This is a genomic window from Micromonospora sp. MH99 (assembly GCF_021442385.1).
In the GTDB taxonomy this organism is placed as follows: Bacteria; Actinomycetota; Actinomycetes; order Mycobacteriales; family Micromonosporaceae; genus Micromonospora.
In genome coordinates, this window is the sequence record NZ_MUZA01000001.1 from 1 (window position 1) to 230,686 (window position 230,686).

The 230,686-nt window shown below is 69.8% G+C and carries 190 protein-coding genes, 23 tRNA genes and 1 pseudogene; 119 read left to right on the forward strand and 95 right to left on the reverse strand.

Annotation, left to right across the window (positions count from 1 at the left end; all coding sequences use genetic code 11):
- The first annotated feature begins 619 nt into the window (after positions 1-619).
- The 4 genes from B0E54_RS00005 to B0E54_RS00020 all read left to right on the forward strand — a co-directional run bounded on the left by B0E54_RS00005 (position 620) and on the right by B0E54_RS00020 (position 4,802).
- Positions 620-1,279, forward strand: coding sequence for a hypothetical protein (locus tag B0E54_RS00005; RefSeq protein ID WP_234580866.1), 660 nt, complete (start codon positions 620-622; stop codon positions 1,277-1,279).
- Positions 1,276-2,571: a hypothetical protein gene (locus B0E54_RS00010; protein WP_234580867.1), complete on the forward strand. Its 1,296-nt coding sequence runs from the start codon at positions 1,276-1,278 to the stop codon at positions 2,569-2,571. The genes B0E54_RS00005 and B0E54_RS00010 overlap by 4 nt, the downstream gene beginning before the upstream one ends.
- A gap of 516 nt (positions 2,572-3,087) precedes the next feature.
- Complete coding sequence (locus tag B0E54_RS00015) at positions 3,088-3,660, forward strand: RNA polymerase sigma factor (RefSeq protein ID WP_234580869.1); 573 nt, start codon at positions 3,088-3,090, stop codon at positions 3,658-3,660.
- Complete coding sequence (locus B0E54_RS00020; RefSeq protein ID WP_234580871.1) at positions 3,657-4,802, forward strand: hypothetical protein; 1,146 nt, start codon at positions 3,657-3,659, stop codon at positions 4,800-4,802. The genes B0E54_RS00015 and B0E54_RS00020 overlap by 4 nt, the downstream gene beginning before the upstream one ends.
- A 484-nt stretch (positions 4,803-5,286) precedes the next feature.
- On the opposite strand, the gene B0E54_RS32295 is transcribed toward B0E54_RS00020, so the two are convergent.
- The 3 genes from B0E54_RS32295 to B0E54_RS00030 form a co-directional block, all read right to left on the reverse strand.
- A complete protein-coding gene (locus tag B0E54_RS32295) occupies positions 5,287-5,412 on the reverse strand; it encodes a hypothetical protein (RefSeq protein ID WP_255786177.1) in 126 nt (41 codons plus the stop codon).
- A 106-nt stretch (positions 5,413-5,518) separates the two neighbouring features.
- Positions 5,519-6,205, reverse strand: a complete 687-nt coding sequence (locus B0E54_RS00025; RefSeq protein ID WP_234580872.1) for a hypothetical protein — start codon at positions 6,203-6,205, stop codon at positions 5,519-5,521.
- Between the two features lie 168 nt (positions 6,206-6,373).
- Positions 6,374-6,952: a LamG domain-containing protein gene (locus B0E54_RS00030; protein WP_234580873.1), complete on the reverse strand. Its 579-nt coding sequence runs from the start codon at positions 6,950-6,952 to the stop codon at positions 6,374-6,376.
- A gap of 76 nt (positions 6,953-7,028) precedes the next feature.
- On the opposite strand from B0E54_RS00030, the gene B0E54_RS00035 reads away from it, so the two are divergent.
- Positions 7,029-7,193 carry a helix-turn-helix domain-containing protein gene (locus tag B0E54_RS00035; RefSeq protein ID WP_234580874.1) on the forward strand — a complete coding sequence of 55 codons (165 nt, stop codon included), beginning with the start codon at positions 7,029-7,031 and terminating at the stop codon, positions 7,191-7,193.
- Here the strand turns inward: B0E54_RS00035 and B0E54_RS00040 are convergent, their stop codons facing one another.
- The 3 genes from B0E54_RS00040 to B0E54_RS00050 form a co-directional block, all read right to left on the reverse strand.
- Positions 7,194-7,649: a hypothetical protein gene (locus B0E54_RS00040; protein ID WP_234580875.1), complete on the reverse strand. Its 456-nt coding sequence runs from the start codon at positions 7,647-7,649 to the stop codon at positions 7,194-7,196.
- A 128-nt stretch (positions 7,650-7,777) separates the two neighbouring features.
- The gene (locus B0E54_RS00045; RefSeq protein WP_234580879.1) at positions 7,778-8,041 is read right to left on the reverse strand and encodes a hypothetical protein; all 264 of its coding nucleotides are present in this window, start codon (positions 8,039-8,041) and stop codon (positions 7,778-7,780) included.
- A 1-nt stretch (position 8,042) separates the two neighbouring features.
- On the reverse strand, positions 8,043-8,873 hold the full coding sequence (locus B0E54_RS00050) for an NAD(P)H-binding protein (protein ID WP_234580880.1): 831 nt from the start codon (positions 8,871-8,873) through the stop codon (positions 8,043-8,045).
- 167 nt (positions 8,874-9,040) lie between these two features.
- On the opposite strand from B0E54_RS00050, the gene B0E54_RS00055 reads away from it, so the two are divergent.
- Both B0E54_RS00055 and B0E54_RS00060 read left to right on the forward strand, forming a co-directional pair.
- Positions 9,041-10,024, forward strand: a complete 984-nt coding sequence (locus tag B0E54_RS00055; protein WP_234580882.1) for a YafY family protein — start codon at positions 9,041-9,043, stop codon at positions 10,022-10,024.
- Positions 10,025-10,748: 724 nt separating this feature from the next.
- Complete coding sequence (locus B0E54_RS00060; RefSeq protein WP_234580884.1) at positions 10,749-11,699, forward strand: LysR family transcriptional regulator; 951 nt, start codon at positions 10,749-10,751, stop codon at positions 11,697-11,699.
- A gap of 85 nt (positions 11,700-11,784) precedes the next feature.
- On the opposite strand, the gene B0E54_RS00065 is transcribed toward B0E54_RS00060, so the two are convergent.
- Genes B0E54_RS00065 through B0E54_RS00095 form a run of 7 tightly spaced genes read right to left on the reverse strand, consistent with a single transcriptional unit; the run spans position 11,785 to position 18,930 of the window.
- Positions 11,785-12,453 carry a DUF402 domain-containing protein gene (locus B0E54_RS00065; protein ID WP_234580886.1) on the reverse strand — a complete coding sequence of 223 codons (669 nt, stop codon included), beginning with the start codon at positions 12,451-12,453 and terminating at the stop codon, positions 11,785-11,787.
- Between the two features lie 4 nt (positions 12,454-12,457).
- Positions 12,458-13,420 carry a class I SAM-dependent methyltransferase gene (locus B0E54_RS00070; RefSeq protein ID WP_234580887.1) on the reverse strand — a complete coding sequence of 321 codons (963 nt, stop codon included), beginning with the start codon at positions 13,418-13,420 and terminating at the stop codon, positions 12,458-12,460.
- Complete coding sequence (locus tag B0E54_RS32650; RefSeq protein ID WP_234580891.1) at positions 13,417-14,460, reverse strand: phosphotransferase; 1,044 nt, start codon at positions 14,458-14,460, stop codon at positions 13,417-13,419. The genes B0E54_RS00070 and B0E54_RS32650 overlap by 4 nt, the downstream gene beginning before the upstream one ends.
- Entirely contained in the window at positions 14,457-14,990 is a 534-nt protein-coding gene (locus tag B0E54_RS00080) for a DinB family protein (RefSeq protein ID WP_234580893.1), read from the reverse strand. The genes B0E54_RS32650 and B0E54_RS00080 overlap by 4 nt, the downstream gene beginning before the upstream one ends.
- 46 nt (positions 14,991-15,036) lie before the next feature.
- The gene (locus B0E54_RS00085; RefSeq protein ID WP_234580894.1) at positions 15,037-15,882 is read right to left on the reverse strand and encodes a hypothetical protein; all 846 of its coding nucleotides are present in this window, start codon (positions 15,880-15,882) and stop codon (positions 15,037-15,039) included.
- Positions 15,883-15,890: 8 nt separating this feature from the next.
- Positions 15,891-18,323 carry a radical SAM protein gene (locus B0E54_RS00090; protein WP_234580896.1) on the reverse strand — a complete coding sequence of 811 codons (2,433 nt, stop codon included), beginning with the start codon at positions 18,321-18,323 and terminating at the stop codon, positions 15,891-15,893.
- Between the two features lie 55 nt (positions 18,324-18,378).
- Positions 18,379-18,930, reverse strand: a complete 552-nt coding sequence (locus tag B0E54_RS00095) for a hypothetical protein (RefSeq protein ID WP_234580897.1) — start codon at positions 18,928-18,930, stop codon at positions 18,379-18,381.
- A 298-nt stretch (positions 18,931-19,228) separates the two neighbouring features.
- Here B0E54_RS00095 and B0E54_RS00100 point away from each other — a divergent pair, with 298 nt between their 5' ends.
- Both B0E54_RS00100 and B0E54_RS00105 read left to right on the forward strand, forming a co-directional pair.
- Positions 19,229-19,894, forward strand: coding sequence for an HAD family hydrolase (locus tag B0E54_RS00100; RefSeq protein WP_234580898.1), 666 nt, complete (start codon positions 19,229-19,231; stop codon positions 19,892-19,894).
- Positions 19,895-19,909: 15 nt separating this feature from the next.
- The gene (locus B0E54_RS00105) at positions 19,910-21,049 is read left to right on the forward strand and encodes an acyl-CoA dehydrogenase family protein (protein ID WP_234580901.1); all 1,140 of its coding nucleotides are present in this window, start codon (positions 19,910-19,912) and stop codon (positions 21,047-21,049) included.
- A gap of 36 nt (positions 21,050-21,085) precedes the next feature.
- On the opposite strand, the gene B0E54_RS00110 is transcribed toward B0E54_RS00105, so the two are convergent.
- The gene (locus B0E54_RS00110) at positions 21,086-21,835 is read right to left on the reverse strand and encodes a PIG-L deacetylase family protein (protein ID WP_234580902.1); all 750 of its coding nucleotides are present in this window, start codon (positions 21,833-21,835) and stop codon (positions 21,086-21,088) included.
- Positions 21,836-22,160: 325 nt separating this feature from the next.
- Between B0E54_RS00110 and B0E54_RS00115 the strand changes: the two genes are divergently transcribed.
- From B0E54_RS00115 to B0E54_RS00140, 6 genes are read left to right on the forward strand one after another with little or no spacing between them, the layout of a single operon-like run.
- Positions 22,161-22,946, forward strand: a complete 786-nt coding sequence (locus B0E54_RS00115; protein ID WP_234580904.1) for a hypothetical protein — start codon at positions 22,161-22,163, stop codon at positions 22,944-22,946.
- A gap of 7 nt (positions 22,947-22,953) precedes the next feature.
- Positions 22,954-23,697 carry an HAD family hydrolase gene (locus tag B0E54_RS00120; RefSeq protein ID WP_234580905.1) on the forward strand — a complete coding sequence of 248 codons (744 nt, stop codon included), beginning with the start codon at positions 22,954-22,956 and terminating at the stop codon, positions 23,695-23,697.
- Entirely contained in the window at positions 23,694-24,374 is a 681-nt protein-coding gene (locus tag B0E54_RS00125) for an alpha/beta hydrolase (protein WP_234580907.1), read from the forward strand. Before B0E54_RS00120 ends, B0E54_RS00125 begins: the two co-directional genes overlap by 4 nt.
- Before the next feature lie 29 nt (positions 24,375-24,403).
- On the forward strand, positions 24,404-25,342 hold the full coding sequence (locus tag B0E54_RS00130) for an amino acid ABC transporter permease (RefSeq protein ID WP_234580909.1): 939 nt from the start codon (positions 24,404-24,406) through the stop codon (positions 25,340-25,342).
- Positions 25,339-26,109, forward strand: coding sequence for an amino acid ABC transporter ATP-binding protein (locus B0E54_RS00135; RefSeq protein WP_308195317.1), 771 nt, complete (start codon positions 25,339-25,341; stop codon positions 26,107-26,109). Before B0E54_RS00130 ends, B0E54_RS00135 begins: the two co-directional genes overlap by 4 nt.
- A 53-nt stretch (positions 26,110-26,162) precedes the next feature.
- Positions 26,163-27,140 (forward strand): ABC transporter substrate-binding protein, encoded by a 978-nt coding sequence (locus tag B0E54_RS00140; RefSeq protein ID WP_234580910.1) that lies wholly within the window; start codon positions 26,163-26,165, stop codon positions 27,138-27,140.
- Between the two features lie 40 nt (positions 27,141-27,180).
- On the opposite strand, the gene B0E54_RS00145 is transcribed toward B0E54_RS00140, so the two are convergent.
- Positions 27,181-28,476, reverse strand: coding sequence for a homoserine dehydrogenase (locus B0E54_RS00145; RefSeq protein WP_234580912.1), 1,296 nt, complete (start codon positions 28,474-28,476; stop codon positions 27,181-27,183).
- Between the two features lie 325 nt (positions 28,477-28,801).
- Here B0E54_RS00145 and B0E54_RS00150 point away from each other — a divergent pair, with 325 nt between their 5' ends.
- The 8 genes from B0E54_RS00150 to B0E54_RS00185 all read left to right on the forward strand — a co-directional run bounded on the left by B0E54_RS00150 (position 28,802) and on the right by B0E54_RS00185 (position 36,057).
- On the forward strand, positions 28,802-30,094 hold the full coding sequence (locus tag B0E54_RS00150; RefSeq protein WP_234580913.1) for an acetyl-CoA carboxylase biotin carboxylase subunit family protein: 1,293 nt from the start codon (positions 28,802-28,804) through the stop codon (positions 30,092-30,094).
- Between the two features lie 76 nt (positions 30,095-30,170).
- Positions 30,171-31,112 (forward strand): ABC transporter ATP-binding protein, encoded by a 942-nt coding sequence (locus B0E54_RS00155; protein ID WP_234581250.1) that lies wholly within the window; start codon positions 30,171-30,173, stop codon positions 31,110-31,112.
- Between the two features lie 2 nt (positions 31,113-31,114).
- Positions 31,115-31,885, forward strand: a complete 771-nt coding sequence (locus tag B0E54_RS00160) for an ABC transporter permease (RefSeq protein ID WP_234581252.1) — start codon at positions 31,115-31,117, stop codon at positions 31,883-31,885.
- On the forward strand, positions 31,882-32,655 hold the full coding sequence (locus tag B0E54_RS00165) for an ABC transporter permease (RefSeq protein WP_234580914.1): 774 nt from the start codon (positions 31,882-31,884) through the stop codon (positions 32,653-32,655). Before B0E54_RS00160 ends, B0E54_RS00165 begins: the two co-directional genes overlap by 4 nt.
- A 58-nt stretch (positions 32,656-32,713) precedes the next feature.
- Positions 32,714-34,033 carry an acetyl-CoA carboxylase biotin carboxylase subunit family protein gene (locus B0E54_RS00170; protein ID WP_234580916.1) on the forward strand — a complete coding sequence of 440 codons (1,320 nt, stop codon included), beginning with the start codon at positions 32,714-32,716 and terminating at the stop codon, positions 34,031-34,033.
- A 165-nt stretch (positions 34,034-34,198) separates the two neighbouring features.
- The gene (locus B0E54_RS00175) at positions 34,199-34,675 is read left to right on the forward strand and encodes a flavin reductase family protein (protein ID WP_234580918.1); all 477 of its coding nucleotides are present in this window, start codon (positions 34,199-34,201) and stop codon (positions 34,673-34,675) included.
- Positions 34,676-34,726: 51 nt separating this feature from the next.
- Positions 34,727-34,894, forward strand: coding sequence for a hypothetical protein (locus tag B0E54_RS00180; protein ID WP_234580919.1), 168 nt, complete (start codon positions 34,727-34,729; stop codon positions 34,892-34,894).
- Between the two features lie 134 nt (positions 34,895-35,028).
- Positions 35,029-36,057: a helix-turn-helix transcriptional regulator gene (locus tag B0E54_RS00185; RefSeq protein WP_234580921.1), complete on the forward strand. Its 1,029-nt coding sequence runs from the start codon at positions 35,029-35,031 to the stop codon at positions 36,055-36,057.
- Between the two features lie 871 nt (positions 36,058-36,928).
- Here the strand turns inward: B0E54_RS00185 and B0E54_RS00190 are convergent.
- The 6 genes from B0E54_RS00190 to B0E54_RS00215 form a co-directional block, all read right to left on the reverse strand.
- On the reverse strand, positions 36,929-37,450 hold the full coding sequence (locus B0E54_RS00190; RefSeq protein ID WP_234580922.1) for a YbaK/EbsC family protein: 522 nt from the start codon (positions 37,448-37,450) through the stop codon (positions 36,929-36,931).
- Positions 37,451-37,479: 29 nt separating this feature from the next.
- Positions 37,480-38,289 (reverse strand): hypothetical protein, encoded by an 810-nt coding sequence (locus tag B0E54_RS00195; protein ID WP_234580923.1) that lies wholly within the window; start codon positions 38,287-38,289, stop codon positions 37,480-37,482.
- Positions 38,276-39,031 carry a class II glutamine amidotransferase gene (locus B0E54_RS00200; RefSeq protein WP_234580924.1) on the reverse strand — a complete coding sequence of 252 codons (756 nt, stop codon included), beginning with the start codon at positions 39,029-39,031 and terminating at the stop codon, positions 38,276-38,278. Before B0E54_RS00200 ends, B0E54_RS00195 begins: the two co-directional genes overlap by 14 nt.
- Before the next feature lie 6 nt (positions 39,032-39,037).
- Complete coding sequence (locus tag B0E54_RS00205; RefSeq protein WP_234580926.1) at positions 39,038-40,330, reverse strand: acetyl-CoA carboxylase biotin carboxylase subunit family protein; 1,293 nt, start codon at positions 40,328-40,330, stop codon at positions 39,038-39,040.
- Positions 40,327-41,859: a hypothetical protein gene (locus B0E54_RS00210; RefSeq protein WP_234580927.1), complete on the reverse strand. Its 1,533-nt coding sequence runs from the start codon at positions 41,857-41,859 to the stop codon at positions 40,327-40,329. The genes B0E54_RS00205 and B0E54_RS00210 overlap by 4 nt, the downstream gene beginning before the upstream one ends.
- A gap of 412 nt (positions 41,860-42,271) precedes the next feature.
- Positions 42,272-43,237 (reverse strand): LysR family transcriptional regulator, encoded by a 966-nt coding sequence (locus B0E54_RS00215; protein ID WP_234580928.1) that lies wholly within the window; start codon positions 43,235-43,237, stop codon positions 42,272-42,274.
- Positions 43,238-43,360: 123 nt separating this feature from the next.
- Between B0E54_RS00215 and B0E54_RS00220 the strand changes: the two genes are divergently transcribed.
- Positions 43,361-44,389 (forward strand): EamA family transporter, encoded by a 1,029-nt coding sequence (locus B0E54_RS00220; protein ID WP_234580929.1) that lies wholly within the window; start codon positions 43,361-43,363, stop codon positions 44,387-44,389.
- Here the strand turns inward: B0E54_RS00220 and B0E54_RS00225 are convergent.
- The 3 genes from B0E54_RS00225 to wrbA all read right to left on the reverse strand — a co-directional run bounded on the left by B0E54_RS00225 (position 44,305) and on the right by wrbA (position 48,282).
- Positions 44,305-44,868, reverse strand: coding sequence for a YbaK/EbsC family protein (locus B0E54_RS00225; protein ID WP_234580930.1), 564 nt, complete (start codon positions 44,866-44,868; stop codon positions 44,305-44,307). The two genes, B0E54_RS00220 and B0E54_RS00225, sit on opposite strands and share 85 nt — an antisense overlap.
- Positions 44,869-45,123: 255 nt before the next feature.
- A complete protein-coding gene (zwf, locus tag B0E54_RS00230; protein ID WP_234580932.1) occupies positions 45,124-46,617 on the reverse strand; it encodes a glucose-6-phosphate dehydrogenase in 1,494 nt (497 codons plus the stop codon).
- A gap of 1,056 nt (positions 46,618-47,673) precedes the next feature.
- Positions 47,674-48,282 (reverse strand): NAD(P)H:quinone oxidoreductase, encoded by a 609-nt coding sequence (wrbA, locus tag B0E54_RS00235; RefSeq protein ID WP_374109226.1) that lies wholly within the window; start codon positions 48,280-48,282, stop codon positions 47,674-47,676.
- A 183-nt stretch (positions 48,283-48,465) separates the two neighbouring features.
- Here wrbA and B0E54_RS00240 point away from each other — a divergent pair, with 183 nt between their 5' ends.
- Both B0E54_RS00240 and B0E54_RS00245 read left to right on the forward strand, forming a co-directional pair.
- Positions 48,466-51,297 carry an AfsR/SARP family transcriptional regulator gene (locus B0E54_RS00240; RefSeq protein ID WP_234580937.1) on the forward strand — a complete coding sequence of 944 codons (2,832 nt, stop codon included), beginning with the start codon at positions 48,466-48,468 and terminating at the stop codon, positions 51,295-51,297.
- 69 nt (positions 51,298-51,366) lie between these two features.
- Entirely contained in the window at positions 51,367-52,935 is a 1,569-nt protein-coding gene (locus tag B0E54_RS00245; RefSeq protein ID WP_234580938.1) for an alpha/beta hydrolase, read from the forward strand.
- A 109-nt stretch (positions 52,936-53,044) separates the two neighbouring features.
- Here the strand turns inward: B0E54_RS00245 and B0E54_RS00250 are convergent, their stop codons facing one another.
- Complete coding sequence (locus B0E54_RS00250) at positions 53,045-53,437, reverse strand: nuclear transport factor 2 family protein (protein ID WP_234580939.1); 393 nt, start codon at positions 53,435-53,437, stop codon at positions 53,045-53,047.
- Between the two features lie 489 nt (positions 53,438-53,926).
- Here B0E54_RS00250 and B0E54_RS00255 point away from each other — a divergent pair, with 489 nt between their 5' ends.
- Both B0E54_RS00255 and B0E54_RS00260 read left to right on the forward strand, forming a co-directional pair.
- Positions 53,927-54,556 carry a hypothetical protein gene (locus B0E54_RS00255; protein ID WP_234581253.1) on the forward strand — a complete coding sequence of 210 codons (630 nt, stop codon included), beginning with the start codon at positions 53,927-53,929 and terminating at the stop codon, positions 54,554-54,556.
- A 185-nt stretch (positions 54,557-54,741) separates the two neighbouring features.
- Entirely contained in the window at positions 54,742-55,374 is a 633-nt protein-coding gene (locus B0E54_RS00260; protein ID WP_234580940.1) for a hypothetical protein, read from the forward strand.
- A gap of 360 nt (positions 55,375-55,734) precedes the next feature.
- Here the strand turns inward: B0E54_RS00260 and B0E54_RS00265 are convergent, their stop codons facing one another.
- Positions 55,735-56,187 (reverse strand): hypothetical protein, encoded by a 453-nt coding sequence (locus B0E54_RS00265; RefSeq protein ID WP_234580942.1) that lies wholly within the window; start codon positions 56,185-56,187, stop codon positions 55,735-55,737.
- Positions 56,188-56,802: 615 nt separating this feature from the next.
- Between B0E54_RS00265 and B0E54_RS00270 the strand changes: the two genes are divergently transcribed.
- Both B0E54_RS00270 and B0E54_RS00275 read left to right on the forward strand, forming a co-directional pair.
- Positions 56,803-58,419, forward strand: a complete 1,617-nt coding sequence (locus B0E54_RS00270; protein ID WP_234580943.1) for a DUF4407 domain-containing protein — start codon at positions 56,803-56,805, stop codon at positions 58,417-58,419.
- Positions 58,416-59,669: a CHAT domain-containing protein gene (locus B0E54_RS00275; protein ID WP_234580945.1), complete on the forward strand. Its 1,254-nt coding sequence runs from the start codon at positions 58,416-58,418 to the stop codon at positions 59,667-59,669. The genes B0E54_RS00270 and B0E54_RS00275 overlap by 4 nt, the downstream gene beginning before the upstream one ends.
- On the opposite strand, the gene B0E54_RS00280 is transcribed toward B0E54_RS00275, so the two are convergent.
- The 4 genes from B0E54_RS00280 to B0E54_RS00295 all read right to left on the reverse strand — a co-directional run bounded on the left by B0E54_RS00280 (position 59,661) and on the right by B0E54_RS00295 (position 63,000).
- On the reverse strand, positions 59,661-60,014 hold the full coding sequence (locus B0E54_RS00280; RefSeq protein WP_234580946.1) for a hypothetical protein: 354 nt from the start codon (positions 60,012-60,014) through the stop codon (positions 59,661-59,663). The genes B0E54_RS00275 and B0E54_RS00280 overlap by 9 nt on opposite strands.
- Before the next feature lie 651 nt (positions 60,015-60,665).
- Positions 60,666-61,151 (reverse strand): hypothetical protein, encoded by a 486-nt coding sequence (locus B0E54_RS00285; RefSeq protein WP_234580947.1) that lies wholly within the window; start codon positions 61,149-61,151, stop codon positions 60,666-60,668.
- Positions 61,152-61,371: 220 nt separating this feature from the next.
- Positions 61,372-62,091 carry an ABC transporter permease gene (locus B0E54_RS00290; RefSeq protein ID WP_234580950.1) on the reverse strand — a complete coding sequence of 240 codons (720 nt, stop codon included), beginning with the start codon at positions 62,089-62,091 and terminating at the stop codon, positions 61,372-61,374.
- Between the two features lie 27 nt (positions 62,092-62,118).
- Positions 62,119-63,000, reverse strand: coding sequence for an ABC transporter ATP-binding protein (locus tag B0E54_RS00295; RefSeq protein ID WP_234580951.1), 882 nt, complete (start codon positions 62,998-63,000; stop codon positions 62,119-62,121).
- A gap of 107 nt (positions 63,001-63,107) precedes the next feature.
- Here B0E54_RS00295 and B0E54_RS00300 point away from each other — a divergent pair, with 107 nt between their 5' ends.
- Genes B0E54_RS00300 through B0E54_RS00310 form a run of 3 tightly spaced genes read left to right on the forward strand, consistent with a single transcriptional unit; the run spans position 63,108 to position 66,088 of the window.
- Entirely contained in the window at positions 63,108-64,262 is a 1,155-nt protein-coding gene (locus B0E54_RS00300; protein WP_234580953.1) for a sensor histidine kinase, read from the forward strand.
- Positions 64,259-64,861, forward strand: coding sequence for a response regulator transcription factor (locus B0E54_RS00305; RefSeq protein WP_234580954.1), 603 nt, complete (start codon positions 64,259-64,261; stop codon positions 64,859-64,861). Before B0E54_RS00300 ends, B0E54_RS00305 begins: the two co-directional genes overlap by 4 nt.
- 48 nt (positions 64,862-64,909) lie before the next feature.
- A complete protein-coding gene (locus tag B0E54_RS00310) occupies positions 64,910-66,088 on the forward strand; it encodes an SGNH/GDSL hydrolase family protein (RefSeq protein ID WP_234580956.1) in 1,179 nt (392 codons plus the stop codon).
- Between the two features lie 176 nt (positions 66,089-66,264).
- Here B0E54_RS00310 and B0E54_RS32655 read toward each other — a convergent pair whose 3' ends face one another.
- The 10 genes from B0E54_RS32655 to B0E54_RS00360 form a co-directional block, all read right to left on the reverse strand.
- Positions 66,265-69,357, reverse strand: coding sequence for a hypothetical protein (locus B0E54_RS32655; RefSeq protein WP_234580958.1), 3,093 nt, complete (start codon positions 69,355-69,357; stop codon positions 66,265-66,267).
- A gap of 72 nt (positions 69,358-69,429) precedes the next feature.
- Positions 69,430-70,659, reverse strand: coding sequence for a GH25 family lysozyme (locus B0E54_RS00320; RefSeq protein WP_234580959.1), 1,230 nt, complete (start codon positions 70,657-70,659; stop codon positions 69,430-69,432).
- A gap of 413 nt (positions 70,660-71,072) precedes the next feature.
- Positions 71,073-72,281, reverse strand: coding sequence for an iron-containing alcohol dehydrogenase (locus B0E54_RS00325; protein ID WP_234580960.1), 1,209 nt, complete (start codon positions 72,279-72,281; stop codon positions 71,073-71,075).
- Position 72,282: 1 nt separating this feature from the next.
- Positions 72,283-72,423: a hypothetical protein gene (locus B0E54_RS00330; RefSeq protein WP_234580961.1), complete on the reverse strand. Its 141-nt coding sequence runs from the start codon at positions 72,421-72,423 to the stop codon at positions 72,283-72,285.
- Positions 72,420-73,880 (reverse strand): NAD-dependent succinate-semialdehyde dehydrogenase, encoded by a 1,461-nt coding sequence (locus B0E54_RS00335; protein WP_234580962.1) that lies wholly within the window; start codon positions 73,878-73,880, stop codon positions 72,420-72,422. Before B0E54_RS00335 ends, B0E54_RS00330 begins: the two co-directional genes overlap by 4 nt.
- Positions 73,881-74,068: 188 nt before the next feature.
- Entirely contained in the window at positions 74,069-75,145 is a 1,077-nt protein-coding gene (locus tag B0E54_RS00340; RefSeq protein ID WP_234580963.1) for an ABC transporter ATP-binding protein, read from the reverse strand.
- Positions 75,145-76,212, reverse strand: coding sequence for an ABC transporter ATP-binding protein (locus B0E54_RS00345; RefSeq protein WP_234580964.1), 1,068 nt, complete (start codon positions 76,210-76,212; stop codon positions 75,145-75,147). Before B0E54_RS00345 ends, B0E54_RS00340 begins: the two co-directional genes overlap by 1 nt.
- Positions 76,212-77,123, reverse strand: a complete 912-nt coding sequence (locus tag B0E54_RS00350; RefSeq protein WP_234580967.1) for a carbohydrate ABC transporter permease — start codon at positions 77,121-77,123, stop codon at positions 76,212-76,214. The genes B0E54_RS00345 and B0E54_RS00350 overlap by 1 nt, the downstream gene beginning before the upstream one ends.
- A complete protein-coding gene (locus B0E54_RS00355) occupies positions 77,123-78,022 on the reverse strand; it encodes a carbohydrate ABC transporter permease (RefSeq protein ID WP_234580970.1) in 900 nt (299 codons plus the stop codon). Before B0E54_RS00355 ends, B0E54_RS00350 begins: the two co-directional genes overlap by 1 nt.
- A gap of 47 nt (positions 78,023-78,069) precedes the next feature.
- A complete protein-coding gene (locus tag B0E54_RS00360) occupies positions 78,070-79,476 on the reverse strand; it encodes an extracellular solute-binding protein (RefSeq protein ID WP_234580973.1) in 1,407 nt (468 codons plus the stop codon).
- 357 nt (positions 79,477-79,833) lie between these two features.
- Between B0E54_RS00360 and B0E54_RS00365 the strand changes: the two genes are divergently transcribed.
- The 29 genes and pseudogenes from B0E54_RS00365 (at position 79,834) to B0E54_RS00495 (ending at position 85,845) form a co-directional block, all read left to right on the forward strand.
- A complete protein-coding gene (locus tag B0E54_RS00365) occupies positions 79,834-80,577 on the forward strand; it encodes a GntR family transcriptional regulator (RefSeq protein WP_234580974.1) in 744 nt (247 codons plus the stop codon).
- 88 nt (positions 80,578-80,665) lie between these two features.
- On the forward strand, positions 80,666-81,235 hold the full coding sequence (locus B0E54_RS00370; RefSeq protein ID WP_222952845.1) for a DJ-1/PfpI family protein: 570 nt from the start codon (positions 80,666-80,668) through the stop codon (positions 81,233-81,235).
- Positions 81,236-81,254: 19 nt separating this feature from the next.
- On the forward strand, positions 81,255-82,073 hold the full coding sequence (locus tag B0E54_RS00375; protein ID WP_234580975.1) for an alpha/beta fold hydrolase: 819 nt from the start codon (positions 81,255-81,257) through the stop codon (positions 82,071-82,073).
- 103 nt (positions 82,074-82,176) lie between these two features.
- Positions 82,177-82,308, forward strand: a complete 132-nt coding sequence (locus B0E54_RS32310) for a hypothetical protein (protein WP_255786185.1) — start codon at positions 82,177-82,179, stop codon at positions 82,306-82,308.
- 73 nt (positions 82,309-82,381) lie between these two features.
- Positions 82,382-82,454 (forward strand) — tRNA-Trp (locus tag B0E54_RS00380).
- 251 nt (positions 82,455-82,705) lie between these two features.
- A tRNA-Glu gene (locus tag B0E54_RS00385) sits at positions 82,706-82,780 on the forward strand.
- 157 nt (positions 82,781-82,937) lie between these two features.
- Positions 82,938-83,013 (forward strand) — tRNA-OTHER (locus B0E54_RS00390).
- A 1-nt stretch (position 83,014) separates the two neighbouring features.
- A tRNA-Gly gene (locus B0E54_RS00395) sits at positions 83,015-83,087 on the forward strand.
- Positions 83,088-83,225: 138 nt separating this feature from the next.
- A pseudogene (locus B0E54_RS00400) lies at positions 83,226-83,363 on the forward strand (HNH endonuclease); the annotation flags it as partial.
- Between the two features lie 35 nt (positions 83,364-83,398).
- A tRNA-Gln gene (locus B0E54_RS00405) sits at positions 83,399-83,470 on the forward strand.
- Between the two features lie 4 nt (positions 83,471-83,474).
- A tRNA-Leu gene (locus tag B0E54_RS00410) sits at positions 83,475-83,550 on the forward strand.
- A 1-nt stretch (position 83,551) separates the two neighbouring features.
- Positions 83,552-83,627, forward strand: a tRNA-Thr gene (locus tag B0E54_RS00415).
- A 6-nt stretch (positions 83,628-83,633) separates the two neighbouring features.
- Positions 83,634-83,707, forward strand: a tRNA-Thr gene (locus B0E54_RS00420).
- Positions 83,708-83,712: 5 nt separating this feature from the next.
- Positions 83,713-83,786: transfer RNA gene (locus B0E54_RS00425), tRNA-Met, on the forward strand.
- 337 nt (positions 83,787-84,123) lie between these two features.
- Entirely contained in the window at positions 84,124-84,396 is a 273-nt protein-coding gene (locus B0E54_RS32875; protein WP_374109228.1) for a group I intron-associated PD-(D/E)XK endonuclease, read from the forward strand.
- 76 nt (positions 84,397-84,472) lie between these two features.
- Positions 84,473-84,546: transfer RNA gene (locus B0E54_RS00430), tRNA-Leu, on the forward strand.
- A 14-nt stretch (positions 84,547-84,560) separates the two neighbouring features.
- Positions 84,561-84,633: transfer RNA gene (locus tag B0E54_RS00435), tRNA-Ala, on the forward strand.
- An 85-nt stretch (positions 84,634-84,718) separates the two neighbouring features.
- Positions 84,719-84,791: transfer RNA gene (locus B0E54_RS00440), tRNA-Asp, on the forward strand.
- Positions 84,792-84,799: 8 nt separating this feature from the next.
- Positions 84,800-84,883: transfer RNA gene (locus B0E54_RS00445), tRNA-Ser, on the forward strand.
- Between the two features lie 57 nt (positions 84,884-84,940).
- Positions 84,941-85,013: transfer RNA gene (locus B0E54_RS00450), tRNA-Arg, on the forward strand.
- A gap of 4 nt (positions 85,014-85,017) precedes the next feature.
- A tRNA-Pro gene (locus tag B0E54_RS00455) sits at positions 85,018-85,089 on the forward strand.
- Between the two features lie 92 nt (positions 85,090-85,181).
- A tRNA-Val gene (locus B0E54_RS00460) sits at positions 85,182-85,254 on the forward strand.
- Positions 85,255-85,266: 12 nt separating this feature from the next.
- Positions 85,267-85,341, forward strand: a tRNA-Glu gene (locus B0E54_RS00465).
- A 4-nt stretch (positions 85,342-85,345) separates the two neighbouring features.
- Positions 85,346-85,434, forward strand: a tRNA-Asn gene (locus B0E54_RS00470).
- 1 nt (position 85,435) lies between these two features.
- Positions 85,436-85,507 (forward strand) — tRNA-Val (locus tag B0E54_RS00475).
- Positions 85,508-85,527: 20 nt separating this feature from the next.
- Positions 85,528-85,602: transfer RNA gene (locus B0E54_RS00480), tRNA-His, on the forward strand.
- Position 85,603: 1 nt separating this feature from the next.
- Positions 85,604-85,687 (forward strand) — tRNA-Tyr (locus B0E54_RS00485).
- A 5-nt stretch (positions 85,688-85,692) separates the two neighbouring features.
- A tRNA-Arg gene (locus B0E54_RS00490) sits at positions 85,693-85,765 on the forward strand.
- 9 nt (positions 85,766-85,774) lie between these two features.
- Positions 85,775-85,845: transfer RNA gene (locus tag B0E54_RS00495), tRNA-Cys, on the forward strand.
- Between the two features lie 82 nt (positions 85,846-85,927).
- Here the strand turns inward: B0E54_RS00495 and pflA are convergent.
- The 3 genes from pflA to B0E54_RS00510 all read right to left on the reverse strand — a co-directional run bounded on the left by pflA (position 85,928) and on the right by B0E54_RS00510 (position 91,444).
- Complete coding sequence (gene pflA, locus B0E54_RS00500) at positions 85,928-86,680, reverse strand: pyruvate formate-lyase-activating protein (RefSeq protein WP_234580977.1); 753 nt, start codon at positions 86,678-86,680, stop codon at positions 85,928-85,930.
- Positions 86,680-88,917 (reverse strand): formate C-acetyltransferase, encoded by a 2,238-nt coding sequence (pflB, locus tag B0E54_RS00505; protein ID WP_234580978.1) that lies wholly within the window; start codon positions 88,915-88,917, stop codon positions 86,680-86,682. Before pflB ends, pflA begins: the two co-directional genes overlap by 1 nt.
- A gap of 124 nt (positions 88,918-89,041) precedes the next feature.
- Positions 89,042-91,444, reverse strand: a complete 2,403-nt coding sequence (locus B0E54_RS00510; RefSeq protein ID WP_234580979.1) for a phosphoketolase — start codon at positions 91,442-91,444, stop codon at positions 89,042-89,044.
- 190 nt (positions 91,445-91,634) lie between these two features.
- On the opposite strand from B0E54_RS00510, the gene B0E54_RS00515 reads away from it, so the two are divergent.
- Complete coding sequence (locus tag B0E54_RS00515; protein ID WP_234580981.1) at positions 91,635-92,087, forward strand: OsmC family protein; 453 nt, start codon at positions 91,635-91,637, stop codon at positions 92,085-92,087.
- Positions 92,088-92,148: 61 nt separating this feature from the next.
- Here the strand turns inward: B0E54_RS00515 and B0E54_RS00520 are convergent, their stop codons facing one another.
- From B0E54_RS00520 to B0E54_RS00540, 5 genes are all read right to left on the reverse strand, one after another.
- Positions 92,149-93,408, reverse strand: coding sequence for a glycoside hydrolase domain-containing protein (locus B0E54_RS00520; protein ID WP_234580983.1), 1,260 nt, complete (start codon positions 93,406-93,408; stop codon positions 92,149-92,151).
- A 127-nt stretch (positions 93,409-93,535) separates the two neighbouring features.
- Positions 93,536-95,527, reverse strand: a complete 1,992-nt coding sequence (locus B0E54_RS00525) for an acyl-CoA dehydrogenase (protein WP_234580989.1) — start codon at positions 95,525-95,527, stop codon at positions 93,536-93,538.
- A gap of 165 nt (positions 95,528-95,692) precedes the next feature.
- A complete protein-coding gene (locus B0E54_RS00530; protein WP_234580990.1) occupies positions 95,693-96,691 on the reverse strand; it encodes a carboxypeptidase regulatory-like domain-containing protein in 999 nt (332 codons plus the stop codon).
- A gap of 180 nt (positions 96,692-96,871) precedes the next feature.
- Positions 96,872-97,453 (reverse strand): dihydrofolate reductase family protein, encoded by a 582-nt coding sequence (locus B0E54_RS00535; protein ID WP_234580993.1) that lies wholly within the window; start codon positions 97,451-97,453, stop codon positions 96,872-96,874.
- 64 nt (positions 97,454-97,517) lie between these two features.
- Entirely contained in the window at positions 97,518-98,348 is an 831-nt protein-coding gene (locus tag B0E54_RS00540; protein ID WP_234580994.1) for an AraC family transcriptional regulator, read from the reverse strand.
- 319 nt (positions 98,349-98,667) lie between these two features.
- Here B0E54_RS00540 and B0E54_RS00545 point away from each other — a divergent pair, with 319 nt between their 5' ends.
- On the forward strand, positions 98,668-99,678 hold the full coding sequence (locus B0E54_RS00545) for a mechanosensitive ion channel family protein (RefSeq protein WP_234580996.1): 1,011 nt from the start codon (positions 98,668-98,670) through the stop codon (positions 99,676-99,678).
- Positions 99,679-99,817: 139 nt separating this feature from the next.
- Positions 99,818-100,645 (forward strand): aldo/keto reductase, encoded by an 828-nt coding sequence (locus B0E54_RS00550; protein WP_234580997.1) that lies wholly within the window; start codon positions 99,818-99,820, stop codon positions 100,643-100,645.
- A 35-nt stretch (positions 100,646-100,680) separates the two neighbouring features.
- Here B0E54_RS00550 and B0E54_RS00555 read toward each other — a convergent pair whose 3' ends face one another.
- The 5 genes from B0E54_RS00555 to B0E54_RS00575 form a co-directional block, all read right to left on the reverse strand.
- On the reverse strand, positions 100,681-101,364 hold the full coding sequence (locus B0E54_RS00555; protein WP_234580999.1) for a TMEM175 family protein: 684 nt from the start codon (positions 101,362-101,364) through the stop codon (positions 100,681-100,683).
- A 140-nt stretch (positions 101,365-101,504) separates the two neighbouring features.
- Positions 101,505-102,680, reverse strand: a complete 1,176-nt coding sequence (locus B0E54_RS00560) for a zinc-dependent alcohol dehydrogenase (protein WP_234581000.1) — start codon at positions 102,678-102,680, stop codon at positions 101,505-101,507.
- Entirely contained in the window at positions 102,677-103,666 is a 990-nt protein-coding gene (locus tag B0E54_RS00565) for an SRPBCC family protein (protein WP_234581001.1), read from the reverse strand. The genes B0E54_RS00560 and B0E54_RS00565 overlap by 4 nt, the downstream gene beginning before the upstream one ends.
- Positions 103,667-103,834: 168 nt before the next feature.
- Positions 103,835-104,959 (reverse strand): hypothetical protein, encoded by a 1,125-nt coding sequence (locus tag B0E54_RS00570; RefSeq protein WP_234581005.1) that lies wholly within the window; start codon positions 104,957-104,959, stop codon positions 103,835-103,837.
- A gap of 413 nt (positions 104,960-105,372) precedes the next feature.
- Complete coding sequence (locus tag B0E54_RS00575) at positions 105,373-105,852, reverse strand: DUF4279 domain-containing protein (protein WP_234581006.1); 480 nt, start codon at positions 105,850-105,852, stop codon at positions 105,373-105,375.
- A gap of 134 nt (positions 105,853-105,986) precedes the next feature.
- Here B0E54_RS00575 and B0E54_RS00580 point away from each other — a divergent pair, with 134 nt between their 5' ends.
- Positions 105,987-107,207, forward strand: a complete 1,221-nt coding sequence (locus B0E54_RS00580; RefSeq protein WP_234581008.1) for an MFS transporter — start codon at positions 105,987-105,989, stop codon at positions 107,205-107,207.
- Positions 107,208-107,302: 95 nt separating this feature from the next.
- Here the strand turns inward: B0E54_RS00580 and B0E54_RS00585 are convergent, their stop codons facing one another.
- From B0E54_RS00585 to B0E54_RS00595, 3 genes are all read right to left on the reverse strand, one after another.
- Positions 107,303-108,604 carry a sorbosone dehydrogenase family protein gene (locus B0E54_RS00585; RefSeq protein WP_234581009.1) on the reverse strand — a complete coding sequence of 434 codons (1,302 nt, stop codon included), beginning with the start codon at positions 108,602-108,604 and terminating at the stop codon, positions 107,303-107,305.
- 89 nt (positions 108,605-108,693) lie between these two features.
- Positions 108,694-109,296 carry a lytic polysaccharide monooxygenase gene (locus B0E54_RS00590; RefSeq protein ID WP_234581010.1) on the reverse strand — a complete coding sequence of 201 codons (603 nt, stop codon included), beginning with the start codon at positions 109,294-109,296 and terminating at the stop codon, positions 108,694-108,696.
- 254 nt (positions 109,297-109,550) lie between these two features.
- The gene (locus tag B0E54_RS00595; protein ID WP_234581011.1) at positions 109,551-110,129 is read right to left on the reverse strand and encodes a hypothetical protein; all 579 of its coding nucleotides are present in this window, start codon (positions 110,127-110,129) and stop codon (positions 109,551-109,553) included.
- A gap of 612 nt (positions 110,130-110,741) precedes the next feature.
- On the opposite strand from B0E54_RS00595, the gene B0E54_RS00600 reads away from it, so the two are divergent.
- Both B0E54_RS00600 and B0E54_RS00605 read left to right on the forward strand, forming a co-directional pair.
- Positions 110,742-112,232: an endo-1,4-beta-xylanase gene (locus tag B0E54_RS00600; protein ID WP_234581013.1), complete on the forward strand. Its 1,491-nt coding sequence runs from the start codon at positions 110,742-110,744 to the stop codon at positions 112,230-112,232.
- A 200-nt stretch (positions 112,233-112,432) separates the two neighbouring features.
- Positions 112,433-113,206 carry a hypothetical protein gene (locus tag B0E54_RS00605; RefSeq protein WP_234581016.1) on the forward strand — a complete coding sequence of 258 codons (774 nt, stop codon included), beginning with the start codon at positions 112,433-112,435 and terminating at the stop codon, positions 113,204-113,206.
- Between the two features lie 168 nt (positions 113,207-113,374).
- On the opposite strand, the gene B0E54_RS00610 is transcribed toward B0E54_RS00605, so the two are convergent.
- Positions 113,375-114,613, reverse strand: coding sequence for a PP2C family protein-serine/threonine phosphatase (locus B0E54_RS00610; protein ID WP_234581017.1), 1,239 nt, complete (start codon positions 114,611-114,613; stop codon positions 113,375-113,377).
- A 193-nt stretch (positions 114,614-114,806) separates the two neighbouring features.
- Between B0E54_RS00610 and B0E54_RS00615 the strand changes: the two genes are divergently transcribed.
- On the forward strand, positions 114,807-115,244 hold the full coding sequence (locus B0E54_RS00615; protein ID WP_234581018.1) for an ATP-binding protein: 438 nt from the start codon (positions 114,807-114,809) through the stop codon (positions 115,242-115,244).
- Between the two features lie 67 nt (positions 115,245-115,311).
- Here the strand turns inward: B0E54_RS00615 and B0E54_RS00620 are convergent, their stop codons facing one another.
- Together B0E54_RS00620 and B0E54_RS00625 are read right to left on the reverse strand one after the other, a co-directional pair.
- Complete coding sequence (locus B0E54_RS00620; RefSeq protein WP_234581020.1) at positions 115,312-116,577, reverse strand: prolyl oligopeptidase family serine peptidase; 1,266 nt, start codon at positions 116,575-116,577, stop codon at positions 115,312-115,314.
- 111 nt (positions 116,578-116,688) lie between these two features.
- Positions 116,689-117,633 carry an AraC family transcriptional regulator gene (locus B0E54_RS00625; protein WP_234581021.1) on the reverse strand — a complete coding sequence of 315 codons (945 nt, stop codon included), beginning with the start codon at positions 117,631-117,633 and terminating at the stop codon, positions 116,689-116,691.
- A gap of 73 nt (positions 117,634-117,706) precedes the next feature.
- Here B0E54_RS00625 and B0E54_RS00630 point away from each other — a divergent pair, with 73 nt between their 5' ends.
- Entirely contained in the window at positions 117,707-118,741 is a 1,035-nt protein-coding gene (locus tag B0E54_RS00630; RefSeq protein ID WP_234581022.1) for an SDR family NAD(P)-dependent oxidoreductase, read from the forward strand.
- Between the two features lie 153 nt (positions 118,742-118,894).
- Here B0E54_RS00630 and B0E54_RS00635 read toward each other — a convergent pair whose 3' ends face one another.
- Positions 118,895-119,458 (reverse strand): TetR/AcrR family transcriptional regulator, encoded by a 564-nt coding sequence (locus B0E54_RS00635; RefSeq protein WP_234581024.1) that lies wholly within the window; start codon positions 119,456-119,458, stop codon positions 118,895-118,897.
- 81 nt (positions 119,459-119,539) lie between these two features.
- Here B0E54_RS00635 and B0E54_RS00640 point away from each other — a divergent pair, with 81 nt between their 5' ends.
- Both B0E54_RS00640 and B0E54_RS00645 read left to right on the forward strand, forming a co-directional pair.
- A complete protein-coding gene (locus tag B0E54_RS00640) occupies positions 119,540-120,424 on the forward strand; it encodes an NAD(P)H-binding protein (RefSeq protein ID WP_234581025.1) in 885 nt (294 codons plus the stop codon).
- Between the two features lie 318 nt (positions 120,425-120,742).
- The gene (locus B0E54_RS00645; protein ID WP_234581028.1) at positions 120,743-123,928 is read left to right on the forward strand and encodes a penicillin acylase family protein; all 3,186 of its coding nucleotides are present in this window, start codon (positions 120,743-120,745) and stop codon (positions 123,926-123,928) included.
- An 82-nt stretch (positions 123,929-124,010) separates the two neighbouring features.
- Here the strand turns inward: B0E54_RS00645 and B0E54_RS00650 are convergent, their stop codons facing one another.
- A complete protein-coding gene (locus B0E54_RS00650) occupies positions 124,011-124,667 on the reverse strand; it encodes a TetR/AcrR family transcriptional regulator (RefSeq protein ID WP_234581029.1) in 657 nt (218 codons plus the stop codon).
- A 157-nt stretch (positions 124,668-124,824) separates the two neighbouring features.
- Positions 124,825-125,331: a peptide-methionine (S)-S-oxide reductase MsrA gene (gene msrA, locus B0E54_RS00655; RefSeq protein ID WP_234581031.1), complete on the reverse strand. Its 507-nt coding sequence runs from the start codon at positions 125,329-125,331 to the stop codon at positions 124,825-124,827.
- Between the two features lie 428 nt (positions 125,332-125,759).
- Here msrA and B0E54_RS00660 point away from each other — a divergent pair, with 428 nt between their 5' ends.
- Positions 125,760-126,677, forward strand: a complete 918-nt coding sequence (locus B0E54_RS00660; RefSeq protein ID WP_308195322.1) for an NADP-dependent oxidoreductase — start codon at positions 125,760-125,762, stop codon at positions 126,675-126,677.
- Between the two features lie 155 nt (positions 126,678-126,832).
- On the opposite strand, the gene B0E54_RS00665 is transcribed toward B0E54_RS00660, so the two are convergent.
- From B0E54_RS00665 to B0E54_RS00690, 6 genes are all read right to left on the reverse strand, one after another.
- Positions 126,833-133,015 (reverse strand): S8 family serine peptidase, encoded by a 6,183-nt coding sequence (locus B0E54_RS00665; RefSeq protein ID WP_234581038.1) that lies wholly within the window; start codon positions 133,013-133,015, stop codon positions 126,833-126,835.
- Between the two features lie 15 nt (positions 133,016-133,030).
- Positions 133,031-133,195: a hypothetical protein gene (locus B0E54_RS00670; protein ID WP_234581039.1), complete on the reverse strand. Its 165-nt coding sequence runs from the start codon at positions 133,193-133,195 to the stop codon at positions 133,031-133,033.
- Positions 133,196-133,275: 80 nt separating this feature from the next.
- Positions 133,276-136,167 (reverse strand): AAA family ATPase, encoded by a 2,892-nt coding sequence (locus B0E54_RS00675; protein WP_234581040.1) that lies wholly within the window; start codon positions 136,165-136,167, stop codon positions 133,276-133,278.
- 148 nt (positions 136,168-136,315) lie between these two features.
- The gene (locus B0E54_RS00680) at positions 136,316-137,107 is read right to left on the reverse strand and encodes a maleylpyruvate isomerase family mycothiol-dependent enzyme (RefSeq protein ID WP_234581041.1); all 792 of its coding nucleotides are present in this window, start codon (positions 137,105-137,107) and stop codon (positions 136,316-136,318) included.
- Between the two features lie 95 nt (positions 137,108-137,202).
- Positions 137,203-137,508: a hypothetical protein gene (locus B0E54_RS00685; RefSeq protein ID WP_234581042.1), complete on the reverse strand. Its 306-nt coding sequence runs from the start codon at positions 137,506-137,508 to the stop codon at positions 137,203-137,205.
- 57 nt (positions 137,509-137,565) lie between these two features.
- Positions 137,566-138,399, reverse strand: coding sequence for an IclR family transcriptional regulator (locus tag B0E54_RS00690; protein ID WP_234581044.1), 834 nt, complete (start codon positions 138,397-138,399; stop codon positions 137,566-137,568).
- Positions 138,400-138,517: 118 nt separating this feature from the next.
- On the opposite strand from B0E54_RS00690, the gene B0E54_RS32315 reads away from it, so the two are divergent.
- The 3 genes from B0E54_RS32315 to B0E54_RS00700 are packed head-to-tail and all read left to right on the forward strand — an operon-like array spanning position 138,518 to position 141,365.
- Positions 138,518-138,646, forward strand: coding sequence for a hypothetical protein (locus B0E54_RS32315; protein WP_255786187.1), 129 nt, complete (start codon positions 138,518-138,520; stop codon positions 138,644-138,646).
- On the forward strand, positions 138,643-139,851 hold the full coding sequence (locus B0E54_RS00695; protein WP_234581046.1) for a fumarylacetoacetate hydrolase family protein: 1,209 nt from the start codon (positions 138,643-138,645) through the stop codon (positions 139,849-139,851). The genes B0E54_RS32315 and B0E54_RS00695 overlap by 4 nt, the downstream gene beginning before the upstream one ends.
- Positions 139,848-141,365, forward strand: a complete 1,518-nt coding sequence (locus B0E54_RS00700; protein ID WP_234581048.1) for an aldehyde dehydrogenase family protein — start codon at positions 139,848-139,850, stop codon at positions 141,363-141,365. The genes B0E54_RS00695 and B0E54_RS00700 overlap by 4 nt, the downstream gene beginning before the upstream one ends.
- 255 nt (positions 141,366-141,620) lie before the next feature.
- Here B0E54_RS00700 and B0E54_RS00705 read toward each other — a convergent pair whose 3' ends face one another.
- Positions 141,621-143,144, reverse strand: coding sequence for an alpha-N-arabinofuranosidase (locus tag B0E54_RS00705; RefSeq protein WP_234581053.1), 1,524 nt, complete (start codon positions 143,142-143,144; stop codon positions 141,621-141,623).
- Between the two features lie 706 nt (positions 143,145-143,850).
- Here B0E54_RS00705 and B0E54_RS00710 point away from each other — a divergent pair.
- The 7 genes from B0E54_RS00710 (at position 143,851) to B0E54_RS00740 (ending at position 153,413) form a co-directional block, all read left to right on the forward strand.
- Positions 143,851-144,846 carry a LacI family DNA-binding transcriptional regulator gene (locus tag B0E54_RS00710; protein WP_255786216.1) on the forward strand — a complete coding sequence of 332 codons (996 nt, stop codon included), beginning with the start codon at positions 143,851-143,853 and terminating at the stop codon, positions 144,844-144,846.
- Between the two features lie 172 nt (positions 144,847-145,018).
- Positions 145,019-147,196 (forward strand): alpha/beta hydrolase-fold protein, encoded by a 2,178-nt coding sequence (locus B0E54_RS00715; RefSeq protein WP_234581057.1) that lies wholly within the window; start codon positions 145,019-145,021, stop codon positions 147,194-147,196.
- A 104-nt stretch (positions 147,197-147,300) separates the two neighbouring features.
- Entirely contained in the window at positions 147,301-148,641 is a 1,341-nt protein-coding gene (locus B0E54_RS00720; protein ID WP_234581059.1) for an ABC transporter substrate-binding protein, read from the forward strand.
- A 78-nt stretch (positions 148,642-148,719) separates the two neighbouring features.
- The gene (locus B0E54_RS00725) at positions 148,720-149,661 is read left to right on the forward strand and encodes a carbohydrate ABC transporter permease (protein ID WP_234581061.1); all 942 of its coding nucleotides are present in this window, start codon (positions 148,720-148,722) and stop codon (positions 149,659-149,661) included.
- A complete protein-coding gene (locus B0E54_RS00730) occupies positions 149,662-150,546 on the forward strand; it encodes a carbohydrate ABC transporter permease (RefSeq protein WP_234581062.1) in 885 nt (294 codons plus the stop codon). It abuts the gene before it with no gap.
- Between the two features lie 49 nt (positions 150,547-150,595).
- The gene (locus tag B0E54_RS00735; RefSeq protein WP_234581063.1) at positions 150,596-152,323 is read left to right on the forward strand and encodes an IlvD/Edd family dehydratase; all 1,728 of its coding nucleotides are present in this window, start codon (positions 150,596-150,598) and stop codon (positions 152,321-152,323) included.
- A gap of 76 nt (positions 152,324-152,399) precedes the next feature.
- On the forward strand, positions 152,400-153,413 hold the full coding sequence (locus B0E54_RS00740) for a LacI family DNA-binding transcriptional regulator (protein WP_234581064.1): 1,014 nt from the start codon (positions 152,400-152,402) through the stop codon (positions 153,411-153,413).
- A gap of 76 nt (positions 153,414-153,489) precedes the next feature.
- Here B0E54_RS00740 and B0E54_RS00745 read toward each other — a convergent pair whose 3' ends face one another.
- Entirely contained in the window at positions 153,490-154,899 is a 1,410-nt protein-coding gene (locus B0E54_RS00745) for a ricin-type beta-trefoil lectin domain protein (RefSeq protein ID WP_234581066.1), read from the reverse strand.
- Between the two features lie 481 nt (positions 154,900-155,380).
- A complete protein-coding gene (locus B0E54_RS00750; protein WP_234581069.1) occupies positions 155,381-156,520 on the reverse strand; it encodes a substrate-binding domain-containing protein in 1,140 nt (379 codons plus the stop codon).
- A gap of 381 nt (positions 156,521-156,901) precedes the next feature.
- On the opposite strand from B0E54_RS00750, the gene B0E54_RS00755 reads away from it, so the two are divergent.
- The 7 genes from B0E54_RS00755 (at position 156,902) to iolB (ending at position 164,925) form a co-directional block, all read left to right on the forward strand.
- Positions 156,902-158,923 (forward strand): DUF2264 domain-containing protein, encoded by a 2,022-nt coding sequence (locus B0E54_RS00755; protein ID WP_234581071.1) that lies wholly within the window; start codon positions 156,902-156,904, stop codon positions 158,921-158,923.
- Positions 158,920-160,224, forward strand: coding sequence for an ABC transporter substrate-binding protein (locus B0E54_RS00760; protein WP_234581072.1), 1,305 nt, complete (start codon positions 158,920-158,922; stop codon positions 160,222-160,224). Before B0E54_RS00755 ends, B0E54_RS00760 begins: the two co-directional genes overlap by 4 nt.
- Positions 160,225-160,300: 76 nt before the next feature.
- Positions 160,301-161,206, forward strand: a complete 906-nt coding sequence (locus tag B0E54_RS00765) for a carbohydrate ABC transporter permease (RefSeq protein ID WP_234581073.1) — start codon at positions 160,301-160,303, stop codon at positions 161,204-161,206.
- Positions 161,206-162,102 (forward strand): carbohydrate ABC transporter permease, encoded by an 897-nt coding sequence (locus B0E54_RS00770; RefSeq protein ID WP_234581075.1) that lies wholly within the window; start codon positions 161,206-161,208, stop codon positions 162,100-162,102. Before B0E54_RS00765 ends, B0E54_RS00770 begins: the two co-directional genes overlap by 1 nt.
- Before the next feature lie 5 nt (positions 162,103-162,107).
- Positions 162,108-162,785 (forward strand): hypothetical protein, encoded by a 678-nt coding sequence (locus B0E54_RS00775; RefSeq protein WP_234581076.1) that lies wholly within the window; start codon positions 162,108-162,110, stop codon positions 162,783-162,785.
- Between the two features lie 84 nt (positions 162,786-162,869).
- Complete coding sequence (locus tag B0E54_RS00780; protein WP_234581078.1) at positions 162,870-164,054, forward strand: glycoside hydrolase family 88 protein; 1,185 nt, start codon at positions 162,870-162,872, stop codon at positions 164,052-164,054.
- 46 nt (positions 164,055-164,100) lie between these two features.
- Positions 164,101-164,925, forward strand: coding sequence for a 5-deoxy-glucuronate isomerase (gene iolB, locus B0E54_RS00785; RefSeq protein ID WP_234581256.1), 825 nt, complete (start codon positions 164,101-164,103; stop codon positions 164,923-164,925).
- A 95-nt stretch (positions 164,926-165,020) separates the two neighbouring features.
- Here iolB and B0E54_RS00790 read toward each other — a convergent pair whose 3' ends face one another.
- The gene (locus tag B0E54_RS00790) at positions 165,021-166,376 is read right to left on the reverse strand and encodes a ricin-type beta-trefoil lectin domain protein (protein WP_234581079.1); all 1,356 of its coding nucleotides are present in this window, start codon (positions 166,374-166,376) and stop codon (positions 165,021-165,023) included.
- A 493-nt stretch (positions 166,377-166,869) separates the two neighbouring features.
- Between B0E54_RS00790 and B0E54_RS00795 the strand changes: the two genes are divergently transcribed.
- On the forward strand, positions 166,870-168,309 hold the full coding sequence (locus B0E54_RS00795) for a glycoside hydrolase family 43 protein (protein ID WP_234581081.1): 1,440 nt from the start codon (positions 166,870-166,872) through the stop codon (positions 168,307-168,309).
- Between the two features lie 113 nt (positions 168,310-168,422).
- On the forward strand, positions 168,423-169,859 hold the full coding sequence (locus B0E54_RS00800; protein ID WP_234581082.1) for an RICIN domain-containing protein: 1,437 nt from the start codon (positions 168,423-168,425) through the stop codon (positions 169,857-169,859).
- A 131-nt stretch (positions 169,860-169,990) separates the two neighbouring features.
- Here the strand turns inward: B0E54_RS00800 and B0E54_RS00805 are convergent, their stop codons facing one another.
- The 3 genes from B0E54_RS00805 to B0E54_RS00815 form a co-directional block, all read right to left on the reverse strand.
- Positions 169,991-170,560, reverse strand: coding sequence for a DM13 domain-containing protein (locus B0E54_RS00805; RefSeq protein WP_374109227.1), 570 nt, complete (start codon positions 170,558-170,560; stop codon positions 169,991-169,993).
- A gap of 150 nt (positions 170,561-170,710) precedes the next feature.
- Positions 170,711-171,316: an STAS domain-containing protein gene (locus B0E54_RS00810; RefSeq protein ID WP_234581083.1), complete on the reverse strand. Its 606-nt coding sequence runs from the start codon at positions 171,314-171,316 to the stop codon at positions 170,711-170,713.
- A gap of 56 nt (positions 171,317-171,372) precedes the next feature.
- Complete coding sequence (locus tag B0E54_RS00815; RefSeq protein ID WP_234581084.1) at positions 171,373-171,801, reverse strand: STAS domain-containing protein; 429 nt, start codon at positions 171,799-171,801, stop codon at positions 171,373-171,375.
- A 152-nt stretch (positions 171,802-171,953) separates the two neighbouring features.
- Between B0E54_RS00815 and B0E54_RS00820 the strand changes: the two genes are divergently transcribed.
- From B0E54_RS00820 to B0E54_RS00835, 4 genes are all read left to right on the forward strand, one after another.
- Positions 171,954-172,643: a response regulator transcription factor gene (locus tag B0E54_RS00820; RefSeq protein WP_234581085.1), complete on the forward strand. Its 690-nt coding sequence runs from the start codon at positions 171,954-171,956 to the stop codon at positions 172,641-172,643.
- A complete protein-coding gene (locus tag B0E54_RS00825; protein ID WP_234581086.1) occupies positions 172,640-173,995 on the forward strand; it encodes a cell wall metabolism sensor histidine kinase WalK in 1,356 nt (451 codons plus the stop codon). Before B0E54_RS00820 ends, B0E54_RS00825 begins: the two co-directional genes overlap by 4 nt.
- Entirely contained in the window at positions 173,992-174,552 is a 561-nt protein-coding gene (locus tag B0E54_RS00830; RefSeq protein WP_234581090.1) for a GerMN domain-containing protein, read from the forward strand. Before B0E54_RS00825 ends, B0E54_RS00830 begins: the two co-directional genes overlap by 4 nt.
- Positions 174,553-174,690: 138 nt before the next feature.
- Positions 174,691-175,980 carry an SLC13 family permease gene (locus B0E54_RS00835; protein WP_234581091.1) on the forward strand — a complete coding sequence of 430 codons (1,290 nt, stop codon included), beginning with the start codon at positions 174,691-174,693 and terminating at the stop codon, positions 175,978-175,980.
- A gap of 3 nt (positions 175,981-175,983) precedes the next feature.
- On the opposite strand, the gene B0E54_RS00840 is transcribed toward B0E54_RS00835, so the two are convergent.
- Positions 175,984-176,430, reverse strand: a complete 447-nt coding sequence (locus B0E54_RS00840; RefSeq protein WP_234581093.1) for a CBS domain-containing protein — start codon at positions 176,428-176,430, stop codon at positions 175,984-175,986.
- A 70-nt stretch (positions 176,431-176,500) separates the two neighbouring features.
- Positions 176,501-177,784 carry a Na+/H+ antiporter NhaA gene (gene nhaA, locus B0E54_RS00845; RefSeq protein WP_374109229.1) on the reverse strand — a complete coding sequence of 428 codons (1,284 nt, stop codon included), beginning with the start codon at positions 177,782-177,784 and terminating at the stop codon, positions 176,501-176,503.
- 197 nt (positions 177,785-177,981) lie between these two features.
- Here nhaA and B0E54_RS00850 point away from each other — a divergent pair, with 197 nt between their 5' ends.
- Together B0E54_RS00850 and B0E54_RS00855 are read left to right on the forward strand one after the other, a co-directional pair.
- The gene (locus B0E54_RS00850) at positions 177,982-178,365 is read left to right on the forward strand and encodes a hypothetical protein (protein WP_234581096.1); all 384 of its coding nucleotides are present in this window, start codon (positions 177,982-177,984) and stop codon (positions 178,363-178,365) included.
- Between the two features lie 108 nt (positions 178,366-178,473).
- The gene (locus B0E54_RS00855) at positions 178,474-178,620 is read left to right on the forward strand and encodes a hypothetical protein (protein ID WP_234581098.1); all 147 of its coding nucleotides are present in this window, start codon (positions 178,474-178,476) and stop codon (positions 178,618-178,620) included.
- 139 nt (positions 178,621-178,759) lie between these two features.
- Here B0E54_RS00855 and B0E54_RS00860 read toward each other — a convergent pair whose 3' ends face one another.
- From B0E54_RS00860 to B0E54_RS00870, 3 genes are all read right to left on the reverse strand, one after another.
- The gene (locus B0E54_RS00860) at positions 178,760-179,149 is read right to left on the reverse strand and encodes a hypothetical protein (protein WP_234581100.1); all 390 of its coding nucleotides are present in this window, start codon (positions 179,147-179,149) and stop codon (positions 178,760-178,762) included.
- Between the two features lie 136 nt (positions 179,150-179,285).
- On the reverse strand, positions 179,286-180,785 hold the full coding sequence (locus B0E54_RS00865) for an FAD-dependent monooxygenase (RefSeq protein WP_234581104.1): 1,500 nt from the start codon (positions 180,783-180,785) through the stop codon (positions 179,286-179,288).
- A gap of 124 nt (positions 180,786-180,909) precedes the next feature.
- Entirely contained in the window at positions 180,910-181,530 is a 621-nt protein-coding gene (locus B0E54_RS00870; RefSeq protein WP_234581106.1) for a TetR family transcriptional regulator, read from the reverse strand.
- 281 nt (positions 181,531-181,811) lie between these two features.
- Here B0E54_RS00870 and B0E54_RS00875 point away from each other — a divergent pair, with 281 nt between their 5' ends.
- The 4 genes from B0E54_RS00875 to B0E54_RS00890 all read left to right on the forward strand — a co-directional run bounded on the left by B0E54_RS00875 (position 181,812) and on the right by B0E54_RS00890 (position 190,693).
- Positions 181,812-182,522: a ThuA domain-containing protein gene (locus tag B0E54_RS00875; RefSeq protein WP_234581107.1), complete on the forward strand. Its 711-nt coding sequence runs from the start codon at positions 181,812-181,814 to the stop codon at positions 182,520-182,522.
- Positions 182,492-183,610, forward strand: a complete 1,119-nt coding sequence (locus B0E54_RS00880) for a Gfo/Idh/MocA family protein (RefSeq protein WP_234581110.1) — start codon at positions 182,492-182,494, stop codon at positions 183,608-183,610. The genes B0E54_RS00875 and B0E54_RS00880 overlap by 31 nt, the downstream gene beginning before the upstream one ends.
- Positions 183,611-183,836: 226 nt before the next feature.
- Positions 183,837-190,238 carry an RHS repeat domain-containing protein gene (locus B0E54_RS00885; RefSeq protein WP_234581111.1) on the forward strand — a complete coding sequence of 2,134 codons (6,402 nt, stop codon included), beginning with the start codon at positions 183,837-183,839 and terminating at the stop codon, positions 190,236-190,238.
- Positions 190,229-190,693, forward strand: coding sequence for a hypothetical protein (locus B0E54_RS00890; RefSeq protein WP_234581112.1), 465 nt, complete (start codon positions 190,229-190,231; stop codon positions 190,691-190,693). Before B0E54_RS00885 ends, B0E54_RS00890 begins: the two co-directional genes overlap by 10 nt.
- Positions 190,694-190,757: 64 nt before the next feature.
- Here B0E54_RS00890 and B0E54_RS00895 read toward each other — a convergent pair whose 3' ends face one another.
- Together B0E54_RS00895 and B0E54_RS00900 are read right to left on the reverse strand one after the other, a co-directional pair.
- Positions 190,758-193,112: an AbfB domain-containing protein gene (locus B0E54_RS00895; RefSeq protein ID WP_234581115.1), complete on the reverse strand. Its 2,355-nt coding sequence runs from the start codon at positions 193,110-193,112 to the stop codon at positions 190,758-190,760.
- Positions 193,113-193,370: 258 nt separating this feature from the next.
- Entirely contained in the window at positions 193,371-195,617 is a 2,247-nt protein-coding gene (locus B0E54_RS00900) for a tetratricopeptide repeat protein (RefSeq protein ID WP_234581116.1), read from the reverse strand.
- A 307-nt stretch (positions 195,618-195,924) separates the two neighbouring features.
- On the opposite strand from B0E54_RS00900, the gene B0E54_RS32660 reads away from it, so the two are divergent.
- Positions 195,925-199,551: a LamG domain-containing protein gene (locus B0E54_RS32660; protein ID WP_234581117.1), complete on the forward strand. Its 3,627-nt coding sequence runs from the start codon at positions 195,925-195,927 to the stop codon at positions 199,549-199,551.
- Between the two features lie 375 nt (positions 199,552-199,926).
- Here B0E54_RS32660 and B0E54_RS00910 read toward each other — a convergent pair whose 3' ends face one another.
- The gene (locus tag B0E54_RS00910) at positions 199,927-201,141 is read right to left on the reverse strand and encodes an MFS transporter (protein WP_234581118.1); all 1,215 of its coding nucleotides are present in this window, start codon (positions 201,139-201,141) and stop codon (positions 199,927-199,929) included.
- An 84-nt stretch (positions 201,142-201,225) separates the two neighbouring features.
- Entirely contained in the window at positions 201,226-202,209 is a 984-nt protein-coding gene (locus tag B0E54_RS00915; RefSeq protein WP_234581120.1) for an NAD(P)-dependent alcohol dehydrogenase, read from the reverse strand.
- Between the two features lie 103 nt (positions 202,210-202,312).
- Between B0E54_RS00915 and B0E54_RS00920 the strand changes: the two genes are divergently transcribed.
- The 3 genes from B0E54_RS00920 to B0E54_RS00930 all read left to right on the forward strand — a co-directional run bounded on the left by B0E54_RS00920 (position 202,313) and on the right by B0E54_RS00930 (position 205,023).
- Positions 202,313-203,029: a TetR/AcrR family transcriptional regulator gene (locus B0E54_RS00920; protein WP_234581122.1), complete on the forward strand. Its 717-nt coding sequence runs from the start codon at positions 202,313-202,315 to the stop codon at positions 203,027-203,029.
- A 154-nt stretch (positions 203,030-203,183) separates the two neighbouring features.
- The gene (locus B0E54_RS00925; protein ID WP_234581123.1) at positions 203,184-204,638 is read left to right on the forward strand and encodes an alkaline phosphatase PhoX; all 1,455 of its coding nucleotides are present in this window, start codon (positions 203,184-203,186) and stop codon (positions 204,636-204,638) included.
- 28 nt (positions 204,639-204,666) lie between these two features.
- Positions 204,667-205,023, forward strand: a complete 357-nt coding sequence (locus tag B0E54_RS00930; RefSeq protein ID WP_234581124.1) for a DNA polymerase ligase N-terminal domain-containing protein — start codon at positions 204,667-204,669, stop codon at positions 205,021-205,023.
- Positions 205,024-205,124: 101 nt separating this feature from the next.
- Here the strand turns inward: B0E54_RS00930 and B0E54_RS32665 are convergent, their stop codons facing one another.
- Complete coding sequence (locus B0E54_RS32665; RefSeq protein WP_308195319.1) at positions 205,125-206,867, reverse strand: RICIN domain-containing protein; 1,743 nt, start codon at positions 206,865-206,867, stop codon at positions 205,125-205,127.
- A gap of 476 nt (positions 206,868-207,343) precedes the next feature.
- Here B0E54_RS32665 and lanKC point away from each other — a divergent pair, with 476 nt between their 5' ends.
- The 4 genes from lanKC to B0E54_RS00960 all read left to right on the forward strand — a co-directional run bounded on the left by lanKC (position 207,344) and on the right by B0E54_RS00960 (position 213,638).
- Positions 207,344-209,938: a class III lanthionine synthetase LanKC gene (gene lanKC / locus B0E54_RS00945; RefSeq protein WP_234581127.1), complete on the forward strand. Its 2,595-nt coding sequence runs from the start codon at positions 207,344-207,346 to the stop codon at positions 209,936-209,938.
- A 5-nt stretch (positions 209,939-209,943) separates the two neighbouring features.
- A complete protein-coding gene (locus B0E54_RS00950; protein ID WP_013734295.1) occupies positions 209,944-210,063 on the forward strand; it encodes a SapB/AmfS family lanthipeptide in 120 nt (39 codons plus the stop codon).
- A gap of 75 nt (positions 210,064-210,138) precedes the next feature.
- The gene (locus B0E54_RS00955) at positions 210,139-211,866 is read left to right on the forward strand and encodes an ABC transporter ATP-binding protein (RefSeq protein ID WP_234581128.1); all 1,728 of its coding nucleotides are present in this window, start codon (positions 210,139-210,141) and stop codon (positions 211,864-211,866) included.
- Positions 211,863-213,638: an ABC transporter ATP-binding protein gene (locus B0E54_RS00960; RefSeq protein ID WP_234581129.1), complete on the forward strand. Its 1,776-nt coding sequence runs from the start codon at positions 211,863-211,865 to the stop codon at positions 213,636-213,638. Before B0E54_RS00955 ends, B0E54_RS00960 begins: the two co-directional genes overlap by 4 nt.
- Positions 213,639-213,664: 26 nt before the next feature.
- Here B0E54_RS00960 and B0E54_RS00965 read toward each other — a convergent pair whose 3' ends face one another.
- The 3 genes from B0E54_RS00965 to B0E54_RS00975 all read right to left on the reverse strand — a co-directional run bounded on the left by B0E54_RS00965 (position 213,665) and on the right by B0E54_RS00975 (position 216,304).
- Positions 213,665-214,249: a response regulator transcription factor gene (locus B0E54_RS00965; RefSeq protein ID WP_234581131.1), complete on the reverse strand. Its 585-nt coding sequence runs from the start codon at positions 214,247-214,249 to the stop codon at positions 213,665-213,667.
- A 119-nt stretch (positions 214,250-214,368) separates the two neighbouring features.
- The gene (locus tag B0E54_RS32670) at positions 214,369-214,974 is read right to left on the reverse strand and encodes a response regulator transcription factor (protein ID WP_234581132.1); all 606 of its coding nucleotides are present in this window, start codon (positions 214,972-214,974) and stop codon (positions 214,369-214,371) included.
- A gap of 199 nt (positions 214,975-215,173) precedes the next feature.
- Positions 215,174-216,304 carry a hypothetical protein gene (locus tag B0E54_RS00975; protein WP_234581133.1) on the reverse strand — a complete coding sequence of 377 codons (1,131 nt, stop codon included), beginning with the start codon at positions 216,302-216,304 and terminating at the stop codon, positions 215,174-215,176.
- A 270-nt stretch (positions 216,305-216,574) separates the two neighbouring features.
- Between B0E54_RS00975 and B0E54_RS00980 the strand changes: the two genes are divergently transcribed.
- The 3 genes from B0E54_RS00980 (at position 216,575) to B0E54_RS00990 (ending at position 218,536) form a co-directional block, all read left to right on the forward strand.
- The gene (locus B0E54_RS00980) at positions 216,575-217,009 is read left to right on the forward strand and encodes a glutaredoxin domain-containing protein (RefSeq protein ID WP_234581135.1); all 435 of its coding nucleotides are present in this window, start codon (positions 216,575-216,577) and stop codon (positions 217,007-217,009) included.
- 147 nt (positions 217,010-217,156) lie between these two features.
- Positions 217,157-217,528, forward strand: a complete 372-nt coding sequence (locus B0E54_RS00985; RefSeq protein ID WP_234581136.1) for a DUF302 domain-containing protein — start codon at positions 217,157-217,159, stop codon at positions 217,526-217,528.
- Between the two features lie 48 nt (positions 217,529-217,576).
- Entirely contained in the window at positions 217,577-218,536 is a 960-nt protein-coding gene (locus B0E54_RS00990) for an MFS transporter (RefSeq protein WP_234581139.1), read from the forward strand.
- Between the two features lie 89 nt (positions 218,537-218,625).
- Here the strand turns inward: B0E54_RS00990 and B0E54_RS00995 are convergent, their stop codons facing one another.
- The 6 genes from B0E54_RS00995 to B0E54_RS01020 form a co-directional block, all read right to left on the reverse strand.
- Complete coding sequence (locus B0E54_RS00995) at positions 218,626-219,174, reverse strand: TetR family transcriptional regulator (protein ID WP_234581140.1); 549 nt, start codon at positions 219,172-219,174, stop codon at positions 218,626-218,628.
- Between the two features lie 131 nt (positions 219,175-219,305).
- Positions 219,306-220,865 (reverse strand): MFS transporter, encoded by a 1,560-nt coding sequence (locus tag B0E54_RS01000; RefSeq protein ID WP_234581142.1) that lies wholly within the window; start codon positions 220,863-220,865, stop codon positions 219,306-219,308.
- A gap of 445 nt (positions 220,866-221,310) precedes the next feature.
- Complete coding sequence (locus B0E54_RS01005; RefSeq protein WP_234581145.1) at positions 221,311-221,838, reverse strand: cupin domain-containing protein; 528 nt, start codon at positions 221,836-221,838, stop codon at positions 221,311-221,313.
- A gap of 72 nt (positions 221,839-221,910) precedes the next feature.
- A complete protein-coding gene (locus tag B0E54_RS01010) occupies positions 221,911-222,510 on the reverse strand; it encodes a TetR/AcrR family transcriptional regulator (protein WP_234581147.1) in 600 nt (199 codons plus the stop codon).
- 144 nt (positions 222,511-222,654) lie between these two features.
- On the reverse strand, positions 222,655-223,740 hold the full coding sequence (locus B0E54_RS01015) for a hypothetical protein (protein WP_234581148.1): 1,086 nt from the start codon (positions 223,738-223,740) through the stop codon (positions 222,655-222,657).
- A gap of 186 nt (positions 223,741-223,926) precedes the next feature.
- Entirely contained in the window at positions 223,927-225,423 is a 1,497-nt protein-coding gene (locus tag B0E54_RS01020; RefSeq protein ID WP_234581154.1) for a DUF1996 domain-containing protein, read from the reverse strand.
- Between the two features lie 258 nt (positions 225,424-225,681).
- Between B0E54_RS01020 and B0E54_RS01025 the strand changes: the two genes are divergently transcribed.
- The 5 genes from B0E54_RS01025 (at position 225,682) to B0E54_RS01045 (ending at position 229,099) form a co-directional block, all read left to right on the forward strand.
- On the forward strand, positions 225,682-226,335 hold the full coding sequence (locus tag B0E54_RS01025) for a TMEM175 family protein (RefSeq protein ID WP_234581155.1): 654 nt from the start codon (positions 225,682-225,684) through the stop codon (positions 226,333-226,335).
- Positions 226,336-226,498: 163 nt separating this feature from the next.
- A complete protein-coding gene (locus tag B0E54_RS01030; RefSeq protein WP_234581157.1) occupies positions 226,499-226,912 on the forward strand; it encodes a DUF6069 family protein in 414 nt (137 codons plus the stop codon).
- 39 nt (positions 226,913-226,951) lie between these two features.
- Entirely contained in the window at positions 226,952-227,305 is a 354-nt protein-coding gene (locus B0E54_RS01035; RefSeq protein ID WP_234581158.1) for a YciI family protein, read from the forward strand.
- Positions 227,306-227,324: 19 nt separating this feature from the next.
- On the forward strand, positions 227,325-228,524 hold the full coding sequence (locus tag B0E54_RS01040; RefSeq protein WP_234581159.1) for an RNA polymerase sigma factor: 1,200 nt from the start codon (positions 227,325-227,327) through the stop codon (positions 228,522-228,524).
- Positions 228,521-229,099, forward strand: a complete 579-nt coding sequence (locus B0E54_RS01045; RefSeq protein ID WP_234581161.1) for a dihydrofolate reductase family protein — start codon at positions 228,521-228,523, stop codon at positions 229,097-229,099. The genes B0E54_RS01040 and B0E54_RS01045 overlap by 4 nt, the downstream gene beginning before the upstream one ends.
- 87 nt (positions 229,100-229,186) lie before the next feature.
- Here B0E54_RS01045 and B0E54_RS01050 read toward each other — a convergent pair whose 3' ends face one another.
- Positions 229,187-229,603: a hypothetical protein gene (locus tag B0E54_RS01050; protein ID WP_234581163.1), complete on the reverse strand. Its 417-nt coding sequence runs from the start codon at positions 229,601-229,603 to the stop codon at positions 229,187-229,189.
- Positions 229,604-229,740: 137 nt separating this feature from the next.
- Between B0E54_RS01050 and B0E54_RS01055 the strand changes: the two genes are divergently transcribed.
- On the forward strand, positions 229,741-230,673 hold the full coding sequence (locus B0E54_RS01055) for an NBR1-Ig-like domain-containing protein (protein ID WP_234581166.1): 933 nt from the start codon (positions 229,741-229,743) through the stop codon (positions 230,671-230,673).
- The last annotated feature ends 13 nt before the right edge of the window (positions 230,674-230,686 follow it).

Sequence of the window (230,686 nt, forward strand, 5' to 3'; positions counted from 1 at the left end):
CTGAGCACCTTGCCGTCGACGTGGAAGACCTTGGTGCCGTGCTCGTCGAGGACGTCGAAGTCGTCGCCGATCGAAAAAAACCGCTCCCTGATGACAAGCATTCTTCGATTCTCCCTCACGGTGGGCGAAAGGGCTGGCCGGCGGACCGGTCTTCCGAAGTGGCGGGCGGGTAGTTGTGGTGCGCGTACGGCACGTCTGTTGGCGATGGCGCCACCGAGGCAGGGGGCCGGGCCATGGGTGAGGCATGTCGAAGCCGCGAAGCTCGGACTAATGGCCGCTCCCGTCAGCTGAGACGCCGATCCCACCGGCAGTGCGGTTACTGGCGAGTCCTTTGTGGTGACGGTTCTATTTCTCCGATCGGCCGCGTCAGGGCATCGTGAATGCCCGACCGCCCCCCTTTCCTCGGGCGATCACCGATCCAGGCCAGACCACCTGCCTCAACATGCCTAGTCATACCTAGTCATAACCCCCCCCGCGCCGAGCTGACCGCGCTGCCGGTCGCCGAGCGGCGCGCCGTACTCACGGGCCCCGGCGGGCTGTGACCTACGGCTGGCATTGCCAGCCATGGCCATCGATCACTACCTTGGGTATGCGTATGGCTACCGTGTAGGGAGGCTGGTTGCGGCGTCTGAGTGCTCTAGTTCCGCTGCTCCTGTTGTCGGCGGCTATTGCTTCATGCTCGCGAGCCACCCCCCTCTGCGACTACGCGGACGGCCTGGTCAAGTCAGCGCAGCTAACTCAGGCGGCGGACGCCTACGCCACCGCGGAGCGCTCGGACGAGGGCGATTGCGCCGACGACGGCCTCAAGCACGTCGGTGAGCTGCGAGCGAAGGCCAGCGCCTACGTCGCCAAAGGCCGCGCCGCGCGGCGGGCGGGACAGCTCCCGGCCGCCACCGCGTCGTTCCGGGCCGCCCTGGCCATCGACCACAGCGACACCGAGGCGGCCGCCGAGTTGCAGGGCCTCACGAGTGTCTCGGCGACCCCGGCGCTTGCCCCGTCGGTCGTTCCCATCCTGGTCAAAGGCCCGCCGGGCCGGGACGCTGGGCGCGGGCTGGCATGGCTTGCCCTTGTCCTCGCCCTCGTCGTGATCATCGCTGCACTTGGCCTGGCGATGTGGATACGGGCGACCCGCCTGGCGCTCGACCGGGTGGCCGCATCGCTCGATGCGGCGAAGATCCGCGACGACGATCTTCGGGCCGACGTGGTGCGGTTGATCGATGCCGGCCGGGCGACCACGGATGACGTGGAGGAGTGGTACGGACCAGGCGGAGACCGATGACCAACCGCATCGACGTTACCCTCTATTGGCTCCGCACTGGCACCATCGGCCGGCTGGTGGCGCGGCGGCGGATGACCTGGTCCGGCGGCGACGAACCGGTCGACGAGATATGGGCGTCCGGTTCAGTCGACGAGATCCAGATCGCGACCGTCGATCATGCGGCACAGTCCACGGCTGAATGGCAGCGGTTGCTCGCCGGCATGGCAGTCCTGAAACTCACCGTGGTGACGGCCAAAGCTCGGCTCGTCCTGCGCCTCCTGGACGCTGATGCGCTCGAGAGCCTCGCCGGTACCGCCGCTCCCGCGACTTTGTTCGCCCGCGTGACCACGCAGTTCGAGGAGACCGACGGCGTGCTTCAGGCGGCCCGTGGCCACCTGAACGCGCCGGGGCGCCACCTGGTGGCCCAGCCGCTGCTGCCAGTGCTGCGGGCGGCGCTGCAGAGCGTCAACCTGGCGAAGACCGACCTGCCACCGCCGGCCAGACCCGCCGAGGAGCCGGCGCCAGCGCTGCGGGAGTGCCTTCCGCCTGCAATCAAGTTTGAACGGACCCGGGGCGCCCAGGTCGGCCACCACAACGTTCAGATCAACCGCTTCGAAGTCCGCGGCCCGACGCCGAGCCTCGACCTTGAGCGGGTGCTGTCTCGTCCCGAAGTCAAGGCCGCCCGGACCGCGCTGCTGGCCGACCCGACCAACGCGGCGCGACGCACCGAGTTCGTCGAGTCGCTCCAACGGATCTCGGGCTGGGCGGTCAAGGCGAAGCCGCTGGTGCTTTCGGCCACGAGCCGACCGCCCAGCTTCCTCGAACGGGTCTTCTCCGTCGAAGGATTGCAGGTCGGCAACGGCAACACCCAGCGGAACACTTTCAAATGCTGCGTGACCGACGTCCCGGCGGCCCAAAATCTCCTGAACAACGACCCCGCACTGGCCAGGAGCCTGGCCGACTATCTCTGCCCACGTTCCGGCATCGTCGGTGATTTCAGCACCTTCCGCGAAAACCTGCAGCGCACGATGCGCGACCTGCCGATCACCCTCACCAATCCCCACAGCGTCCGCCTGCCGATTCCCGAGCCGGGCCAGACCCTGATCGTCCGGGACATCGACGGGGTGTCCATCGGCCCGAAGAGCCCCATCAAAGAGGCCGTCGTCAATCGCAGCGAGCCGCCGCCGCCGTACATACCGCCGAGCCCAGCGCCGCCGCAGGTTCATCCGCCGAATCCAGCCGACGAACTGTCCACAAGGACCCCGGAGCCTCCCCATCGAAGCATCCCCGGGCCAGGATCTTTCGGTTTCTGAGCCGAGCTGCCGGACCGAATCGTCGGCACATGTGCGCCGACGCGCGCCGACCAGCAGGTTGCGACAGAACCCGTCTGCAAGCTGCGAGATCCGATACCGTCGCTCGGGACGTTCCCGAGCGCGGTGGGATGGCAGTGGTGATTGCAGGCGTAGAGCCAGGCGGGTAGGGCCGCTCGTCGGGCGGTCTGGGATCGGTTGGCCCGGTCGCCGCGCCAGAATCGGGCGAGCCGCAAGTCTCGGCGCCCCTGGCAGCCCCATCGAGAACCAGATCCAGCCCTGAAACGGCGGGGAGACTGCCGATGTGGGCTGGGAGCCTCGCTGCCGCTACCTCCCAGCTTCGACTCCCGGCCCTGGCCTGGGCCCCACGCTTGGGCCCTACGCTGACAGCGCCGCAGCCGCTCATGCCGCCGAGAGGTCGCTATTGGGCGACCGCTTGCCGTCGGTCCTCGGCGCCTGAACACTTTCCCGCCTGATCGGCAATGTCAGGGTGAAGCGCGAACTTTGCCGAGGAGGGCCATGGCTTCGGATGCGGATTTGATAGGCCGGTCGCTGGATGGCGATGTCGACGCCTTCGTAGAGGTGGTCGAGCGTCATGAGGCCGCCGTCGGTTCGTACCTCGTTCGCCGGGCTGGGCGGGATGCGGCTGAGGACCTCCTGGGCGAGGTTTGGGTTGCGGCGTTCGAGTCGCGGCGATCGTACGACCGGTCGTACGACGATGCGCGGCCGTGGCTGTACGGGGTGGCATTGAATCGCTTGCGGCGCTACTGGCGAGCCCGGCCGGCCGAGGACCTGGTGGCGGACGTGCCGGACGTGGCTACTGGATGGGATCCGTGGTCGGCGGTGGACCTCGGCGTGGACGCCCGGGCGGTGCTCCGGTCGGCCCTGACGCGGCTCAAACCCGAAGAGCGGGAGGTCCTGAGGCTCGTCGCCTGGGAGGACCTGACCGCAGCCGACGCCGCGCGGGCCCTCGGCATACCGGCCGGCACCGCGCGGCGGTTGCTGAGCCAGGCCAGGGCGGCATTGCGCGACGCCCCGGGGGTGTCCGCGCTTCTGAAGGACCGCAACAGCGCGAAGGAGAGACACCGATGACCGACGAGCTTGATCTGGTCGGTGCGTTGGGCAGCGCAGAACCACTGCGCCCGGAGGCGTATCAGCGGGCGCGGGCGGTGCTGCGGGCGGCTATGGCCGACCCCGGAACCGTGCGGCTGCTGGGCGCAATATCAGCGGAAGACACGACTATGGAGGCGACTTCAACCATGGAAACGACGACAGCCACGCGGGACCACGAATCCAGCCCGGCGCTTCAGCGCCGCCGCAGGATCGGTATCGCGGGCCGATTGGGCATTGGCGCCGGGGTGGGGGTTGCCGCCGCGGCGGCAGCCGTCGCTGTGGTGCTCAACTTGTCGGGGACCGGGGGCACGGAGGCCGGCAAGGATTCGGCGGCCGCCGCCTCGGGCTCGACCACCGTCGACGGGTCCGCCGAGCCCGCGCCGCTGATGATCCTGGCCGGGTCCATCAAGACGGTCACCCCGTCGGAGGGCGACGCGTGGCTGGTGAAGGCGACGCAGGTCAACGGCACCAAGACCATGCAGGTCGTCTACACGCTGTACACCGACGGTCACGCGATCTATACGGGCAACAGCGTGAAGGACATCAAGCGTGCGATCGCCCGTCACCAGGACCAGATGACGGACGGTGGCTACGCTCCGCTCCTCAAGGCGGCCGTCGCCGCGGCGGACAGCAGCCCGGCCGATGGCCGGACCCAGATGCTCAAGGCAGCCAACGATCCGCTTGTGGGCCTTGACCCCGCAGTGCAGAAGGCGGTGTGGGACAAGCAGCAGGCGGATGCCCAGGTGATCATCAGGCAGAAGGGCGGTAACGCCGAGCCGAAGCCGTACAGCCCCCAGGCCGTTCAGCGGCACTTCGACAACGCCCTGTGGACGTACAGCACCGAAGCACTGTCCGCTGGCGACGGCAACACGCAGGTCCGGGCCGGTGTGCTGCGTCTGCTGTCCACCATCTCCGCGGTCAGCGTCAAGAACTCGACCACCCACGGCAAGGCCACGCTGACGATCACCGCCGGCCCCGAGGTGTTCGGCGGCGAGGGCAGCGAGGTGCTGACCATCGACGCCACGACCGGCATGCTCGTCAAGGACGTCTCCACCGTGCCGGGCCTCCCTCAGGCCTCTACGACGTACGAGTCCTCCCGCGTGACGAAGGCCGACCTGTAGGTCGGTAACGCGCCCGGCGTTCGATGACGGTGCGGGCCGCCCGGAGGCGGCCCGCGCTGTCGTCTGTTGTTCGCGCGGCCCATGCCTGACCGCGATGATCGACGCGTGACGTGCATTCCGGACCTGGCGCCCTGCGACTACTACCCGGGCGCACCGGACGCTGCTGCCATTGGTCGGCTGGATTCGAGCAGGCCTTTCTCTACTCGCCGGCAAACCGGTACGGCCCAGGCGTGGGTACCACGGACTGGACGTTGGTCGCGCCGGCGCTGGGGCGCACGACGTGGGTCGCCAACCAGGGGTACGAGGGACCGGTCATCTTCAAGGCGAACCCCGGTGACACCTCCTGCCCGGGCCAGTTCTACCTCTGGGGCGACCGGCACACGAACGGCGGCGGATACCAGGCCGCGTGCCACGAGAGCATCGAGGCCCCGAGCTGGAACGCCAAGGCGATCACGATGACCAACGCGGGTGTCGTTCGTCCGCGTCACGGCACCGTGATCCCACTGACCGTCCGCGAGTGGAACGACAACCGCGGGATCCCGAACAGCGACGTCACGACCACCACCGAGATGGCCGTCGCGCCGTACGCGAGCAAGGCCCAGACGACCACGGGCCACCGCGACGGTCACGGCGGCCGACGGGTTCGAGACCGGCGGACAGGGTGCGGTTCCACCTCGTTGGTGCGCTGTGCCGATGGGCCAGCATCGCCGCCGCGATCAGCAGTCGCTTACGGCCACATAGGGTTGCTCAAGTCGATCCGCATCATCTTGCAACAGGTCACTGCCGTACTGATCCAAGGCGGCGGACGACATTGGTTCAGACTTGCCGTTTCCGAGGAGATACCACCGACCCTCGGAATTCATGAAGGCTATGGCGGCAACCTGCTGCTTGCTGTCGATCCGGATGCTCACTCGCGAGCAGGGTGGGAGTATGCGGGTTACGCGGATCCGTGGCTGGATGCCGGTCGGAACTTTTTCGAAGAAGTCCCATGCGTAAGGATAGAGGACGGGGATCTTCCCCTTGTTCTCGATGGTCAGAACGTTGTTGACCACCCACCACTGAACGCGTTCCGTATTCGCTCGAGATTGCTCAGCCGCCTGTTCCGCATCTTTCTGTTGTTGATGTGCGTTCGCGTTGCGCACCTGCTCGACGTTGTCCTTGTTGATCTGATTACCCACGATCGCCACGATCAGTGCCGCGGCGGAGGCCGCCACCGCGAACCATGTTGCCACCGCCTGTGACCTTTCGGCCTTGTTGGGCACGGGCTCCACCGGCGCATCCCGCTGCACCCGGCCCCTCGGTACATATAGGCCATCTGCCCGCCGGTGCCAGTGCGCTCCCTCCCCGCCGATCTGTTTCAGTTCCTCTCCGATCGAAGAAGATCGACGGTTTGGGTCGGTCACCGCTCCACCCCTCAGTAAACCCATACGGCTCTTGCTGTCATCGATTTGGTCCAGGACAAACTATTTGCCAGGTCCGACCAGTTCGGGTGCCACGCTGTCGGGGGCGACGGCCGCGTGGAGGTCGTCGCCCGTCCGGCGAGGCCATCCAGATCGAGCATCTCGTTCCCATCATGACCACCGTAGACAAAAGCCGAGGTGGGCGGCGTGTTGGCCGAGCCGGAATTCAGCGTCAGGGGGCCGGCCGAAGTACGCGGTGTCCGTGGCACTGTCGCAGAAGCAGTCGGCGCCCCCGCTGAAGTCCCAATTCGCGATCTCGGTCACGGCCAGGATGCCGGGCATGGCCGGGACGCCGTTGGCGGCGTCGGCGTCCGTACCGCTCAGGTCATCGACGGTGACCACGCGGTTCCAGGCGCGTACGTCGGCGATGTCACCGTAGTACGGGTCCACGACTCCGCCGTTGTACCAACCGCGACCGATGCAGAGCGGCCCGGTGGCCTTCCACGGCGTTGCCGCTCTGGCGGACTCCTTCACGAGGGCGCCGTTGACGTACAGCCGCATGACCCTTTCACCGGCGTCGTAGACCCCAGTCAGGTGTACCCACTTGTTCAGGTCGGCGGTGGTGATGGTCGTGGCGCTCGAGGCGTCGACACCACCGCTCAAGGAGTCGCTGGTGTCCTTCGTGTAGAAGGACCAGCGCGGGGTCCCGTCGATGTGCCGCGCGCCAAGATGCGGGTGTCCTGTACCCACGTCGGTGCGGGGTTGCTCAGCGTCAGCGTGTTGCCGGTCACCTGATCGGTCCAGTTGTGCCCGCGAATGTCGCGCCTTGCTGCACCTGTTCGACGCCGGTCACACCGACGAGTCGGCCGGCCGGAAGCTCGGCCTCTCCGCGCGCACCGTGCGTCGGGTGGTGGCCGAGCTTACCGACCGGCTCCGGGTGAGCAGCCGCTTTCAGGCGGGTGCCGAGGCGGTCCGCCAAGGGTGGATCTGATCAGATCGGCTCCGTGAAGTTCTCCCGCATGGAGATCATTACCTCGGCGCACACCGGATGGCCCGCCGGGCAGGGGGTGCCGTCGATCGTCGACGGCCAGATCGTCAATCCCCCCTTGTCGTACGTCCAGCACGCCACCCCCGGGCCGTTGTCGCAATTCGTGTGGTGACGCCAGCCGGCCGCCACGATCTGTTCGTCCAGCTCGCGAACCGCCGTGTCCGCCTTGTTGTAGGCCTGGTAGTGGCGTTCCCAGCGCAGCTTCCCCCGGGATCGCTCGGCCACCGGTGTGCCCCGCAGCTGCCAACCGGCGGGAGTGGTGATCTCGTCGAGTCGCGCTTGGCCGATGGCGAGCAACTCCTCGGTCGACCGCTTCTCCGGCGGCGGGCCACCACAAGCCGACACGAGCGTGACAGCCGTGAGGGCGAGGGCTACCGACCGGCGCCGATAGAACCGCATCACACGCCTCTTTCTCTGTCGGCGGATCCGGGCCGGCCACCTCGGCCGGCCCGGATCATCAACGAACGATACGTCTCACCGCAGCCCGGTGGGGTAGGCCGACGTGTCCGTCCCACCCCTCCGAGCGGTCACCAACCGAACCAGCTGGAGAGGATCGCGCGGATGGCGGCGAAGATTCCACCAAGCGACGGTGGCGGCGACACCGGTGGCTTCGGCTTGGGCAACAGCCGGTCGAGATCGTCGATGCCGGGCTGCGGGCTCAGCTGTGGATCGGCGCCTCCCTTGCGCAGCACGCCCGGTACCCGGCGCAACTCGGACAGCGCCTGCCGGCCCGTGTCGTAGAGGCCGCTCGACCGGGCGGCGGCGAAGCGCTGCCGTCCGGTTCGGATCACGCTAGGCCGGGTGCGCTTCGGCCCACTCGCGCATGCTGCGCGGCGCACGGCCGGTCACGCGCTCGATGGTGTCCGTGACCGGCGCGGGCTTGTTGACGTGCGTCTCCCAAGTGGCGAACAACAGGTCAGCAGGCGCGTGCGGGGCGATCTCCGCCCGCGCGGTCGCGGGATCGATCTCCTCGTATCGCAGCTCACGGCCGTGCGTCCTGCCGATCAGCTCGATCTGCTCCCGGTGGGTAAGCGACTGCGGTCCGGTGACGTGGTAACGCTGCTCGCTGTGCCCGTCCTGGGTCAGCGCTGCCACAGCGATCCCGGCGAGGTCAGCGGGGTGAATCGGGGAGCCTGCTGCGTCGGCGTAGGGGCCTCGAACGACGTCACCGGCCGCGAGCTGTCCAGGGACGTCGAATGCCCAGTGCAGCGCGTCGGCGGAGTTGATGTCCAGTCGCAGGAAGGTCCACTGCATCCCGGAGTCGATGATCGCCTGCTCGATGCCGTGGTGGAACGCAGCGATGTCGTTGGGCTGCTGCTCCGCGTTGTCGTCGATCTCCGCGGTGGACTGGAACACCACGCGCTTGACACCGGCGTTCTTCGCGGCCTCGATGAGCTCTGGCACCCCAGGGCCCATGGCGAGGACGAAGATCCCGTCGACGTCCCTCACCGCAGCCGGCAGAGTCGCAGGGTCCTTCATGTCGCCGGCGACGACCTCAGCGCCGGCAGGAAGATCCGCCTGCTGCGGGTCACGAGTCAGGGCCCGTGCAGGCTTACCGATCGACACCAGCTGCTCGACGATGGACCGGCCCACGGGTGCCGTAGCCGCAGTCACGAGGATCATTGATTACTCCAGAAAGTGGTGAGGGCTGAGTGGGATTAGGTCTCGGGCTTGCCGTCAGATGCTCTCGAGCCGCTCCTGATTCACCGGTGCCTTCGTGTTGTCCATGCGGCAGACTCTGGCATCGAAGTAGGAACATCAGTTTCCTACTGGGGTGGGAAACTTCCGGCATGTTGGAAACATCGGCGCGGTTGCTCCGGCTGCTGTCTCTCCTGCAAACCTCACGCAGGTGGAGCAGCACCGAGCTGGCCGAGCGGCTGAACGTGACCACCAGAACCGTGCGCAACGACGTCGAGCGTCTCCGCGCTCTCGGCTACCCGGTGCACGCCACGTTCGGCACCGACGGCGGCTACCGCCTTGCCGCGGGCGCAGTCCTCCCGCCGCTACTGCTCGATGATGAGGAAGCCGTCGCCATCGCCATCAGACTGCGCACCGCCACGCCGTCCGTAGCCGGCATCGAGGAATCCTCCGCCCGAGCCTTGGCGAAACTCGAACAAGTGCTGCCAACCCGGCTGCGGAACCGAATCAACGCGCTACAGACCTACAGTGTCGCCGTCTCGGCAGGCGACGACAATCAGCGGGTTGCCGCAACGACGCTCAGCGAGATCGCCGTAGCGTGCCGAGACCGGCAACGACTGCGTTTTGACTACCGCTCCCACGACGCCTCAGAGTCTCGCCGTGAGGCCGAGCCCTACCGCCTGGTCAACTGGGGGAGACGCTGGTACCTCGTCGGTTGGGACATCCAGCGGGAAGATTGGCGCACCTACCGCGTCGACCGTATGACCTTGCGTCTACCGCACGGGCCTCGGTTTCTCGCCCGGCCGCTGCCGGACTCGGATGTCGGCGCATACGTCATGCGCGGGATCGGCCGAGCCGTGTGGCGACACCGGGCGACAATCATCGTGCACCTGCCCGCCGAAGTCGTCGTCGAAAAACTCCCATCAGCAGTAGGGCCCGTCGAATTTATCGGTAGAGATCGCTGCAGGGTGCGCACGGGATCTGACAACCTCGAGCAACTCGCTGTCTGGTTCGGTCTGCTCGGCGCCGACTTCGAGGTCATTGAGCCGCCGGAGCTCCTCGGTCACCTCAGGATGCTTGCCGACCGGTATCGACGCGCCGCCGGCGACACACCAAGCACCACCCGTGCCGACTGACCCCCAACGCCGGCCGCGCTTCGAGCCGGGACAACGCGCTCCGGGGTGCCTTGAGTCCCGCCCGACCGTGCACTGTGAATTTTGGAATGCCTGCTCGGCTGTGACTGGCCGCAGGGGCCCAATTCCGTCGACAGGAATGGCGTCCGTTCGCGGCGAGTGGTCGACTCACCGAGCCGGGCTGCGGTCTGCGGCTGTACGAGCCGATTCGGCGACCGGTCCGCGTTCAACAGGCGAAGGATGGACGTCAATGTCAAGCGGCCCTCTTCGAGTGCCTAATAAAGTCTGACCGGCGTCGACGCGGCCCAGACGTCGGCCCACGCACACGAGTCCGTCTGGCAGCCCTCCGTCGTCCCTGGACGGTCGGTCGGTGCCCCGTTCTGCGGCGTCCGGGTCGGCAGGTGCTGGTCGCCACCTTGAAATCTCGAAACGCGAGACGTCGGGTGGATCGTCTTGCGCCGGCCGGGCGTGCTCTGGAGACTACCGGGAGTAGCCCTGGCAGGCCGACTGCCCGTCAGGGCGAACGTTCACTGATACGGGGGCGCTACGTGGACATGTCGTTGTGCGGAATCACCGCGAGACCAGACGTCGACCACGGTCATTCCATGCCGTGAGCGCGCGGTCGGCCTTTGTACGTCGTTGACACCTCCCTGCCGAATGCCCGATGGCAATTCGGTCGTCACGTGTGCCCTCAGGAGGTGCATTCCGCTGCTCAAATGGAGGAACAGTGCAGGATCTCAGTCGACTGCTCGCGCTCGTCGCGGTGGCGGAAACCGGTTCGATTTCTGCGGCTGCGTCAAGACTCGGTTATACGGCCCCCGCCTTGAGCCAACAAATGGCCAAGCTCGAACGGGAAGTTCGAATGCAGTTGCTCGTACGGCACCGCCGGGGCGCGCGGCTCACCGCTGCCGGTGAGCTGCTCGTGCAGCGGGCGCGCGAGATCGAGGCGATCCTGCGGGCCACCGAGACCGACCTGATGCAGTTCCTCGAAGTGTCGGAAGGGCAACTGCGCATCGGCACCTTCACCACGGGCGAGACCCAGTTCCTGCCCGACGTCCTGGCCGAGTTGCGCCGCAGGCACCCGACCATCGCCCTGTCCATGCAGGAGTTCGACCATGCCGACGGGTTCGAGCGATTAGCCGAGGGCGACATCCATCTCCTGCTCACCCCCTCGTACATCCACGGTCGACCACCTTCCGTGCCGGCGGGGCTGAGCTCGGAGGTGCTGCTCGAGGAAGAATTGCTCCTGGTCGCCAACGAGGGGCATCCCCTGACGGCGGAGCGCATGCCCCTGCACTGGACAGCGCTGGCGGGTTTTCCCCTCATCATCGGGCGGCGTGGCCTGGCTTCGCGGGAGGCGTTGGAGGCGCTGTTCGCGAGCCGCTCGATGCCCCCTCCGGTGGTCGCGTTCGAGACGGCGGACTATGCGATGGCGTGCGCCCTCGCCGGCAGCGGGGTCGGCGTCGCCTGCGTGCCGAGGATGGCCGCCAGGGCGAGCCGCGCGCCGATCAGCGTCCGGCCCTTCGCGGCTCCGCTGCTCAGACATGCCATCAGCCTGCTGTGGCGTACCTCGGACATCACGCCTCTGGTGCGTGCGGCCCGCAGCGTGTTCCGCGAGACCTTCGCCTGCGGCGGGGGTGGGGAGGCGCGGGATGCGCTCGTCGCCTCGGTGCACTGACCGGACCGCACCCTCGCCCCCTGCTCCGATCAGGCAGTTCCCCTCGTCCGGCCTCACCGGTCCGACCGGCGACGCAGGCCCCGTCTCAGCCGGAGTGCTCGCCGGCGCCGAAGCCCGGCAGGGACCAGCGCGGGTCGAGGAGGGGCACCGGCCAGTTCGGGTCGGGACGCCAGTCGGTCCAGCGCACGTCGAACGGGGGATCGCGCCGCAGCGCCGCCCGGCTCAGTGCCACTCCCTCGGCGCGCATCGACCGGACGCTCTCCGGCGGCACCAGACCCCGGCTCGTCAACTGGGCGAGATCGCCCTCGTCCTTCCAGGTCGCCGTGCCGTCCGGGGCGACCCGGAGGTCAAGGGCGTAGTCCATGTACTGGACGGTGGCGCCGGCACGGACGTACGGGCGCTGGAAGTTCACGTACCAGCCGAGGTGCGCGCCTTCCCGATCCCAGCAGACCCAGACCACGTGGTGCAGGCGGTGCGGCATGAGCCAGAGGGTGTTCATCCGCCAGACCCGGTCGATGTGCACCCAGTCCGACCGGACGAGGCACTCGGCGATCCGCTCCCCCCGGTCGGCCGGAGCAGGCCTCTCCGGCGGGGAGTCGGGTGCCCGCCACTCGGTGCCCGCCGGCATCCACAAGACGAGGAGATCGCTGTCGTCCCGCACCGCCGTCATCGGCCGCGCGGACCACACCCGGTCCCGCCAGACCTCCTGCACCAGCACCTGCTCGCCAGGCGTCCACCGCCGCGGTGCCGTCATGGCCTCACCCCTCCAACTCCGCAAACCGGCCGATGGGGTGCGGTGAGAGGGCGACGCTGCCCCTCGCCTGACAGTCCCTCGCCACCTCGACCGCGCTGACATCGGCCAGCACCTGGTATCCCGTGGAGCTGGCCAGGGTGGCCAGTTCCCGGGGCGAGGAGCCCCAGACGAAGGGTTCGCCGTTGCGTCGTACGCTCGCCGCCATGCTCGCGACGGCTGCGTCCCGAGGCTCAGCGAGATGCCGCGCCTCCCAGTAGTCGAGCACGACGGTCAGCCCAGCGGTGAAGAACCCGCCGAGCGCCTCCAGGGTGGCGGAGATCGCCTGCTCCTGCAGGTAGTAGGTGACCCCGCTCCACGCCACGAAGGTGCGCCGGGTGCCGTCGAGCCCGGGAACCTTCCGCAGCACCTCGTCGAGCCGCTGGTCGGCGAGGTTCGCCGGGACCATCCGCAGCCCGGTCACTCCGTCGGGGCGCAGCCGGGCCACCCGGGCCCGCTTCAGTTCCTGCGTGGCCGGCTGATCGATCTCGTACACCGTCAACCCTTCCGCCCACTCCGGCCGGCGCAGTGCGAAGCTGTCGAAGCCCGCGCCGAGCAGCAGGTACTGCCGCGCTCCACGGCCGCAGGCGCGGCGCAGGGCATCCTCGGTGTGACGGCCGCGCAGCAGCACGTGCGGCGCCGCCACCGAACCAGCGCGCATCCACCAGCGGATGGCGCCCTCCGGGTTCCGGTCGGCCTGCGGACCGCGTACCGCCGACGAGCCGAGGACGCTCCCGCGGAAGAAGGCCCACTCCTGCTCGCTCAGCAGTTGCGCGGCGACCGGGTCGACGTGGACCGGCGCTGGCTCGTGAGCGGTGTGGAAGGCTCGCATGAACGCGTTGCCCAGCGCGGTGGAACTGGCCCCGCCGGTGCGGGGACGGTCACCCCTGGCCGCCGATGCCGCCTTGCGGGAATCCTGCGGGTCGTTCACAACGCATCGAGTTCGTCGAAGGCGTGATGCCGCACCAGGGCGGCCGTGGCCCGGCGGACGGCGGCGTCGTCGGGGACGCCCGCCCCGTAGGCCGTGCGCAGCGCCACCCGGCGCAGGTAGTGGTAGAGCAGAGCACGGCGGTAGTCGCTCAGCAGCGCGTCGGCAGTGATGCCAGGCACCGCGACAGTCAGCTCCCTCCGGTAGAGATCGAGCAGTTCCACGTCGTCGGCCTCGCTGTTTGCGACGAGGAAGGCCAGGTCCAGCGGTCCGCGGGCACGTGTCGCGGCCTCCCAGTCGATCACCCGGATTCCCGGCTCCGCCGGATCGGCGGGGAACAGCACGTTGCCCGAGTGCAGATCACCGTGGACGACGGTCACGGGGGGCGCGCTCAGCGCCCGCAGCAGGGCCGGCGCCCGCTCGGCGAGGCGTGCGGAGCCGGACCGCACCTCGGCGGGCAACCAGCTCGCCTCGGCGACGGCGGAGAGTCCCGCCGAGCGAAAGGTTCCCACCAAGAAGTCCGCGCGGGCCGGGGCGGCCTCGTCGGGCAGCCACCGCCACCCGTCCGGGACGCGGTCCCACCAGCGGGCATGGAACGAGGCGAGGGCCCGGACCGCTCGCTCGCTGTCGGCGGCGGAGAGCACGGCGCGGGGCGGCAGGGTTCCCTCGGCCATGTCGTCGAGGACCAGGACGAGAGAGGTCCCGCGGGTCGCAGGGCCCCAGCCGCGCAGCCTCGGCAGGCGCAGCAGTTCGGTGCCGTGGACGCCGTCCGGGCTGTGCACGTGACGTTCCACGGCCGGCAGACCGAGGCGTTCCTTGAACGCGCGCACGCCGTCGTCGGCCGGCGGGAACTTGACGATCAGGTTGCTCGGCCGCGCCGCGCGGCCGGGGCCGGACGCGTCCGCGTCGCGGCGCACCCGCCACACGTGTGGCGCACCGTCCACCGGTTCGATGGTCAGTTCCTCGTCCGCGCCGATCTCGGATCCGGGCAGGGCCGAAAGGATGGCCGCGTCGAGCGCCTCGGGGGTCAGGCGCGTGGTCACGACAGGATGGCCCCGAGGGCCGCGTCGTGGGCCCGGACGGCCCGGACGATCTCGTCCAGATGCCCCTCGTCGTGCGTGCAGGTCGACTCCGCGACGACGCGGCCCACCGGCACGACATCGCCCCAGGCCGTGCCGGCCACGGGGAGCGCCAGGAATGCGTCGTCGAGGGCCTCCACCTCGGCACGGATGCGGCGTCGGGCCCTCGTGACGATGTCGAGGATCTCGGACACCGGTACGCCCTCGTAGGCGCGCAGTCGTTCGGCGTTCGCAGCGTCGATGTCGAAGTCGAGCCGACGGTTCGTGCTGCCGGCCGCGGCGAGCCGGCGCAGCTTGGCCATCTGCTCGTCCACCTCGTGTTCGGGATAGTAGACGGCGAGGTGGCAGAGGGTGTCCCGGACGGTCCACGTGCCCACCCCGGTCGGCAGGTCGGCGATCTCGTCGACGACGGACGCGACGGACTCGATCCGCCTCCGCTGCTCGTCCATCGAGGCCAGCAGCTCGGCCTTGGTGCAGCTATCGGTGATGGTCATCGAGCGCTCTCTCTCGGTAGGGTCTGTCGAGCAGGCGAAGCCCGGGTCAGGAAGCGACGGACGCGTCGCCGGTGCCCGGCCAGCGCAGGCTCAGGGGGCGTGACGCTGTCGTACGCACCTGCCGCCAGAGCATCCACGTCTCGGGTCGGGCCAGCAGGCTCCTGCGCACCCACGCGCGCGGTTCGTCCGCCGACCGTTCACCCGCCTCCCAGGGCGCACGTCGTCGCAGCCGCAGCAGCAGGCGGCGCCCACCCGTTCCGTCCTCGGGTGTCACCCGCCAGGTGAACACCTGTGCCCGGGCGAGGCTGACCATGCGTGGCACGGGAGCCGGGGCGCTCTCCTCGTCCGGCCCCGGCAGCAGCGGAAGACCGTCGACGCCGACATCGGCGTAGCTGACGAACAGTCCGCCCTGGTCGCGCGCGGCGCGCAAGGACAGGCTGAAGCCTCGGCCGGGTGTGGTCCACGTGGAGTTGCGGAGCCCGTAGTGGCGCATCACGGGCAGCATCGCCTCGTGGACGAGGATGGTCTGGCGCAGCCCGAGGAAATCCAGGTGGACCGGGCCCACCGTGTGGGCGTGCAGGTGCGCACCGACGAGCAGCACGGGACGGTCCGTACGGGCCGCCGCAGCCAGCTCCGGCAGACCCTCGACGCGGACGAAGGACCCGCGCTCGTCGTCGGCCAGACTCAGGTACCACTGTTCGTCGGCGGCCTTGTCGATCCACGTGTCGTACCAGCGGTCGACGAGCGGCGGGTTGGTGGCGGCCGGCAGCCCGGCCGCCACCATCGCCGCCCGGACCTGGGTGCTGACCTCGGAGCGGATCCCTTCGCACTCGTGCGCGATGCGATCCCGCTCCGACTGCCAACTTCCACCGCTCCGGGCCACGGCACCCACCGGGCTTCCTACGCCTGGGCCAGGCGCAGCAGCTTGGGGGCGTGCTGCTCGATGACCGGCCGGACCGGCTCGCCCAGACGATCCACCAGGGTGGTGAGCTCGCGCTGGACGTCCTCGGGCATCCGGCGCTTGAGGGCGTAGCGCAGGCTGTGCTGGACCGTCCAGTCGGTGAAGCCCTCGGCCTGCGCGAAGGTCGCGATCCGGGCGGCGGCCAAGGCCTCCTCGGGGGTGCCGAAGTCCGCAGCCATCCGCAGTCCGAGGTGCAGGTACGGCGCGTTCTCCTCGTTGAGGTAGTCCGTGAGGGCACGGGGATTCCGCCCCTGGTCCCGGAGCACCCGGTGCACGTCGGTCATCGCCCGGTGCTTGAAGGTGATCTGGTCGATCGCCGCCTTGAGCCGGAGGTCGAGGGCGTCGAGCACCTCGTCGTCGATGGTGCGCCCGGGCGTCCGCCGCCAGGCTTCGACGGTGCTGGCGAAAAGGGCCACCACACCGAGCGCGGACGGGTGGTCACCACCGTTGGTGCCCAGCGTCTCGACGATCGAGTCCACCCGGTCCGCGGTGGTCCGGATAGCTTCGAGGGCCACTGCCGAGACGATCGGATCGTCCGGCATGACGTACTGGAGGAGATCGATCGAGCGGCCGGAGCCGTCGGGCAGGGTGTACGGCTTGGTCGTCACCTGGTGGGCGCCGTGCTTGGTCAGGTCGATGCCGGGTGCGGCCTTGACCAGCGGGTGCACTGCGACGGAGATGCCCGTCTTGTAGGTGATGAAGTCGAGTAGGCCGTTGAGGACGCCGGCGAGGTCGCCTTCCTGCACCAGCGGATAGAACGGGATGGCGGTGATCCGCATGTGCAGACCCGCGTCGTGGCCAATCTTGGGTGCCTCGAGGATGTGCTCCCAGCTGTAGCGGGGCTTGAACTTGCCGATCTGGCGGGCGACCCGCTCCACCGGCGTCTCCAGCCCGAGCAGCATGGCCCGGAAGCCGACGTCGCGCAGGTCGAGCATGATGTCGGGATCCACCTCCATCGGCACGGTGGAGACGTAGATGGTCTTGCCCTGGGTCGGCTCGTTCTCGCGCAGCGCCGAGATCAGGGACTCGACGTGTGAACGGCGCAGCAGGAAGTCGTCGTCCTCGAAGATGTACATCTGGAGATCGGGGTAGGCCGCCGCGGCGCGGTTCATGGCGCGCACGGCCTCGCTGCCGTCGTAGAAGTAGAGCTGCTCGCCCCACTGGGTGAGCTGGCAGAACTCGCAGGCCCGGGGACAGCTGCCGAAGACCGTCATCATCTTGATGGCGTTCGGACGGTGCACGTAGTTGCTCAGGCTGAGCGTGGAGCGGGCCCGCGCGCCGGTCTCCCGGCCGGACTCGTCGGTGCTCGCCCCCGCGTCGATCTGCGGAAGTTCGGCGAGTTCGAGCGGGATGTTGAGGTCGTCGGGAGCGCAGACGTCCATGATGTTGGTGGGCGTCCAGTACTTGGTGTCCAGCTCCATGAGCTTGACGTCGAGGCCGCCGGAGAACACCCGGCGCTCGAACTCGGTCAGCTTGACGACCCGGGTGTCGTGTACCCGCACGGCGTCGCCGGTCCGGTCGGCCAGGTGCAGGTTGGGGATGTCGCGGAAGAGTTCCAGGGCGGGGCGGGTGTCCCGGGGCCCCTCGTACGCGGAGGAGAAGATCATGTCCGCCTCGCTGGTCTCGCCGTGCGGTCCGACGACGATGTCCAGCGGGGTGTACTCCAGATATTCCCGGCGGCAGAAGTACGAGCTGTAGCCGGCGCCGACCAGGCGGGGCACGTAGCCGCGCTCCTCGTGCCGGCGGCACTGCTGGTTGAGGAAGTACATCGACTCGATCTCGGTCTGGGTGAAGAAGTTCGAGGTCGAGAAGAGGAAGTAGCAGCGCTCCCCGAACTGGTCGAGGGCCGCCTCGCAGGCCTCGAACTCCGAGTCGCCGAGTTCCAGGTTGAAGGCCTTGACCTCCACGCCGAGCAGGCCCAACCAGGACGCCACGTAGAACGAACCGATCGGGGGCTGGATGCCGAGGACGCGGCGCGAGCGGTTGCCGACCGTGCCGCCGCGCACCGGGTACTGGCCGCCGACGTTGGGTACGAAGATCGCCGCGGGACCGTCCTCCAGCGGGCTGCGGTCCAGGTCGTAGATGGAGCCGTCCGCCACCGTGAGAGCCAGCAGGTTGGCGGACACCCGGGCGTAGGTGCGGTTGTCGGTCTTGTCGAGGCGCTGGATGGCCTTCTTCACCATCGGCGGCAGGGAGCCGAGTTCATCGAGACTCTCGATCGGCAGCTCGGCCAGGCCACGGGCGAACAGATAGCGCTCGGGGGTGGCGAGTCTCGCGAAGCCCTCCTTGGCCACCTTACGGTCCAGCCGCTCGGTCTCGGTCTCCAGGTACGTGCGGTCAAGACGCTCCTGCTTGCCGTTCTGGAACAACAACGAAGACTCCTCGGGTCGATCGGGTTGTGCCGCCGAGCGGCGCACCGAGCGGACGTCAGTAGTGGCGGAACTTGCTCGTGTACCAGTCGGTGAACCGCTCGATCAGCGAGTTCAGTTCGCTCTCGCCGGGATGGGTGCGCCAGTCCCATCCGCTGTCCAGCCCGTTCGCGTCCACGAGGAGCTTCTTCAACCTGAAGCCCGTGACCCGCCCGTCCGCCGGGTCGTCCGCCGTGAAGTAGGCGATCGGCTCCTGGTGACCGGCGTCGAAGGGCGTGTGGACGTAGATGTAGGGCCGGAAGCCGATCTGTTCGCGCAGTCCCGGCAGCGGTGCCGGGGATGAGGCGAACAGCTCCGACAGCGGCTCGTGGATGCGTAGCGAGCCGGGCAGCGAGCACAGGTGCGGATGGAAGGCGTAGTCCTCCTCGGCGAACGCCGACGCACCGCCGCCGCCGCGACCGTGCTCGTAGAAGACGGGGGGCGCGTCGTACACGTCGCTGTAGAAGCCGGTGATCAGAGACTGGAGCGTCTCGATCTCGGGGAACCACTCCTCGAGAACGTCGTCGAAACAGCGCAGACGAAAAGGCGTGTCATGGCATGCCCTCGTCATGATGGAAAGGTAGCCCTCGACCACCTGCCCGACCGGTGCCAACAAGTAGAAATTAGGTGTTGAGACCAGTAGCTGGCTGGGCGATATAGCGGCTGGAAAACAAAAGAGACACCGTGGTCCGTCCCGACTTCTCACATCGACTTGCACGACTCCCCCTGGCGCGGTGTAATGACGGGAATCTAGCGCCCGTTTCCTGGTAGGTCCACGCCGGGTCCACATTTTGGACGGTGGTATCAGCATTGCCGAAGACTGATGAAAGATTCGATTAAGTGTGTTGCTTGTGGATACCGTGAAAGCTGTGCTCTTCGATCTCGACGGCACCCTCTTCGACTACGACGGATCGGTGACGGATGCCTTGCTGGGCTGGCTTCCCGAACTGGGTGTCGACCCCTCCGACGACGTACTGGAGCTGTGGCGGAGGCTGGAACGCGAGCACTATCCCGCGGCACATCGCGGAGCCATCAGCTGGAGCGAACACAGAAGGCGGCGACTGCGGGAGTTCCTCGTCGCCCTCGGCCGCCCGGTCGACGAGCCGTCCTTACTGGAGGTCTTCGCCGGCTACCTCGACAGTTTCGAGCGGGCCTACCGGCCCTACCCGGACGCCGTCCGGGCCCTGACCCGGGTCCGCGCCGCAGGTCTCGCCGTCGGGGTCCTCACCAACGGCTCCACCGGGCGGCAGACCGGGAAGCTGCGGGCGATCGGACTGCTCGGCCTCTGCGACGTGGTCTGCGTCTCGCAGGACCTGGCCGCCGCCAAGCCCGACCCCGACGCGTTCCTGCGCGCCTGTGAACGGCTCGGGCAGCCGCCCGGCGCGGTCCTCATGGTCGGTGACAACCACGAGTGGGACGTCCGTGCCGCCCGCGCGGCCGGGCTGCCCGCGCTTCACCTGGACCGCCGGGGTGACCGCCCCGACGCGGACCCCCACCGGATCACCACGCTCGACGAACTGTTCACCCCCTCATAAGGAGTTGGTCCTCAGATGAATCCGCTGCCGGAGGAAGCCGGCGGGATCACGCCGTGGCTGGAACGGGTGGCCGGGCTGGTGCCCGCCATCCAGGAGGCCCGCGACACCGTCGAAACCCTGGGCCACCTGCCACCCGACCTGGTGGCCCGGCTTCGGGACGCCGAGCTGTACCGGTTGTGGGTGCCTCGGTCCCTCGGTGGCCACGAGGTGCCACCCGCCGTGATGCTGCACGTGGTGGAGGAGATCGCGCGGCACGACGGCTCGGTGGCCTGGTCCATGATGGCCGGGGCCAACTCGGCGCTGCTCGCGGCGCGGCTGCCCGAGGCCGGCGGCAGAGAGATCTTCGGCGACCCGCTGACAGTGGTCGCGGGATCGCTGCACACCGCAGGCACGGCGGTCCGGGTCGACGGCGGCTACCAGCTCACCGGCAGGTGGCGGCTGGCCAGCGGGTGCGCGGAGGCGAGCTGGCTCATCTGCTCCGCCTCCGTCGCGGATGAACCCGACAGTGGTGGTGCGCACATCTTCTTCGTACGGGCCGCGGAGAGCGAGGTCATCCACGAGTGGAACGCGGTCGGCCTGCGTGGCTCGGGGAGCAACGGCTTCCGGGTGACTGACGTCTTCGTCCCCGAGCACCGGCACATCGCGCCGGGCGCCGAACTGGTCGTGGACGGCCCGCTCTACCGGAGCTCCATGGCGCACTTCATCAATCCGCCGTTGGGTGCGCTGGCCCTCGGCATCGCCGAGGACGCCGTCGGCTGCTTCCACGAGCTGGCGCAGAAGAAGACCGCCCGCGGCAGCGACCTGACCCTCAGCGAGCGCGGCACCGTGCAGGAGAAGGTGGGTACGGCCAGGTCCCTGGTGCGCTCGGCCCGCGCCTACCTGCACGCGGCCACCGCCGACATCTGGCGCGCGGCGGCGACGGACGCCGACATCCCGCACGAGCTGACGGCGGAGATCATGCTCGCCACGGCGACCGCGGCCAAGAACGCGGTGGAGGCCGTCGGCATCCTCTACACCGCAGCCGGATCCAGCTCCGTGGTCGAGTCCAGCAGGCTCGCCCGCTGCTTCCGTGACGTCAACGTGGTCAACCACCACGACGCGGCGTCGCTGCAGGTGTTCGAGCGGGTCGGCCGCTACGCGTTGACGGGGCGGTAGCGGCCGTAGGTGGTCTCCGCGAGCCAGGGACCGGTCCTAGTCCGCGGAGACCACCCGGAACGACTCCGCGTACCGTCCCTCGGGAAGCCGCCCGGCGCGGGCGATGGTCGCCGCCCACCGTCGTACGTCGGCGTCGAGCGCCTCCGGATCGGTGTGCTGGCTGGCATGGCAGCGCAGTGCCGCGCACTTGGCGTCGAGGGTGGCGGTGATGTCGACGTACGTGTTCGAGTCGCGCCCCGTCATCACCCAGATCTCGGCGACCCGCCACGGATCCAGCCCGCCTGCGGCGAGTTCGGGAAACGCCCGCGGGTTGCGGGCATCGGGGTATACGGCGCTGAACAGCGCCTCGCCCACGGCGAGATGGTCCGGATGGGAGGCGCGGATCCGGTCGATCTGTCGTACCGGCGAATGTGTCACCACCCGGTGTGGGCGGTGCGTGCGCAGCACCCGGGTCAAGCAGCGGCGGAGGGCCGGAGACGGTGTCAACCGCCCGTCCGGAAGCCCCAGGAAATCCACGTGCCGGACGCCGACCGCCCGTGCCGCGGCCTGCTGCTCCGTCCGGCGTACGGCGGCGACCTCGGCCTTGGGCAGCGCGAGGTCGGAGTGACCCGAGTCCCCGTCGGTCACCACGCAGTAGCGGACGTCCTCGCCCTCGGCGACCCACCGGGCGACGGCGCCCGCGGCGCCGTAGTCGACATCGTCGGGATGCGCGGTGACGACAAGCGTGCGGCTGCGCACCTCCGTCTCGCCGGCGAGCGGGGAACGCGTATTCGAGGACTCGGCCATGCCTTCACACTAGGTCGGCCACGACTCCGGCATAAGCCGGTGAAGCAGGTTTAAGAAAATGTCGCCAACAGCCGTCACGTTCCCTTTCATCAAACAATTCATATGCTGGGAACGGTCATTGACACCGCCGGGTGTGTGCCGTGTAGGTTCGCCAGACCACGCCTTTCACGCCACGTGCTCCCGGCACCATTTACAGAACAGCGCCCGGAATCCCGATGAATGAGCGGCTCGCCTGCGTTAATGCAGGGACCGCCGTCTCCTGCCATCGGAATGTCCGGCACCCGGGCCGGCGTGAACACGGACCGACGTACAAGGAGACCGGCGCATGCCGACTGCCCAGGACTGGGAAGTCACTGTCATAGACACCGGGCGCGAGCACGCACAGTTCGAGTCGCTGCGCCACCTGACCCACGGCGACACGGCCATCGTCGTCCTGCGCGATCTCTTCCCGGCCGTATCCGTCGCCGACCAGGCGGCCCGGATCCAGGAACTGCTCGCCGTCCCGGAGACCGCGCGGCTGCTGCACGCTCCGGTCGCCGACTTTCTCGACGAGATCGAGTCGTACCACGAGCGCGCCGAGCAGGCCCGCGCGGCGCTGGCGCGCTCGGGCGTCGACCTGCCGGCCCGGACGCGGGAGGCCCTGCGGGAGTCCTTCGGGCTCAGCTCGGTGGAGGTGGCCGTCGAGGACGGTCAGGGCGCCTACGGCGAGGCCGCGGTCCGGACCCGTGTTCCGGGGCCGGCCGCGGGGCTCGCCAGCCACAACATCATGCGCGACGGCGACGGCACCAACATCGCGCTCACCTACCTCGCCTACCACCTCCAGTGCGTCGTGGTCGTACGCGCCGCCGCGGGCGGCGGTGAGTTGGTCGTGCACGACCGTGCCTGGGAACCCGGCGACGAGGCCCACCGCACCGTCGACGGCACGGGCTACACCGACGTGGTGGCGGGAACGCGGGCCGACCGGTACGTCCCCCGCGACGGTGACGTGATCCTCTTCAACCCGGACCGGTACCACCGGGTCACCCCGGTCAACGCCGGGGAACTCGTCACTGTGGAGTTCTGCCTCGGCTTCCGGGACGACCTGCTCGACTACGCCGTCACCTGGGCCTGACGCCTCGGTGGACAACCCGCCCCCGCCCGCGGCCCTGCTCCTGTGGGACATCGACCGCACCCTGGTCGACTGTTCCCTCGTCACCAGGGGCGCGTACGACCGGGCCTTCCGACGGATCACCGGCCAGCCGCTCGGCCGCGTTTCCGACATCGCGGGAGCCACCGCACGGCACATCGCGGTGCGGGCGCTCGCCAGGCACCGGCCGGGCACAGCCGATGCCCTCGTGCGGCGACTGCTCGACGCGGTCGACGACGAACTGGATCGGCTGGGGGAGGAGCTGACGGCAGCGGGACGGGCCATGCCGGGCGCTGCCCGAGCGCTCACCGCGTTCGCCGGCTGCCCCGGTGTCCGGCAGACCGTGCTCACCGGCAACACCCGCCGGTCGGCTGCGGCAAAGCTGCGCGCGTTCGGCCTCGACCGGTATCTGGACCTGGCCATCGGGGCGTACGGCGACGAGGCCGAGGAGCGGGCCGCGTTGCTGCCGCCGGCTCGGGAGCGGGCCCGGCGTGCCCGCGGCGTCGACTGCCCGCCGGCTCGAGTGATCATCGTCGGGGACACCCCCCGCGACATGGCCGTGGCCAGAGAGCACGGGGTCCGGGCGGTGGGAGTGGCGTGCCACCCGGCAGACGCGGGAGGGCTGACGGCGGCCGGCGCCGACGTGGTCCTGCACGGACTCGCCGACACGGACGCGGTGCTGCTGACCTTCGGCGGGCTACTGCGGCAGCGGTTCGCGGAGCGGCCGAGCGGATGACTCCCGTCGTCCTGCTGCCGGGGCGCTGGCACACCCCGCGCCATTTCGGGCCGCTGCGCGCCGCGCTGCGGCGCCACCGGATCCCCGTCCACACGCCGCGGCTCCAGCGCGGCTCGCTCGCCGCCGACACCGTCCACGTCCAGCGGCTCGTCGACACGCTGCCCGAGCCGCCCGTGGTCCTCGGCCACTCCTACGGCGGTTCGGTGGCGACCGGGCTGCGCGGGGTGGCCCATCTCGTGTACGTCGCCGGATTCGCGCTCGACGTGGGGGAGTCGACCGCCGACGTGGGCGGCACCAGCACCCGGCTCGCGGCGGCCGTGACGGAGAGCCCCGACGGCACCACCCGGCTGCTGCCCGACCGGGCCGTGGAGGTGCTCTACCACGACTGCGCCGACGACCTCGCGGCGAGCGCCGTGTCCTGGCTGCGTCCGCAGGGCCCCGGGTACGGCCGGGGCCGTCCGACGCGCCACGCCTGGCGTGAGACCCCGTCCAGCTACGTCGTCTGTGCGGCCGACCGTGCCCTGGACCCGGCGGTGCAGCGCGAGATGGCCGCGCGGTGCGCCGAGCGCCACGAGTGGCCGGTGGGGCACTGCCCCGTGCTCAGCCGCCCCGACCTCGTCACCGATCTGCTCCTCGGCCTGACCGCATCAGGTACGCGCCGGGCCGACCGCGGGTGATCCGCCCCGCACTACCACGAGGAGTCCCATTGGAACTCGGTGCACGATGGCCTCGCCGGCCCGGCGCGACGCTGACCGAGGCGCGGCGAGCGACGAACCTTCCGGACGGGCCGGACGACCTGGACGCGCTGCCGCGCGTACCCGCGCCCCGACCGTGGCGATGGGTGGCCGGCGCGGTCGGCCTGGTGCTCGCGGCTCAGTTCGGGCACGGCCTGGTGACCAACCCGGCCTGGGAGTGGGGGACCTTCTTCGACTACCTGCTGAGCGAGACAGTGGTCTCGGCGGTGTGGGTCACCGTCCAACTGGTGCTCGTGTCCGGGGTCCTGGGGTTCGCGCTCGGCAGCCTCATCGGGGCGATGAGGCTGTCCCGCAGCCGGATGCTGCGCGGTGTGGCCGGGACGTACGTCTGGGCGCTGCGTTCGGTCCCGCTCATGGTGCAACTGCTCTTCTGGTTCAACCTGGCCTACCTCTACCGCCGGATCGGGCTGGGCATCCCGTTCGGCCCGGTCCTCGTGTCCGTCGACACGCTGCACCTCATCGGCACGATGGCCGCCGCCGTCATCGGGCTGACGCTCCATCAGTCCGCGTACGCCGCGGAGATCATCCGCGGAGGGGTGGCCTCCGTCGACCCCGGGCAGATGGCGGCGGCGGAAGCCCTGGGCATCCCGCGGCTGCGCCAGTGGCGCCGGATCCTGTTGCCGCAGGCGATGCGCGCGATCCTGCCGAACGCCGTCAACGAGATCGTCTCCCTGCTGAAGTCCACGTCGCTGGTGTCGGTGATGGCGATCGGTGAGCTCTTCTACCGCGTCCAGATCCTGTATGGACGCAACGGTCGCGTCGTACCGCTGCTGATGGTCGCCACCGTGTGGTACCTCGCGCTCACCACTGTGTTGACCCTTGTGCAGCACCGGGTGGAGCGCCGCTTCGCCTGGGTCGGCTCCGATGGCGACGGGCGGGCCGCCGCGTGAAGGACGAGACCCCGGCCCTGGACGTACGCGGCGTCCACAAGGCGTTCGGCGGGACGGAGGTGCTGCGTGGTGTGGACCTCCGACTACGGCGCGGCGAGAGCGCGGCGGTGATCGGCCCGTCCGGCGCCGGCAAGTCGACCCTGTTGCGCGCCATCAACCACCTCGAGGCCCCCGACCGGGGACACGTCCTGGTCGACGGCGAGCTGATGGGCTACCGCAGGCACCGCCGCGTCCTGGTCGCGCTCCGGGACCGGGAGCTGCTGCGGCAGCGTACCCGGATCGGCTTCGTCTTCCAGAACTTCAACCTGTTCCCGCATCTGACGGTGACCGAGAACATCATCGAGGCCCCCGTGGGCGCGCTGGGCGTGCCGCCCGCCCGGGCCCGGGAACGGGCAGCCCGGCTGCTTGCCCGCGTGGGTCTCGCCGACCGGGGTGGGGCCTATCCGCGTCAGCTGTCGGGCGGGCAGCAGCAGCGCGTCGCCATCGCCCGGGCCCTCGCCCTGGAGCCGGTCCTCCTCCTCTTCGACGAACCCACCTCGGCGCTCGACCCGGAGCTGGTGAACGAGGTGCTGACGGTGATCAAGGACCTCGCCCGGGAAGGCACGACGATGGTGGTGGCCACGCACGAACTGGGCTTCGCCCGCGAGATCGCCGACACGGTGATCTTCCTGGACAGCGGTGTGGTCGTCGAGGCGGGTCCGCCCGAGCAACTCCTCGACGCTCCTCGCCACGCACGCACCCAGGCGTTCCTCGCCAAGGTCCTTTGACCGCTCCACCCCCCATGACCCGTACCATCCGACACCCACGTCAGGACCCGCGAATGAGACACCCGTCAGGGCGCGTCGCCGCAGCCCTCACCGCCCTCTCCTGTTGCCTCGCCCTCGTGGTGACCGGCTGCGCGAACCCCGAGTCCGAGAAGACCGCGCCCCCGGCGAAGGCTGCCGACGGCACCCAGATGAACCTGTCCCCGAGCCAGGACAGACTGCACGCCCAGCGCATCGCGGCCATCGCCGACTCGGTGCCCGAGGCGGTCCGCGAGGACGGGTTCCTGGACATCGTCAACCTCGCCGGCACCGAGCCGCCACTGAGCTTCTACGCCACCGACAACCAGACGGTGATTGGTGTGGAGCCCGATCTGGCGACCCTGGTCGCGGACGTGCTTGGCCTGAAGCCGCGCTTCCACACCGTGTCGTGGGAGAACATCTTCATCGGCCTGGACAGCGGCAAGTACGAACTCGCCATGACCAACGTGACGGTGACCGAGGAACGCAAGGATAAGTACGACTTCGCCACCTACCGGGCCGACGAGGTCGCCTTCGAGGCGCCCCGGGACGCGGACTGGACCGTGCGCGGCCCGAACGACGTCGCCGGCCGGACCATCGCGGTGACCGCCGGTACCAACCAGGAACAGCTCCTGCGGACGTGGGACCGGCAGAACCGCGCGAAGAACCTTGATCCGGTCACCGTGAAGAACTTCCAGAATCCCGCCGACTACTACCTGGCGCTCGGTTCCGGCCGGGTCGACGCCTACCTCGGCCCCGGTCCGGCGGGTGCCTACCACGCCGCCGCGAGCGGCAAGACCAAGGTGATCGGCACGTTCTCCAGCAGTGGCGATGGTCTGGAGGGGCGGATCGGTGCCACCGTGCGCAAGGAGAACGGTCTGATCGAGCCCGTCGCCAAGGCGCTCAACGTCGTCATGGCCGACGGTACCTACACCGAGGTGCTCAAGAGGTGGGGGCTCCAGGCGGAGGCCCTACCGAAATCGGAGGTCAACCCGCCGGGCATCCCCCGGTCCTGACGCCTGGTCGCTGTGCCCCACTCTCCGAGCGGGGCACAGCTCACGCCTCCACGATGCGGAGGATGCCGCCGACGCCGAGGACGCTGTCGAGACTGCACAGTTCCGCCACGGCCTGCCTCATCGCGCCTTCCTCGGCACGGTGCGTGATGAAGACGACGCGCGCCTTCGAGGCACGGTCCTCCTGGGTGATGGAGCGGATGGACACCTGGTGGCGGCCCAACACCCCCGACACCTCGGACAGGACGCCCGGCGCGTCGGTGACCTCCAACTTGAGGTAGTGGGGGTGCGCCAGCCGTTCGGTCGGTCGCAGCACCGCGGAACTGCCGAGCGGAACCCTCCGGTGGGTGCCGCGTCGCAGGTGGTCCGCCGCGGTGACCAGATCGCCGAGCAGAGCGGACGCGGAGGGCAACCGTCCGGCGCCGTGACCGTAGAACATCTGGTCGCCGGCCGCGCCGCCCTTGAGGAACACCGCGTTGTACGTGTGGCGCACGTTGGCGAGGGGATGGTTCTTGTCCACCAGGGCAGGGAAGACCTGGACGCCGATTTCGCGCTCGCCGGAGCCGGCCGCGCCGAAGACCTCGGCCTTGGCGATCGATTTGATCACGTACCCGAAACGCGCCGCGATGTCGAAGTCGTCGCGATCGAGCTTGTCGATCCCCTCGCGCTCGACGTCGTCGACGGCGATCGCGCGTTTGAAGGCGAGCGAGGCGAGGATGGCCAGCTTCGACGCGGAGTCCGCGCCCGTCACGTCGTTCGTGGGGTCGGGCTCGGCGTAGCCCTCCTCCTGTGCCTGGCGCAGGGCCTCGGCGTAGCCGAGCCCCTCTTCGGACATGCGCGTCAGCATGTAGTTGGACGTGCCGTTGACAATGCCGAGCACGCTTGTGATGTCCTCGCCGAGGAACGATTCCCGGAGTACGCGCAGGATCGGCACGGACGCGACGGCGGCAGTCTCGAAGAAGAGGTCGACGCCGCTGGCGTCGGCCGTGGAATACAGCTCCGGGCCGTGCTTGGCGATCAGTTCCTTGTTGGCGGTGACGACCGGCTTGCCGGCGCGAAGCGCGGCGAGCACGTAGGTGCGGGCGGGCTCGATGCCGCTCATCACCTCGACCACCACGTCGATGTCGTCGGCGTCGGTGATCGCCCGTACGTCGTCGGTGATGAGCGGGGTCAGCAGGCCCGAGCGCTTCTTCCCCGCGTCCCGTACGGCGATGCGCTTGAGTATCAGATCGATGCCGCTAATTTCCTGGATATCGGGAGCCCGACCCAGGAGAAATTCGGCGAAAGCCGCTCCGACGTTGCCGCAACCGAGCATACCCACGTTCACGGGACGATCCATGGCGGGAGCATATACGCCTGCATCGTCCGGTCACCGCCGCTCTGCTGCGCCGTCTTGGATGGTGAAACCGGCCGCAAAGAAAAAATCTTCTGCGTGGCCGCTCGACGGCCGTCGGCGGGGAGTCGGTCGGAAGAGGCGGAGCCCGCGGGACCACCGAACCGACCAGTTGGGGACGCCGCTTCGGGCGGATCGGCCGTAAAGCCGTACTTATGTCTGCCCCAAGAAAACGTCACTACTGGCCGCTGTCCGGGCGTGCTGGAATGAAGAGCGCTGCTCGGCGTGCCGGGCCGCGCAGCCATCTCGCCATCGTCTTGGAGGAAGCCCGGTGCGGGTCCTCGTCCTGGAATGCGCCCTGTCGTTGGACGTCAATGCCGCCATGATCGCTGACTACGCCGATGTCGCCCGACGACACGGTGATCTCAGCCTGACCGTGCTGACCAGGGAGGGTGTGCGGGACAGGTTGGCGGGTGGGGTTCCGGAGGAGGTCGAACTCCTCGAGGAGGTGCCCGACTACTTCACGCCCGGGGCCGTCGAGCGACGGGCCATGGAACTGCTCCGGAACTCCTCGTACGACCTCCTGTTCGCCCCGCGGGAGGGGGACGTCGTACGAGCCGCGCGTATCCGGGAGAAATTCGGTATCGAGGGCCAGAACGTCGAGAGCGCACGGGCGTACCGCGACAAGCTGGAGATGAAGCGGCGGGTGGCCGCCGCCGGTCTCGACGTCTGGCCCTCGTACCGCGTCGACGACGCGGTCGACTTCTGGAATGCCGTCGACGAGCTGGGATATCCCCTCGTCCTCAAGTCCCGGTCGGCCTGGGCCGGCGAGACCGCGGCTTTCGTCTACGACGAATCAGGCGCGCGGCAGGCAGCGTCGGACTGTTTCGGCCGACTCTCCGCCGATGTGCCCGCGCACAGCGTCGCCGAGCCGATGGCGGGTTCGGTGATGTACCACGTCGACGGAGTGCGCCATGACGGCGAGTTCCTCTACCTCATCCCGTCGCAGTACTACGGCTTCGGGACCGGGCGCGCTGTGGGCGAGCACGTCGGCTCCTTCGGTTCCGTCATGCTCGACCCGGCTTCGGCCGTCGGCCGTGGCCTGGTGGAGTTCGTCGAGGCGGTCGTGGCGGCCCTGCCCAACGCCCGGACTTCCGCGTTCCACGCCGAGGTGTGGGGCGACGTGAACGGCAGGCTCCAGCTCAACGAGATCGCCGCGCGCGCCGGCGGGCACTTCACCATGACCAATGCGGGTGCGGCGACCGGTCTCCTACCCGACAAGCTGTGCCTCGGGCTCGCCGCCGGCATGAAGCCGGAGCAGTTGGGCTTCGTCGGAGACGAGCACATCCGGCCGGTGGCCGGATTCGGCCTGCCGTACCGCGCGGGCAGGGTGGTGACGCTGCCCGACCGCTGCGAACTCCCCTCGGTGCTCAAGTTCGTCCTGCCGGAGTGGCTGGTCCCCGGCGCGACGATCCCCCTGCCCACGAGCTGGTTCGACACCATCGGAGACGTCACGCTGACCACCCCCTCCTACGACGGGTTGCGGCCCGAGATGGAGCGGGTCGTCCGCTGGGCGGAGGACGCCATGAAGATTCAGCCCGACGAAGCCGGCCTGATCCGCTGACGCCGTCGGACGACCGGCGAAGCGGACCGGGACCTGGCGGGAGCATCATTCACGGGGAGACGAGATGACGCAGGCGCTGTCCTGGGGGCAGCCGGCATCGGTTGTGCATGCCCGGGGCCTCACCAAGTCCTACGGCGGCCCGGCTGCCGTCGACGGGGTGGACCTGGAGATCTGGGCCGGTGAGTCCGTCGGGATCCTGGGGCCCAACGGTGCCGGCAAGACATCGCTCATGCGCATGCTGAGCTGTGTCTCCCTCCCGTCGGCCGGCTCGCTGCGCATTTTCGGGCTGGATGCTGCGAAGCAGAGCCGCGACATCCGGCGGCGGCTGGGCATCGTGCATCAGGAAGACATCCTCGACTCGGAGCTGACCGTCGCCGAGAACATCTACATCTACGGCAGGTATTTCGGGATGCCCCGTGCGGTGATCCGCGAGAACAGCGCCGAGCTGCTGGAGTTCGCCAAGCTGTCGGATCGTGCGGACTCCCGCGTAGAGACCCTCTCCGGAGGGATGAAGCGGCGACTGAGTATCGCCCGTGCCCTGGTCAGCAAGCCGGAAGTCCTGTTGCTCGACGAGCCGACGACCGGCCTCGACCCGCAGGCGCGGCACGTGCTCTGGGATCGGCTGGCGATGCTGAAGACTCGTGGCGTCACGTTGATCCTGACGACCCACTTCATGGACGAGGCCGAGCAGCTGTGCGACCGGATTCTGCTCATGGATCGGGGGAGCCTCCGGGACGAGGGCGCTCCGCAGGAGCTCGTCACGCGCTATGCGTCGAAGGACGTCGTGGAGATCCGCGCGAGCGGCGCAGCGGACGTGTCCGCGCTGGCGGAGCTGGTCGGCAAGATCGGCAATCGGATGGAGCAGCTGCCCAACCGGCTGTTGCTCCACGTCGACGACGGTGATCTCGCCCTGCGCGCGGTGATCGACCTCGGCGTCGACCCCCGGGCCTGCCTGGTCCGGCGTGGCTCGCTGGAAGACGTCTTCCTAAGGCTCAGCGGCCGGAGCCTGCTGGGGTGACGATGCCCTCGATCCTTGTCGCCTGCGAACACTGGCTGCTCCAGTACCGCCGCACCTGGCGAGGTACGCTCACCAGCTCGATTCTCGCGCCGCTGCTCTACCTGGCGACGCTCGGGCTCGGCCTCGGCGCGAGCTTCGATCTGCAGGTCCAGGCCCACACCCAGCGGGTTGACTACGTCGTGTTCGTCGCCCCGGGTCTGCTGGCCGGCTGGGCGCTGCAGACCGCGGCCGAAGTGTCGGCGTACCCGGTAGCCACCGCGATGCGGATGGACCGCACGTATCACGGCATGGCGTCCTCACCGGTCGGCTACCGCGGAGCGTACGCGGGACACCTGGCCTTCATCGCGCTGCGTGTCGCCATCAACTGCGCGATCTTCCTGGCGGTGCTGGGCGCCCTCGGGATCGTCACCTCGTGGTGGGCGGTGGTCGCGCTCTTCGTGGCGGTGCTCACCGGCATGTCGTGTGCCGCGCCTATCCTCGCGTTCTCGGCCGCGATCACGCGGGACGCGAGCCTGACGACTCTCACGCGCCTTGTCGTGACGCCGCTGTTCCTGTTCTCCGGGATCTTCTACCCGGTCAGCGTCTTCCCCACCGTGCTGCAGTGGCTGATCTCCGTCACGCCGCTCTGGAACGGGGCGGAACTCTGCCGGCAGTTGATGACGGGCCACGCGGACCTCCGGCCGGCACTGCTGCACCTGTTGGTCCTCGGGTGCTACCTGCTGCTCGGCACGGTCGCGGCCGAGCGGATGTTCAAGAGGCGATTGACCCTATGAAGTCGGCAATTCTCACGGATGTCAGCGCGGTAGTCGAGCGGAACTTTCTGGTCGCCCGGAAGACCTGGTCGGTCCTGCTGTCGGGCATGATCGAACCGGTCCTGTTCCTGCTCTCCATCGGACTCGGTCTCGGTTCGCTGCTCGGGCCGGTGGAGGTGGGCGGCGAGACGGTGCCGTACCTCGTCTACTTCGCCCCGGCCCTCATCGCGACATCCGCCATGAACGGCGCCCTGTACGACTCGACAGTGAACTTCTTCTGGAAGCTGCGCTACCGACGCCTCTACAAGCAGCTTCTGTCGGCGCCGATGAACATCAAGGGCATAGTCGCCGGAGAGATCGTCTGGGCGCAGCTCCGGGGTGTGGTCTACGCGGTCGTGATGTTGGTGATCATCGGCGTGTGCGGCGGCCTCAGATCCCCCTGGGCCGCACTCGCCGTACCGGCCGCGTTGGTGGTGGGATTCGCCTTCGCGGCCATCGGCGTCGCGATCGCCACGGTGATGCGCAACTGGCAGGATCTCGACCCGGTCCGCTTCGGCACGCTGGTGCTCTTCCTCGCGAGCGGCACGTTCTTCCCCACGTCGGCTTACCCGCCGGCCGTCGGTCACCTGGTCGAGCTCTCGCCCCTGTACGCGTCCAACGAACTGGTCAGGGCGTTCTGCGTCGGGCGGGTCGGTGCCGCCCAACTGCTCCAAGTGGCCTATCTGGTGGCCCTGACCGTGGGCGCCCTCTGGATCGCCGTGCGTCGTTTCGGGCGCCTGCACGCCGACTGAGCGCCGGCCCGCCCATCTCCCACCTGTGGGAGGAGAACCTCCGAAGGAGCCTGACGTCGTGCAGAACACGAGCCGCCACGTTGTTCATCTCGGTTTCGCCGAGCAGCACCTCGACTCGATCGAGTTCGGCGACCACCAAGTGTCCCTGCTGGTGCACCGGCACGTCGTCGAGCAGATGTCACCCGCCGCGCGGCAGCGGTTCGTCCGCATCGGCGTACTGGACGTGCCGCACACGCTGGACTTCGAGGACTACGACCGGGCGCTCGACCAGATGATCCCGCTGGTCGAGGAGTTCGCCACCGAACTGGGTCCGCCGGTCGCCGTCGTCGCCATGTACGAGCACGTCACCCTGCCGGCGGCCCGGCTGCGCGAGCACTTCGGCATTGCGGGCGTCGGCGTCGAGACGGCGGTGCTCTGCCGCGACAAGGTCCGCATGAAGGAGGCGATGCGGGGCAGCGGGGTACGCGTTCCCGCGTTCTGGGCGGTCGGCGCAGCCACCCCGTACGCCGACCTGGAGAGGATCGCGGCCGCCGTGCCGGGCGGGATCGTCCTGAAGCCGCAACGCCAGGCCGGCAGCTTCGGCATCAGGGTCTTCCGCGACGCGGCGGAGTTCCTCACGTACGCCCAGGCGCACGGCATCCCCGACGATCACGAGGTGGAGGAATTCGTCGCGGGCGAGGTGTGCCACGTGGACGGCGTGGTACGGGACGGCCAGATCCGCTTCATCAGCGCCTCTCGGTACATCGGCGACTGCTTCAACTTCCGGACCGGCACGGAGCACCTCTCGTCCGTCACGTTCGACGACGCGGCGACGCTGGCGCGGATCAGCGACTTCACCGCCCTCGTGCTGAAGTCGCTGAGATTGCACACCAGCACCTTCCATCTGGAGCTGTTCCTCACCCCCGACGATGAGCTGATCTTCCTTGAGGTCGCCAACCGCTTCGGCGGCGCCTACATCGGTGAGGCCATCCACGCCGTCTACGGCGTGGACCTGGTCCGCGAGTCCGTCCTCGCCTGTATGGGCCTGCCGTCCGAGGTCGGGACCGTCACCGACATCCTGGGGTACGCAGAGGTCGGAGCCTCCGGTTGGCTCTACCCGGCCCTGCCGGAGATCCGGCCCTGCGTCGTCAAGCGCATCCGCGGCCTCGACACCTGCCCGGACTCCGTGGTGCTGTCCGAGATCCCCAACATCGGCCAGACGCTGAACGACGACATCACGGCCTTCCCCAGTGCGGGCAGGTTCGTGCTGGCCGGAGCGAGCACGGCGGAGGTCGAGCGCGACATCCGACACCTCGCCGCCACGTACGCCCTGGAAACCTGCCCGCCGGCTACCTGGTCACGAGACTGCGCAGTGCCGCCAGGACCGCACGGTTGCTGACCGTGGCCCGTCGCTCCGGATATCCGGAACCGATATCCGGACCAGCGGCGGCCCATTGCTCCATGAGGTGTTCGCACCACCGGACAGTGCGGCCCGCGGCCGTGCCGACGTGAGTGGGGGATCGAGATGACGGCGGACGCGCCGGACCGAGCGGCGGCACCTGCGGTGAGCGCGGATGAGTTCCGCAACGCGATGGCGCTGCTGGCAGCACCGGTGGCCATCGTGACCACTCTTTTTGACGGGCGCCGCTGGGGCTTCACCGCCAGCGCGGTGACCGGGCTGTCCCTCAGTCCACCGCTGGTCTCGGTGGCGATCGATCGGGTGAGCCGGTCGCACGGAGCCTTCGTGCTCGCGAAGGAGTTCGTCGTCAACGTGTTGGCGGAGCAGCACCGCGAAATCGCTTCCCGGTTCGCGCGTCTGGGACCGGACAAGTTCGCCAACCACACCGACTCGACCTTCCCGGGTACCAGTCTCCCCGCCATCGATCAGGCGATCGCCCAGTACCGCTGCACCCGTCAGGCGGTGGTACCGGTCGGCGACCACGACCTCGTGGTCGGTGAGGTGAGCATGGTCCTCCGGGATCCGGCTCGACGGCCCCTGCTCTGGTACGAACGGGGCTTCCACGCCGCGGTCCGGCTCTGATCTAGACCGGCTGCCCCTGCGGCGGGACCCCGGAGAATCCCTGGTGATGCCATGGCCGATCGGGTCGAGATCGGACTCGTCACTGCGACAGACCACGCCGCCATCGTCTTGGTCGGGCTCCCCGTCAGCGTGCTGGTGCGCCGATTCGCGCTCAGACGCCCACAGGCCAACATGGACCTGGTACGCCGCGCCGGTGAGGTGGAAGTCACAGTCGAATGAACTCAGTGCGGATTGTTGCGCACCGTAGTTATCCCAGCACGCGGGAGAATGTTGCCTGATCGATCCGGATTGATTAAAGCTGGTGTGGGTTCCGCCGGGAGTTGTCGGCGGACACGGGGGCTTGGAGGAATTCGTTGTCGACGTTCGCGTTGAGTGAAAGTAAACACTGGTCGGTCAGAATATCCTGCAGTTCATTGTGGGAATCTCTCGCCAGTATCCGATTGGTCTACAGTGCTCGAAATACCGCACCGTGGCCCTACGGAAATTGGCTGCAGGCCACCAGGCGTTCCATCAAGCGAGACGGACCGGAACTCACGCCCTGGCTGCGGGAGCTGTTGCAGATCCACGGCGGCATGTTGCCGTCGTTCGTCACGCCCTTGCCGAGATCGGCGTCGCCCACCCTCGATGAGGAGTTGGCGGACCTCCGGGCAGTGCCGCCGGCGCAGGTGCGTGCCGAGCTCGAGCAGTGGGGCGGCGGGCTCCAGTCGCGTGCCCTGCGCTCCCTTCATGAGTGCCCCGAGCAAGCCCTCGACCAGCTCGCGGACATGGTGGCGGCCTACTGGGAGGTGGCACTGCGCCGGTACGCCACCGCCATACGCTCGACCTATGAGGCGGAGATCTTCGCCCGGTCGCGGGTACTGGCCACGGAGGGCCCGGAAAGCCTGCTGGACAGCCTGCACGCCCAGCTGCCGCAGGTGGGCACGCCTGGCGTCGGGGCGCCGCCGCCGGCGTCCGAGCCGATGTCGCGGGTCCTGATCGTCCCGTTGCTCTTCGGCCGGGGACCGTCGCTGACGGCGACCGCCCCGCACGGCGTCGTGTGCTTCTCCTACCAGGCCTGCGGTGCGGCCGTGCTGAGCGGCGCCGCCCTGGAGCCCGGCCGGGCGGACGGCACGGGGCGCAAGGACCGTCTGGAGATCCTGCTGGGCCGCAGCCGGGCGGCAATCATGCGCGGTGTCACCGTGCCGACCACCACCTCGGCTCTCGCCGCTGAGCTGGGCCTCGCCGTCAGCACGGTGTCGGAGCACCTGGCCGTGCTGGTGGCGGCGGGAGTGGTCAAGCGCCGGCGGGCGGGCATCCGGGTCCTGTACGAGCTGGACCGGGTTGGCCTGCCGTTGCTGAGCTACCTGGGCAGCGATTCGATGGCCATGTCGTCCGCCGGCTGAGCGTGCCTGCGGGCCGCACGTCATGTCCCGGTGCCCGCCGCGCCGATAGGTTGCCCGGCGTGCTCGACTACGACCACGAGGCGGCCACGGATGACGCCCCGCGAGGCGGGGAGGTCAGGGCCGGCGCCGCGGCGGAGCCGTGATGACGCTGCTGCCCGCGGGCGCTCGCCTCGTCTGGACGTGGGCTGCGGCATCCGCCCGGTGACGGGCTTCGCGGGCCGGATCGGTGGGTGGCCGGGCTCGACGAGGCCGGGCGGGTGCTGAATCCGGGCCGGGTGTCCAGCATGCGGACACCCGGCCGGCTTGAGCCCGCCGCCGATGCAACCGCGCAACAACTTACCGGCAGGCAGGGACCGCTATGCGGATATCGGCCGTCGCCGTGGGGTGGGGATGATGTCTTTTTACGGCAACGAGGGTGACAGCCGACGTCGACAACGGATTTGTCGACTCCGTTCGAATTCACCGCCACAACAATTCCAGGGACTGGATCACATGCCCTGTCGGGGGAGATTTCCGGGAGTACCGGTACCGTCGGCGACGCAGCCGGCGGCAAGGGCCCGTCGGTCGAGAAAATGGCACGGCTATTTGCCGTCGAAGGTGCCGACGGGGCCGGTAAGACCACTGCCGCCCCGGGCCTCGTCGCCCAGTTCCACCTTCCAGCGGCACTGAAAAATGTGACGATGGCCGGCCCGACCGGGCCCGCCCGGCGGTCTGGGTCGGTGAGGTGATCAACCACTGTGCACGGATCGCCGCGTCGATCAGCGTCGGCTGACGGGTGCCGCCGGTCGGCGATCCGGCCGATGGCGCTGGCGCCGGGTCCGGTCCGAGCGGATCGGACCGCATCGGGAGCCGGCGCCACCGGCCGGATCGCCTACGCCACCTGTTCGATCGGGGCGGTCCGGTCGAGTCCCGGCCCCTGCGCGATGTCGAGCAGGGTGGGTCTGGCCAGGCGGAGATAGTCCGTGGTGCGCAGGGCGACGGAGCGGTCCAGCGCCGCGGCGTTGAAGAAGATGTCGGTTGTCTCCAGGAGGGCCGGATCCACGATCAACTCCAACTCGGCGTCGAAGGCGAACGGCATGATGGTTCCGCTGACGGTGCCGGCGAGCCGTTCGGCGGTCTGCCGGTCGGCGAAGCCCGCGTCGCGGCCGCCCACGCTCTCGCGGATCCGGTCGAGGTCGACGCGCCGGTCGCCGGGCACCACGGCCAGGACGAAACGAACCTGCCTTTTGCTGATCTTCACGCGGACGACGATGCACTTCGCCGCCTGCTCCGGAGGGTGCCCGCGCAGCAGGCTCGCCCGATCCGTCCGGCCTTCCGGGGCGTGCCGGATCAGCCGGTATTGTGCGCCGCCCTCCTCGAGCAGGTTCAGCAGCCGGTCCGCCGCGGTGGGCACCGGATGATGCTTGTCCGAGGGCTCGGGACTCATCCCCAGACCACCGCAGAGTCGAGCGTGTCGTCCGCGAAACCGATGAAGAAGCCCATGGTGAGCCGGTCGGAGCCGGAGACCCGCTCGATCGAGTGGTACCGGGTGGGGTTGATCAGGTAGACGTCGTTCGCCTGTGGGCGGAACTCGTGGCCGGGCACGTCCCTGACCACCTGCTCGTCGTAGCCCAGCCCACTCTGGATCTTGTACTGCTCGTCGGCGGCCGCCCAGGGCTTGCGGTAGATCCGCAACTCGCCGCCGCTGTCGCACTCCTGGATGCACACCACGCAGCTGAGCTGGTAAGCCAGATCCTGAAGGGCCACCTCGGTGCCCGCGGCATCGCGCATGATGTTGTCGTTGTGCAGGGGATTGCGGACGCCGTCGGCGTGGATGCGGATCACCGACTCCGCGTACTCGCCCCGCCCCGGTTGCGCCGCCGGCTCGAGGCTGCTCAGCCCGAACTGCACCCGCAGCCCGTCCCGGACGTGCTGGGCCAGGTCGAATGAGACGCCCTCCAGCATCACCTTCGCCTCCTTCGCGGCCTGGAGGTAACCCTCGAAGTCGTCGAGGTACTTGGCCAGGTACGGGCCAATGGTCGTGAGCGCGCCGTTGGCGTACGTGGTGGTGGAGGCCGAATCGAAGACCTCCCGGAGCCGAGCTCGATTCTCGGCGAAGACCTCGTCGGGAAGCAGGTTGCGCAGCACGACGACGGCCACGTCGCCGTCCACCAGCCGGCGGAGTAGGTCTCCGGACGGGCGGGTGGTGCGGACGTCGACGACGACGCGATTCCAGTTTTCAGACTCGTACATGTTGACGTTCTCCTTCGGGTCGGGATGCGGTGGCGGCAGCGGGCAGCGGCAGTTCCAGCACGTGGTCCGTCGGCAGGGGAGTCCACCTGTCCACCGCGCCCAGCGCCGGGATGATCTCCGAGGACACGATGGTGGCTCCGGGACGGTCCAGCCGGGACATACCGAAGTAGATCGGGCGGTCGTTGTCGGCGGGGCTCCAGTGCACGACGTAGGCCGCGTTGAGGTTGACCGCGATCGCGTTGCCGGAGGTGCCTCCCGTCGGGACGGCCCGCAGCCTGGTCAGGGTCTCCACCGGGTCGAGAGCCTCGGCCCCGGGCGGAACGATGTAGTCGAAGTACTCCAGCGAGTCGAACCGGGACGCGGGCAGGCCCAGCCGGTGGTACACGGTGGGCATGAACCCGTTGTGCATGAAGTACCAGGGGAAGTCCCCAGCACGTTCCAACGGGTGGGTGAACTCCAGGCCATGGTTGGTCGGGAGCGTGGCATGGCGGGTGTGGATGGCCAGGAAGGTGGAGCGCAGGCCGATGAGGGGTGACTCACCGACGCTCTCCTCGATCGGCCGCACGTCGCGATGCGTCCGCAGGTGTGGCGCGTCGGGGGCGCTCCACACCGCACCCCAGCCGTTGGGGTGGACCCGCACCGGGCCCTCGTGCGTGGCGGTGCGTCCGCAGGCCATCGCGACGGCGGCGTCCACCATCTCACGGACGTCGAAGTCTCCCACGCAGAGCAGTAGTCGGCACATGAGCGATCAGCCCTCCCATCGGTCGGCGACGACGGACCGCAGGTTCTTGAGCACCTCGTCAACGTGGTCGCCGGTGATCAACAGTCGGCCCAGGGCGCCGGCATGCCGCAGCACGTCCGAGGCCAGGGCGGCGCGGTCCACCGCCGGCAGGTCACGCTCGGGCGGCGCGGGCAGACGGAGGATCCGCACATCGGGGTCGACGTCGGCCATCGCCTCAGCGACGGCGAGTTCCTGCGGCGAGGTGAGAGACACCTGACCGGCGACCCCGTGACGCGAGCGGGGCGGCAGGAGGGCCGGTGGCGTGTCGTCCAGATGGCACCGGACGGCGATGTCGGCCCAGTCCATGCCGGTCGCAGCGGCCACGAGCGCCACCAGCCCGCCACCGGAGAGCCGGAAACCCATCTCGACGAACACCGGTCCGGCGTCGCCGAGGATGGCGTCGAGGTGGAACGGGCCCTCCCGGTAGCCGGCCGCGTCGACGGCGGACCGCGCCAGCCGGTGCAGCGCGGCGTCCGCGTGGTCACCATGCTCGGCGACGTGGCCGATCTCGCGGAACCCGGACAGCCCGGTGGCACCCGGGGCGTCCTGCGGTTCCACAGCCGTCAACTTGTGGCAGACGCTGAGCAGGTACACCCGTCCGGCCCGCACCACGCCCTGAAGTGAGACCTCGGGACCGCGTACGAACTCCTCCGTGATGACCGCCTCGAACGAGGCGCCGCCGTAGTTGCGCAAGCCGGTGATCACCGACAACGCCTGCCGGCGCTGGGCCTCGTCGGCGGCCAGCAACACCCCCAGGCCGCCGCCGCCGTCAACCGGCTTGACCACCTGCGGGTAGGCCAGGTCGGTCCGGGACACGCCACCGTCGGCGGCGAGCACAGCGCTGCGGGGCTGCGGCAGCTCCGGCGCGACCCGTGCGAGCGCGGCCCGCTGCTCCTGCTTGTGCAGTGGCTCGAACGTGGCTCCCATCCGCGGCCACGGCGCCGTGCCGAGGGACCGCGCCGCGGTGAACGCGGCGTCGACGTAGCGCTCGAAACCGGTGAGCAGCAGGGCCGGTGCGATGCCGGCCTCCGCCAACGCGGCGATGACCTGCCGGGGGTCCTCCGGGCGCGACACCGCCAGCTCCACGTCGAACTGCCGGCGACCGAGGTCGCGGCGTCGGCGCAGGTAGCTGGCCGTCTCCACCAGCACCGCCCGCATCCGCCGGGACCGGGCGCAGTCCAGGTACGGGTCGAGCCCGTCCCGGGTGGCCCCCACCTGTACGAAGTCGGATCCACCCGGCTGCGGCGCCACGCCGGTCATCGCCCGGAAAGCAGTTCGGGAACCGCGTGGCCGTCGGCTCCCCGCAGGCTGAGGACGACCTTCTTGTGCGGGTCGCCCTCCAGGATCGCGTCGATCAGCTCGCCCTTGACCGGCGTGGTGGACGGCAGCCGCAGCGAGCTGCGATAGAGCAACCGCAGCTGTGCGAGGGTGAGTCCGGTGATGCGCTGGAGCCGGCCGGCGAGGGCCGCCACGTCCCCGGCCGGCGGCACCACGTCCTCGCCGAGCAGATCGTGGATGGTCTCGGTCGAGCTCACCAGATCCGGCTGCTCATTGCTCAGGTAGCGGTCCAGGTGCAGGCCCTTCTCCGTGAACGGCGCGTACACCATGGCGACGAGCTGCTCGTCGGTCAGGCCGTACGCCTCCATCGCGTACGCCTGCATCGCCGAACGCATCCGGGCTACGGCTGCGGCACCGGCGTAGCGCTCCCGCATCACCGTGATGAGGCGATCGGGGAACTCCTTCTGGTGCATCAGGCCCAGAGCGAAGTCGACGTACTCGGCCAGGCCCTCGGCGTACGTCCGGCCGTGGCGTCGCTCGGTCTTCAGCGCCCGCAGGTGCGCCATGAGCGCCGGGTTGCCGCAGTCGGACTCGGTGAAGCTGAAGGCGACGTCGTCGAAGACGAAGCCGAGGAACTCCGTCAGCAGATCCCAGTGGTCCCCGGAGGCGTATGCCGTGTCGTCGTAGATGGAGAAGAACTGAAGATCGGTGCGGACGTCGGTGGTGATGGCCCGCTCGGCGATGGTGTCCGTCGCGTCCGCACCGTGGATGTCCGCGAAGTAGGCACCGGAAATCTTGTCGAGGGAGGACAGGAAGCCCTTGAAGCCGCTCCGGTGGTCGGGCGACGGTTGCAGGCCGAAGCGCCGGGCGAGGCGGGTGACCCACAGGAAGTAGTCCCGTTGCTCCGTCTGCGAGTCACCAGTGATGATCACGTTGACCCCGCCGTCGTGGGCGGCGGCGAGCCCGAAGGCGTTGACCATGCTGAGGTTGCAGGCGTTGCAGAAGGTGGGCCTGGCGTCCGCGGCGGTGCGGTGGCCGGTCATCAGGATGTCGACCCGATTGCGCTCGACGACCTCACGCCGCTGCGGCAGGTCGACGTCGAATGTCGACACCACCGACCCGTCGACCACCAGTAGTTCACAGTCGGGGTCGTCGAGCAGGCCCAGCGCCCGGTACGCCCGGTCGATGTTCTCCATGACGGCGCGCGGCATACCGGCATGCCGGTTCGTCGCCACCCGCATCCGGAAGGTGCTGCCGTAGATCTCGGCGAGGACGAGCTGCATCGCCCGGACGAAGGCGAGGGTGTACGAGCTGTCCTTGCCGCCGCCGTAGGCGACGAGGACGACGTTGCGGTTCAGCGACGCCGGTTCGGGCAGCGCGGCGTACAGGCGCATCGCGCAACGCGCCGCGCTGGTCAGGTTCTCGCGGGACATCGCGGAGCGGAGGGCGGTCAACGCGTCCCGCCGGGTTGCGACCCGGCTGGGGGAGCGCTCGACTGTCGGAGTCACCATTGAGATCGATCACCTTCCCTGTGGCCGTCCCATCAGGGACCGCACGCGATAGGGCAAGCGCATATGACCGACGACCGGGCGAAGGTGGAATTGCCCGGGCGTACGGATATGGCGTGCCTTTACTGTGTTCCTGGCATCGGGTGATTGTCGTCGTCCGTCACGACCGGACCCGGGAAATGAGAAGCCGAACAGCTATCGGATAAGACTTCGTTTAGCATCGGCAATGACATCGGCGGCCCACCATGGAGCGGCCCTGTGATTGAACCTCAATTGCGCCCCCGTCCGGCAACCCGTTCGATCCCTACAATGGGGTAGGGGGTGCCAGGTGGTCAAGCCGCAATCTCGTAGTTTGAACCTGGCCCCGCCCAAGCGCATCACTTCGACCTATCGGAAATGGCCGAAAGGCTCCTGGTCAGCCAGTCGTCGAACGTCGTGCGGACGTCGCGACATTCGGGGAATCAGAGTGGGCGGTCCGCGCAGCGGATGCTTCGTGCAACGCGTCGAGGGCGGCGGTGATCGCCGGCCGGTCGCTGGTGCTCGCCCGCCACACGGCCATGATCTGGCGGGAGCTGGTTGGCCGCAGCGGCAGTGCCACGACCTCCGACGGCAGGCGCCCACGGCCCAGCCGGGGCAGCAACGCGACGCCCAGCCCGGCGGCCACCAACGACACCTGGGACTGGTACTCGTCCACCTGGCAGGTGATGTCGGGCTGCCGGCCCCGCTCGGCGAAAGTCCGCAGCAGCCACGCGTGACACATCGATCCGGGACGCTGGCTGATCCACCGCTCGGCGACCAGGTCATCGGCGGAGACCTCGTCCCGGCCTGCCAATGGATGCCCGGCCGGCAGGAGCACGTCGGCGACGTCGTCGCCCAACGGGGTGCACCGCAAGCCGTCGGGGAGGACCAGCGGGGTGTTGTGCCAGTCGTGCACGACGGCGACGTCCACCTCTCCCTCGGCCACCAGGTCGACGCCGCGGAGCGGGTCCACCTCCGACACGCGGAGGTCCAGGCCGGGGTGCCGGCGGGTCAGCTCCACCAGTACGTCCGGCAGGAGTCCTCGGCAGGCCGTCGGGAAGGCGGCGAGTGTGAGGCGGCCGGTCGGCGTTCCGTGCTGGAGTTTCAGTCGGGTCTCCGCCCGCTCCAGGGCCGCCAGCACCTCCCCCGCCGTCTGCGCGAGGATCTGCCCGGCGGGGGTCAGCGCCACCCGGCGGCCCTCGCGGTCGAGAAGGGGGGCGCCGGCCTCCCGCTCCAGCTTGGCGATCTGCTGTGACACGGCGGACGGCGTGTAGCCGAGCGCCGACGCGGCCCCGCTGATGGAACCGAAGGTCGCCACGGCGTGCAGCGCACGCAGCCGGCCCAGATCGTGTAGTGAAGCCATGCTAACGAACTCCCATTAGAAAGTGTCAGCCTTCGGGTCCTTGGCGGCGGCGCCGGATGAGACATCATGGGTCCGGTCCGGTGGCGCGTGCCGGGTAGGAGGATGGGCGGTGAGGAGATAACGATGAAGCCGACTCATGTCGGGCTGGTCGTTTTCGTCGCGGCGGTCTGGGGCGTGAACTTCGTTGTCATCGATGTAGGTCTGCAAGACTTCCCGCCGCTGCTCTTCTCCGCACTGCGTTTTATCCTCGCCGCGATACCGGCGGTCTTCTTCGTTGGTTCGCCGCGGGTCGCCTGGCGGTGGGTTCTCATCGTCGGAATAGTGCTCGGCGTGCTGAAGTTCAGTTTCCTCTTTATCGGGATGCACGTCGGCATGCCCGCCGGACTTGCTTCCCTGGTGTTGCAGAGTCAGGCGGCGTTCACCATTGTTCTCGCCACTTTGCTGCTGCGCGAGCGGCCCAGGGCGGTGCAGTTGGTCGGCCTGGGCGTCGCCATGGCCGGGATCGTCCTGGTGGGCACGCGGCTCGGTGGGACGACGCCGGTCGCCGGGTTCCTGTTGGTGCTGGCTGCTGCCGCCTGCTGGGGACTGGCGAACATCGCGACCCGCAAGGCCAACCCGCCGGACATGTTCCGGTTCATGGTCTGGGTGAGCGTGGTTCCTCCCCTTCCGTTGCTGATCCTCTCGGCCGTCTTCGAGGGCGTTCAGGACGACCTCGCCGCGCTGCGCTCGATGTCGGTGTCCGGTGTGGTCGCCGCCGTGTACGTGGCCTGGGTCGCGACCCTGCTAGGTTACGCGATCTGGGGATACCTGATCCGGATCCACGGAGCCACCTCGGTGGCCCCCTACGCGTTGCTGATACCGGTGTTCGGTCTGGGCGCCGCGGCCGTCTTCCAGGGTGAGCCCCTTACCGCCGTCACGATCCTGGCCAGCGTGCTGGTCATCTCCGGGGTCGCGGTCGGTGCGGTGCGCCTCCCGCGGCCGGCGTCGTCCGAAGCCATCGTGCCGGTCGGCGGAACCGACGACGCCGTTCCGGTCCTCACGGCGCGGCGTCTGCCGTTGGCCGCCCTCTACAAGGACGGCTCGCCGTTTCGTTGTACCCCGGGCTCCGGCTCGGCGACGGCCTGCACCGAAGGCTGCGCCAGTCGGACGTAGTCGGCGGTCCGCAGGCTGACGGAGCGTTCCAGCGAGCCCGCGTTGAAGAAAATCTTCTCGTGCTCCAGCAGCCCGGGATCGACGATCAGGTCCAGTGCCGCACCGAAGGTGAAGGGCACGATGGTGCCGCTTGGCGACCCGGTCAACCGCTCGGCCGTCGCCGCATCGGCGAACATGGCGTGCCGCGCCTGGTATTGCTCCTTCAGCCGGTCGAGGTTCAGGCGCTGGTCCCCGGGCACGACCGCCAGGACGTACCGGGATTCCTTCTTGGTGATCTTGAGGCGCACGACTATGCACTTGGCCGCCTGCCCGGCGGGGTGGCCCCGCAAGGCGCTGACTTCGGTGGTGCGCCCCTCCGGCCGGTGATCGAGGGAACGGTAGTCGGCGCCTCCCTCGTCGAGCAACGCGATCAGCCGCTGCTCGGTGGTGCCGTCCGTGCCATCTGTGCCGGTCGGGGCGAGCCGGAGTTCTTCGTGCATTTCCATACTTTAGTGCTCCCTCGTCATTTTGCCTGTCCGGGCGCGCAGCCGGTGGCGCCAAGCCGAGGCCGTTCCTCGGACAGCCGGATGTCGAGCGGGCGGGAACGTCATCCAGCCCCTCCGCATGGGCGGGAGGGGCCGGCCGCCCTGCGGCGAAGCGGGACGGCCGAGCATCGCTCCGAGGGCGGCCCGCCGGTGATGTTCTCTGGTCTGCCCATCCACTGCGGGGAGGGCAGCATCGGCACTGTGACAGGGTCACGCGGAGTTGCGCCACTTGCGGCCGTTCCGGCCGATGAGCCGATCGGCGTCGGTCGGGCCCCAGGAGGCGGCCTCGTAGGTCGGGATCGGCGAGTTGTCCTTCTCCCAGTTCTCGATGATCGGGTCGACGATCCGCCAGCACTGCTGCACCTCGTCGCTGCGGATGAACAGCGACGCGTCACCGATCAGCGCGTCCAGGAGCAGACGCTCGTACGCCTCCGGGGACTCCTCGACGAACGTCTGGTCGTAGGAGAACTCCATCGTGGCAGTGCGGACCCGGAAGGAGTGGCCCGGCACCTTGGCACCGAAGCGCAGCGAGATGCCCTCGTTCGGCTGGATCCGCAGGATCAGCGCGTCGGCATCGAGGCCGGTGAGCTGGTCGGTCGGGATCGGCAGGTGCGGCGGCCGCTGGAACTGCAGTGCCACCTCGGTGAGCCGGGCCGGCAGGCGCTTGCCGGTGCGTACGTAGAACGGCACCCCGGCCCAGCGCCAGTTGTCCACGTTGAGCCGCATAGCGGCGTAGGTCTCGGTGCGCGACAAAGGGTCCACGCCGGCCTCCTCGCGGTAGCCGGCCATCAGATCCTCGCGGGTGCCGCCCCGGGTGTACTGTCCCCGGACCGCAGCCTCGGCGATGTCCCGGTCGGTGGGGAGCCGGATCGCCTGCAGCAGCTTCACCTTCTCGTTGCGCAGGCCCTCAGCCTCGAATGAGGCTGGTGGCTCCATCAGTGCCAGCGCGAGGACCTGGAGCACGTGGTTCTGCACGATGTCCCGCATCGCGCCGGCGTCCTCGTAGAAGCCGCCGCGGCTGCCGACGCCGAGGGTCTCGGCGACGGTGATCTGCACGTGGTCGACCCAGGAGCGATCCCAGATGGGCTGGAAGATCGAGTTCGCGAAGCGCAGCGCCAGCACGTTCTGGACGGTGTCCTTGCCCAGATAGTGATCGATGCGAAAGACCTGGTGCTCGTCGAACGCGCTGTGCACGACGCGGTCGAGCTCACGGGCCGTGACCAGGTCGCGCCCGTACGGCTTCTCGATGACCAGGCGGGAGAAGGAGCCTTCGCGTGGCTGGTTGAGCCCGACGCCGGCCAGTCCGTTGATCACCGGCTCGAAGGCCCCGGCGGGGGTGGACAGGTAGAAGAGCCGGTTGCCGGACGTGCCCCGCTGTGCGTCCAGCTCGTCGAGGGTCACCACGAGCCGTTTGTAGGTCTCGGGGTCGTCGTAGCCGCCCGCAACGTACCGCACGCCGCCCTGGAGCTGGCGCTTGCTGGCGAGGGTACGTTCGCCGAGGGCGCTCTCCATGAACTGCTCATCGGTCATCGGCGTGCGCGCGACGCCGACCAGCGCGAACTGGTCCGGGAGCCGCTCGTGCCGAGCCAGGCTCTCGACTGCGGGCAGCAGCTTACGCCGGGTCAGGTCACCGGAGGCACCGAAGATCACCAGGGCGGCCGGCGGGGCACTGCGATCCTGGATGAGCTGAGTTGCGCGGTCCATGGTCTGCGTTCCTCCGGGCACAAGGGATGTGGGTTCGGGGGTGTCGTGCTGTCATGCCAAGGAATTGTGCGGCTGTGGGGGTGGTGTCCGGGGGCCACGCGGCGTGGCCCGTTGGTCGTGGAGCTCGAGCGTCCCATGCCGGGCTGACGGTTGGGCGACTCGGTGCGGTCTGTGGGAGTCGGAGTGGGACGCCCTCGTGGCCGCGCCCGCGGGCCCGGCCGAACGGGACGGGTGGCAGCGCCGGAATCGCCTGGTAGAGCACCCTCGCGCAGTCGTGCGACGTTCGTGGCGATGATGCGCAGCACTTCGGCGCGGCTGACCGCGCGCTCAGGCCGACCACCTGGTCGGTAAGGACGAGCGCCCTGGCGACAGCGACGGCGGGTCACCTGTTCAACGCGCCGACCCGTCGACAGCGGATCTGCCGCACGAGGCACCCAAGGCCCCTGACCAGGAACAGCATGGCGGTGATCGCCAATTCTGGCAGGCGGCCCGCGAGGGAGGTTTCCCAGCCCTGCTTGAGGATGCCGGGATATCCACCAGGAACAGCAACCCGGTGGCGAGTGCCGGCACCCGGATGTAATTCAGGGGTGACGGCCGGGGCGGCGCCTGCCCGGCGCGGCCCGGCATCGAGCGGTGTGCGGCGGTGACTGGCCATCCGTACCCGCATGGCTGGCGCCTTTGACCCGCCCTGGCGAGCAGAGAGTGGGCGTCGCGCATCTGGGTGGCCTGGAGGACCGTCTGGCTCTACAACCGGGCTCGCTTTAGTGACCGCACCTGCGCCGACGCCGGATCGTCCACAGGGCGGCGAGGCCACGCAGTCGTACGCCCGACCAGGTTTGTCGTGTGGACCACCCCTTGACGGAGGCGCTCGCAGGCGGGCGGTGTGCTGACCCATGGCCAGCAGGCGGGGCCGGTCGAGCCTGACGAGGCGATCGCCGCCCCGCACGGCGGCGACGACCAGCGTTGGCCGCACGCCGTCATGGCCGCGGTCGTGGTGCGGTCCCGCCGAGGGCCGGCCTCCCATCGCGGGAGACCGGCCCTCGCTCAGCAGCGCGCTCAGGCGGCGAGCTTCCCGGCGATCTTGACGACCCGCTCTGCCATGTGGTCGAGGGCCGAGAACTGGGCGTCGCCCAGCGGGGCGTCGTTGCTGCCACCGGTGACGTGCGAGACGCCGTACGGGTTGCCGTCGGCGAACTTCAGCGGGTCGGTGTAGCCCGGGGCGACAACCAGACCGCCGAAGTGGTGGACGGTGTTGTAGAGCGCGAGAAGGGTCGACTCCTGGCCGCCGTGCGCGGTCATGGACGCGGTGAAGCCGGCGTACACCTTGTCGGCGAGCAGCCCCTGCGCCCACTGCGGGCCGAGGGTGTCGATGAACTGCTTGAGCTGGCTGGCGACGTTGCCGTAACGGGTGGGCGTGCCGAACAGCACGGCGTCCGCCCAGACGACGTCGTCGGCGGTGGCCTTCGGCTCGTTCCTGGTGGCGTCGAAGTGCTGGCTCCAGGCGGCGTTGGAGGCGATGGCCTCCGCCGGGGCGAGCTCCGGAACCTGACGCAGCCGCACCTCGGCGCCAGCCTTCTCACCGGCCTCGGCGAGGCGCTTGGCCATGGCGTGGAGGGTACCGGTGGACGAGTAGTAGATGACGGAGAGCTTGGTCATCGGAGGCATCCTTCCCAAAGTAGTTGCTGCTGATAAATTTGCTGCAGCAACAATCTTGACTCTAGCAGCCACCGCGCGGCACCCCCAACGGCCCGACCAGGCCCAGCTCCGTGACAAAGCGCACCAGGCGACGGGCTCGGGCGGCGGCCGTCCAGCCGATGACGCGGAGGGCTCTGGCCCTACGATGAGGCGATGGACCCCGCGGGGGCGGCGCCGGTGATGCGGTATCAACTGCTCGGACCGGTCGAGGTGTGGTCGGCCGACGGAGAACGGATGGCCCTCGGGACGCCGATGCAGGTGCGCCTCCTGGCCGTCCTGATGTCGGACCCGGGCACCGGGTGGTCCATCGACCAACTCGTCGATGAGCTGTGGCAGGGACGCCCACCGAAGACGGCAGCCGGCAACGTGAAGACCTATGTCTGGGCGTTGCGCCGGGCGCTACGGTCCCCAGGCTCGCCCGACCCCGCCATCCTCGCCGGGCCCACCGGCTACCGCCTCGCCCTCGACGCTCGGACGGTGGACAGCGTCGCCTTCGACGATCTGGCCCAGCGCGGATATTCCGCCCTGCGGAAGGGGCACCGGTCAGCCGCTCAGGAGTCGTTCGAGGCCGCGCTGGCGCTGTGGCGTGGGGAACCGTTCGCCGGCCTCCCCGGCTGGGGTGCGCTGCTCTCCGTCCGCGCGCGGCTTCAGGAGCAGCGGTCGAGCCTGTTGGAAGAGGTCGCGGACCTCCGGCTGCGCGCCGGACGGCATCACGAGCTGATCGAACCACTTCGAAGCCAGATCGACGACGAGCCGCTGCGCGAGCGCCCATGGGGACAACTGATGGTGGCCCTGGCGCGGGCGGGTCGACGCGCTGACGCGCTGGCGACGTACCGGCAGCTACGCCAACTGCTCGCCGACGAGGTGGGAGTCGAGCCCGGTCCCGATCTCCAGCACCTGCACACCCGCATCCTGCGGGCCGAGCGGGAACTGTTGACATCGCAGGAGCGGCCACCGGAAACCCCCACGCCGCAGGCCGTCGTCCCCCGGCAGCTGCCGGCCCCACCGGCGTTGTTCACCGGCCGGGCCGGCGAGCTGGCCCGGCTCACCACGCTGCTGCTCGATGACCCCGGTTCGGCGGGCACCGTCGTCATCACCGGCACCGGCGGCGTCGGAAAGAGCTGGCTGGCACTGCGCTGGGCGTACGACAACCAGCATCACTTCCCCGACGGGCAGCTCCACGTCGACCTGGGTGGATTCGGCACGGCGACGCGGGCGGCGTCGCCCTCGGCCCTCGTCGTACGTTCGCTGCTGCCCGCACTGGGCGTGAAGCCCCTGGAGATCCCGGCCGAGCCGGCGGCCCAGTTCGCCCTCTACCGCAGCCTGACCGCCGACCGCCGGCTGCTCGTACTGCTCGACAACGCCCGTGACGCGGAACAGGTGCGTCCGCTGCTGCCCGGGTCGACCCGCTGCGGTGTGCTCGTGACGAGTCGCCACACTCTGACCGGCCTGGTCGCCGCCGAGGGCGCCCACCCTCTCGCGCTGGACCTGCCCAACGACGACGAAGCGCGCCAACTGCTCGTACGCCGACTGGGCGCGCGGCGGACCGCCAGCCAACCGGCGGCGGTGGACGAGCTGATCATTCGTACCGCGCGGTTGCCCCTGGCCCTGTCCATCGTGGCCGCGCGAGCCGCCGCCCGACCCACGTTCCCGCTCCAGGCCATCGCCGACGACCTGGCGGCGAGCCGGAGCGCCCTCGCCGCCCTGGTCACCGACGACGCCGCCACCGACGTGCGGACCGTGCTCTCCTGGTCGTACCGGCTGCTCAGCGTGGACGCGGCCCGGCTGTTCCGGCAGATCAGCCTGCACCCCGCCGCGGACGTCAGCGCGGCGGCGGCGGGCAGCCTCGCCGGGGCGCCGCCGCACCTGATCCGGCCGGCGCTCGACGAGTTGACCCGGGCGAACCTCCTGGCCGAGCCGTCCCCCGACCGCTTCCGGTGTCACGATCTGCTCCGTGCCTACGGGCAGGAGTTGACGTACGCGCTCGACTGTCCGGCCGAACGCAGGGCCATCCGGAGACGCGTGTTCGACCACTACCTGTGTGTCGCTCGTGACGCGGCGAGGCTTGTCGACGCCGGTTGGCAGCCACTCGATCCGTCGTCCCTGCACACCGACACCGCACCGCTGGCGCTCGCCGACCACCGGGCCGCGCTGGCCTGGTTCACCATCGAACAGCGGGTGCTGCTGGCCGCCGTCGACGACGCGGTCGCGCACAGCTTCGACGCCCACGCCGGGCACCTCGCCCAGGCCCTCACCCCTCTGCTCAGCCGGCTGTCGCAGTGGCACGACCTGGCCGCCGTACAGGCCGTCGCGGTCACTGTCGCGCGGCGCCGCGCTGATCCGCGGGCCGAGGCGCTCGCACACCGGGACCTGGCGCTGGCCCACATCCAGCACCGCCGCTTCGGTGCGGCCCACGATCACCTTCGGCGCGCGATGGCCCGGTACGACCAGGCCGGCGACCGCCCGGGGAAGGCCAGCGCACACCTGCACCTCGCCTGGCTCGCCGACATCGAGGGCGACGTCGCGGCGGCACTGCCGCACGCCCGGGCGGCGCTGGCGCTGGCCAGCAGCACCGACGACCCGCTCGGCGAGGCGGCAGCGCTCAACGCGCTCGGCTGGACCCATGCGCGGCTGGACGAGCACACCCGCGCCATCGACTACTGCGAGCAGGCGCTCGCGCTCTACGAGGAGGCCGAGGACCGGCTCGGCGCGGCCCACACCTGGGACAGCCTCGGCTTCGCCTACCACGGCCTCGGCATCCACCCGAGGGCGGCAGACTGCTATCGGCGCGCGCTCGCGCTCTACTCCGACGTCCAGGACCAGTGCGGGACGGCCGACACGCTCGTGCGCCTGGGCGACATCCATCAGGCGGTCGGCAACCACGACACCTCGGTCGACCTGTGGCGACAGGCGTTGGTGATCCTCGACCGGGTCGGTCATCCGCAGGCCACGGTGCTGTCCGAGCGGCTGGCGGCGTACCGGTGAATTCCCTGCGCCGACCCTCGCCGGACCGGCATGGATCCGACGTGGACCGGACGCCGGCAGGCTGAACGAATGCTGACCACGAAGAGAACCACCTTCCGCCATCCCAGCGGGGTCGACCGTCGCCGCCGACGTCTCATCGGCAGCCTCTCAGCCGTCGTCGCGGTCCTCGTCGCCCTGTCGCTCAACGCCCCACCGTCGCTCGCGGGCACCACGCCGGTCGAGGCGGGCGGCAACGGGCCGGTCACCGCGAACACCACAAACGGTTGGAGCGGCCGGATCGACTGGCAGGCGTGCCCGGAACGGCCCGACGATCCGGGCACCCGCTGCGGCACCCTGCGTCTACCGGTCGACTGGACCCGGCCGGGAGGGGAGACTTTCCAACTGGCGCTGGCCCGGCACACCGCCACCGACCCGGCCGCCCGCATCGGCGTCCTGGTCTTCAACCCCGGCGGTCCCGGTCTGTCCGGAGTGGACGTGGCGCTGACGGCCGACAGTCAGCTCGGGCCGGACGTGCTGCGCCGCTTCGACATCATCGGGTTCGATCCGCGAGGCACCGTCCGTAGCGCACCGGTGCGCTGCTCATCGGCGTTGCTGGCCCGGCACCCCTCCCTGGCGCCGGCCGACGCGACCGAGTACGAGCGGCTGCGCACCTACAACCGCCAGTTGCGCGAGGACTGTCGCGCCCACAGTGGTCCACTGTTCGACCACCTCGACAGTGTCAGCGTCGCGCGTGACACCGACGCCATCCGGGCGGCCCTCGGCGAGCGGCAGCTCAGCTTCTACCAGTGGTCGTACGGCACCCTGATCGGGCAGTCCTACGCCGAGCTGTTCCCCGACCGCGTCCGCGCGCTGGTCATGGACAGCGTGATGGACCACAGCCAGGAAGTCAGGGAATACTCCCGCAGCGGCGCGGCCAGTAACGAGGCCCTGTTCCACGAGTTCGTGGCCTGGTGCGAGCGGAACCCTGGCTGCGCGCTGCACGGGCGCGACGTGCCGGCGCTCTTCGACCGGCTGATGCGCCGTGCCGACGCCGGCACGCTTGTCGACGCGGGCACCGGCGCCAAGCTGAGCTGGTTCGAACTCGGGTTCGCGACATTCGTCAACTTCTTCGACGCGACCTGGGCCGATCTGGCGAGCATGCTGCTGGCGCTGGAGCGGGGCGAGGCCTCCTCGATCGCCTCTCCGATGGTGCCGGTCGACCCCGACACCGACCTGACCGAGTACGCGCTACCGGCGTTCTGCCAGGACTGGTCGCTGCCTGTCGACGGGTTCGCCGAGTGGAACAGGTATCTCGAACTGTCCCGCGCCGCGGCGCCACACCTGCGGGCCTCGCCGCTGGCCGTCCGCTTCACCGCGATCTGCCTGGGCTGGACGGCGAACAACCCGCAACATCAGCTGCGGGTGCGGACGAGCGCGCCGCTGCTGGTGCTCAACGGGCGGTACGACCCGGCCACCCCGTACGACGGGGCCCAGCGGGTGGTGCGGCAGCTCGGCAGCCAGGGCCACCTCCTCACGTATGAGGGGTCGGGTCACGCCAGCTACCCACGGACCGAGTGCACCCGTCGTCAGGTGGAGCGGTACCTCATCACCAGAACCACACCACCGGTCGGCGCGAGCTGCCCGGCCGCCGGGGTCTGACGCGTCGACGTCGTGACGGTGACACCCCAGCTCACGGTAGGTAGTGCGACAGGTCAGTCTCCTACCCGCCGGCTGGGGTGTCGCCGGTCGTTCGCGGCGCATCAGTGGATCAGGAGTCGTCGGACGGGTCGGCCGGCTGCTGTCCCGGCCAGAAAGGCCACTCCTCGAACGACCGGCACCGGCCGTCGTCGGCGAAGCGCATGACCCACAGGTCGCGGTACTCCTGGTCGACCGGGTCGCCGTAGCGAACCTCCTGGCGCGACACGGCGGTGTCGCCCTCCACCGCGACGATCTCCGTGGTCATCCGGAACACCTCGTCGGGACCCTTGCGCTGCTTCTCCCACATCCGGGCGATGGCCGGCAGACCGACGACCGGCGTCCAGTACGGCCCCTGCCGGTAGCTCGCGTCCTCGGTGAAGAGCGTGACCAGCCCGTCCGTGCCCGGCGTCCGCCAGAGCCGCTCGTAGGCGGCGAGCCAGTCCTCGACGTGCTTCCTCTCCATGGACATCACCTTGCCACCCGAGCGGCGGCCAGCCGGGCGAACCACTGGGGCAGCGCTCCCACCGACCCGGTGAGCGGGTGAGCAGCGGCAGATGGAGATCTGCTTCGCCGTCTTCGCTAACGTCCTCGAGTTGGACGAGCACGGGTATCCGCTCAACGAGAAGTACGCCGAGCGCCTGCCGCCACCTGGCTCTACTAGTACTGCACTGGGAAGCTACCTGCCGAAGAAGCAGACCTCTCCTCTCGGGGAGTCGAGCTCTATCTGACGTCAGACTCTGAAACGGTGCTGCCCTGCCCTTGCTGCACGGATATCGCTGGCCCGGCCGAAATGGGTCCGGCGCGATCGCGTCCTGGTCGGCGCTGATGGGGTGCCATGCCCGTCGACGAGGTGCGGTCGGTCATACGCCAAGTCGTGCCGACCTGATGGCTTCGGTGCGATGGCGAAGGCGAAGATCGGCAACACGTTGACCGAGTAGAGTCTCGCGTCGTGGTGGCAGAGCTCGATCAACAGGGTGACGATGGCCGCCGTCTCGGTCAGGAAGCGATGCGCCGGCTACGGCTCAGATCCGTGTGTGCGGTCGACCCCGGCCTCACCGACTCGGAACTTGATTCGATCGAGCAAGAACTCGGGTTCCGGTTTGCCGCCGACCACCGGGCCTTTCTGGCTGCGGGACTGCCCGTGAACACCCGCGCCGAGCCACGCGAGCCGGACGTGATCCACACACACCCGCAACCGTGGCCCGACTGGCGGAACGGGGACCGTGACCAGCTGCGCAGTCTGCTGGCCTGGCCCAGCGAAGGTGTGCTGTTCGACGTCGAGAACAACGGCTTCTGGTACGACGGCTGGGGTCCACGCTCAAGCGGCACCGCATCGGCATTGGCGACAGCGACCCGCATGCTGGCGCAGGTCCCGAAGATGGTGCCTCTGTACGGGCACCGGTATCTCCCTGGTGAGCCGGGTGCCTTCGGCCACCCGGTGCTGTCAATGTGGCAGACCGACATCATCTACTACGGGTTGGATCTGGCCGACTACATCGACCGGGAGTTCGGTCGCGTGGGCCCAGGCGAGACCCCGTGGGAGCCGAAGGCGAGCGTCGAGTTCTGGCGCGACCTGGTCTGAGCCGTACGCTCGCCGGCGGTCCATCTGGCGCGAGCCGATCGCTACGGGTAGCTGTTGTCTCGGCGAGAGTAGGCGTAGCGCTGAGGGCCGCCCGCGCTGTAGACCGCCGCTCATCCAGGTGATGAGAGGAAGTCGATCGGATCGCTGATGGCCCATGATCGTGCACGTCCGGCATCATGGCTGGCATGGACGTCGAGGAACTGATCGTGCGCCATCCGCAGGTCTTCCACACGATGTCGGCAACCGCTTGGCCATCGGTCCAACGGCACGGCCTGCTGTCCACGCAGCGACTGATCGATCTGTTCGGCCTCGACGCTGGCGAGCGTGATCGCCTCTTGAGCGCACCTCGCAGGCAGTCCACCGTTCTGCGTGCCCCCGGCTTGGCGCCCGCCGTGATCCGGGATCAGAAGCCGATGAAATTCGTCGCGGAGAAGATTGATCCACACTCCTCGCTGACCGAGTACCTCGCGGCCATCAACTCTCGGGTCTTCTTCTGGGCCAGCGCCGAGCGACTGGACCGGCTACGTCGAGCGAAGGCGTACCGCACGGAGGATCAAGTCGTCCTGTACGTCGACACCCGCGCTCTCGTCGAGCGATACGGCCCACAAATCGAACTCTGCCGGCTCAACTCCGGGGCGGTAACCCAGAAGAACCACCCGCTGCGAGGACACCGATCCTGGCTGCCGATCGCCGACTACCCCTACGACGAGTACCGCCGCCGGTATGGCCGCGATGGCGCCTTGGTCGAGGTCACCGTCCTGGACGCCGTCCCTGACATCCTCGACCTGACCAACAAGATCGAAGGCACCATCGACTGAGCTCTACTGGCCCGGCCGCCAGCGGCGCGGCCAGACTGAGTTGCAGTCCCCCAATTGGTCTCGGCCTCCGACGGTCATGCGCTGCAGGGGTCGGCGAGAACCGCGGATCGGGGGAGCAGATCGAAAGCAACAGGGTGCCCTGAACGGCCTTGAACTTCGCGGTTCTGCACAGCAGTCGACAACGCTCCATGCGGCCTGGCGGGGGAGTCTGCGCAGGCCATGGCGGTAAGGATCTGTGGCCGCGGCGTAGTCACTCCGGCTCTCAGCAGGCCGACGATGGGCACTCAAGGCATCGTCCTGTATCGCAGCCGTGTCTCCACAGCGAAGCCGCCAGACGGGAGGCATCGCTGTTGTGCGTCGTCAGTAGTGACTGAAGACCTGGCGAACGGTAATGCCGAGCGCGGCCGATACTTGCGCTGCCTCGTCGGGCGACAACCAGCTGCGGCCTGGATCGCGAACCAGTAGTTCGAATCGCGCAAACGCGGCCGGCCAGTGGTAGTCCAGGTCGTTGAGCGAGACCGTTGCGCCGCAGCACGGTGTCACGGTTTCCAATGTCGCGAAGCGAGTGGCATAGGCATCATCCATGCGCTCCTGCCACCAGTCGGCATTCAGCGGAGCCTTGCAGGCCGGGCAGCCGACTGCCTCGAAGTTGGCGCCCTGGTCAATGAACGTAACGTCGGCGTACTGACGGGCGACCAGCTCTCCCGCGCCCGGACACATCGCCGAGACGACCTCGACCGCAGTATCCGCGGCGTCCTGCGCCGGCACCCACGCCGGCACGGTCGGCACGACACGAAGGAGATCCTCACTCACGCCCGTATCCTCCACCAGCTGCCGCCAAGCCGGTATCCCCACCTGCCGCTTTCCGGGTATCGCCATGCGGTGGGAATATGGCATGGAGGTTCCCGGCGGGGTCGGGCACGATACGGGCGTGATGCTGCTGGTTCCTGCGGATCCACTGCGACCGCGCCGTCCCGACGAGCACTTCAGGGCGGAGGCGGTCGCCGCTCGTGAGGCCGGGCTCGACGTGGCTGTTGTCGACCACGACGCACTGACCAGGCCGGATGGTGCGGAGCAGGCGGTGGATTTCCGGCTCCCGATACAAGCCGCCGAGCTACCGGGCAAACCTTACGTTCGTCAAGCAAGATCTCGGTCCTGACAGGACGACACGCCCGTCCCCCAGCCGCTGGCGACAGTGGACCCGCAAGTCGCTTGCGGTGGTGATGCCCAGTCGGTGGAACGTCCGACCGGCCCTTCGGTTGGCAGCGGTGTCAGTGTCGCGGATTTTGTTTGTTAACGCGAAACCAGCGGTACCAGCGACCTAGCGGAACCCTCGCTGATCGGATGAGCGCCTGACGGGCGCTGCGCCAGGTGCCTTACCTGATCGTCCCGTTCCGAACAGTCAGCGACGTCGCTATGGTCCCCCTCGTGACTCGAGGATCTCGGCCCAAGGGACTCGGCTTTCTTCTCCGGCTCGCCGCCGGCGGCCGCGAAGAACTGCTGATGTCGCTGCCGTCCGAGCGGGCCCGGTTCACCTCTCTGGGCGGCGTCGTGGTCGGCACGACCGTGATGGCAATGCTGACCATGGCGGTCGCCCTGCACGCGGTGTTCGGTGGAACCCACCCACTGATGTTCGTGGTGGTCCCGGTGTGGGGCCTCTTTGTGCTGAGCATCGACCGCTGGCTGATTTCCGACACCTGGCGCGGCATCGGCATCTTAAAGCTCATCCCGCGCCTGCTCCTAGCCCTTGCGATTGGCCTCGTCGTCTCCGAGTCGCTGCTGCTGTCGCTCTTCGCCGCGGAAATCAAGGAACAAGTGACGATTGACCGCCAGCAGCACGCGTCCCAGCTGCGCAGCCGCTTCGACGCTTGCAACCCGGTCCCGGGTGCGGGCAGCGCTCCCGCCGGATGCGAGGCCTACCGTCTGCCCGCCGACAGCGCCTCGCTAGAGGCTCTGCTCCTCCAGCGAGCGAGCCTGCGGGCCCAAGTTAATCAGCTCCAGTCGGCTTACGACACGAAGCAGCAGCAACTGAGCCAGCTGCATGCGCAAGTCATGGACGAATGCCTGGGAACCAAGCCCGGTGCAGGTCCACGCTGCAGGGATCTCCAGGCGCAGGAGCTCGCTCTCGAACACGGTTCCGTCGGGCCCGCCAGAAATGAACTGAGCGATCGGCAGGCGGACCTGGTCGCACTCGAACAGGAAATCGCGATCGCGCAGCGCAGAGCCCAAGCGGGACTCGTCACCGCGAAGGCGAGCCGGCTGCAGGAGACGAGTCAAAGTCAGTCCGGCCAACCGAGCATACTGGAGCAGTACGCCGCGTTGGGCCGGCTGGTCGACGATAACCCGACCGTCAGCCTCATCGAGTGGGCGCTGAGGCTATTTGTGATCACGATTGACTGTCTCCCCGTCCTGCTACGAGCCCTCAGCGGACGCACCGCTTATGACCAGCTGCTTGAGGTGACCAACGTCGAAGACGAGCGCCGACAGGCCCTACGTACCGAGGCGGTGACCCAGAAACTGCGCGTTGAGCTGGACTTGCAGAGCCGGCTCAACGAACGCGACGAGTTACCCGATAGTTTCCAGGACTCCATCAGGGCCGGCATCGAGAAGGCGCTCAAGGGCCCGCCGGTCGTCAACTATAACGGCTGGGTGGACGTCGAGGTCCTCGGCCCAGAGTCGGTCGCGCTCTCCGCCGTCGAGCGCCGCATCGTCCTGAGCGCCACCACCACCTTCGAGCTTGAGGTGACCATATCCTCCGATCAGCTGGGTGCCGTCGCCGAGCCGGTGGCGCTGCGCGGCGGCATCGACCAGTCCCGGGTGGATTTCGTGGTCGAGGTGGACAGCGACCGGACTTCGTTCCGCCGATCCGGCCGGCCTATCACGGTCGGAGCCGACGGCGTCCCTGGTCGCGTCAGGTTCGAGTTCATCGATGTCACCCCGCCTGCCCCGCCGGCTTGGATCTGGATTCGGGTTAGTCAGGAACGCCGCACCGTGCAGAACCTCGAACTGACCGTTGAGGCCCAACCCGCCCTGGAACGCCGTTGAGCCCGGTCATCGCGATTGTCTCCCTCCGGGCGTTGCACACTGGCTCCGTTGAGGTGGTGTTCGATTTTCCGGTGACCGGCGAGAACGTCCGCTTTCCACTGCCCGACCGGCGTCCGCTCGACGCGGTCCGGCGGAAGGCCGGCGTCTACCTCGACCGGCTTGTCGCCCAGAATGGGCGGCTGCGCCTCGACACCAGCGAGGCGCGGGACGCCTTCGCCATCTTGGCGCAAGCTGGCTGGCAGCTCACCTACGTGCTCGCCCAAGGGGACATGTCGCGCATCGAGGAGTTGTCGTCCGCTTTCCGCAAGGCCAGGGTTCTATGGGAGAGAACGTCCTGGCCGGACCCAGACGATTTGATTCCGGTGGTCGAGATGCACTGCCGCGACGACGCGTTCCCGCTGGAACTGCTGCCGGTCTTTGAGTATGGCCCGCTACCCGCGATCAACACCTACTACGACCTGGTTTCCGCAGCGTCCCGGTTCCTCGGCTTCAGCACGATGGTCAAGCGGGTCATCCCCGCTCGGATGCCCGCCGACGGGGTTCTGCGCAACGATCCTGCGCTACCGGTGCAGTTCATCCGGCACGCGCGCCTTGCCAGTACCCGCGATGAGGTCCGAGAGCTCGCGACCATGCCCGGTGTCGAGGTGGAGGGCCCGTGGCCGATCGACGAGGACGCTGCTGCGGTGCTGACGACGTTGACCCGTTCTCTCTTCGACGGCTCCCGGCTCGACGGTGCCACGGCCCAGCAACCAGCCCAGATACAGCATTTCGCCTGCCACTGCGACACCACAACCGAGTTGGACGACGACTACACGCTAACCGTCTCGACCCGCAAGGGTCGGAACCGGGAATTGTCGTTGGCTCAGATGCAGGAGGCGCACTGGAAGTTGCGTACCGAGTACCCGGGCCAGTCGCAGGAGCGCTCCGTGATCATCCTGAACGCCTGCGGCTCGTCGCGCACCAATCCCCTGACCGCCAACTCATTCCCGCGATGGTTTCTCAGTTCTGGGCATCGAGCTTTCATCGGCACCGAGGCCACCGTCCCGGACGGCGTCGCGAGCGCCTTCGCCACGGCCTTCTACGGACGTCTGTTGGAACGCCGCCGCCCGCTGGGAGAGGCCGTGGTCTGGGCGCGACGAGACCTTCTATGCGACTTCCGCAACCCCTTGGGGCTGCTCTACGTCCTGTATGGCGATGCAGACCTCACTGTCGAGGCGGCTCGTCCCGACGTTTACCGCCGGTTAGCGTGACTGAAGCAACCGGGTGAAAGCCGCGTCCAACATCGGGATCAGGAACACTGCACCGCCCAGCACCACCCCGGCTGCGATTCGGTCCATCGACACCAGTTTGGCCACGTCAGTGCTGGTTCCGGCCGCCCAGCAGAGATAGGCCACTCCGGCGAGGATGTAGAAGTGCGGCAGCGGACGTTCGTCGCTGTCCAGCTTCTGTGCAGCGAGCCACAGGTAGCCAATCGTCCCGACCAAGCCGATTACCACCACTAGCACGAAGAGGCCGTTGCGCCCCGCGTCGATGCCCGCCGTGACCGGCACGAAGAACGCTAACGTTTCGGCCGGTACATACTTGGCCAGTCGCACTGAGAATGAGTCACCGCCAACCCCTGTGGCGCTGCCGCGAAGCTGGGGTGGAGGTACGACTGTACGGGGCATGCGCCGATGCTAAGCCATCGGGCTATGTAGATCAGCTCAGTGACTGGCGCTGCGTGAGTCATCTGAGCTACCCATCCTTGACCGCACCGCAATTTGGAGCTCGGGATGCGGAACAGCACGGCGGCGATCGCGTCGATGCTGCGGCCCAACTCCAAACGGCGGGCACCTGCGTCGGCCTGAGCGACGGGGACCTCCGGCGGGGTCATGCCGGCGGGCTGCTCGGCGAGGCAGCATGCTGTCGGAGGCCTCGCCCTCGGTGGCTGCTTGGTCGACATCAAGGTGTATGCCGTTCTCGGACCAGCCTGCAGGAGCTCACGGATCAGCTACTAGGTTGCGTCCTGTTCGACTCGACGTCACCGCCAAGCGGAATCGGTTCCGTCAGCAGTAGCCACGTGTCTGGAGGGATGTGCGGCTTGCCGGGAACAGCCGGCCGTTCTTCGCGGTAGCTCACTGGGCGCCGGGCAGGCTGACCGTGGGTTGCTCAGAGGCCACTGGCCCAGGTGCCGCAGGCTGCACGGACACGCGAATCGGCGATGACCATCCGGGTGGGGGTCACCGCCGATTGCGTGGTCGAACCGGTCAGGCGGCCGAGCAGGCGGTGTCCAACTCCTTGATGGCGGCTTCCAGGGCCTTCTTGCTGGGCTTGGCGTCGGCGGACTTGTTGTACGCGTCGCTCAGGCTCATCATCTCGTCCTGAATTTTTTCGGAGGCGGCGGTGACTGCCTCGTTGGCGCTCATCGAGTGCGCCAGGATCGCTACCGAGCCGGCGGCCCACTGGGCGCTGACCGCGAAGTGCCCGGCTGGCGGGCCGATCTTCTCGGCCTTGGTGATCTTAGCCGCGTTGTCCTTGATGTCCTTCTTGATGTCGGTGCAGGCCTTCACTGTGGCCGCGTCGATGGCCGCGGTGCTGGCCGTAGGGGTGGCCGCACCGGTCGGGGCGGCGCTTGAGGCCGACGGCGACGGCGGGGTCGCGGTGTCCTCAGATGTGGGCTGCGGATCGCAGCCGGACGTCGCGATCGCCGCCGCGACGGCCATGCCCGTCAGGACGAGTCGAGTTCTGTTCATCGATGTTTCCCCCGTGATCTTCATGTTCGGCGCACGCTACCAGCCCCGGTCGAACCGGTGGGACCAGTTAATGCGCCGACGAGCATGGAGCCCGGAGCCCGGAGTTCTGGAGCTGGATGCGAGGCGCCTGGCGAGAAACGGCCTGCGGACGGGTGTACCGGGGCGCGGGCCGGCTGGGCTGGTGCCACGTTCCACAATGGTGGCTCTCATTCGTTGGCGGTCATCGGCGGGGCTCCCAGCGGAAGAGCCGGGTGGCCAGGGCGACGGCGATGACGACCCAGCCGAGCGTGGGCGCGAGCAGAAGCAGGGAGTCGGCAACGGCGACGCCGCCGTTCCAGGCGTTCATTGTCAGTTCGGTGGCCGCCCCGCCGGGCAGCAGCCGCTTGAGCCAGGCGAGGTTCTCGGTGCCGGAGATGCCCACCCAACTGGCCATGGCGATCACACCGAGGGTTACGGGCAGGGTGGTGACCTGGGCGTGTTCCGGGGAGTTCGTCAGCCCGGCCGTGGCCAGCGCGAGGCCGACCATCATGGCGACGGTCGCGAGGGCCGCCACGACCAGCAGGACGACGTTGTCCGGTCCGCCGGCGACCACGGCCAGGGCGACCAGGATCGCGGTCACCTGCACCACGGCGAGGACGAGTACGGGCAGCAGCAGGCCGACGAGGATTCCGGCGTCACTCTCGGCGGTGGAGCGCAGTCGCTTGAGGAAGAGGTTCTGGCGCCGGGAGGCCAGGGTGGTGACGGCGGTGGCGTAAAGACCGAACGCGGCCACCGTGAACAGCACGATCGCGGCGATGTAGCCGAGGCTGCCGATGGCCGCGTACGTCTCGTGCTGGCGGACGAAGAACACGCAGACCGCGACCGGGATGATGAGGCTGGTGATCAGCACCAGCCGGTTGCGGAAGATCTGGATCAGTTCGCTGGACGCGATGGACAACACGGTGATGCTCCTGTCGGAAGGCACGGATCAGTTGTTGATGGCGCGGAACACGTCGTCGAGCCGGGTCGGTCCCGCCGCCAGGTCCCGCAGCTCCACGGCGTGGTCCCGCGCCCAGCCGAGCAGGAGGTGCAGGTCTTTCTGCAGCTCGAAGGACTCGACAGTGACCTTCCCGTCGGCGTCGACGGCGGCCTGCACCGGCAGCGGTGGAACCGGCGCGGCAAGGGAGAAGCGGATCACGCCGGGGAGGGTGTGGGTCAGCTCGGAGACGGTGCCCTCACGGTGGAGGGTGCCCTCGTGCATGAGCCCGATCCGGTCCGCGCGCTGCTGCGCCTCCTCCAGGTAGTGCGTGGTGAGCACGATGGTGGCGCCGTTCTCCCGCAGCCGGTCCACGGTCGCCCACACGGCGTCGCGGGACTGGATGTCCAGGCCGGTGGTCGGCTCGTCGAGGAAGATCAGCTCCGGGGTGCCGTAGACAGCCGTGGCGAAGTCCAGCCGCCGCTTCTCACCGCCGGAGAGCTGGGACACCTTGCGGCCGGCTCGACCGGTGAGGTCGACCAGGTCGAGCACCCGGTCGACGTCGTCGGTGCGCCGGGTGAGCCGGCCGATCAGGCCGACGGACTCGCGTACGGTGAGGTCCGGGGAGAAACCACTCTCCTGGAGCATGACGCCCATACGGGGACGTACGGCTCGCCGATCGTCGGGGCTGTGCCCGAAGACCCGTACGCTGCCCGAGGTTGGCCTCCGGTGCCCCTCGACGACTTCCAGGGTCGAGGTCTTGCCCGCCCCGTTGGTGCCCAGCAGCGCGTAGAGCTCCCCGGGTCGTACCTCGAAGGTGAGGTCCTTCACGGCGGGGAAGTCACCGTAGGTGAGGTTCAGCCGGTCGACTTCGATGACAGGTGTGGTGGACATGCACCCATGACAGCGCGGGGACGGCCGGCCGGTCAGTGGCGCCATGTCATCAGCGGATGTGACGCGGTGTCACTGGTCGTGGCCTCTGGCTGCCCGATACTGGTGTGGTGACCGCGAGATCACCGCGCTTCACCGAGTCGACGCAGGGAAGGCTGCGCCGGCTGAACCTGGTTACGTCACTGCCGCCCGTGGTGTTCGCCGCGGTGGTCCTGCTCTACACCGACGCCCGTACCTGGTGGCACATCGTCGTCCTGGCACCGGGTGCCGTGGCGGCCGTGGTGGCCTTCGAACGGTGGACGGCCAACGACCTGGCGAGGGTGGCGCTGCCGTGCCTGGTCGTGGCGGGGGCGGTGTGGCCACTGGGGGTCCTGGTGACCGGCAGCCCCAACGCCTACTGGGGGTTCTGCGCCGTGGGCTCCCTCACCCTGCGTGAGGTGCGGAGGCGCCGGAAGCTGGTGATGGCCGGGCTGTTCACCTACGTCGCGGCCGTCGGCGCGGTGCGGCTGCTGGTGCAGCGGGACGACATCGGTCACGTTGTGATCACCTACGTCCTCGTCCCGACTGCCCTGACCGTCATCGTGACGGTCTTCACGGTGGTGGGGGAGCGCTTCTACGACCTCATCCGGGAACTCGAACAGACCCGGGAGCGGGAAGCGGAACTCGCGGTGATCCGCGAACGCGTCCGGTTCGCCAGCGACCTGCACGACATCCAGGGTCACACCCTGCACGTGGTGAAGCTGAAGATCGCTCTGGCGCAGCGGCTGCTGCTGCGCGACACCGAGCGGGCGGAAAAGGAGCTGCGCGAGACGTACGCGCTGGTCAGCGACACGATCGCACAGACCAAGGAACTCGCGTACGCCCAACGGCGGCTCAACCTCACGGCGGAACTCGAGAACGCGAAGAACCTGTTCGAGGCCGCCGGCATCCGGGTCCGGGTGACCCGCGAGGCCGACATCGATGACCGCGCCAGCGAACTGCTCGGTCAGGTGCTGCGGGAGACCACCACCAACATCCTGCGGCACGCACAGGCCACCCAGGTGCAGATCACGCTGGCCGCGTCGGGCATCACCATCGTCAACGACGGCGCGACCGCCACCGCGCTCCCCGAGCTGCGCGGGCTGGCGGCGCTCCGGCAACGGGTGGCCGGCGACGGAGGTGAGCTGACCGTGGAACAGACCGGCGAGCGGTTCCTGACCGCGGCGGTCTTCCCACCGGCTCGGGCGGACGCGGCTCTGACGGTTCCCGGGAAGGACGGCCGATGACCACCATCGTGCTCGCCGACGACGAGGCGTTGCTGCGTACGGCCCTGGCCGCGCTGCTGCCGATGGAGGGGGACATCACCGTCCTCGCCGAGGCGCAGGACGGCCAGACGGCGATCGCCGCCACCCTGCGCCACCAGCCCGACGTGCTGGTCATCGACCTGGAGATGCCGGGCGTGGACGGCCTCGGCGCGGTCGCCGAGATCCGCCGTGTGCGACCCGAACAGGTGATCCTCATGCTGACCCGGCACGCCCGCCCGGGCGTGCTGCGCAAGGCGTTGAAGCTCGGTGTGCAGGGCTTCGTCAGCAAGTCCGCCGAGCCGGCCCACATCACCTCCGTCATCGCCACCCTGCACGCGGGCAAGCGCTGGATCGACCCGGACGTGTCGGCGCTGGCAGTCACCGAGGACTGCCCCCTCACCGACCGTGAGGCGGACGTGCTGCGGGTCACCGGCGAGGGCTACTCGGTCGCCGACATCGCCGCCCGGCTCCACCTCGCCCCGGGCACCGTCCGCAACTACCTCTCCAACGCCATGCGCAAGACCCAGACCCGGACCCGCCACGAAGCGGCCCGCTACGCCCGCGAACACGACTGGCTGTAGCCGAGGGTCGCACGTAACCACTCCGCACCGAAACGATGGAATGAGAGCATGACGTCCACCTGGATCACCACCCCGATCAGCACGGACCTCCTGCGCGGCGCGCTCGACGTGCAGCGCACCGCCCGCGGGGTGCTGCCGCACCGGCTGCCCGCCTGGGCGCGCGCCCAGTACACCGATGGTCAGCTCGCCATGGTGGAGGCTCAGCCCGCCGGTGTGCGGCTGGCCCTGCGTACCCGGGCGACAGCGGTCGAGCTGGACGCGCTGCCCACCCGGCAGACCTACACCGGTCTGCCGTCGCGTCCGGTCGGCGTCTACGACCTGCTCGTCGACGGCCACCTGACCGACCAGGCCAGCGTCACCGGTGGCGACACGGTGACCGTCGACATGGCCAGCGGTACCGCCGAGCGGCGGCCCGGTCCACCCGGCACCATCCGCTTCACCGGTCTGCCGGACCGGTTGAAGGACGTCGAGATCTGGCTGCCGCACAACGAGACCACCGAACTCGTCGCCCTGCGCACCGACGCGCCGGTGGCTCCCGTACCGGTGGGGGAGCGCCGGGTGTGGCTGCACCACGGCAGCTCCATCAGTCAGGGCTCCAACGCCACCAGCCCCACCGCCACCTGGCCCGTCGTCGCCGCCTCCCTGGGCGGCATCGACCTGGTCAATCTCGGCTTCGGCGGCAGCGCGTTGCTCGACCCGTTCACCGCTCGCACGATGCGGGACACGCCGGCAGACCTGATCAGCGTGAAGATCGGTATCAACCTGGTCAACGCCGATCTGATGCGGCTGCGCGCCTTCACCCCGGCCGTGCACGGCTTCCTCGACACGATCCGGGAGGGCCATCCCACCACGCCGCTGCTGGTCGTCTCGCCCATCTACTGTCCCATCCACGAGGACACCCCCGGCCCGGGAGCCTTCGACCTCGTCGCCCTCGCCACCGGGCAGGTACGGTTCCGCGCCACGGGGGACCCGGCGGAGCGGGCGAGCGGAAAGCTCACGCTCGGTGTCATCCGCGACGAGCTGGCCCGCATCACCGCCCAGCGGGCGGCCGGCGACCCGAACCTGTACCACCTCGACGGCCTCGATCTCTACGGCGCGGCCGACTTCGCCGAGCTGCCGCTGCCCGACCAGCTCCACCCGGACACCGCCACCCACCGGCGCATCGCCGAACGCTTCGCCAAGCGGGCGTTCACCGCTGACGGTCCCTTCGCGGACCGTAGCTCTTGAGCGCATGCCGAGGAGCGCACCGAGCGGCGAATCGTCCTCGTCGAGGGCCATGAGCGCCGCGACCATCTCGAGTGACGCCAGGTCGAGGCGGCGGGCCGGCGGCGGATCGGATTGAGCAGCGCTCTCCTGCAGCGGCTGTCGCTCGTTCACGCATGCCGAGCGGGTGGGTCGGGCGGTCAGGCGGATCGCCGGGTGCGGCCGAGTGACAGGAGCAGGCCGGCGGCGGCCAGCCCGATTCCGGCGGCGGCGGTGTACTCAGGGAGTTGGGCGGGGATGCCGAGGTAGACGGTGATGCCGAGGATGCGGGACAGGCCCCAGGGCAGCAGCGCGAGCTGGTCGTTCCACACCGTCAGCGCGCGTTCCAGGCCCACCACCGCGACCAGGACGGACAGCACGCCGAGGGGCACACCCGCGGCGGTGAGCGTCAACCCGACGGCGCTTCGGCGGCGCCTGCCGTACCGGTCCCGCAGGACGACGGCGACGACCACGAACAGCCAGCAGAACGCCGCGAACGCGACGGTGACGTACGCCCCGCGCACGCTCGGCGCGGTCCAGAAGGCGAACCAGTAACCGCCCGGTCCGCGCCCGGCGAGCGCCGCCAGCAGCAACACGCTGCGCAGCAGCGCGACGCCGCCGAGCGCGGCCCACAGGTGGAACGGGTCCCGACGGCCGACGACGAGGCGTACGACGAGGGCGAACAGCGCCCACCCACCGAGGGTGACCAGCAGGTGCGCCGGCGCGGCGAACCAGGTCAACACGAGCCGGCTCGCCACCAGCACCACTGCCGGGACCAGCCACACCACCACCCGGTCCGCCCGCGTCGTGGGCGTCGGTAGCGCGGCGACCCGCCACGGCCGGAGCGCGCCGAGCAGCAACCCGCGCGCGGCGGCGGCGCCGAACCCACGCCCGTAGAGGCCGAGCAGCACCACCAGCAGGATCGACCCGAGCATCGCCCGGGCCGCCCAGGCCATCGCCGGGTCCCGGTCGGCACGCCGGGCCCCGAGGTCGGCGGCGGTGAAGTTGTACGCCGGCAGGTCCACATCGGCGCCGTAGCGCTGCCGGTGCGCGTCGCGCGCGTGGTGGTATGCCGCTGTGGCCAGCCGCCAGTCGTGGCGGGCCGCCGGGGCACCCGTGTCCAGCCACTGCGCGTGTCGCAGCACCATGGCCCGGTACGCGCTCAGCGTCTCGAACAGGTCGACCTGGTAGTCGAGAGTCGCGGTGAAACGCCCGCGCAGTTCGGCGTCCCGCCAGGTCGCCGGTTCGGTTCCGGCGACCAGGTCCCGCATGCGCCGGGCCAGTACGACTGCCTGCCGGCCCTCCTCGATCGCCTCGTCGACGTGGCCGCCGGTCACCGCGTAGATGCTGTCCAGTGCGGCGGAGTCGCCGGTCGGGATGTCCCACTCGAAGATCCACATCATGGGCGGCGGTTCCAGCCCGAGCGCCCGCACCGACCGGTCGGCGTACGGGCCGATGTAGAGGCCCTTGGTGACCGCCCGCCGGGACAGCGCCATGGCCTGACCGATCGCGGCGACGGTGCCGGGGTCGCCGGAGAACATGCGGTACGCCCAGTCGGCCGTGATCTGCGCCGGGTCGACGTTCGGGTCCCAGGCCAGGCGGCCGACGGCGTACGTGTTGAGGTCGTAGAGCTGCCAGAACCCCGCGCGCAGGTACAACGACATGGGCCCGGCGCGCAGGGGACCGCCGTCCTGGGTCCAGTTCCAGACACCCTCGACGTTGGGGTTGGTGGCGAGGAATGCGCGCAGCGCCTCGCGGTGCAGCGGGCCGAGATCGTTGGGCAGCGAGCCGAACCCCTCGAACTCGCGGCGGGCCTGGAACTCCACGATGCGGCGGTGCCCGCCGCCCAGCAGGGTGGTGTTCAGCGGCAGGTGGCTGTAGAAGTCGCCCAGGGTGTACTTGGTGGACACGATCAGGTGTGGGTCGTCGAGCCCGCCGAGGACCTGCGCGTACGACTCCGGGTTGGTGTGCAGGTCGCCGACGGCGCCGACGCCCACCGTCCACGTGCGAAAGATGATCTCCTTTCCGGCCGTGCCAGCCGTGTCCAGCAGTGCCCGCAGCATCGCGCGCACGGACGCCGCCGTGGTGACCGCGAGCTTCGACGAGTAGTCCCAGCCGGCCCCGGCGTACACCTCGCCGCCCTCACCGACACGGACCATCAGGCCGTCGACGAACGGCATGCTCTCGAACAGCTCGGCCAGACCGGCCTGGTAGACAGCCCACAGCCGAGGGTCGGCCGTGTCGAGGCCGCCGACGGTCCGCGTCAGGTACGCCTCCACCGGCGGCGACACCGCGAGCATGTCGGTCAGCAGGAAGACCCGCACGCCCATGTCCTCGGCGTACCTGAAGACGGGGCCGAATGCGGCGACCATCGCCCGTGCGCGGTCGACGTGCGGGTCGCCGGGCGGGTAGACTGCGTGCCCGTCGTCGACCTTCGCGAACGTTACGTACTCCAGGAAGCCGGGCACGACGACTCCGTTGAATCCCTGCGCCACCGAGTGGTCGACGAACTGCCGGAACTGCGCGTCGATGCGGGCCACCGCGGCAGCGTCCACCCACGGCGCGCGAGGCAGGACCGCCGTCCCGACCACGTCGGTGTTCAGGCCATAGTCGTCGCCGGCGGCGAAGACGGCCGGGTCGGGCTCGCGCCCCACCGACCCCGCGTCGGTCAGCCGCAGGCCGAGTCGGGGGACGACCACCCGACCCGCGTCCGCCGCCGCAAGCGCCTCGGCGCCGGAGCGGATCCGGTCGGCCAGCCGGTACATCCCGGCTGCCACGCCCGCGACGTCGCCGCCCTGGACGGTCAGCTCGGTGCCGCGCACGTCGAGCCGGTACGACTCGGGCGGCCCGCCGAGGGTGGACAGCACGCCCGCCCGCAGCGCGGTGACCGCCGACAGGTCCGGGGTGGCGACCGGTGCCGTGCCGGGTGCGGCCGTCGCGGGCTTGGCCGGGTGCGGCGCGGCCGGGACGAGCACCGGCCGGGGCAGGCCGCGAAAGACGACCGCGTCGGCGACGGCGGTTGCGGCCTTCCTCAGCCGCAGATCATCGGGTACGACCAGGGACGCCAACGGCGGCACCGGCGTGGGCGTCCGCGCCGGCGCGGCGACAGCGTCCTCGCGCGGCACGGCGGCGGGGGCGTGGCTCAGCCCCAGCGTGTCGCCGACCCCCCAGGCAGCGGCCGCGCCGAGCGCCAGCAGGACCGCCGCGGCGACGAGCAGCGGGTACGGCCTGCGGGCCTGGGCAACGTGAGCCACGCTCGCATCGTAATGGCTGCACCGGCCCGCGCCCGGCACCCCCGCGGTGAGGATGCCGGGCAGCGGCGGTGCTCAGAGAGCGATCCGGTCGAACTTCTCCCAGGCGCCGATCGCCGTCCGGTTGGCGATGAGGGGTTTGGTGCCGCCGCTCTCCGCCACCACGTACCTGCCGTTGGTCGCGGCGCGCAGGCTGATCGTGCCGTCCGAGTTGTTGATGATGGTGAACTTCTCCCAGGTGCCGACCTTGGTGCGGTTGGCGATCAGTGGTTTGGCGCCGGCGCTCTCCGCCGTCACGTACCGACCGTTGGCACGCGAGCGGAGCGCGACGTAACCGCCGCCGGCACTGATCACGTCGAACTGCTCCCACAATGCGACTGTGGTGCGGTTGGCGATCAGCGGCTTGCCGCCGGCGCTCTCCGCCACCACGTAGCGATTGTTGGTCCGTGAGCGGAGGGCGACCGGAGGCGCGGCCACCGGTGCGCCGGTCAGCCCGGTGAGGGCCGCGTGGGTGCCGTTGAAGACGTTCTGGCTGTAGTTCCCGGGCTGGCTAGGGTTGCCGGCGGCGTACTGCCAGATGGTCTCCGCGGTCCAACCCGCCGGCAGGGGTGGACGAGTGGTGGTGTAGCCGGCGATGTCCAACGGGTTGGCGCCGAACGACGCGTTCTTGCCGGTGCAGGGATTCCAGTAGTTGGTGTTCGTGTAGATCATCACGGGCCGGCCGATGCGTGCCTTGACCTGGTCGGTGAAGGACCGGATCCAGTTCGACATCTCGGTCGGGGTCAGCCCGTAGCAGGTGGGCGCGTCGCTCCAGTAGGGCCACTCGATGTCGACCATCGGCACGAGGGTCTGGCCGTCCTTGGTGAACTTCGCGCTGTCGACAAAGAAGTTGGCCTCGTTGATCGGATCGCGCTTGTCCGGACGGGCGAAATGGTAGGCCCCGACGAGCAGACCGGCGTCCTTGGCCGCGGCATAGTCTTCGGCGAAGTACGGATTGAGGTACGTCCTGCCCTCCGTCGCCTTGACGTAGGCGAACTTGACGCCGCTTGCCGCGACCGCGGGCCAGCTGATCGGGCCCAGGTTGTGGTCGTGGCTGGAGACGTCGATGCCCCTGACCGTGTAGCCCGCCGGGATGGCGGCACTCGTGGACGTCGCGGCGCTGCGCGCGCCCGGGGTGATGCCAGCGTTCGCTCGGCCGCCACCATCGGCGGTCGGGTCCGCGGCATGCGCGGGCTGCGTGACGCCGAGCGCCGTACCGACCGCGAGGCCGGCGGACATCAGCACGCAGAGCAGTTTTCTAGGCATGGTGAGGTGGCTTTCTCCTTGCTCGCGGGCCGAGTTGACCACCGGCGCGGCGGGCGGAACCCGCCACGCCTGTGTCGCGCGCCGAGAGGCGCGGCTGGCTGCCTCCATCGGCGTGGGTCCGCAGGAGTATTTCTTGTCGACGGAAGATCGCACCGTCCTGGAGGAGCGAAATCAGGTCATCGGCAGGACGCGTCGAGCCGAACGGTGGAATTCGAGAGTCGGGGACACCGCCACGGCGGCCGCGAGCGGTGCGCCGGCCCGCAGCACGCCCACGGAGAGCAGTCGCATCCCGGTGTGTGCCATGTGCGTGCGCGGGACGAAGAGCAGCCGTGGGCCAGCAACACCACCCTGATCCGCACCACTCGTCGTCATGGGGACGGCCGGTCGCTGTCTCCGCTCGGAGTCGGGATGTGTCAGGTCCGGTCCCCGGTCCAGGCCGCTTCGAGGATCGCGGTCAGGCTGGCGGTGTCGGTCGGGCCCGGATGGTTCTGGATCAAGCGGGTGACGCCACTGGCCATCTCCGCGAAACGCGGGAGATCGGCGCGTGCCACGCCGATGTCCGCCAGGGTGGCAGGAATGCCGATGTCGGCAAGGAGTCCGTCGAGCCAGGTGAGGAACGTTTGCGCGGCCTCGGCATCCGAGGCGTCGGCCACGTCGAGCCCGCACACCCCGGCGAGGATGGCCAACCGGTCGGCGATCGCATCCCTGGCCGCGTCCAGCGCGTACGGCAGGAGCAGCCCGACACCCAGGCCGTGTGGCGTGTGCGTGGCCGCGCCGATGGGGTACTGGAGGGCGTGCGGGGCCGCGTTGCCCGCATGGGAGAAGGCGAGCCCGGCGAGCATGGACCCGTAGGACATGTCCGCGCGCGCGTCCGTGTCGCCGCCGTCGGTGACCGCACGACGCAGGCTACGGGCGATCCGCTCCGCGGCCAGGAGCGCGTAGTGGTCGGTGATCGGGTTGCGGCCGAGGAAGACCTGCTCCACCGGGTCGCGCGGTCCGTGGGGCCGGGGTCGCGCGGTGTAGCTCTCCACCGCGTGACAGAACGCGTCGATTCCGGAGTGGGCGGTGACGGTCGCCGGGCAGGTGTAGGTGAGTTCGGGGTCGACGATGGCGAAGTCGGGCACGATGTGGACGCTGGAGACCCCCACCTTCAGCGCGCGGTCCGGGTCGGTCAACACCGAGACGGGTGTGAGCTCGGAACCGGTGCCTGACGTCGTCGGGACAGCGACGAGAGGAACCGTCGGCCCCGGCACCTTCGACTCGCCGTAGAAGTCGCGCGGCGTCCCACCGTGGCGCCGGATGACGCCGACGATCTTGGCGAGGTCGATCACCGTGCCACCCCCGATGGCGAGGATGACGTTGGCGTCCACCTCGGCGGCGGCCGAGACGGCCAGGGCGACATCGGTGAGCGGCACGTCCGGAGTCGCGTCGGAGAACACCGCGACGACCTCGACCGTGTCCCGCACGGCGGCCACGATCTCGGCCACGCCCGGCTGCCCCAGCAGAACCTGGTCGGTCACGATGAGGACCCGCGAGCCACTCTCGGCCACCACTCGTGGGATGTTCTGCGCGACCCCTTCGCCGACGATCAGCTGGCGTGGTCCGCGGACGGTCTCAAGCATGTCAGTGCCTCTCTCGAACGTCGGCGGCGATGTGCTGGGCGAGCGACCGGGTCACCCGCGCGACCCCGACGGCGTCGGCAGGGTTGGCCGCCCGGATGGCGCGGACGCGCGCGCCGGGCGGCCGGAGCAGCAGGGCGGTCACGGCAGGTCGATCGCCGCGTAGGTGAGGTCGAGGTATTCGAGGATGCCCTCGTGCGACCCCTCCTTGCCGATCCCGGACTGCTTGACGCCTCCGAACGGAGCCGACGGGTCCGATATGAGGCCGCGGTTGATGCCGATCATTCCCGTGTCCAGCCCCTCGGTGAACCGGAGCGCCCGCTGGAGGTTCCGGGTGAAGACGTATCCGACTAGGCCGTGTTCCGTGTCGTTGGCCTTCGCCAGCACCTCGTCGTCGGACGTGAACGAGATGATCGGCGCCACCGGGCCGAAGATCTCCGCCCGCAGCATCCGCGCGTCGTCGGGCACGTCGACGAGGACCGTCGGCGGGTAGAAGTGGCCGGGTCCGTCCGAGCGCTCGCCGCCCACCAATACCCGCGCGCCGCGTTCGACAGCGTCGGCGACCAGCTCGTCGATCGTGGCGACCGAGGCCTCGTCGATCAACGCTCCGACGTCCACGCCGTCGTCGAGACCATGGCCCACCGACAGCGCGCCCATCCGCTCGGCGAAGCGCGCCGTGAACTCCTCGCGCACCGGCTCCTCGACGTAGATCCGGTTGGCCGCGATGCAGGACTCCCCGATGTTGCGCATCTTGGCCACCATGGCCCCGTCGAGCGCGACGTCCAGGTCAGCGTCCGCACACACGATCAAGGCCGCGTTGCCGCCCAGTTCCATTGACGTACGCAGCACGTTGTCCGCGGCCTGCCGGAGCAGTACGCGCCCGACCTCGGTCGACCCGGTGAACGAGAGCTTGCGGGTCCGACTGTCGGCCAGCAGGGCGGAGACCACCTTGCCGGAACGCTTGGTGGTCACCACGTTGACGACGCCCGGGGGGACGCCGACCTCCTCCATGATGCGGGCCAGGAACAGCATGGTCAGTGGCGTCTGGGCGGCCGGCTTGGTGATCGTCGTGCAGCCCGCGGCCAGCGCAGGAGCGATCTTGCGGGCACCCATTGCCAACGGAAAGTTCCAGGGCGTCACGAAGACGCACGGTCCGACCGGCTTCGGCACGGTGAGGATGCGGTACCCACCTGCGGGAGCGACGCTGTAGCGCCCCTCGACGCGCACCGCCTCCTCGGCGAACCAACGGAAGAACTCGGCGCCGTAGGCCACCTCCGCCCGAGCCTCGGCGAGCGGCTTGCCCATCTCGAGCGTGATCAGCCGGGCGACCTCCTCGGTTCGCTCGGTCAGCGCCCGGTACGTCGCGGTCAACAGCTCTGACCGTTTCCGGGGCGGGGTCGCCGCCCACCGCGCCATTGCCGTGCTCGCCGCGTCCAGAGCGGCGAGCCCGTCACCGACGTCGGCGTCCGCCACCTCGGCGATGGTCTTGCCGGTGGCCGGGTCCTCGACGGCGAAGGTGGCTCCGCTTGCGGCGTCGCGCCAGGCGTCGCCGATCCGGAGCCGCCGGTGCTCGGGGGCCAGGACGTTCATCGGGTCACTCATCGCGTCGCCTCCTGTGATCTTCTTGGTGATGTCCGGCGTGCCGCAGCGATCGCGCTGTGCGCGCAGACGGACGGGTCACCCGCCCTCGTCGGGGGCGAGGTTCGTCGAGCGCGTCGAATGGGGCAGTGGCCCGGTCGGCGGGGCGACGCCCGGCACCACCGATCGCCACTGCCGTCTCGGCGTCCCGGTTACCGCCCAGCCTCGGACAGCGACAGCCCGGTGTCCGCGTCGAACAGGTGCGCCCGGTCCAGGTCGACCGTGACCTGCAGCCGTTCGCCCGGCGTACCGGTGACGGTGGGCCGGGCCTTGACCTTGACGATCTTCGTCCCCACTCGGACGTCGACAAGCGTCCGGTCACCGAGCGGCTCGAGCCCGTAGAGTTCCCCCGACAACGACGCGTTCCCACGCTGCTCGACGGACAGGTCCTCAGCTCGCAGGCCCAGCAGCAGCGCACGACCGTCCTCGGCAGTGGTCCAGTGGGGCCGTGGCAGCGTCCAGCCCTCCGCGCCGACCAGACGATCTCCCTCGGCGCGGCAGGCGAGCAGGCTGATCGGCGGGCTCCCGACGAATCCCGCCACCCACTGGTTGGCGGGACGTTCGTACACCTCGGTCGGCGTTCCGACCTGTTGCACCTTGCCCTCCTTGAGGACCGCGACCTGGTCGGCCATGGACAGCGCCTCGACCTGGTCGTTGGTCACGTAGACGAACGTCGCTCCGAGGCTCCGGTGGATGCGGGTGAGCTCGGTGCGCATCTCGACGCGGAGCTTGAGGTCGAGGTTCGTCAGCGGCTCGTCCATGAGAAACGCGCGCGGGCGACGGACCAGCGCCCGGGCCAGGGCGACACGCTGCATCTCACCGCCCGACAACTGCGCGGGACGACGCTGCAGCAGACGTTCGATGTGCAGCAGGCTCGACATCTGCTCGACCGCGGTGGTGATCTCACTGGAAGAACAGCGGCGTGCCCGCAGGGGCGACGCGATGTTCTCGTACACCGTGTGTCGCGGGTAGAGGGCGTAGCTCTGGAAGACCATCGCCAGGTCGCGTGCGGCCGGGGTGTCACCTGTGGCGTCTCTCCCGTCCAGGTGCACCGACCCGGCGTCGAGCTTCTCCAGGCCGGCGATCGCTCGCAGGGTCGTGGTCTTGCCTGCCCCGGAGGGCCCGAGCACGACGAAGAACGAGCCGTCCGGCACGTCCAGCGTCACCCCGTCCAGGGCCTGGACCTTCCCGAAGGACTTGCTCAGCCCGCGCGCTGCCACGGTTCCCATCAGGCCACCAGCTCTTCCGTGCGCACGTCGTAGACCGCCGGGGTCCCGCCGGTGTGCCGCAGCCCGACCTTCGCGTCAGCGGCGAAACGGACGGTCGGTGGCATCCGAACCCGTACGTCGCGCTCGCCGCCGTGGTCGACCACGTAGATGATTTCGTCGCCCAGCCACTCCGCCGAGACCACGCGGGCCGGGACAGTGCCGTCCGCCCCTGGCTCGGTGACTTCCAGCGCCTCCGGCCGTACGCCCGCCACCAGGCGAGCGTCGCGCGGCAGACCGGGCGGTGGCGTGAGGACCAGGCCGCCCTGACCGCGCAGCTTCCCGTCGGCCACCTCCACCTCGATCAGGTTCATCGGCGGGGAGCCGATGAACGCGGCGCAGAAGAGACTCGCCGGCCGGTCGTACACCTCCAGCGGCGTGCCGATCTGCTCGACGCGGCCCTTGTTGAGGATGGCGATCCGGTGACCGAGCGACATCGCCTCGACCTGGTCGTGGGTGACATAGACCATGGTCGCCCCCAGTTCCCCCTGCAGGTGCTTGATCTCCGTGCGCATGTCCGCTCTCAGTTCCGCGTCCAGATTGGTGAGAGGTTCGTCCATGAGGAATGCGCGCGGCCGTCGCACCAGGGCGCGAGCGAGCGCGACGCGCTGCTGCTCCCCACCGGACAGCTGGCGCGGTCGCCGGTCCAGGAGCGGTCCGAGCCGCATCAGCCGGGCGGCCTCCTCGACCCGCTCGCGCACCTCCGCCTTGGGCAGCCCTTCGGCCCGCAGGGGGAACGCCAGGTTGTCGCGGGTCCGCAGGTGCGGGTAGAGCGCGTAGAACTGGAACACCATGGCGATGTCGCGCTCGGCGGGCGGCAGGTCGTTGACGAGCGTGTCGCCGATGCGGATGTCGCCAGTCGTCTGCCTTTCCAGGCCGGCGATGGCCCGCAGCGTGGTCGTCTTGCCGCAACCCGAAGGGCCGAGCATCACGAACAGCTCGCCATCGCCGATGGACAGGTCCACGTGATCAACCGCTACCGTCCCGTCCGGGTAGCGCTTGTGCAGTGCGTTCACCTCGATGCCCGCCATCAGCGTCGCACCGCCCCGAGCGTCACACCGGCGATGAGATGCTTGCGCACCAGGTACGCGAAGACCAGCACCGGTAGGGCGAACACCACGGAGGCGGCGGCCACGAGACCCCAGTCCGTCGTGGTGCCACCGATGAGGCCGGCGATGGCGGGCGGAGCCGTCCGCACGTCGTCGCTGGAGGTCAGGAAGATGGCGAACACGAACTCGTTCCACGAGAAGATGAGTGCGAAGACCGCCGTCGCGGCGATGCCGGGCACGAGCAGGGGGAGGGTGAATTTCCAGAACGCCTGCAGACGGGTGTAGCCGTCGAGCATTGCGGCATCCTCGTACTCCGCGGGCACCTCGTCGACGAACCCCTTCATCATCCAGATCGTGAACGGGACGTTGAACGCGGCGTAGATGAGGATCAGCCCGAGCTTGCTGTCGATGAGTCCGACCTGGCGGTACATGAGGAAGATCGGGATCACCACCACCACGGGCGGCATGAAGCGGGTGGACAGGATGAAGAACAGTTGGTCCTTCTTGGCCTTCACGGCGAAGCGTGAGTAGGCCCAGGCCGCCGGCACCCCCAGCACGGTGGCCAGCACCGTGGAGACCCCCGCGACCACCGCGGAGTTGAGGAACGAGACGGACAGGGCCGAGCGACCGCCATCGGGAGCGACGAACACGTCCCTGTAGTGCTCCAGTGTGACTCTGAAGTCGAAGAACTTCGCCGGGATGGCGTAGACGTCCCGGTTCTCCTTGATGGACGTCTCGATCATCCACAGCACCGGAAAGAGCATCACGACGGCCAGCACGATCAGCAGCGCGACCTCCAGCCCGGAGCGGCCCCGGCCGCCGAGGCGGCGCGCGGGGGGCGAGTGATCCCGGGCAGGACCTGTGGACACGGCCTCGTCAACGGAGACGGCCATCAGTCCTCCTTGAGCTTGTTCAGGTAGCGCAGGTACAACTGCGTGAGGACGATGACGACGAGGACCATGAGAATCCCGTACGCCGACGCGGTTCCGGTGTTGAAGCCCAGGAACGCCACCTTGTAGACGTGGAACGACAACGTCTCGGTGGAGACGCCCGGGCCTCCGTTGGTGAGGATGTAGACGAGGTCGAACAGCCGGAAGGCCTCGATGGCCCGGAACATCACGGCAATGAGGAGCAGCGGCCACACCAGGGGAAGAGTGATGGTGCGGAACCGGAACCACTCGGACGCCCGGTCGATCGAGGCGGCCTCGTACAGGTACTTGGGAACCGCCGTCAGGCCCGCGAGCGCGATGAGCATGATGAACGGCGTCCACTGCCAGGTGTCGACCACGACCAGGGAGATCAGTGCCGTCCGCTGCCGGGTGAGCCACTCCACCTGCCCCAGGCCGAGCGACCCGAGCATGCTGTTGATCACGCCGAACTGCGCGTCGAGCATGAATCGCCAGAACAGCCCGACCACGACCGGCGACAGCATCATCGGCACCAGGAACAGAGTGGTCAGCACTCCTCGCCCGTGCGTACGCCGTGAGATCAGGTAGGCGATGCCGAAACCGAGCACGGTCTGCAGGCCGACCGCGCCGATCACGTAGATCAACGTCGTCAGGGCCCTCTGGTGGACCTGCGCCGACGTCAGGATGGCGGTGTAGTTCCCGAACCCGATGAAATTGGCGGGCCCACCGCGGGTGGCCGAGTAGTCGGTGAAGGACAGGTACAACGCCCACAGCAACGGGAACACCGACATGGCGAGCAACAGCAGCAGCGCGGGGGAGATGAAGCCCACGGCGAGCCCGCGGTCGGTCAGCCGGCGGGACCGACCCGGCGCAGGTGGCGGCACGGACGCCACCTGCCCGGGGTTGTCGGTCGTCAGAGGGACGGGGTCACTCACAGTCCGCCGCCGCCCTTGCGGCCGCTGGAGTCGAGCACACCCTGCTGCTCCTTGGCGATGTCGTCGAGCGCATCCTTCGGCTTCTTCGCGCCGTTGAGCGCCGCGTTCACGTTGGTGTTCTCGATGTCGACGAGGCGCGCGTACTCGGGCACGTTCCACATGTCCCGCATCCGCGGCACCGAGTCCGTGTACACCTGGTTGAAGGGCCCGGCGTTGAGGAACTCGGGCGACTGCAGGGCGTCCGTACGTGAGGGCACGCCACCAGCCGCTGCCCACTTCTTCTGAACATCAGCCTGCTCGAACCACTTCATGAAGTTCAGGGCCTCGGCCTGGTTGGCCGCGGAGGAGTAGGCCGACACGTGCATCCCCATGCCGCCCAGAGGGACCAGGTTCGTCTTCTGGCTCGGCAGGGTGGCGAAGCCCAGCTTGTCGAGAATCTGCTCCCGCGTGGTGCCGAGCGTCGACTGCTTCGGGTCCAGCAGCCCGCCGCTCGCGGCGATCCAGTTGAACGCGATGCAGGCCTTGCCCTGGGCTACCGCCGCGTTCACCTCGTCGATGAACCAGTTGCCGGAGCCCTTGGCGGTCAGCGGCTTCATCTTGTTGACCAGGACGTCCATCGCCTCCTGGCCGGCGGCGTCGTTGAGGACGCCGTTGATCTTGCGGGCCTTGGCGTCCCAGAGGTTGCCGCCGTAGACGCCGTTGACCGTGTTGTAGGTGACGGCCGCGGCGTCGGAGCCGTTGGCCTGGTGGAACGCCAGCCCGCTGACGCCAGGATTCTCCGCCTGGCACTTCTCGGCGACTGAGATCATCTGGTCCCAGGTCTGCGGAGGCTTGTCACCGATCAGGTCCTTGCGGTAGATCATCGTCCAGGTGTCGCCGAGCAGCGGCAGCCCGTACAGGCTGGCGTTCTCGTCGCGTTTGCCCGTCTCCGCCTGGGGGAACTGGCCGTAGGCCGCCAGGAGGTACGGGTTGTAGGCCGCGACGTCGATGTTCTGCTTGACGAAGTCGGTGAGGTCGAGGATGTTGCCGTTCGTCACGGCCTCGCCGATGTGCTGCGAGTCCAGGATCGCGATGTCGAAGTCGGTCTTGTGCGCGGCGAACTGGGTGAACATCGCGTCGTGCCAGTTGGCGTTCGGCACGGTGTTGACCTTGATGGTCGTGTTCGGCCGTTCTTTCTTGTACTCGGCGTTCGCGAAGGCTTCCAGTGCCTTGGCGGGGGGCCAGTCGAACCAGATGAAGCTGAGAGTCAGCGGGTCCTTGGTGAGTTCCGGGATGGTCGCCGGCGCCTTGGGGGCGCTCGCCTTCTCGCCGTCGTCCTTGCCGTCGCCGCATGCCGTCACGGTCGTGGCGACCAGCAGCAGGGCCGCCGCCGCCAGCCGCGCCTTTCGGCCGGGAACGGACATGATTCCTATTCGCTTCGGATTCCGCATGTTCTCGCCTGCTTTCTGGGTGGGAACTTCTAGAGCCTCGCTATGCGCTTCGCCGAGCAGTTGCTGGGTTGTTCAGGCGTGTCGCTGGACTGTCGCGGGGGTCGACCCGGGGGTCGGCGTCACGAGTACGCCGCCATGTGCTGGGTCTGCAGACCGTCGGGCAGTCCTCCAGGTGATCGAAGTCGCCGTGGCGGGTGGTTCCGCGATGATGGAGGATGAAGATCATCCGTCGCATTTCCTATACGATCCGGGTGGGGGCGTCAGCATGCCGCAGCGTCGTGACTGGTGTCAACAGGTTCCCGAAGGCGCAAGAAAGGACCTCAGGTCACGATGGACGACGAAGCGATGAGCGGGCGGGGCCGGCGGGCCGTGCCGGGTGCGATGCCGCCGGGAAGATCTCGCGGCAGGCTCGCCGACGAGGTGTACGACACGCTGCTCGGACAGCTGATGTCGCTCCGGATCGAGCCTGGCTCCCGCGTCACGATCGACGTCCTGGCGCGAGAGCTGGGGGTCTCGCAGACGCCGATCCGCGACGCCCTGAACCGCATGGAGGCCGAGGGCCTGGTCGTGCGCGTGCCCCATGCCGGCTACCGCATCCCACCCCAGATCACCCGTCACCGATTCGAGGACATGCTCGAGGTTCGCCTGCTCCTGGAACCGGCGGCGGCACGCAGATCCGCCGAACGGGCGTCCTTGGAGCAGGTGGCCGGTCTGCGGCGAATGCTGGAGGAGATGGCCGAGCTTCAGGGGGGCAGCGGGCTGCTGGCCTACGGTGCCTTCGGGCTACGCGACGCCGCTTTCCACGATCTCGTCGCCCTGAGCGCGGAGAACCAGGTCATCCGGGAAGCGCTCGCTCGCCTGCACAGCCACGTGCACCTCTTCCGGCTGCACCACGACACCCAGGTCACGCACCTGGCCATGGCCGAGCACGAGGACGTTGTGGCAGCGATCGCCGCGCGTGACCCCGACGCCGCCGCCTACGCGATGCGTCGGCACATCCTTCGGTCCGGCGAGCGTTTCCGTCGATTGTTCGACGAGGTCAAGGACGCGGACCCGATGACGGTGGAGGGTTGACGGGCGGGCTGGGCCGAGGAATGCTAACTCGATCAGATCGGATTGGATCTGATCCACCCCGCCCGTCCCCACATGCGAGGAGAAGCAGGTGCCCAGAGCGCTGCTCCTGACCGGCGACGCCGCCGAGGAACTCGACACCATGTATCCCTACTACCGCGTGCAGGAGGGCGGCTGGGACGTCGACGTCTCGTCCCGGACGATGCGTGACGTGCAACTGGTCATCCACGAGTTCGACCCCAACTCCGACGCCTACGTGGAGAAGAACGGCCGGAAGCTGCCGGTCGACGTGCCCTGGGCCGAGGTCGACGTTGAGCGCTACGACGCCCTCATCATCCCCGGTGGACGTGCCCCCGAGTGGATCCGGGTCGACGCCGACGTCCGGCGCATCACCGAGCACTTCTTCGCGCGCAACCTCCCCATCGCGCTGGTGTGCCACGGCGCGCAGGTGCCGGCGGTGTACGGGCTGCTGAAGGGCCGCAAGACGGCGTGCTTCCCCCCGATCACCGGTGACATGGAGAACGCGGGCGCGACGGTCATCGACGCTCCCGACGTCGTGGACGGCAACCTCGTCTCCTGCCGGGGTTGGCCCGACATGCCGCAGTTCGGCCGGGCGATGATGGAGCTCTTCTCGAAGTCCGTCAACTCCGCCTCGGCATGAGCAGACCTGGTTCGCCCCGGTGACGGCACTTCGGACCGTCACCGTCGACGGTTCCCCCGTCCACGTCCTGGAGAGCGGCACCGGTCCCGCGGTGCTGATGCTGCACGGCTCCGGACCCGGCACGACCGGGTCCGGCGCCTGGGCAACGACCGCGCAGGCGCTGGGCACGTCCTGGCACCTGGTGGCTCCGGATCAGGCGGGGTTCGGCCGTACGCCCGTCCCGGCGGGCTCCAGGGGCGGGCTCCGGCTGTGGACGGACCAGGCTGCGGGCCTGATGGATGCTCTCGGCATCGACCACTACGCCGTGGTGGGTCACTCCATGGGCGGCGCCGTGGCGCTGGCGTTGGCGGCCGCCCGCCCCCAGCAGGTCACCCGTGTCGTGGCGGTCTCGACGATGGGCGCCCCCGGGGCGCCGCTGTCCGCCGAGCTCGACGCCGTCTGGGCCGCCCCGGCCGGCCCGACCGGGGCACGGGACATGCTGAGCCGCCTCCTCCTCGACCAGGCTCTCGTGACCGACGCGGCCGTCGAGGCCCGTGCGGCGGCGATGCGAGATGGGGCGGCCGCGTACGCGTCGCTGTTCCCGCCCCCCAGAGCACGGTGGGTCGACGACCTCACCCTCTCCGCGCAGACTCTGGCGGCGATCCGCGCGCCAGTCCTGCTCATTCACGGCGCCGAGGACCGGGTCACCCCGTTCGCGACGACGGCCCAGCCGCTGCTCGGTCACCTGGCCGACGTCCGTCTGCACGTGTTCGGGCGATGCGGGCACGTTCCCGCGATCGAGCACCCGCACGAGTTCCGGCAACTGTTGTCGTGCTTCCTCGGCCGGGACCACCAGTAGCCGCGGCCGGTCCGCGTGCGCTCGGAATATCCATTGCCATCCGATCGACGCAGCGCCTACCTTGATTGAGCAAGGCAGTCCCGACCCACCCGAGGAGTTCCCGATGGCGCAGTACGCCTACACCGAAAGCACGCGGCTCATGCCGCGCGGCGGTGTCGTGCTGCCCTCGATCGGGCGAGCCCACAACCTGTGCGCAAATGAGCGGAACTGGGATCCGGGGTGGCGGCGCGAATAGCGTCAGCGCAAGCTGCGAAGCCGCCCACCCCGACCGGGACAGGGCGGCTTTTCTGTTGCGGGAACAACGTCACAGGGGCGTAGCTCAACTGGTAGAGCACCGGTCTCCAAAACCGAAGGTCGCAGGTTCGAGTCCTGCCGCCCCTGCTTTTCGTCCCGGCTGCGGCCGGCGACGTCGTAGATTCTCAACTCCACAGTGGATGGCATGAGCAAGACCCGGCCGGCGCCGGCACGCGCCGGCCGGGGGAATTACCTCCGGGACGAGGGAGACGGCTGACCCGCTCGCTTTGGGAGCGAGAGACACGGGGTTCGACACCCCGGTCCCGGACCCGTTCGAGTCGGGGAGGGGCACGTTCGCGGGGGACCGGTCCAGGTCTCCCAGCCCCTCCCGGCTTCATGGGCCATTGGAGCTGTCGGCAAAGCTCACCTGGTTCTCAGCCAGGAGATCGTCGGTTCGAGCCCGACATGGCCTACGTGGAAAATCCCTACCGCCTACCAGCTCACGTGGTTGAACGCACCGCTTCCAACGTGGAGGTGTCGCGTCCTGTCGAGCTGCCCCAGGTGTGGGGCAACGGTGGGCGCGAAGTGCGCCAGCGGGCACGTTCCCGTCCAAGTGGTGGAGGCGCCCTGGCCGTCGTAGCTCAGATTGGGGGAGCGTCCCCTGGTACGGGGAAGGTCGCGCGTTCGATTCGCGCCGGTGGCTCCACGCGGTTGTAGCTCAGTTGGTAGAGCGCGACGTTGCCAACGTCGAGGTCGCCCGTTCGAATCGGGTCAACCGCTCGATGCCTCTCGGGTAGAGACAGTGCGACATCACCGACGCCGGCCTCAACGGGCCGTTCGTGATCGGAAGAAGGGAGGGACCGGGTGGACGCCGGACCCCTACACCGCGTCAGGTTCGCCCACGCGATCCGGATGCTGAAGAACACCTGGCGGATCACCGTCAGCGCGTGCGCGCCCTGCAACCAGCGCAAGGGCGATCGGACCCCGGCCGAGGCAGGCATGGTGCTCCGCACCAGCCCGGTCGTGCCGGCGTGGGGGTCGCTGGCGCAGCGCTGACACCGGCCGGCGGGCCATCACCCCGCCGGCCGCGATGGGAGCTGATGTAACCGGCAGCATCGCTGGCTCTGACCCAGTGCGTAGAGGTTCGAATCCTCTGCTCCCAGCTAGGCCCTCGTAGCCCAGTGGTAGAGGCGCGGTCGTGAGGCGGCCGACAGGGCAGGTTCGAATCCTGTCGGGGGCACCAAGCCGGTGTAGCTCAGTTGGCAGAGCACGCGCCTTGTAAGCGCGAGTGGGCCGGTTCGATCCCGGTCGCCGGCTCCACACCCTGCCGCCGTAGCTCATCAGGCCAGAGCGACGTCCTCGTAAGACGTAGGCACCCGGTTCGAGTCCGGGCGGTGGCTCTCTCGCCGACGTAGCTCAGGTGGTCAGAGCGTCCCGCTCATAACGGGAAGGTCCCCGGTTCGACACCGGGTGTCGGCACGCAACACCACCTGTCCGGGTGGGCAAAATCGCAAAGCCACCGCACTCGATTAGTGCAGGATTGCTAGTTATGGGCAACCCGCGCACCTACACCGACGACCAGCTCCGCAACGCCGTCCAGGGCGCGACCTGCTGGGCAGACGTCATGGAAGCCATCGGCAAGTCACGGACAGCAGGTCGTACGAGTGTCCAAGCTGTCGCGGCCCGCCTCGACTTGGACGTGTCGCACCTGACTCACGGCAGCAACCCTCGCCAGCTCGCAGCGCCAGCGCACCCGTTCAGCCAGCCAGCTCAGCACGGCGGACGATCGGGGTTGAGCATCGCCGCCCGATGGTTCATGGATCGGGGTTACAACGTCTCGATCCCGCTAGAGCCGGCCGCATACGACCTGATCGCGGAATCCGACACTGGACTGCAACGGGTGCAGGTCAAGACCACCGGCACGACCGAGAGCAATGGACGCTACCGGGCGGTCCTGCGGCGGACGGTGTACGACGCCAGCGCGCGGGATACCGCTCGTGGTCGCATCCGAGTCACGGGCTACACAAAGGGCGAGACCGACTTTTCTTCATCTCGACAGCGGGGGCCCTCGACTACCTCATCCCGGTAGAGGCGGTGAGCGGCGCGCAATACATCGTCCTCGACTCGAAGTACGCGGCGTTCGCGGTCGAGACGAGGAATCACATGCCCGGCTAGCCCAACTGGCAGAGGCGTCCCGTTCAGGGCGGGAAGGTTCGCGGTTCGAATCCGCGGTCGGGTACTCAGCAACACCTTGGGGTCGTAGCTCAGTTGGTAGAGCGTCCCGCTCGCACCGGGAAGGCCGTCGGTTCGATTCCGTCCGACTCCACGCCGCCGGCCCGCCGGTCGGCCCGAGGTTCCCCCGCACCAAGGTCACGTAAGCGTGGGCGATTCGCCGCCGGAAGCGGCCACATGCCGACGTAGCTCAGTGGTTAGAGCACCCGACTGTCGATCGGGGGGCCGCGGGTTCGATCCCCGTCGTTGGCGCGCATGAAGGGTTGGCCGAGTCTGGTCGAGGCGCCGCGTTGCTGACGCGGAGCGGGTCATACTGCCGGGGGTTCGAATCCCTCACCGGGTCGCCGGGATGAGACAGAACCCGGCGTACCGGCCGGCTTCCCTCGCCGCACGCACGACATGCCCCCGTAGCTCAGTGGATAGAGCGCTTGACTACGAATCAAGAGGCCAGACGTTCGAATCGTCTCGGGGGCACTCACGGGATATGGCGCAGTTTGGTAGCGCACCTGACTGGGGCTCAGGGGGCCGTCGGTTCGAATCCGGCGCCCGCTCCCAGCGGTCCTGTCCGTTCGGGTCGGCCCTGGCACAGGGAGTGCCAGGTGCAAGCGCGGCAGTACCCTCCGCGGCCGGCCGCCTATTCACGCCCCGATAGCTCAGCGGGAGAGCACCGGTTCGACAGACCGGGGGTCGCTTGGTTCGACACCAGCTCGGGGCACGCACACCACCTGGCGCGGTGGACGAATTGGAAGAGTCGCCCGGCTTTCACCCGGGACATGTGCGGGTTCGAGTCCCGTCCGCGCTGCCGATCTGGCGTAAACCGTAATTGGTAACGGTCCGGACTGTTAATCCGGCGGGCGCAAGCCCTCTACAGGTTCGAGCCCTGTCGCCAGAGCCAAGCCCGCGTAGCTCAACGGGAGAGCGCCTGGTTTACACCCAGGGGGTCGGAGGTTCGACACCTTCCGCGGGTACTGGCCTTCGGGCCGTAGTTGTGGCTGTAGCTCAGTGGTAGAGCGCCCGGTTGTGGTCCGGGTTGTCGCGGGTTCGAGTCCCGCCAGTCACCCCACGGGAGTGCGCCACCGATGGTGAGGTGGGCCGGGCTGTAACCCCGGTGCGTTCGCGCTCAGGGAGTTCGAATCTCTCCACTCCCACGCTGGCCCGCGTAGCTCAGGGGATAGAGCACCAGCTTCCGGAGTTGGGTGTCGGGGGTTCGATTCCCTCCGCGGGCGCTTCTGCCTGGTCGTGTGCCCGAGTGGTGAGGGAGCGGTCCGCAAAACCGCGTACGCCGGTTCGATTCCGGCCACGGCCTCGACTGCCATCCACTGTGGTGCGAGGACGCAGCGTGCCGTCCACAGGCTCTCCGGGGAGACGCTCGCCCGAGGCGGTGGCGGTCAGTACACCGTCAGCCCGTGTTCCTCGAACTGGCCACGGACCCGACGCAGCAGCGCCTCATCCGGCGGCACCGTGCCCGCCAGCGGGAACGGCAGGCCGAGGGCGGCGTACTTCTGCGCGCCGAGCCGGTGAAAGGGAAGCACCTCGACGCGTTCGACGGTGGGCAGGTCGGCCGCGATGGACGCGACGGCGTCGACGTTGCCCGGGTCGTCGGTGAGGCCGGGCACGAGGACGAAACGGACCCAGATCGGCGTGCCACGCTCGGCCAGGCGGTGCGCGAACCGCACGGTCGGCGTCAGCCGCCCGGTGCGGGTGACGGTCCGGTACGTGGCCGGGTCGCCGGACTTGATGTCGAGCAGTACCAAATCGGTGGCGTCGAGCAGCGCGTCGTCGGCGCGGTCGCCGAGCAGGCCGCTGGTGTCCAGGGCGGTGTGCAGCCCCATCTCCGTGCAGCGGCGCAGCACCTCGCGGGTGAAGGCTGGCTGTTGCAGCGGCTCGCCGCCGCTCAGGGTGACCCCGCCGTGCGCGACCTTCAGGAAGCGTTCGTAGCGGCGGATCTCGGTGACGAGGTCGTCGACGGAGATGGGCCGGCCGTAACGGCGGTACTGGGTGTCGGGGCTGTGGCAGTAGAGGCAGCGCAGCGGGCAGCCGGCCAGGAACGCGACGAACCGGGTGCCCGGCCCGTCCACTCCGATGGAGATGTCGAAGGAGTGGAGCGAGCCGGTCACCGGCGCCGTGACGACGTCGGTCATCAGAGCGATCCGTGGAAGGTTCGGGAGATGACGTCGCGTTGCTGCTCGGGGGTGAGTTTGACGAAGTTCACCGCGTACCCGGAGACCCGGACGGTCAGCTGCGGGTAGTTCTCCGGGTGGGCCATGGCGTCCTCGAGAGTCGCCCTGTTCAGCACGTTGACGTTCATGTGGAAGCCGCCGCTGTCGGTGTAGCCGTCGAGCACTCCGGCGAGGTTGGTGATCCGTTCGTCGCGGGCGTGGCCGAGGCCGTCCGGGGTGACGGTGATCGTCAGCGAGATCCCGTCGCGCGCGCTGCGGTACGGCAGCTTGGCGACCGACAGCGCGGCGGCGACCATGCCGTGCGTGTCGCGGCCGTTCATCGGGTTCGCGCCCGGCGCGAACGGCTCACCCGCGCGCCGCCCGTCGGGCGTGTTGCCGGTGTGTCTGCCGTAGACCACGTTCGACGTGATGGTGAGAACCGAGAGCGACGGCTCGGCGCCCCGGTAGGTGGGCTGCCGTCGGATCTTGGCCATGAATCGTTCGACCAGGTCGACGGCGATCGCGTCGGCGCGGTCGTCGTTGTTGCCGAAGGCCGGGAAGTCGCCGTCCACGGCGTAGTCGACGGCCAGGCCGTTCTCGTCGCGCAGCACCTTGACGTGGGCGTGCTTGATGGCGCTCAAGCTGTCCACGGCGACCGACAGGCCGGCGACGCCGGTGGCGAGGAAGCGGTGCACGGGGTAGTCGTGCAGGGCCATCTCGATGCGCTCGTAGGCGTACTTGTCGTGCATGTAGTGGATGACGTTGAGCGCGTCGACGTACGTCTCGGCCAGCCAGTCGAGCGTCTGGTCGTACGCGGTCATGACCGCGTCGTAGTCGAGCACGTCGTCAACGATCGGCGCGGCGACGAAGACCTGCTCGCCGGTCATCTCGTCGCGGCCGCCGTTGATCGCGTACAACAGGGCCTTGGCGAGGTTGGCGCGGGCGCCGAAGAACTGCATGTCCTTGCCCACCCGCATCGCCGACACGCAGCAGGCGATGGCGGTGTCGTCGCTGTACGCCGGTCGGATCAGGTCGTCGTTCTCGTACTGGATGGCGCTCGTGTCGATCGAGACCTGGGCGCAGAACCGCTTGAATCCCTCGGGCAGCGCCGGCGACCACAGCACTGTCAGGTTCGGCTCGGGGGCCGGGCCCAGGTTGTACAGGGTCTGCAGGTAGCGGAAGCTCGTGCGGGTGACCAGCGGGCGGCCGTCGCAGCCGATCCCGCCGAGCGCCTCGGTCACCCAGGTCGGGTCGCCGGAGAACAACTGGTCGTACTCCGGCGTGCGCAGGAACCGGATGATCCGCAGCTTGATGACGAAGTCGTCGACGAGTTCCTGCGCGTCCCGCTCGGTGAGCAGGCCCTCGGCGATGTCGCGTTGCAGGTAGGCGTCGACGAACGTGGCGGTCCGGCCCAGCGACATCGCCGCGCCGTTCTGCTCCTTGGTGGCCGCCAGATAGGCGAAGTACAGCCACTGGATCGCTTCGCGGCCGGTGCTCGCCGGACCGGAGATGTCACAGCCGTACCGGCTGGCCATGACTCGCAGCTCGTCCAGCGCCCGAATCTGCTCGGCAAGTTCCTCACGGTCGCGGATCACGTCCTCCGACGACAGCCGGGCGTCGAGCGACGCCTTGACGGCCCGGCGCTCGGCGATCAGGCGGTCGACCCCGTACAGCGCGACGCGTCGGTAGTCGCCGATGATCCGACCACGGCCGTACGCGTCCGGCAGCCCGGTGATGATGTGCGAGCGGCGGGCGGCCTTCACGTCGGCCGGGTAGGCGTCGAAGACACCGTCGTTGTGCGTCTTGCGGTATCGGCTGAAGATCGCGTGCACGGTCGGGTCGAGGGTGAAGCCGTACGCCTGGAGACCGGCCTCCACCATCCGCAGCCCGCCGTTCGGCATGATCGCGCGGCGCAGCGGGGCGCTGGTCTGCAGACCCACGATGAGCTCATGGCCCTGGTCGAGGTAGCCGGGCTCGTGCGAGGTGATCGTGGACGGGGTGTGGTTGTCCACGTCGTAGACACCGCGACGACTCTCCTCGACGAACATGTGCTGCAGCTGCCGCCAGATCCGCTCGGTACGGGGCGTCGGCCCGGTCAGGAACTCCGACCCGCCGGTGTACGGCTCGATGTTGTCGTGGACGAACCCGCCGACGTCGATCGTCTCGCGCCAGCCGGTGCCGCGGAACCCGCGCCAGGCTTCGTGGGATGTGGTGGCCATGGCCCCTCCTTGGTCTCCTCCCAGCGTCGCCGAGGGACAACCAGCGGTTAAGGGCCGGAGGTCCCGGACGGTCGGGACCGTCCGGGACCTCCAGGTGCGGGTGCGCCCACCAGGGCGGTCGATCTCAGCCGCGCGCGGCCCAGTCGCCGAGGGCCCAGTCGCGGACCTCGGGCATGTCCTCCAGGTGTTCCACCACGTACGTCTCGTGGCGGTCGAGCTGGCTCTGGCACCACGCCTTGAGCTCGGCGGCGCCGCGCGGGAGGCGCCTGGCGTTGTTGATGGCGTCCATCACCAGGTGGTACCGCGACGCCTTGTTGCGCACGGTCATGTCGAACGGGGTGGTGGTCGTGCCCTGCTCGATGAAGCCGCGGACGCGGAACCGGTCGGCGTCGGGGCGGCCGTGCACGAGCTGGTGGATCGCGCCGGGGTAGCCGTGGAAGGAGAACACCACGTCGACGTTGTCGGTGAACAGCTCGGTGAACAGGGTCTCGCTCATGCCGTGCGGGTGGTCCTTGGGCCGGACGAGGGTCATCAGGTCGACCACGTTGACCACGCGGACCTTGAGGCCGGGCAGCTTGTCGCGCAGGATCTGCGCCGCCGCGACGGTCTCCATGGTGACGACGTCGCCGGCGCAGGCGAGGACGATGTCGGGGTCGCTGGTGCCGTCGTCGGTGCCGGCCCAGTCCCAGACGCCCGCGCCGCGAGCGCAGTGTTCGACAGCCTCGTCCATGGAGAGGTACTGCAGCTGCGGCTGCTTGTCGATCACGATCAGGTTGATGTACGACCGCGACCGGAAGCAGTGGTCGGCCACCGACAGCAGGGTGTTGGCGTCCGGTGGCAGGTAGACCCGGGCGACGTCGCCGCGCTGGGTGAGCACCACCTGGATCAGGCCCGGCCCCTGGTGGGAGAAGCCGTTGTGGTCGTTGCGCCACGCCGTCGAGGTGAGCAGCACGTTGAGGCTGGGCACCTTCTCGCGCCACGGCAGGTTCTTGGCCTCCTGCAACCACTTGCCGTGCTGCACGGTCTGCGAGGCGCTGACCATGGCGAACGCCTCGTAGGTGGCGAACATCCCGTGCCGGCCGGTCAGGTTGTAACCCTCCAGCCAACCGTGGCAGTTGTGCTCGCTGAGCACCTCCATGACCCGGCCGTCGCGGCTGATCGCCACGTCCTCCGGTGTCACGCGCTCCATGAAGGCGCGGTCGGAGACCTCGAAGACGCTGCCGAGCCGGTTGCTGTTGGTCTCGTCCGGGCAGAACAACCGGAACCGGTCGGCGTTGCGGGTGTAGATGTCGCGCATCATCTCGCCGAGCTTGCGCGTCGACTCGGCCCGCTGCTGCGCGGGCCGGGGCACGTCGATCGCGTAGGCCCGGAAGTCCGGCAGGTCCAGATCCCGGGTCAGCACCCCGCCGTTGGCGTGCGGGCTGGCACTCATCCGCAGGTCGCCGTCGGGCGCCTGGTCCCGGATGGCCGCCACGGGCGTGCCGGCGGAATCGAACAGCTCCTCCGGACGGTACGACTTGAGCCAGCGCTCGAGCAGCGCGAGATGCTCCGGGTTGTCCTTGACGCCGGACAGCGGCACCTGGTGGGACCGCCACGTCCCGGTGACGGTGATCCCGTCGACGGAGTCCGGCCCGGTCCAGCCCTTCGGCGACCGTAGGACGATCAGCGGCCAGACCGGGCGGGTGCCGTCCCAGGAACCGTCACGGGCGGCGGTCTGAATGTCGCGGATCCTCGTCCAGGCGGTGGCGAGGGCGGCGGCGCATCGGTGGTGCATGCCGGGCAGGTCGGAGCCCTCGACCTCGATGACGTCGTAACCGTGGCCGCGCAGCAGGGCGCGTACCTCCTCGGGGTCCTTGCGACCCAGCACCGTGGGACCGGAGATCTTGGCGTCGTTGAGGTGCAGGATCGGCAGGACCGCGCCGTCGCGTTCGGGGTTGAGGAAGGACACGCCCTTCCAGGAGCCCTCGAGGGGCCCGGTCTCGGCCTCGCCGTCGCCGACGACCGCGATGGCCAGCAGGTCGGGGTTGTCCATGACCGCGCCGAACGCGTGGACCAGGACGTAGCCCAGCTCGCCGCCCTCGTGGATGGAGCCGGGGGTGGTCACCGACACGTGCGACGGGATACCGCCCGGGCTGGAGAACTGCCGGAACAGGCGCAGCATCCCGGCCTCGTCCTGGCTGACGTCCGGGTAGATCTCGCTGTAGGTGCCTTCCAGATAGCCCGCGGCCACCAGCGCCGGCCCGCCGTGACCCGGACCGGCCAGGTAGATCGCCTGCTGACCGGTGTGCCGGATCAGCCGGGAGACGTGTGCGTAGATCAGCGACAGGCCGGGGCTGGTGCCCCAGTGACCGAGCAGGCGCGGCTTGATGTGCTCAGCCGACAGGGGTTCGCGCAGCAGCGGGTTGGCCTGCAGGTAGATCTGTCCGATGGTCAGGTAGTTGTTCGCCCGCCACCACGCGTCCAGACGAGCGAGTTCGGTGTCGTCGAGCTCGGCGAGCGTACGGAGTTCGGATACGACCGCGGTCACGGTGGTCCTTTCGCAGATCTCGTCGGGTCAGGACTCACGTTAGGCCCAGCCGAGGTCGGCCACCCGGGGCCACCAGACGGAAGCCACAGGACCTTCGGCCCCCGGATGTCCCGGCATTGCCGGCGTACCTCAGTCTGATCGTTGGTGGGGCCCGCCCACCACCGGTGATGACGGAGGTAGTTTTCCTGTCATGAGTGACGACACCTTCCGCTCGGTGGAGATCGAGCGCACCAGCGTGGGCAGCTACGTCGCGCGCAACGTCCGCGGCGGTTCCCTGTCCATGGGTACGGGAGAGGACGCCAGTTTCACGCCCGTGGAGCTGCTCTTGGCCGCCATCGGTGGCTGCAGCGCGGTGGACGTCGACCACATCACCAGCCGGCGTGCCGAGCCGACCGGGTTCTCCGTCGCGGTCAGCGGCGACAAGATCCGGGACGAGGTCGGTGGAAACCGGATGCAGAACATCAGGGTCGAGTTCACCGTGACGTTCCCGGCGGGGCCGGAGGGGGACCGGGCGCGCGAGGCGCTGCCCCGGTCGTTGCAGCAGTCCCACGATCGCCTGTGCACCGTCTCCCGTACCGTCGAGCTTGGCACTCCCGTCTCGGTCGTCGATGCGGCCGCCGCCGGGCAAGAGCCGAGGCCGTAGCCGTTGTCGGCGGCGCGGGCGTGGTCGGCCCGGTGAAAAGGCGCCTCGCCGACGTGCGGGTTCAGACCCGCGTGATCCGTACCGCGTCGGCGACCACGAGGCCGGTGCCACCGGTCCAGCGGCTCACGCCGACGGTGTTGCCCGTGCCGGCGGCCAAGGTGAACACACCGATCGAGACCCACCGGCCGCCGTTGGCCCGCTGGTTGACGGGCACCGACAGGTTTCCGGTGGTGGTCGCCACCACGTACGGCGTCTGATCGTTGTAGCCGGCGTCGGCCGGGTACCAGACCGAGATCTCGTAGGTTCCGGTCACCGGAATCGTCGACCGGAACCAGGCGACGTCGCTGGACGACACCGGGCTCGCGAACCGGTAGTCGGTGCCGTACCGCTGGCCGGAGTAGGTCGAGGTGCCCCACGCGGTGCTCGCCGTGAACCCGCCCGAGGTGCTGTTGTCGATGGTCGCGGTCCACTGCTGCGGCGGGGTCTGGGTGACCCTCAGGTCGAGGTAGTTGCGGTCGATCTTCATCGTCACGCCGCCCCACGTCTCGGTGACGTCGCCGGCGTACTGGTGGACCCGCTGCTGGTTCGCGTAGTAGGCGTCGGCGCAGTAGCTGCCGGCCCGCGTGTCGGCCACCCCGTTCCACCAACCGATCCAGATCTGGTCGAGTCGGGTGTAGCTCGGGTTGCCGTACGCGTCGCAGACGTCCTTGATGCCGGACGAGCCGCTGGAGTACATGCCGGCGAGGTAGCCGCGCACGTGCAGTTGCTCGGTCCAGCCGGACAGGAACGACAGCACGGCGGCCCGGCACGACGCGGTGGTCGGGTACTGCTCGATGTCGTTGTAGATGGTGCTCGCACTGCCGATGCCCAGTGCCTGAGCGGCGTTCGCGGACCTGTTCGCCGCGGAGACGCCCTGTGACCGGGCGGTGGTGGGGTCGGCGGACATCTTCGGAGCGCGAGTGCCGCAGGGTGCCTGGTAACCCAGCTCGATGGGGAGCAGTCGCCATCCGTTGTTCGTCTGGTTGGCCACCCACGTCGGCGTGAGGTTGGGCTGGGAGCAGGTGCGGCTGTCCCCGCTGATGTAGATGCCTATCGCGCCGTAGGGCGAGCTGGCCCGCCACGTGTCCATGGTGGCCTGTGCCGGCGCCGTGCAGGTGTCGAAACCGCGGCCGGTGAAGGTGCCGGGCTGCGGGCCGGTGGCCAGCGGCACCACGGCAGTCGGTGCTGGCGCGGTTGTCGCGGCACCCGCGACCGGGCCAGCCGGTGCCACGACACCTGCGGCAACGGTGAGAACGACAAGCCACCCGGCGAATGCCCGCACGCCGCCTCCAATGTGAAGAAATCCTTGGCCTCTGGCAGCCACTGTGAAGGATTTCTACCATGAATCGATGAGCGGCAATAGAGGGGCAGTCGGGGTGGGCCCGGTTCGGGGCGCCGCGAGCCGCGGACTACGCCGGGACCACCTGCGGCTCCCCGGCGGTGTCATGGGCGGCCATCGTCTCCTGCCGGCCGGGTTCCTCGCGCAGGATCGCGCAGTGCAGCCACGAATCCGGAATCGCGAAACCGTCCACGAGCGTCCGCATGTGCGGGCGTAGCTCCTTGAGCAGGCTGTTCACCACGCCGGTGATCGCCTTGGATCGGGCCGGGGTGAGACGGCCGTGCTCCAGGTACCAGCCCTTGTTGGCCTCGATGACGCTGAGCGCGTACAGGTCGCAGACCCGGGACAGCAGCTCCCGCACCGTCGGGTCGGCGACACCCTCGATGCCGGCGACGAACGCCTCCAGGGTGACCCGGTCGACGTGCGCGGCGGCAACAGCGAGGACATGATCCTGGACGTCGTTGAAGATGTCGAAGGGATGGTCCTTCTTCGTGGCCGCGCCACCGCGCAGGCGGCGGACCGCGCCCTCCAGGAGATGCCTCTCGCGGTCCTCGAAGGCCTTGAGCTGCCAGCCGCGGTCGGTGAGGGCGACCTCGTCGTCGCGTCCGGGCACCGCACTGATCAGCCGCTCGATGAGCGACCGCGCGGCGGTGCGCTCCAGCACCATCTCGCGGACCTGTTCGGCGACGAAGGAGGCACGACCCCAGCCGTCCAACGAGCCGAACTCGTCCCGGTAGCCGGTCAGCAGTCCCTTGGCCACCAGTTGCAACAGCACCGTGTTGTCGCCCTCGAACGTGGTGAAGACGTCGGTGTCGGCCTTGAGGCTGGGCAGCCGGTTCTCAGCGAGGTAACCGGCGCCGCCGCACGCCTCGCGGCACATCTGGATGGTGCGCGTCGCGTGCCAGGTCTGCGCCGCCTTGAGACCCGCGGCCCGGGACTCCAACTCCCGCTGCCGGCGCTCGTCGACCGGCCCGTCGCCGCCCTGCACCGAACTGAGCGCGGCGACCAGCTCGGTCTGGGCGAAGTGCAGCGCGTACGTGGTGGCCAGGGCCGGCAGCAGCTTGCGCTGGTGGGCCAGGTAGTCGTTGAGCAGCACCTCCCGGTCGGCGTCCGGCGTGCCGAACTGGCGGCGGATGTCGCCGTAGCGCACCGCGATGGTCAGCGCCGACTTCGTGGCTGCCGACGCGGCGCCACCCACGCTGACCCGGCCACGGACCAGGGTGCCGAGCATCGTGAAGAAGCGCCGGGAGTCGTTCTCGATCGGGCTGGCGTACGTCCCGTCCTCGGCGACCTGCCCGTACCGGTCCAGCAGCATGTCGCGGGGCACCGTCACATGGTCGAAGCTGAGCCGTCCGTTGTCCACGCCGAGCAGGCCGGCCTTGGGGCCGGCGTCGCCGATGCTCACGCCGGGCAGCGGGTTGCCCCGCTCGTCGCGGATCGGCACCAGCCACGCGTGTACGCCGTGCCGCTGCCCACCGCTGATCAGCTGCGCGAAGACCACCGCCATCCGCCCGTCGCGTGCCGCGTTGCCGATGTAGTCCTTGCGGGCCGCCTGGTGCGGGGTGTGCAGATCGAAGGTCTGCGTCTGCGGGTCGTACGTGCAGGTGGTGCGCAGCTGCTGGACGTCGGATCCATGGCCGGTCTCGGTCATCGCGAAACAGCCGAAGATCTTGCCCGAGACGATGTCCCGCAGATAGGCGTCGTGGTGGCGCCGGGTGCCGAGGGCTTGGACCGCGCCGCCGAAAAGCCCCCACTGCACGCCCGCCTTGACCATCAGCGACAGGTCGACCTGCGCGAGCATCTCGCTGGCGATGATCGAGCCGCCGACGTCGCCCCTGCCGCCGTACTCGGTGGGGAAGCCCGACGCCATGCCCAGCTCGACGGGGAGCTGGGTGAGCAGCCGGGTGATCCGCTCCCGTGCCTGGTCACCGGTTTCGCCGTACACCGGGAGGAAGCGTTCGTCGAGGTGATCCCGGTGTGCCTTGCGAACCTCGGCCCAGGGCCCGTCGAGCACTTCCCGCAGGTGTGCGAGGTCGATCCGGCTGGTCTCGTGAGCGGGCATGGGGTCCCCCCTGGGATGGCGGACATATGGGGACAGTCTGTACTCGATCAAGAGTACCGGGCCCCTGGCGCGATCCGCCCGGAGAACCCTCGGTGAGACCGGACACCATCGCGGCCGGTCGCCGAGCGACCGCACCGCTGCGTCTCGGACGCGGTAACTGTCGGCTCAGCCCTCCTGGAAGGGCGACCTGCTGACGGGACGCAGGACAACCGTCGGAGCATCGACCATGCCCCCACCGGCCGGCGCGAACGGCTGGCTCGTCGAGGGAACGTCCTCCTCCGGTGCGCTCCTGCGGCGCATCACCACCAGTGCGAGCGCGCCCAGGCCCGCGGCGACAAGCACGCCGCCCAGGAGGAAGAACGGCGACGAACCGCTTCCCTCGTCGCTGACGGCCTTGAGGGTGGGCGGGGCTGCCTCGGGGGTGCCGTCGCCTGCCGCGGCGAGAGGGCTCTCCTCTGCCGTCGGCGACGCCGACGTCCTGGTGGGCGCTGCAACCGCCGCGAGGGTCAGCCGCACTGTCGCGACGTCACCGGCGCTGCCGCGTACGGTCGTGCGAGCGGTGCGGTAGCCGTCCCTGGCCGCGCTGACGGTGATGGAGCCCACGGCGATCGTCCTGCCGGCGCTCGACGTGATCGCGAACTGACCGCTGGCACCGCTGGTCGTCCGGTATTCGTGCCCGGCGCTGTCCCGGATGGTCAGGTTCGCGCCGCCGACTGCCTTTCCGTCGGCGTCGCGGACCCGGCCGGAGACCCCGCTCACCCCGGCCGCCGGCTTGGCGCTGGCGGACGACGACGCGCCCGGGCCATGGACGTAGACCATCTTGTACGCATAGCTGTTCTGCTCGGCAAGCCGTACGCCGATCGAGATGTTGAGGCCGGTGATCTCACCCGGGCGAGCCGCGGGGGCGACCAGCGTCGCCTCGAAGCTCTGGCTCTGGCCGGGTTTGAGGTTCGGCTCCGCCCGGCATCCGGAGGTGCACCGCAAGCCGCCGCCGACCACCACGATGGCCTTTTCGGCCCGGCTTGCGCTGTTGGTGACGCGGTAGCGCACGCGTACCGTCTCGTTGGGTTTCACGTTCTCCGCCGACACGCTCAGGATGCTGACGGTCTCCGGGGCGGCCGCCGCAGGCGCCGCCGAGACGGCGAGCATCCCCCCGGTCAGCATGATTAATGCGGCCGCTCGGGTCCATCGGACACGTAAGCGCGTCGTCACTTCCAACCACCTATTCCAAGGGCAGGCAATATCGGTCGATGGTGCCGCGGGTCACTATGCCCTGTCCGGTACGGGCTGCGCGATCCACCTCCGACGGACGCGTCGCCATCGCAACCCGCCCGCCGCGCACCGTCAGCGGCGCACCCGGTAGCGCAGGTGAAGCACCCGGTTGCCCGGAATCACCACGTCAGGGTCCTCCAACAGGTGCTGCGCGTCGACCGACCCGAAGTAGCGCTTGCCGGACCCGAACACGACGGGTACGACGTCCATGCGCACCTCGTCGACCAGACCCGCGGCGAGCACCTGGCCACCGACGTTTCCAGCGGCGACCTCGACGATGCGGTCACCCGCGAGTTCCTGCGCCCTGGCCATGGCCGCCTCGACGCCGTCGACGAAGTGAAACGGCGCCTCCGGGTCCCAACCCTCGGGCGCCGGCCGGTGCGTCACGACGACCACGTGGTCGATCCCGCCCGGAGGCTTACCGTCCCAGCCGTCCGTCATGTCGAAGACGTGGCGGCCGACGACTGTCACCCCGATCTGGTCCCAGTAGGGCCGGGTGTAGTCGTAGGACGTCTGTGACACCTTCAGCGCGCCGCTGTCGTCCAACGGGACGTCACCGCTGGACAACCAGTCGAACAGCGGGCCGGGCTGGTCGTTCTCGTCCGCGACGAAGCCGTCCACCGACACCGAGCTGTACATGACGACAGTGCCCACGGGGCTCTCCTCTGCCTGGGGGCCCTCAAATTAGCGTGCCGTGAGACGTCGTTCTTGTAAGAAATCAATCGATTGGCAGCGGCCAGCCGTCCAGCACGTGGCCGGGATGGTCGCGGAGGAACCGCCGCCGGACTTCGACGTACCGGGTCGGCGTGAGGCCGGTGAACGCCCGGAACTCGTGGCCGAAGTGCGCCTGGTCGAAGTAGCCCGCGCCGCCGGCGAGGTGGCCCCAGTCGATCGGTCCGGCGGGATCGATCGAGAGCACGGTGGCGGCGAAGCGGTGGGTGCGGGCCAGTCGCTTCGGTGTGACGCCGATGAGCTCCTTGAAACGCCGTGCCAGATGGGTGCTGCTGACACCGGCTGCCACGCTCAGGTCGCCGATCGCCACGCTCCCGCTGGTCGTCGCGATGAGACTGCTCGTGTGCCTGACCAGCCCCAGGCCGGCGGTCTCGCACAGCCGCCGCATCAGCTCGTCCTCAAGCAGCGTCAGCATCTCGTGCGGTCCGGCCGACGCGGCCAGCCGGTCGCGCAGCTCAGCAACGGCGGGCCGGCCCCACACCTGTTCCATCGTCACCGGCCGGTCACACAGCTCGGCCGCGGGCATCGGCAGGAACGGCGCCAGCCCCCACGGCTTGACGTGTACGCCGACGGACCGGGTCGGAAGTGGGTAGCCGAACTCCAGCGCGCGGGTGGGCGTGGTGACCACGCAGCCGTCGGCGTACTCGGCCGTCTCGATGTCGGTGCCGCCGCGGATGCGGAACGGCGCCCCGAGGTTCACGATCAGCAACGCCCCCGGCATCGGCGGCAGCATCAGCCGGGCGTACGGCGGCGTACCTTCCAGGTAGTAGACGTCGTCGATCAGTCGGTCCAGCGGTGGCCGCGGCAGTCTGGACACATACTCCACGCCCACAGCATCGCCGACACCCCGAACGAGGGCCGGCCGCGACACGTCTTCGGTGCGGACCAACGCCCGACCCGTGGCGCGGGCACCGGCCGGTCGAGCGTGCCGGGGAGGCGGTCGCGACGTTCGCGGCGAGAGGCGTGACAACCAGGCAGGCAGACCGGCACCCACTGTCGGGCGTTTGCGGCAGGCTCGTTCAGCGCCTGTTTGCCGATGTTGCCGCCCGCCACCGGATCCGATGGCACCCTGGGCCCGTGGACCGGGCAGCGAGCCCGGGGGAGGGTGGCATCAGGATCACGGTGAACGGCTTCTGATGCATACCGCGTTGATCGTGTTGGCCGCGCTGGCGACGGCTGTGGTCGTCGACCTGGTCTCCGGCGTGCTGGTGCGCCGGGTTGCCCGGGGCCGTTACAGGTGGCTGCTGGAGCCGCTGCGGCTCGCCTGCCGCCGCCCGGCAGCCACGGCCCTGCTGGTCGGGGCGCTGTACTACGCGCTGCCGCCTGAACTTGCCGGGTGGGGGCGTTATCTGCGGCATGCCACCCTGCTGGTCCTGATCGCCGTCGGTGCGTGGCTGGTGGTCAGGGCATTGCACGTGGCCGAAGCGGTCGCGTTCAGTCGACTGCCGAGTAATTTGGCAACGAACCGGCGGGTCCGGCGGGCCCGGACCCAGATCCGTCCGGTGCGGCGGCTCACGGTGGCTGTTGTCACGGTCCTTGCGATCGGCCTGATCCTGATCACCTTCCGGCCGGTACGCCTCTTCGGCGTCTCGATTCTGACCTCGGCCGGGGTGGTCGGCGCGCTGATCGGCCTCTCCGCCCGAACCGCGCTCGCCAATGCGTTCGCCGGCATCCAGGTCGCCTTCGCCGACGGGCTGCACGTCGGCGACGTGCTGGTGGTGGAGGGCGAATGGGGCCGGGTCGAGGAGGTGAAGCTGACCAACGTGGTGATCCGGCTCTGGGACGAACGGATTCTCATCCTGCCGACCACGTACTTCACCGAGCGGCCGTTCCAGAACTGGACCCGGAACGAGTCGCGGGTGATCGGCAAGATCCAGATCCACGTCGACCACACCGCGGACCTGGACGACCTGCGCCGGGAGGCACGCCGACTGGTCGAGTCCGCACTGCTGTGGGATCGCAGCCAGTGGGTGCTCCAGATGGTCGACGCCACCGCGCAGACCGTGATCGTCCAGGTGCAGGCCTCTGCTGCCGACGGTGCCAGCGCCTGGGACCTGAGCTGCGACCTACGCGAGGGACTGATCCGCTACCTGCGTGACCAACACCCCCAGTGGTTGCCCCGAACCCGCAGCCAGTACCAGCCCTGACCGGCGGGTATGTCTCCACGTCCTCCACTCCGTCAGTGGCGGGCGGGGGCGGCTCCCCGGTGCGGACCTCGCGTGTGCCGCCTGCCGCAGCGGGTAACCCAGGCAATCTACTGGTACCCAGGCTCAGGAAGGTCGACAAATGATCGAGCTGCCGTCCGGCCAGACCATGCCCGTACTCGGTCAGGGGACCTGGTACCTGGGTGAGCGTCCCGCACGGCGGCGGGACGAGATCGCCGCCCTGCACACCGGGCTCGACCTGGGCTTGACCATGATCGACACTGCGGAGATGTACGGTGACGGCGCTTCCGAGGAACTCGTCGGCGAAGCGATCACCGGACGACGCGCCGATGTCTTTCTGGTCGACAAGGTGCTGCCGTCCAACGCCAGCCGACGGGGAACCATGCAGGCCTGCCGCCGCAGCCTGCAACGACTCGGCGTCGACCACATCGACCTCTACCTGCTGCACTGGCGCGGCTCGCATCCACTCGCGGAGACCATCGAGGCGTTCGCCGAACTCGTCGACGCCGGTGACATCGGACAGTGGGGCGTCAGCAACTTCGATCTTTCCGACATGACGGAGCTATTCGAGGCGGCGGGCGGGCAAGACTGCGCGACCAATCAGATCCTGTACAACCTGACCCGCCGCGGCCCGGAATACGACCTGCTGCCCTGGCTACGCGAGCACGGGATTCCGGTGATGGCCTACTCGCCGATCGAGCAGGGCCGACTGCTCGGCCACTCCCAGATCGCGGAGATCGCCGCCCGGCACGGGGCCACCCCGGCCCAGGTGGCGCTGGCCTGGGTGCTGCGGCAGGAGATGGTTGGGGCCATTCCGCGATCGTCCAATCCCGAACACACCCGGGAGAACGCGGAAGCGCGAAACCTGCAGCTGACCGAGGAGGACGTAGCGGCACTCGACACGGCGTTCCCGCCGCCGACCGGTCCGCAACCGCTCGAGATCTTGTAGCGGCGCCCGCCTGGTGAAACCGCGGATCGCCCGCCTCAGCCTCTTGGCGGGTCAGGTTCGTGAGTGATCCGGCGGATCACCCGGGACTGGTAGAGGCCGGCGCTGGTGATCGCGTAGAAGACGGGTAGAAGGAGAAAGATGGCGAGGCCGAGCAACGGCGCCACCAGGTAGCCGACTATCCCCGCGAGGACGTACAGGACGACCCCGGCGAGGGCCCGGAATCGCTCAACGTGAAAGAAGCCGTCCCTCACCTGGTCCTTCAGCAAGTCGGGGTTTCGGGCCAGGTAGTGGTAGAACGCCAGCCACGTCGCGCACAGCAACGCGCCGATCAGCGCGTAGAAGCCGATAGCCACCCGCTGGTCCGCGTTGTCGTGCTCCTGCAACGCGTGCGACACGACGATTGTCGGAAACGGCAGCAGCGCCGTGCTGAACAGCACAAACAGGTTCATCCAGTGCAGGCCGCGATCGACCTGCTGAATGCGGTTGAACGCCGCCTTGTGATTGAGCCAGACGACCGCCACGTACGAGTAGGAGGCGAGATACGCGGCATACGACGGCCACTGGCTGAGCAGGCCGGACAGGAGGTGGCCGGGCGGGACGTCCGGTACCCGGAGGTCCAGGACCAGCAGTGTGATGATGATGGCGAAGATGGCATCGCTGAACGCGACGGCGCGGCTGGTGTCCGATCGGGTGCCTAGGTCCGTGTCTGGCGCGCTCACCGACTGCGCCTACCCGGGGCCGTCTGCGGCAAACAGGTGGGCGGCTCGGTTGCGAATGCCTGGTGCCCGCAGGTCGACGCCTCGTGATGTGGCGCATCCGGCCACCGCGCGGGCGGCGGCGGCCGGATGCGGGTGATGGCTCAAGGTTTGAGAACGACCTTCTCGCAGTGGTCTTGCTTGTTCTTGAACATTTCGAAGCCGCGTTCTGCCTGGTCGAGCGGCAGGGTGTGGGTGATGACCCGGGTCGGATCGATCTCCCCGCGTTCGATGTGCTGTAGCAGCGGCTTCATGTAGCGCTGCACGTGGCATTGGCCGGTACGCAGGGTCAGCGCCCGATTCATCCAGGCCCCGGCCGGGAACTTGTCGAGGAAGCCGCCGTACACACCGATCACCGACACGATGCCGCCGCTGCGGCACGACAGGATCGCCTGCCGCAGCGCGTGCGGGCGCTCGGACTCCGAGCGGACCGCCTGCTTGACCCGGTCATAGGCGTAGAGGGCTGCGCTGCCGTGGGTGGCCTCCATGCCAACCGCGTCGATGCACTTGTCGGGCCCCCGCCCACCGGTCAGCTCCAGCAGCCGGGACCGTACGTCCACCTCCTCGAAGTTCACCGGCGTATAGCCCGCCCGCTCGGCCATCTGCAGCCGGTACGGCTCCTTGTCGATGGCGATGACCTTCGCGGCGCCGAGCATCCGGGCGCTGTCCATCGCGAACTGGCCGACCGGGCCGGCGCCCCACACCGCCACCACGTCGGTGGACTGGATGTCGCACATATCGGCACCCATGTAGCCGGTGGGCAGGATGTCCGAGAGGAACAGCACCTGCTCGTCGGTCAGGTCGGACTCGATCTTCAGCGGACCGACGTCGGCGAACGGCACCCGCGCGTACTGCGCCTGACCGCCCGCGAAGCCGCCGGTCAGATGCGAATAGCCGAAGATCCCGGCGACCGGATGACCGAACATCTTCTCCGCGATCCCCGCGTTGGGGTTGGAGTTCTCGCAGCAGGAGTACAGCTCGGCGGCGCAGGCGCCGCACGCGCCGCAGGCGATCGGGAACGGCACGACGACTCGGTCACCCTTACGCAGCCGACCTGGATCGACGCCCCGGCCGACCTCGATCACCTCACCCATGAACTCGTGACCCATGACGTCGCCGTTCTGCATCGTGGGCACATACCCGTCGACGAGGTGCAGGTCCGAGCCACAGATCGCGGTGGAGGTGATCCGTACGATGGCATCGCGCTCGTTCAGGATCCGCGGGTCCGGCACGTCACGGACCTTGACCTTGTTCCGGCCGGCCCAGGTGTTCGCCCTCATGCCTGGGCCCCCTTCGCGAACTCGGCATCCGACAGCGGCTGCGCCGGACGCTGCGGGAACTCCTTGCGGGCCCGTTTGCCCCATGGGGCGCCGTCGGACCGGACCACCTCGCCGGTCTCCAGCACCTGCTTGAGCCGGCGCAGGTCGTCGTCGAGCTGCTGGTGCGGTTCCTCGCCGAAGTACCTGGCGACCGCCTTGCCAATCGCCCCGCCTGGGATGTCGTACGACAGAACGACGTGCACCTCCGTGCTCAGGCCATCCGGGGCGGGCACGAACCGGACCGTACCGGCGTTCGGCACGTCGGCGTTGCCGGTCGACCGCCACGCGATCTTCTCGCCGGGCGTGTCGTCGACGATCTCCGCGTCCCACTCGACGTTCGTGCCGAACGGGGCGCTGGCGGACCAGTGGCTCGTACGGTTACCGGTGGAGCGGATCTTTTCGAGATGAGCCATGAACGTCGGCAGGTTGTCCAGATCGCGCCAGAACGCGTAGACCTTGGGCGGCGGTTTGCGAATGGTTGTCGTGGCTGTCAGCTCCATGGGTCCTCCTCTGCGTGAACCTCGTACCGCGCCGACCTCCTTCGCCCGCGTGGCCTGTACGGCGGTCAACAGGTCCACCACCGTGATCCCGACGATGGCGCCGGTGACAACGAGGAGCCGCCGACGGCGGCGCCCGCCCCGGTGGGCGATGGCCAGTCCGAGCGAGGCCAGGTCCATCGCGTCGCCCGCGACCCGGGTCCAGACCCACATGCTCTTGCGCCGGTTCGTCAGGAGCCCGGCCGCGTGTATCAGCTCCCGCGCCCCGACGAGTGGCACCACCGCCCGGGACGTCGGGGAGTCGTCCACGCCGCTGATCCGGCGTACCGTGTCCGATGCCGCCAGTTGTGCCACGCCCAGGCCGAGGCTCATCCAGCCGAGCCCGCGCCCTCGCCGCTGTACCTCGTCCTGCCTGGCCTTGATTGCCTCTCGGGTCGCCAGTCCGGTCACGGGTAGCCTCCGTATCCGGTCGTGCCCGCCCGGGCAGCCCGATTCACGGTGCCCCGGGGCACGACTCATCGCGGCCCGGTTACCCCCTGGGAACCACCCGAACCCGCCGATCGGCCGCTGCATCGAGATCGCCCTTGGATCATCAGCGGTTCGGTCGCACCTGACCGCTCATCCCGCCCGCGATGGACGGGCCGTCTCGTCCCGCCAGCCGTCGGGTTCGGGATGGTAGCCGTACGCGGCGGCCCGCACCGTCTCCTCGTTCTCCAGTCCGGAGCCGATCGCCCCGCCGACGGTGGCCAGCGAGCTGGTGATCCAGGCGAGCGTCAGATAGTCGGTGAAACCGACCGGTCGCTGCAAGGTCTGTTCCAGTACGGATGTGTCGATCAACAGCGCTCCGACGAGCACGGTTCCCACGAACAACACCACGTAGGACACTGCCGTGGCCAGCGTGAGGGTGAGGACCGTCCCCAGGTTGAAGAGTCGGGCCAGCTCAGCCGGTGTCTCGCGGTCTGGCTTCTCCCACAGGTCGTGCGCGACGATCAGCCAGGCCACCAGCGCGGCCAGTCCGAGTAGCATGATCACGGCGAGCCGGAGTCCGCCGAGCGCATCGCCCATCTGCCAGATGGTGTCCGTGGTGAGCGCGAACGCGGCCGTGCCGAACGCGCCGACCAGCAGCTTGGACAGGCCCAGCAGGGCACGCCCCGGGCGGTTGGCGCGGACCATGCCGGCCACCAGCCGTGCCCGGCCGATCAACCCGGAGGCGACGTAGCGCCGCTCGCCGGTGTCGGCCTCGCCGATGACCCGGTGTACGGCGGGAACCCGGCGTGCCAACTCGGCCGGTGCGCGACCGGCCGTCGGTATTCGCTGGTCGGAAGCGTCGTTCAGCAGCCTGCTCACCAGATCCGGGATGGCCGAGCGGGCCGCTCGCAGCTGTTGCAGTCCCAGCGCGGGCAGGGACACCATCACGGCTCGGCGCCGGGCCGAGGTCTGCGCGACCAGCGGCATCCGCTCGGCGTGCAGTGGCAGGTCGGTCAGGCAGATCGCGACGTCCCACTGGTCGTCGGCACGCCGCTGGGCAAGATCGTCGAGCAGTGCCTCAACGCCGCCGTTGCGACGTGGCGCCACCTCGCCCCAGCCTTGCCGGACGGTCCACCGCACGTCCGCGTTGACCCGCTCGGCGAGTCGGGCGGCCAACTCGGCGGCGAGCGGCGCGGCCACCCGGGCGGGCTGGTCCGGCGGGGTCGCCACCAGCCCGACGATGATCTCCGGGTGCTGCTGTTCGCTGGGGGTCATCGGTGCTCCTGCTCCTCACCGGCAGCCGGGCCCGGCCGTCGACCGCGAAAACCGGGGGCGCCGCGCCGTCGCGGCAGCTCCTGTGCCGACTGACGTAGTGGTCGAGCAGGCCGCCGAGGGAAGCACCCCGACGAGCCCGGACAGCGTCACTGCGACGCCCTCATCGAGCCGGGTGCCCGCCCACGCAGCCTAAGAGACCACCCCGAGGGGTGCAGCGGATTCAGCGGAAGGCGCCCTTTTGGCTCGCACCACCGTGGCCAGCCGGTCTCGCAGCTCAACAGGGGCGGGGCTGCCCATGCCTGTTCTGTCGTCAGCCGCCGGTCACACCGCTCGGCCGCGGGCATCGGCAGGAACGGCGGCAGCCTCCACGGCTTGATGTGTACGCCGACAGACCGGGCGCTTCGCCAGGAGTGTCAGTAGACGTACTGATCGCAGTCGAGCCACAGATGAAGGTCGGCCAGTCGTCGCATCGTCTCTGCGGTGAGGTGGAGAGCGGGAGTCGCCACCAGAATGTCGTCGGCCCCGTCTCGGCCGGAGTGCATCTCGATCACGACGTTGACCCCCGCCCGGAGTCCCAGCGCCTGCCGGGCGCGCGCCAGCCCTTCGGCGTGCGGCTCGATGAGGCCGAGCAACTCGATGAGAAGAAGCTCAGTGTCGTACTCAGGCCGCCGTGGCACGTCGACGTACCAACCGCTCAACCTGTGAACGCGCTGACCCGTGGCTTCGCCGCGCCGGTGAACCCGCGTCGGCTCCAGCCCTACCAGCCGCGTTACGTGTGCCGGATCGAAGTCACCACCGTCGGAATCCCCCGCAGCCGCCACCCTCAGATAGGCGCGTTGAATGCACGTCACCGCGACCGGGCCGGCAAGGACCTGGTCTTCATCGTTGTCCACAATCCGAGAATCGTACGACCGGGCCACGAAGACCGGCCGATGCCATCGACGCTGCTAATCTGCGATCAGAATCGGGATCTGCACGCGTCCGGTGGCTGGGTAGGCGCGTCTCTTCGTCATGCGAGGAGAACGCCTTGTCCTACCGCCAGCTCGCCCGTGCGACCCGTCCCGCCATCTTCCCCATCGGCTTTCTGGCGCGGCTGCCGTATGCGATGACGCCCCTGGGGACGCTGCTGCTGCTGCGGCATGCCACGGGCAGTTATGCCTTCGCCGGCGCGGCCGCCGCAGCTCAGAGCCTCGCCATCGGCGCGGGAGGCGTTATCGTCGGACGGCTGGCCGACCGCACCAGCATCCGTCGGCTCGGCGTCTGGATGGCCGTTGCGAACGCCGTCGCTCTGGCGGGCCTCCTTGCCGCCACCTTCGCTGATCGTCCGACGCTTGTCGCCGCTGCTGTCCTCGTCGGTGCGACTCAACCGCAGGTAGGTCCGCTGATCCGTGTGTACTGGTCCCATCTGGCGCGGTTGCGGCCTGGCCAGCCCGATCTGGTGACCACCGCCCTGTCATACGAAGCTGCTGCGGACGAGGCGAGTTTCATCGCCGGGCCCGCGGTCGTCGGGCTTCTCGCTGCGGCGTGGGCGCCCGTGCCATCAGGTGCGCCGCTGACGGCCTGCATCGTGCTCCTCCTCGCGGCGGCGGCTCCGTTGGCGTTGCTGTACCGAACCGCGCCCGAGCGGGTGTCGTCGCAGTCCGTGGCGTCGCCCCTGCCCCGGGCAGGACTGGCAGCGATGTGCGCCGCCATGGCGATCATGGGTGCAATCTTCGGCACCGTTCAGGTAGGAGTGACGGCATACGCCACCACGGCAGACAACCCCTCTGCCGGCGGACTGCTGTACGCCGCGCTAGGGGCGGGCAGCGCCGTCGCCGGCATCGCCTACGCCTGGATCCCATCCCGGGTTACCCTGCGGACCCGCTATCGCCTGTTCGCTCTCGGGCTTGTCATCGCCATGAGCCTGCTGCCGGCCGGCGGAGCACAGCTGCCACTTGCGGCGGTCGTCCTGGTAGCCGGGATCGCCATCGCGCCCTACATGATCACCATTTACGCCATCACCGAGCGGTTGGCGCCCGCCCGAGTCGCGATCACGATGAGTATCGTCTGCGCCGCCGGACCCGTCGGCACAGCTGCCGGCCAGTCACTCGCCGGTCTGCTCGCGGAGCAATTCGGACACCGCGCCCCCTTCCTGCTGCCGCCCATGCTGGCGGCAGCCGCCCTCATCCTCGCCGCCACGAACGGCGCCACCACTGTTGGGCAGGTGCGGGCGGTCGGCTCGCGACTCGGCCACCGGGTGGGGCGGTAGGCGAAGCGGTGAGGGCCGGAACCGGTGTGGACGGCCGCCCGGTGCGCGGCCGTCCACCAGGTTGGGGCGGATGCGGAGCGAACCGCCCCCAGTGCTCAGCGGCTCGCCACCGCGCTGGGCGAGGCCGGCGGGACCCGCTCGAACCGCACCTTGCTCAACCATCCCGGGAGGTCGCTGAGGACGTACAACTCGCCGTGCACATCGGCGGCGAACGCCGTCGGCTGGGTGGGGAAGGTGCCGATCTCGGCAGACTCGTAGCCACCCGTGGACGTTTGACGCACGGCGAACGCGCGGGTCGAGCAGTAGTCGCTCGCGATGTAGGTCCCCTGCGCCTCCGGGGTGACGGACCCGCGGTACACCAAGCCGCCGATGATGGAGCAGTTCTCCGTCAGGTAGTGCTCGTACTCGACTACCGGGTCGGTGAGCCGTACGCCCGGCCGGCACTGCGTCTGGTCGAAGACCGGCGTGCCCTCCTTGCAGGACCAGCCCAGGTTCGCGCCGCGCTGCGACGGGCGGATGTGGTTGATCTCCTCGATCAGGCCCTGGCCGACGTCGCCGATCCACAGCGAGTTGTCGACCGGGTCGATGGAGAACTTCCACGGGTTACGCAGCCCGTACACCCAGATCTCCGGCCGCGCGCCGGCCGTGCGGACGAACGGGTTGTCGAAGGGTACGCAGTAGGGCTTGCCTCCGCAGCTGCGGTTGACGTCGATCCGCACGATCTTGCCGAGCAGGGTGCCGAGGTTCTGGCCGCTCTTGAACGGGTCGTTCGCGCCGCCGCCGTCGCCGGTCGACCAGTAGAGGTAGCCGTCGCGGCCGAACGCCACCTGCCCGCCGTTGTGGTTGCCGTACTCGGCGTGCTCCTGGGTGAGCAGCACCTGCAGCCGGTCGGGAGCGCCGAGGGGCACTCGCGCCAGGGTCAGCGTGCCGGCCGGCAGGCTCGTGTAGGCCACGTACAGCATCCCGGTCCGCGCGAAGTTCGGCGCAGGCGTGATGCCGAGGAGGCCACGCTCGTTGTCCGACGTGTCGACGCGGGCGGTCAGGTCGAGCACCGGCTCTGCCGCCAGGCCGGTGTCGGGGTGGTACGCGCGGACGGTGCCGTTCTTCTCCGCGATCAGCATCCGACCGTCCGGCAGTCCGGTGATCGCGATCGGACGCTGCAGGCCGAACGCGACCCGTTCGGACACCACTGTCAGCTCGGCGAGTGGCGCCGCACGGGTGTGGGATGCGCCGGCCGTCGCGGTGCTGGCCACCGACGCCGATGGCATCAGTAGCGCGGACAGGGCCAGGGTGAGCAGCCCGACCAGCATGGTGGCCGGGCGATAACGCCGTCGCTGCATGTTCAGCTCCTCGAGCAGGTGGGTGGTGGCGCGGTCGGGGAACGTTCCACAGAACATCGACTCACGGCACTATCGGGAGGGCACTCCGGCCCAGGGTGCCAACGCGCCCTGGGCCGAAGTGGTGCCGTGCCGGTCGGACCTGCCGATCAGGTGATGGTGATGTCGCTGCACCACATGTAGGTCTGGTCCAGGTGTGACGCCCTCCAGATCACGAACAGGATCTGGTTCCCGCTGCGTGCGGGCAGCGAGACGTTGAACGAGATGTTCTGCGCTGGCGCGTAGCGTCCGGTCGTCGCGATCAGGTCGAGGTTGCCCCACCCGAGTCGCTGGGTGGCCGGGTTGAACCCCTGCTTGGTGACGTAGACCTGGAAGTAGTCAGCACCGTGGCTGGCCTGGTCGTACATCTGGACCGTGAGGTTGCGGCTGACGGTGGTCGCCTTCCACGGTCCGGGCTGGTTCACCGCGTCGTTCCTGGAGAGGGCGTTGCTGCACAGTTGCCCGTCGGGCGTGCGGGCCTGGTACTGACCAGCGAGGCCGTCCCGCAGTTGGCTCATCCAGTTCCACATGGTGTCGGGGTTCGCCTGGAACGCCTGCCAGCACATGGGGTCCTGCTGCTGCATGGCCGGGTTGGTGTGCTGGTTGCCCCAGGTCTTCCAGCACTGGTACGCGCGGGTCGCCGGACTGATGACGGTGCCGTGGGCCTGGGCTGCGCCGGTCCAGGGCAGCGTGCCGACCACCATGGCGAACATCAGAACGAGCGCCTGGAGGGACCGCCGGACGGTTGACCTGGGTCGTCCGCCGGATTGATCGGACGTGTGTGAACGCACTGTTCATCCTCCGTTCCTCGGTACGAGAGATCAGTATGGGAACGCTCCCAAAGTCACTGTTGCATCTATTAACTTAAATATCAATGCTGATCTATCTATAGGTGGATGTGAAGCAAGCTGTCCGAGATCGCCGGATCGATGACGGGTCCACGGACCCTGCTGGGGCGCCGGTGTGGTCAGAGTCCGGCGGCGGCGTCGTACCGGCGCCGCTGGTCGGCCATCTCCGCGGCGGTCAGCGCCTCCTCCTGCGCCAACGTCGCGTATTTGGCCGGGAACATCTCGCGCAGCCGGTCGACGAACCTGACGTCGGCTGTCGCCTCGACGACCTGGATGCCGGGAGGGTCGGTGGACATGTCCATGATCAGTGGGCCGGCCAGCTTGACGGCCACGTCCCAGGGGCGCTTCTGCTCGGCGATTCCGCAGAGGTGGAAGCCGTAGACCTTCTGCACCTCGGCGACGGTGGTGGCGTCGGCCGGTTCGTAGCCGTAGACGCGCACTCCGCAGATGACCGGTGGCTTCTCGGCGGCGTCGCCCTGCCGGGCGCTGTGTCCGGCGTGGTTGTGCTGCCCCGGGTCCGTCTGTTCGAGCGTGGTCCGCATCCGGGCCACGATCTGCGCCTGCAGATCCGCCGGCTCCGCCCCCGAGTCGGCCCGAGTGACAAGGACGACCGCGCCGACCAGCACCGCCAGCAGGACCACCGCCGCCCAGAGCGGACGGCGGCCGTACCGCTCCGCGAAACTCTCTCCGGAATCCATGATCGCTTCTCACCTCGTCGCCGGTTCTGATGTGGTGGCAGGCCGAATCGGATGCCCGGCATCTCAGCGGTCGAGCGCGCCGGCCATCGGGTCGCGTGCCGGGGATACCTGTGGCGGGAAAGTGGCGGGGGAAGTGCCTACCCGGCAGAGTGCCCGCCGTCCTGACGATGACCCGGCGATGGGGGCATGCGGGCGTCTGTCACCAGGACGCGCTGCCACCCCTGCGATGCTCCCGTGCTGGCCGTTCTCAGCACGGTTGCCCCCGTGCTGCGGCGATATGAGCCATTCCAGCACGTCTGCGTCCACTCTGGCAACATTGACAAGCGTCAGTGTGGATTCGGCCTGGGTGGGCTGGGGTGGCGGTGATGCGCCGGTTGGCGGCCAGGTCGATACCCCGGAGTCGGTCGAGTGTGGGCTGGCCTCCACAAGCGCCCGCTCGTCGCTCGCCCGACGACGCGTCGACACATCGACCGGCGGACGCGCGGATCGAATTGATTCGATATAGCATCGCGGCAGGGCAGGGTCACTCCGCACGGGCGTACGGCGCCGGTGCACTTCATCCACCGGGCGGACCGGGCAGCGGCCGGTGGGCACACCGAGGAGAAAACGCAGATGAACGACGTACCCGCTCGACCCAAACACCGAACCAGAGGTGCCGCCAGGCTGCTTCTGGGCGGGGCCTGCTCCCTGGCGGTCATCGTGTCCTCGATGGCCGTGGCGACCTTCGCCCAAGCCGATCTCAGCGGCCCGCCCGGGACCACACTGCAGGCCGCCGCCGAGCGCAGCGGCCGGTACTTCGGCGCCGCCATGGGCGCCGACCGTCTCAACGACTCGGGCTTCCTCGCCATCGCGGACCGCGAGTTCGACATGATGACGGCCGTCAACGAGATGAAGCCCGACGCCACCGAGCCCAACCAGGGCCAGTTCGACTTCCGTAACGGCGACGCGATCTACAACTGGGCCACCCAGCACGGCATGCGGGTCCGTGGCCACACCCTGGCCTGGCACGCTCAGCAGCCGAGGTTCTGGGGGAGCCTCAGCGGCAGCGCCCTGCGGTCCGCGATGATCAGCCACATCAACGGCGTGATGGCCCACTACAAGGGCAAGCTCGCCTACTGGGACGTGGTGAACGAGGCCTTCGCCGAGAACGGCAGCCGGCGCTCGTCGAACCTGCAGTCCACCGGAAACGACTGGATCGAGGTGGCGTTCAGGACGGCGCGCGCGGCGGACCCGAGCGTGAAGCTGTGCTACAACGACTACAACATCGAGAACTGGACGTACGCCAAGACGCAGGGCGTCTACAACATGATCAGGGACTTCAAGGCCCGGGGCATACCGGTCGACTGCGTCGGTCTCCAGACCCACTTCACCGGCGGCAGTTCGCTGCCGGGCAACTTCCAGCAGACGCTGTCCAGCTTCGCGGCCCTCGGGGTTGACGTGGCGTTGACCGAGGCCGACGTCACCAACGCCTCGACCAGCCAGTACCAGGGCCTGACCCAGGCCTGCATGAACGTCCCCCGCTGCGTCGGAATCACGACGTGGGGCATCCGGGACAGCGACTCCTGGCGCGGCAGCGAGAACCCGCTGCTGTTCGACCGCAACAGCAACCCGAAGGCGGCGTACACCGCCGTCCTCAACGCTCTCAACGCCGCCTCCACGACAGTGCCGGGCACGCCGCCGACCACCGATCCGCCGACGACGGCTCCACCGACGACCGCTCCACCGACCACTGCTCCGCCGACGACCGCTCCGCCGACCACTGCTCCGCCAACGACCGCTCCGCCGACCACGCCGCCGCCGGGCGCCTGCACCGCGACGTACCGCATGGTCAACAGCTGGGCCGGTGGCTTCCAGGGCGAGGTCACAGTTGCCAACAACACCTCCGCCGCCCTCAGCGGCTGGACCGTACGGCTGACGCTTGCCAGCGGGCAGAGCATCGCCAACGTCTGGAACGGCATCAACACCGGCACCAGCGGGACGGTGAGCGTCCGCAACGCCGACTACAACGGGACCCTCGGCGCGAACGCCTCGACCACCTTCGGTTTCCTGGTCAACGGCAGCAGCAACGCCGCGCCCGGCGGCCTCTCCTGCACCAGCCCCTGATCGGCGGCACGCACCAGCCGCGCCGCCTCAGCACGCTGACCCGGCCCGGAGCCACTCGGCTCCGGGCCCGGGTGTGCGGCAGTGGTCGGTCGAACCCGCTGTGCTTCGGTCGGCCGGCAGCCGGCCGACCGAAGCACCTGCCGAATGTTCCTGCTGGCCCGGCCCGTGTGGTGGGGGACCAGCCGTCATGGAGGATGACCATGCGCAATCTTCTCGCGGCGCTCAGCGCCGCCCTGATCCTCGGCACCGCAGTCGGCAGCGTTCCGGCCGGCGCATCGGGCGCCCCCCTGTCCTCGTGCCCCCGCGGCCTGCTCTTCTGTGAGGACTTCGAGCGACTGCCTTCCGGAGGGGCCAGCACGGTGAACTGGGGCGTCGACACCCGCCACGGCACGCTCACCGTGGAACGCGCCCGCCGCGGCAACCAGGTGCTGCACATCCACACGGTGGACAACGGCCGCGCCTTCCTGCGCGTCGACGACTTCGCCGCGCCGGGCAACCGCTTCTACGGCCGGATGCGTCTGCGCGTCGATGCCTTCCCCACCGCACCGGACTGGGCGCACTTCACGCTTGTGGAAGCCACCGGCGCCGGCAGCGCGGAGGTCGTCCGTCCGGTCGGTGGCCAGTACGCGCCCACGGTCCCCGGAACGTTCTGGGGGGTCGGCGCCGACGGTGGTCCGACCGGCGACTGGACCAACTGGCGCGAGTCCGCGCCGGTCGTCGAGGACACCTGGCAGTGCTTCGAGTGGAAGATGGACGCGGCGGACAACCGCGTCGCGGTGTGGATCGACGGCGTGGCGAACCCGGAGCTGACCGCCTCCACGACCGACCACGGTGGCAACGATGTTCCCTTCGTCCTGCCGACTGTCGACACGGTGAAGATCGGCTGGCAGCTTTACCAGGGCGGCACGACACCTGGCGAATTCGACCTCTGGATCGACGACATCGCCCTCTCGAGTAAGCGGCTCGGCTGCTGACCTGAAGCCCGGCTCGGAGGCTCTCGACACCTGTCGTCGCGAGGTCGGTCCCGATCGGCGTCCCTGCCGGGGTGCGGCGGCAAAGCCGCACCCCGGCAGCGGGTCGCAGGGCGGGTCAGGCCGAGAGGGGGGCGCCAGCTTCCCGGCGGTGCGGCCGCACCTGTCGAGTCAGCTGCCTACGGGGGCCTGTTCCGGTGGTGGTTGGCGGCGGATGACCAGGAGGGCGATGTCGTCGTTCGGGTGCTCCTGGGCGGTCGTGGCCATGATGTGGTCGCACAACGCCTCGGCTGGCCTGGACCGCACAGCGTCGGAGAGACGCTCGATACCGGTGTCGATCAGTTCGCTGCGGCGCTCGACCAGTCCGTCGGTGTAGAAGACGAGCGCCGCGCCCGGCGGCAGGTCCACGACTGTGGTGCGGCGGTTGGTTGCTGGTCTGCCCACACCCAGTGGCCGGTCCACCGTCAGGTTGACGGGCTGGGTGGGCTGGCCGGGGACAGCCAGCAGCGGCGGCAGATGGCCTGCCGAGGACAGGTGCACCCGCGTGCCGTCCGGTGTGATCAGGGCGTAGACGGCGGTGGTGAGGTTGCCCGCCTCGAAGTGGTGGATCTTACGGTCGAGGGAGGTCAGTGCCTGGGCGGGATCGTCGGAATCGAGGGCGTAGGCACGTAGCGCGCTGCGGATGCGTCCCATGACGACCGCGGATGGCAGCCCGTGGCCGGAGACGTCGCCGATGACGGCGCCGACCCAGCCGGAGGGCAACCTGAACACGTCGTACCAGTCGCCGCCGATGCCCAGGTCGTGGCCGGGTACGTACCGGGCGGCCAGGTCGAGGCCGGGAATGTCGGGTAGCTTGCCCGGTAGCAGGCTGTGTTGCAGGGCCAGCGCCGCCTGCCGGTCGAGGGCCCGCGCCCGGGCCTGTCCCGCGAGGCTGGCGCGATCGGCAACGAGCTGCAACAGCTGCACGTCGTCGGGGCCGAACTCGCGCAGGGCCAGGGAACCGACGTGTAGCACGCCGACGAGGTTGCCGTTGGCGAGCATGGGCACGCCCAGCAGGGCTCGTATCCCGGTGGCGAGCAGGATGGGGTTGACGACGTCGTCGGGCGTGACGTTGTGAATCGTGACCGGCGCGCGTGTCGCCGCCACTCGGCCGGCGAAGCCGCGTCCGACCCGGATGCGGAAACCGCGCCGCACTTCCTCCTCCAGGCCCTTGGCCGCTGTCGCGACGAGTTCGCCGGTGTGGTCGTCCAGCAGGAGGATGGTGGCGGTATCGACCTCGAGCAGGTCCCGGACCCGGTCGAGTAGCTCGTCGAGCAACTCGGTGATGTTCAGCCCGGACAGGGCGGCGTCGGTGATCGCCTCGATACGTCGCAGCCGCTCGTCGTTCGTCATCAGCTCGGCATCGGCCACGCAGGAAGCCTAGACGCTGGCACGTCGTCGACGGCACACCCCGCGGAGAGCAGGAGTACACCGCCTGGGCGCGGGGTACGTTCTGATGTCACATCGGCGTGCTCATCGTCCGGCAAGTCCGTTCTTGGAAGGCTGTCCGCCTTCGTGCCACCGGTAAGGTCACCGGCTCCACGTCCGACAGGGAAGGGAAGCAGTGGCTGATCCACCGCTGGACCAGCATGCCCCTGGCGCCGGGAAGGCCTTGTTCTCGTCGGCGTTCACCCTCGTGGATCTGACCCGGGTTCGACACGAGGTCGAGGCGGTCAGTCGCCGGTGCGGCCTCGCCCATGACGAGATTGAGAACTGGGTCATCGCGGTCAACGAGCTGATGATCAACGTGATTCGGCACGGGGGTGGGCGGGGTGGCCTACGCCTGCTCCTGAACGGGCAGCTCACCTGTGAAGTCACCGACGAGGGGCGGGGCTTCAACACCGCTCGTTACGTTCCCAGCGCCGAACGACCGCCCTTGTCCGACGCGGGAGGAATGGGCCTGTGGGTGGTCGGGCGAATGGCCGACTACGTCCTCGTCGACAGCGGCCCCGCAGGCACCACCATCCGCATCGCGGCACGCAGCCGCGACACTCTCCGATAACCGTGCGGTTTCCCTGCTGCCGACCGGCAGACGGTCACCACGCGTCCTCTCGACCTCGGCCGGCGGATCACCGACGGTGGCGGGCCATCCACTGCCAGATGCGGGTGCCGTTGTGGCTCGGGTCGTTGCGGGCCACGTAGATCCAGGACCAGTGACCGGGGAACTGATAGCCGTTCCAGACGACATGGTCGTACAGGCTGATCAGTGATCCTCCGATGAGGTCGTGGGCGTGGATCGTGTTCGTCTCGGGCGGCACCGTGTCGTCGTCGCGCGAGGCGACCAGCCAGGTCGGGGTATGGATCCTCGCCAGCTCCGCGTCGGTGATCAGCGGCGGGCCCGCCCCGTCGAGCGGCTCGACGACCCCGCAGATCGGCACCGACGCGGCGAACAGGTCGGGATAGGCGACTGTCATCTCCAGGGACATGTAGCCGCCGTTGCTGCAACCGACCACGTAGATCCGGTCGGGGTCGACCCGCTTGCGGCGTACGAGGTCCTGGACGATCTCGCGGATCAGCGGGGCGAACCGGGGGCCGTCCTGGATCCAGTAGGAGGTGCTCTGCGGAGCGACGACGTACGCGCCGGAGAAGATCCGTTGAGCCTGCGGGGTGGCGAAGCCCAGCGCGCCGCGGTTGGCGCGCAACGTGGTCTCGTTGTCGTAGTAGTCGTCAGGCAGCGAGGCGCCCTCGCCGCCGCCGTGCAGCCACAGGATCAGTGGCCGTCGGCCGTGGCGGGGCGATCGCTCGGGGGAGTACAACCGGTACTTCAGACCCGAGCCCGACACGTGGTGGCTGAAGGCGTCCACCTCGGGGTTCGACAGCCGCCCCTGCACGAAGCGTGTGATGGTGACCGGCGGGCCGTGTCGCCGCACGAGCGGAGTGTTCTGCGTGATGGTGTAGACGAGGTCCAGCCGGACGTTGCGGCCCCTGCTCACGATGTAGCCGAGGGTGCCACCGCCGAGTTGCCCCTCGGCGGTGCTGAGCTCCAGCACGATGTTCCCGTGCCGGTCGAGCCGGGCGGCGGTCACGGTGCGGTCCAGGTCGTACTCGCTGAAGATCAGATCGCCGGGAGCGATCGGGATCGGGCTGGTGGCCTTGGCGTGCACGGTGAACGTGCCGGGGGTGAGCCCGGCGGGGTCGATCGGTCCGAGCCCGCTGGTGTCGAGGGTGACCGACGTGACCTGCTCACCGCCGTCGAGCGTTCTCGCGTCGAGGGTGAAGCTCACGCTGGTGCCGTGGTGGCCATCGGCGTGGGCGGCGGGGCCGGGCAGCGCCAGGCCGATGGCGGCACCGGCGCCACCTGCCAGGACGCTGCGGCGAGTGACAGACGTGGACATGCGGCCCCCGTACCCCGAAAGGTGTAGACGTTCATCGATGGCATCCCAACGTAACGCCCCCGAGATCCGCCGGCAACCGGCGCCGCCGCAGCGCGCTCGACGACGGTACGGTCAGACGACGGCTGTCACGTTCTCCTGCTCCGCGCGCACCCGGTACCGGTAGCGCAGCGGTGACACGCCCACCTCGCGCTTGAAAGCGGTGCTGAAGGCGCTCTCGGACGCGTAGCCCAGGCGGGAGGCGAGCGATCCGACGCGGACATCGTCGTCGCGCAGGGCACGTTGCGCGAGCAGCATCCGCCACCGGTTGAGATAGGTGACCGGCGGCATCCCCGCGACGGCCCGGAAGCGGTCGGCGAACGACGTGCGCGACATCGCGGCGGCACGCGCCAGTTCTTGCAGGCCCCAGGACTTTTCGGGTTCGGTGTGCATGAGGGTGATCGCCGGACGCAGCCGTTCGTCGGTCAGCGCCCGCAGCCAGCCGGGAGGCAGCTCGGCCTGGTCGACGTAGGCGCGCAGCACCTCCAGCAGCAGGAGTTGGCCATGTTGCCGGACCGCGAACGCCGAGCCGAGGCGAGCGCCCGTCGCCTCGTCGAACAGCCGGTCGAGGCTCGTGCGCAGGCTGCTGGCCGCTGCGGCCGACGCCCGTACGTGCGCGACCGGGGGGAGCGCCTGCAGCAGCAGTGTCCGACCAGCCTGGTTCAGGTCCACGCGTACGCCGATGACGACGTCGTCGGCGTCCCGGTCGGCGCCGGCGAGGCCGGAGTGGTGGCCGGCCTCCTCCGGGGCGATTACGCGGAGCGGACCGTCGCCCGTGCCACCTGCGATCTCCAGCCACGACCGGCTGTTCACGATCGCGACGTCGCCCGGCCCGAGCTCGATCGACCCGTCGACCCCGTCGGTGGTCAGCCGGGCGCTGCCGCGCACCACCGCGAAGAACTTCAGCAGATCCTGCAACGGTGCGCGCGACACCCACCGACCCCGGGCTGTCAACCCGCCGGTCAGCAGCCCGCGCACCTCGACGAGGTCCAACACCTCGGACAACTGGTCACCGGGCATTCCCGTACTCTTGCACAAGAAATCCGGACCGACAACCATTCAGAGTTCGGAAGCGCTGGCGCACAGTGGTGTCATGACACCGAACATGACCCACCGGCAGCACCCCATCGGATCCGGTTTCACCGCCGCGTCGACGGCCGACGAGGTGCTCGCGGGCATCGACCTGTCCGGCATCAACGTCATCATCACCGGCGGTCACCACGGACTCGGCCTGGAGGTGACGCGTGCGCTGAGCAAGGCGGGTGCGTCCGTGACAGTGGCTTCGCGTAACCCGAACCGGGCGGCGGCCAGCCTGACGGGCATCGAGCGCGTCGACACCGGCGGGCTCGACCTTCTCGACCCGGGCTCGATCGACGCCTTCGTCGCTCGGTACCTCGACTCCGGACGTCCGCTGCACATTCTGATCAACAACGCGGGCATCATGGGTGGCCCCCTGGTCAGGGACGCCCGCGGGTACGAGTCGCAGTTCGCCACCAACCACCTCGGTCACTTCCAGCTGACCCTCGGTCTGCTGCCCGCTCTGCGGGCGGCGAACGGCGCCCGGGTGGTCAACCTGACCTCCGGGGGGCACCGCCTGTCCGACATCCGCTGGGACGACCCGCACTTCAGCAGTGGGTACGACCCCATGGGGATGCTCGGATACGGTCAGTCGAAGACTGCCAACGTGCTGTTCGCCGTCGAGCTGGACCGCCGCTGGGCAGCGGACAGGATCCGGGGCTACGCCGTGCACCCGGGCATCATCCACGGCACGAATCTGGGTCCCCACATCACCGAGGGCGCCCCACGCACGGCGATGTTGAGCGACGAGCAGCTGCGGGCCATGAGGCTCATCGACGAGTCGGGCCAGCCGATCATCGACCCTGACCGCGAGCACAAGACGCCGCAGCAGGGCGCCAGCACCACCGTCTTCGCCGCGACCAGCCCGCTGCTGGCCGACATCGGCGGCGTCTACCTCAAGGACAACGACGTCTCGCCACTGGACGAGAACCCGCAGCCCATCACCTTCGGCTCCGAGGAGGTGCCCCCCGCCACCGTCGTGCCGTACGCCATCGACCCGAGGTCCGCACAGGCCCTCTGGAAGCTGAGCGAGGAACTGCTGGCGGCGTAGGCAGGGGCAGGGTTCACCGTGGTCCCGACCTGTCGGGTAGGCCCCACCCGGCAGGTCGAGTCCACGTGACTGTCACCACCGCGGCGTCACGGGCACGGGCCGCTTGTCGGTCGGTCGGGCGACGTCCGCGCCCGCCGAGGTGCGCGCCTCGCGTCAGCGCACGGGGCCGCGGATGCCGTCGAGCAGGAGTGCCACGTGCCGGCGCCAGTCGCCGGTGCCGGTCATGTTCGCCATCGCGCCACGGGTGATGAGGACGAAGTCGTCAGCGAGGAAGTCGGCGCGCAGGCGGCCGGCGGCAACGGCGCGCTGAGCGATGCGGTCGGCGATCGCCGCGAACTCCTTCTTCTCGGCGACGATGTCCGCCCAGTGCGGCTCGGCCGGGCCGAGGAGCGCGAAGCGAAATGCGGCGTCCGTCTGCGCGGCTGCCAGATAGTCCAGGAGCAGCGTCTCGAAGGCGGCCCAGGGGTCCTCGACGGCCTCGGCGGCGCGGGCCAGGGTGGTCATCGCCGCGAACCGGCGACCGATGATCGCCGCGAGCAGCGACTTCTTGTCGGCGAAATGCCGGTACAGGGTTCCGACGCCCAGGCCGGCGCGCTCGGCGATCTCGTCCATCTGCACCGCGTCGCCCCGCTGGGCGAACAGCTCACTGGCGGCGTCGAGAACGGCTTCGCGGTTGCGTCGGGCGTCGGCGCGCAGTGATCGGTCGGGAGCAGTCATGGCGGCTCCATCGTAGTTGACGTTCGAGGGCGGGCGACGATAGATTCGGAACCGGAATTCACCTTCAGGTTAGGGGTCCTCATGATCGTGGTCAGCGCGCCGACCGGACAGATCGGCAGCCAACTCGTCCGACAGTTGCTCGACCGGGGGCACCGGGTCCGAGTGATCGCCCGCGACGTCACGCGCCTGGACCGCACCCTCCGCGATCAGGTCGAGGCCGTCGAGGGCTCCCACGACGACCCCGTTGTGCTCGACCGGGCGCTGCCCGGCGCCGATGCGTTGTTCTGGCTGGTGCCGCCGAATCCGCACGCGCCGAGTGCCGAGGAGCACTACCTGCGCTTCGCCCGCGCCGGCACCGCCGCCATTGCCCGCCACCGGGTGGGCCACGTGGTCGGCGTGTCCAGTGCCGGGCACGGCTGGCCCAAGCCGGCGGGTCTTCTCTCCGCGGCCTTCGCCATGGATGCTGAGCTTGCGAAATCGGGTGCGGCCTACCGGGCCCTGTCCATGCCCTTCTACCTGGAGAACCTGCTCGGACAACTCGATGCGATCCGCGGGCAGGGCGCCTTCTATCTGACCTGCGCCGGTCACCTTCCGCTTGCCACGGTCGCGACACGCGACATCGCCGGCGCGGCTGCCGAACTCCTCACGGACCTGTCCTGGACCGGGCAGGAGGACGTCCCGGTGTTCGGACCGGACCGCCTCACCCCGGACGGCATGGCCGAGGTGATCAGCCAGGAGCTCGGCCGGCCGGTCGCCTACCGCCGGACGACAGTGGCGGACTTCGCGGCGATGCTGCGCTCCCGGGGCGCGACCGATCAGGCGATCACGGACCTGACCGAGATGTTCGCCGCCCAGGACGAGGGCATCTACGACGCCGACTGGGCGCGCGCGAAACCCGCGGCGACCGACTTCCGGACCTGGTGCCGGCAGGTGCTCGTACCTGCCGCCAACACCCGCGAATCCTGATCAGGCCGGCTCGCTCGATCGCGACAGGCGGGCGGGAGGGACCACGCGCCCGTCTGTCGCGATTCGCGCCGACAGATCGTGCCGGCCACTGACGAGGTGCCGCCGTGCCTGCCTCCGGAGTGGAAGGTGGCGAAACGTCGGCATTGGCGCGTGGTGAACGACGGGTATCCCGAACAGGGCTCCTGCGTCGATCATTGCCCGGAGATAGACATGAGTCACTCTCACCTCCTGGTGTAACGCCCGGGCGCGGAGGGCGAGACGTCGGCACCGAAGCCGGGCGTACCGAACGGCCCGACTCCGCGTCCCCGGAGGATCGCCATGCCTCGTCCCGCTCTCCGAAACCGGCTCGCGGCGTTCACCGCCGCCGCCCTGACCGCGAGCGTGCTGACGGTGACACCGCCAGCACCGGCGCTCGCCGCCAGCACGTTCGCCGCCAACGACTACTGCCTCGGCCAGTGCGCCGACATCCTGCCCCCCGGGCAGAACGGCAACGCCACGCTTGTCGCCATCCTGGCGCACCAGGCGCTCGGCACCCGCCCGGCGCACTCCAGCGACCAGCTCGACGAGTACGCGAACCTGGTCTACAACTACGCCGGGCTGACCGACGAGCAGATCGCCCACTTCTACAACGACGCCTCGTTCGGCGTCCCGGCCGCGCAGGTGGAGAGCACCGTCTCGCCGCGCGCGGACGTCACCATCGTGCGGGACAAGGCCACCGGCGTCCCGCACGTCACCGGCACCACCCGCGGCGGCACCATGTTCGGCGCCGGCTACGCAGGTGCCCAGGACCGACTCTGGGTGATGGACCTGCTGCGGCACGTCGGTCGCGGCAACGTCACATCGTTCGCCGGCGGCGCCCCCGGCAACCGGGAACTTGAGCAGAGCGTCTGGGCCAACTCGCCCTACACCGAGGCGGACCTCCAGGCTCAGGTGAACGCGCTGCGCACCAAGGGCGCCCGGGGTCAGCAGCTCTACACCGACGTGGCCGACTACATCGCCGGCATCAACGCGTACATCGACAAGTCGATCGCCGACGACAACTACCCGGGCGAGTACGTGCTCGCTGGCGCCGGCAAGCCGACGCACTTCACCATGACCGATCTCATCGCCACCGCAGGGGTGATCGGCGGGCTCTTCGGCGGGGGAGGCGGCAGCGAGATCCAGTCCGCGCTGGTCCGGGTGGCCGCGCGGGCCAAGTACGGTGCCACCGAAGGTGACCGGGTCTGGCAGGCGTTCCGGTCGCAGAACGACCCGGAGACAGTGCTCACCCTGCACGACGGGCAGAGCTTCCCGTACGGGGCGACACCGCCGGGCGCGACAAGCGCCGTACTGCCCGACGCCGGGTCGGTGGTCGCCGAGCCGCTCGCCTACGACGCCAGCGGCGGGGCCGCCGCCCGTACCGGCACCAGCACCGCCACCCAGGAGCTGATCGGCGGCCTGTCCAACCTGCGCGCGCACGGGATGTCCAACGCGGTGGTGGTGTCCGGGCGGCACACCACCACCGGCAATCCGGTCGCCGTGTTCGGGCCGCAGACCGGCTACTTCGCGCCGCAACTGCTGATGCTCCAGGAGCTGCAGGGGCCGGGGATCAGCGCGCGCGGCGCCGCGTTCGCCGGGCTCAACCTCTACGTGCTGCTCGGTCGGGGCCAGGACTACGCGTGGAGCGCCACCTCCGCCTCCCAGGACCTCACCGACACGTACGCGCTGACGCTGTGCACCACCGACGGCAGCGCCCCGACGCTGCGTACCAACCGCTACCTTTACCACGGGCAGTGTCTCGCCATGGAGGCGCTGGAGCAGCGCAACTCGTGGTCGCCGACGCTTGCCGACTCCACCCCGGCCGGGTCGTACACGCTGCGAGCGCTGCGCACGAAGTACGGGCTGGTGTCCTACCGGGGTCTGGTGAACGGGCAGCCGACCGCGTTCACCAAGCTGCGCTCCACCTACCGGCACGAGGCCGACTCGGCGATCGGCTTCCAGGCCTTCAACGACCCGTCGGCGATGGGCAGCGCGGCGGCGTTCCAGGCGTCCGCGGCCAGCGTCGGGTACGCGTTCAACTGGTTCTACGTCAACTCGACCGAGGCGGCGTACTTCAACTCCGGCTCGAACCCGGTCCGGTCGTCCGTCACCGACCCGAACCTGCCGGCCAGGGCCGAAGCGGCGTACGAGTGGGCCGGCTGGAACCCGGACACGAACGACGCCACCTACGCTCCGGCGTCGGCCCACCCGCAGTCGGTCAACCAGGACTACTACGTCAGCTGGAACAACAAGCAGGCGCGGGACTTCGGGGCGGCCGACGGCAACTTCAGCTTCGGCTCCGTACACCGGGCTCAGCTGCTCGACGGCCCGGTGCGTGCCGCGATCGCTCAGCGCAAGCTCGGCCGCGCCGACGTCGTCAAGATCATGGCGGATGCGGCGGTGACCGACCTGCGCGGCCAGCAGGTTCTCGGCGACCTGCTGCGGGTGCTGGACAGCACACCGGTCACGGACCCGGCGCTGGCCGACGCGGTGGGCAAGCTGCGCGCCTGGCAGCAGGCCGGGACCCGCCGGGTGGAGACGTCGCCCGGCTCCAAGGTCTACCAGCACGCCGACGCGATCCGGATCTTCGACGCCTGGTGGCCGCTGCTGGCCTCGGCGGAGTTCCGCCCCGGCCTCGGGCCGGACCTCTACGCCGCGCTTGTCGACGCCATCGAGGTGAACGAGGCGCCGTCGGGCGGCCAGAACGGCGCGCGCGACGGCACCGCGAGCTGGGCGTTGCAGGGGCAGGCGCACAAGGGCTCGTCGTTCCAGTACGGCTGGTGGGGCTACGTCGACAAGGACCTGCGTACCGTCCTCGGCGAGCCGGTGGCCGGTGGGCTGGGCCGCGCGTACTGCGGCAACGGCAACCTCGGCACGTGCCGGCAGGCCCTGCTCGGCGCGCTCGGCCAGGCCGCCGCGGTGCCGGCCACCACTGTCTACCCCGGAGACAAGTCCTGTGGGGCCGGCGACCAGTGGTGCGCCGACTCGATCGCCCAGTCCGGGCTCGGCGGCATCACCCACCCCCTGATCGCCTGGCAGAACCGCCCCACCTACCAGCAGGTCGTCTCGTTCCCGGCACGTCGGGGCGACGACGTCGCGAACCTGGCGCAGGGTCGTCCGGCCACCGCGTCGAGCACCCAGTTCCTGACCAGCTTCACCCCGGACAAGGCGGTCGACGGCAACCTCGGCAGCCGATGGGCCAGCAGTTACAACGACAACCAGTGGCTGCGGGTCGACCTCGGCGCGGCCCGCACGGTCAGCCGGGCCGTGCTGCGGTGGGAGGCCGGGTACGCCACCTCGTACCGGATCGAGGTCTCCGGCGACGGCAGTTCCTGGACGCCGGTGTTCGCCACCACCACCGGCAACGGCGGCGTCGACAACGCCACCTTCGCGCCGGTCACCGCCCGCTACGTGCGGGTGTACGGGGTCAAACGGGCCACCTCGTACGGCTTCTCGCTCTACGAATTCGAGCTGTACGGACGGTGATCTCACCCGGGAGGGGTCGGCGGGGTGTCACTCGCCGGCCCCTCCCGGGCGTGCGCAGCCTGATCACGCCGGGCATGCCCGGTCAACGGGTTGGCTCATCGGCCGGCTGCACGAGGAACGACCTGATGTGTTCCAGCGCCATGTCCAGGGCGACTTCCATCGGTGCGACGTCGTGCGCGGCGTTCGCCAGCAGGTAGCCGCCCTGCAGAGCGGCCATCAACCCCGTGGCCAACTTCTCCGGGTCGGCGTCCCGGCGGAGCAGACCGTTGTCCCGCATCCGGTGCAGACCGTCACTGATCAACTTTTCCCATGCCGCGAACGTCTCCGACAGCGACGACCGCGCCTGCTCATCCTGATCGGACAGCTCGAGGGCCATCGACCCGAGGCCGCACCCGTACTTGCCGTTGTTCAGCGAGTTGGCCTGGACCAGCGCGTTGCGCCAACGGACCAGCCCGGAGAACGATCTCAGTCGTTCGAGCCCGGCGCGTTCACGCTGGAGCACGAGCGCGCCTCGATAGGTGACCAGGGCGCGCACGAGTTCCTGCTTGTCGGCGAAGTGGTGGTAGAGCTGGGACTTGCTCGTCTGGCTCGCCTCGCGGATGTCGTCAAGGGTCGTCGCGTTCACGCCGCGTACGAGCATCAGCCGGTTCGCCGCATCGAGGATCCGCTCGCGGGTCGCGATGCCCCGCTGACTGATCCTCCGCCCGTTTCTCGGCGCGGCAACCTGCTCGTCGCTCATCTGTCAAGTGTATCCAGCGCACCGGATGATCCAGCGAGAATGGGACCTCGCAGTCCATCCGGTGCCCTGTCCTATGTGCGAATGCCGAAGAGCCGACGGACTTGTTGCTGGACCATGTGGTCCGGTTCCTCAGACGCCGCTGCCGGCGCCGGAGGGGTCAGGCCGTCGCCCGCTTCGGAAGCTTCCACCCGGGGCGGGGGAAGTGGCAGGTGTACCCGTCGGGGTAGCTCTGCAGGTAGTTCTGGTGCTCAGGCTCGGCCTCCCAGAAGTCGCCTGCCGCGGTGACCTCGGTGACGACCTTGCCGGGCCACAGGCCCGAGGCGTCGACGTCGGCGATCGTGTCCTCGGCGACCCGCTTCTGCTCGTCGCTGGTGTAGAAGATCGCCGAGCGGTAGCTGAGGCCGATGTCGTTGCCCTGGCGGTTCTTCGTCGAAGGGTCGTGGATCTGGAAGAAGAACTCGAGCAGCTCGCGGAAGTCGGTCCGGTCGGTGTCGTAGACGACCTCGATGGACTCCGCGTGGGTGCCGTGGTTGCGGTAGGTGGCGTTCGGGACGTCGCCGCCGCTGTAGCCGACGCGCGTGGACACGACGCCGGGCTGGCGGCGGAACAACTCCTCCATGCCCCAGAAGCAGCCGCCGGCGAGGATCGCCTTTTCGGTGTTCATGTCATCTCCCTGCCTGTCGTCGTGCCGGTGTCTCTTGTGCAAAGCGCAGTGCGAGCCAGGTGGAGCGCACCTCGACCCGCACGTACAGACGCTTTGCGGGGCGGTGGTATTCCCGCGGCCTTCGCCTTTCTTGGACTGTATAGTCCGGAGGCTGCATCGACAAATTGCCCGGATATTGCCTCAAACAAGCTGTTGAACTGGTGACTCTTGCAGAAGCGCGAGCGGTCTTTGCAACCGCAACTGGACTTGACGGACCAGTTTGAGGTGGCTAGGTTCGGGGTCCCGCCGCTCCCGGCGCCATCCCCGCGCCCAACCGCTACCGATCAGCCGTGGGTGTACGGCGCCGGGGCTTGACGCCGCCAACGCTGGGAAACGGACATGCGCTCCTCGTGCAGCGCAGACGAGGGCTGGATACAGGGAGGTATCTGATGAAGGCGATTGTGGTGACGGACGAGACTGCGGGAACAGCCGGAATGACGCTGGTGGACCGGCCTGAACCGGAACCGGCCCTCAACGACGTCGTCGTCCGGGTCCACGCGTCGGGGTTCGTCCCGACCGAGATGGCGTGGCCCTCAACCTGGACCGATCGCCTCGGACGTGACCGGACGCCGTCGATTCCCGGGCACGAGCTGGCCGGAGTGGTCACCGCTCTCGGGTACGGCACGACGGGCCTGTCGGTGGGACAGCGGGTGTTCGGCCTCACGGACTGGACCCGGGACGGCACCCTGGCGGAGTACGTGGCCGTCGAGGCGCGCAACCTCGCGCCGCTGCCCGGCGACGTCGACTTCACTGTGGGCGCGAGCCTGCCGATCTCCGGCCTGACCGCCTGGCAGGGACTGTTCGAGCACGGCCGCCTTCAGACGGGGCAGAGCGTCCTCGTGCACGGCGCGGCCGGCGCGGTCGGTTCGATGGTGACGCAGCTCGCACGTGAGTTCGGCGCCTACGTCATCGGCACGGGGCGCGCTGCCGACCGGAAAAAGGCGCTCGACTTCGGCGCGCAGGAGTTCGTCGACCTCGAGAACGACGTCCTCGAAGCCGTCGGTGGACTCGATCTGGTCATCGACGTCATCGGCGGCGACATCGGGAAGCGGTCGGCGGGCCTGATTCGGGCCGGGGGAGTCCTGGTCTCGGTCGTCGGGCCGCCCGAGGTGCGGCCCGCGGAGGGCCTGGCGATCGACTTCGTCGTGACGCCTGACCGCGCCCAACTGGGGGAGATCGTCCGGCGGGTACGGGACGGGCGGCTGCGGACGAACATCGGCACCGTCGCGGACCTCGACGACGCCGTCGCCGCTCTCAATCCGACCGAGCGGATCACCGGCAAGACGATCATCCGCGTTCGCTCGTAACGGGTTCAAAGGACAGCGGGCGACGGCACCGCAGGCCCGCGGTGCCGTCGACGCACTCCACCACGTCCGGCAACCGTGGGTGGTGATGGTCAGAGCCTCCCCGGCGATCGTTCTCCGAGGAGGCCCTGACCACTCTGCCGACCTGGTCGGTCAGCTCAGAGGCGCGGGTCCTCCTGCACCTTCAGCGCATTGAGGATCGGATCGCTCTCGCCCTTCTCGCGGGTGAGCTGGATCCTCAGATCGCCACCGGTGTGCGTGACGGTGACCATGTTGATGTCCGCGGTCAGCGCACCCACCTTCGCCTGAACGTCGTGGTCGTAGAGCACGACCTTGCCGTCGATGAGGACATCGAAGGCGCGCTTGCCGGCCTTGACCTTTTCGATCTCCGCGAAGTCGAGAGCGATCCGGTACGTGCCGGCGGGAGCGTTCTTGAAGACGTAGCTGAACGCCTCGCCGGTCCGCTGGGTGCGGAACAGCGCGTCGTCCTCGGTGCCGGCGATGTCGGCCTTGGTGGCCCGCGTCCTGCCGCCGACGTAGCCCCACTGTCGCGAGCCGAGCTCCTGGTCGGGGGACCAGACGAAGCCGTCGGTGCCGACGAACCCGGTTCCGCCGACGTCGACGCCCTTGTCGTAGGCGGAGGTCGCCAGGCGTACCGGCGTGAGCTGGGCCTCGCCCTTGCCGGCGTTGGACGCCACGAGCACGTCCCCGACGAGCACGCCCGGCTGGACGCCTGCGTTGTCGGCCGTCGCGGTGACCGTGGTGGACTCGCCGACCGCGAGCGTGACCGTGCCGGTCGCGGCCGCGCCCGTGAGGGTCAGCCACGGAAGGTCGGCCGCCTCGTGGCCGCCGTCGCCGGTGCGCTTCTGCTCGCTGATCCGCACCTCGAGCGGGGCGGAGCCGGTGTTGGTCACGGTCACGTCGGCCGTCGCCTTCTGGTTCCGGTCGAGGAGCCAGTCGAGCTTGCCCGCGCTGACGGTGGCGATGCCCGTGGTCAACGCCGTGTCGACCACCTCGGCCTGATCCTTCTTGGCGATGGTCACCCGGTGGCTGGCGGTGACGTAGTTCGGGGCCGACACCTCCACGGTGTTCTCGCCGACCAGCGCCTGGGCCTTCCACCGACCCTTGGCGTCGGCGGTGATGACCCGCTCACCGTTCGGCCCCTTGAGCGTGACGATGGCGCCCTCGATCGGCTTGCCGTCGTTCCGGTCGGTGACCGTGCCCTCGATCGTGCCCGCCGCCGGGAGCGTGTACTCCAGCCCCAGGCCGGCCTTCAGGACGGGCTGGTTGAAGGAGTACTGACCCGCGGGGTTGCGCGTCAGGCTCTCCACGCCGACGGTCGCCGACGACCCCCGGGTGAGGGGGTTGTCGCCGCCGACGCCGTCGCCGTACCCGATCTGGATCCGTCCGTCCGCGATCAGGGTGACCGAGAAGCTCACGCGGGCCGTCTGGTCGTCGTAGAAGGCGACGTTGCGCCATTCGATGACCTCCGCCGCCAGGCCGTCCACCTCGGTCCGGCCGAAGTAGATGCCTGCCTCGTCGTCGACGACGAGGTCGTCCCAGAGCGGATGGATCGCGTCGATCGGACCGGACGACGGCAGCGCCGTGTTGTTCCCCAGCGTGCTGGCGCGGTCGAAGGCCAGCGTGCCGTTCGTCGTCACGCACACGCCGTCCCAGGCCGTGTCGTAGAACGGGAACAGGAAGCTGGAGTCGAACCACAGCACGCCGCACACGTCGTCGCCGTGCCACCCGGACTCCTGGGTGCCCTGGCGGTAGAGCCCGTCGGTCACCTTCATCGCGTACGAGCGACCGGCGGGGGCCACCGGCACCGGGCCCGGCTCCGGCTGCTCGGGCTGGGGATCCGGCTCCACCGCGTCGGCGCGCGGATCGAGCGTCACCCGCAGCGCGGCGATGGTCGGGGCCTTCAGGCCCTTCGAGCCCCGCAGCTCCACGGTCAGCGGACCGCCCTCGTGCTGCACGACTGCCGAGCGCCAGTCGGCGGTGTTCGACCCCACGGCCGCTGCCGGGTCGTACGCGTACTCCGTGAGCGCTCCGTCCACGACGACGTCGAACACCCGCTTGCCCCGGGCCACGTTCTCGATCTCGGCGAAGCCGAAGTCGATCGCGTAGGTGCCCTTGGGCGCGTCCGGGAAGCGGTAGAACAGCTGCTTGTCCGAGGTGGTGCGCTGCGACTGGAACAGGGCGTCGTCAGTCGTACCGGAGATCGGGGCCTTCGTGGAGGCGGCCTTCGTCTTCCCCTCGTAGCCCCACGACGTCCTGCCGGCGGTCTGGTCGGCGGACCAGGTGAAGCCGGAGCCGTCGGTGAGCTTGGAGCCGCCGGCGTTGACGCCGACCTGGTACTTCGTGGTCGTGAGCGTCACCGGAACATACGTTTTGGACTGGCGTCCGGAGTCGGACCGCACCACGATGTTCGCGCCGAGGACGCCGGGCTTCGCGCCCTTCGACGAGATCGAGACCTTGACGGTCGTCGACTGGCCGGGGGCGAGGGTGCCGCCGGTCGAGGAGAGCGACAGCCACGGCAGGTCGGTGATCAGGTCATCCTCGACGTCGACAAGCACCACGTCGTCGGCGACCTGGTCCGCCGCCCACAGCGCACCTGTCGAGTCGGTCTCCAGGCCGCCGCCCTGGCCCGCCTTCTGGCCCGGGAACCACCACGCGTTGACCAGCGAGCAGTCGTCGGGGTCGACCTGGAGCAGGCGGGTGGGCCGGTTCGACGTGAGGTCGGTGTACCAGATGGTGTCGGACGCCTGGTTGTACGCCAGGCCCATCACCTCGGGCAGCGGCGGGGCGCAGAAGGACAGCAGCGCGCCCGGGTTGTCGTGCGACGTGCCGGCGACGGTGCCGATCATGCCGTTCGCCCGGCCGCCGACGTAGAACACGTCCCGGGTCGGGTTGTAGGCGAGGCCGGTCAGCTGCAGCGTCGACCAGTCACCCTTGATCTGGCGCGTCTCCTTTCCGGTCCCGGTGTTGAAGCAGTGGATGTAGCTGGCCGGGCTGTCCTCCATCTGGCACATGTCACCGGTCTCGGAGTCGAGCGCCATGTCGAACGCCCGGTACGCGGGGTTCCACGACGCGTCGAAGACCTTGCCGGTCCGCTTGCCCGTCACCGTGTAGGCGGTGTTGGTCCGTGCGATGTAGTCGTGGACCCAGACGTCGCCGTCGTACCCGATCCCCGAGGGCTCCTTCTCCGCGATGGTGCCCGGGATGGCGATCCGGGTGATGACGTCTCCGCCGGAGGTCGCGCCGACCTTGGCAGCGGCCTGTGCCTCCGCGGCGCTCGCCGTCGCGGCCTTGCCGTCGACGTTCGACGGCTTCATGCCGCTCGCGCCGGCCTTCCAGGCGGCGAGGTCGATCGTGCTGGCCGCGCCCTTTCCGGCGCGCGCGGTGGCGCCGACGGCGTCGAGGTCGGGGTGGCGTGCGGCCTCGCCCAGGTCGTACGTGAGTGGGGCCGAGCCGTTGTTGGTAAGCGTCAGCGAGCCGGCGCCGTTCTGGTCGGTACCCAACAGCGCCTCGAGGCCGTCGGCCTTGAGGCCGGCGACACCAGTGGTCAGACGTGCGTCGATCGACGCCTTCGCGTAGAGCTTGTCCAGCGAGAAGGGGTACGTCCCGGTCGTGTAGTTCGGCGCCTCGACGGTCATGGTGTAGTCGTCGACCGGGAGTTGGCGGTGCACGATGCCCGTCCCGTTGGTCGTGACGGCCTCGACGAGCCCCTTCTTGGTGCTGAAGGAGACCTTGGCTCCGGCCACCGGGAGCCCGTCGTTCTTGTCCACGACTGTCGCGTCGAGGTACCCGAAGTCAGGCAGGTCGTAGGTGACGACCATTCCGTCGCGCAGCACGGGGGAGCTGTCGGAGAACCGGATGCCGTCGACGCCGGCCCAGCCCTGGATGCCCGTGGTGGCGTGGGCGCCGGCGGTCACCGGGTCGGCGGTCCCGATGCCGTCGCCGTAACCGAAGATGACGGTGCCGGAGCGGGTGAGCGTGGCCGAGTAGCTGACCGGCTCCGTGTACTCCGACCGGTCCGGATAGGCCCAGAGCCTGGCCTTGCGGAATTCGACGACGAACGCGTCCTCGCCGTTGACCTTGGTGGCCGCCGTGAAGACTCCTCCGCCGGGGGCGAACTCGACGGGAGTCTGGACGTACAGCGGGAAGACGCCGGCACCGCCACTGCCGGGTCCGGTGCTGGTGTCCGGGGAGATCACGCCGCGCAGGCTGATCCCGAGGCTGTCGTGGCTGCCGTTGTAGAGCGCGATCGGGAACGGCAGCTGCACCGTCGCCCACACGCCGCTGGTGAATGCCACCGGGTCGGTGCCGCGCAGGTATTCGCCGTCGGAGACGGCGCAGCTGTAGCCGCCCTTGTCGACGACCAGCCCCACGGGGATCTCGCGCGACTCGTTCTGCGCCCCGACGGTCAGCGGGACGGTGGTGGGCGAGAAACAGGCGTTGGGCTTGACGTTCAGCGAGTACGTGCCCTCGGGCACGGCGCTGATCGTGAACGCGCCGTTGGCGTCGGTGCGTACCGGCTTCAGCGGCGTGTCCGTGACGGAGACGTCCGCGTTCGGCACGGGTCGCTTCTTGTCGTCGACGACCTTCCCGCTGATGTCGTGCCTCGCGGCGGCCGTGAGCGGCAGCGTGACCGACGTGTCCTGGCCGAGGGAGATCGCGACCTGGGCGGTCGCCGTCAGGTAGCCGAAGACCTTGGTGCTGAGCCGATAGTCGCCGACCGGGAGGTTCGTCGTGAACCGGCCGTCCTTGTCGGTTCCGATCGACCGGCTGAACGGCCCGCTGATCGTCACGTCGGCAGCGGGAACCGGGGCGCCGTTGGCGGTGACGACACCGGTGAGGGTGCCGCCCTTGCGGGGCGCGAGTTCGAGCAGGCGGACGAGGTCGAGGCGGCCTTCGCCGTACTTGTTGTTGATCTCGGCGGTGCCGCCGCACTCGGTGTCGTCGACGTCGACAGCCGACTCGCCGAGCAGGCGGCGGGTCTCCTCGACCTGCCCGATGAGGGTCGGGTCGTAGCTCCACAGCGCCGCGACCGCGCCGGCGACGTGGGGGGCCGCCATCGAGGTGCCGGACATCTCGACGTAGCTGTTGTTCGGGTAGGACGAACGGACCGCGTCGCCCGGAGCGGAGATCTCCGGCTTGATCCGCCCACCTTCACCCTCGCCCTTGCGGGAGAACAGCGCGAGCGTCCCGTCCTGGGCGTACGCGCCGACCGAGTAGGCACTCTCGGCGGAGCCGGGCGAGGAGACGGTGTCGCAGGCCGCGTACGGCGTGGTGTTGCCCGACGACCAGACGCTGAACATGCCCGCGGCGCTCCACGCCTCGTCGATCGCCCGGAAGAAGTCGTCGAAGCTGTGCTCGACCGTCTGACCCCACGAGTTGTTGACGACGTGGGGGCGCTTGGACGGGTCGGGGTTGTTCCCCTGGACGTCGGTCGGGGCGAGCAGCCACCAGCCGGACCGCAGCAGCGACTCGACGCCACTGTTGTCGCAGCAGCCGTTCGTCGCGATCCACTGCGCGTCCGGGGCGACACCGACGTGGTTGGTGCCGTCGTCGCCGACCATGGTGCCCATGGTGTGCGTGCCGTGTCCGTTGTCGTCACACGGCGCTGCAGTGCACGAGCCCCGGGTGGCCATCCAGTTGTAGTTGTGGTCGACGGTGCCGTCGGGCTTCGCGCCGCGGTACTGGTGCGCCAGGGCGGGGTGGTCGAACTGGACGCCCGAGTCGAGGTTCGACACGGTGATGCCCGCACCGGTGGCGCCCATGGCCCACGCCTCGGGTGCGTGGATGGCGTCCAGCCCCCACGACACGGTGCCGGCCTCGCCCGCCTTCGCGGCGGGACGGGCAGCCTGGTCGGTGGGGACCTTCTCGTCCACGGGCTTGACCAGCGCGACCTGCGGCGTCGCGTGGATCTCGGCGACCTGCACCCGCGCGGCCACGTCGAGGGCGAGCTTCTCGGTGCCCCCCTTGACGAGCACGGCGTTGGCGATCGGGTAGGAGGTGTACTTGACGCCCGCCCGGTCGAGTTCGGTGGAGACCGAGGCCAGGGAATCCTTCGCCGCCGTGGTCAGCGCGTCGTAGACGAACTGACCACGAGCGGCCCAGTCGGCGATCTTCTTCGCCGGCCCGAGGTCGGCCCGGGTCTCGAACGTGATCCAGAAGTCGGACGCCGGAGACGTACGGAAGCGGTCCTTCAGGCTCGGGGCGATCTTGTTGGCGGCGGCGCCCGGGTCGGGCTCCGCGGCGGACGCCGGCGGTGCCTGGATCAGGCTCAGGCCGACCACCGCGGCAAGCGTTGCCGCGAGGGCTTTCAATCTCATGGGGGGTCCTTCCGCCTACAGGGGTTGGTAGGGGTCGTGGCTCTCGTGGTCGCCGGCGTCGTCGAGGGCGTCGTGGGCGTCGTAGGCGTCGCGGGCGCCGTCGTGCGGCTCGCGCGACAGCTCGAGAGGTGAGGGCTGCTCGGTGGCGGCGTCGTCGCGCGCGACAGGTCGCTCAGGCACGCATTGCCCAAGGGCTATGAATCATGGAGTCATGCTCGGTGGGCCGAGAGGCCGTCGCTATCCAGCGGATACGTCAATTTTCACGACGCGTCGTCGAGGGAGTCCTCTTCCGCGAACACGCCGGCCTCCACCGCCTTGACCGCGAGGGCGGTCCGCGAGCTCACCTTCAACTTGCGCATCGCCGCCCGCAGTTGCTGATCCACTGTGGCCGGTGACTTGGCCAGGATCCGGCTGATCTCCCGGTTCGTCTTGCCGGCGACAACCAGTTGGACCACGTCGAGCTCGCGAGGTGAGAGCTGGTCGCCGTACCCGCGTCGGCCGCCGCGCCACAGTCGCGGGACCTCGGCGCCGTGTTCGCGGAGCCGCTGCGCGACACGGTCCGCGTCGCCACGGGCGCCGAGCCTGAACAACTGCTCGTACTGTGCCGCCAGCAGCTCCCGGCCCCGCTCGATCTGGCCCTGCGCGATGAGCGCCTCGGCCTGCCGCTCGCGGGCGAGCATGGCGTCGTAGGGGCGCGGCAACGCACTCCAGGCGCGTGCCGCCCGATCGAATGCCGACGCCGCGCGGGCGTGGTCTCCGGCCGCGGCGAGCAGCAGCGCACGACATACGGTGAGCGCGGCGCGCGGCGCGGGCGCCGTACGGCCCCGCAGCCCCCTGGCGAACTGGTCGCCGAGGCGTGTCGCGGCCACCAGGTCACCCGCGGCGAGGTGCGCCTCGACCCGGGCGGGGACGAGGTCCGTCGCCCAGACCCAGATGCCCTTTCTCCGGACGGTCTCCATCGGCTCGTTCGTGATCTGCAGCGCCCGGCCGCTGTTTCCGTCCGTCAGCCACAGCCTGGCCAGCGCGGCGGCGGCCTCCATCGTGTCGTCGGCCGCGCCGAGACGGGCGGACTCCTCAAGGACCAGCCGGAACTGCTCCTCGGCGGCACGGCGCCGGCCGGCCGCGGCTGCCAGCCGGGCAGCGAGGCGGATGCTGCCGAGGTAGTGCGCCGGCCGGTCCCGGTCGGCATCGGCGAGTGCCGCGCTTCGCTGGGCGAGGTCCTCCCACCGACCGGTGAGCCACGCCAGGTTGGCCTGTTCGAGTTCGACGTTGTGGTGCAACCGGGACGCCTGCTCGGCGTCGGCAAGGCGCATGGCCACGGCGAGGTGTTCCTCGGCGTCGGCGTACCGACCCCAGATCAGCGCGCCGGTGCCGACATTCGCGTGGATGCGGGCCACGTCGAGACGCTCCGCCGGGGTCGCCCCGTCGACGGGCAGGTCGGCGACGACGTCCCAGGCCTCCTCCTCGCCGAGCATGAGCAACGCCGCGGCTCGGTTGCCGGCCAGGTTCAGCCGCTCCGCGGGAGAGTCGAATCCGGCGGTGAGCTCAGCGGCGCGATCGAGCCAACGCCTGTGGGTCGACGCCGGCCACGGTCCCGCATAGGCCCAGCCGAGGTAGGTCATCGCCCGAGCCGCCTCGACCGGGTCATGGTCGAGGTTGGCCACCGCCTGCTCCAGCTCGCTCAGCGCGGCCTGCGCCTCACCTCCGGTGATCAGGAGCCGACCCAGGGGATTGCGGATCTCGGCCTGCTGGCGGGCCGAGAGACCGGGGGTCTCCAGCACCGAGCGGAGAGTACGGATCACGCGGTGGTAGACCTCGTCGACCGCTTCCCGACGGCCCAGCGCGGCAACTCCGGCGATGCGCGCGACCCGCGCCCGATCCACCGGCGCCAGCACTGCCCACGTCAACAGATCGACAAGCAGGTCGACCGCCCTGGTGTGGTCACCCGAGGCCATCGCCAGCTCGGCGCTCTGCTCGGCGTACCGCGCCCAGGACCGCGTGTCGCCCGCCTCGCGGAAGTGGTGGGCGAGGCGTGCCACCGGCGGCGGTTGGATGTGTTCCAACGCCCGGCCGGCCTGCAGGTGGACGTGCCTGCGGTCGGTCAACGGGATCGCCTCGTAGACAGCGGTGGCGGCCAGCACGTGCCGGAACCGCCACCCGCGGTCGTCCCCGTCCAGGACACCTGCGGCGGCGGCCTCCGCGACAGCGCCTCGGCACGCAGCTGGCGACAGCCCGGCGGTCATCGCGATCGTGGCCACCGACGACCGCTGGGCCAACGTGGCCGCCGCCCGCAGCACCTGCTGCGCCGTCGGTGACAGACGGCCCACCCGTTCCCGGGTGGAGTCCCGCACCGTCGGCGGCACCTGGAGCTCGCGCAGCTTGAGCCGGACCCACTGTCCGTCGCGGAAGACGAGGTCGGCACGGTCGCACATGAGGCGGACCGATTCCTCCAGGGCCAGGGGTACGCCACCGGTCCGCTCGTGCATGAAGGTCGTGAACTCGTGCGAGATCGGGTTGCCGTCCAGCATCGAGGACACCAGCGCCGCCGTGTCGTCGGGTCGCATGGGCGCCAGGGCGATCCTCAACTGGGTCACGCCGGCCGGCAACCGGGACGTGAGCCGCAGCAGCAGCGATCCGTCGTCCACCTCCTCCGGTCGATAGGAGATCACGAGGCTCGGCCCGTGTGCTTGCTGTCGGGAGGTGACGAACAGCAGGAACTCCAGGGTCACCTCGTCGGCCCAGTGCGCGTCCTCGAGCACGAGGACGTCGACACGCAGGGCCCGCAGCAGCTCGTCCAGGGCGCGGAACAGGCGGTGGCGTGCCGCCTTCGCGTCGTCCAGGGGCTGCGGTGCGGGGGGCAGGTCCGCGGACCATTCCGGGAACAGGGGCCGCAACGCGCCCGCGAGTTCGGTGAGCCGCAATCCGGACACCGGGTGGTCGATCCCCCGGAACGCGTCGACGATCGGCCCCAACGTCAGCGACTCGCGAAGCGGCGGGCACACCGACACCAGGGCGGTGCGCTGGTCCGGCGCGGCCAGCCACTCCCGCAGGAGTCGACTCTTCCCGATCCCCGCCTCGCCCTCCACCAGCACGATCGCCGGTGGCCGGGCCAGGGCGCCCCGGAGCGCCGCCATCTCCCGATCACGACCCACGAAGTGCGGCGTGGAAACGGTTGGTGAAGTCCTGGCATCCTCGGGGGAGGGGTCGAGCATGCGTGATGATCTCTCTTTTCGCTGCTCGGACACAAGTGCGTCGTTGCGGGGGCCGCATCGAGGCGCGGCCGACCGCCCCCGCTACGCCCTACTCCTCCGGCTCCCAGGCACGGAGCAGGTCGAGCAGCCCCGCGTCCCCGTCGACGTGCAGGGAGTCGGCCGGGATCCGGTCGTACAGGTAGATGACCAGCTCACTGGCCGTACCGCGGATGGAGGCGCCGGCGGCGTCGTCCGGGTCGTCGCCGGTCGCCGCGGGGATCCGGGTGACGCGTGCGCCGTCGCCGTCGACCGTGAGGCGCCAGGAGCGGCCCTCGGCGGCGTGGAAGTCGAAGGCCGTGGGCTTGTGCGGCCAGGCGCTCGGCGTTGCGCAGACGGTGAACAGGAACTCCTCCACACCGTCGAGTGCCACCTCGACCGGCAGCGGCTGCGGTGCGCCCTCGGTGAGCTGGACGTCGTACGTGTGCATCGCGGTCTCCTGGACCCGGTGCCGGGCGACACCGCCGGCGGTCTGCGGTGACTGCGACCCAGGCCACCACGTCCAGCAACCCCTCTCCGGTCCCGCCTCGCGCAGTGTGCTGAGCAGAAGCTGCGTCGACGCGGCCAGCCAGGCCAGCAGGGCCGTACGCTCGCGCGGCACGTCCAGAGCGGCGCGCGCGGCGGCGGCCTCGGCCGGGGGACCGTCGGCAGGCCCCGCGCCGACGATGGCGGCCCAGAAGCGATCTCCCCCACCCAGGTGCTTGACCAGGTCGAACAGCGTCCACCCGGGGCAGGAGGGCACCTGCGCGTCGAGGCTGGGTGCGGCGGCGACCGCGGCGCGGAAGGCGGCCGACCGTTCGTCGATCAGTCGTAGCAGGTCAGGGAACTCGAAGTTCTTGTCCACGCCGGTTGTCTACCACCGCGCTCCGTGAACGGACAGCGATTTCGGCGGCAGCCATCGTGGACGCCCCGCCTGCGACGGGTCCGAGCGACAGCGCGTCACCGCTCGACGGGGAGGTGGGCGGCGATACGGTCCACCGCCTGCTTCGCCTCGACCAGGCTCGTGCCGGTCTGCCTGCGGTAGGCGCGAACCGCCTCGATCGTGCGGCCGTTCTCCAGGTGCCGGAGCACGTCCGGGTCCACTGGCGCGGCGATGCCCAGGTGATCCATCACCAGGTCGAGCTTGCGCTCCATCGCCGCGAGCCGGGCGGTCGAGCTGCGTCTGTCCTGGGACCAGCCTCCGATCGCAGCCGCGACGGCCCCGATCGTGGCGATGACGAGCAGTGTTCCTTCCCAGGGATCCATCAGCACATCTAATCAGCGGTGCGCCACCCGGGAAGGCTCGGTGTGGTGACCGCCCGGTCAGGTCGTGGACCGGCCGTCACCGTCCGGGTTCGCGGAGGGTCGCGGGTAGCCGAGCTCGTACGAGATCTGACTGGCGGTCTCCAACAGCAGCGGGAGGTTGCTCTTGAGCTTCTCGAGGCTCGCGATGACCTCGATGGCCGTGATCGAGGCGGCGGCGATGACCTGACCTCGCGAATCCCTGATGGGTGCGGCCACGCACATCACGTAGGCGTCGTGCTCGCCGTTGTCCACGGCCCAGCCGCGTTCGTGGATGCGGGCGAGTTCGGCTTCGAGGGCGTCGTGGTCGGTGAAGGTGGTCGCGGTGAATCTCTCGAAGACGACGTGGGAGAGGAGACGGTCGCGTTCCTCCCGAGGGAGGTAGGCCAGGATCGTCTTGCCCACCGCGCTCGCGTAGATGGACACCGCGCGCCCGATCCGTGAGGGCAGCTTGACGGCGTCGAACGCGGGACTGTCCACCTTGTCGATGTAGATGATCTCATCGCCGGTCAACTGTGCCAGGTGGACGGTGTGGCCGGTTTCGCGTTGCAGCGCCCGGAGGTGCGCGGCGGCGGGCTGGCGCAGGTCCATTGAGCCCAGAGCGAGCTCGGACAGTTCGATGAGTCCACTGCCGAGCACGTAGGTGCCCGCTCCGGTCCGGCGGACGAAGCGCGCCGATTCCAGTGTCTGCAGGATCCGCAGGGCCGTGGACTTGTGGACGCCGAGCACGTCCGCAGCCTCGGTGAGAGACAGCGGGTGCTCGGCCGATCGACGGATGAGGTCGATCGCGCGGCGAATCGATTGCGCCAAGGCTCTGTCTCCCCTCGCGCGACGGTACGACACCGCCGCAGCCATTGCGTAATATGCAATATCGTTAGTGCGATACGCAACCTGCGCTTGACACCGTTGCACATGTCGCTACGATCGTTGCAATTTAACTCGCTCGATGCCACCTCGTACCACTGGAGCAGCGATGGGTAAGCAGCGCACGCATGCCTGCGGGATCGCGGAGCTGGGCTTCGTGCCGCACAACCCGAGCGGTCCGGTCGGCGCCGCAGCGACCCTGCAACGGTCCCTCTTGCACCTGGAGGGCGGCTCATGACGGTCCCGCGGCCCCGAGAGCGGGCTGCCGGCGCGGACTGGGCCGGGACCGCCGCCGAGGCGTTGCCGGACGATGCGGACGCTGTTCTGATCGGCCGGATCTGGGATCCGTCCGTCGACGGCCCCACGCCCGTGGCCGTGCGCGACGGCGAGGTCATCGACCTCAGCCACCGGTTCCCGACCGTACGGGACATCTGCGAGCTGCCCGATCCCGCCGCGACCGTGGCCGGGCTCGACGGGGCGCGGGTGGGCGACTTCGGGGAGATCCTGGCCAACACGGGGGCCGCGACCCGGGACCGGGCTCGGCCCTGGCTGCTCGCCCCGGTGGACCTCCAGGCGCTCAAGGCAGCCGGCGTGACCTTCCCCATCTCGATGATCGAACGCGTCATCGAGGAACGGGCGCGGGGTGACCTGGCGCTCGCGGCCGACATCCGGCAACGGATGTTCGCCGACATCGGTGTCGACCTGCACAACCTGGAGGCGGGCTCGGCCGAGGCGGACCGGCTCAAGAGCCTGCTGGTCGCCGAGGGCATGTGGAGCCAGTACCTGGAGGTGGGGATCGGCCCGGACGCCGAGATCTTCACCAAGGGGCAGATCCTCAGCGCCGTCGGCACCGGCGTCCCGGTCGGCGTGCTCGCCGCGTCGACCTGGAACAACCCGGAACCCGAGATCACGCTCGTCGTCCAGTCCAGCGGCCGGATCGTCGGCGCCACCCTCGGCAACGACGTGAACCTGCGCGACATCGAGGGCCGCTCGGCGCTCCTGCTTCCCCTGGCCAAGGACAACAACGCCTCCTGCGCGCTCGGTCCGCTGATCCGGCTCTTCGACGACCGGTTCGGAATGGATCGGGTACGCGAACTCGAGGTGCGCCTGGAGGTCCACGGTCAGGACGGCTTCCTGCTGGAGGCGGTCTCGGAGATGACCCGGATGTCGCGCGACCCGGAGGAGCTGGTGCGGCAGTTGATCGGCCCGCACCACCACTATCCCGACGGGGCCGCCCTGATGCTCGGCACCATGTTCGCGCCCATCCAGGACCGGGACCGCCCCGGCGAGGGCTTCACCCACAAGGTCGACGACGTGGTACGGATCAGCTGCCCGGCACTCGGGACCCTGGTCAACCGGGTACGGCACGCCGAGGAGTGCGAACCCTGGCACTTCGGCGTCCGCGACCTCATGGGCAATCTGGTAAGGAGAGGACTGCTGTGAACGTGGTCAGCACTGTCGATCCGCGCGACGGTAGGCGTCGCGCGACGGATCTCACCGAGACCGACGAGTCTCGGCTGGAGGTGATCGCCGGTCAGGCGTCCCTGGCGACGCGGTGGTTGGCCGACCTCGGCAGGCTCGGCCGGGCCGAGCTGCTGGACGCGATCGCCGCGTCGCTGGAGGCCCACCGGGTGGATCTGGTCGCTGCCGCCGAGGCGGAGACCGGGCTGAGCCACGCGCGCCTCGACGGGGAACTCACCCGGGCCGCCGTCCAGTTCCGGATGTTCGGCGAGGTGCTGCGCGACGGGGCGTACGTCGAGGCGGCCATCGACCACGCCGCCGACACACCGCTCGGACCCGGCCCGGACGTGCGGCGGATGCTCGTACCCCTCGGGCCGGTCGCCGTCTTCGGCGCCAGCAACTTCCCGTTCGCCTTCTCGGTCGCCGGCGGTGACACGGCCGCCGCGCTGGCCGCCGGCTGTCCCGCGGTCCTGAAGGCCCACCCGTCGCACCCGTTGACGTCGCACGCCTCCGCCGCCGCGATCGCCTCGGCGGTCCGCGACCTGGGCGGGCCCGACGGTGTCATCGCGACCGTGTACGGGGAGCCAGCGGGCCGCTCGCTGGTGCGTCACCCCGCGATCCGCGCGGCCGCCCTGACCGGCTCGGTCAACGCGGCCCGCGCCATCCAGGCGGCCATCGACGAACGACCCGACCCCATTCCCCTGTACGCCGAACTGAGCAGCGTCAACCCGATCGTCGTCCTGCCCGCCGCGGCCGCCGAACGGGGTGACCGGATCGCCGAGGGCCTCTTCGGCTCCTTCACCGCCTCCGGCGGCCAACTGTGCACCAAGCCCGGCCTGGCGTTCATCCCGGCGGACGGGGGCGGTGACCAGTTGGTCGACGCCCTGCGGTCGAAGGTGGCCAACTCGGGCGGCACGGTTCTGCTCAACGAGCGCATCCGGGACGCGTACGAGAGCCGGGCCACGGAGTTCGAGCGGGCCGGTGCCCGGGTCTCGGCACGGGCCCAGGACGACGCCGGCGCGGGCTTCACCGCCGCACCGAGGCTCCTGGAGGTCGATCTGCCCGGCCTGACCGCCGAGATCGCCGACGAGTGCTTCGGTCCGCTCATGGTCGTGGTCCGGTATCACGACGCCGCCGAACTCGACGCCGCGCTGGGCGCCGTGCCCCCGTCGCTGACCGGCTCCGTCCATCGTGGCTCCGGTGACGACGCCGATGTCGTACGCCGGCTGGTCGACGTGCTCGCCGCCCGCGCGGGTCGCATCGTCTTCGACGGCTATCCCACAGGTGTCCGGGTGTCGTGGGCGCAGCACCACGGTGGACCCTGGCCGTCGACGAACGCCGTGCACACGTCGGTGGGCGCCACCTCGATCCGACGGTTCCTGCGCCCGTTGGCGTGGCAGGACGCCCCGGCCTGGGTTCTTCCCGAGGAGTTGCGCGACGAGTACACCGCCATTCCGCGGCGAGTCGACGGGAGGTTGGCGCCAGCGGCCGAATAACTGCGTCTGCCGGTCTTTCCCGGGTGCTTTTGTGGGCCACCCGTGGGTGGCGCGCGAATTCCGTGCGAAAACCGAACCGACACCGAATTCGCGCGCCAGTCGTCGAGGCGTCGCCGAAGCGTGCCCGAATTGTTTTCGACGGCGCTTTCGGATCCTATTTCCGGGCTCGTCCTGACCGTCAATGCAATTCCTGGTTCTGGGGAGGTCCCGGCCGCGCAACCCTGGCTTTCACCAGGGGTGCGCGGCCGGGGTGGCTCACGGGGTCACGTCGGTGGCGCGGAGTCGCAGCATGGTCCAGGAGGCGGGCGGGAGAGTCAGCTGGACGCTGGCGTCGCTGCTCCGGGCCGACTCGTTGGCGCGCGGCTCGGCGTGGTCCGGACCGTCGGCGCTGTTCTTGGCATCGAGGTCCGCACCGCCGACGGTGACGCACTCGATGATCGCGCCCACCTGGGCGCCGGCCACGTCGACTGTCACCTCGGCCGCGGTGTCGACGACCCGGTTGACGAGGAACACGGTCATCTCACCGGTGCCGTCGTCCCAGGTGGAGACCCCGTCGACCGCGTTGACCGCGCCGTAGCGGTCGGTGGTCGTCGTGCTGCTGTCCAGGAGCACGTCGAGGACGGCGCCCTGGGCGTGCCGGGCCGTGCGGGCGAAGGGGTGGAAGATGGTCTGCCGCCAGGCCGAGCCGCCCGGTTCGGTCATGATCGGTGCGATGACGTTGACCAGCTGGGCCTGGCAGGCGGCGGTCACCCGGTCGCTGTGCCGCAGCAGGCTGATCAGCAGGCCACCGACGACGACGGCGTCGGCCACGCTGTAGTGGTCCTCCAGCAGGGGCGGGGCGACCGGCCAGTCCTCGCCGCTGGGCGGTGTGGACGGCGCGGCCGACTGGTACCAGACGTTCCACTCGTCGAACGCGATCATGATCTTCTTGGTCGACCGGCGGATCGCACCTACCGAGTCGGCGATGGCGGTGACCGCGTCGATGTACCTGTCCATGTCCTCGCCCGAGGCGAGGAAGCTGGGCAGGTCGTCGTCGACCGGCTGGTAGTAGGCGTGCAGCGAGATCAGGTCGACGTCGTCGTACGCCTCGGTCAGCACGTCACGCTCCCAGCTGCCGAAGGTCGGCATGCCGAGGTAGGAGGAGCCGCAGGCGACGAGTTCGAGATCGGGGTCGAAGCGGCGCATCGCCTTCGCGGTCTGCGCCGCGAGTCGCCCGTACTCGGTGGCGCTGCGCTGGCCCACCTGCCACGGGCCGTCCATCTCGTTGCCCAGGCACCACAGCCTGATCCCGTACGGGTCGACGGCGCCGTTGTCGCGGCGTTGGTCGGCGAGGTGGCTCCCCGCGCGGTGGTTGGCGTACTCCAGCAGGTCGACGGCTTCAGCGGTGCCGCGGGTGCCGAGGTTGACCGCCATGATCGGGTCGACGCCCGCCTTGCCGACCCAGCGCATGAACTCGTCCAGCCCGAACGCGTTGGTCTCCAGGCTGTGCCAGGCGAGGTCGAGCCGTGCCGGTCGTTTGTCGACCGGGCCGATGCCGTCCTCCCAGCGGTAGGAGGAGACGAAGTTGCCGCCCGGGTATCGGACCGTGGTGATGCCCAGCTCGCGGACGAGCGCGAGGACGTCGCCTCGGAAGCCGTCCGCGTCGGCGCTCGGGTGGCCCGGCTCGTAGATTCCGGTGTAGACGCAGCGGCCCAGGTGCTCGACGAACGAGCCGAAGAGCCGCCGTGGCACCGGTGCGACGCGTCGACGGGGGTCCAGGAGCAGGCGCGCGTTGTTCACGACCGCCCTCCCTGCTTGTCGCGTGGGTGCCGGACCGGCGGTGCGGCGTGGTGGGGGAGTGGGGTCGTGCGGCCGGCCGAGCGCTGCGGCAGATGGTCGAGGTGGGTGTTCAGGGCGGGCTCCCTTCGTGCGAGGCCCCGACGTCGAGACCTGCATCGCGGCGGCGGGACCCGGGGGGGGTAGGTGCGAGCTCTGGACATCGCCATGATCGTCGATTACGTTCTCGATCTATGTAAACGTTACCGATCACGTTTGCGCAAGGGAACACGGCGCCCGTGGTCAATGTCCGCGCCGGGCGGCTCCGCAGCACGCCCCCGCGGGTGCTGCTGTCGCGCCCGCACGGCCCGTCCCGGCGCGCTGCCGCCCGGGACCGTCGACCGCATGCCGGCGAGCGTTCACCGACGTCCGAGAATGGTTCCTGACGGCGAGTGCCGTCTCGTTGTTCGGGGTGGAGCGGGCGCGGAAATCGCGGCCCACTTCGACCGCTGGTGATGGCAGCCGATCGCGTTCTCTGCATCGGTTACCACAGTGGGAAGTGCACCCTGCGAGCATCCCGTTAGGACCTTCCGGTCGCGCATCGCGGAGAGGCGAAGAGGTCTTGTGTTCGTAATCGGTGTCCGTTACGTTGGCAACATCCTGGAAACGTAACCGATAACGATTGCAGTCCAGAGAGAGCCGCATGATTGAAGCCAATGCGCCGGTAACAATGAGTGATGTCGCCCGGGTCGCAGGCGTTTCCACAGCCACCGTCTCGCGCGTGGTCAACGGGCATTACGGCGTCAGCGCCCGCACGATCGCTCGGGTCCGTACCGCCATCGAGCAGCTCGGCTACGAGTCGAGCCTGGTGGCGTCGAGCCTCCGACGCAGCCGCACCAACGTTCTGGGCCTCGTGGCGCACAGCTTCCAGTCGTTCACGGCGGAGGTGCTCAAGGGGGTCATGAAGGCCCTGAGTCGCTCCGGCTTCGACCTGATCATCTACGCCAACAGCGACCTCTACGGGTCGTACTCGGAGGGTTGGGAGCAGCGGCACCTGACCCGTCTGTCGGGCACCCTCACCGACGGGTGCATCGTCGTCACGCCCTGGGGCGAGGTGCGCAGCCGGACACCTGTCGTGGCCATCGACCCGGTACGGGGCTCGACGGCGCCCTCGGTCACCGCCGACAACCTCGTGGGCGCGACCACCGCGGTCGAGCACCTGCTCGGTCTGGGCCACCGACGCATCGGGTTCATCGCGGGTCGCGACAGTCTGGCCTCGGCGTGGTCGCGGGAGGAGGGCTACCGGGCGGCGCTGGCCGAGGCCGGCGTCCCGGTCGACCCGACGTTGATCGGCAGGGGGGATTTCAACCCCGAGTCCGCAACTCCGTTGGCGCGAGCGCTGCTGCGACGAGCGGATCCGCCGTCGGCGATCTTCGCGGCGAGCGACGGGATGGCTCTCAAGGTCCTGGAGGTCGCCAGGGAGCTGGGGCTCTCCGTCCCGGGGGACCTGTCCGTCGTCGGGTTCGACAACATCCCGGAGTCGGCGTCGACCGAGCCGGGTCTGACCACAGTGGACCAGTCGATGTATCAGCTCGGCTACGAGGCCGCGCGGATGCTCAAGTCACTGGTGACGGGCGAGTGGGACGAACCGAACCAGCTAGTGCTACCGACCAGCCTCGTGGTCCGCAGCTCGACCGCAGCACCGAAGAGCGCGGCACGACAATGACATCCGCCAACGGGTGCCCGAGCCTGATCGCTCCCGACCGGGCGATCAGGTCAGGTGTGCCCGTGGGAACAGCCTGAAGGAGGTGCACGAAGCACACACGGCCAGATCCACCGTTGAGTTGCGCCGGTCAGTCGGGTCGCATCCGCTGCCGGCACCTTGAAGGGAGTGGAGTGTGACTACCGAACAGTATCATGGGCGCTTACGCCACCCGGGCGTACGCCGACGGCTGTCGGCGGCGTTCACCGCAGGTGTCATCGCCGGCGCGGCGGTGCTCCTCGCGCCGCAACCCGCGGCGGCTGACACGCCGTGGCTGGCCGTCTCCCCGGACCGCTACGCCTCGTTCTCCGTGCCGGCCGCGTACGTCCAGGAGAAGCTGGGCACTGTCTCGCAGGTCGTCGTCGAGGGAAACTTCGGACCGTCCGCCGCCTGGGCGGAATTCGGTCTGACCCGGCGCGGTGACGTGTGGTCCGGTGTGCTGGGCGCGCTGAAGCCCGGGCTGTACCAGTACCAGCTCACCGCCGACGACACCAAGAGCATCAAGGACCCGACGAACGGTACGAGCGTGGCGTCCGACCCGCTCCTGAGCACCTTCCTGGTCGCGGGCGATTCGGCACGCTGGCTGGCCGACGCCCCGGCCGGCACCGGCGGCACGGTCGGGACGTTGACCTACCGGGTGCGCGGCGAGCAGCGCTCGGCCCTGGTCTGGACTCCGCCGGGGTACGCGGCCAAGGCGCCGAAGGGCTACCCCACGCTGTTCCTGGAGTCGGGCGACGGTGTGGCCGCCACCGACTGGCTCGACCTCGGGCGCACGAAGCAGATCCTCGACAATCTGTCGGCGGCCGGCGTCCTGCAGCCGATGGTGGTGGTGATCGCCGACAGCGCGGACGATCGGGAGTTGAAGGATCTGCGCAAGGCGGTCGCCGACCACTACCGGGTCCTTCGCGATCCCGCGCACCAGGCCATCGCGGGCGTGTCCGAGGGGGGCACGCGGGCGCTGGCGGCCGCGCTCGCCACGCCGCGCCAGTTCGGCTACGTCGGTTCGTTCTCGGGCACGTCGGCTCCGGCGATCGACCGCAGGGACGCCAAGGCGATCAACCGCGACGTCAGGTTGCTGCGCCTCTACACCGGAAACGTCACCGACCCCGCGTACAACACCACCTACCGGCTGATGAGGGCGTTGGATCGAGCCGAGGTCAGGTTCGAGTTCGACGGGGTCGACCCGGACGGCGGCGCGAACTGGACCACCTGGCAGGAGAACCTGGTGGACTTCCTGCCGCGGCTGTTCCGGCACGTGGCGGATCACGGCCCGAGTGCCGGTCACCAGCCGTTGAAGCGCGAGTTCAACCCGCCGCCGGCCGGCACCACCCCGACGCCCTTCGTCAGCGAGGGCGGGTTCGTCACCTTCGAGACGACCACGGACTTCACTGACGCTCAGCACGTCACGGTGTGGGCCAACATCGCGCCGGGCGGCAGTTGGCTGCGCGTGCCGATGACGCGGGACGGCGACCGGTGGCGGGCGACAGTGGGGCCGCTGAAGCCCTGGTTCTACTACTACCGGCTGATGGTCGACCGGGTCCCGTTCAAGGACGTCTCGAACCCGACGACTGTGACCTCCGAACCGATGTGGAGCACCTTCCTCCTCCCGGGGCCAGGCGCCCGACTGCTGTCGGACGTGCCCGCCGGCCAGGGCGGGAAGGTCGAGAGCATGACCTACACCAGCACGGTGGCGGGGCAGGACCGCACCGCGCTGGTGTGGACCCCACCGGGGTACGACCCGGGCCGGGCACAGCCGTATCCCGTCCTCTATCTCCAGCACGGCAGCGGCCAGAGCTACACGGACTGGGTCGAGATGGGACGCGCCAAGCAGATCCTCGACCATCAGTTCCTCGACGGCGACCTCACGCCCATGGTCGTGGTGATGGGCAACGGCAACTCGGCGAACTTCAACAAGGAGCTGTTGGAGAACATCGTGCCGACGGCCCGGGCCCGCTACCACGTCTCCAGTGATCCGTCCCAGCAGGCCCTCGCCGGCCTGTCGATGGGCGGCGGGCAGGCGTTGGGCGTGCTGCGGGCCTACCCGGGGGAGTTCGCCTACGTGGCGGCCCTCTCGGCCGGGTTCGGCAGCGGCACCGGCGTCGACGTGGCCGCGATCAACAACGGGACGAAGATGCTGCGCCTGTACGTGGGCGACCAGACCGACTTCGTGTACCCGAGCTTCATGGCCTCGCTGACCACGTTGAACACCCTCGGTATCCGCTACGAGTTCGACGGCGTCACCCCCGGCCCGCACGGCTGGGACGTGTGGCAGAAGAACCTCATCGACCTGGCGCCGCGTCTGTTCAAGCGCTAGGAGCCTCCCCGGCGACGCCACCGGGAGCAGGTTCTCCTGCCCCGGTGGCGCCCGCCCAGCGCACGGATGCCTGTGCACCGCCACCACCGAAGGGAACCATCTCAATGAAGAGAAGACGCATACTCGCCACGGTGGCCATGCTCGCGGTCGGGAGCGGCCTGGTCGCCTGCTCCTCGGACGAGGGCGGCAGCGGCGCGAGCAACTGCACGAACACCATCACCAAGCAGAACGTGCCGGTCGTGACGATGTGGGGGTGGTACCCCAACACGCAGCTCGTCGTCGACAACTTCAACAAGCTGCACGACGACGTACAGGTCTGTTGGACCAACGTCGGGCAGGGCGGCGACGAGTACGACAAGTTCCAGACGGCGATCTCGGCGGGCACCGGCGCTCCCGACGTGATCATGGTCGAGGCGGACCGGATCCCGACCTTCCAGATCCAGGGCGCGCTCGTCGACATCAAGCAGTACGGCTACGACGCGGTCAAGGCCAACTACGGCGAGGGCGCCTGGAAGGACGTGTCGGTCGGCGACGCGGTCTACGGCGTCCCGGTCGACGGTGGCCCGATGGGCATGATCTACCGGAAGGACATCTTCGACAAGTACAAGATCAGTCCGCCGAAGACCTGGGCCGAGTACGAGCAGGCCGCGCAGAAGGTGAAGGACGCCGGTGGTCCGCTGTTCGGGGATCTCGGCGCGAACGTCCCGGCGGTCCTGATGGCGCTGCAGATCCAGAAGGGTGCCGCGCCCTTCACCTTCGATCCGGCGCAGCCGAAGTCGATCGGGGTGAAGCTCAACGACCAGGCGTCCAAGGACGTGCTCGACTACTGGGGCGGGCTCGCCCGCAAGGGCCTGGTCGGTACGCAGGACCAGTTCACCCCGGAGTACATCTCCGGCGTGATCAACGGCAAGTACGCGACGTACATCTCGGCGGCCTGGGCGCCTGGCTACCTCACCGGCGCGGGTGTCGGTAAGGGTCAGGACACCGGCAAGTTCGCGGTGGCGCCGCTGCCGCAGTGGGATCCGGCCAACCCGGTGCAGGTGAACTGGGGTGGGTCGGCCTTCTCGGTGACCAAGCAGGCGAAGAAGCCGGAGCTGGCGGCGAAGGTCGCCTACGGGCTCTACGCCGACAAGGAGTCACTCACCGACGGCTGGACCAACCAGATCATCTTCCCGCTGAACCTCACGGCGCTCAAGGATCCCGCGTTCGTCGACCTGAAGGTGGCGTTCTTCGACGGCCAGCAGGCGAACAAGGAGGTCTACCTCCCCGCCGCCGAGGCCTACAAGGGTGTCGCCTACGCGCCCTTCGGTCAGTACTACCTCGACGCCATGACGAAGCAGGTCAGCGAGATCATCAAGGGCTCCGTCACCGGGTCGCAGGCTGCCGACAAGCTCCAGGAGGACGTGGCGAAGTACGCCAAGGAACAGGGCTTCACCGTTCAGTGACACCGATGGGTGGGCCGCGCCGGCACCGGCCGGCCGGCCCACCCACGGTCCCCAGCGTCCACGTCCCGGAGACCAAAGATGACACTCCTGACCGAGAAGCGCGCACGGCGTCCCGAGAATGAGACGCGCAAGATCCGTGGCAAGGTGCACCTCCGCGAGCACCTGATGGGGTGGCTCTTCGTCGGGCCATTCGCTGTCGTCTTCCTGGCGTTCCTCATCGCGCCGCTGGCGTACGCGCTGTACCTCAGCCTCTTTCAGAAGAAGCTGATCGGCGGCACCAGCTTCGTCCTCTTCGACAACTACGTGAAGGCGTTCACCGACCCGAGCTTCCTGTCCGGGGCGTGGTTCGTCATCCGCTTCTCGCTCGTCTCCATCCCGCTGCAGATCGTCCTCGCGCTCGTGATGGCCCTCATCCTGGACTCGGTGACCACGCTGTTCGCGCGCTTCTCCCGCCTCATGATCTTTCTGCCGTACGCGATCCCCACCGTCATCGGGGCGGTGATGTGGGGGTTCCTCTACAGCAAGGGCTTCGGCCCGCTCACCGACATCTTCGGGCTGTTCGGCGCCACCGCGCCCGACTTCCTGGGCAGCAACCTGATCTTCTATGGCCTGCTCAACGTCGTCACCTGGCAGTGGGCCGGCTACTACATGATCATCCTGTATGCGGCGTTGCAGGGAGTCGACCCGACGCTCTACGAGGCCGCCCGGATGGACGGCGCCGGACGATGGCAGATCGCGACCCGCATCAAGATCCCGCTGATCGCGCCCGCGTTGATCCTGATCCTGGTCTTCTCGCTCATCGGCACCCTGCAGTTCTTCAACGAACCGCAGATCCTGCGCTACCTCGCCGCGGGCACGATCGGCTCCGACTTCACGCCCAACATGTACGCGTACCAACAGGCGTTCTCGCTCGCCAACTTCAACTACGGGTCCGCGATCTCGTTCGCCCTCGGCGGCATCGTGTTCATCTGCGTGTACGCCTTCCTGTTCTTCACCCGCAAGCGGAGGAGCTTCCTGTAGATGACCGACCACACAAGCGTCCGCGCAGGCTCTCGCCGCCCGCAGCGCTATCTCCCTCTGCAGATCCTCCTCGGCTTCCTGGTGATCTATTTCCTCGTGCCGTTCTGGTGGGTCATCGTCAACAGCTCCAAGGACGCGCCGGGCCTGTTCGGTGGCGGCAACACCCTCTGGTTCACCGACCAGATCGACTACCTCGGCAACCTCAAGCAGCTCTTCACCTACGACGGTGGCATCTACCTGCGGTGGATCCTCAACTCCACCCTGTACGCCATCGCCGGCGGAATCGGCGCCACGGTCCTGTCGGTAATGGCCGGCTACGGCTTCGCCAAGTACCGGTTCGCCGCGCGGCGCTTCAGCTTCGCCGTCGTGCTCGGCGCGCTGATGGTGCCCGCCACCGCCCTGGTCATCCCGACCTTCATCATGTTCTCCCGGCTCGGCATGACGAACACCGTCTGGGCGGTGATCCTCCCGTCGCTGCTCAACCCGTTCGGCGTCTACCTGATGCACGTGTACGCGCGTGACGCGGTGCCGGACGAACTCCTGGACGCGGCGCGGGTCGACGGCGCGGGAGAGGTGCGGACGTTCATCCAGATCGCTCTTCCGCTGATGCGCCCCGCGGTGGTCACCGTGCTGCTCCTGTCGGCCGTGGCGTCCTGGAACAACTACTTCCTGCCCCTGGCCATGCTCTCGGACAACCGGCTCTTCCCGGTCACCGTCGGCCTCGGCCTCTGGCAGGGGATCGCGTCGGCGAACAACTCGGGAGGCACCTCGCTGTGGAGCCTCATCATCCTGGGCTCGCTCGTGTCCGTGATCCCACTGGTCATCGCGTTCTTCAGCCTGCAACGACACTGGCGCGGCGGACTGTCCGTCGGAGGCCTCCGGTAGGCCGCCCTTCCCACCAGGAGCCCGGGCGGATGAACAGAAAGGTGTGCTGATGTCGACGACGGATCGAGCGCTGCGTAGCGGGCAATGGTTCGGCGCGGAAGGCCGTAACGGGTTCATCCATCGGTCCTGGATGCGCAACCAGGGTTTCGCGGACGACGTCTTCGACGGTCGCCCGGTGATCGGCATCGCCACCACCTGGTCGGAGCTGACGCCCTGCAACGCCCATCTGCGCGACCTGGCCGAATCGGTGAAGCGGGGCGTGTGGGAGAGCGGCGGTCTGCCGCTGGAGTTCCCGGCGATGAGCCTGGGTGAGCCGCTCATGCGACCCACCACCATGCTCTACCGCAACCTGCTGGCGATGGAGTTGGAGGAGTCGGTCCGCGCCAACCCGCTCGACGGGGTGGTCCTGCTCTCCGGCTGCGACAAGACCACTCCCGGCCTGCTGATGGGGGCGGCGAGCGTCGACCTGCCGACGCTGATGATGACCGGCGGGCCGATGCTCAACGGCAAGTTCCGCGGTCAGGACATCGGCTCGGGCACCGTCGTCTGGCGCTTCACGGAGGAGATGCGGGCCGGCCGGATGACCGCCGCGGACTGCGCCGAGGCGGAGGTCGGCATGTCCCGCAGCCGGGGCCACTGCATGACCATGGGTACCGCCTCCACGATGGCGTGCGTGACCGAGGCGCTGGGCGTGCAACTGCCGGGGGCCGCTGCCGTGCCGGCTGTCGACTCCCGGCGGTACGCGCTCGCCCAGGCCGCCGGCCGCCGGATCGTCGCCATGGTCGGCGAGGACCAGCGGCTGTCCTCGGTGCTCACCCGGGAGGCGTTCGAGAACGCGATCCGGGTCAACGCCGCGATCGGTGGCTCCACCAACGCCGTCGTGCACCTGCTCGCGATCGCCGGACGCCTCGGCGTGCCCCTGTCGTTGGAGGACTTCGACACCCTCACCGCAGACGTGCCGCTGCTGGTCAACCTCATGCCGTCCGGGGCGTACCTGATGGAGGACTTCGCCTACGCGGGGGGCCTTCCGGTGGTGATGAAGGAGCTCGCGCCGCTGCTGCACACGGACCACATCACCGTCAGTGGCAGGAGCGTGGCGGAGAACGTCGACGGCGCGCAGTGCTGGAACCGGGACGTCATCGCCACCATGGAGGAGCCGTTCCAGGCCGCCGGTTCGGGCACCGTCGTGCTGCGCGGCTCGCTCGCGCCGTCCGGGGCGGTGCTGAAGGTCTCCGCGGCCTCCGCCCACCTCCTCACGCACACCGGCCCGGCGCTCGTCTTCGACCGGATCGAGGAGTACGTCGTCGCCGCCGACGACCCGGACCTCGACGTCACACCCGACACGGTGATCGTCGTGCGCAATGCCGGACCACGTGGCTACCCGGGCTTCCCGGAGGTGGGCAACGTGCCCATGCCCCGCCGGTTGCTCGCCGACGGCATCACGGACATGGTGCGGATCTCGGACGCCCGCATGAGCGGCACCGGCTACGGCACGTGCGTCCTGCACGTGGCGCCGGAGGCTTCCGTGGGCGGGCCTCTGGCGCTGGTACGCACCGGCGACCTGGTCCACGTCGACGTCACCACGCGTCGCCTGGACCTCCTGGTCGACGATGCCGAACTCGCCGAACGCCGTGCCGCCTGGGAACCGCCACCGCCAGTGGCCGATCGAGGGTGGACGCGGCTGTACAGCGAGCATGTTCTGCAGGCCGACAGCGGCGCGGACCTCGACTTCCTCGTCGGTGGCAGTGGCAGCGCAGTGCCCCGTCACTCACACTGACGGCCCCGGAACGTACGAGGAAACGACTCATGGAAGAACGGACGGCCCGCCAGTGCGAGTTCACACGGAGAAAGCGGTGACCGCCGCCCATCGGCCACCGGTGATGGCGGACGTCGCCCGGCTGGCGGGCGTGTCGCACCAGACGGTGTCCCGGGTCATCAACGGGGCACCCGCCATCAGGCGCGAGACGCGGGAACGGGTTCTCGAGGCCATCCGACGGCTCGACTACCGCCCCAACACCGCCGCCCGCGCGCTGGTTCGCGGACGCTCCGGGATGATCGGCATCATCGGTACGGCCAGGACGCTGTTCGGTCCGACGAGCATTCACCGCAGCGTCGAGGATGCCGCCCGCGCCGCCGGCTACTTCGCCACCTCGGTGAGCCTTTCGGAGGTGACGGTACGCGCGCTCAGCGACGCCACCGAACACCTCATGCGCGTCGGCGTGGAGGGCGTCGTGATGATCGCCGGCAACGACGAGGCTCTCGAGGTGGTGCGGATGACCCGATCCGGTGTCCCCTTCGTGGTCGTGGAGGGCGATCTGTCCAGGGCCAGCGTCACCGTCGGCGTCGACCAGGTGCTCGGCGCCCGGATGGCGACCGACCACCTGCTCGGCCTCGGGCACCAGGAGATCGTGCACGTGTCAGGTCCGCTCAACTGGGCGGAGGCTCGCGCCCGCCGCGACGGCTGGCGTGCGGCGATGAGTGCGGCGGGCCTACGCCCGCCCGAGCCGGTCCAGGGTGACTGGATGGCCCACAGCGGCTATGTCGCCGGACTGCGGATCTGCGAGATGCCCGGGACCACCGCGGTCTTCGCCGCCAACGACCAGATGGCCATCGGGGTGCTGCGCGCGCTGCACGAACGGGGACGGCGAGTGCCCGAGGACATCTCCGTCGTCGGATTCGACGACGTCCCCGAGGCGGCGTACCTGATTCCGCCGCTGACCACGATCCAGCAGGATTTCGGCGCGGTAGGTCAACGGGCCATCACTGCCGTCACCCAGGCCATCGACGACACGGCGCCGCAGCCACTGCCGTTGGTCGTCCCCAAGCTCGTGGTGCGTGCGAGCACAGCGCCGCTGAGCGCCACGTGAGCGACTGTGACCCGCCGCCCACCCGAGCGGGCTCGGCGTGACGCCGAGCCCGCCCGGTTCGGTCCAACCGTGATCATTAGTTCAGGGCGGTGAGCCGGAACTGCTGGTTGGTCTGGCCGTGGCAGTCGTAGAGCTGGACCTGGGCGCCGTTGGCGGTGCTCCAGACGTCCAGGCATCGTCCGGACTGGACGCTGCTGATGGTGCCGTTGGAGTTGACGTTCCACTGCTGGTTGGTCTGGCCGTGGCAGCTGTAGATCTGCACGGCCGCGCCGTTACCGGTGCCCGCCGCGTCCAGGCACATGGTGCCGTACACCTGTAGTTGTTTGTTGGCGGTGTAGGTCCATGCCTGGTTGGCCTGCCTGTTGCAGTCCCAGAGGTGCACCCGCGTGCCATTGGTGCGCGAGGCGTTGGGCACGTCGACGCACCGACCGGACTGCGTGCCGACGATCTGGCTGGCCGAGCCGGGCGGCGTGGTGGGTGTGACGGTGGGCGTCGGTGTCGGGGTGCTCGTCGGGGTGGTGGTCGGCGTCGGGCTGGTCGGCGTCGACGGCAGCAGCGGGCAGGTGCTGCGGTAGGTGACCACGCCGCTGTTGTCCAGCAGCGGGCAGAGGAACTGGCTGTACCGGGCGTCGTTGTCGAGGAACATCTTGACGAACGGCAGCATGGTGCGGACCAGCACGGGGTTCGACCGTCCGACCATGAACCCGTGGTCCGCGCCGGCGACCTCCAGGTACGTGCTCTCGGTCGTGGTCGGGAGGCTGTTGTACAGGCCGGTGGCGTAGGACGGGGTGACCACCGTGTCCGCCTGGCCGGCGAAGATCATGGTGGGCACCCGGTCGTTGGCCAGGTTCGACGACGGCGAGTACGGCGCGATGCCGACGACCGCCTTCAGCGACGGACGCCTGGTGGCTGCGCTCAGCGCCCCGCCGCCGCCCATGGAGTGGCCGGCGACGGCCAACCGGTTGGGGTCGACCCGGTCGCGTACCGGGCTCTGCTGCGTCAGGTAGTCCAGCGCGGCCAGCAACTGGGTGCCCCGGGCCGTGTCGAAGTCGTTGCGGCTGTTGGTCTCGATGCCGATCACGACGAAGCCGTGGGAGGCCAGCCACGGGCCCATCCAGGCCAGTTCGGCGGAGAACAACGCGGTGTAACCCGGGGAGATCGCGATGGCCCCGAAGGTGCCCTGGCTGGTGTCGGTCGGGTAGTAGATCCGGCCACCGTTGAAGCCGTACCCGGTCGGGACGCTTACCGACGTGTTCGCGAAGGGGCCGTTCACGGCGGTGACGCTGGCCGCGGTGGGGTCCGGGCCGCGCTGGTACGGGTTGTCGGCGGCCGATGCCGACCCCGTCGCCACGGCGATGGTGAGCAACCCGACCGCGGCGGCGATCCCGGCCGCGGCGAGCTTGAGGAGCCGTCCGCGCGAACGCGGGGACGGTCGGTCGGCATGGGTGTCACCCGGGGGCGGGGGGTGGTCTGCGGGTCCTCGCACTGTCGGTACCTCCTGGTGGGTGGATGAGTGCCCCGACGCTGTCCGATCGTCGGCGTTGCAGCGTCAGCCGAGCCGGCCGTTACGGCAGCAGGCCGTAGTCGCCGCGGGAGCTGTGACTGGGCAGCAGCGACACAATCAGAGCGGCAACTATCGCGGCTGTTCCGGAAACAGTGAGCGTCCGGATTCGGTACGCCCGGGGGGACGGTTCCGGGAAATCATGCTGATCCGCTGGGGGTGGGCTCGACGGTCACGCTCGGGCCTCCAGAGCTGAGTGGATCATGTTAACGTTCACAGCGATCGATGGCTCTCAGGCTCGCAGAATGTTCCAGGATTTTCAACCGGTAGTTTCGGGCCTGTTACGGGTCAATCGAGCGGCGCGCAGCCCCTGTTGGGCCCCAACACGACGCGCCGCTCGGGACCTGACCCGAGCGGCGCGTCTTCGACCGGCTGAACGTTCCCGAGGCGGGAACGGGAGGAGCCCCTACGCGGGTGGCGGCGCGGTCGACCCCCGGACCCGCAGCGACGGGCTGATGACGATCCGGTGGGTGGGGCGGTCGGGGTCGGCGAGCCGGTCGGCGACGAGGCGTACGGCAGCCCGGCCGATCGAGCGTCGCGGCGGTCGGACCGCGGTCAGCGGCGGGCTGAAGAGCCCGGCGATCTCGTCGTCGTACGCCACGACGGAGAGGTCGCCGGGAACGGACAGGTGCCGCTCCTCGCAGCGCTGCACCAGCGCGATCGCCTCGGCGTCGGCGTGCACCAGCAGTGCCGTCGTCCCGGTCGCCTGGCACCGGTCGAGCACGTCGTCGAGCACCGTGTCCCGTTCCGGTGACCGCGTGTCGGGCACCACGGCCACCACCGTCGCGTCCGAATCGAGGCCGCACTCGGTAGTGGCGTCGAGCCAGCCGCGCCGCACGTGCTGGCTGGTGGGGCTGTTGGCGTCGAGCACCAGGCCGACCTTGCGGTGACCGAGCGAGGTGAGGTGGCGTACGGCCATGGCCGCGCCGAGCGCATGGTCGGTGACCACCGACTCCAGGACGGCGTGATGACTGCCCACCGTGGCGGTGCGTTCCAGCAGGACGACCGGGACGCCGACCTGGTCGAGCCACTCGATGGTGCGCTCGGCGGTCGGCGAGTCCATGCTCGGCGCGATGATCAGCGCGTCCACGTCCATCCGCTCCACCAGGCGGGCCAGTTGCGGCTGGTCGTCCTCGGTGTCGTACGAGGAGCCGCGCAGCACCACACGCATGTCCAGCTCGCGGGCGGCACCCTCGACGCCGCGCGCAACGTCCGGCCAGTAGTAGTCCAATGAGGGCACCAGCATGCCGAGCGCGCGCCCGACGAGCGGGTTGCGGGCTGCGGCGGGCGGCTCGTCGGCTGCCGGGACGTCGTCCGGCAGGATCAGGGCGACCCCACCGTGGACCCGGCGAACCAACCCTTCGGCGGCGAGTTCCGCGATGTCGCGCCGGATGGTGACCGGCGCGGCGCCCAGCACGTGCGACAGGTCGGAGATGCGCATCGAGCCGTCGCGTTGCAGCGCTGCCAACAGTTGCTTGCGGCGGGCGACCTGAAGCGGCGCGCGGGAAGCCTCCGCCGTGGCGACGACAGGACTGTCCTTGGTCATGGGGGACCTCCGAGGAACGCGACGGTCGTGACCCGCCGTCGACCCGAACGGCTGTGATCGATTGTGATCGTATCAGAGCGGTTATGGCGTCCAGGGCGCTGACGGATCGGTGTGCGGGCGTCGAAGCGATCCCCGACCGAAGGATCCAGGCGACATTTGTCCACTTTGGTGGCGGATATTGGTAGCTCCGGCCAGGGCCCACCCCGGTGACGGTGTGTGTCTTTTTGATCGTATGTGTTCGTCTGGTTTGAGAACAGCATTGACTTGATCTGATGTGAGCGTTTTACTTCGGAAACCCTACGGATGCCGGGGCGTCACATTCCTGGCAACGCCCTCGCTCGCCACATTCCACGGAGACGGATCGATGCGACAGGATCTGGGATGACGTCCGGGACGGCCGGCCGGTCAACGCCGGGGTCGGAGGCCGCGACCTGGAGCCGGGACGACTGGCTGGGCCTGGCAGACCGGATGCTCGCCGCGGTCCGGCCGTTCGCGTCGTCCGGCCACGCCCTCGTCAACCTTCCCGGGCCGGAGGGCGGTTACGGGCGGGCCGTTGACGGCCTCGAGGGTTTCGCCCGCACCTTCCTCCTGGCTGGCTTCCGCATCGCGGGGGCCAGGGGAGTGGGCATGGACGAGCTCGTCGACAGGTACGCGGCCGGCATCGCCGCCGGCACCGATCCGAGCTCCCCGGACCGCTGGGTGCGCCTGGACGAGCACCCCCAGGCGAAGGTGGAAGCCGCCTCCATCGCGCTGGTCCTGGACCTGACCCGCCCGTGGATCTGGGACCGGATGCCGTCCAGGGTGCATGAGCGGGTGGTCGACTACCTGCGCCCGGCGGTCGGCGACGACACGTATCCACAGATCAACTGGGTCTGGTTCCGGCTGGTCGTACAGACGTTCCTGCGTTCGGTGGGTGGGCCGCACTCGCTCGACGAGATGGCCGCGGACCTGAGCACGCACGACGGCTTCGCCCGCCGGGACGGCTGGATGTCCGACGGGCCACACCGCGCGTACGACCACTATGTGGGCTGGGCCCTGCACCTGTATCCGACGCTGTGGGCCCGGATGGCCGGCGCCGCGGACCTGGCCGAGCAGCGTCGCGATCGGGACCTGGCCAGCCTTGACCGCTTCCTGAGCGACGCGGTCGCGCTCGTGGGCGCCGACGGGTCGCCGCTGATCCAGGGGCGAAGCCTGATCTACCGCTTCGCCGCAGCGGCGCCGTTCTGGGTCGGCGCGATCGCCGGCGTGCCCTCGGTCAGCCTCGGCCAGTTGCGCGGCGCGGCCACCCGCATCGTGCGCCATTTCGTCGCCAACGGGGCCCCGGACGAACGAGGGTTGCTCACCACCGGCTGGCACCGGTCGTGGCCGCGACTGGCGCAGTCGTACTCGGGACCGGGCTCGCCGTACTGGGCCAGCAAGGGCCTGCTCGGCATCGCGCTACCCGCCGAACATCCGGTGTGGACGGCTCCCGAGGAGCCGCTGCCCGTCGAGGAGCGGGACACGGTGCGGGCGGTGCGCGCGCCAGGCTGGTTGGTCTCCGGCACCCGTGCCGACGGCATCGTCCGTGTCGTCAACCACGGCACCGACCACGCCGTAGAGGGCGCCACTGTCGGAGACTCCCCGCTCTACGCGCGACTGGGCTACTCCACCGCCACCAGCCCCGTCCTCGACGACAGCGGCTGGGCCAGCCCACTCGACCAGTCCGTCACTCTCGTCGACGGCGCGGGCCGGGCCACCCACCGCGCCGGAATGCGCCTGCTGACCGTGCACGTCGACACGGACGGCGTGGGCGTGGCCGGGTCACGTGGCCTCGCCCACTGGGTCGACCCGGACCCGGGCCAACGCGATCATGGCGGCGGCCGGGCGGGCCGGTCCCGACCGGCCGGGCACCTCACCGTGTACTCGGTGGTCCGTGGGCCCTGGGAACTGCGTCTGACCCGCGTCGACGACCTCGCCGACGGCGTCGAGGCGGATGCGCTGCGGCTACGGATCGGCGGCTGGGCCATTGCCGGGGACGCGACGGCAACCCTTCGCGGCGACGCGGCGGCCGTGACCGGCGCCGGCCTGACCAGTCGGCTCGAGAGCGTGCACGGCGGCGGAACCGCCGGCGCCACCACCCTTGCGCACGGCGGGCCCCTGGCCGGCGGGCTGGTCGTGCCCTGGCTGGAGCACCCCGTCCGGCCGGGCGCCTGGGTCGCGGTACTCCTCGAGTTGTCCGCGGTGCCGGCGTCCCGCGTCGGGCAGGCCTGCCAGGCCGTGATCACCGGCCTCCACCTGGCGGTGGACTGGCCCGACGGGATCAGCACGTCGACCCATCTGGACACGGAGCACCCCAGGCCCGGCCACGCGGCCTGGTTGCAGTGCGGGCCCGACCGGGCCCCTGACCTAAGGAGAAAGGGATGAAGCGTGCGATACCCGCCGTCATCAGCGCTGCGACGGCCCTGACGCTTGTTCTCGCCGGCTGCGGCGGCGGAGACGAGCCGGTCGACCCCAATGCCCCGGTGACCATCACCCTGGCCGGCTGGACCCTGTCGTCCACCCCGGAGTTCAAGACACTCGCCGACGGCTTCAAGGCAACCCACCCGAACGTGACGGTGGAGCTCAAGGAGTACGCCGCAGGCAACGACTACGACACCCAGATGATCACGGACCTGGCCGCCGGCACCGCCCCGGACGTCTACGTCATGAAGACCCTCAAGAACTTCTACACGTACCAGAGCGGTGGTCAGCTGCTCGACGTCTCCGACGTCACCTCCGGTCTCGGCTCGAGCCCGGCGCTCGCGCCGTACCAGGTGGACGGCAAGGCGTACGCGGTGCCGTACCGGCAGGACTCGTGGGTGCTGTTCTACAACAAGGACCTGTTCGCGAAGGCGAAGGTGGCCCCGCCGGACGGCAGCTGGACCTGGGACGACTACACCGACGCGGCGAAGCGACTGCACACCGGGCTGAAGGGGGCCGGCTCGAACGCGACAGGCGCGTACCAGCACACCTTCCAGTCGACAGTGCAGGGATTCGCGCTCGCCCAGACCCCCAACGCGGACCTGCTCTCCGGGGACTTCGGCTACCTGAAGCCGTACTACGAGCGGTCACTGGACCTGCAGGCGGCCGGCGCGCAGCCGACATTCGGCACCGCGAAGACCAACAAACTCACCTACCAGGCGCAGTTCGGCAAGCAGCAGTCGGCGATGCTGCTGATGGGCACCTGGTACGTGGCCACGCTGCTCAACCAGCGCAAGAGCGGAGACGCCGACACGTTCGGGTGGGGGATCGCCCCGGCGCCGCAGTTCGACAAGTCCACCACCGGCACCTCCGCCACTCCTGTCACCTTCGGCGACCCGACCGGCCTGGGGATCAACCCGAAGATCAGCAAGTCGAAGGTCGCCGCGGCCAAGGCCTTCCTCCGGTACGCGGGCGGCCCGGACGCCGCAAAGGCGCTGGCCGGGATCGGCATCACCCCGGCCCAGGTCACCGACGCGGTCACCGCGACGCTGTTCGGGCTGGACGGCGTACCGCAGGACGACCTGTCGAAGTTCGCCTACGCGAAGCACACCGTCAAGCCGGAGAACCCGGTGTCGAAGCACACCGCCGGCCTGCAGAACCTCCTCAACGAGACGCACTCGGCGATTCTCTCCGACGGCAAGGGCGTCGACGCGGAGCTGAGCAAGGCGCAGACCCGTGCCAAGAACGAGGTCCTCAACCAGTGAGCTGATGGCGGGTCCGGCGCGCGCCTTCGCCGCGCGCCGGACCCGCCGCCGAGCCGAACGCTCCCGGAGACTGCCCATGACAACATTGCCGCGCACGCGGCCCAGGCGCCGGCGGCTGGTGTCGCGCAACACGGTCGCCGGTTGGTCGTTCATCCTGCCCAACTTCGTCGGCTTCGCCGTGTTCACCCTGCTACCCGTCGTCGTGCTGTTCTACGTGGCCTTCACCAACTGGAACGTCTTCGGGGTGGCCGAGTGGACCGGCACCGCCAATTTCCGGCGCATGTGGGACGACTCGAGCTTCTGGACCGCTCTGCGCAACACCGTCTACTACACGGTCTTCCACATCCCGCTGACCCTCGCGGCGGCACTCGGGCTGGCGCTGCTGCTCAACCGCAAACTGCGTGGCGTGCGGTTCTTCCGCACGGTCGCCTTCTTTCCGTACATCACCTCGATCGTGGCGATCGCGATCGTCTGGAACCAGCTGTTCAGCCCGGAGTACGGCCCGATCAACGCTCTCCTCGGTGCCGTCGGGGTGGACGATGCCCCGGGCTGGACCACGTCGTCGACCTGGTCGATGCCGTCGGTCATCATCGTCGGCACCTGGCGATACATGGGTTACTACATGCTGCTGTTCCTGGCCGGCCTGCAGACCATCCCGGCCCAGCTCTACGAAGCGGCCGAGACCGACGGCGCCTCAGCGTGGCAGCGGTTCGTGCACGTGACAGTCCCCGGCCTGCGACACACCACGTTCTTCGTCACGGTGCTGCTCACCATCGAGAGTTTCAAGGTCTTCGACCTCATCCTCGTGATGACCGGCGGCGGACCGGGCCAGTCGACGCTGGTGCTCTCGCAGTACATCTACCAGAAGGGCTTCGAGGAGAACCAGTTCGGCTACGCATCGGCGGTCTCCATCGTCCTGTTCGCCATCTGCTTCGGCATCACGGTCATCCAGTTCATGGTCAACAAGCGGAGGAACAGCTGATGACCGCGACCGACCTCTCCCTGCCCACCCCGGCCGTCGCCGCGCCCGGCAACCGCAGCGCACCCGGTCGGCAGGCCCGGTCCCGGGGCTGGCGGCTCGTCGGGTACGCCGCCCTCGTGCTCGCGGCGGCCGGGCTGCTGCTGCCGTTCTACTGGATGGTGGTGGCGTCGTTGAAGACCAACAGCGACGTCTTCACCATCCCGATCACCTGGCTCCCCGATCCGGTGGTGTGGCGGAACTACCTCGACATCTGGCAGCGCTCGGACATGACGACCTGGCTGGGAAACACGTTGCTGCTGTCGGTGCTCGTCAGCTTCCTCCAGGTGGTGACCGGCAGTTTCGCCGCCTACGGCTTCGCCCGGGTCCGCTTCCCCGGCCGCAACGCGCTCTTCCTGGCGTACGTCGGGACGATCGCGGTGCCGTGGCAGTCGTACATGATTCCGCAGTTCATCCTCATGTCGAAGTTGCAGTTGTCGAACACGCTGTGGTCGATCGTCGCGCTGCAGGCGTTCGGCGCGTTCGGCGTGTTCCTGATGAAGCAGTTCTACGAGACGATCCCCGAGGAGCTGAGCGAGTCGGCGCGGGTGGACGGGCTCAGCGAGTTCGGCATCTACCGACGGATCATGCTGCCGCTGTCCCGACCGGCGCTGGCCAGCCTCGCCCTGCTGACGTTCGTGACCACCTGGAACGACTACCTGGGCCCGCTGGTCTACCTGCGCAGTCCGGAGCTGCGCACCATCCAGTTGGGTCTCAACACCTTCATCTCGCAGTACAACGCCGAGTACGCGCTGATCATGACGGGCTCGGTGCTGTCCGTGCTGCCCGTCGCGGTCATCTTCCTGCTCGGCCAGCGCTACTTCATCGAGGGCATCGCCACGACCGGACTGAAGGGTTGAGGCCCATGCGTTCGCGCCACCACACCATCGCCGCCGTCTTCGACGGGTTCTACGTCGCGCTCGTCAGCAACCTGCTGCTGGTGCTCGGTTGCCTGCCACTGGTGACGCTCGCGTTCACCACCGAGGCGGCGCGCTCCTGGCCGCTGTACGCGCTGACCGCCCCGCTCTGCGCGCCCGGGCTCTGTGCGGTCTTCGCGGTCATGTCCGCCTATTCGGCCGGCGACACCGGCGGCGTGCTGCGCACCTACGGCCGCGCCTGGCGAGCCACCGCCCGGCCGGCGATGCTCTGGACGGCGGCAGCCATGGCTGCCCTGGTCGTGCTCGTCGTCGACGCCCGCGCCGCGTGGGGCCACCGGGTCGGGGCACTCGCACTGCCGGTGCTGGCGACCCTGATCGTCCTCACCGTCGCCACCACGTTGCTGGGGTTGGTGACCGTCGCCGAGCGACCCACCGCGCGGTTGCGTGAGGTGGCCCGCGCCTGCGTCTATCTGGCGGTGCGCCGGTGGTACCTCACCGCCGTGTCTCTTTTCGTCCTCGTGCTGCTCGCACAGATCCTGGCGGCCCGCCCCGCGATCGCGCTCGGCCTCGCCGCCGCGCCACTGCTCTACGTCGTGTGGGCCAACAGCCGCTTCACAATGCGCGCCGCCCTCGACCCACCGACGACCGCACCGCAGAGCACCTGAGCACCACGTACCGGCTACCGAGCCGGGACGCCGACAGCACACCTGCCCGGCACCGGCCCGTACCCACGAGGGGGAACAGCATCCATGACGGCGACCGACGTCCGTCCCAGCTCCGACGCAGACGCCATGGCGGCCGCGGTGGCCGCCGCGATACACACCATCGACGCGAACATCGCCACCTTCGGCGACCGGTACCCCGCGGACACCACCGCCGCCAACCGCTACCCGCTGAGGCCGGCGAGCGGTGGCCAGCCCGAGGGCGCCAACATCGGCTGGACCACCAGCTTCTGGCCCGGGATGCTCTGGCTGGCACATGATCTGACCGGTGCGGAGAGCCACCGGCGAGCCGCGCTGTCCCACGTGGACAGCTTCGCGACCCGGATGACCCGCGGCATCGACCTGGACACCCACGACCTCGGGTTCCTCTACACCCTCGCCTGCGTCACCCCGGCCCGCCGTACCGGCGATCCGCGGGCCCGAGGCGCGGCTCTCGCCGCCGCCGACCACCTGATGACGCGCATCCTCGAACCCGCCGGAATCATCCAGGCCTGGGGTGACCTGAGCGACCCCCGGCAACGTGGCCGCACCATCATCGACAGCCTCATGAACACGCCGCTGCTCTTCTGGGCCAGCCACACCACAGGCGACGACCGCTACGCCGCGGCGGCCCGCCGGCACGCTGCCCAGCTACGCCAGCACCTCCTGCGCCCGGACGGCACCACGTTCCACACCTTCTACTGGGATCCCGAGAGTGGGGCGCCGCTACGGGGCGAAACCGAGCAGGGCCACGCCGACCACTCCTGCTGGGCCCGCGGGCAGGCATGGGGCATCTACGGGTTCAGTCTCAACCATCGGCACACGGGCGACCCCGCGCTGCTCGCCGCCGCGAGGATCTGCGCGGACCGCTTCCTCGCCCGCCTGCCGAACGATCACGTCGCGTACTGGGACCTGGAATTCGGCGACGGCAGCGGTCAGGAGCGGGACAGTTCGGCCGCGGCCATCGCCGCCTGCGGCCTGGTCGAACTCGCCGACAGCCTCACCGACACGGCCAGCGCCGACCGGTACCGGACGGCAGCGGCCGAGATCCTGCGCTCGCTCATCAGCCACTACTCCACCGGCGGTCATCCGGTCTCGAACGCGCTGATCCTGCACGGCGTCTACGACAAGCCCAAGGGCATCGGGGTGGACGAGGGAACCCTGTGGGGCGACTACTTCTACCTGGAAGCCCTCACCCGCGCCACGGTCCCCGGCTGGACCAGCCCCTGGTGACCACCGCGATCGTCCCGCACCGTCCGCATCCTGAAGAAAGGTGATCATGGACTACCGCTACCACTGCGCCATTCCCGCCGCCGACGGCCGGAACACGCTGCCCTTCAATCCCTGCCGGCTGCTGGACTTCACCCTGCTGCGGTTGTCGGCCGGCGAGTCCTGGACCGGCGAGTCCGGCGGCCGGGAGATCCTGGCCGTCATCCTCGGTGGCACGGCCAGCTTCACCGTCGCCGGCCGCCGCTTCCCGCAGGTCGGTCGACGCCCGGACGTCTTCTCCGGCAAGCCGCACTCGGTCTACATCCCGGCCGGCTCCGCCGTGACCGTCGAGGCGGTCACCGCCGTGGAGATAGCCCTCCCCAGCGCACCCAGCGAGCTGGCCACCGACCCCTATGTCATCTCGCCGGACCAGGTCGTCAGCGGGCGCTGGGGAGCTGCCAACTTCGGCCGTACCTACCACCAGATCCTCACCGAGGTCTCGCAACCGGACCTGCCCGCCCGCCGGCTCATCGTCGGCGAGACCTACACGCCCTCGGGTAACTGGAGCACGTACCCGCCGCACCGGCACAAGGTCGACGACCTGCCCGCCGAGGCCGCGCACGAGGAGATGTACTACTACCGCGTCAACCCGGCGGACGGGTTCGGCATCAGCCGGGTCTACACCGACGAGGGGTACGAGGAGAACGTCACCATCCGCGAGCACGTGATGCAGATGATGCCCGAGGGATACCACACAGTGGTCAGCGCGCCCGGCTACACCACGTACTTCCTGTGGTTCCTGGCCGGCACTCAGCGCACCCAGGGCGCCCGCGAGGACGCCGCGCTCGCCTGGGTGGGTCAGACCGTGCCGACCCTGCGCAGTGTGGGCCTGTAGCGATGGCCACCCCGCTCGGCCATCCGCACCGCCTGACGGCGACACGCCGCCCGGGACCTGACCCGAGCGGCGCGTCGTCGACAGCCTCAGCGGTACTAGGTGCGCGTTGTCCACTGCTGGTTGGCGCCGCCGTGGCAGGCCCAGAGGTGCAGCTGCGTCCCGTTGGCGGTGCCGGAGCTGACGGCGTCGAGGCAGAGCCCCGACTGGACTCCGGTGATGGTGCCGTTGGCGTTCAGGTTCCACTGCTGGTTGGGCTGGCCGTTGCAGTCCCAGATGATGACCGCGGTGCCGTTGCTGCTTCCCGCCCCGCTGGCGTCGAGGCACTTGTTGCCGTAGACGGTCAGGGTGCGGCTCGCCGTATGGGTCCAGCGCTGGTTGGTGCGACCGTGACAGTCCCACAGCTGTGCGCGGGTCCCGTTGGTGGTGCTCGAGTTGGGGATGTCGATGCAGCGGCCGGACTGGCTGCCCACGATCAGCACGTCCTGCTGGCCGGACGGCGGGGGAGTGCTGGGCGGGGGAGTGCTGGGCGGAGGGCTGGTGGGCGGCACCGTCGAGCCGAACTGGGTGAAGAACCGCCACACCTCCTGCTTGACCCAGCTGCGTGCGCCGCTCTCACAGCCGGCACAGCCGTCCACCGGACCCTGCTGGTGGCCGCCGTCGAACGCGGCCCAGACCACCGGATAGCCGGCCTGACACGAGTACGCGGTGGTGATGTGGGTCAGACTGCCCGCCCTCGGTTCCGGCGGGTTCTGCGCGGCGCAGCCGTTGTTGCGGACGAACCTGTCGCGCAGCGCCCGTCCGTTGGGGATGTTGTCGTTGATGCCGTGAATCCCCAGGTACGCCACCGGCTGGGTGCCGCCGCTGCAGCCGCTGATCGCCCCGGGCGCCGCGATCGCCGCGACCGCGCGGAACACGGTGGGCCGGGAGCACGCCAACGAGTAGCTCATCGCGCCGCCGTAGCTGAATCCCACCGAGAAGAGTTGCGTCGTGTCGACACAGAGAGCGTTCTCGATGACGCGGACCATGTCGTCGGTGAAGGTCACGTCCTCGCCGTTGGAGTTGCCCCAGCCGTTGTTGAGGCCCTGCGGGGCAACGAAGATCGTGGTGTTGTTCGACTGGGAGAGCATGCCGTAGTAGGCCCACGGAGCCCCGTCGGTGCCGCCCGACGCGACCTGATCGGCGGTGCCACCGAGCCAGTGGAACCCGAAGGCCAGTCGGTGGGCGTAGGTGTTGTTGTAGCTGTCGGGCAGCCGAAGGATGAAGCTGCGGTTCTTTCCGCTGCTCTGGATCGTGTGGGTGCCGCTGTTCAGTCCGGGCGCCTTGCCGCAGCCGGCGGTGGTGGCGGCGGTCGCCGGCCCGCCAGCCATGACGACGTACGCCCCGACCGCGACGAGAACCAGAACAGCCAGCGCGGCCCCTATCCAGGGGCTGGAGAGTCTGCGAAGTGGCACGGTTGCGCCTCCTTGTGGTGGACGAAGATCCATTGGTGGTGTTGGCGTGGGCCGTCACCGGCCGGCGAGGAAGCCGCGAGGCGGTCCTTCGTAGACCGTCCAGGGTGGTGCCGACGCCGCGACAGCCGGTTCTGGTCGCCGGGGCGACGGCTGGCGATGAGCCACGCGACACATAGACTAGCATAATGGTGTGACGTATGACGTTCGTGATTGTGGCAGCGCGCGCCCGCGGAGTGGATTCAGCCTCCGGGGTGCTCCGTCCGGCCAGGTCGAACGAGCATCTTCGATGCCTTGACACCCCAGATGCGATCGCTAACACTTGTCCGCAACACGTACTTAATGATCTGGACACATGGCGTCTGCCTCGTCGGCGACACCGGCACGGCACGTCACGAACCGCTCCCCACCGCGCCACCCTGGGACGCGTCCCCTCGGAGCTGTTAACGCTCACATGTAGGTCGATCGCCCGCCCCTCCGCGAAGGAGAAGGACCCATGTCGAGAGTCCTCGCCCGGCTCTACGCGGTGTCGCTCGCCGCGTGCCTGCTCTTCACCACCTGGTCGGTGACGACGCCGAAGGAAGCCCTCGCGCTCGACCCGGCCGTCGGTTACCTGATGGCGCACTTCACCGGCGAGTCCTCGACCGGTCAACAGATCTACCTCGCCCACAGCACCGACGGCCTACGCTGGACGGACCTCAACAACGGCGGGCTGGTGCTGCGATCCACCGTCGGCACCCGCGGCGTCCGCGACCCCGCCCTGGTTCGCTCGCCCGCCGGTGACCGCTACTGGATCATCGCCACGGACCTGTGCATCGGCTGCGGCCAGGACTGGTCGACCGCGGTCAACAACGGCAGCCGCAACCTCGTCGTGTGGGAGTCCACCGATCTGGTCACCTGGTCCGCGCCGTGGCTGCTGAACGTCGCCGGCCCCATCCCGGACGGACGCAACGCCTGGGCTCCGGAGGCGATCTGGAACCCGGCCACCGGCGACTACGTCCTCTACTGGGCGACGAACGTCCCGCTCAACGGGGTGACCAAGCACCGCATCTACTACGCGCGTACGGCCGACTTCCGCAGCATCACCACGCCGCAGGTCTACCTCAGCCGGCCCGGCAGCCAGGAGATCATCGACACCCAGATCGTCGAGGTGCCGGCCGGCGTCGGCGCCTACCGCTACGTCCGCGCCTCCCGTGACGGCCAGATCACCCTCGAAGGCAGCAACTCCATCCTCGGCACCTGGACCACGCTCGGGAACCTCTCGGGCATCGGCCTGACGGGCTCCCAGGTCGAAGGCCCGATGTGGATGCGGTTCAACTCCCGCAACGAGTGGGTCCTCTACCTCGACCAGTACGCCAGCGGGCGCGGCTACCTGCCCGTCCTGACCACCAATCCGTCGAGCCCGGCCAGCTTCCGGCTGCCGGCGTCCGGCTCGTACGACCTGGGCGGCACCAAGAAGCGGCACGGATCGATCCTCAACCTGACCGCCGCCGAGCAGAACCGCGTGCTCGCCCGCTGGCCCACCACGGCGGTCAACCGGATCCAGTCGTACAACTTCCAGGACCGCTTCGTGCGGCACTACGACTACGACGTCCGCATCGACCCGAACGTCAGCCCGGCCCCGGACGGCCAGTGGCGCCTGGTGCCCGGCCTGGCCGGCTCCGGCACCGTCTCCATCCAGTCGGTCAACTATCCGGGCTACTACCTGCGCCACTACGGGTTCGACTTCCGGCTGGAAGCCAACGACGGCACCGCCACCTTCGCCGCCGACAGCACCTTCCGGCAGGTCGCCGGTGTCGCCGACTCGTCGTGGACGTCCTTCCAGGCATACAGCCACCCGGACCGCTACATCCGGCACTACAACTACCTGCTCCGGCTCGACCCGCTCTCCGACGCGCAGAGCCGTGCCGACGCCACCTTCCGCATCACCAACTGAACACCGATGTCTCCCCACCACCGATTGGACCTGCCATGAAACGGAAAAGGCCGTCACACGGGCCTGTCAGCACCCGGTCCCTGCACCGCCTCCTGGTCGCGCTGGTGAGCGCGATGACCGCGTTGGCTGGCGTCGTCGTCGTCACGTCCTCGCCGGCGACCGCCGCCACCAGCCAGTTCCGCGGAATGAACTGGGCCGTGCTGGGTGACAACTTCAGCACCGGTCCGCTCGTCGTGCAGGGCCTCAGCTCGTCCGACAGCAACGCGACGGTGCGGGCCAAGGCCAACGCCCTCTACGACACCATGGCCTCCACCATGGGGGTCAACACCGTGCGGCTGCCCATCAACACCCACACGGTGGGGACGGCGTGGTGGGAGGCGTACCGCGGTGCCATCGACGCCGCGACCGCCCGCGGATTCAAAGTCATCCTCGCCTACTGGGAGGACGGCGCGGCCTCCGGCGGCAGGATCACGAACCTCGCCGCGTGGAACGCGATGTGGTCCACGGTGACCAACACGTACGGCTCGAACCCCAACGTCTACTTCGAACCGATGAACGAGCCGCACGGCTACAGCTCGGCCGAGTGGCGCACCGTCGCCGCGAACTGGCTGAGCTACCACTACTCCGCGGTGCCCGGCCGGGTGCTCATCGGTGGCACCGGCTTCAGCCAGGACCTGCGCGACATCTGCAACGACAGCCGCTTCAACTCGACCCTGCTGTCCTTTCACTACTACGCGTTCTTCTACGGCGCGATGACGTACGACGCCTTCCGCAGCCACATCCAGACCCGCCTGGGCAATTGCGCCTCCCGCGCGGTCGCCACCGAGTTCGGCGCTCCCATGAACGACGGCCGCAACTACGCCGACGCGGGCAGCACCGACAACTTCGTGCGCTACATCCGCGCGATGGCCCAGGTCATGCGCGACAACCAGATGGGCGGCACGTACTGGCCCGCCCTCGGCGGCAAGCCGGGCACCATCGGATACGACTGGTACTCGATGTTCGCCCTCGGTGGCAGCGGCACCAACCTCACCCTGACCATCCGCAACACCTCCGGCGCCGACCGGATCCGGTACGCGTGGGGCGACACCATCGGCGGCGGCGACCCGACGACGCCTCCGCCCACGACGGGAACGTTCTACCGGCTCACCGTGCGGCACAGCGGCAAAGCCATGGACGTCCAGCAGCCGAACACCGACAACGGCGCGCGGGTCGGCCAGTACACGTACGGCGGCAACGCGTGGCAGCAGTGGCAGTTCCAGGACGCCGGCAGTGGCTACTGGCGCATCATCAGCCGACACAGCGGAAAGTGCCTCGATGTGGTGAGCGCGTCGACCGCCGACGGCGCCGAACTCGTCCAGTACACCTGTGGCACCGGCACCAACCAGCAGTTCCAGATGGTCGCCAACGGCAGCTACTTCCAACTCCGTGCCCGTCACAGCGGCAAGTGTGTGGACGTACCGGCCGCGTCGACCGCCGACGGGGTGGTCCTCAAGCAGTATTCGTGCAACACCGGCGCCAACCAGCAGTGGTCGCGCACGGCCGTCTGACAATCGTTGCGCCGGACTACCGACCCACGGTGGCCCGCACCCCCGGTACCGAGCTGACCGGTGCCGGGGGTGCGCCGCACCGACGCCACCCCCGTGGGCGTCGCAACGGATGAGCCCTCGCGATCCGCGCGTCAGACGGCCCTGAGGTCGGCCGCGCCGAAGGAGACGGCGAACCGTTTGCACCAGATGGAGACGCTCCGGAAGTCGCGTGGGTCGACCGATGCCGGAATCTCGTACACCTGGTTGCCCTGATTGCCCTTGAGCCTGGCCAGTTCGACCCATTCGCCGTCATCGAACACCCGCCACCCGGCCCTGCCGAGGGTGACCGGTTGGTCGGTCAGCCACACGCGCAGGTCCGGCCCGCTCGACGTGTTCAGGTCCCGCAGGACGAGCTGGTGGCGCCCGTCGGCGAGCCGGTGGATCTCGGCGCTGCCGGTCGTGCGGTGCTCGTGGGTGACGAACTCGCCGACGGTCAGGATCTCGTTGCCCGCAGGTGTCGCCGTCGGTGCCACGGGAGCCGCGGACGCGGGGATGGGCGTCGGCGTGGTCGATGTCGTCAGCGCGGGGGGAACCGCCTCGTCGACGTACGTGTCGGTGAACACCTTCCACGGTTGGAACCAGTAGAGGGCCAGAGCCGTCACGAGGACAGCGGAGGCGAGAGCGGTCCAGGCCACGCGCGACCGGAAGATCCTTTTTCCCACACCGGCAGCGTACGACCGCCGCAGCCGTCGAACTGGTCGCGAACCCTTTCGGATCTCTTACGACGCTCCGGGTCGCCCGCTCCCGCCCACGTCAGCGGCAGCGCCGGCGCTCGGCCGAGTTTGGCGCTCAGCGTGTCCGCGTACGACCCGTCAGCCCTGGGTTCCGCTGGCCGTCGGCGTGGACAGCGCGGGCCGGGGCATTCGGGCGAGAGCGTCGTCGCGGCTGTCGAAGATCGGGAAGACCCCGTCAAGGCGCATCGTGTGCAGGACGGTGCGGATGAACCGCGACGGCGCGGCGAGGCAGAGGGTGACACCCCGCTCGCGGGCGTCGAGGTGTGCCCGCACCAGCAGACCGAGGCCGGTGGAGTCGATGACGTGTACCCGGCTGAGGTCGACGACCACGGGACCGTCCGCGTCGACCGCGTCGCGTAGTGCGGCGCGCAGCGCTTCGCCCGTATCGAGGTCGATGTCACCGGTGGTCGTGACGACTGTCGCGTCGTCGAGGTGGTCGATGCCGAGAACCTCGCCGGAACCGTGGCCCTCGCCCCACGAGTGCCCGGGACGGGCGGGCGGAAGCAGGCTGCAGTGAGGGCAGCGGTGCGGGCCGGTGGCGAACGGGGAACCGCTCCAGCCGTGCTCCGACACGAGCGTCCACACCACCTCCGCGTCGGGGAGCACGCACGCGGCGGCCGTGATGCTGTCACCGCAGGTGTCGCAGATCAGTGTCATCAGGTGGTCGTCCGGGACGACTGTCATGCTGCTGGTCCTTCCTGTGCCCGGGATGTCTGGCCGGCGGTGGTGGGAACGAAATCTCAGGACCGCGACGAGCCCGAGTGGTCGACGCGGGCTCTGCCGACAGCGACAAGCGTCGGCTCCGCGGGCCCCGACTCGTCCTGCGGCGTCGGGCCGCCGCGCGGTGCCGGCGACGTTCCGGTGACGATCGGCAGGACCTGGTCCAGACGGGCAAGGTGCAGAATGCGTTGGATCCGGTGGTTCGGGTTGCGTACGACGAGGACCCCGTCCATGCGGGTCAGCCGTCGGTGCACGTCGAGCAGCAGGCCGATGGCGGCGGCATCGATGTAGCGGCACCCGGCCAGATCGACCACGACCCGCCGGGGGCGCAGCGCGAGCAGCTCGTCCAACGCGGCTCCGGTCTCCGCCAGGCAGGCCAGGTCGAGCTGCTTGATGGACACCTCCACCAACGGCAGCGCGTACGACCTCGGTTGCAGTGGGCCGGTCACGGTCGTACCCCTCTCGTCGTGGTCCTGGTCGCCTGTACCGTGCCGGGCGGGCTTGGCGGTTCCCGCGCGGATCTATGACAGTTGCGTGACAAATCAGCAGGCCACCGGCCGCGATTGGCCGCGGTGCCGGTGCCCTGGGGATGATGCCGGTCATGACGGCCGTACTGGTGATCGAGGACGACGACCGGATCCGCTTGGCGCTGCTGCTCGCACTCGAGGACGAGGGCTACGACGCGGTGGGCGCGGCCACCGCCGAGGAGGGTCTGCGCGCGCAGCGCCGCGACCCCGCCGACTACGTGCTGGTCGACCTGATGCTGCCCGGACTCGACGGTTTCGAGTGCATCGGGCAGCTCCGCCGCGACGACGACGTACCCATCGTGGTGATCAGCGCCCGCGACGATACCCACGACATCGTCGCCGCCCTCGAAGCCGGCGCCGACGACTACCTCGTCAAGCCGGTGGCGATCAAGGAACTGACGGCGCGACTGCGCGCCCTGCGCCGCCGCGCTCGCACCGGCTTCGGGGAATCGGCATCGGACCGGGTGCCCGTGCTGGCCTTCGGCGAGCTGGAGATCAGTCCCGATGCGGGCGAGGTAAGCCGTGGCGGCCAGCCCGTCGCCGTGACCCGCACCGAGTTCCGGCTGTTGTGCGAGTTGGCCGAACACGCCGGCCGGGTGTTGTCGCGCCAGCAGTTGCTGCAGCGGGTCTGGGGGTACGACATCGGTGATGAGCGACTGGTCGACGTGCACGTCGGCCGGTTGCGGCAGAAGATCGAGCCGGACCCGACGAACCCGCGGCATCTGGTCACCCTGCGGGGTCTGGGCTACAAGTTGCAGCGATGAGGCGCCTCGGACTGCGGACCAGGGTCACCGCCGCGTTCGCCGTCGGGGCGCTCCTGCTCGCCGCCTCAATGGCCCTGGTCTCCTACGAGCTGACTCGTCGTTCCCTGATCGGTGAGCGGGAACGCACGGCCCTGCGCGCCGCGTACTTCGATGCGACAGTGGTTCGTGCCGGGATCGACACCGACACTCCCGACGTCGTGGCGGTGCTGCGGTCGCTGGACACCGGGGGCGGTCGCCGTCCGGTGCTGCACCTCAACGGCGAGTGGTACGCCCGCACCGCCGACCCTGGCCCCACCACCGCCATTCCCGTCGACCTGCGACGTACCGTGGCGTCCGGGCAACCGGCGGTGCAGCGGGTGCGGGTGGACGGCCAGCCCGTCCTGGTGGTCGGCGTCCCCCTGTCCGCCACAGCAACGTACTTCGAGGTCAACTCGCTGCGCGAGTTGGAGCAGACGGTCCAGGTCCTGGCGCTCGCCCTGACCACGGTGGCCATCATGATCGCCGGTTCTGGCGCCGCGCTGGGCTGGTACGCCACCCGGCACGGACTGCGCCCGCTGACGGCGGTCGCCGACGCGGCGGAGAAAATCGCCGCTGGTGACTTCACGGCCCGGCTGGACCCGGCCACCGACCCCGACCTGACCCGGTTGTCCTCCTCGTTCAACCAGATGGTCGACCGGCTCGCCCACCGCATCGAGCGCGACCGCCGTTTCGCCGCCGACGTCAGTCACGAACTGCGCTCGCCGCTGCAGACCCTCGCCGCCGCGGCCAGCGTCCTGGCTCGCCGTCGGGAACAGCAGGACGAGCGGACGGCGATCGCGGCGGGGCTGGTCGCCGACGAGATAGACCGTTTCCAGCGGCTCGTCAACGACCTGATCGACCTGGCCCGTAGCGACCGGCCAGCCCACCGCGCCCCCGTGGACGTGGTGGCGCTGGCCCGGGACGCCTGCCACACTCTCGACCTGCCCGCGTCGGTCGTTCGCCTCGCACCCGAGGTGCCCGCGACGTGGCGGGTCGAGCGGCGACGCGTCACGCAGGTGCTGGCGAACCTGTTGGACAACGCCGTGACCTACGGGGGTGGCCCGACGTCCGTCCTGCTCGATCGCGACGGCAGCGCGGGCGTCATCGAGGTCGAGGATGACGGCCCGGGCGTCCCCGTCGAGGACCGAGAAGCGATCTTCGATCGCTTCGTCCGCGGGCGAGCTGCCCACACCCGGGGTGCCGGCGACGGTACCGGCCTCGGTCTGGCGCTGGTCGTCCAGCACGCCGCCGCGCACGGCGGACACGTCGCTGTCACCGACCGTCCCGGCGGGGGTGCCCGCTTTCGCGTCACGCTGCCGGAGAGCCTGACGTGAGGCGCCGTCACCTGCTCGCCGTAGGGCTTGTCGCGTTACTGGCCGGCTGTGGCATCCCCACCGACGAGGCGCCTCGCGCGGTGCCACCGCCACGCGGGCCGTTTCCGACCTCCGCTCCCGCCGAGACCGCGCCGGTCGGCCCGGCCACCGAGACACTCTGCCTGGTCCGCGACAACCGGATCGTCCCGGTGCTCCGGCGCGTCGAGCGCTCACGCGGCATCGAGGACCAGCTGCGGCATCTGCTGTCGGGGCCCACCGGGGCCGAACGCGACGCCGACCTCACCAGCGCGCTGCCGGGAGCGGTCAATGCCGCCGGTGTGACAGTGACCGGCACCCAGGCCCGGGTCGCGGTCGACGAACCCGCTGACGACGCCGGCCGTAGCGACGAGGTCCTTGCCTTCGGACAGATCGTCTGCACCCTCACCAGCCGCGACGACGTCACCTCAGTGACGTTCCTTCGCGACGGCAGGCCGCTGGGAGTGCCCCGCGCCGACGGATCGCTGTCCGAGCAGCCGCTCACCCGCACCGACTATGCTCCGCTGATCACCCCACGGTGAGCCGTCGCACACCCTGCGCATCGCCCGCCTGTCACCACGCCCGATGCTGACCGCCCAGGCTGATAGGTTGATCTCAGGTGTGCCGGGAAGCCTGGTCGGCGTTGCGATGACGGCTGACCAGAACCGGAGAAGCGCCGAATGAGCATCCTGGCCTGGATCGCGGTGGCCGTGTTCGTCGCCGCGTACGTCCTGATCGCCACCGAGAAGATCAACCGGGTGACGGTGGCCCTGGGCGGCGCATCGATCATGTTGGCGATCGGGGCGACCGATGCCGAGCACGCGTTCTTCTCCGAAGAGGCGGGCATCGACTGGAACGTCATCTTCCTGCTGCTGGGAATGATGCTGATCGTCGGTGTGCTGAAACGCACCGGCCTGTTCGAGTACCTGGCGATCTGGAGCGCGAAGAAGGCCCGGGGCCGTCCGTTCCCGATCATGGTGATCCTGGTCGTGGTGACCGCCGTGGTGTCGGCGGCGCTGGACAACGTCACCACAGTGCTGCTGGTGGCCCCGGTGACGCTGCTGGTCTGCGAGCGGCTCGGCGTGCCGCCGATCCCGTTTCTGATCGCCGAGGTCATGGCGTCCAACATCGGCGGTGCCGCCACCCTGGTCGGCGACCCGCCGAACATCATCATCGCCAGCCGGTCGGGGCTGAGTTTCACCGACTTCCTGAACGTCATGGCCCCGCTGGTGCTGATCGTGCTCGTCGTGTTCATCGGCCTGTGCCGGATCATGTTCCGCACGGCGTTCCGCTACGACGCCGAGCGCGCGGCCCGGGTGATGGCGCTGCGGGAGGCGGACGCGATTCGCGACCGCCGCCTGGTGGTGATCAGCCTGGTGGTGCTCGGCACGGTGCTGCTCGCGTTCAGCCTGCACACGGTGCTGCACCTGGAGCCGTCGGTGGTGGCCATACTCGGTGGCCTGCTGTTGCTGGCGTTGTCGCGGCTGGACACGGACGACGTGGTCAAGGACGTCGAGTGGCCGACGCTGGTGTTCTTCGCCGGCCTGTTCATCATGGTCGGAGCCCTGGTCGCCACCGGGGTGATCGACAGCATCGCCCGGTCGGCGACCGAGGCCGTCGGGGGCAAACTGTGGCCGGCCACCATGTTGATGCTGTGGGCGTCGGCGGGGCTGTCGGCGATCGTGGACAACATCCCGTACGTGGCGACGTTGAGCCCGATCGTGAGCGAGCTGGTGAACGCCGAAGGTGGGCTCGACAAGGCTCAGGTGCTGTGGTGGGCGCTCGCCATCGGGGCTGACTTCGGCGGCAACGCCACTGCCGTCGGCGCGTCGGCGAACGTGGTGGTGCTCGGCATCGCCGAACGAGCCGGGCACAAGATCACGTTCTGGGGATTCACCAAGTACGGTCTGATCGTCACAGTCATCTCGGTGGCGATCGCGGTGCCGTACCTGTGGTTGCGATTCTTCTGACGCTCAGGTGCCGAGCATCCGGTCGAGCAGCCCGTCCAGGGTGATCGCGCCGGTCATCACCCGGTCGCGGTCGACGACCGCGACCAGCGGCACATTCGATCGGGCCATCACCGAGGCGACCTCAAGCAGGGTGGCGTCGGCGCCGACGGCCGGCAGGTCCGGGCGGTTGCGGGGCAGCAGGTCCGCGACGGTGCGGTCGCCGATGCCCTCCAGGATCACGTCGGCAGCGGCCTCGTCGATCACCCGGGCCAACGTCGGATCGTCCTGGCAGTAGGACGGCAGCGCCATTCGCAGCACCTGCGTGCCGGCCAGCACCGTCGACGGACGGCCCTTGGTGTCCACCACGATCAGACCGGGCAGGTCCTGCGCCGCCAGGATCCGCGCGGCCTCGCGGGCCGGCATGTCCTCGGTGACGGTCTCCATCGGGATGGCCACATCGCTCGCGCGCATGCACCGACGATACGCCCGGACGCCGCGTCGCCCGCGCTGATGCGCCCTGGCAGCGCGTGGGGCGGCGGGCCTATTGCTGGTAGACGTCGGGAACGTCGTCACGGTCACTGTCGACCTGCTCGGCCTCGTAGATCTGCCGGTACACGCGATTGCGGGCCCGCAGGATGATCGTGGCGAGCGCGGCGGCGATCACGGAGCCCGCCAGCACGGCGATCTTGACCCGGCCGTTGGCGTCGGTGCCGATGCCGAAGGCGAGTTCGCCGATCAGCAGCGAGACGGTGAACCCGATGCCGGCCAGCACGGCCAGGCCGGCCACGTCGATCCAGGCCAGCCCCGAGTCCAGTCGGGCCCGGGTGAACCGGGCGACGAGCCAGGTTGCCAGCAGGATGCCGATCGGCTTGCCGACGACCAGACCGAGCATGATGCCCACGGCGATCGGGTCCATGAATGCCTGCGTCAGGCCGTCGAGCCCGCCGACGGCCACCCCGGCGGACATCAGCGCGAACACCGGCACCGCGACGCCTGCGGAGATCGGCCGGAACCGGTGCTCGAAGTGCTCGGCCAGGCCGGGCCCGGGGCCGGCCCCCGTGGAGCGCAGCACCGGCACGGCGAAGGCGAGCAGCACCCCGGCGACGGTGGCGTGCACGCCGGAGGCGTGCACCAGCGCCCAGGTGGCGAACGCCAGCGGCAGGAGCAGCCACCAGGAGCGCACCCGACGCTGCACCAGCAGAGCGAACAGGCCCAGCGGCACCACTGCGGCCAGCAGCGGCAGCAGAGACAGATGGGCGGTGTAGAAGACCGCGATGATGACGATCGCCAGCAGGTCGTCCACCACCGCCAGGGTCAGCAGGAAGGTGCGCAGCGCGCTCGGCAGATGCCTGCCGATCACCGCCAGCACGGCGAGGGCGAACGCGATGTCGGTGGCGGTCGGAACCGCCCACCCCTTCACCGCGCCGCCCCAGTTCACCGCCGCGTACAGCAGGGCCGGCACGAGTACGCCGCCGACCGCGGCGGCGACCGGGACCGCGGCCCGGCGGGGATCACGCAGGTCGCCGGCGACGAACTCGCGCTTGAGTTCGAGACCGGCGACGAAGAAGAAGATCGCCAGCAGCCCGTCGGCCGCCCACATCGCCAGCGACAGGTCGAGGTGCAGCGCGTGCGGCCCGACGGTGAACGCCGTCATCGCCTCATAGCGGTGCGCCCAGGGTGAGTTCGCCCAGATCAGCGCCACGACGGCACCGATCAGCAGCAGCGCGCCGCCAATCGTCTCCTTGCGCAGCACGTCGGCGATGCGCCGGGCCTCAGCCCAGGAACCACGGCCGAAGACACGAGGGGGTGACTGGGGGTTCGACAGCACAAGCGGGCCAACTTTCGAAAGACGGGTCGGAACCATTTGCCGACCAGACTTCCCGGCGCACCGGGACCCATCCTACCGGGGCCTTTCGGCCACCGGCCCGGCAGCCGTCGGCCGCTCGATCTCGTTTCAACCGACCGGGTCCGTGGGTACGCTCCCACCGGCTGATCATCCGATCGACGGAGACCCTCGTGATCATGGCTCTGCTGCTTGACCTCGCCAACATCGTTGGCGGTTTCCTGCTCGCCGTCCCTGTGCTGCGGCTGTTGCCACGCGTCGGTGACGACCTGGGTCGCCTCGCTGGTCGGGCGGCCCCGATCGCGTGGGTGGTCGGCCTCGTGGCGCTCGTGACCGGCGGCTACTACCTCATCGTCCACCTGGTGTCCGGTCCTCGGGTGTTCCACTTCGAGGTGGTGGGGATCGGTGTGGGGCTCGCCTTGTTGTGGGGCCGGCTGACCGGCCGGCCGGCGTCCCGCGAGGAGCGGTCGGACGGCGCGACAGGGGTCCGCCTGTTGCTCGCGATCTTCGGTCTCATCGCGATCGTCGTCGGCATTCAGGGGCTCTTCACGCCGGATGGCTGATCACGCCCGCACGCCCGGCCCGCCGGTACGGCGTTCGCGCACGGGCGGGGAGTGTCACCCCGGCGGTCACCGTCGGTCCCCCCAACTCATCGATTCCAGGAGAGTCTCATGTCGGCCCAGGCATTTCTCTACATCATCGCGGTCATCCTGATCGTGCTCGCCGCACTGCCGCTGCCCACTCGGGGTGTCTCGTTCGCGCTGCTGGGCGCCGCCTGCGCCCTGCTCGCCTACGCCTGGCCGGTGATCACCGGCTGATCCGTCGTCGGTGTGGTCGGTGGCCGGCAACCAGCGCCCGACAGCGTTGCCGGCACCCGGCCACTCCACGTCGCCGGGTCGGCCATGGACTCGGCGATGGACGCGACCGACGCCAACGGCGTCCCTGGGACGCGTGCGGTCAGGCGGTGGTGGACGCTCGGGGTGCCCCGGCGCAGGCGATGAGCAGCGCCGCGGCCGGCAGGAACGCGCCGCCGACGCCCAGCCCGAGCAGCAGCCCCCACCCGACGATGATCAGCGCGGCCGTCAGGTCGACGACCAGGCTCGGCCGGCCGATCCACTGTGCCAGGACCGGCAGCGACGCGGCGACGACAGGCACCCCGAGCAGATAGCCGGCCGCGCCCCCGGAGTCGTCGACGGTGAAGGGGGTCAGCACTGCGGCGACCAGCACGGTGATGGCCAGGGCCGACCAGCGCAGGACCCGTCGAGAGTCGTCCGGTCTGCGGACGACGACCACCACACCGACGAGCAGGACCGCCGCGATCGCACCGATGGTCGCCGCACCGATCATCATGTTCTCCTCGACCGCCGCAGGTGGTGTCTCATCGAAGACCGCGGATCGTCGTCTCTGCGTGCCACGATACGGCCCGTCGGGCGTGCCGCACGAGAGCCGGAGCCCAGCCTGCCGAAAGGACTGGGTTCTCCGGTCACCCGGGCAGGCCGAAGTGGTGGGTGAGCGAGGCGCGCAGCGTGTCCGCATCCCCGGCGGACCAGGCGACGAAGCAGTCGGGGCGTACGAGCAGGGCGGTCGCGGTCGTGCCCCGCAACGCGCCGGTGACGACGTCGACCCGGTCGCGCCAGGGCGCGGCCACCTCGGCGTAGACACCCGTGGAATCCAGGAGCAACGGCCGGGCGGTGCGGGTCAGCTCGGCGAGGCGTACCGCGCCGTGGTCGCCGTGCACGACCACATCGGGGGCGCACCGGCCGGCCAACGGATCGGCGGGGTCGGCGGGGTAGTGGATGTCCGCGCCGGACATCAGCGCCGCGATGTGCCCGGTCACCTCCGGCTTGCGCAGCAGTTCGGCGAAGAGTTCCCGCAGGCCGGTGATCTCGTCGCCGGGGCCGATGAGCGCGGACTGCGCCTGGGTGGACATGACCACCCGTTCGGCGACGGGGCGGCGCTCGGTCTCGTACGTGTCGAGCAGGCCCTGCGGCGCCCAGCCGCGCACGGTGGCGGCGAGCTTCCAACCCAGGTTGACGGCATCCTGCAGGCCCAGGTTGAGCCCGGGGCCGCCGATCGCCGGGTGCACGTGCGCGGCGTCGCCCACCAGCAGCACCCGGTCGGCGCGGTAGCGGGCGGCGATGCGCGTGTTCTGGCCGGCCAGCCGACGCAGCAGGCCGGGGCCGTCCGGTTCGCCGAAGGGAACCTCGGCGCCGAGCACCCGGGCGACGCTGGCGCGTAGCTCCGCCAGGCTCATCGGGGTCTCGTCGCTCGCCGGGACGTCGGGCCACTCCGTCGTGCTCAGGATCGCCGGGCGGCCGGGGAACGGGGCCCAGGCGATCAGGCCACGCCCGGTGCGGGTGTGCTGGAACGGCGCGACGACGCCGTGACCGGGGACGCGCAGGCCGCCGGTCTCGGGATCGACTGATGACGAGGGGACGGTCACCGTGGCGGTGCGCGAGACCGACCGGTCGTTCGTGACGCCGGGGAAGTCGATGCCAGCGAGGCGGCGCACCACGCTGCGGCCGCCGTCGGCACCGACGACGAAGCGGGCGGTGAGCTGCGTACCGTCGGCAAGGCAGACCTCTACCGCGTCGGGGCGTTGGCGAAGGTCGACCACCTCGTGGCCGCGGCGCAGGTCGACTCCGAGCTCGGTTGCCCGGGCGGCGAGGGTGGCCTCCAGCTGGGCTTGCGGCACGCCGAGCACGTAGTGCGGGTTCTCCGCGAGCATCGTGAGGTCCAGCGGAAACGCGCCGAAGACGAAGGCTGGTTGGGGCGACGGCGGGGTGCTCTCGCCACTGAGCCGCGTGTAGAGGCCGCGCCGGTCGAGCAGGCGGACGACCTGGCCGACGACGCCGTTGGCGCGGGGCTCGCCGGTGGGTGTGACGTGGCGTTCCAGGACGACGGGATGGACGCCGGCCAGGGCCAGCTCGCAGGCGAGCATGAGGCCGTTGGGGCCGGCTCCGACGATGAGGACGTCGATCATGACAGTGATCCCTTCGGGGCGTGCGTCATCGCCCCGACGGGCGCGGCACGCGGCCGGCTCACCGTGGGGTGGGACGCTGCTGGAGACGTGTGGGTGCGGCGGTGCCCCGAGCGAGGGTCGGGGTTCAGCGGGGCGGCGCGGGGAGGCCGGCGGCGACCTGGGTGAAGGCGTCGGTGATGAGGTGCTCGATCGGGGTGGGTGGGTCGGGGCTGTCGAGGTAGTGCTGCATGGCGACGGCGACGGCGGCGCTGGCGGCGGCCGCGACGAGCCGCGGGTACATGTCGGTGGCGAGGTCGGTGCCGGTGCGCTCGGCGACCGCGGCGGCCAATTCGGCCTCGGCGATCGCGACGGCGCGCAGTCGCTCGCCCTGTAGGGCGGGCTCGGCGAGCATGGTGCGGACGCCGGCCACCCACTGGGCGTGCGCGGGAGACGGCATGGCGTCGACCTCGGGGCCGCGGGTGAACTGCTCCAGCGAGGCCTGGGTGAGCGCCGCCCAGAGCGGCTCGTCGGCGGGGCGCTCGCGCAGCGCGGCGGCGGTGCGCAGGCTGCGGTCGAGGTGACGCGAGGCGATCGCCTCGGCCTTGCTGGAGAAGTAGTTGTTGAAGGTGCGCGGGGAGACGCCGGCCGCCTCGGCGATGTCCTCGACGCGGACGTTGTCGTAGCCGCGCTCCGCGGTGAGGTGGATCGCGGCCCAGCCGAGCGCCGCCCGCGTCTCGGCCTTCTTGCGCTCCCGCAGCCCTGTCATGCCACCACGGTAACACTAGTTGCGTGTTCCGCAAAGATGCGTGACACGCAAAATGCCGCTGGCGTGCGGCTCACCCGAAACAGCGACGTTCCCGATCCTGAAGCGGCCCTGGTCCGGTGCTCCGCGTCCGCCCGCGCGCACCCCGCGACCGCTCCGCGACTCCGGCCTTTGCCCGCGACCACGGGTACGGTTTCTGTGCTCGACAAGCACGGACACCGATGGCACGTCGTCGGGGCGGCAACGACCGGCCCGGTGGCGACGGAGCGTGGAAGGGAGCGCGGGTGGCGCAGCCGAGAGCACTCGTGGTTCGGGGCGGCTGGGAGGGACACCAGCCGGTCAAGGCGACGGAGTTGTTCATCCCCTTCCTCGAACGGAACGGCTATGCCGTACGGGTCGAGGAGTCGACGGAGATCTACGCCGATGCCGCCGAGATGGCCGCCACCGACCTGGTCGTGCAGTGCATGACGATGTCGCAGATCACCGCGGACGAGGTGGCGGGTCTGAGCGCGGCGGTCATCGCCGGTACGGGTTTCACCGGCTGGCACGGCGGGATCGTGGACGCGTTCCGCGCGTCGTCGGAGTACCTGCATCTGGTGGGCGGCCAGTTCGCGACCCACCCCGGTAAGGAGCCGTGCGAGCGTCACGGCGGCCCGGAGGACAACTTCCTGCCGCACACCGTGCGCATCACCGACCTCGGCCGGGAGCATCCGATCACCGCGGGAATCGAGGACTTCGACCTGGTCACCGAGCAGTACTGGGTGCTGCACGACGACCTGATCGACGTCCTGGCCGTCACGACCCACCCCACGCAGGCGTGGCATCCATGGCACCGGCCGGTCACCTCGCCGGCGATCTGGACTCGACACTGGGGTGCCGGGCGCATCGTCGTGACGACACCGGGGCACAGCCTCGACGTGCTGGAGCACGCGAACGTTCGTACCGTCATCGAGAGGGGGATGGTGTGGGCGAGCCGCACCGCGTCGGCATCGTAGGTCTCGGGGTCATCTCCCGCGTGTACCTCGACACCCTCGCGAACCACCCGGCGGTGAGCATCGTCGCGCTGGCGGACCTCGACGCCTCCCGGTCGGCCGCGGCGGCGGCCGAGATCCCCGGCGCCGAGTCGATGGGCGTCGAGCGTCTGCTCGCTCGCCCGGACGTGCAGACGGTTCTCAATCTCACGATCCCCGCGGCGCACGCCGAGATCTCACTCGGCGCGATCGAGGCGGGCAGGAACGTGTACGTCGAGAAGCCTCTGGCCGTGACGATCCCGGACGGTCGCTCGATCATCGAACGTGCCTCCTCGGCGGGCGTCCACGTCGGGTGTGCGCCGGACACCGTCCTGGGCACCGGCACGCAGACGGCGCGGGCGGCGATCGACGGGGGGCTCATCGGACGCCCGCTGTCGGCGACGGCTGTGATGGTCACACCGGGGCACGAGCGCTGGCATCCCCACCCCGACTTCTACTACGCCCCGGGCGGGGGGCCGTTGCTGGACATGGGGCCGTACTACATCTCGGCGCTGATCCACCTGCTCGGGCCGGTTCGTGCGGTCGTCGGAGCGGCCAGCCGCCTGCGCGCCGAGCGTGTCATCGGCTCGGGTCCCCGAAACGGCCAGCGCATTCCGGCGCAGGTGGACACTCACGTGACAGGTGTGCTTGAGCATGCCAACGGCGCGCTCTCCACCATCACCACGAGCTTCGACGGCGTCGCGACGACTGCCGCGCCGATCGAGGTGCACGGAGAGACCGGCACGCTCGCCGTACCCGATCCGAACACCTTCGACGGGGACGTCCGCGTCTTTCCGCTGGGCGGCAGCGGATGGCGCGTTCTCGAACCGCGGGCCGGTTACGTCGAGGGCTCCCGCGGCATCGGGCTGATCGATCTGGTCAGCGCCGACGGTCAACGGTCGCCCCGGGCCGGCGGCGACGTCGCGCTGCACGTCCTCGAAACGATGACCTCGCTGCTCGCCTCGGCGGCCGAGGGCCGGCGGATCGAGCTGACGACCGTGGTGCAGCGGCCGACGCCGGTTCCGCTCACTCCGGTGCACGACTGGAGGGGAAGCCACGCGTACGGACGCTGACGTACCGCCATCACCAGCACGGATCCGACGGTGAGGTGCGCCGTACGGTCCGGCTGACATCGCCGCGCGCGGCAGGCCCGGACGACCGCCACGGCTGGCGATCCGGCGGCCGGCCCTCGGCCGAATCACCCTGTGTGACCAGGATGGACAGACGGTTCCCAAGACCTTACAGTTCGCCAACTGGTTCAGCTTCATCACGGGGGATGCGATGGCGCCGGATAGATCAATGCTGCCCAAATCACGTTCAGGTTCGCACCGTGCCGCGGCGGCACTGCTGAGCGGTGCCCTGGTCGTCTCGGTCCTGGTGGCCCCGCCCGATGCGGTGGCCAAACCGAAACCGCACCTGTCGGCCCAGCACGAGGCGTTGGATTCCGACGGCGGGCCCGCCACCGGGCGGGCGTGGCCGGCGAAGGCGGCGCGCAACGCCCAGCTCGCCGCTCCGGTGTGGCCGAAACCCGGCCGGGCAACAGTAAGGCTGCCCGAAGCGGGCGTGGGCCAGCGGCAGAGCGCCGCCCCTGCCGTGCGCGCCGGCGCCCTGCCCGTCACGGTGCGCCGGGCCGGCGGGCCGCGCGGAGAGCGGACCGGCGCGGTGGCGGTCGAGCTGCTCGACCGTTCCGCAGTGCCGGAGCAGTGGCGGGACGGCCTGCTGATGCGCGTCAGTGGCACCGCCGCGAAGACCGAGGGCGGCGCGGCAGCCGGTTCCGGCGCCGCATCGGTCTCGGTGGACTACCGCGAATTCCGCAACGCCATCGGCGGCAGCTGGTCGTCCCGGCTGCGCCTGTGGCAGGTGCCCGAATGCGCCCTGCAGGCCCGGCCGGCGCCCGGCTGCGTCGCCACGCCGATGCCGTCGGTCAACAAGGACGGCCAGGTGAGCGCGGAGGTGCCAGTGCCGGTGGCGGCGCCCGGCGCCCGTTCCGCCGGCTCCACTCTCGTCGCGCTCGCGGCAGGTGCCGCCGGGTCTGAGGGTGACTACACCGCCACCTCGCTCACACCGTCAGCCACCTGGTCCGCAGGCGGTGCGACGGGTGACTTCAACTGGTCGTATCCGATGAAGATGCCCCCGGCGATCGCCGGCCCGGTGCCGACGTTCTCCCTCAGCTACTCGTCGGCAGCGATGGATGGCAAGTCCGGCGTCGACAACAACCAGCCGACCTGGGTCGGTGAGGGATTCGACCTGTGGGGCGGCTACATCGAGCGTAAGTACGTCGGCTGTGGCGAAGACATGACCAACAGCAACAGCAGCAAGAAGACCGGCGACCAGTGCTGGCGGTCGGACAACGCGACCCTGTCGTTGAACGGGCGCGGCTCCGAGCTGGTGTACGAGGCCGGCAAGGGCTGGCGTACCCGCAGCGAGGACGGTTCGAAGATCGAGAAGGTCACCGGCGGCAGCAACGGTGACGACAACGGGGAGTACTGGAAGGTCACCATGCCCGACGGCGTCCAGTACTTCTTCGGCCTGCACGGCCTGCCCGGCCAGTCGGCCAAGACCAACTCGACGTGGACCGTGCCGGTGGCCGGGAACCAGAGCGGCGAGCCGTGCCACAGCAGCTCCTTCACCGGCTCGTTCTGCAACCAGGCCTGGCGGTGGAACCTCGACTACGTGGTCGACCCCCGTGGCAACACGATGTCCTACTGGTACGGCACCGAGACCAACTACTACGGGCGCAACGCCACCAACACCGACAAGGCGTCCTACATTCGGGCCGGCACGCTCACGCGCATCGACTACGGCACGTGGGACCGGGGCTCCGCCGACCGGTCCGTGACGCCGACCGCCCAGGTGCTCTTCACCACTGCCGACCGCTGCGACGCCGACTGCGGCACGCACGACGCGGCGCATTGGAAGGATGTGCCGTGGGACCAGGAGTGCACCGCCGCCGCGACGAACTGCAAGGAGAACTACTCACCTACCTACTGGTCGACGAAGCGACTGTCGAAGATCACCACCCAGGTCTGGGACACCACCAAGACCACCCCGGCCTGGCAGGGCGTGGACTCCTGGACCCTCACGCACACCTATCCGGCAGTCGGTGACGGCAGCGACCACGCCGGCATGTGGCTGAGCGCGATCGCGCACACCGGCCTGGCCGGCACGGCGGTCAGCATGCCGCCCGTGACGTTCGAGCCGGTGGCTCTGCGCAACCGCGTGCTGACGTCGAACAACACCACCAACAACCGGATGCGCATCGGCAACATCGTCACCGAGACCGGTGCCAAGATCCAGGTCACCTACAGCCTTCCGGACTGCTCGTCGGGCAACCTCCCCGCGACGACCTACGACAACACGAAGCGGTGCTACCCCGTCGTCGGCGCTGACCCGTACGACCCGGACGGCCCGGACATCACCGAGTGGTGGCACAAGTACGTGGTCACCCAGATCTCCGAGTCCGACCTGATGGTGATGGTGAACGGCACCGACCACGGGCAGCCGGTCAAGAACACCTTCTACACCTACGTGGGCACGCCGGCCTGGCACTACGCCGACGACGACGGCCTGGTCAAGCCGAAGCGCAAGACGTGGAGCCAGTTCCGGGGCTACGCGACTGTCGAGACCCGAACCGGCGACGCGCCGAACCAGACGCTGACCCGCACCACGTACCTGCGCGGCATGCACGGAGACCGCGCGACCATCTCGGGCGGCTCGCGGACCGTCCCGGTCGGCGCGTCGCTGGGCAGCGAGACGGTGTACGACGAGGACCAGTTCGCGGGCCTGGTCCGCGAGCAGGTGACCTACAACGGCGTCAGCACCAAGCCGGTCAGCAAGACCGTCAACGTGCCCTGGATGTCACCCGCACTGGCCTCCCGCACGATCAACGGTGACACGGTCACCGCCCGGTTCACCCGGACGATGACCACCTACTCGGCCACCGCGCTCGGGGTGGACGGGGCCAAGGGATGGCGCACCACCCGGTCGGAGTCCCGCTTCGACGACACCTACGGCACAACCACGTGGACCCAGGAGGACGGGGACACGGCGAAGACCGGCGACGAGAAGTGCACCACGTACAGCTACAACCGCAACACCGCCACGAATCTCGTCGAGACCGTCAAGCAGACCACAGTCACGGCGCTGGCCTGCGGGGTGGCGCCGGCCGGGCCCGACGACGTCATCTCGGACGAGCGGAGCTACTACGACGGCGCGACGAGTGTCGGCACCGCCCCGACCAAGGGGCTGGTGACCAAGGTGGAGAGCCTGAAGGACTGGTCGAGCGCCAGCGGCACGGTCTGGCGGGTCAGCAGCGAGTCCGCCCATGACGCCTTCGGACGGCTGACCCGAAGCACCGACGACCGGGGCAACGTCACCACGAAGGCGTACCTACCGGCTTCCGGTGGACCGCTGCGGAAGCTGACCACGACCACCGCGGACCCCAACGGCGGCAGTGGCTGGGTCAGCACCATCGAGTCGGAGCCGTACCGGGGTTCGCCGGTGCGTACCACCGATCCCAACGGGCGGGTCACCGACATCGAGTACGACGCCCTCGGCCGTACCGCACAGGTCTGGAAGATCGGCTGGGCGAAGGCCGACCACCCGAACAGCCCTTCGGCGCGATACGACTACACCTTCGCCGCGGCGCGGGACGCCTACCCCTACACCACCAGCCGGACGTTGCACGCTGGCGGCGGGTACACCACGTCCTACCAGATCTTCGACGCGCTGCTACGGGCCCGACAGGTCCAGACGGCGGCCGTGGGCGGTGGTCGGGTCGTGACCGACACCCTGTACGACAAGGCCGGCCGGGCGGTCACCACCTACTCGGCCCACGCCGAACCGGGCACGCCGTCGGGCGCGCTCTGGTGGGAGCCGGAGTGGTCCGTTCCCGCGCTGACGAAGACCGTGTTCGACGGTGCCTCCCGGGCCACCGACCAGATCTTCTTCGGCACCGACGGGGTGACGAACCTGGTGGAGAAGTGGCGCACCACCACCGAGCACCTCGGTGACGCCACGACCGTCACTCCGCCGTCAGGAGGCGTACCGACCACGACCGTGGTGGACGCCCTGGGCCGTACCGTCGAACTGCGCCAGCTCGGGTCCAGCACCGTGACGACGCGTTACGCGTACGACAGCAAGGGCGAGCTGCGTACCGTCACCGATTCGCTGGGCAACGAGTGGCGGTACACGGTTGACATCCGGGGGCGCAAGACCGCCACCACCGATCCGGACAAGGGCACGAGCCTGAGCGAGTACAACGACTACGGCGACCTGGTGAAGAGCACCGACGCCCGTGGTGAGGTGCTCGTCTACGAATACGACAAGCTCGGCCGCAAGATCGGCATGTACGACGACCTGATCTCCGCCGGCACGAAGCGGGCCGAGTGGAAGTACGACCGGCTGTACACCGGTCAGACATTGCGGGGCCAGCTGGGCCAGAGCATCCGCTACGAGCCCGCGGGTTCGGCGAACGCCTACACCTACCGGGTGAACGGATACAACGACCGCTACCAGCCCACCGGTGCGCAGTACGTGGTTCCGGGCGTGGAAGGCACCGGCATCGCCGGAACGTACAACTACGGCTTCGGCTACTCGCCCTACACGGGCGACCCGACCTCTGTGACGCTGCCCGGCGCCAACGGGTTGACCACCGAGACGGTGACCACCCGGTACGACGCCACGACAGGTCTGCCCAGCGGACTGGACACCAACCTGATCAACGTGGGCGCCTACGTGATCGGCCAGCAGTACACCGCCTACGGCGAGCCGACGGTCACCACGCGGAAGATCAACGGCGGGGTGTATGTCGAGGACGCGGCGTACTACGACCTGACCACCCGCCGGCTCGAGCGGTACAAGGTGCAGCCCGAGACGGCAGCCGGAACGGTGCAGGACACCAGCTATGGCTACGACGCCGCCGGGAACATCCTCGCGGTCGCGGACGCGCCGCAGGTGGGTTCGGCGGACAGCCAGTGCTTCGGCTACGACTCGCTGCGCCGGTTGACCTCGGCGTGGTCGCCGAAGGCCGGGGTCGCCTGCGCGACGGCGCCTTCGACGGCGAACCTGGGTGGCCCGGCCCCGTACTGGCACGAGTGGAAGATCGACGACATCGGCAACCGTCGTACCGAGACCGTGCACACCGCGGGCGGTGACACGGTCCGCACCTACGGGGTGCCCGCCAGCGGCAAGGACCAGGTCCGCCCGCACGGACTGGATTCGGTGAGTACTGCCATCAACGCCGGCGCCGCGGTGACGACCCGGTACGGATACGACAGCACCGGCAACATGACCTGTCGCCCGACGGGTACCACCGCCAACACCTGCGACGCGGCCTACACCAACTCCCAGGCGTTGAGCTGGAACAGCGAGGGCAAGCTGGCCAGCGTGAGCGCTGCTGGTCAGTCCGTCGAGTCGAACGTGTACGACGTCGACGGCAACCGGCTCGTCCGCCGGGACGCCACCGGCACCACCCTCTACCTGCCTGGCCAGGAGATCCGGCGGGCCAGCAACTCGACGACGTCCGCCGTCCGGTACTACACGTTCAGCGGTCGGACCGTGGCCAGCCGGGACCCCAACGGGCTGACCTGGCTCTACTCCGATCATCAGGGCACTCAGCAGGTCAGCGTCGACGTGCTCAGCCAGCAGGTCTCCGTCCGGCGGCAGACCCCCTACGGCGATCCCCGTGGCAGCCAGCCACAGTGGCGCAACTCGAAGGGTTTCGTCGGCGGCGACAAGGATCCGACCGGCATGACCCACATCGGCGCCCGCGACTACGATCCCGGCCTCGGCCGCTTCGTGTCGGTGGACCCGGTCCAGGACCTCAAGGACCCGCAGCAGTTCCACGCCTACGCGTACGCGAACAACTCGCCGGTGACGGCCTCCGACCCGACGGGCACCATCCCGGAGGGCGTCTCGATGCAGGAGTACCAGCAGGACATCCTGCACGACGTCGAGAACCGCAGGCAGCTGTTCAACGATCCGGTGCGCAACGGCTGGGGTGGACGTCGCCCGCCGAGCCTGACCAAGACGAAGGATTGGGAGCAGAAGTACAAGAAGGTGGTCGGCGCCACGTGGTGGAAGAACCCGAGTGGCCCGGCGGCCTGGATGCTGATGGCCGTCGAGTCGGCCCAGGAGGCCGACATCGACCCGCGGTGGCTGCTCGCGGTGCTGATGGCCGAGGTGGGCAACTCGGAGAAGTACGCGTCGATCGACCAGAACGTCCAAGCGGCCAGCGTGGTGGCCGACAAGCTGGGCATCTACGGCCCGCTGAAGCAGCTCGTGGGCAACGTGACGGGCTTCAAGAAGGGCGAACAGGCGAACCCTCCGTCGATCGGTTGGGGCAACATCCAGCAGGACGCGTTCGAGAGCACCAAGGTGAACCACCCGGAGGCGTTGGGAGACGTCGACTGGTCCTCGCTCATCTGGCACAACGACCTCTCCATCAAGGTGACGGCGTACCGGCTGAAGGACACCACGGCCGTGGCGGAGCGGACGGCCACCGTGGGCATGAAGCAGCGATGGACGCCCCAGCAGGTGGGCGCCGGGATCTACAACGTCGGGGAAGTCAACTACAACGAAGCCGTGCGGCAGAATGGCGATCTGGGCCCACGCGGCAAGGTCTATGCCACGACCATCGGTCGCTACTATTGGACGGCTGATCAGATGGTCTGTCACTCCGGAGTGTTCACGTGTTCCTGACGTCGGTGCCCCGCCGGACCCTGATCGTGGTGACGGCCGTGTTGCTGGCCGTCGGCGCGGCGGGCTGCGGCGACGGCAATGAGACCCAGCGGTACGCCGATCGCGTGCGGGTAGAGGGCTTCACGTTGGTCAAGTCGGCGTACGCGAACGGCGAAGGTCGGTCCTACCTGGGGCCGGCCGGCGAAGGGGCTCCGCCGGTCACCGCCCCCGGGCTCACCCTGAGCTCGGGCGGCACGGACACGTCGTACCTGTTCTACGACTACCTGGCCACCGGCCGGGGCACCGACTCGGACACGGGCACCTGCTCGGTGACGGTGTACGAGATCCGGGACCGGGCCAAGGCCGTGGACTACCTCGACGACGACCTGAACAGCAGCCAGCAGCAGGCGGTCCGGGACGGCACGTCGCGGATCGTACGGATCGACGTGCTCTGCGACGCGCAGGCTGACACGTGAGTCGGTGCGGGCCGGCGGCTCTTCGCCGGCCCGCACCGATTCGTCGGAGCACGGTCCGTCGCGGTCAGGGGGCCCAGGGGGCGGCGATGTTCCAGGTGCTGTCGGCCGCCCAGAGGGTGGGGCTGTTGTAGGCGTCGCCGCCCGTGCCGTTGCTGAGCCAGACCTCCGAGTTGTAGTGCCGGAGGTACTTGCCCCGGAAGTTGTACGACTCCAGCGATACGCCGCTTCCGGTCAGCCCCACGCGGGCGCACCAGGTGGCGTCGGCCCGCAGGAGCGCTGACCCGTCGTTCGGCGAGTTGCGGACCCGGGAGTCCTGGTGCCGCAGGTACTGACCGGGATAGTTGACCGACTCGAAGGAGTAGCAGGCGCCGTCGGCCAGGCCGGGCCGGATGGTGTACGTCGCGTCGTTCTTGAGCAGCGCCGAGCTGCCCGCGTCGACCACCTCCGTGTACGCCAGGCCGTTCTGGTGCCGCAGGTACCGGTTGGTGTAGCCGGGAGTGGTGACCTGCAGGGAACGCCGGGTGTTGACCGGCAGCGCGACGGGTGCGGAGCTGCCGATCGTCCGGGAGGCGTTGATGAGTGCGGTGTTGGCCGCGCGGACGCGGGCCTGGTCCATCTTGACCACCCGCCGGTCGTACGTGAGGAAGCCGTTCAACTCCCCCTCCTGGTCGGCGATCTCGGTGTAGATCGAGGCGCTGAGTCCCTTGCCGAGCATCAGGTTCTGCGCACCCTCCACCAGCCCCACGTACCGGTCGGTGAGCGCGGCGGAGGTGGGCTGCCACTCGTAGGCGAAGAACTGCCCGTTCGGGCTGTACTCGTGGCCCGGGGTGTGCAGGCCCAGGCCGCCGAACTCGCCGAGCACCGCGATCCGGCTACTCGATGGCGAGGGGGAGTCCGGGCCCAGGTACACGTGCCAGTCGTCGATGTCGCCGTTGCCGGGGTCACCGAGGGACTGGCAGCAGTTGTGCCCGCTGTGCGGGTTGACCAGCCGGGTGGGGTCCTGATTCTTGATGTTCTGCGCCACGCGGCGGGTGTCGGCCAGGGTGCGCTCGCCCCAGCCCTCGTTGTAGGGCGTGTAGGCGACGACCGCGGGGGAGCTGCGGTGCTCGTCGACGATCTCGCGTGCCTCGCTCTCGAACTGCGCCTGCTGGGCGTCGGTGGGGTCGATGTTCTGCGCGGTCAGCGACGGGATGTCCTGCCAGACAAGCAGGCCGAGCCGGTCGGCGTGATAGAACCAGCGCTGCGGTTCGACCTTGATGTGCTTGCGCACCATGTTGAAGCCCAGGTCCTTGTGCTTCTGCAGGTCGAAGGCGAGGGCGGCGTCGGTCGGCGCGGTGTACAGGCCGTCCGGCCAGAAGCCCTGGTCGAGGGTGCCGACCTGGAAGACGAACTGGCCGTTGAGCTTCGGTCGCAGCACCCCGTTGACCATGCCGGTGGTGATCTCGCGCATTCCGAAGTAGTGGAGGGTCTGGTCGACAGTCGCGCCGCCGGCGTTGCGCAGGCGGATCCGCAGGTTGTAGAGGAACGGATCGTCGGGTGACCAGCGGCGGGCGTTGGGCACCGGGACGCTGAAGTCGGTGAAGCCGCCGGTGGCGGAGCCGACGACGGTGGCGCCGTCGAGCGCCTCGGCGAGCACGCTGTGCCCGCTCACGTCGCCCCGGGTGAAGACCCGGACCCGCAGGGTGTTGGTGCTCAGGTTCGGGTAGACGTCCACGCTGCTGATCGACGCCGCCGGAACCGGCTCCATCCACACCGTCTGCCAGATACCGGAGCTGGGCGTGTAGAAGATCCCGCCGGGCTGCTTGGTCTGCTTGCCGATCGGGGGCAGGCTGCCGTTCTGCCGGGTGTCGGTGGGATCCCACACCTTCACCACGATCTCGTTCGCGCCGCCGTTGAGTTGCGCTGTCACGTCGAAGGTGAAGGCGTCGTAGCCGCCGGTGTGCGCGCCGACCCGTACGCCGTTGACCCAGACCGTGCTCTGCCAGTCCACCGCGCCGAAGTGCAGCAGCGTCCGCCGGCCCGACCAGTTGGGCGGGACGGTGACGGTGCGTCGGTAGAACAGGTAGTTGCGGTTGTCGTTGGCGGCCCGCTGGACACCGGAGAGTGCGCTCTCGACGGGGAACGGCACGTTGACCCGCTCGGGCAGATCGGTGTTGAACTGCGGGGCGTCGTCGGTGCCGGACTGGCGCAGCTGCCACTCCCCGTTCAGGTTTAGCCAGTCCGGTCGCGTCATCTGTGGTCGTGGGTACTCCGGCAGGGGCGTCCCGGCCAGCGCCTGGCTGGTCCACGGGGTGGTCAGTGGCGGCGTCTTGGCCGGGGCGGCCCGCCCCGGTCGGGCCGGTGCGGCGAACACGCCGACGACGAGGGCGAGGATGAGCAGTAGGGGCAGGGCGGGGCGGACGGGGACCTGACGTGTCATGCCGTCTCCGAGGGGCGGGTCGCCGCGGGCCGTGCAGCTGAGCCCGCAGCGCGCGGGCGGTGGGCATCGGGTGGCTTCTCGAACGCGGACGGCGGATGTCGGCGGGATTCCCACCCACAGGCAATGGTGATCCGATCGACATCCATCACCACCCGTACAACGTTATAGAGGCACCTCGACCACTCCGTCAATTGCCGGGCGTCAATGCCGGAGCCGGGGCAGGAGCCGGACCGGGCGTGACCGGTACTTCGGGGCACCTCAGCGCAGCGCGGCGAGCTTGGCCTCGATCGCGCCGGTGCCGGCCTCCCGCAGGGACACGAGGATGTCCAGCGCCTGCTGCCAGGCCACGCGGGCCGGGCCGGCGTCGCCTGCGGCGAGGTGAGCGTCGCCGAGGCTCACCAACGCATCCGCCTCCAACCGTCGATGACCGATCTCGCGACGCAGGCGGACGGCGTGCTCGTGGCAGGTGACCGCCTCCGTGAACGCGTCGAGCTGCAGGTGGGCGTGCCCGAGACTGGCCCACGTGATCGCCTGGCCGAGGACGTTGTCGACAGACGTGAACAGGGCCAGTGCCTGATCGCAGCTCTCGATCGCGGCGTGGTGGTCGCCGAGCTGACCGTGCGACCAGCCGACCGCGTTCAGCGCGAAGGCCTGGCCGGTGACGTGTCCGGCCTGCCGGTGCAGGCGCAGCGCCTCCAGGGCGTGGGCGAGGGCCTGCTCGGGATGCCCGGTCCGGTCATGGATCCACCCGAGGTTGAGCTCGACCCGGGCCTGCCCGGCGAGGTCGCCCAGCCGCCGGTACCTGTCGTACGCCAGCTCCAGGTGGCGCTGCGCGTCGGCGTACTGCGCAAGCGCGATGTCGGCGAAGCCGAGCACCCCGTGGGCGTACGCCTCGGCCCGGTCGTCGGCCAGCCGGACGGCCGCCGACAGCGCCGCCCGCAGGCTGCTGGTCCAGTCCTGGAAGTAGCCGCGCTGGTTGAGGTAGGTGGTGATCGCCCAGGCGAGGTGACACGTGTGGCGGTCGAATCCGTGGTCGCTCGCCAGCCGCAGGGCCGAGAGCAGCACCGGGTGCTCGTCGGTGAACCACCACGTCGCGGCATCGCGATCGGCCAGCGCCACCGGCGCGACCCCGGGCCCGGGCGGGTCGATCGGCAGCCGGTCCCGCTGCGGATAGAGCAGCTCGTCGGCGGCGTACGCGACGGACAGGTAGTGGTCGAGCAGGCGGGACCGGGCGGCGTGACGACTCGCCTCGCTGTCCTCGGCCGCCGCCAGCTCGGCGGCGTACGCGCGGAGCAGATCGTGGTACGTGAACCGTCCTGGGCGGTGCTCGGTGAGCAGGTGGGCCCGAGTCAGCTCGGCCAGGTGGCGGTGGGCCTGCGCGAGCGTGATCCCCGCGATGCTGGCCGCCGCCGCGACGGCGAAGTCCGGGCCCGGATGGACGCTCAGCAGACGGAACAGCCGGGCGGTGGGCTCATCGAGGGTCCGGTACGACCACGACATGACCAGCCGCAGGTCGGTGACCGGTTCGCCGCCGTCGAAGGCATCCAGGCGCCCGGCCACCTGGCGCAGACTGGCCGCCAGGTCCATCAGTCGGAATCCACTGTGGATGGCTGCCCGGGCGGCGACGACGGACAGCGCCAGGGGCAGCCCGGCGGAGGCGCTGACGATGGCGTCCACGGCCTCGGGCTCTGCGGTGACGCGCTCCGCGCCGAGGCGTCGGGTCAGCAGTTCGCGGGAGTCGGCCCCGGACATGACGTCCAGGGTGATCGGATGAGCGCCGTTCACACTGACCAGACCCAGGAACTGGTCCCGACTGGTGACGAGGACGAAGCAGCCCGGAGCGCCCGGCAGCAGCTGGCGTACCTGGTCGGCATCGCCGGCGTTGTCGAGGACCACCAGCACCCGCCGGCCGCCCAGCAGACTGCGATATCGAGCGACCTGCTCATCCAACGCCGTCGGCGGACGGGCGTCCGGTCCCGCGAGAGCGTTGACGAATCCGGCGAGCGCCGTGCTCGGGCTGACCGGGACGCCACCCGGGTCGAAGCCGCGAAGGTTGACGTAGAGCTGGCCGTCGGGAAACTGCGCGGCGACGCGATGAGCCCAGTGCACCGCGAGCGCGGTCTTGCCCACCCCGGCGGTGCCGGAGACGATCGCGAGACCCATCGCGGTCGGCTGATCCGCCGCTCGGGCCAGAATCCCGTCGAGGCGGGCCAGCGCATCGGCGCGGCCGACGAAGCCGAAGCCGTCCGCCGGCAACTGCGCCGGAACGCCGCTGGTGGCGGCAGGGGTCGGCGTACCGGAGAGGAACCGGTCCCGTCGGACCCCGCGCAGGCCGAAGGCGTCGGCCAGCAGCAGCATCGTCGCGGGTCGCGGTCGCGCGATCCGTCCCGCCTCAAGGTCCCGGAGATGCCGGACCGACAGCCCTGTCTTCGCGGCCAGATCCTCCTGCGTCAGCGCGCTGTGACGCCGAAGCTCCTGTACGGCCTCCCCGAACACGGGGGTCACGGTATCGACGGTGTTCAGTGCGGGCAATCGGCCATACGACGCATGTGATCGGTCGGTGGTGACAGCGGAGCTGCCGGAGGAGGTCCGCGATCGCCGTCACGGTCGGTCGTGCGCGCCTCTCGTATGGACGATCTCGCCCGATTCGAGATCACCCACCGTGGTCGATGTGGACACCCCCTCGTTTGAGCCCTACAGTCTCGCCACCGGTTCACGTTCAATCACGGGGGTTGAGATGGTGCCTGGCCGCTCGATGCTGCCTGCCTTCTTTCTGAGACGTTCCCGATTCACCGCCGCCAGCGTCGCAGCCGTGGTCGTGGGTTCCCTGCTCATCGCGCCGTCATCCGTCGAGGCGGCGGCGCCCGCCGCGGAGCCCGCCAATCCGTCGGTCGCACCGGACGCCGCGTCGGCCGTCGCCCAGGCGAAGCGTTCCGGCCGTCGGGTGGAGGTCGCCGACGCCCGTACCGAGCTGACGCAGGTCTTCGCGAACCCGTCCGGCGGTTTCACGTCGGAGTCGGCGGTCACGCCGCAGCGGGTCCGCCGTACGGACGGGTCGTGGGCGCCCGTCGACCTGACGCTGCGAGCCGGGGCGGGCGGCGCGCTGCGTCCGGTCGCCTCGGTGGCCGACGTGCGGTTCTCCGCCGGCGGCAAGGGCCCGGCGGTGACGCTGGTCCGACAGGGCAGGTCGCTGACCCTGTCCTGGCCGGGTGGGCTGCCGAAGCCGACAGTCAGCGGCGACTCGGCCACCTACCCGGAGGTGCTACCGGGCACGGATCTGGTGCTGCGGGCCACCCGTACCGGCTTCACGCACGTCTTCGCGGTCAAGAACGCACAGGCCGCGGCCAACCCTGCGCTCCGCACGCTCCGCTTCGACCTCGGCGGCGACGCCCGCGTGGTGCGCGGCGCCGACGGACGGCTTTCCGCGATGGCGGGTGCCGAGGTGCTCGCCTCGGCGGAGCCCGCCGTGATGTGGGACTCGAACACCACGCCGTCGGCCGTCGCGAGGTCGATGGCCGGCGGTGACGCCGAGGGTGGCCCTGAGCTGGCCCGCTCCACGGCGGCAGCGCCGGGCGACGTCGCGAAGACGGCCGCCGTCGGTGTCGAGGTGGCCGGGGGTGACCTGGTGCTGCGTCCGGACACCGGCCTGCTCTCGACCGCGGCGGCCTTCCCGGTGTTCATCGACCCGGCGTGGTCGACGGGCAAGTCCCGGTGGGCGTACGCGACGAACAACAACACCAACAACACCGACACGTCGGTGGCGCGGGTCGGCCGGGATCCGGACAGCGGCAAGATCTATCGCTCGTACTTCGACTTCCCGTTGACGTCGATGAAGGGCAAGCACATCGAGTCCGCGTACGTCCAGATGAAGCTGGACCACTCGTGGTCGTGTGGGAACACGCCGACGTACCTGTACCACTCGGCGGGCATCTCCTCGACGCCGCGGACCGCGTGGGCACCGAAGTTGAACAGCTTGAAGTCGACGGCGCAGTCGCACGCGAACGAGGGCTCCGGTTGCTCGGACTCGCCGCAGCCGGACATGACCGTCAACTTCACCGGCTCGGCCGTCACCAGCATCATCCAGACCCACGCCACCAACAAGTCAGCCAGCATCACCATGGGTTTCTGCGCGTGCAGCGCCACCGACGGCTCGGGTGAGTCCACCACCGACCGCTACAAGAAGTTCTGGCCGAACAGCGCGAAACTGATCGTCGACTTCGACTCCATCCCCGGGGCGCCGAACAACCTCCAGGTTCACGGGGTCGCCTGCCCGACCGGCCAGCGGATCGGCATCGGCACGCTGAACCCGACCCTGTCGGCGATCTATCCGGACGCCGACACCGGTCAGGCGCTGCGCACGACGTACGAGTGGCTCCAGATCCCCACCACTGGGGGCTACAACGACTCCACGCCCCGCAAGACGGCGCCGGCGGGGGCGTCGGTGCCGGCCAACGGCCGCTCCACCACGGCCGCCCTCTCCGGTCTGGTCGAAGGCGGCGCCTACGCCTTCCGGGCCAGGTCGACCGACCCGTCGCCGTACAGCATGACCAGCGCCTGGTCCGCGTGGTGCGAATTCACCGTGGACACCAAGGTTCCTCCGGTGACCGTCAGCCTCACGTCGTCGAACCCGAATCCCCTGCCCGGTACGGTGGCGACGTTCGGCCTCAGCACCACCGACACCACGGTGGCCAAGTTCCGGCACGGCTGGGTCTCCCCGACCAACGAGGTGCCCGCGGTGAGCACCTGCGTCAACGGACCGTCGGGCACCGTCTGCACCAAGACCGCCACGGTCTCGGCCATCGTGCCGAAGTACGGCCTGAACACGTTCCAGGTCTCGGCGGTGGACAGCACGGGCAACATCGGACGGGCCTCGGTCGAGTTCACGGCGAGCCGGCCGTCGCCGGCCGTCGCGCGGTGGGGCCTGCAGAGTTACCCGGGGGTGACCCAGGCGCAGGCCCTGGCCGACGGTCAGCCCGCGCTGGGAGGCGACACACCGTTGACGGCAACGAACGTCACCTGGCCGAACGACGTGCGCCTGGTCGGCGGTCAGGCGGCCACGCTCGGCGGGCCTGCCACCGGCGGTTACCTGTCGACGTCCGGGCCGGTCGTCAACACGACGAGTTCGTACAGCGTGGCGGCGTGGGTGCGGCTGCCCAGCGTGCCGGCGAACAACATGGCCATCGCGACGCAGAGCGGTGCGTGCGACTTCGGGTTCTTCTTCGGCATCGTCCAGGTCTCGGGAGTGCCGAAGTGGAACGTCACCATGCGCAACGGTGACTGCACCGGTGCTGCTTACACAGTCCTGCACGCGCCGACGGCGATCTCGGCGGCCGATGTCAACCGCTGGCGGCACGTCGCCTTCTCCTACGACCAGGCGGCCCGCACCCTGACGCTGTTCGTGGACGGCGCGGCTGTCGCTTCCACGCCGTGGACGACCGCGTGGAACGCCGCCGGCCCGTTCCACGTCGGCCGGAACTACGCCCAGAACACCAAGGTTTCCGACAACTTCTTCAACGGATCGCTTGTCGACGTCCAGGTCTTCGACCGGGCGCTGGTGGGTGACGACTTCACCGGCCAGCTCGCGGAAACCCCAGGCTCCGGTGGCGTCGACGAGCCGGGGATGCTGAGTCCGACCCTGGTCGGTGACTGGGACTTCAACGGGGCCGTCCCCTGCTACGTCCAGTCGACCGACCCGGACCTGTGCAACGCCCCGGAGTCCGGTCAGTTCGGTCGTCGTCTCGGGTTGACCGTCGGTACCGACGTCGGCAGCGACAGCCGCAGCTTCCTGCGGTTCAACTCGCAGGGGCTGGAGGACCCCAACCAGGTCACCACGGAGTACGGCCACTCGATGAAGAACGTCGGTGGCGCCTGGCAGGACACCCGAGTGGCGAAGACAAACGACTCGTTCTCGGTGTCGGTGTGGCTGCGGCCGGAGTCGCTCGGCATCCAGACCGCTGTCGCCCAGATCGGCACCAGGAACTCCGCCTTCTACCTGGGGCAGCGGACGAAGACCGTGAACGGGGTCACCGGGAACTGGTGGTCCTTCAGCCTCTTCGGCCTGGACACGTCGCCCCAGAACGGGAATGTCGTGGACATCATGATGACCTCCCGGCAGATGAACGCGGAGGACGACCTGTCCACCTGGACCCACCTGGTCGGCGTCTACGACCTGGGCCGCCGTGAGGCCCGTCTCTACGTCAATGGCGAGCGCGTGGCCGCCGTGCCGTTCCCGAGCACCTTCACGGGGGCCTTCGACGCCACCGGGCCGGTCTGGGTCGGTGCCTCCCAGTACCAGCCGCCGGGCCAGGCGATCCAGACCGTCGACAAGTGGGATGGCGACGTGTCGAACCTCAGCCTCTATCAGGGGGCACTGACCGACGTCGACGTCAAGCAGCTCAACGACAGGCAGTCGGTGGCGGACGTCACGCCTACCGACTGATCCGCTCACGGTGTGCGCGCCGGCCGGCCCTCGGGCCGGCCGGCGCCCTCCTCGGCAGTCGTACCAGCACGTCAACCAATCTCCGGAACAGTCGCCTGTGGAGACATGGGTGAACACACCCTTCGGACAACCCGCAAACCCCTACGCCCGCCGGCAGGTCAAGAAGGTGCCCAGCGCCGCTCGCGGCGCCGGTCTGGCCGAAGCCGGGTAAGGCGTCCGTGACGCTGCCCGCCCCGGCCACCGGCCAGCGTGGGGTCGCTGCGTCGCGGGTGCGTGCCGGTGCCCTGCCGGTGACGGTGGGCCGGGCGTCCAGCACCGCGGGAGCCCGGACCGACGCCGTCTCGGTGGAGGTGCGTTCCGGCACCTCGCCGGGCCCTATCGCGTAACCGCGGGGCTGGCCGAGGGGCGACCGATGGTCGGCGGGGACCCGCCGCCGCGGCGCAGTCGCGTGTCCGCGGCGAGCAGTGTGAGGGCCGCCAGCGTCAGCAGTCCACCGATGAGTGCCAGCGGGCGTGCCCCCGAGATCGGCAGGAGGGTGCCGCCAAGCAGCGATCCGCCGGCGATGCCGGCATTGAAGGCAGTACTGACGCCGGCCGACGCGATGTCGGTGCTGCCGGGAGCCAGTTGCAGCATCCGGTTCTGCACTGCGGAGCCGAACGCCGCGTAGGCGAGGCCGATGGCGGCGAGAAATGCGACCGCGCCGTGCCGGAGCGTGCCGAGCGCGTACATGCCGAACAGCGCGGCAGTGCCGATGCTCAACGGCGTCAAGAGGGAGGCGATGGGTCGGGTGTCCAGCGTCCGGGCCGCGGCCAGGGTGCCGAGGACGCCCGCGGTGCCGGCGGCGAACAGCAGCGGCGCCAGGGCCGCGTCGGCGAAGCCGCTGATGTCGAGCAGGAACGGTGTGATGTAGGTCTGCAGGGTCATGAAGCCGCCGATGCCGAGGGCTGTGGCGATCAGCAGCACGGCGAAGCGCCGCCCGTCCGGTGCGGTGCCCCGGGCCGCGCCACCCGCCGCCGGGGGATATGACGGCAGAAGGACGAACACCGCGGCGGCGATCGCCAGCCCGGCTCCGGCCAGCACCGCGAACGCCACGCGCCAGCCGGCTTGCTGCCCGAGCCAGGTGCCGAGCGGTACGCCGAGCACGGGGGCGAGCGTCGCCCCGGTCGCGAACAGCGCCACCGCCCGGCCGCGCACGGCGACCGGGAAGGGCCCGATCACTGTCGCCGTGGCGACGGACCAGAACATCGCCTGGGCGAGAGCGGTCACGAGACGCGAGCCGGCGAGCACCGCGTACGTCGGGGCGAGCGCGGCGGCGGCGTTCGCTACGGCGAACAGGAACATGGTGGCGCCGAGAAGGTGCCGCCGGGGAATCCGCTGGGTCAGTCGGGTCAGCGGCACCGATGCCAGCACGACCACGACGGCGTACCCGCTGACCAGCAGGCCCACCTGCGAGCGGGACCGGTCGAGGTCGGGTGCGATGTGGGTCAGCAGGCCGACGGGCAGCAACTCCGTCGTGATGAACGCGAACGCGGCGAGGGAGAGCGCGACGAGCACGGCCCTGGCCCTTCGCGGTGACACCTCTGACGCCATGGCCCACCCCCCGTTCCTGATCACCGTAATCGAGGGCTCCGCCTGCGCGAACGGCAGAGCCCCCCGGTCGGCGGGCGGTCGCCGTCAGATGGTGATGACGACCTTGGCCCGCGCGTGCTCGCCTTCGAGATACCGGATGGCCGCGGGCACCTCGTGCAGTGGATACGTGCGGTCGATGACCGGGGTGAGACGGCCGGCCTCGACGTGGGTGCGCAACGCGTCGAGGTGCTGCCGGCCCGGTGTCGTCGTGAGCGTGACGATGCGCTGTCGGACCAGCGGGGCCAGCAGCCGTCCGCGCGCGAGCAGCCCGACCGGCCCGATGAGGCTGCCACCGTCGTACACGCCGCCGCCGGAGAGCACCAGCGTCCCGGTCGGTGTCAGCGCCCGCCGCAGCTCCCTGAGTGAGCGGTTGCCGACCAGGTCGAACACGACGTCGTGGCGGTCCGCGCCGCGGGTGAAGTCGTCGCGGCGGTAGTCGACGACGTGGTCGGCGCCGAGCGAGCGGACCAGGTCGACGTTGCGGGTGCTGCACACCCCGGTCACGGTGGCGCCGAGCGCCTTGGCCAGTTGCACGGCGAGGGTGCCGACGCCGCCGGAGGCGCCGTTGATGAGGACGCGGTGGCCGGGCTCGACGCACCCGGCGTCGCGCAGGCCCATGAGCGCGGTGATGCCGGCCAGGGGCAGGGCCGCCGCCTGCTGCGGGGTCAGGTTCGCCGGCATCGCCGCGACCAACGTCTCGGGCACGCAGACGTACTCGGCGAACGCCCCGTTGGCCTCGCCGAGGTCGCCGAACACCGCGTCGCCCGGCCGCACCTGCCGGACGTCGGCGCCGACGGCCTCGACCCGGCCGGCGAAGTCGCGGCCACGGATGCGCGCCCGGGGCCGCGTCCGGCCCATCGCCAACCGCGCCATCCGGGGATCGCCGCGCATGGCATGCCAGTCGTACGCGTTGAGCGAGGCCGCCTCGACCCGTACGAGCACGTCGCCCGGGGCGGGCGTCGGCGTGGCGACCTCGGCGAGCGCGAGGGTTTCCGGTGGGCCGTATCGGTCCTGAACGATCGCCTTCATGATCCCTCCCGAGGGGTGTACGGCGTACACTGACGGTAGGTGTACGCCGTACACCTGTCAAGACGGTTATGGTTCAACGACCGCCGGACAGGACGAGGACGAGATGGCTGAGCAGGCTGAGACGCTGCGCCGGACGCCGCTGAGCAGGGATCGCGTCCTGCGTGCCGCAGTGGCGCTCGCCGACGAGGCCGGCATCGAATCACTCAGCATGCGCAACCTCGCCCAGGATCTGGGCGTCGTGCCGATGGCGCTCTACAAGCACGTGGCCAACAAGGACGAACTGCTCGACGGCATGATCGACGTGATCGTCGGCCAGATCGACCCGCCCGCGTCCGACACCAACTGGAAGGACGCCATCCGCCGGCGCATCCTCTCGGCGCGGGAGGTGCTGCGCCGTCACCCCTGGGCGGCGCTCGCGATCGAATCCCGGAACATGGCGACGCCGGCCATCCTCGCCTACCTCGACTCGGTGGTCGCGACCTTCAAGGCCGGCGGGTTCTCCGCCAACCTCGCCCACCATGTGATGCACACGATGGGCAGCCGGGTGCTGGGCTTCAGCCAGGAACTGTTCGACGCCTCCCGCCAGGCCGGTCGCTCCGGAGCCACCAGCCCCGAGCCGCCCGCCGCCCTACCGCCGGAGTTCGCCGACCGGTTCCCGCACCTGGCCGAGATCGCCGGGGCGGCGTCCCACGACGACCAGTCGGTCGTCGGGCAGGGCTGCGACGACCAGTTCGAGTTCGAGTTCGCGCTGGACCTGCTGCTCGACGGCATCGAACGGCTCCACCAGCAGGGCTGGACATCGCCACGGCGAGGCCGCTGAGGCGAGGGCTCGCACCGCCGGCTCGGCGAGGTGGCGCGCGGCTCTGATTCTTCACTCCGATGTCACCACGCGACCCCCCGGGTGACGTGTCGATGTCTGTCGGCCGGAGTTGGCTGTCAGCCGTCGCACTTGCCTTGACCAGGAGCTGATCCGCGTGCCTTCCTCCCGTCGTACCTTCCTCGCTGGCGGCGCCGCCGCCGGTGTGGGCCTTGCCGTCGCCGGTGGCCTGCCGTCCCTGGCGCAGGCCAGCCCCAGCCGGCCGCACTCGCCCGTCAAGGGCGGCCACCTGCCCTTCCCGCCGCTGGTGGACGACCCCAAGGGGGTCCTGGCCCTGCCCGCGGGCTTCAGCTACACAGTGGTCACCCGGACCGGCGTCACCCGACTCGACGGTGGCCAGGGCACGACCCCGTCGGACCACGACGGCATGGCCGTCTACGACGCCGGCCACGGCCGCTACACCCTGATCCAGAACCATGAGATCGACCCCGGCGCCGAGTTCGGCGTGCCGCACGTCAAGGGCACTGTCTACGACCCGGGCGCCGTCGACGCCGGTGGCTGCACCGTCATCACGACGGACCGTGCGGGGCGCAACCTGGGCGAGTTCGTCGCCCTCTCCGGCACCGTCTCCAACTGCGCCGGTGGGCCGACCCCGTGGGGGACCTGGCTCACCTGCGAGGAGACCGAGGACCGGGCCGGCGATGCGTGGGAGGAGGGTGGCCGCACCGGCGCCTTCGCGAAGGACCACGGGTACGTCTTCGAGGTCTGGGCCGACGGCAGCGCCGACCCGCGGCCGATCAAGTGCCTCGGCCGCTACTCCCACGAGGCCCTGGCGGTCGACAAGGACCGCACCCACGTCTACCTCTCCGAGGACGCGGACGGGCCCAACGGGCTCTTCTACCGCTGGACCGCCCCGGCCGGGGTCAAGCTGGGCCCCGGGGTGCTCACCCGCCTCGCGCCGAACGCCGGCGTCCTCGCCGCGATGCAGATCATCATGGACGACGGCTCCGTGCTGCCGGACGTCGCCTACCTGACCTCCGCCCAGCTGGGCCGCCCGTTCCCGGTGTGGTGGATCGCGGTGCCGGACCGCGACGCGCGGACCACGTCCGTACGCGAGCAGTTCGCCGACGGCCAGGTCACCCGGGGACGCAAGTTCGAGGGCGTGTGGGCCACCGACGAGGGCGTGTACGTGGTCAACTCGTACGCCTGGGACGAGGGTGACCTGCCGGCGGACGCGGCGCCGCACGACGGCATGGTCTGGTTCTACAACTTCAAGGACCAGACCATCCAGCTGGTGACGTACTTCCCGCACCAGACGCAGTCCGAGGAGGGGACGCCGGTCAAGTACACCGACCTCACCTTCGACGGTCCGGACAACGTCACCGTCACCCCGTGGGGCAGCCTCGTGCTCGCCGAGGACGGCTCGGGCGCCTCGCACGTGCTCAGCACGATCCCGGGCGGCCCGACGTACCCGATCGCCCGGAACCAGCTCAACGATTCGGAATTCTGCGGGCCGACCTTCAGCGCCGACGGCAAGGTGCTCTTCGTCAACATGCAGGACCCCGGCCTCACCCTGGCCATCACCGGCCCGTGGGAGAAGTACCTGGGCTGACCGGCGGCGGGGCCGCAGGTCGTCGACAATGGCAAGTGTGCGTCCCGCCTTCGTCCTGCACGACCACCGCAAACCCCGACCGCACTTCGACCTGCGGCTCGAGGAGAACGGTGTGCTGCGCTCGTGGGCGGTTCCCCGTGGCCTGCCGGACAGTCCCAGTGACAACCGGCTCGCGATCGCGGTGCCCGACCACGACCTCGATCACCTGACCTACACCGATGCCGACAAGTCGATAGCCGACATCGGCACGTGGGAGGAGCACGACCGCACCGACCGCCGGATGCTGTTCACGCTGCACGGGCGCACCGGCAGCAGGCGGTACGCGCTCATCCGTACCGGCGAGGGGTGGCTGCTCCACCTGACGAAGGAGCAGCCACCGGGCTGAAGCTCACGCAGGCCCCGTGGCCCGGCACGTCGGCGCGGACTGTCGAGGCGGCGGTTCCGGGCCGGCCGGACGCGGTCGGCCCGCAACGCGCTGCGAGCTGGTCAGCTGACCCGCACCAGGCGCCAGTTGTTCCTGGTGCTGCCGTTGTCGGTGTACTGGACGGCCTGGGCGCCCCAGGTGCTGGAGCCGTTGAGGACGGCGAGCACCTTGCCGCTGTTGACGTTGCGGATCCGGTAGGAGCCGTCGCTGTTGGCCACCAGGGTCCAGCGGTGGTCGGCCGTTCCGTTGTCGCTCCACTGCAGAACGCGGGCGTTGTCGGCGGTCGACATGTTCTCGACGCCGAGCACCTTGCCACTGTTGGCGTTGCGGAACCGGAACGCGCTGCCGTCGGTGACCCGGACCCAGTTGTGGTCGGCGGTGCCGGTGTCGCCCCACACCACGGCCAGACCGCCGTCGGCCGTGGACATGTTCTGCACGCCGAGAACCACGCCGGTGTCGGCGTGGACCAACTTGTAGGTGTCCCCGGTGCTGGTGCCGCCGCTCACGTTCGCCACGAAGGTCATGATGCTGCGCGGGGGCAGCGTGACGGTCAGGGAGCCGTTCGACATGGTGAGCGCGCCCTGGGGCGCGACGTTGCGGCTCCCGTCGGTCAGCCAGTTCGTGACACTGCCGGACGCGGAGGTGTTCGACAGGGTGAACTGCTGGCTCACCGACGAGGTGTTCTTGTTGACCGCGACGATCACGACTGTGTCGCCGCCCCGGTACGCCGAGACGTAGACGTTCGACGCGGGGTTCGCCGTCGCGTCGATCCGCACGTACCCGGGGCGGACGAACCTGGCGAAGTGCGCCATCATCGCGCCGCGCTTGCTGATCTGGCCGTCCTCGCGCATGGGGCCGTAGCTGCGCCGGAGGTACCACCAGACGTACGCCTGGAACTCGGCGTCCACCATCGCGTGGTGGATGTGCTCGCCCACGTCGAGCGCCTCGGGCCAGGCGTCGCCGGAGTTGGTGTTGCTGTTGGGGTAGTAGACCTCCGTCATCCAGAGTTCCTTGCCCGCGCCCTTCTGCTTGAACAGGGGGTAGGGGAAGTTCGAGTACGACGTGCCGTAGAGGTGCGCCCCGATGATGTCGACGTTGGCCAGGGCCGTGGAGTCGTTCAGGATCGGGTCCGACATGGACTTCACGTACTGGAAGGACTCGGGGGCGATGACCCTGGTGCTGATCGAGCCGGCGTTCTCCCGCAGGAAGCGGACCATCTCGGTGGACGTCCACCACGTCCACTCCGTCGCGTAGTCGGGCTCGTTCTGCACCGAGATGGCGTACAGGTTGACCCCGTTGTTGCGCAGGTGGGTGGTGAAGTCGTTGAGGTGCTGGGCGTAGGCGCCGTACGAGCTGTACCGGAGGCGCTTCGCGTTGGTCTGACCGCCGCGGGTGAAGGTCTCGATCATGCTGGCCGGGGGATTCCACGGCGACGCGAAGACGGTCACGCCGAGCTCGGCCGCGCGCTGCGCCGTCGCCAGGTCGGCGCTCCAGTCCGCCTGGTTCTCGCCGACGGGGATCCGTAGCAGGGAGAACCCCAGCCGGCCCTCGCCGGTGCCGAACGCCGTCTCCCGCTGCGCGGCCGTCAGGTCGCCGATCCACGCGGCGTGGGCCATGGCGCCGAAGCCTCGGATCGTCTGCCGCTGTGCCGACAGGTTGATGGTCGCCGGCGCCGCCGAGGCTTCCGTGGCCCCCGCGACCGCCGCGATCGTCGCGACCGGCACGGCCCCCATCGTCGTCAGCATGGTTCGCCGGCTCAGCAGTCTCGGCTCGTCGCGTACCGGCTTGTTCTGCTCGTTCGTCATGTCTCGTCCTCCTGGCTGATGGTGGTACGCGCCGTCGCGGTCCCATCGGCCCGGTCGGCACCGGTTCGCAGCGTCGACACCGAGAGTGACGGTGGTGACCGATCTGGTTTCGATCTGATGACGTAACTGTTAACGCTAACAATCACCGGAGTCTAAGTTCCGTCCACGCCAGGGGTCAAGGACGAGTAGGCAGGTGCGCGGACGAACGCGCTGCGTCACCGACGACTTCGGCGTAATCCCAGCTCAGAGGCTCGCAAAGTCGCGACGGCGGCAACGAGGTTCGCGGATCTCCTCGGAGCGCGGGCCGGTGGGCGTGACCGCGGCGTCGGCCTCCCGGGCCTGACTAATGTCATGCATACCGATGCGCCCCGCACCGGATTCCGTGACTAAGCGCACTGGGGCGCACCACCTGCCGTCGATGAGACTCGATGCAACGCCGGAACAACAGCCGGCCGGGTTCGAGAGGAGGCGGGACGGTGGACGAACGCTACGACAGCTACTGCGCGGCGGACCGGCTGTTCTACGACTCGCTCGGCAGCGCCGTCGCACAGCCCGTCTTCCCGGCCGCCGAGCGCCCCGTCCCGACCGGGTGGCGCCGCGAGCCGCTCGACGACTGGCTGATCTACGCGCCCGACGGCGGCTCGCTGCCGCAGCAGGGCTGGAAGATCCACGTGTCGGCGGGCCTGACGAACGCCGAGCGGGTGCTGGACGCCGTCTGGAACTACTGCGTCCCCCGCGGCCTCTCCTTCAAGTTCCTCCGCGGGCCCCGCACACTGCTGCTGCGCAACTCCAAGTACGCCGCGCGGGCCGCCAGCGGCAAGTTCATCACCGTCTACCCGCGCGACGACGCGGAGCTGGAGCTGGTCTGCAAGGAGCTGGACGAGCTGCTCACCGGCGAGACCGGCCCGTACATCCTCAGCGACCTGCGCTACGGCGACGGCCCGGTCCACGTGCGCTACGGCGGCTTCGCCGCGCGCTACTGCCACTCGCCCGACGGTCAGGTGGTGCCGGCGATCGAGGACGACTCCGGCGCGCTGGTGCCGGATCGCCGAGAGCCGGTCTTTCACGTGCCGTCCTGGGTCACCCTGCCCGACTTCCTCGGCCCGCACCTGGCCGCCCGCAACGACACCAGCACCAACCAGGTGCCGTACCGCATCGAGAAGGTGATCCACTTCTCCAACGGCGGTGGGCTGTACGTGGGCCGGGATCTGCGTACCGACACCGAGGTGGTGCTGAAGGAGGCCCGACCGCACGCCGGCCTGGACGCTGACGGCACGGACGCCGTCGCCCGGCTGGCCCGCGAGGCGCAGGCCCTGCGGCAGCTGGCCGACCTGCCGCAGGTGCCGCGGGTGCACGACGAGTTCGCCCTCGGCGAGCACCGGTTCCTCGCGCTGGAGTTCATCGAGGGTCGGCCGCTGAACAAGGTGCTTGTCGACAGGTACCCGCTGATCGACGCCGACGCGACCGACGAGGACCGGGCGGCGTACGCCCGCTGGGCCCGGCACATCCACGAGCAGGTCGAGTCCGTCGTCGCGGCGATCCACGAGCGCGGCCTGGTCTACGGTGACCTGCACCTGTTCAACATCATGATCCGGCCGGACGACCAGGTCGCCCTTGTCGACTTCGAGGTGGCCGCCCCGATCGCCGGGCACCGCCGGCCCGGACTGCGCAACCAGGGCTTCGCGGCCCCGCGGGACCGCACCGGCCCGGCGGTCGACAGGTACGCCCTGGCGTGCCTGCGGTTGGCGCTGTTCCTCCCGCTGACCCAGCTGGTGCGGCTCGCGCCGGCGAAGGCGGCGCACCTGGCCGACATCATCGCCGCGAACTTCCCGGTGCCGAGGTCCTTCCTCGACCCGGCCGTCGAGGAGATCGCCGGTGGCCCCCGGGTCGGCGACCCGGACGGGGCTCCCGACGCGGACGAGTGGCCCATCACGCGGGACCGACTGACCACGGCGATCCTGGCGAGCGCCACCCCCGAGCGCGACGACCGGCTCTTCCCCGGCGACATCGAGCAGTTCCGCAGCGGCGGCCTCAACCTCGCCCACGGGGCGGCCGGAGTGCTGTACGCGCTCGACGCCAGTGGCGCCGGTCGGTGGCCCGAGCACGAGGACTGGCTGGTGCGACGGGCGACAGCGCCACCGTCCGGCACCCGCTGCGGCTTCTACGACGGCCTGCACGGTGTGGCCTACGCCCTCGATCACCTCGGACGCCGCCAGGACGCGCTGGACGTGCTCGACATCTGCCTGCGCGAGCCCCTGGACGGGCTCGACCACAGCCTGGCGAGCGGGTTGTCCGGGATCGCGCTCAACCTGGCCGAGCTGGCCGGACGCACCGGGGAGGCGTCGTTGCGCGACGCCGCCTGGCGGGCCGCCGAGCGGGTGATCGGGCAACTGGCCGACGATCCGGGCCCGGACGTCAGCGGCGGACGCAACCCGTACGCCGGGCTGCTGCGCGGCCGGACCGGAGCGGCGCTGATGCTGCTGCGGCTCTACGAGCTCAGCGGTGACGACGAACTGCTTGGGCACGCCGCCACGGCGCTGCGCCAGGATCTGCGCCGGTGTGTGCTGCGGCCGGACGGTGCCCTGGAGGTCAACGAGGGCTGGCGGACCATGCCGTACCTGGCGCACGGCAGCATCGGTATCGGGCTGGTCCTCGATGCGTACCTGCGCCACCGGGCCGACGACCGGTTCGCCGAGGCCAGCGCGGGGATCCGCCGCGCGGCGCGGTCACCGTTCTACGCACAGTCCGGGCTCTTCGCCGGGCGTGCCGGCATCATCGCCTACCTCGCCGCCTCGGGTCACGACGCCGACCGCCGGGAACTCGCCGCGCAGGTGGACCGGCTGACCTGGCACGCGCTGCCGTACCGGGACGGGACCGCGTTCCCCGGCGAGCAGTTGCTGCGGCTCTCCATGGACTTCGGCACCGGCACCGCCGGCGTGCTCTACGCGCTGGCCTGCGCGCGACGTGACGAGCCGCCGGTGCTGCCCTTCCTCGCGCCCCTGTCGGGCGCGCAGAGACTCCCTCGCGACAGCGAGGGCGACAGGATCGACGAACGGATGGAAGGGAGGTGAACGACATGGCGCTTCTGGACCTCCAGGGCCTGGAGATGGCTCCGGCCGACCGCACGGGTGGCGGTAGCCGGGCGAGCCTGCTGCTCTGCGGCGACAGCTCGCTCTCCGTCACGACCTGCAACTGATCCATCGCAGAACGCGGTCGCCCTGGGCGGGTAGACGTGCCCACCCAGGGCGACCGCGTAGCACTGGGAGGACCGATGCCGACGTTCGAGGCGGGGGACCGGCTGCTGAGGCGGACGGTTCTGGCCGGCGGCGGCTGGACCGGTGGACTCGCGGCGGTCGCGCTGCTCGGCGCGGCTGCCGAACTGTTGCTGCCCGCGGCCCTCGGCCACGCCGTCGACGCCGCCCTCGCCGGCGGCTCCGGTTGGTGGGCGGTGGCCGCCGGTGCCCTGGTCGTCGTCCTCGTCTGCGTCGACACCCTCACCGACCTGGCCAGCGGGTTCGGCGCGGCACGCGCCACCGCCGGACTCCGCCGTCGCCTGCTGCGCCACCTGTTCGCCGTGGATGTCCGCACCACCCGCCGCTATCCCGTGGGTGATCTCGTCGGCCGGTTGGTCGGCCAGGCCGCCGACGCGGGACAGGCCGGCAACGCCGTGGTCCTGGCCGTCGTCGCGGTGCTTCCACCACTGGGCAGCGTCGTCGCGCTCGCCATCATGGAACCGGTCCTGGGGATCACCCTGCTCGCCGGCCTCGGCCTGCTCGCCGTCCTCATGCGCGCCTTCGTGGCCGACGCCTCGGCCGCCACCGCCGGATACCAGCGGGTGCTCGGCGCCATCGCCGGCCGACTGCTGGAATCGCTGACCGGCTCCCGGACCATCGCCGCCGCCGCCACCGTCCACCGTGAGGAGGACCGGGTGTTGGCAGCCCTACCGGAGCTGGGGCTGCACGGCCGGCGCGCGTGGGAACTGCTGGCGCGGGCGAGCGCGCGTACGTCCGCCGTGGCGCCGCTGCTGAACCTGAGCGTCATCGCGGTCGGCGGGTACGCCCTGACCGCGGGCTGGCTCACGCCGGGCGAACTGGTCGCCGCCGTCCGGTACGCCGCCATGGGCGCCGGCCTCGGTGGGGTGCTCGCCACCCTGAACCACCTGGTCCGCAGCCGCGCGGGAGCACACCGGGTCGCCGAGCTGCTGACCGAGCCCGCCGCGCCCTCGGGCGAGCGACAGCTTCCACCCGGCGGCGGGGCCCTGCGACTGCGCGGGGTACGCGTGCACGCCGACGACGGCCGGCCCATCCTGGATGGCATTGACCTGGACGTACCGGCCGGCGCGATAGTGGCCGTCGTCGGAGCGTCCGGTGCCGGCAAGTCGACACTGGCCGCCGTGGCGGGACGCCTGCACGACCCCGACGGCGGTGAGGTGCGCCTGGACGGCGTGCCGCTGCGCGACCTCGACGGGGCGGCGCTGCGCCGAGCCGTCGGCTATGCGTTCGACCAGCCGGTGCTGATCGGCGCGACAGTCCACGACGCGATCGGTCTGGCGCTGCCGGTCGAGTCCGCGACGCCACCGGCCGACGCGAGCCCGGCCACGCCTGCGGTCCTTCGGGGGGCCCGCGGGGCGGCGGTCGCCGACGTGATCGACCGTCTGCCCGACGGCTACCGCACCCCACTGGTGGACACCCCGCTCTCCGGAGGCGAGACCCAACGCCTCGGTCTGGCCCGGGCGTTCGCCGCCGAGCGGCTGCTCATCCTGGACGACGCCATGTCCAGCCTGGACACCGCGACCGAGCACCGGATCACCGAGGCGGTTCTGGGACGCGGCGGCGAGCGGACCCGCCTGGTGGTCACCCATCGGATCGCGGCGGCCGCCGCGGCCGACCTCGTCGCCTGGCTGGACGGCGGTCGGCTGCGCGGCCTGGCGCCGCACCGGCGACTCTGGGCCGACCCGGACTACCGTGCCCTCTTCCAGCCGGCCGGCGGTGGGCTGTGAGCCGTCCCAGCGTACGACTGGTGACCTGGCGGGCGCTGCGGGCCCGCCGGCGCGACGTCGCCCGGCTCTGCGGCTGGTCGCTCGTCGAGGCGCTGCCCGCGCTGCTCGCCGGCCTCCTGGTCGCGCGCGCCGTCGACGACGGCTTCCTGGCCGGACGGTTCCTCAACGGCCTGGCGTGGCTGGGGGCGCTCGCCGTGACGGTGCTGATCGGCGCGGCGGCGACCGGTCGGACGTACCGCAGCCTCGGCGCCGTGGTCGAGCCGTTCCGCGACGAGGTGGCCGCCCAGGTGGTCCGGGGTGCCCTGCGCGACGCCACCCGGGTCGGTGGTCGCCCGGACAGCGCGGCCGTGACCCGGCTGACCCACCAGATGGAGATCGTCCGCGACACCTTCGCCGGTCTGCTGATGGTGACCCGCGGTTTCCTCTTCTCCGCCGGCGCGGCCCTGCTCGGTCTGCTCGCCCTGGCGCCGGTGGTGGCGGCGTTGGCCGCCGCGCCACTGGTCGTCGGCCTGGTCGTGTTCCTCGCCGCGCTGCCCGCGATGGCCGGGCACCAGCGCGCGTACGTCCGGGCTGGTGAACAGCTCGGCCAGTCGGCGTCGGCCGCGCTGGCCGGTCACCGCGACGTGCTGGCCTGCGGCGCGCAGGCGCGCGTCACTGCCGACGTCGAACGCCGGGTGTTGGCACAGGCCGCCGCCGAACGCGCCCTCGCCCGGATGGCGGTGATCCGCAGCCTCAGCCTCGCCATCGGCGGCTGGCTGCCGCTGGTCGTGCTGCTCTCGGCCGCTGCGTGGCTGGTCGAACGCGGATTGACGGCGGGCGCGGTGCTGGGGGCGCTGATCTACGTCTCCACCGGCCTGCAACCGGCCCTGCACACGCTGGTGCAGGGCATCGGCGGCGGCGGGCTGCGGTACGCGGTCACCCTGGAGAACATCCTGCGGGCCGGACCGGTGTCCGACGAACCCCGCCGGCCCGCTCCCACCACCCGGACGCCACGCGCCCGCCCACCGGCCCGTCCGGTCGACGGCGCACCGGCCGTCGAGGTCCGCGGACTGACCTTCGGCTACGGCCCGCGCGCCCGGCCCGTTCTCCGGAACTTCGCGCTGACGCTGGCCGAGGGGGATCACCTCGCCGTGGTCGGCCCGAGTGGCGTGGGCAAGTCCACACTGGCCGCCCTGCTGGCCGGTCTGGTGCCGCCGCAGGCGGGTACGGTCCGCCTAGGCGGCGCGACGGTGGCCGACGCCGAGCCGGCCGATTTGGCCCGGATGAGGGTGCTGGTGCCTCAGGAGGCGTACGTCTTCACCGGCAGCCTCGCCGACAACCTCCGCTACCTGCGGCCGGACGCCGACGACGCCCTCCTGGAGGACACCCTCGCCGCGCTCGGTGCGGGCCCCCTGGCGACCCGTCTGGGCGGTCTGGACGCGCCGGTCGTGCCGGCTCTGCTCTCCGCCGGTGAACGGCAGCTCATCGCGGCGGTGCGGGCCTGGCTGGCGCCCGTCCCGCTGGTGGTCCTCGACGAGGCGACCTGTCACCTGGACCCGGCGTTGGAGGCGACAGTCGAGAGTGCCTTCGCCCGGCGGCACGGCAGCCTCGTGGTGATCGCGCACCGGATCAGCTCCGCGCTGCGGGCTGATCGGGTGCTGGTCCTCGATGGCGACGAGCCCGTGGTGGGTACGCACGAGCAGTTGTTGGCCCGCTCGGTGACGTACCGGGCGCTCGTCGGCTGCTGGGACGACCCGGTGGCGCTGTCCCGAACGGGGGCGCGGCTGAGCTGAATCGCGCGCCCGAGCCGACGGCGCCGTCAGATCCAGCCTGCCTCGCCTGCCATCCGTACGGCCTCCACCCGGGTGCGCGCACCCACCTTGCGGGTGATACGACCGAGATGGTTGCGGACGGTGCCCCGGCTGAGCCCGAGCGACGCCGCCACCTCCGCGACCGGCGCCCCGGCCGCTGTCAGCGTCAACACCTCGGTCTCGCGGCTGGTCAGCGGGCCGTTCGAGCGCAGCGCAGCGACGACGAGATCCGCGTCGAGCACGGGCTGTGAGCGGGCGAGCCGGCGGATCCCGTCGATGACCCGCTGGGGGCCGGCGTCGCTGCGCAGGATGCCGACCGTCCGGGTCGGGCAGAACAGGCCGCGCAGTCGCCGGGCCCGATGTGGGTGTGCCAGCAGCAGCACGGGGCACCTACCGAAACGGCTCGGATCGACTCCCTCGACCACGTCGAGGTCGGCCACCACCACGTCGGGGCGTTGGTCGCGGACGGCCGCGGAGACCGCGTCGCCGCGATCCACCTCAGCCACGACGCGGATGTCGTCCTCGGCGGCGAGGACGAACGACAGCGCGCCCAGCACCAGGGCACCGTCCAGGGCGAGCAGGGTACGGATCACGATGAACCTTCCCGCACTCCGAAGGTGATCACACTACGTCAATATTCAAACACGCATCCGTGGGGTCCGCACGGCGACGGGGGCGGGGCCGGGCACCTTGCGGCCCCGCCCCCCGACGGCTACAGCCAGCCGCTACTGCGCGCGCGCCACACCGCCTCCAACCGGTTGCGAGCACCGGTCTTGCGAAGGATCACCGAGAGGTGATTGCGCACCGTCCCGTGTGCCAGGTAGAGGCGGGCCGCGATCTCCTTCAGGGGCAGACCCTCGGCCGCCATCCGCAGCACGTCCATCTCCCGAGGGGTCAACGGGATCTCCGGAGGGCTCAGCACCGCCACCGCGGCGGCCGGGTCGATCGCCCGTTCGCCGGCGGCGAGCGCGCGGATCGCACGCACCAGCTCCTCCAGGGAGCTGTCCTTGCCGAGCAGCCCGCGTGCGCCGGCCGCCAGCGCGGCCTCCACCAGGGCGGGGCTCCACCGAGGGCTCATCGCCAGCACGGCGGCGTGCGGTGCCTCCGCGCTGATCCGGGTGACCATCTCCACCGGGTCGGGCGACTCCGGTGTCAGGGCCAGCACCACCACCTGGGGTCTGCACCGGCGCACCACGGTCAACAGTTCGCTGACGCCCTCGACGTCGGCGACCACTTTCATGTCCTCCTCACCTGACAGCGCGGCGCAGAGCGCACCGCGCAGTAAACCCATGTCCTCGGCGACGACAACGTGGATCACCACGTTTCTCCGATCTCAGGTACGCGTCACACCGGCCACCGATCCCGGAACGTTCACGGGCTGGTCAGGGCGGTCACGCGTGACGGACGGATAGGCATGGGCCCGGAGCCGTCACGGCAGACGGGCACGGGCACTGATCGACCAGGCCAGCGGATGGGACCGATCGTGTCGGTCGGCCACCCGGGTCGGTCGACCCGCCTCAGCCCGGGCGGGCGATCGCAGACGGAGCCCGGCTCTCGACGAGGAGTGGCACCCGGTCGCGGGGCGCCTCGGAAGCGAGGGGCGACTGCCGGTCGACCGGCCGGATCAGACCCGGCCCCGCCGTCGATCCATAGTCGACGCCGGCGGCCTCCTGGTCGACCGGCGCGACGGGCCGCCCGGGAAGGTAGCCGGTCACCGCCAACGGGGCCTGGCGTGCGGCGAGGTGCCCCGTCGAGGCCGTGGGATTGGTGGGGACGGCGACCGACATCGGCGGAGCGGCGGGAGGCGGCGCCGCTTCGACGCACACGGTCGGCGGCGCGGCGCGGACGGGTGACATCAGCGAGCGCACCGGTGGTGTCGGCACGGCCGCTGCGGGTGGCGAGCCGGTCATCGGCATGGTGGCCGGGCCGGGCGGCGGGTGAGCGGTAAGCGGAGGTGTCGCCGGGGGGATCACCGCCCGGAGAGCGGGCGGCAGGACGGCGTCGGTGACACGGAGCAGCGCCACGATGACGAACTGGATCGGCACCGCCCGCACGATGGTGACGACGTGCGGCAGTGGAGTGGCGATCAGGCCCACCGCGAGAGACCCGGCCGTCGCGGGCAGCGCGTGTGCCTCGGCTGCGGCGGGGACGGGCAGCGCCGCCGGATGGGCGCCCGACCGGGACGGGTGCCCTTGGCGAACCGGACGATGAGCCTTGGACGCTGGGGAGGCGGGCCGGAGCCGCGCGCGCTCGCCAGCCTCGGTCGGCGCGGCTGCGCCGACCCGGGGCAGCGGCACGGACCTGGGCGATGCCGCCGTCGACCGACGAGGCGGCGTCGAGGGTGTCCCGTCACGGGGGGCGACGACGTCGCCGATGGCCCCGGCCAGCGGGGCGCGGGGCCGATCCTGGCGGGGCTCGTCGGCCCGCGTGACGCGCGGGCGCTCACCCGCGGAGCGCTCGGTGACCGTGAGTCGTGCGATCGGCTCGACCAGGACGCGGAGCTGGCCATGAGGCTCGTCGCCGTGGTCGCCGTGTATCCCGTCGGCGGCGGCCGGCCCCTGAAACAGGGCGGCCAGGAGGAAACCGGCCCCGACGGCAGCCGCGAGCAGTACCAACCGCCGGGCGAGCCCGCGCAGTCGGCTGGCCACGAGCGCAGCCGATCGGCTCGGCGCAGGCATCGTCGCGGTTCCGTTGACGGGACTTCGCACGCGGGCACTACCCCCCTTCCCTTCTGGATTGCTGACCCATAGTAGCTATGCACTCACGTATTCGCATCTGGTGATGGACGCGGTTGTCGGCCGGATGGGGCCACCGCGCCCGCGGTGTCTGGCGGGGAGGCCCGCCGCCGGGTGTGTGATCCGTCCTCCCGACCAGGTCGGCGAACGCGCAGCCGCGCGTCCGGCGGTAGTGTCCCCAGCGTGGTGCGGCGGTGGGTTCTGGCGATATTGATGGCTGTCTTCGGCGTGGTGGTCCTGGTGTCTCAACTGGCCGACGGCTTACCCGTGGTCGGCGCTGTCGAGTTTCTGATCTTTTTGGCGCTGGCGTTGGTGCTGTCACCGTGGGCATTCCCCCGCTCGGTGGGCGCCGCCGAGGCGCAGCGGGCCAGCGCGGCGGACGGGCTGCCGATCATGTACTGGCGCCCCGGCTGTCGCTACTGCCTCCAGCTCCGGTTCTCGCTCGGCCGGCTCGCTCGGCGGGCGCACTGGGTGGACATCTGGCACGACCCGGCGGGTGCCGCCGCCGTCCGGGCGATAACCGGCGGCAACGAGACGGTGCCCACGGTCGTGCTCGGCGGTCAGGCCGTGGTGAACCCCGACCGCGCCTGGCTCCGCGAGCGACTCCGCTCGCTCTGACACGCCCGCCCCCGGCGGCAGGTTTTGCCGCACTTTTCGCATACGGCCGGTTGCGGCAAACCTCCCCGAGTCGGTCCCGGTTGCCGGCACGATGAGGTGGATTCGCTGGTACCACGGTGAGCGGGGGCGGGCGTGAACGACGGGTTGATGACCAGGCGGAGCGTCCGCGATGTCGCAGAGACGGTGGCGGCGCTGCGCGCCGAGGCGGAACGTGCGGGCGCGGCGGTGGCGGCGGTCGTCGACCACGCGGCGGCCGCTCGCAAGGTCGGGCTGAGCATGCCGGACACGCAGGTCATCATCTTCGGGAACCCGCAGGCGGGCACTCCGCTCATGCAGGCCCGTCCGGAGATCGCCATCGACCTGCCGATGCGCATCATGGTGCGCGACGACGGCCAGCCCGGTGCGCTGGTCACCTGGCAGGACCCCGCGTACCTCGCCGAGCGGTACGGACTGGGCGAGGACCAGCTCGCGCCCCTGAACGCCCCGGCCACCATCGCCTCCACGGTCCCGGACCGCTGAGCGGGCCACCAGCTGTGGGTCATCTGCCTGATCGCCGGCGCCCAGGCCGTGCTGACCCAGACGTTCGACTCCGCCCGCAACGCGGCGCTGCCCAGCCTCGTCGAACCCGCGCACCTGGTGAGTGCCAACAGCATGGTGGCGCTCAACATCAGTGTCGGACGGCTGATCGGAGGCTCGCTCGGTGGGTTCGCGATCACCCGCGCCGGCACGGGATACCTCGCCATCGGCGCGGTCGTGGCCTTCACGACCACGGCAGCCCTGATCGTCGCCGGCCGCCGGGCCGCGCGTCGCGGCGCCGCGCGGTCAAACCCACCGGAACGTACGTCGTCGTTCTTCACCACTTGGCGCTCTGGCTTCGCGGCGATGCTGCGCAACCACACCGTGCGGGTGACGATCCTGAGCGTGGCGCTGGGCGGCATCGCGCAGGGCCTGTTCGTGGTGCTCTTCGTGGTCTTCGTCAGCCGCGCGCTGCATGCCGACGGCACGCTCACCGGCGTGCTTCGGGGCGTACAGGCGATCGGCGGTGTGGCCAGCGGGCTCATCGTCGGTATGCTGGGGGCGCGGCTCAGCTCCCGGCTGCTGATGAGCCTCGGCGCCACCACGTTCGGCCTGATCAGCCTGGTCATCTGGAACGGACCGGCGGTCACCCGTCAACCCGGGTGGTACGTCCTGCTGTTCATCCTGGTCGGCGTGCCGGGCGTCGCCTATGGCAGCGGGGCCTTCGCGCAGATCCAGCAAAGCGTGCCGGAAACCGATCTCGGCCGGGCCTTCGGCGCCTACTATGCGATCTACAACGCGGCACAGGGCCTGGGCATGGCGGCGGCCGGTCTGCTCGGCGACGCGCTCAACGTCGTGCTCGTGCTCAACGTGCAGGCCGCGTTGTACCTGGCCTCCGGTGCGGTCGCCTACGTGGGCCTGCGGCCCGTCCGCCGCCCCGCCGCACGTTCGGGCAGAAAGATCCCGCTCAGCAGGAGCGAGCGCCGGGAGACCGCCGACTCTGCGCCGTAGCCCGCAGCGGTCCGGGATGGCTCGCACACCCCGGCCCAGGCCACCGATCGCCTGCGCACCCACCGACCGGCGCGGCACCGCACGTCGGGTCAGTCGGCGGCCTCGTCGACAGGTGCGCTCTGGGTCAACTCCGCGCGCAGCGCGTCGAATGCCTCGTTGATGAGGTGGCGCAGGTCGTCCGCGCCGTTGCTCTCCGCCCAGTAGCGGATGGCCTCCGTGGTGGCCGCCAGCGCCGCCGCGACCAGGACCCGCAGGTGCAGCTTGCCTCGGGATCCGCTTGCCGTCGGCGCCAGCGCCTCGATGAGCAGTTGCTGGTCGGCGTCGCGGCGCTGCCCGGTGCCCGCCCGCAGCGCGGGCGTCTGGTAGACCAGTTGCATCCGGGACAGCAGCACGTCGCGTTCGCTGTCGTACAGCTGGTTGAGCCCGTGCGTGAGAGCGTGCCGGATCTTGTCGATGGCAGGCTCGTCGGCCGGACGCTTGGCGATCAGGTCGGCGATCATCGGGTCGTAGTCGTCCTCGAGTGCCGCGTCCTCCTTGGTGGGGAAGTAGCGGAAGAACGTCATGTGCGAGACGCCGGTGGCGGCGGCGATCTCCTCGACCGTGGTGGCGTCGAAACCCTTCTCCAGAAACAGCCGCATGGCATTCTTCTGAAGCTGCCGGCGAGTGCGCTCTCTTTTCTCACGGCGCCAGTCGGATCCCGGTGCCCGGGGAACATCAGTACTGCTCACAGGGGGCTCATTCTGCGGATTCATCTGGATACTGTGGCAGCCTAACCTTTGCTCTGCGCGGTGGTGCTCACCGGGGATTCGTCGTCATCGTGCGGTGTCACCGATGCGAACGATTCGCGTTTCGGCAGGAGGGCCAGGCAGAGCACGGCACCGACCACGGCGAGGCCGAAGCAGCACCACATGACCATCGACATTCCATCGACGTACGCCAGTCGTGCGGAGCGCACCAGCGCGGAACCGGACGGTCCGAGCTTCTCGGCGACGGCGGTCGCGCCGAACACCGACTCCTTCGCCGCGTCGGCCGCTGCGGACGGAAGGCCACCCAGCGCCGGATCAAGGTCCTTCTGGTAGACGCCGGACAGCACGCTGCCCATCGCGGCCACCGCGATGGCGCTACCGACCTGGCGCAACGTGTTGACCACCGCCGAGCCGCTGCCGGCGTCGTCGTCACCGACCGAGCCGACCGCCGCCTCCAGGGAGGTGGCCATCACCGCGCCGACCCCGAACCCGCAGCCGGCGAGGCCGATCGCCAGCCACCCGTACCCGCTGGCATCGTCGACCAGGGTGAGCAGGAGCAGCCCGGCGCCCATCACCACCAGGCCGGTGATCACGATGACCTTGCCGCCGAACCTGCGGTCCAGGCTGGTGGCCAGGGCGCCGGACACCAGAAGGCCAGCCATCATCGGGATGATCCGTAGGCCGGTGCCGAGCGAGTCGAAGCCCCGCACCGCCTGGAGGTAGAGAGGTACCACGAAGATCACGCCGGCGAGCGCGAAGGCGACGATCATGATGGCGACGGTGTTCCAGGTGAACTGCGGCTTGCGGAACAGTCGGAGCTCCATCAGCGGGTGGGCGACGCGCCGTTCCCAGGCCACGAACAGCGCGATCGCTATCACCGCGCCGATCAGCAGGGCGATGGTCAGGCCGTCCGACCAGCCCGACTCGGGGCCGCGGATGACGCCGTAGACCAGCGCGACAGTGGCGACGACGGCCAGGATGCTGCCGACGATGTCCAGCGGGCGCGGCGTCTCGCTGCGCGACTCGTCGATCAGCAGCAGGCCGGCCACGAACGCGATCGCGAGGATCGGAACGTTGATCCAGAAGACCGAACTCCACGAGTAGCGTTCGAGTAGGGCGCCGCCGACGATCGGCCCGAACGGCATCCCGGCACCGACAGCGGCCGTGAAGACGGCCATGGCCCGAGTGCGCTCACGGCCGGAGAAGGTCGTGATGACCAGCGCCGGGGTCAGCGGCAGGATGATCGCCGATCCGACACCCATCACGGCGCGGGCCGCGATCAACTGGCCTGCCGTCTCCGACAGCGCGGCGGCGAACGAGGCGACGAAGAACAGGCCGAGCCCCGCAAGCATGACCTTCTTGCGGCCGATGCGGTCGGCGATCGCACCGGAGGGCAGCATCGCACCGGCGATCGCCAGCGAGTAGGCGTCGACGATCCACTGCAGTTCGGCGGTGCCGGCGCCCAGCGAGCCCGAGATGCTGGGGAGGGCCACGTTCAGGACGGTGAAGTCGAGACTCAGCACCAGTACGGCAAGGCAGACGGCAATAAGCATCCACCAACGGCGATCAACGCGCGTGCTCATCTGTGCCGCCCTTCGCGTTAGCAACTAACATGTTAGAGGCTAACCCGACGGCGAGACCGAAGACAAGCAGGCGCTCACGGGCGGCGACGTCCGGGACGTACCCTGCGGCGCCAACGAGCTGATCGCCGCGATCGTCCGCGCGAACGCCGGCCACGGGGCGAACCTCACCCTCGCGGATCCAAGGTCACGGAGAACATCTCCGTCCTGGCGCCGGGTGGGATCTTCAACGACGGCGGACAGGTCACCGTGGACGACAGGTCGGTCATCAGCGGGAACCGGCCCACCAACTGCACGCCCAGCGCGCCGCCCGTCCCCGACTGCTTCGGCTGACCCGCTTCTCGGCCAGCTCGTCGGGTGGACCAGCGCGACGACAGCAGCACGGAGCATCCGGTCCCGCCCGGGCTCGATCATCAGATCGGACCCGCGGCGGGGCCGGATGCGCGCGTCAGAGCAGCTCGCTGCGGTACTCGGGAGCCAGGTCGGCCGCGCGTTGCCGGCGTTGCGCCAGCTCGTCGTCGGTGAGCCGCGGTGGCGGTGCGTCCGCTCCGGCGATCCTGTCGCCGACGCGCAGGAAGTACTCGTCCTGCCCGGCGGGGGTGCACATGCACAACATGCGGGCCGGTGCGCCGGAGGTGTTGCGGAAGTTGTGCGGGGCGTTGGCCGGGATGTTGACGGTCGAGCCGGCCCGGACCGTGCGTTTCTCCCCGCGGAAGGTGAACTCGATCTCGCCTTCGAGGAGGGTGAACATCTCCTCGAAGTCGTGCCGGTGCGGCGGCGGTCCGCCGCCGTCGGGGATGCGCATGTCGATCAGGCAGTACCGGCCGTTGGTCTGCTCACCGGTGATCAACATGGCGTAGGTGCCCCCGGCGAGGGAGATCCAGGTGGTCGCCGGTCCGTCGGGGCCGGCGATGGTGAGTGTTCGGGTCGGGTCGTCGTCCGGGATGGCGGGGGCGGCGCGGTCGGAGGCGCTCATGCTGCTCGTCCTTCCTGGGCTGCGTCAGCAGGGCTCGCGGACGCCCTCCTTCTTCTCCGGGCGACGAGCCCGTTAAACGGAATATATCGTCCGGCTAGCCGGAACTCGTTGCTCTCCGGGATGCGCGTCGCGGCCCCCGGCGGGGGATTGCCCCGGGCGGAGCGCGGTCAGGAATAGGTCGATCTGGCGACCGGCGACTTCCGGCCAGTCGCCCACGCCGGGCATCGGCACCGCGATCAGCGAGCCGAAGATGATGACATCGCGGGCCGTCAGATCCGGCCGCAACGATCCGTCGGCGACGCCGCGCTCGACCATCCGGCCGACACCGGCCCACACGCGCCGCTCCAGGCTCCGGTACTCCGGATCGGTGGTGACCGGGGCGCCGTGATGCGGCAGGAAGAGCTCCGTGCCGTGGCGGACCGTGCCGACCAGGAACTCGTGCACCGCGTCGATGCCCGTGACCCCGCGCTCGAGCACCTCGTCGACCAGAGCGAGGACCATGCCGATCGAGCGGATCTGCAGGGCGACCAGCAGGGCCTCGCGGTCGCGGAAGTGACGGTAGAGCGTCCCGACGCCCACACCGGCCTCCCGGGCGACCATCGCCATGGGAGCGGCCAGGTCACGCTGCAACGTGCGCAACGCCGCCGTCAGGACCTTCTCCCGGTTGGCCACGCCGTCGCTGCGCGGGGCGCGACTCACCGTCGGTCCGCCGGGCGCGCTGCCGTCATGCCCCGAATCCTAGGGGCTCGGTGGGGTGACGCGGCGTCATCGTGCCGGCGGCGACCGCGGACGGCCACCGCCGGCACGGTGGTGGCGTCAGAGCCGGGAGGTGAAGGTGGCCAGGAAGCGGTGCGGGGTGACGACGCCGGCGTTGTCGAAGCAGATCACGTCGACGTCGGCGTTGGTGGTGTACGTCCACGGTTGGGTGAGGTGGCAGTAGTTGCTGCCGGCGCCCTGCGCGACCACCTGGACGTGGGTCTCCTTGAGACCGATCTGCGGGAAGGTCGCCAGGTAGCGGCCGGCCGGCACCAGCGGCGCCACCGTGTTCGCGCCGACGCCGAGCACCGAGTTGTCGTTGGTCGGCCCGCCGACGGCGGTGCCCAGGTGACCGAAGTACGACGGCGGCGCGAGGGAGCCGATCACCGGCCGCCGACGGTGGTACGACAGGGCGAAGTCGGTGTTGGTGAACGCGCCGGCCTGGTCGTAGCAGAAGACGTACACCTGCACGTCGCTGCCGACCGCGGCCCAGGAGTAGACCTTGCACCGGCGCGGGCCGGCGTTGGGCTGTACGGCGGTGACCTGCACGTCGCCGGCGAGCACCCCGGCCAGACCGACCCCGGGCAGCCGCACCAGGTACTGCCCGACCCCCACCGGCCCGACCGTGTTCACCACGCCCGTCGAGTTGTACGACTGCACCACCACGCCGCCGCCCCACTGCACGTACGCGTGGGAGGTGCCGGCCGGCAGCACGCCCGAACTGGTCGTCCAGAGCACGGTGAACGGGGTGTCCTCGCGCGTGCCGCCGGGCCGGTGGCACTGCACGTCGACGATCTCGTCGGCGCCGGACTGGAACCAGCGAACCACCTCGCAGTAGTGCCCGGTCCGGTTCACCGGGGTCACGTGCGGCACGCCCCGCGAACTGGCGCCCACCTGTGGGAAGCGGACCTGGAACCGGCCGGGCGCGAGCTTGACGCCGTCGGCCCAGGCGGCCGGGAACGCGGTCTTCCAGCTACCCCACTGCCGGCTGGTGTCCAGCACGGTCCAGACCGGCACCGTGGGGTCCTTCACGTACGCGAACCCCCAGCGGTCGGCGGTGGCCGCGGCGGCCGGTGCGGGCGGAGTGAGCGCGCCGGCGGCCAGGACAGCGGCCAGCGCGGCGGTGACGAACGATCGGAGACGCATTGTTCCTCCACTCGACGGGGACGGGTCGCAGAGGAGTGTGCTCGCCGTGACGTGATGGTCACAGTCGGCTACTGCGCGCTCCGGTGTCGGGTGTCGGCCACCGGGACTGGGACCGATCGGCGCGGTGAACGGTGAACGGCCCCCTCGCCGGGGCGAGGGGGCCGTTCAGGAGTGGGGAGGCGGGGATCAGCCGCCGGCAAACGTCGGTTCCACCCCGCACTTGGCGTTCTGGTTCAGGCAGGACTTCACCAGGGCGCCCAGGTGCTCGGGCTCCCAGGCGTTCATGAAGTCGCCGTGCATCGAGGACGGCTTGCCGGAGGAGAGGCTGAGGCCGTCCCCGCCCAGCGACTCGTAGTTGACCATGAAGGAGAGATCGGGCACCGCCACCGGGTACCTGCCGGTGCAGACACCGTTCACCGGGTCACCCATGTGCGACTTGTGATCGGGCGAGTCGATGTTCTCACCGTCCCAGCAGTCCTTGAACACCAGCTGGAAGATCAGGTTGCCGCCGGGCGCGCAGACCGGCCAGTTGCCGTCGGCGCTGCGGCCAATCTCGGCGCTGCCCGCGCACCAGAACTGGTTGCTGCCGGCGTTCTTCGGGGTGTCGACCTGCTTCTTGGCGTCGCCCTCGACCACCCGCAGACCCGGGGGGAAGGGCTTGACGGTCGACGGGTCCTTGACCCGCGAGCCGTAGTAGACCCGGAAGCTCTTCATCGGGACCGGCTTACCGTCCTTGCGCAGCTCCGGGACCCAGTAGGCGCTCAGGTCGCCAGGGGCGTTGCAGGTGGTCTTCGAGGAGAGCAGCTTGTCGGTGGTGGTGAAGGCGTCGACCTTGGGGCCGAAGAACGTGTGCATGTGCGACGCGCCCGAGAGGCCGGGCAGGACGATCGGGTCGTCCGGGGCGGAGTTGGCGACCTCGCAGTCGGTATGGAACTCGGGGACGCGGGTGGTGCCCGGCGGCACCGCCTTCGGGGTGATCGCGGTGAAGGCCGCCAACTCCCTGCTCCACGCCGCCTGGTCGACCGGCACCCAGCCGGCGGCCGGCGCGCTCGGCGGGACCGACGCGGAGGGCGACGCGGACGGAGTGCGAGTCGGTGCCGACGACGTGGCCGGTGCGGCCGACGTGCTCGGCGACGTCGCCGTCGTGGGGCCGAACGTGAACCAGTTCAGATTCACGAAGTCCGACGTCGAGGTGCTCCTCATGACGGCGAAGACGGTCTGCGGGCCGGTCGGCACGCCGGACGCGGTGGCGGTGACCGTCGTCCACTTCTGCCAGCCACCCGTATGGGTGATCGGGAAAGTGGCCAGCAGCGTGCCGGTCTGCGTGCCGAGGCGCAGTTCGACGGCCCCGCCGTCGGTGTTGTGCGCGGCGACCCGGGCCGTCAGCTCCGCGCCGGTTACCGAGACGCCGTCGTACCGCAGCCAGTCGCCGTTGGCGAGCCAGCCGACGTTCCTGCCGCCGTCGGCGTCGCCGGTGCTCTCGGTCTGCACGCCGGACTGCGCCGCGAAGGCCTCCGCCTGGACGCGGCCGGGCACGGCGACCTCCTCGGCCTGCGCGCCGGCGATGTAGATGCCACTGCCGCCCAGTGCGGCGACGACAGCGGCGGCGAGCGTGACGCGGGCGAGGCGACGGCGCTTTCGCGCCCGGTCCGGCGGTGCGACATGCGCGGGGGGAGTCCGCATTACCAGTGGTGTCCTTCGAGTCGGGCGATAACGCTCCTGTCGGGTGAAGTATGTGCACGTCCAGAGCCTGCTTCAACGTGCGGAAAAAGAATTAAGGAGGGCGGCCCGCAGGTCTCCTGGTGGCCGGCGTCCCGGCTCCGGATAACAGTTTTTCGCCCCCGCAGACTTAAGTTTGTTTTAACTCCGGGAAAGTGACCCGGTTCCGGTGATTACGAATTTTGCGGTAACGAATCGTCATCCGATCGGATACTGGAGGGCATGTCGTCCGGTCGTCCTGGCACTCCTCGGCTCGCGCGCCAGCCGGGGCGGCTGGTCGCCTTCAGCGACGGCGTCTTCGCCATCGCCGTCACGCTTCTCGTGCTGGAGATCCAACCGCCGAAGGACTTCGGGCGCCTCCTGCCGGGCCTCGGGGCGTTGTGGCCGTCGTACCTGGGGTACGCGTTGAGCTTCCTGCTCGTCGGGCAGGTCTGGGTCAACCATCACGTCATGTTCGACCGGGTCCGGCACGTCGACCGTCCGGTCCTGTTCCTCAACACGCTGCTCCTGATGGTCATCGCGTTCCTGCCGTTCTCCACGTCGCTGCTCGCCGACGCGCTCCGCGCGGAGCAGGGGCTGCGGACGGCGGTCGTCGTCTACGGCACGACACTGTGGTTGGCGGCGGCCCTGTTCAACGTCATCTGGGTCCACCTCCGCCGGGCGCGACTCCTGGACCCCAGCCTCGGCCCCTTCGGCGTGCGGGCCATCGGCCGCCGATTCGCACTAGCGCTGGCCTGGATCGGCGGCGGCATCCTCGTCGGCGCGTTCGTGCCGATCGCTGGCGTAGTCATCATCGCGGCCTTCCTGCCCGCCTACTACCTGCCCATCCGCGGCGAGTACGGCGAGGACGACAAGACCACCGGCCGTTCCGCCTGAACCGCACCGGACGGCCCGCGGGCCGGCTGGCGGGCCGGCTCGGCGTACACCGGCGACGACGCCGTCAAAATATTGTGGGTGCGCCTGTCGATCGGGACCGGCTCTCTTCGTAGCCAGGGTGAGAGCCCGGAATCGAGACGGGCCACACCCGCTGGAGGGCACGATGACCACCACCGCGCAGACCACCCGCACCACCACGGCGGCCTTCGGCGCGCTGATCGGGGCCGGTGCGATCGCCACGATCGCCGCGAGCGCCGCCACCATGACCGTCGCCGCCGCCGGCCATGCGGCAGGAATCAGCCTCGACGTGAGCGGCGCCCCGATTCCGGTGGCGGGGTTCGGCGTGCTGACCGCCGTCTTCTCGTCGATCGGCGTGCTGCTCGCCGTGTTGCTGTCCCGCTTCGCACGGCGTCCGCGGCGCGCGTTCGTCCGTACGACTGTGGCGCTGACGGTCCTGTCCCTGGTGCCGGACGTGCTCGCCGACGCCGGGACGGCCACCAGGGCGCTGCTGATGCTCACCCACCTGGTCGCGGCCGCGATCGTGATCCCGGCTGTCGCGCGCCGCCTGGCCGCCTGACCTGTTCCCCACTCATCGTCGAGCTATCGGAGGATCACCATGAAGCAGTACCTGCTGTCCGTGCACGTCGTCGAGGGCGCACCGACGCCGTCGGACGAGGAAACGCAGATCATGTTCCGGGAGACCGGTCGGATCAACGACGACATGCAGGCCGCGGGCGCCTGGGTCTTCGGCGGGGGGCTCACGTCGCCCGACAGCGCCACTGTCGTCCGGGTCGAGAACGGCGCCACCTCCATGAGCGACGGGCCGTTCGTCGAGACGAAGGAACACATCGCCGGCTTCTGGGTGATCAAGTGCGCGGATCTGGACCAGGCGCTGGCCTGGGCCGAGAGGTGCGCGGCCGCCTGCGGCCCGATCGAGGTGCGCCCGTTCGACGAGTTGTCCCAAGCCTGAGCGGGAGCTGTCGCCCGACATGGACCTGGCGAGCATCTACCGCGCGGAGTACGGCCGCTGCGTCGCCACACTGGCCCGCATCCTCGGTGACATCAACCTCGCCGAGGAGGCGGTCCAGGACGCCTTCACGACGGCGCTGCAGAAGTGGGAGTCCCCACCGCCGAATCCCGGCGCCTGGATCGTGACGACCGCGCGGAACAGGGCCGTCGATCGCCTCCGCCGGGAGTCGACCCGCGAGGCCCGGCAGGCCCAGGCCCTGCTGCTGCACCAACAGGACGAGCCCCAGGAGGTGGGACCGGTGAAGGACGACCAGCTTCGACTCATCTTCACCTGCTGTCACCCGGCACTCGCCCCGGACGCGCGGACGGCCCTGACCGTCCGCCTGCTCGGCGGTCTGGAGGTACCGGAGATCGCGCGGGCCTACCTGGTTCAGGAGACGACAATCGCGCAGCGGATCGTGCGCGCGAAGAAGAAGATCCGGGACGCGGGGATCCCGTACCGGGTACCCGCCGAACACGAGCTGCCGGACCGGCTGCCGCCCGTGCTCACCGTGCTCTACCTGATGTTCAACGAGGGTTACGCCTCGACCGCCGGGCCGCTGATCAGAACGGACCTGTGCGCCGAGGCGATCCGGCTCGCCCGCGAGCTGGCCGCCCTGATGCCCGACGAACCCGAGGTGCTGGGCCTGCTCGCCCTGCTGCTGCTGACCGAGGCACGCCGTCCGGCCCGGCTCGGCCCGACCGGCGGACTCGTCCTCCTCGTCGACCAGGACCGGTCACTGTGGAACCGCGCACTCATCGTCGAGGGCCACGACCTGGTCCGGCGCTGCCTGCGGCGCAACCGGCCCGGCCCGTACCAGATCCAGGCCGCGATCGGCGCGGTGCACACCGACGGCGCGGCCACCGACTGGCCGCAGGTCCTGGCGCTGTACGACCAGCTCTTCGCGCTCGCGCCGACCGCCATCGTCGCGCTCAACCGTGCCGTCGCGGTCGCCGAGGTGCACGGGCCGGCGGTAGCCCTCGCCGCGTTGGAGGACGTCGACCTCCCGGGCTACCACCGGCTGCCCGCCACCCGTGCCGAGCTGCTGGCCCGGCTCGGCCGCGACCGCGAGGCCCGCGCCGCCTACGACCAGGCCATCGCGCTGACCAGCAACGAGACCGAGCGCGCCTTTCTGCGGACGCGTCGTACCGAACTCACCCACCCGAGGAGACCCTCGTGACCGCCACCTACACCTTCGACGTCTTCACCAGCCTCGACGGCTTCGGCAGCACCACCGGCAACTGGGGCGGCTACTGGGGTAAGCAGGGCCCGGAGCTGCTGGAGCGCCGCCTCGCCACGTACGGCGAGGACCAGCGCATGGTCTTCGGTAGCGGCACCTACCGGATCTTCGTGGAAATGCTGGCCGACAGCACCGAGGAGTCCGACGTCCGGGACGCCTGGGTCACCCGCATGATCAACCTTCCGGCGACGATCGTGTCGAACACGCTGCAGGGCCCCCTCGACTGGCCGGACGCGACAGTCGTACGCGGTGACGCCGTCGACGTCGTCGCCCGGCTCAAGGAGGAGTCCGAGGTGCCGTTGCGGTCACACGGCAGCCTCTCGATGAACCGGGCACTGCTGGCCGCCGGGCTGGTCGACCTCATTCAGGTGACGCTCTTTCCGGTGGTCACCGGTCAGACCGGAACGGAGCCGATCTTTCACGGGACGGCCGACTACGACCTGGAGCTGATCGAGTGCCGGACCCTCGACGGCCGCTCCCAGGAACTCACCTACCGACCCACCCGGCACACCTGAGTCGTCAGCGCCACCCGACGGTGGTGCGGTGCCGCCGGCCGTGCCTGATGATCCCCGGCCGCGGCACCGGACGCCCAGCCGTGTCGGTCAGCAGCGCACCTCGGTCTCCTTCTGCGCCACGTCGGAGATCCCACCGAGGGCCCGGGTGCACACCGACAGCGTGTTGGCGCCCAGCGACCAGACGTCCGGCCCGCTCGAGCACTGCAGGTCGCGAAGCGTGCTTCCGGTGACGATCGACGTGCAGACCTGGTAGGAGCCGTGGGTGGCGCGGTACTGCTGCCACACGTACGTGTAGGCGTAGTTCTTGCCACAGCCCTTGTACTGCTTGACCGAGGCGGCGGTCTGCCCGCCGACGGTGACGTACGCCGTCGCGCCGATCTGCACCGAGCTCGCGCAGCGCGGGTTCGTCTCGGCGTGGGCGGGGCCGGCGAACGCCATCGTCGCGGGCACAGCCAGCCCAGCGGCCGCGAGGATGCGTACACCGCGTCGGGAAAGGCTCTTCATCGATGACCTCCTTCAGTGCACCGGGACCGTTGATCCCCGTGTCGTCGATGCACCACATTGATGCTCGCTGTGGCCCGTTCGGTAGCCTCTGACACGCTCTGACAACGTCTGACGAAGCTGTCTGACATGGGGGACTGATGAAGGACCAGCGTGCCGCCGCAGAGTCGATTCAGGACGGACGGGCCGCCGAGAGGTTCGCCGAGCAGTTGCGGACATTGCGCAGCGCCGCGGGAGACCCGTCGTTCCGCAAGATGGCGGGGCGATCAGGTCGGATCTCGCACACGACCCTGCACGAGGCCGCCGCCGGGACCCGGTTTCCCTCCTGGGAGACCACGCGGGAGTTCGTCCGGGCGTGCGAGGCGGACGAGGCCCTGTGGCGGCGCCGATGGGAGGACGCGCAGCGCCCGGGGTCGGCCCCCCGGCCCGGCGGGGACGGAGACGGAGACTGCGCGCCGGTCGTCGCCGCGTCCGCGCCGAAGGAGCAGGGCGTGGTGCAGGTCGTGGAGTATCCGCGGGCCGAGGATGGCGTCGCGGCCAGGCGGCGGCGTCGACTGCCGTGGCTCAACGCCGCAGCGGTGGTGCTGGTGGTGGCGGTGGCCGCAGTCCTGGGCGTGACCGTTCGTGGCAGGTCGGGCCCGGACGGCTCCGGCACACCTACCGCGTCACCGTCACCGGTGGCGTCGCCGACCACTACGGCGTTCTCGGACTCGCTGATCCCCGGGGACTCGAGCAGATTCGTCGGCGACGTCACCATCCCCGACGGCACCCAGGTGAAGGTCAACGCCCAGTTCGACAAGGTGTGGGCTCTCGCGAACGTGGGAAAGGTCGACTGGCACAACCGGTACCTGGCGCGGATGGACCCCACCGCGGACGGTGCGGGTTGCCGGACACCGGACCGGGTGCAGATCGGTGACACGCCGCCCGGTGAGCAGGTGATGATCCGTGTTCGGGTCACCGCGCCGAGCCGCCCCGGCAAGTGCTGGGTCAGTTGGAAGATGGTCGACGAGGCCGGGCGGGAGTACTTCCCGACCCGGCGGCCGGTGTACTTCATGGTCACCGTGACCGCCTGAGGGTCAGGCCGCG

Excerpts from the sequence above, each read along its gene's own strand:
- B0E54_RS00010 (WP_234580867.1), top strand. The coding sequence starts at position 1,276 with ATGACCAACCGCATCGACGTTACCCTCTATTGGCTCCGCACTGGCACC.
- B0E54_RS00015 (WP_234580869.1), top strand. The coding sequence starts at position 3,088 with ATGGCTTCGGATGCGGATTTGATAGGCCGGTCGCTGGATGGCGATGTC.
- B0E54_RS00020 (WP_234580871.1), top strand. The coding sequence starts at position 3,657 with ATGACCGACGAGCTTGATCTGGTCGGTGCGTTGGGCAGCGCAGAACCA.
- B0E54_RS00040 (WP_234580875.1), bottom strand. The coding sequence starts at position 7,649 with ATGCGGTTCTATCGGCGCCGGTCGGTAGCCCTCGCCCTCACGGCTGTC.
- B0E54_RS00050 (WP_234580880.1), bottom strand. The coding sequence starts at position 8,873 with ATGATCCTCGTGACTGCGGCTACGGCACCCGTGGGCCGGTCCATCGTC.
- B0E54_RS00055 (WP_234580882.1), top strand. The coding sequence starts at position 9,041 with ATGTTGGAAACATCGGCGCGGTTGCTCCGGCTGCTGTCTCTCCTGCAA.
- B0E54_RS00065 (WP_234580886.1), bottom strand. The coding sequence starts at position 12,453 with ATGACGGCACCGCGGCGGTGGACGCCTGGCGAGCAGGTGCTGGTGCAG.
- B0E54_RS00080 (WP_234580893.1), bottom strand. The coding sequence starts at position 14,990 with ATGACCATCACCGATAGCTGCACCAAGGCCGAGCTGCTGGCCTCGATG.
- B0E54_RS00095 (WP_234580897.1), bottom strand. The coding sequence starts at position 18,930 with ATGACGAGGGCATGCCATGACACGCCTTTTCGTCTGCGCTGTTTCGAC.
- B0E54_RS00105 (WP_234580901.1), top strand. The coding sequence starts at position 19,910 with ATGAATCCGCTGCCGGAGGAAGCCGGCGGGATCACGCCGTGGCTGGAA.
- B0E54_RS00110 (WP_234580902.1), bottom strand. The coding sequence starts at position 21,835 with ATGGCCGAGTCCTCGAATACGCGTTCCCCGCTCGCCGGCGAGACGGAG.
- B0E54_RS00115 (WP_234580904.1), top strand. The coding sequence starts at position 22,161 with ATGCCGACTGCCCAGGACTGGGAAGTCACTGTCATAGACACCGGGCGC.
- B0E54_RS00125 (WP_234580907.1), top strand. The coding sequence starts at position 23,694 with ATGACTCCCGTCGTCCTGCTGCCGGGGCGCTGGCACACCCCGCGCCAT.
- B0E54_RS00140 (WP_234580910.1), top strand. The coding sequence starts at position 26,163 with ATGAGACACCCGTCAGGGCGCGTCGCCGCAGCCCTCACCGCCCTCTCC.
- B0E54_RS00145 (WP_234580912.1), bottom strand. The coding sequence starts at position 28,476 with ATGGATCGTCCCGTGAACGTGGGTATGCTCGGTTGCGGCAACGTCGGA.
- B0E54_RS00160 (WP_234581252.1), top strand. The coding sequence starts at position 31,115 with ATGCCCTCGATCCTTGTCGCCTGCGAACACTGGCTGCTCCAGTACCGC.
- B0E54_RS00165 (WP_234580914.1), top strand. The coding sequence starts at position 31,882 with ATGAAGTCGGCAATTCTCACGGATGTCAGCGCGGTAGTCGAGCGGAAC.
- B0E54_RS00180 (WP_234580919.1), top strand. The coding sequence starts at position 34,727 with ATGGCCGATCGGGTCGAGATCGGACTCGTCACTGCGACAGACCACGCC.
- B0E54_RS00195 (WP_234580923.1), bottom strand. The coding sequence starts at position 38,289 with ATGTACGAGTCTGAAAACTGGAATCGCGTCGTCGTCGACGTCCGCACC.
- B0E54_RS00200 (WP_234580924.1), bottom strand. The coding sequence starts at position 39,031 with ATGTGCCGACTACTGCTCTGCGTGGGAGACTTCGACGTCCGTGAGATG.
- B0E54_RS00205 (WP_234580926.1), bottom strand. The coding sequence starts at position 40,330 with ATGACCGGCGTGGCGCCGCAGCCGGGTGGATCCGACTTCGTACAGGTG.
- B0E54_RS00210 (WP_234580927.1), bottom strand. The coding sequence starts at position 41,859 with ATGGTGACTCCGACAGTCGAGCGCTCCCCCAGCCGGGTCGCAACCCGG.
- B0E54_RS00215 (WP_234580928.1), bottom strand. The coding sequence starts at position 43,237 with ATGGCTTCACTACACGATCTGGGCCGGCTGCGTGCGCTGCACGCCGTG.
- B0E54_RS00220 (WP_234580929.1), top strand. The coding sequence starts at position 43,361 with ATGAAGCCGACTCATGTCGGGCTGGTCGTTTTCGTCGCGGCGGTCTGG.
- B0E54_RS00225 (WP_234580930.1), bottom strand. The coding sequence starts at position 44,868 with ATGCACGAAGAACTCCGGCTCGCCCCGACCGGCACAGATGGCACGGAC.
- zwf (WP_234580932.1), bottom strand. The coding sequence starts at position 46,617 with ATGGACCGCGCAACTCAGCTCATCCAGGATCGCAGTGCCCCGCCGGCC.
- wrbA (WP_374109226.1), bottom strand. The coding sequence starts at position 48,282 with ATGCCTCCGATGACCAAGCTCTCCGTCATCTACTACTCGTCCACCGGT.
- B0E54_RS00240 (WP_234580937.1), top strand. The coding sequence starts at position 48,466 with ATGGACCCCGCGGGGGCGGCGCCGGTGATGCGGTATCAACTGCTCGGA.
- B0E54_RS00245 (WP_234580938.1), top strand. The coding sequence starts at position 51,367 with ATGCTGACCACGAAGAGAACCACCTTCCGCCATCCCAGCGGGGTCGAC.
- B0E54_RS00250 (WP_234580939.1), bottom strand. The coding sequence starts at position 53,437 with ATGGAGAGGAAGCACGTCGAGGACTGGCTCGCCGCCTACGAGCGGCTC.
- B0E54_RS00260 (WP_234580940.1), top strand. The coding sequence starts at position 54,742 with ATGGACGTCGAGGAACTGATCGTGCGCCATCCGCAGGTCTTCCACACG.
- B0E54_RS00285 (WP_234580947.1), bottom strand. The coding sequence starts at position 61,151 with ATGAACAGAACTCGACTCGTCCTGACGGGCATGGCCGTCGCGGCGGCG.
- B0E54_RS00295 (WP_234580951.1), bottom strand. The coding sequence starts at position 63,000 with ATGTCCACCACACCTGTCATCGAAGTCGACCGGCTGAACCTCACCTAC.
- B0E54_RS00305 (WP_234580954.1), top strand. The coding sequence starts at position 64,259 with ATGACCACCATCGTGCTCGCCGACGACGAGGCGTTGCTGCGTACGGCC.
- B0E54_RS00310 (WP_234580956.1), top strand. The coding sequence starts at position 64,910 with ATGACGTCCACCTGGATCACCACCCCGATCAGCACGGACCTCCTGCGC.
- B0E54_RS00320 (WP_234580959.1), bottom strand. The coding sequence starts at position 70,659 with ATGCCTAGAAAACTGCTCTGCGTGCTGATGTCCGCCGGCCTCGCGGTC.
- B0E54_RS00325 (WP_234580960.1), bottom strand. The coding sequence starts at position 72,281 with ATGCTTGAGACCGTCCGCGGACCACGCCAGCTGATCGTCGGCGAAGGG.
- B0E54_RS00335 (WP_234580962.1), bottom strand. The coding sequence starts at position 73,880 with ATGAGTGACCCGATGAACGTCCTGGCCCCCGAGCACCGGCGGCTCCGG.
- B0E54_RS00340 (WP_234580963.1), bottom strand. The coding sequence starts at position 75,145 with ATGGGAACCGTGGCAGCGCGCGGGCTGAGCAAGTCCTTCGGGAAGGTC.
- B0E54_RS00345 (WP_234580964.1), bottom strand. The coding sequence starts at position 76,212 with ATGGCGGGCATCGAGGTGAACGCACTGCACAAGCGCTACCCGGACGGG.
- B0E54_RS00350 (WP_234580967.1), bottom strand. The coding sequence starts at position 77,123 with ATGGCCGTCTCCGTTGACGAGGCCGTGTCCACAGGTCCTGCCCGGGAT.
- B0E54_RS00360 (WP_234580973.1), bottom strand. The coding sequence starts at position 79,476 with ATGTCCGTTCCCGGCCGAAAGGCGCGGCTGGCGGCGGCGGCCCTGCTG.
- B0E54_RS00365 (WP_234580974.1), top strand. The coding sequence starts at position 79,834 with ATGGACGACGAAGCGATGAGCGGGCGGGGCCGGCGGGCCGTGCCGGGT.
- B0E54_RS32310 (WP_255786185.1), top strand. The coding sequence starts at position 82,177 with ATGGCGCAGTACGCCTACACCGAAAGCACGCGGCTCATGCCGCGCGGC.
- B0E54_RS32875 (WP_374109228.1), top strand. The coding sequence starts at position 84,124 with ATGGATCGGGGTTACAACGTCTCGATCCCGCTAGAGCCGGCCGCATAC.
- pflA (WP_234580977.1), bottom strand. The coding sequence starts at position 86,680 with ATGACCGACGTCGTCACGGCGCCGGTGACCGGCTCGCTCCACTCCTTC.
- pflB (WP_234580978.1), bottom strand. The coding sequence starts at position 88,917 with ATGGCCACCACATCCCACGAAGCCTGGCGCGGGTTCCGCGGCACCGGC.
- B0E54_RS00515 (WP_234580981.1), top strand. The coding sequence starts at position 91,635 with ATGAGTGACGACACCTTCCGCTCGGTGGAGATCGAGCGCACCAGCGTG.
- B0E54_RS00525 (WP_234580989.1), bottom strand. The coding sequence starts at position 95,527 with ATGCCCGCTCACGAGACCAGCCGGATCGACCTCGCACACCTGCGGGAA.
- B0E54_RS00530 (WP_234580990.1), bottom strand. The coding sequence starts at position 96,691 with ATGCTGACCGGGGGGATGCTCGCCGTCTCGGCGGCGCCTGCGGCGGCC.
- B0E54_RS00545 (WP_234580996.1), top strand. The coding sequence starts at position 98,668 with ATGCATACCGCGTTGATCGTGTTGGCCGCGCTGGCGACGGCTGTGGTC.
- B0E54_RS00550 (WP_234580997.1), top strand. The coding sequence starts at position 99,818 with ATGATCGAGCTGCCGTCCGGCCAGACCATGCCCGTACTCGGTCAGGGG.
- B0E54_RS00560 (WP_234581000.1), bottom strand. The coding sequence starts at position 102,680 with ATGAGGGCGAACACCTGGGCCGGCCGGAACAAGGTCAAGGTCCGTGAC.
- B0E54_RS00570 (WP_234581005.1), bottom strand. The coding sequence starts at position 104,959 with ATGACCCCCAGCGAACAGCAGCACCCGGAGATCATCGTCGGGCTGGTG.
- B0E54_RS00585 (WP_234581009.1), bottom strand. The coding sequence starts at position 108,604 with ATGTTCTGTGGAACGTTCCCCGACCGCGCCACCACCCACCTGCTCGAG.
- B0E54_RS00590 (WP_234581010.1), bottom strand. The coding sequence starts at position 109,296 with ATGTTCGCCATGGTGGTCGGCACGCTGCCCTGGACCGGCGCAGCCCAG.
- B0E54_RS00595 (WP_234581011.1), bottom strand. The coding sequence starts at position 110,129 with ATGGATTCCGGAGAGAGTTTCGCGGAGCGGTACGGCCGCCGTCCGCTC.
- B0E54_RS00600 (WP_234581013.1), top strand. The coding sequence starts at position 110,742 with ATGAACGACGTACCCGCTCGACCCAAACACCGAACCAGAGGTGCCGCC.
- B0E54_RS00605 (WP_234581016.1), top strand. The coding sequence starts at position 112,433 with ATGCGCAATCTTCTCGCGGCGCTCAGCGCCGCCCTGATCCTCGGCACC.
- B0E54_RS00620 (WP_234581020.1), bottom strand. The coding sequence starts at position 116,577 with ATGTCCACGTCTGTCACTCGCCGCAGCGTCCTGGCAGGTGGCGCCGGT.
- B0E54_RS00625 (WP_234581021.1), bottom strand. The coding sequence starts at position 117,633 with ATGCCCGGTGACCAGTTGTCCGAGGTGTTGGACCTCGTCGAGGTGCGC.
- B0E54_RS00630 (WP_234581022.1), top strand. The coding sequence starts at position 117,707 with ATGACACCGAACATGACCCACCGGCAGCACCCCATCGGATCCGGTTTC.
- B0E54_RS00635 (WP_234581024.1), bottom strand. The coding sequence starts at position 119,458 with ATGACTGCTCCCGACCGATCACTGCGCGCCGACGCCCGACGCAACCGC.
- B0E54_RS00640 (WP_234581025.1), top strand. The coding sequence starts at position 119,540 with ATGATCGTGGTCAGCGCGCCGACCGGACAGATCGGCAGCCAACTCGTC.
- B0E54_RS00645 (WP_234581028.1), top strand. The coding sequence starts at position 120,743 with ATGCCTCGTCCCGCTCTCCGAAACCGGCTCGCGGCGTTCACCGCCGCC.
- B0E54_RS00650 (WP_234581029.1), bottom strand. The coding sequence starts at position 124,667 with ATGAGCGACGAGCAGGTTGCCGCGCCGAGAAACGGGCGGAGGATCAGT.
- msrA (WP_234581031.1), bottom strand. The coding sequence starts at position 125,331 with ATGAACACCGAAAAGGCGATCCTCGCCGGCGGCTGCTTCTGGGGCATG.
- B0E54_RS00660 (WP_308195322.1), top strand. The coding sequence starts at position 125,760 with ATGAAGGCGATTGTGGTGACGGACGAGACTGCGGGAACAGCCGGAATG.
- B0E54_RS00665 (WP_234581038.1), bottom strand. The coding sequence starts at position 133,015 with ATGAGATTGAAAGCCCTCGCGGCAACGCTTGCCGCGGTGGTCGGCCTG.
- B0E54_RS00685 (WP_234581042.1), bottom strand. The coding sequence starts at position 137,508 with ATGGATCCCTGGGAAGGAACACTGCTCGTCATCGCCACGATCGGGGCC.
- B0E54_RS00690 (WP_234581044.1), bottom strand. The coding sequence starts at position 138,399 with ATGGCTGCGGCGGTGTCGTACCGTCGCGCGAGGGGAGACAGAGCCTTG.
- B0E54_RS32315 (WP_255786187.1), top strand. The coding sequence starts at position 138,518 with ATGGGTAAGCAGCGCACGCATGCCTGCGGGATCGCGGAGCTGGGCTTC.
- B0E54_RS00695 (WP_234581046.1), top strand. The coding sequence starts at position 138,643 with ATGACGGTCCCGCGGCCCCGAGAGCGGGCTGCCGGCGCGGACTGGGCC.
- B0E54_RS00710 (WP_255786216.1), top strand. The coding sequence starts at position 143,851 with ATGAGTGATGTCGCCCGGGTCGCAGGCGTTTCCACAGCCACCGTCTCG.
- B0E54_RS00720 (WP_234581059.1), top strand. The coding sequence starts at position 147,301 with ATGAAGAGAAGACGCATACTCGCCACGGTGGCCATGCTCGCGGTCGGG.
- B0E54_RS00725 (WP_234581061.1), top strand. The coding sequence starts at position 148,720 with ATGACACTCCTGACCGAGAAGCGCGCACGGCGTCCCGAGAATGAGACG.
- B0E54_RS00730 (WP_234581062.1), top strand. The coding sequence starts at position 149,662 with ATGACCGACCACACAAGCGTCCGCGCAGGCTCTCGCCGCCCGCAGCGC.
- B0E54_RS00735 (WP_234581063.1), top strand. The coding sequence starts at position 150,596 with ATGTCGACGACGGATCGAGCGCTGCGTAGCGGGCAATGGTTCGGCGCG.
- B0E54_RS00750 (WP_234581069.1), bottom strand. The coding sequence starts at position 156,520 with ATGACCAAGGACAGTCCTGTCGTCGCCACGGCGGAGGCTTCCCGCGCG.
- B0E54_RS00755 (WP_234581071.1), top strand. The coding sequence starts at position 156,902 with ATGACGTCCGGGACGGCCGGCCGGTCAACGCCGGGGTCGGAGGCCGCG.
- B0E54_RS00760 (WP_234581072.1), top strand. The coding sequence starts at position 158,920 with ATGAAGCGTGCGATACCCGCCGTCATCAGCGCTGCGACGGCCCTGACG.
- B0E54_RS00765 (WP_234581073.1), top strand. The coding sequence starts at position 160,301 with ATGACAACATTGCCGCGCACGCGGCCCAGGCGCCGGCGGCTGGTGTCG.
- B0E54_RS00770 (WP_234581075.1), top strand. The coding sequence starts at position 161,206 with ATGACCGCGACCGACCTCTCCCTGCCCACCCCGGCCGTCGCCGCGCCC.
- B0E54_RS00775 (WP_234581076.1), top strand. The coding sequence starts at position 162,108 with ATGCGTTCGCGCCACCACACCATCGCCGCCGTCTTCGACGGGTTCTAC.
- B0E54_RS00780 (WP_234581078.1), top strand. The coding sequence starts at position 162,870 with ATGACGGCGACCGACGTCCGTCCCAGCTCCGACGCAGACGCCATGGCG.
- iolB (WP_234581256.1), top strand. The coding sequence starts at position 164,101 with ATGGACTACCGCTACCACTGCGCCATTCCCGCCGCCGACGGCCGGAAC.
- B0E54_RS00795 (WP_234581081.1), top strand. The coding sequence starts at position 166,870 with ATGTCGAGAGTCCTCGCCCGGCTCTACGCGGTGTCGCTCGCCGCGTGC.
- B0E54_RS00800 (WP_234581082.1), top strand. The coding sequence starts at position 168,423 with ATGACCGCGTTGGCTGGCGTCGTCGTCGTCACGTCCTCGCCGGCGACC.
- B0E54_RS00810 (WP_234581083.1), bottom strand. The coding sequence starts at position 171,316 with ATGACAGTCGTCCCGGACGACCACCTGATGACACTGATCTGCGACACC.
- B0E54_RS00820 (WP_234581085.1), top strand. The coding sequence starts at position 171,954 with ATGACGGCCGTACTGGTGATCGAGGACGACGACCGGATCCGCTTGGCG.
- B0E54_RS00825 (WP_234581086.1), top strand. The coding sequence starts at position 172,640 with ATGAGGCGCCTCGGACTGCGGACCAGGGTCACCGCCGCGTTCGCCGTC.
- B0E54_RS00835 (WP_234581091.1), top strand. The coding sequence starts at position 174,691 with ATGAGCATCCTGGCCTGGATCGCGGTGGCCGTGTTCGTCGCCGCGTAC.
- B0E54_RS00840 (WP_234581093.1), bottom strand. The coding sequence starts at position 176,430 with ATGCGCGCGAGCGATGTGGCCATCCCGATGGAGACCGTCACCGAGGAC.
- B0E54_RS00850 (WP_234581096.1), top strand. The coding sequence starts at position 177,982 with ATGGCTCTGCTGCTTGACCTCGCCAACATCGTTGGCGGTTTCCTGCTC.
- B0E54_RS00855 (WP_234581098.1), top strand. The coding sequence starts at position 178,474 with ATGTCGGCCCAGGCATTTCTCTACATCATCGCGGTCATCCTGATCGTG.
- B0E54_RS00860 (WP_234581100.1), bottom strand. The coding sequence starts at position 179,149 with ATGATCGGTGCGGCGACCATCGGTGCGATCGCGGCGGTCCTGCTCGTC.
- B0E54_RS00865 (WP_234581104.1), bottom strand. The coding sequence starts at position 180,785 with ATGATCGACGTCCTCATCGTCGGAGCCGGCCCCAACGGCCTCATGCTC.
- B0E54_RS00870 (WP_234581106.1), bottom strand. The coding sequence starts at position 181,530 with ATGACAGGGCTGCGGGAGCGCAAGAAGGCCGAGACGCGGGCGGCGCTC.
- B0E54_RS00885 (WP_234581111.1), top strand. The coding sequence starts at position 183,837 with ATGCTGCCCAAATCACGTTCAGGTTCGCACCGTGCCGCGGCGGCACTG.
- B0E54_RS00895 (WP_234581115.1), bottom strand. The coding sequence starts at position 193,112 with ATGACACGTCAGGTCCCCGTCCGCCCCGCCCTGCCCCTACTGCTCATC.
- B0E54_RS00910 (WP_234581118.1), bottom strand. The coding sequence starts at position 201,141 with ATGGCGTCAGAGGTGTCACCGCGAAGGGCCAGGGCCGTGCTCGTCGCG.
- B0E54_RS00915 (WP_234581120.1), bottom strand. The coding sequence starts at position 202,209 with ATGAAGGCGATCGTTCAGGACCGATACGGCCCACCGGAAACCCTCGCG.
- B0E54_RS00920 (WP_234581122.1), top strand. The coding sequence starts at position 202,313 with ATGGCTGAGCAGGCTGAGACGCTGCGCCGGACGCCGCTGAGCAGGGAT.
- B0E54_RS00930 (WP_234581124.1), top strand. The coding sequence starts at position 204,667 with ATGGCAAGTGTGCGTCCCGCCTTCGTCCTGCACGACCACCGCAAACCC.
- B0E54_RS32665 (WP_308195319.1), bottom strand. The coding sequence starts at position 206,867 with ATGACGAACGAGCAGAACAAGCCGGTACGCGACGAGCCGAGACTGCTG.
- B0E54_RS00950 (WP_013734295.1), top strand. The coding sequence starts at position 209,944 with ATGGCGCTTCTGGACCTCCAGGGCCTGGAGATGGCTCCGGCCGACCGC.
- B0E54_RS00955 (WP_234581128.1), top strand. The coding sequence starts at position 210,139 with ATGCCGACGTTCGAGGCGGGGGACCGGCTGCTGAGGCGGACGGTTCTG.
- B0E54_RS00985 (WP_234581136.1), top strand. The coding sequence starts at position 217,157 with ATGACCAGGCGGAGCGTCCGCGATGTCGCAGAGACGGTGGCGGCGCTG.
- B0E54_RS00995 (WP_234581140.1), bottom strand. The coding sequence starts at position 219,174 with ATGCGGCTGTTTCTGGAGAAGGGTTTCGACGCCACCACGGTCGAGGAG.
- B0E54_RS01000 (WP_234581142.1), bottom strand. The coding sequence starts at position 220,865 with ATGAGCACGCGCGTTGATCGCCGTTGGTGGATGCTTATTGCCGTCTGC.
- B0E54_RS01005 (WP_234581145.1), bottom strand. The coding sequence starts at position 221,838 with ATGAGCGCCTCCGACCGCGCCGCCCCCGCCATCCCGGACGACGACCCG.
- B0E54_RS01015 (WP_234581148.1), bottom strand. The coding sequence starts at position 223,740 with ATGCGTCTCCGATCGTTCGTCACCGCCGCGCTGGCCGCTGTCCTGGCC.
- B0E54_RS01020 (WP_234581154.1), bottom strand. The coding sequence starts at position 225,423 with ATGCGGACTCCCCCCGCGCATGTCGCACCGCCGGACCGGGCGCGAAAG.
- B0E54_RS01025 (WP_234581155.1), top strand. The coding sequence starts at position 225,682 with ATGTCGTCCGGTCGTCCTGGCACTCCTCGGCTCGCGCGCCAGCCGGGG.
- B0E54_RS01030 (WP_234581157.1), top strand. The coding sequence starts at position 226,499 with ATGACCACCACCGCGCAGACCACCCGCACCACCACGGCGGCCTTCGGC.
- B0E54_RS01035 (WP_234581158.1), top strand. The coding sequence starts at position 226,952 with ATGAAGCAGTACCTGCTGTCCGTGCACGTCGTCGAGGGCGCACCGACG.
- B0E54_RS01040 (WP_234581159.1), top strand. The coding sequence starts at position 227,325 with ATGGACCTGGCGAGCATCTACCGCGCGGAGTACGGCCGCTGCGTCGCC.
- B0E54_RS01050 (WP_234581163.1), bottom strand. The coding sequence starts at position 229,603 with ATGAAGAGCCTTTCCCGACGCGGTGTACGCATCCTCGCGGCCGCTGGG.
- B0E54_RS01055 (WP_234581166.1), top strand. The coding sequence starts at position 229,741 with ATGAAGGACCAGCGTGCCGCCGCAGAGTCGATTCAGGACGGACGGGCC.